Here is a 227,243-nt window from a genome sequence, read left to right on the forward strand (position 1 = left end):
CGCCGTCGCGGCCACCGGCGTGTGGGCGCGGGCGGGAGTGCGGCGCGGCCCGCTGGCGCCGCTGGTGCGCGCGGCGGTCGAGCCGGTGTGCGACGGGTACGCGACGGTATTCGCGTCCGAATAGCGTCGATCACCCGATAGAATGGTGCGAACGACATCGACCCGGCCATCACCGGCGAGTCTTCGGAAGAACGGCGGGCACTCGCCCGCTCACTAGAACCGAACGGGGCAGGCCCGTCACAGCCGCAGAATGAGAGGCCGCATCCGGCGCCGACGGCGGATGGGGCAAGCGGGGTGGTACCGCGACGGGGGTGCGAGCGTCCGGCGTCCTCGTGCAGATCACGACCTGCCAGGAGAGAGATGCCGTACCCCAAGTCCGCACCGGATGGAGCCAGCGAGCCCACGGGGCGGGAGTCGCTGGACATCACGCCGTCTCCGGTCTTCCCGGAGATCGAGACCGACGTCCTCGCCTTCTGGGCGGAGGACGGCACTTTCCGCGCCTCGGTGGCGAACCGCGAGGGCGCGCCCGAGTGGGTCTTCTACGACGGCCCGCCGTTCGCCAACGGCCTTCCGCACTACGGCCACCTGCTGACCGGGTACGCCAAGGACGTCTTCCCGCGCTTCCAGACGATGCGCGGCAGGAAGGTCGAGCGCCGGTTCGGCTGGGACACCCACGGCCTCCCCGCCGAGCTCGAGGCCGAGCGGCAGCTCGGGATCACGGACAAGAGCCAGATCGAGGAGATGGGGCTGGCCGCCTTCAACCAGGCCGCGAAGGACTCCGTGCTGCGCTACACGCGCGAGTGGCAGGAGTACGTCACCCGCCAGGCGCGCTGGGTCGACTTCGACAACGACTACAAGACGCTCGACACCTCCTACATGGAGTCGGTGATCTGGGCGTTCAAGCAGCTCCACGAGAAGGGCCTCGCCTACGAGGGCCACCGCGTCCTCCCGTACTGCTGGCGCGACCAGACGCCGCTGTCCAACCACGAGCTGCGCATGGACGACGACGTCTACAAGATGCGCCAGGACCAGACGGTCACCGTCACCTTCCCGCTGACCGGCGCGAAGGCGGAGGCCCTCGGCCTGACCGGCGTACGCGCCCTCGCCTGGACGACGACGCCGTGGACGCTGCCCACCAACCTCGCTCTCGTGGTCGGCCCCGACATCGAGTACGCCGTCGTGCCGGCCGGCCCGAACGGCGCGGCCGACGTGCACGGGCGGACCGGCGGAGGGCACGGCGCCGAGCTCCACGAGGAGTCGCTGAGCGGCGAGTACCTGCTCGCCGTCGACCTGGTCGGCAACTACGCGAAGGACCTCGGCTACGGCTCGCCGGAGGCGGCGCGCGACGCGGTCAGCCGCACCGTGCGCGGCAGCGAGCTCGCCGGCGTCACCTACGACCGGCTGTGGGACTACTACGCCGACACCGAGAAGTACGGCACGCAGAACGCGTGGCAGATCCTCGTCGACGACTATGTGACCACCGAGGACGGCACGGGCATCGTCCACCAGGCCCCCGCCTACGGCGAGGACGACCAGCGCGTCTGCGAGGCCGCCGGCATCCCGGTCATCATCTCGGTGGACGACGGCGCGCGGTTCCTGGCCGAGGTGCAGGACGTCGCAGGCCTCCAGGTCTTCGAGGCGAACAAGCCGCTCACGACGCTGCTGCGCGAGGACGGCCGGCTGCTGCGCCAGGCGAGCTACGAGCACTCGTACCCGCACTGCTGGCGCTGCCGCAACCCGCTGATCTACAAGGCGGTGTCGAGCTGGTTCGTGCGCGTGACGGACTTCCGCGACCGCATGGTCGAGCTGAACCAGGGCATCAACTGGGTGCCGGACAACGTCAAGGACGGCCAGTTCGGCAAGTGGCTCGCCGGCGCCCGCGACTGGTCGGTGTCCCGCAACCGCTACTTCGGCTCGCCCATCCCGGTCTGGAAGAGCGACGATCCGGACTTCCCGCGCGTCGACGTGTACGGCTCGCTGGCGGACCTGGAGCGTGACTTCGGGAGGCTGCCGGTCAATGCCGCGGGCGAGCCCGACCTCCACCGCCCGTTCATCGACGAGCTCACCCGGCCGAATCCCGACGACCCGACCGGCCGGTCCACCATGCGCCGCATCCCGGACGTGCTCGACGTCTGGTTCGACTCCGGCTCGATGCCGTTCGCGCAGGTGCACTACCCGTTCGAGAACCACGACTGGTTCGACAGCCACAACCCGGCAGACTTCATCGTGGAGTACATCGGGCAGACCCGCGGCTGGTTCTACCTGCTGCACACGCTCGGCACCGCGCTGTTCGACCGCGCCGCGTTCAAGAACGTCGTCTCGCACGGCATCGTGCTGGGCAGCGACGGTCAGAAGATGTCGAAGTCGCTGCGCAACTATCCCGACGTCAACGAGGTCTTCGACCGCGACGGCTCCGACGCGATGCGCTGGTTCCTGATGTCGAGCCCTGTGCTGCGCGGCGGCAACCTCATCGTCACGGAGGAGGGCATCCGCGAGGGCGTCCGCCAGGTGCTGCTGCCGCTGTGGAGCACGTGGTACTTCTTCTCGCTCTACGCCAACGCGACCGGCTACGAGGCGAAGCGCTCGACCTCGTCCACCGACGTGCTCGACCGCTACCTGCTCGCCAAGACGCGCGACCTGGTGGAGGCCGTCACGGCCGACCTGGAGGGGCTCGACTCGACGCTCGCCGCCGCCAAGCTGCGCGACTTCGCCGACGTGCTCACGAACTGGTACGTGCGTCGCTCGCGCGACCGGTTCTGGACGGGTGTGGCCGAGGACGGCACAGGGTCCGAGGCGTTCGACACCCTCGCCACGGTGCTGGAGACCCTCACCCGGGTCGCCGCCCCGCTGCTCCCGCTGGTGTCCGAGCGCATCTGGAAGGACCTCACCGGAGGCCGCAGCGTGCACCTCACCGACTGGCCGGAGGCGGACGAGTTCCCCGCCGACGACGCGCTCGTGGACGCGATGGACCGCATCCGCGCGATCAGCTCCACCGCGCTCTCGCTGCGCAAGCAGTCGGGCCGCCGGGTGCGGCTCCCGCTCGCATCGCTGACCGTGGTCACGAGCGGCGCGGACGCGCTGCGGCCGTTCGAGGCGATCCTGCGCGACGAGCTCAACGTCAAGGCGGTCGAGCTGGTCGAGCTCGCGGACGACAGCGCCACGGCCTACGGCATCACCAGCAAGCTCACCGTGAACGCCCGCGCCGCCGGACCGCGGCTCGGCAAGCAGGTGCAGCAGGTCATCCAGGCCGCGCGCGCCGGCGACTGGTCGGAGCACGACGGAGTCGTTACCGTGGGCGGCGTGGAGCTGGTCGAGGGCGAGTACGAGCTGGTCCTGGAGACCGCGCAGTCCGACGACGAGGCGACCTCGGCGCTCGCGCTGCTGCCCGGCGGCGGCTTCGTGCTGCTCGACACGGCCACGACCCCCGAGTTGGAGGCCGAGGGCCTGGCCCGCGACGTCATCCGCGCGGTGCAGGACACCCGCAAGGCGGCCGGGCTCGACGTGAGCGACCGGATCGAGCTGAGCGTCGCGTTCGAGCACGAGGACGACGTTGCGGCCATCGCCCTCGCCGGCGAGGCCGTGGACATCGCGGCCGAGACACTGGCGCTGGAGTTCGAGTTCGTCTCGGCGGGCGACCGCAACGGCGGCGACCGCGACGACAGCGACGACTTCAGCAAGGACTTCGCCGCGGGACTGTTCGCGAACGCGGGCCGGTTCACGGTCGGCGTGACGAAGGTGGAGGCCTCCCGATGACCGACGACGACGAACTGCGCGAAGACGCCGAGGCCGTCTACCAGGCGCTGCTCGCCCGCGTCGGCGAGGGCGCCCCCGAGCGCCGGCTCGACGCGACCCGCCGTGCCGTCGAGCTGCTCGGCGACCCGCAGCGCGCCTACCCGATCATCCACATCACCGGCACGAACGGGAAGACCTCCACCAGCCGGATCGCGGAGAGCATCCTGCGCGCCTACGGCCTGCGCACCGGCCTGCTGACCAGCCCGCACCTGGTGCGCTTCAACGAGCGCATCATGATCGACGGCGTGCCGATCTCCGACGAGGCGCTCGTGAGCAACTGGGCGGACGTGCGCCCCTACCTGGAGATCGTCGACGCCGAGCTGCAGGAGCAGGGCAAGGCGCCGCTCACCTTCTTCGAGGCGCTGACCGCGCTGGCCTTCGCCGCCTTCGCGGACGCTCCGGTCGACGTGGCCGTGATCGAGGTGGGCATGGGCGGGGAGTGGGACTCCACCAACGTCGGCGACGGCCAGGTGGCGGTGTTCACGCCCATCTCGCTCGACCACACCAAGCAGCTCGGCGACACCGTCCGCGAGATCGCGCGCACCAAGTCGGGCATCATCAAGCCGTCCGCCGACGTCGTGAGCTCGGCCCAGGTCCCGGAGGCCATGGCCGAGCTCGAGGAGGCCGCCCGGCTGACCGAGTCCACCCTCGCCGCACAGCCGCAGGCGTTCGACGTCGCGAGCACGCAGGTCGCCGTGGGCGGCCAGCTCGTGACCGTGCGCGGCCGCGCGGCGACCTACGCGGACGTCTTCCTCCCGCTCTACGGCGACCACCAGGCCCAGAACGCCGCGGTCGCGGTGGCGGCCGTCGAGACGTTCCTCGGGCGCGGGACCCAGCCGCTGAAGCCCGACCTGGTCGAGGAGGGCTTCGCGACCGCGACCTCGCCCGGACGCCTCCAGCTGATCGGCATCGAGCCGAGCGTCCTCGTGGACGCCGCGCACAACCCCGCGGGCGCCGCGACGCTGGCCGACGCGCTCGGCCGGTACTTCGACTTCGACGAGCTGACCTTCGTCGTCGGCAGCCTGGGCGACAAGGACGCCCGCGGAGTCATCCGCGCCCTCACCCCGGTGGCGACGCAGTTCTTCGTGACGGAGCCGGCGTCCGACCGCGCCCTGCCCGCGGAGGACCTCGGCGACATCGTCCGCGAGGAGGCCGGCGACGAAGCGGCCATCGTCTACTCCGACGCGCTCGACGCGTTGGAGGCCGCCCGCGAGTGGGCGGGCGAGGAGCCGCGCCGCGCGGTCGTCGTCACCGGCTCGATCGTGCTGGTCGGAGCTGCGATGGCGTACGCCGACGAGCAGGGCTGGAAGGACGCGAACGCGTGAGCGCCAAGGCCAAGCCGCCGCGCACCCGCCGGCAGCGCTCCCTGCGCGAGAGCCTCGGCTCCATCGTGCTCGGCTTCGAGCTCATCGTCGTCTTCCTCGGCGCCCTGGTGCTCTTCGGGCTCAAGGCCTTGCCGGCGTGGCTCGCACTCGGCGGGGGAGCGCTCGTAGTCGTGCTGATGATCGCGGCCATCGGACTCCTGCGCTACCGGGCCGGCGTCGTCCTGGGCTGGATCGTCCAGCTCCTCGTCGTCGCGGCCGGCTTCCTCCAGCCCGCCTTCTTCATCGTGGGGGCGATCTTCACGGCCATGTGGACCTACAGCATGATCGTCGCCTCCCGCATCGACCGGAACAACACGGACCGGAACAACATCGACCGGAACAACCGAACGGAGACCAGATGACCACCGCCGTCGAAGAGACCCTCGTCCTCGTCAAGCCCGACGGAGTCGCCCGCAACCTCACGGGCGAGATCCTGCGCCGCATCGAGGCCAAGGGCTACTCGCTCGTCGACATCCGCATGCTGCAGGCCGACCGGGAGCTGCTGGCCAAGCACTACGCCGAGCACGAGGGCAAGCCGTTCTACGAGCCCCTCGTGGAGTTCATGGAGTCCGGGCCCGTCGTCGCGCTGCGCGTCGCGGGGAACCGCGTGATCGAGGGCTTCCGCTCGCTCGCGGGCGCGACCGACCCGACCACGGCGCTGCCCGGCACCATCCGCGGCGACCTCGCGCGCGACTGGGGACTGAAGGTACAGCAGAACCTGGTGCACGGGTCCGACTCGCCGGAGTCCGCGCAGCGCGAGCTGACGCTCTGGTTCGGCTGAACGCCGGACGCTGACGACGAGAACGGCCCCCGACCGGATGGTCGGGGGCCGTTCTTCGTCCGCGCGGCCGGGCTCAGACGAACGCCCGGTGGATCCAGTCCAGCTGGATCTGCGCCAGCACCGCGACGATCGCGTAGCTGACGATGGTGATGAGGGGGACCCAGCTGTAGAGCGTGCCGAAGAGGCGCCGCGCACGCTCGGGCACGGGGATGTTGCCCTCCTTGAGGTTGTAGAGGGTCACCGCCCAGAACGTCGGGATGGTGACCGTCCAGGTGACCATGCACCAGGGGCAGAGCACGTTCAGCACCGTCAGCGACTGGGTGATGAGGAAGATCACCAGGACCAGCGCGAGCACGACGCCGACGTTGAAGGCGATCCAGTACCAGCGGGCGAACCGGCCGGCGGCGAACAGGCCGACACCGACCGCGATGGCCGCCGTCCACCCGGCCAGGCCGAGGAGCGGGTTCGGGAAGCCGAGCAGCGAGCCCTGCCACGAGTTCAGGTTCTTGCTGCAGCCGACGAGGACGTTGAAGTTGCAGGAGAGCTGGGCGTGCGAGTCGGCGAGCAGGTGGAACTTGTCCACGGTCAGCATGAATGCGGCCCAGAAGCCGATGAGACCCGCGACGATCAGGAAGATCGCGAGAGCAGTGGGACGGCGGTAGCCGACCGGGGCGGCCTCGGTCGTCGGGGCGGTGGGCGCGGTCTTCGAGGCGGGCGGGGTCTTCGAGGCAGGCACAGTCGGATTATGGCATGTCGCGGCGCGCCCCTTCTGTGAACGCGGATTGCGCCGGTCGAGGCCCTGCGACATGCGATAATCGTTGGATAAGTCGTACCGGCAGCATGCCGGGAGACACGAACAGAAGGCTTGAGGGCGCCAGGTGCGCCCGAATGAACAGCCGGCCGCGATGGCCGGCACAAGACAAGGGAGAGCCGGACGCAGGTGCCACGAGCACCCGCAGTCCGAGCCAGGATTACGGCAGGTGCCGCGAGCGGCGCCTCCGACGGAGAGTACCCGGCGAGCGGGTTGCCGCCACCGGTCGAGGAGTGCACCAGCGATGGTGGAAAACGAGAATATCGACAGCACGAACAGCAACGATCAGGGAACAGGGGGCCGCAGACGCCGGGGGATCTTCGGCAGCAGGCGGGTCAGCCGTCCTGCGGGCACCGCTGAGACGCCCGTGTTCGCGGGTGAGCGTGAGATCGCCGCGCAGCAGGTCGTCGCTGAGCAGGCCGACGCCGCGCCGTCGGCCGATCCGGCGACCGCAGCGCCGACCGACGTGACGGTCGCCGTCACCGAGGAGGGTGCGGAGACCGCGCAGTCCGCGGTCGACGTCGCCACGCTCGCCGCCGACGGCCACGAGCCGCCCGCCCTGCCCGAGCGCCACGGCGACGGTCAGGAGGCGCCAGGCGCCGTGATCCCGGGCCTCCCGCCGACCACGCTGCTCTTCCAGGCGCCCGACATCCTGCCGCTGCCACCGCTCCCGGATGAGGAGCCGACCGCCACGCTGCGCCGTCGCTCGCGCCGCCGCGCGGGCGAGAACGGCCGCCCGGAGGCCAACGACCCGGCGAACACCGTCGTCAAGGTGCGTACGCCGCGCGAGCCGGAGCTGATCACGGAGCCGCAGAAGGTCAAGGGCTCGACCCGGCTGGAGGCCAAGAAGCAGCGCCGCCGCGACGGCCGCGACGCCGGACGCCGCCGCCCGGTCATCACCGAGGCCGAGTTCCTCGCGCGCCGCGAGTCCGTCGACCGGCAGATGGTCGTGCGCTCCAAGGGCGGCCGCATCCAGATCGGCGTCCTCGAGGACAAGGTGCTTGTCGAGCACTACGTGGCGCGGTCGCAGGAGGCCTCGCTGATCGGCAACGTCTACCTCGGTCGCGTGCAGAACGTGCTGCCGAGCATGGAGGCCGCCTTCGTCGACATCGGCCGCGGCCGTAACGCCGTGCTGTACTCGGGTGAGGTCGACTGGGACGCCGTGGAGACCGGAAACCAGCCGCGCCGCATCGAGCTCGCCCTCAAGGCGGGCGACCGCGTGCTCGTCCAGGTCACGAAGGACCCGGTCGGCCACAAGGGCGCGCGCCTGACGAGCCAGATCTCGCTGCCCGGCCGCTACCTGGTGTACGTGCCGAACGGCTCGATGAACGGGATCAGCCGCAAGCTGCCCGACACCGAGCGCTCGCGGCTCAAGAAGATCCTCAAGGAGGTGCTGCCCGAGAACGCCGGCGTCATCGTCCGCACGGCCGCGGAGGGCGCCACCGAGGAGCAGCTCACCCTCGACGTCACCCGCCTCACCGCGCAGTGGGCGGACATCAGCCGTCAGGTCGAGACGCAGCAGGCGCCCGCGCTCCTGCACAGCGAGCCCGACCTCCTGATCAAGATCATCCGCGACGTCTTCAACGAGGACTTCCAGAAGCTGGTCATCGCCGGTGACGACGCGCGCCAGACGATCGAGAGCTACCTGCGCCAGGTGGCGCCCGACCTGATCGACCGCGTGGAGGCCTACACCGGCGACCGCGACGCGTTCGACGAGCACCGCATCACCGAGCAGATCGAGAAAGCGCTCGAGCGCAAGGTCTGGCTGCCCTCCGGCGGTTCGCTGGTCATCGACCGCACCGAGGCGATGACGGTCGTGGACGTCAACACCGGCAAGTTCGTCGGCTCGGGCGGAAACCTCGAGGAGACCGTCACCAAGAACAACCTGGAGGCGGCCGAGGAGATCGTCCGCCAGCTCCGGCTGCGCGACATCGGCGGCATCATCGTCGTCGACTTCATCGACATGGTGCTGGAGTCGAACCGCGACCTGGTGCTGCGCCGCCTGATCGAGTGCCTGAGTCGCGACCGCACCAAGCACCAGGTGGCGGAGGTCACCTCGCTGGGGCTCGTCCAGATGACCCGCAAGAAGCTCGGCCTCGGCCTGCTGGAGACCTTCAGCGAGGCGTGCGAGGTCTGCGCCGGCCGCGGCGTGATCGTGCACCACGACCCCGTCGTCAAGCACCGCCAGCCGCAGCAGCAGCAGCCGCAGAGCGAGCGCCGTCGCGGTCGTGGCAGCGGCAACGGCGGCGGACAGCAGCAGCAGTCGAGCGCGCCGCACACCAACGGCACGCACGCGATCACCGACGACGCCAAGAACGCGCTCGCCCAGATCGCGGCCTCGACGATCCACCCGCACCAGGAGGAGGGGGCAGACGCTCCCGCCGCCGTGCAGCCGCAGGAGGCCGTGACGGAGGCGCCCGCCGCCGACGCGGCGCCCAAGAAGCGCCGCCGCAAGGCCAAGGGCCCGCGCGACGAGCAGCGCACGACGGACGCGCAGACCGCCGAGGCGCCCGCGGCCGCGGCTGAGACCGCCGTCGCAGCGCCGGCCGCCGACGAGCACCCGCACCTGGACTTCCCGGTGATCGAGCTGCCCGAGGCCCACGCGCCTGCCGAGCACGCCCCTGTCGCGTCGGCCGTGGAGACCGAGCTGCTGCTCGACTCCGTGCTCGACGCGCTTCCGCAGCCGAAGGCGCCGGGTCAGGGCCGCAGCCGCGGCCGCCGGGCGAGCACGGCCGTCATCACCGGCGGCGAGCTCGCCGGCGACAAGCAGGACTGAGCAGGACGCCCGATCAACGCGCGTGCGCCCGGCACCGACCCTCGGTCAGTGCCGGCGCACGCGGTCGCGCGCCCGGACGCGCAGCCCGCTGGCGATCAGCCGGGAGACCAGCTCCTTGCCGCTGACCGGCACGGCTCCGGCGGCCACGAGCTCGTCGTGGCGGCGCTCCGGCACGTCGTAGTGGTCGAGGTCGAACGCGCGGGCCGGGATGTCCGCCGCGGCGGCGAAGGCGTGCAGCTCGTCCAGCGACGCGTCGCTGACCAGGTGCGACCACAACATGCCGTGGGCGGGCCATGCCGGGGGATCGATCAGGACCGTCATAGAATGATTGTAGGAACCGGTCCCGTCCAGGGTTCCGGTCGGTCCCGACGCCCCCTCGCTGAATTGACGGGTCGTGTGGCGTCGGGTAAAGTTGACCGTTGGTGTGTGCCGGTAGCCCGGTGCACCTCCACGGTTTTCTGAGAGCCACCCGCCGCCATCGACGGGGACGTGCTCGCCAGTAACTCCCTGAACAAACAAGAGCAGGACAGATCCACGGCCATGCCGGGAGCTGATCCCCGACGAAAAGGTACGTGAAAGTGGTTTACGCAGTTGTGCGCGCCGGTGGCCGGCAGGAGAAGGTCGAGGTCGGCACCATCGTGACGATGGACCGCATCAAGGCCGACAAGGACGGCAACGTCGAGTTGGCCGCCGTCCTGCTCGTCGACGGAGACAAGATCACCTCCGACGCGAAGTCCCTCGCCAAGGTGAAGGTGACCGCCGAGGTCCTCGACGACCTGCGCGGCCCGAAGATCCACATCCAGAAGTTCAAGAACAAGACCGGCTACAAGAAGCGCCAGGGCCACCGTCAGGAGCTCACGCGCGTCAAGATCACCGGCATCAAGTAGCCGACAGAGAACCTCTCGAGGAGAAGAAGACATGGCACACAAAAAGGGCGCGAGCTCCACTCGCAACGGTCGTGACTCCAACGCGCAGCGCCTCGGCGTGAAGCGTTTCGGCGGCCAGACCGTCAACGCCGGCGAGATCCTGGTCCGCCAGCGCGGCACGCACTTCCACCCGGGCGCCAACGTCGGCCGCGGTGGCGACGACACGCTGTTCGCCCTCTCGGCCGGCGCGGTCGAGTTCGGCACCAAGGGCGGCCGCAAGGTCGTCAACATCGTGGCCGTCGAGGCCTGAGCCTCACCCACGACTGCACTTCACGGATGGGCGGGCTTCGGCCCGCCCATCCGTCGTTATACCCAGACCTGAGGAGTACCCATGGCCACGTTCGTGGACCGCGTGACATTGCATCTGCGCGCGGGCAACGGCGGAAACGGGTGCGTCTCGGTCCGCCGCGAGAAGTTCAAGCCGCTCGCCGGCCCCGACGGCGGCAACGGCGGGAACGGCGGCGACATCGTGCTCGTGGCCGACCCGCAGGTCACCACGCTGCTCGGCTACCACCGCGCACCGCACCGTTCCAGCGAGAACGGCGGCTTCGGGATGGGCGACCACCGCGCCGGCCACACCGGCGGCGAGCTGGAGCTCGCCGTCCCGGTCGGCACGGTCGTCAAGTCGGCCGACGGCGAGGAGCTCGTCGACCTGACCGAGCCCGGCATGCGCTTCGTCGCGGCCGCCGGCGGCCTCGGCGGTCTCGGAAACGCCGCGCTCGCCACCACCAAGCGCAAGGCGCCCGGGTTCGCGCTGCTCGGCACGCCCGGCTGGGAGGGCGACGTCCTCCTCGAGCTGAAGACCGTCGCCGATGTCGCCCTCGTCGGCTATCCCTCTGCCGGCAAGTCGAGCCTGATCGCCGCGCTGTCGGCGGCCAAGCCGAAGATCGCGGACTACCCCTTCACGACACTGCACCCGAACCTCGGTGTCGTGCAGGCCGGCGACGTGCGCTACACGGTCGCGGACGTCCCCGGCCTCATCGAGGGCGCGAGCGAGGGCCGCGGCCTGGGCCTGGAGTTCCTGCGCCACGTCGAGCGCTGCTCCGCCCTGCTGCACGTGCTCGACTGCGCCACGCTGGAGCCCGGCCGCGACCCGCTGACCGACCTGGAGGTCATCCGCGGCGAGCTCGGCGCGTACCCGGTGCCCGAGGGTCAGGTGCCGCTGCTGGAGCGCCCGCAGCTCATCGCGCTCAACAAGATCGACGTCCCAGAGGGCCGGGAGCTGGCCGACTTCGTCCGTCCGGACCTGGAGGCGCGCGGCTACCGCGTGTTCGAGATCTCCAGCGTCAGCCACGAGGGCCTGCGCGCGCTGTCGTTCGCGCTGGCCGAGCAGGTCGAGGAGGCCCGCGCCGCTGAGGCGGCCGAGGCGGAGATCCGTCCGCGCATCGTCATCCGGCCCAAGGCCGTGAACGACTCCGGCTTCACCGTCAAGGTCGAGGGCGGCTCGGACGGCCCCGTCTACCGCATCCTGGGCGCGAAGCCCGAGCGCTGGGTCGCCCAGACCGACTTCGCCAACGACGAGGCGGTCGGCTACCTCGCCGACCGGCTCGCCAAACTGGGCGTCGAGGACCGCCTGTTCACCGCGGGCGCCGTCGCCGGCTCGACCGTCGTGATCGGCCGCGACAACGGCGTGGTGTTCGACTGGGAGCCCACGCTGACCTCCACGGCCGAGCTGATCGCCTCGCCGCGCGGCACGGACGTGCGCATCGACGCGAGCTCGCGCCCCACCCGCAACCAGCGACGCGAGGACTACTTCGACCGGATGGACGGCAAGGCCGAGGCCCGCGCCGAACTCCTCCGCGAGAAGGAGGCCGGGCTCTGGCAGGACGACGACTACGACGACTACGACGGCCAGGACTCCGGCTCCCGGAGCGCGGCAGGCAAGGAGACAGGCGGGGAATGACGATCGACGAGCGCGCCCAGGTCCCGACCGCACGACGGATCGTCGTCAAGGTCGGCTCGTCCTCCATCAGCGGGGAGAACGCCGGGCAGATCGGTCCGCTCGTCGACGCCCTCGCCGAGGCGCACGGCCGCGGCTCGCAGGTCATCCTGGTGTCGTCCGGTGCGATCGCCACCGGCATCCCATACCTGTCGCTGGACGGGCGCCCGACCGACCTGGCCACGCAGCAGGCCGCGGCCGCCGTCGGCCAGAACGTCCTGATCTACCGGTATCAGGACAGCCTCGACCGCTATGAGATCGTCGCGGGGCAGGTGCTGCTCACCGCGGGCGACATGGAGAACCCGACCCACCGCAGCAACGCCAAGCGCGCGATGGAGCGACTGCTCGACCTCCGCATCCTGCCCATCGTCAACGAGAACGACACCGTCGCGACCCACGAGATCCGGTTCGGCGACAACGACCGGCTCGCCGCGCTGGTCGCGCTGCTGGTGGAGGCGGACCTCCTCGTCCTGCTCTCGGACGTCGACGCGCTCTACACCAAGCCGCCGCAGGAGCCGGGAGCCGAGCGCATCGGCTTCGTCGGCTGGGGCGACGAGCTCGCGGGCGTCGAGATCGGCTCGACCGGCCTGTCCGGCGTCGGCACCGGGGGAGCGCTGACCAAGGTGTCGGCCGCCCGTCAGGCGGCCGAGCGCGGCACCGCCGTGATCCTCACCGCGACGACGCTGGTCTCGGAGGCGCTGCGCGGCGAGCCCGTCGGCACCTGGTTCGCGCCGTCGCCGAGCACGGAGGACGCCTCCGCGGCGGTGGATCGCGCCGAGGCCGAGCGGGCCGCCACGGCCTAGACTTGAGCCATGTCCCCGACCGTCGCCGCCCCTCCCTCGCTCGCCGATCGCCTGAGCGCCGCCAAGGCGGCCGCGCTGCCGCTCGCGACGGCGACCACGGAGCAGAAGAACGCGGCGCTGCGCGCGATCGCGCAGGGCGTCGTGGCTGCCGAGCGGAGCATCCTCGCGGCCAACGAGCTCGACCTCGCCAACGGCCGTGAGAACGGCCTCTCCGCAGGACTGCTCGACCGGCTGACGCTGTCCCCGGCACGACTCCGGGGCCTCGCGGACGCTGTGCTGGAGGTCGTCGGGCTGACCGACCCGGTCGGCCAGGTGGTGCGCGGCAGCGACCTCCCGAACGGCGTGAAGATCGCCCAGACCCGCGTGCCGTTCGGCGTGGTCGGCGCGATCTACGAGGCGCGCCCCAACGTCACCATCGACATCGCGTCGCTCGCGATCAAGAGCGGCAACGCCGTGGTGCTGCGCGGCGGCACCGCGGCTCTGCACACCAACGCGGTGCTGGTCGACGTCGTGCGCGAGGCACTGGCGGATGCCGGCCTGCCCGCCGACGCCGCCCAGACCATCGACGAGTTCGGCCGTGACGGCGCGAACGAGCTGATGCGCGCCCGCGGCCTGGTCGACGTGCTCATCCCGCGGGGAAGCGCCGACCTCATCCAGGCCGTCGTCACGCAGTCGAGCGTGCCGGTGATCGAGACCGGCGCGGGCGTCGTGCACATCGTGCTCGACGAGAGCGCGCGCGAGGACTGGGCGGTCGACATCGTCCGCAACGCCAAGGTCCAGCGTCCCAGCGTCTGCAACGCCGTCGAGACCCTGCTGGTGCACCGGAACGCGGCGGGGCGCCTGCTGCCCGCCGTGCTCGGCTCGCTCGCCGAGGCGGGCGTCACCATCCACGCCGACGAGACCGCGCTGCCCTTCGCGCCGGGCGGCGTCCCGGTCACCGACGAGGACTACGCGACGGAGCACATGAGCCTCGACATCTCGGTGCGGGTCGTCGACGACCTCGACGAGGCGATCGCCCACATCCGGCGGTACTCCACCCAGCACACCGAGGCGATCGTGACGAACGACCTCGGCAACGCGGAGCGCTTCCTCGCCGAGGTGGACTCGGCGGTCGTCATGGTCAACGCCTCCACCCGGTTCACCGACGGCGGCGAGTTCGGCTTCGGCGCGGAGGTCGGCATCTCCACCCAGAAGCTGCACGCGCGCGGCCCGATGGGGCTGCCGGAGCTGACGAGCACCAAGTGGATCGTCCGCGGGTCCGGCCAGATCCGCGGTTGACCGACCACTAGACTGAGAACCGGCCTCGCGCCTCGCCTCGAAAGGATCACCACCGATGTCCCAGTTGACGACCATCATCGCCGCGGCCGCGGCGGAGACCCACGTCGAGCTGCCCATGCCCACCTGGGCGTTCGGGCTGATCGCGATCGTCATCTTCCTGTCGCTGCTCGGTGTCCTGTTCAGCTTCCGCGACGTGTCCAACCGGCACAGCCACCGTTCGGCCACCGACGCCGCGTCGCACGCCGGAGCACCCGGCGCGACCCACCACGGCACCGGTCACCCGACCCAGGGGCACTGAGCCGGCCCCCACACATGGAGCTGACCGAGAAGAGCCGCCCACGCATCGGTGTGATGGGCGGGACGTTCGATCCGATCCACCACGGCCACCTGGTCGCCGCGAGCGAGGTCGCGCAGTCGTTCGACCTCGATGAGGTGGTCTTCGTCCCCACCGGGCAGCCGTGGCAGAAGGGCGCCGTCACGCCCGCGGAGCACCGCTACCTGATGACGGTGATCGCGACGGCCTCCAATCCCCGGTTCACCGTCAGCCGCGTCGACATCGACCGGGTGGGCCCGACCTACACGATAGACACCCTCCGGGATCTCCGCGACGAGCGCCCGGATGCGGAGCTCTTCTTCATCACGGGCGCCGACGCCATCGCGCAGATTCTGAGCTGGCGCGATTTCGACGAGCTCTGGAAGCTCGCGCATTTCGTGGCTGTGAGTCGTCCGGGACACGACCTCAATATTTCTGGATTGCCGAATCAGGACGTAAGCTTGTTGGAAGTTCCGGCCCTGGCGATCTCGTCCACCGACTGCCGGAGCCGGGTGAGCAGGGGATTCCCCGTCTGGTACCTCGTCCCTGACGGGGTGGTCCAGTACATCTCCAAACATCACTTGTATCGGAGCGTGGCATGACGTCTTGGCCTGAACAGCCAGCGGAAGCGAGCCAGCCGCCGCAGACGCGGCGACAGGCGAGAGAGAACGAGCGCACGGCGGCACGGCAAGCAGGACGCCGTGCCGGCACTTCCGAGACCACGCCCGCCGGGGAGATCCCCCTGACCTCGTCGACGCCCGGTGCCTCCGGCTCCGAGGCCTTTGTCGAGGAGCAGGCTCCGGCCATCCCCGCCACCGCGTTCGCGGAGCCCGGCGTTTCGTCGGGCGGCGGCAGCTTCGACAACCTGCTGTTCAGCGCGCCGAAGCGCACCGAGGTCGACCGCAACTCCGACGCCTCCTCGTTCGACCTGTTCCGGCAGGCGCCCGACACCTCCAAGCCAGAGCCCGTGACGCAGCCGATGTCGGTGCTGCCGGGTTCCTCGGCCGCGCCCGTGCGGGCGACGTCGCCCCAGTCCACGACCCTGCCCGCGCCCGCTTCGGATGCCGATTCCGCCGATCCGACCGGCGAGCGGACCCTGACCCGCCGCGAATTGCGCGCCATGCTGCAGGCGCAGGCCGCCAATCAGCAGGCGAACCACTCGCCGGCGCTGGCCGAGCCGATCGTCCCCGTGACGTTCACCGACAGCGCCGCGCCCGCCGGCTCCGCTCCGGTCTCGGCCGCTGCCGCCGCGCAGCAGGCCGACACGACCGTGACGTCGTCGCCGACCTCCGTGTTCACGGCATTCGGAGCGCAGCCCGCTGCCGCGCCGGCTGCCGCGTCACCCGAGCCGGACGACGAGGAGGACATCTCCGCTCAGGAGCGCCGTCCGTTCACCCCGCCGACCGGCCACTGGTCGACGGCGGCCGAGCTGGAGGACGGCGCCGAGCCGATCACCTCCCGCAACGTCGGGCATTCGACGGCCGCGACCACGACCAACGCGCTGATCCTCCCGTCGCTGCCGCAGGCCGACGCGACCGGCCCGTTGACGAGCACCGGCGAGATCCTCGTCACCGGCTCCATCGACCTCCCGCGCACGATGGGTGCGACGGGTGCGCACGACCGCATCGACTCCTCCGACATCGACCGGCTGCTCGACAGCGAGGAGAACGAGTTCAACACCTCCGAGGTCGCGCCGGTCCGCGCGTCGCGCGCCATCAGCACGCACACCTCCACGCGCGGTGTCATCGCCCCGCCGAAGAAGCGCGGCAACGCCCTCCCCGTGGTGCTCATGGTCACCGCGGGTGTGCTCGCCGTCGGTGTGATCGGCCTGCTGATCGCCGCGTACGTGCTCCACGTGTTCTGATGACCGGCGCCGGCTTCTCGATCCACCCACTTCCGAAGGACTCTCTGTGACCGCCTCCCCGCACGCCCGGGAAATCCTCCAGCTCGCGGCCGCCGCCGCCGACTCGAAGGGCGGCATCGACCTGGTGGCGCTCGACGTCTCCGGCCCGCTGCCCCTGACGGACGCGTTCCTGCTCGTGACCGGCTCGGTCGAGCGCAACGTGATCGCGATCGCGTCCGAGGTGGAGGACCAGCTCAACGAGGCCGGCGTCCGCACGCTGCGCCGCGAGGGCAAGGCGGAGGGCCGCTGGATCCTGCTCGACTTCGGCGACCTCGTGGTGCACGTCTTCCACGAGGAGGACCGGATGTACTACGCCCTCGAACGGCTCTGGAAGGACTGCCCGGTCCTGCCGCTCGAGGTCGCGGTGCACACCGGAGAGTAGGGGCGAGCGCACACGCCCGGGCTGCACGGCCGATTTACGCTGTGCCGCCCGCGTGTAGTACGCTTGATGAGTTGCCCGGGGAGGCCCGGCAACACGAACAAAAATCGAATACGGGTCTGTGGCGCAGCTGGTAGCGCACCTGCATGGCATGCAGGGGGTCAGGGGTTCGAGTCCCCTCAGATCCACCGAGAACAGGAAAAGCCCGGCCATTGGCCGGGCTTTTGTCTTGGTCACGCGACCGGGGCGCTGTGCCGCGACGTCGGCCTCGGACGACGGCGTCCGAAGACGATCACGGCCACGAGCGCCGCGACGTACACCGCCACCGCGGCGATGCCGAACGGAGTCCGGGCGGCGAGTGCGATTGTCCCGGCCACCGGAATCTGCCCCACGAAGCTGCCCACGCTGGTGACCACGTAGGGGAGTGGGTCCTTGGCGTCGTTGGCGTCGCCCTTCAGCCGCAGCGAGGTCACCTCGCCCTCCGTCGTCGCCTCCACGACCCGGTGGGTGATCAGGCCAGAGGCGCCGTCCTGCCGCGGTACGGTCACGATGTCACCCGGGCGTGCCTCCGCCGCCGGGACCGTGCGGTAGAAGATCAGCGAGCCGACCGGCAGCGTCGGCTCCATCGATCCCGAGATCACGACGACCGGGCGCACGCCCAGCACCGCGCAGACGGCGACGGTCACGATCGCGATCACACCGACGACAGCGGAGAACGTGAGCAGGGCCGAGCCGAGCCACTGCCAGAGGGAGCGGGGACGGTCGGAACGGTGCCGGTCACGGCGTCGACGCGCCATCGAACTCCACCTCCAGGGCGGTCTGGCCGCCGTTGTAGGCGGCGGTCTCGGGGCTGTCCACGTAGAAGAGCGTGACGGTGAGGTCGTGCCGGCTGCCGGCGGCCGCGTCGATCCAGGACCCACCATCGGCGAGTGCCGGGGCTCCTCGCGCCGGGAGGTGCCCGACCACTCCCGTCGCGTCGGCGACGGCCGCGCCCTGGCTGGGGTCGGTGGCGCTTCCGCCGACCAGCAGCTGCCCGGTCGTCGAGTCGACGACGGTGACCCGGATGAAGGGGGTGATGTTCGGACTGCCCGCGACCTGGCCGGTGCCGGCCGCATCGGCCGGCTTGACGGCGATGGTCACCGCCGCGGCGAGCAGCGGGCTGTTGTTCGCGACGCCCAGGTCGACCGTGATCGTGCGGCCGGGCACGAAGCCGTCGTCGCCCGGGATCGGCACCGTGACCCCCTCGCCCGGGCGTGCCTGCGCGACGGTCCCGTCCGGGAGGACGGAGAGGATGTCGAAGGTCGCTCCACCGAGGCCGTCCGATCCCGGGTTGAGGCGTCCCTGGTCGGTGAACGCGCTCACGGTCGGAACGACGGCGAAGAGCGTGGCGGTGACCGCCAGCGTGCCGGCGGCGACCAGGGCGGCTGCTTTCGATTTCTTCATCACTGTCCCGGGGGAATCATGGTCGTCAGGCCCTGGACCTGCGCCGTCGATGCGGTGTTGGACGCCCAGCTGTTGATGATCGAGTTGTACGTGTTGTTGTTGCCGCCTGCGGTGCCGCCTCCCCAGGAGACGAACGAGCCGCCCGTGTTCAACGCCGTCCCGGAGTAGCAGAACGCGCCGACGGCGGTGACGCTGTTGAGCGGAGCGATCGGCGTCGGCGTGATGACGTTCGTGGTCGACGCCGCGCCCGAGTTGGGGTCGGGTCCGCGCCCGAAGGAGTAGCGGCCGTAGACGTAGACCTGTCCGGAGGCGCCCAACACCAGGACGTAGTCCTGGCTCGGCGCGACCGCCTGAACCGGGTCGCCGTTCGGCATGAGCAGCGCGGTCGGCTGCGCACTGGCTGTGCCGTCCACGTATGCTCTGCCGGTCCCGTAGTTGGTCGCGTCTCCCCAGGTCACCATGTAGCCGCCCTCGAAGACGAGCTGGTTGCCGTAGTAGTGGCCGGTGAGGGATTTGATGGTGCACTGGTCGTCAGCGGAGCCCATGACGACACCGACCGTGTCGCATCCCTCCTGGGCGAAGAGCGACAGGAAGGTCGAGCGGACGGGCGTGTACTGATTGGCGCCGAGGTTGTCACCGGACGGGTCGGACGCGAACGAGGCCCCGGCGTTCGCCCACCCCCACCAGAACACCCCGGTGGTCTGGTCGTTCGAGTCGAGGTTCCCGCGGATCGCCCACCCGTTCCACATCCCCGCGCCGATGCTGTGCACGCCCGACATGATCAGGGACGGCGTCGGTGAGGACGCCGTCGCCGTGCCCTGGCCGGTTATCCCTCGCCCTTGGGGATTGCCCCAGGTGTAGAGGTCGCCGGTGCTGGTGAGCGCCATGAAGACGCCGGAGGAGGAGCGGAGGTCGACGACCGTCCCCGGGATCGAGACCGGCCCGGGCTGCGTGTACGGGATCGGTGCGGCCGGTCGCCCCATGACGTTGTTCGCGTTGGTGCCGCCCCAGGTGTAGACGATGCCGTCGTCGGAGAGCGCCGCCAGGCCGGTGTAGCTGCCGTTCGTCGGGTAGTAATTGTCGAGACTGGTGCCCGCGACCTTCACGATGTACCGGTTGTCCGGTCCGCTGTGGCCGGTGTTCGGCAGGACGACGGCGGTCGGCCGGGCGTTCGACGCGACGGTCGCCGCGCCGTTTCCGGCGAGGCCGTTGCCGCGGTAGCCCCACACCCACAGGGTCCCGTCGTCCTGGAGGGCGGTGGCTGTGTTGGCCAGGTACGTGTCGGTCGGGATCATCCGCGCCGGCTGCGTGAAGATCGGCGTCGTCAACGGCGACGTCTCCGCGCGTGCGGTGTCGGTGTAGGCCGCGGTGGTCGACGGTACGACGGCCACAGGGACGAACGCAACGGCGACGAGTGCGACGAGGCCTGCGGCACGGAGGGTTGTTCGCTTCACTGCTGTTCACCCGGCTTTCGGCGGCGGAGACGGAGCACGGCGCCGAGGGCGACGAGTGCGATGGGGAGACCGGCGCCGATCACCGAGAGCCCGGTGTCGGCGAGCGGGGGAGGCGGAGACTGCGGTTCGACCGAGCTGAGCCGGAGGGTGACGTCTGCGCTCAGCCCCTGGTAGGCGTCCCCGGCGGCCGCGGAGAGTGACACCTCGCCGGAGACGGTCTTCGCGCCCCCGCCTGCGACGGTGCCGATCGAGACGGGGGTGTCACCCAGCATCCGGCGCAGCGGGGTCGACGGGATCACGGTCGCGCCGTCGATGCTGACGCTGACCCGGAGCTCGTCGTCGAGTTGCGTCGCGGCTCCCGAGACGTCGACGACGCTGAGGTACACCGTCGACGTCGCGGAGGCGGGGTTCTGCACGGTGGTCGACCAGGGCGCGGAGTGTCCGGGGCCCGGCATCGGCACGGTCACCAGGTCGGCCGCGCTCGCGGGTGCGGTGGCCGGCAGCATGCCTCCCACGACGAGGAGCACGGCGGCGGCGATCCTCATGATGAGCTCCCGTCGAACTGGACGCCCAGCACGAGCGTGCGGTTGAAGACGTAGGGGTTGGCGACTGCGTGGGGTATGGTCACGGCCACGTCGATGGTCTTGGGGACGCCCTGGGTCCAGCCGGTGATGACGGGCGGCGTGGCGTTGATCGCCGCGGCGGTGGCCGCGGTCGCCACAGCGGTCCCGTCCACCTCGATCGTGTAGAGCGCGTAGTCGAACGGGTCGGCGCCGGGGCCGATGCCCCCGGGGTCGGTCGGTCGGCTGCCGGGGTAGGCGTTGTAGAGCGTGAGCTGCACCGGGCCGGTCGCGACCGTCGTGGTGACGACCTGCATGTCGACACGGGCCGGCGAGGTGAAGGTGACCGTGCCGCTCGCGGACGTGTCGAGCGCGAACGGGGTCGGTTCGCCCTCCTGGGTCGCCCCACCGGAGTCGAGGAACGCGATGTCGTACCCGCCGCCGACCGCGCCGCCCGTCCCGAGCTGCGGAGCCGACTGATCGGTGAATGCCGCGGAGGTCGTCTGGACGGCCGCCAGCGCGAGCGACAGGCTGAGCGCGAGGAGGCCGGACACGGCCAGCGCACGACGCGCGGTCACAGGTTCGCCCCCGTGAACATGAGCTGAATGGGCGTCGTCGCCCCCTTCACGGTCGTGGGCGCGTCGGCCGGCAGAGCGACCTCCACGTCCAGGACCCGGTCGGCGCCGGGTGCGGTCGGCCCGACGAGCGCGATGTCCGCCGCACCGGATGGCGGGACTGCGGCCGCGTACACGTGGCCTCCTTCGGAGATCGTGAAGCGCAACTCGGGGAACAGCGCGTTCCCGCTGGCCGGATCGACCAGGTGGACCCTGATCGCCCCGGCGAGCCGCGGACTGCTGTTGCGGACCGCGACGCGGGCCTGGACGGACGAACCGGGTTCCAGCACGGTGGCCGGCAGCGCGACGACGACCGGGTCGGGGCGGCCCTGCTGCCATTCGGCCGCGGTCGGCTCCCAGCCGGGCATGTCGCTGCCTGCCACCTGCAGATCGAAGGTGTTCTCGCGTCCGTCCAGCGCGACGGTGACGTCGGTCCAGTTCACTGTGCCTGCGGCGGTGACGGCGATCGCCGAGGCGACGCAGACTCCCAGCAGCGACAGTGCAGGACGACGCCACCGACGCGCCGACGGGGTGGATGGGGGCATCGGGTCAGGGAGTCGAGGTGCCGTTGAACTGCGCCTGGAGGTAGGCCTTGGCGCCGTTCAGGTCGTTGTCGGTGAAGCTGGAGCCCGACTCCGCCTGGGTGAGCAGGCGCACCTCGATCGTGACGCTCGACTCCTCTCCGGCGGCGAGGCCGTTGAGCGCGAGGGTGCTGAGCTGGGCGAACGTCTGGTCGGTCGCGCTGATCGGCGTCGCCCCGAGCGAGGTCGCCGGCTGCGTGATCGTGAACCTCAGGCTGGACAGGTAGTCGGGATCGGTGATGGCCGGGGCGTTGTCCGGGAGCTGCACGAGCCCCAGCGACAGCGTCGAGTTCAGCGTCGCGGACGCGTTCCTGACCGGGATGTCTACCGAGATCGGGGTGCTGCCGGGGAAGAGCGTGTTCGCCCCGACGAGTTCGATCGGCGCGCCGGCGGCGGTGTCCGCCTCCTGCCAGGACCCGGGGATCTGCGCGCCCGTGACCGGGTCGGTGTCGACGACCTGGATGTTGTACTGGTCGGCGCCGATCCCGTTCGCCCCCAGGTTGAGGTTCGCGAAATCGGTGAACGTGGCGGCGGTGACACCCGCGGCGATCGCGACGACGGCCCCGAGGCCGATCACCGCCCGGGTTCTTCTGGACTTCTCGCGCTTCTGCGGCGCTGCGGCTTCGTGCGTCATTGCTTTCCCTCTCGGTCGAAGACGGACTCGGTGTCTTACAGCGACCGGACCGTAGCAGCGGCGAACTGCGGTCGAGGGGCGGTTGGATACGGGATTCAGCGGGCGTGGCGCCGGCGCGAGAGGCGGGGGAGGCGATTCAATCGTCTGGGCTTTCACCCCGGGCGTGTCGGGTGTGATCCGCCGGGATCATCCGCATGCTTCGCGTGCCTCGCCCCCACCCGAAAGCGCTCATCGCTTAGTATTCAGCCAGTTCCGTTCTTCCAACCGCCGGGGGATCCACGCATGACCGACCTGCCTCGCCGCCATCAGCGCGCGCGCGGGCCTGCGCCGATACGGCACGGGAGGCTGCCGCGGCGGCGGCTGCTGGCGTCGGTCGCCAAGCTGATCGCCGGAGTCGTCGCGGTCGCCCTGGTCAGCAGTGTCTCCGTGGCCGCCTTCGCGGTGTGGGATGTGGCGCGCTCGGTGAAGCACGGCGTCACCCTGGTCACCCTGCCCGGGCACACGCCGATCCCGCAGGACATCCCGAACGTCGGCGCCATCCCGGGCGGGGTCAACCTGCTCCTGGCGGGCACGGACAGCCGTTCCGGCCTCGGCGGCGTCTACGACTCCAACGCGGAGCAGGACGCGAGCAGCGGCGAGGGCAACAACGACGTGACGATGCTGCTGCACATCGCGCAGGACCACAAGAGCATGATGGTGGTCAGCTTCCCGCGCGACCTCATGGTGCGCATCCCAACCTGTCCCACGCCGGACGGCACGGACACGGTGAGCGGCTCGTCGTACGCCCAGTTCAACACCGCCCTGTCGCGCGGCGGGCTCGCCTGCGTGGTCCTGACCGTCGAGAAGCTCACCGGCGTGAGCATCCCGTTCGGCGCCGTCATCAACTTCAACGGGGTGAGTGCGATGTCCACGGCCGTCGGCGGTGTCGAGGTGTGCCTCGCGTCGCCCGTGACCGACGACTACACCAACCCGCCGCTCGACCTGCCGGCCGGGCAGAGCACCCTGGTCGGCGATCAGGCGCTGTCCTTCCTGCGCAGCAGGCACGGCGTCGGCGACGGCAGCGACCTCGGCCGCATCTCGAACCAGCAGGTGTTCCTGTCGGCGCTCGCCCGCAAGATCGTCAGCGGGGGAGTGCTCGGCAACCCCGTGCAGCTCTACGCGCTCGCCAAGGCGGCCGTGCAGAACATCACCCCGTCGCAGACGCTCACCAATCCGACGACGCTGGTCGAGATCGCGCTCGCGCTCAAGGACACCGGGCTGCAGAACATGGTCTTCCTGCAGTACCCGGCGGTGACGGACCCGGACAACGTCAACCGGGCCGTCCCCGACGAGGAGGCCGCGTCCGCCGTGAACGACGCACTGGTGAACGACCAGCCGGTGACGCTCACCGGCACGACCGGGCGCGCCGCGGAGGATCCGAACGCGACCGCGACGCCGACGCCTCCGCCGGCGCCGAGCGACACCGCGACCGCTCCGCCGGACACCGGAGCGGGGACGCCGGCGCCGACGAGCACCTCCGGGCCGGTCGAGCTGCCGTCCAGCGTCACCGGCCAGACGGCGGCGCAGCAGACGTGCACCAAAGGCAACGACTGACCGGACTCCTCCGGCTCAGGGTGTCGGCGGGGTGACCAGGAAGTGCCACCCGATCCACCACCAGAACAGCAGGATGGTGACGCGCGCCACCCGGTCGGTCATGATGCGGTCGAGGAGGCTGCCGAGCGGCGCGATCCGGTCGGGCCGGCGTCGGGACTGGAGGGCGAGCGCCACGATCAGGACGCCGCACAGGACGAAGCCGGCGATGGTGACCCACCTCATGTCGACCTCCCGGTCATGTCGACCTCCCGCGCCGCAGCAGCCCATACCCGCCGAGCAGCCAGCACGCGACCAGCGCGACCCGGGCGGGCGGCCATGCGAGCACGGGGTCGAGCAGGTCCGAAAGCGCGGGGAAGGCCTCCTTGCTCCCGGTCAGATCGCGCCCCAGGAAGAAGACGCCGATCTCCCAGAGGCAGAAGACGACGATGACGATCGACCAGAGCAGGGCCGCCCGGCGCATGGCGGCGCCCGGCGGACCGGCGTCGGCGCGGGTCCGGTCGGCCCACGCGACCGGCAGCAGCAGCACGCCGAGACCGACGACGATCGCGGTGTCCGCGGGGCTGTAGAGCGGCGTGAAGCCCAGGGTCAGGGCGGCGACCGCGATCAGCGTCCCGGCGATGACGCGCCGGGACACGGTGTCCCGGTCGGCCGGCATCCGCAGCGGCACGCGCAGCCAGCCGAGCGCGTCGAGGGTGAGGACCGCGGCGCCCGCCGCGTAGATCCAGGCATCGACCGGGGCGCCGCGGATCGCGTGGAACACGGCGGTGATCACGAGCACGGCGATCCAGCCGGTGCGCGTGACCGTCTGCGGGTTCCGGCGACGGCGACCCGACGAGCGCGCGGAGTGCGACAGCCCTGACACGGGGGACACGCTACGCCGGGCCGGGCGCGCTTGCATACCAGCGCGCCGGGTCGTTGAATGGCTCCATGGCCACACAGAAGATGACGTCCCTGCAACTGCGCGTCCTCGTCATCGCCATCCTGGCCAGCTTCGTGGCGTTCCTCGACGGCGCCGTGATCAACGTGGCGCTGCCGGCCATCGACCGCGAGCTCGGCGGCGGGCTGCCGCTGCAGCAGTGGGTGGTCGACGCGTACCTGGTGACCCTCGGCTCGCTGATCCTGATCGCGGGATCGCTGTCGGACGTCTTCGGGCGCAAACGCATCCTGTACGTCGGCCTGATCGGGTTCGGGATCACCTCGCTGCTGTGCGCGTTCGCGCCGAACGGCGTGTTCCTCGTGCTGTCCCGTGCCCTGCAGGGTGTGGCGGGGGCGCTGCTGGTGCCCTCCTCGCTGGCGATCATCATCTCCCGCTTCGAGGGTCCGGCGCAGGCGAAGGCCATCGGGCGCTGGACGGCCTGGACCGGCATCGCGATGATCGCCGGGCCGGTGGTGGGCGGCTTCTTCGTCGACGCGCTCTCCTGGCGCTGGGTGTTCGTGATCAACGTGGTCCCCATCGCCGTGACGCTCGTGCTCATGCTGACCCTTGGCGACACCGACAAGGGGATGGGCGGCCGCGTCGACATCCTCGGCGCCGTGCTGGGATCGGTCGGCCTGGCCGGCACCGTGTTCGCGCTCATCGAGCAGGGCAGCTACGGCTGGTCCAGTCCGCGGGTCTGGCTCCCGTTCGTGATCGGCGTGCTGTCGCTGGTCGGCTTCTTCATCGCCGAGACCCGGGTGAAGCAGCCGATGCTGCCGCTCGGCCTGTTCTCGGTGCACAACTTCTGGGTGGGCAACCTGGCCACGGCGTTCGTCTACGGCGCGCTGTCGTTCGGGCCGCTCATGGTGACGCTGTTCCTGCAGCAGGTCGCCGGGTTCTCGGCGTTCGCCGCCGGGTTCGTGTTCATCCCGTCGACCCTGTGCATGCTCCTCTTGTCGAGCTACTTCGGTGGGCTGGCCGGGCGGTACGGACCCCGGTTCTTCATGGCGGTCGGGCCGATCGTCGCGTCCGCCGGGTTCCTCTGGCTGCTCATGGTCGAGGCGCACGTGGACTACTGGCTGGAGCTGCTGCCCGCCGTGCTGCTGTTCGGCGTCGGGCTGTCGATGACGGTCGCGCCGCTGACCAGCGCCATCCTCGGCTCCATCCACCCGGGCCAGGCGGGCATCGGCTCGGCGGTCAACAACGCGGTCGCCCGCATCGCCGGTCTGCTCACCGTCGCGATGGCCGGGATCGTGATCGGCCAGCAGCTGGACACGGCGGGGATGCACCGGGCCATGCTCGCGACGGCCGCCCTGCTGATCGTCGGCGGTGTGGTGTCGGCGATCGGGATCCGCAACCACGAGCCGGCGGCCGAGCCGATCAAGACCGCGGTCGAATAGTCCGTCGAATAGCGGCTATCCCGCCGCGATCGACTGGCCGGCCAGGGCCAGCATCGCCACGTCGACGAGCGCGCAGGTCATGATGAGCTGCATCAGCAGGCGGGTCGGGCTCCGCCGGAGCAGCAGGACGACGCCCGCGACCACCGCGGCCATCCCGATGACGAGCCCGGCGACCAGCAGCGGGCGCACCGGGAGGCCGGGCCCGAAGGTGATCAGCACGGTCGCGACGGCGAGGCAGCCGAAGGCGAGCAGGCCGCTGGCGCGGGCGCCGAGGCGGTGCGGGAGGCCGCGGACGCCGGTCCGGGCGTCGTCCGCGAGGTCGGGCAGCACGTTGGTCACGTGCGCGGCGACGCCCAGCAGTGCTCCGGCCGCCAGCACCCAGGGCGCGGGCCAGGCCGGCTGCTCCTGCCCGAGCGTCGCGATCGCCGGCAGCAGGCCGAAGCTCACCGCGAACGGGACGAACGACGCAGCCGTGGACTTGAGGCCGACGTTGTAGGCCCAGCCGCCCGCGATGGCCACCGCGTGCGCGATCAGCGCGCCGATGCCGAGCACGCCGGTGACGATCAGCGCGAGCGCCAGGGCGACGAACGCCGACGCGCGGACGACCGCGAGCGGGATGTCGCCGAGCGCCGCGGGTTTGTCCGCACGCGCGACCGCCCGGTCGCGGGCGGCGTCCAGCCAGTCGTTCGACCAGCCGATCGAGAGCTGCCCGAGCAGGATCGCCAGCGCGAGGACGACGAGGCGGCCGGGCGGATAGCCGAGCCCGATGCCCAGGCCGACGGCCACCACGGTCACCACGAGGGTGGGTCCCGGGTGGCTGGCGAGCAGCAGCGAGATCGGCTTGGACGCCATTCCGTCATCGTAGGGCGAGCAGGCTCGGCGGGGCGACGGCGCGACGAGACCGCGCCGGACTCGTCTCTGCAAACTACTTGCGTTGATCTGCAAGAGTTTGCGTACAATGTCCGCATGTCGAAACGTCTCGCAGAAGTGGCGCGCAAGGTCGGGGTGAGCGAAGCCACGGTGAGTCGCGTGCTGAACGACAAGCCCGGCGTCTCCGACGCGACCCGGCAGGCCGTGCTGACCGCTCTCGACGTGCTCGGCTACGAGCGGCCGAGCAAGCTGCGCGGCGAACGGGCGCGCCTGGTCGGGCTCGTCCTCCCGGAGCTGCAGAACCCGATCTTCCCCGCGTTCGCCGAGATCATCGGCGGCGCGCTCGCCCAGAACGGCTACACGCCGGTGCTGTGCATGCAGACGGCGGGCGGCATCTCCGAGGCCGACTACGTGGAGCTGCTGCTGCAGCAGCAGGTGTCCGGCGTGATCTTCGTCGGCGGCGCCTACGCGCAGCAGGACGCGTCGCACGAGCACTACGCGCGCCTGACCGAGCTGCACCTGCCCACGGTGCTGGTCAACGCCCCGGTGGACGCCCTGCACTTCGCCACGGTCTCCTGCGACGACTCGGTCGCGACCGCCCAGGCGCTCGGGCACCTGCGCTCGCTCGGCCACGAGCGGATCGGGCTGCTGCTGGGGCCGCGCGACCACGTGCCGTCGCAGCGCAAGCTCGCTGCCGCCCGGCGGATCTTCGGCGAGACCGGGCACGAGCTCGACGACGAGCTCGTGGTGCACTCGCTGTATTCGCTGGAGGCCGGCCAGGCGGCGGCCGCCCGGCTGCTGAAGGCGGGCGTGACGGCGATCGTCTGCGCGAGCGACCCGATGGCGCTCGGCGCGATCCGCGCGGTGCGTCGGGCGGGGCTGAGCGTGCCCCGCGACGTCTCGATCGTGGGCTACGACGACTCGGCGCTGATGAACAGCACGGAGCCGCCGCTGACCACGATCCGCCAGCCGATCGAGCCGATGGGACGCACCGTCATCGAGCTCCTGCTCCGCCAGATCTCCAGCGACTCGGCCCTGCGCGACGAGCTGCTGTTCGAGCCGGAACTGGTCGTGCGCGGGTCGACGGGACCCGCCGCGCACGTGCCTTCGTAGCGCAATTCAGCGCAAAAGTACGCAAACCAATTACGTTCTGTTGAGTTCTTGCGTCATTCTGTCGCGGTAGCTACATTCAGTGAGCAACGCGGCCCGCCTGGGCCGCCTCCCGAAGCGAAGGGCTCACTGTGGACCTCTCCGTGCTGGCCGTGACGGCTGCGCATCCCTCACCGCCGGCCGACGATCCGGAGTGGTGGCGCAGCGCGGTCATCTACCAGATCTACCCGCGGAGCTTCGCCGACGGGAACGGAGACGGCGTCGGGGATTTGACGGGCGTCCGCCAGCACCTCGGCTACCTGCGCGACCTCGGCGTCGACGCGATCTGGTTCACGCCCTGGTACGACTCGCCGCTCGCGGACGGCGGCTACGACGTCGCCGACTACCGCCGGATCAACCCGGCGTTCGGCGAGCTGGCCGAGGCCGAGGCGCTGATCCGGGAGGCCCTGGAGCTCGGCATCCGCACCATCATCGACATCGTCCCGAACCACGTGTCCGACCGGCACCCGTGGTTCCAGGCGGCGCTGGCGGCCGGCCCGGGTTCGCCCGAGCGCGAGCGGTTCTGGTTCCGCCCCGGCCGCGGCGAGCGCGGCGAGGGGCTGCCGACCGGCTGGGTCTCCAACTTCTCGGGCGACACCTGGACGCGCACGACGAACGCCGACGGCACGCCGGGGGAGTGGTACCTCCACCTGTTCAGCCAGCAGCAGCCCGACCTCAACTGGAACCACCCGGAGGTCCGGCGCGAGCACGAGGACATCCTGCGGTTCTGGTTCGACCGCGGCGTCGCCGGCGTCCGCATCGACTCGGCGGCGCTGCTCGTCAAGGATCCCGCGCTGCCGGAGGTGCCCGAGGCGCCAGCCGCCGGCGAGCACCCCAGCCAGGATCGCGACGAGCTCCACGACATCTACCGGAGCTGGCGGCAGCTCGCCGACTCCTACGACGGCACGCGGGTGCTGGTCGGCGAGATCTGGCTGCCCGACATCGACCGGTTCGCCAAGTACCTGCGGCCGGACGAGCTGCACACGGCCTTCAACTTCGACTTCCTCGCCCGGCCGTGGGATGCCGCCGAGCTGCGCGAGTCCATCGACCAGACCCTCGCGGCGCACGCCCCCGTCGGTGCGCCGAGCACCTGGGTGCTCTCGAACCACGACGTGACGCGGCCGGTCACCCGGTACGGACGCGCGGACAGCGCCTTCGCCTTCGCCACGAAGCGCAGCGGCACCCCGACCGACCTCGAGCTCGGCCGCCGCCGCTCGCGCGCGGCCGCCCTCCTCACTGCGGCGCTGCCCGGCTCGCTGTACCTCTACCAGGGCGACGAACTCGGCCTCCCCGAGGTGGAGGACCTGCCTGCCGAGCGCATCGAGGACCCGATGCACTTCCGCTCCGGCGGCGTCGACCCGGGCCGCGACGGCTGCCGCGTCCCGCTGCCGTGGCGCGGGACGGCCGCGCCGTTCGGCTTCAGCCCGGACGGCGCGAGCGCCGAGCCGTGGCTCCCGCAGCCCGCGGACTGGGCGGCGCTGACGGTCCAGGCGCAGCAGAGCGATCCCGCGTCGATGCTGTGGCTCTACACGCAGGCGCTGCGCATCCGGCGCTCCGAGGCCGGACTCGGCGACGGGCCGCTCACCTGGATCGACGCTCCGGAGGGCGTGCTCGCCTTCTCCCGCGGGGCCGCGTTCGTCAGCATCACCAACCTCTCGGCGGAGCCGGTCGCGTTGCCGGCGCACGTCGCCATCCTGCTCAGCAGCAGTCCGCTCGACGGCGGCAAGCTGCCTCCCGACTCCACGGCGTGGCTTCGAACACAGCACTGAGCCGCCGGAGACACCTCACCACACCACTGAAAGGACAGTTACGACAATGAAGTCACCAAGGACGATCGCGGCCGTCGCCGCGATCACCATCGCCGGGGTGGGGCTCCTGGCCGGATGCTCGTCATCCGGTTCGGACTCCAACGACGGCAAAGTCCACATCACGGTCGCGAGCCTCATCCCGGGGAGCGACAAGGCCGCGTTCAAGGCGTTCGACGACCGCGTCAAGGAGTTCGAGAAGGCCAACCCGGACATCGTGATCAAGTCCGAGGAGTACCAGTGGACCGGGCCGACGTTCGCGACGCAGCTCGCCGGCGGCACGCTGCCGGACGTGTTCAACGTCCCGTTCACCGACTCCCAGTCGCTGCTGCAGGCCGGCCAGCTCGCCGACATCACCGCCGAGGTGGACAAGCTGCCGTACGCGGACAAGTTCAACGAGAACGTGCTCGCGGTCGCCAAGAGCGGGGACAAGATCTACGGAATCCCGTACGGACCCTACGCGATGGGCCTGTCCTACAACCGCGACATCTTCCAGAAGGCGGGGCTCGACCCGGACAAGCCGCCGACGACCTGGGACGAGGTGCGCGCCGACGCGAAGACCATCTCCGAGAAGGTGCCGGGGGTCGCGGGCTACATGCAGATGACGCAGGGCAACACCGGCGGCTGGGAGCTCACCACCACGACGTACGCGCGCGGAGGTCGCATGGAGACCGTCGACGGCGGCAAGACGAAGGTCACAACCGACAACCCGGTCACCAAGGACGCGCTGCAGTGGCTGCACGACCTGCGCTGGTCGGACAACTCCGTCGGGAGCAACTTCCTGCTCGACTGGAGCGGCATCAACCAGGCCTTCGGCGCGGGCCAGATCGCGATGTACCCGTCGGGCTCCGACGTGCTCACCGCGCTGGTGCAGCAGAACCACGTCGACCCGAAGAGCTACGGCCTCACCATGCTGCCCGTCGACACCAGCGACACGAACGCCGGCGTGCTCGTCGGCGGCAACGTCGCGGCGGTCAGCCCGAAGTCGTCGCAGGCGCAGAAGGACGCCGCTGTGAAGTGGATCGACTTCTACTACATGCAGAAGCTCCTCAACAAGGACCAGGCCGTCGCCGACGCGAAGGTCCTCGCCAAGTCGGGCCAGCCCGTCGGAGTGCCGACGCTGCCGGTCTTCGACAAGGCCACTTACGACCAGAACATGGAGTGGATCAAGGACGAGGTGAACATCCCGCTGGAGAACGTGGCGCCGTTCACCGACAAGATCTTCGACGCCAACCTGGTCCCGGAGCCGAACAAGCACACCCAGGAGCTGTACGGCGCCCTCGACTCGGTCGTGCAGGCCGTGCTGACGGACAAGAACGCGAACATCGACCAGCTCCTCGGCAAGGTCGACAGCGACATCCAGAAGCTCGTCGACGCCGACAAGTAACCGGCGCCGGCGGGACACCTCACCACAACGCCGGCGGGATGCGCGCACCACGCATCCCGCCGGCACCCTGCACAGCACGACACTGGCACAGAAAGCTCCCGCATGACTGCGATCGATCGACCACACTCCGGCCGCCGGAGGTCGCCTCTCACCTGGCTGCGCGGCGGCGGCCTCACCACCCTGCTCTTCCTGACCCCGATGCTCGTGATCTTCGGCGTCTTCTCCTGGTGGCCCATCGTCCGCAGCGTCGTGATGAGCTTCCAGCACACCAACCTCGTCTCGCCGCCGACATGGGTGGGCTGGGACAACTTCGTCCAGGTGGTGAACGATCCGCTGTTCTGGACGGCGGTCGGCAACACCGCCTGGTTCGCGTTCCTCGCGCTCATCCTCGGCTACCCGGTGCCGCTCATCGCGGCCGTGCTGATGAGCGAGGTCAAGCGCGCGAAGGGCCTCTACAGCGCGCTGGCCTATCTGCCGGTGGTGGTGCCCCCGGTGGTCGCCGTGCTGCTCTGGAAGTTCTTCTACGACGCCCGCCCGGACGGCGTCTTCAACACCATCCTCGGCTGGGTCGGCATCCCGCCGCAGCCGTGGATCCAGTCCGCCACCCAGGCGATGCCCTCGCTCGTCCTCGAGGCCACCTGGGCCGCGGCCGGCGGCACGATCATCATCTACCTGGCGGCGATCACCGGTGTGGCCCCCGAGCTCTACGACGCCGCGGAGGTCGACGGCGCCGGGATCTGGCAGAAGATCTGGCACGTCACACTGCCGCAACTGCGGGCCGTGCTGCTTATCACGCTCATCCTGCAGATCATCGGGACGGCGCAGGTCTTCCTCGAGCCGTTCCTGTTCACGGGCGGAGGCCCGGTGGACTCGACCGTCACGATCCTGCTGCTGATCTACCGCTACGCGTTCCAGAACTCGCTCGGCGGCGACTACGGCGCGGCGACCGCGCTGAGCCTGATGCTCGCGGGGTTCCTGGCCGTGCTGTCCCTCGTCTACTTCCGTCTCACCAAGTCCTGGAGCCAGAATTGACCACCTCGACCCAGCTCCCGCCCGAGGTCCGGAAAGTCGTCACCGACGTCGTCGAGGAGGGCGCACGCACCGAGCCGCCCCGCCGGCGCAGGCGCCGGAGGCCCGCAGAGGACTCCGCCGACCGCGGCATCCTCTCCGTCTCCGACCGGCGCAAGCCCGGTGTGCGCTGGAGCAGCCGGATCGTCAACGCCGCGCTGCTCGTGGTGCTGCTGATCGTCGGACTCGGGCCGCTGCTCTGGCTCGCGAAGTCGGCGATCACCCCGACCCAGGACACGCTGAGCACGCCGATGGCGCTCTGGCCGCACGGCGTCGACTGGGCCAACCTGTCGACGGCGTGGTCCACGGTCCACATCGACGTGCAGTTCATGAACACGATCTGGGTCGCGGCCGGCTCCTGGGCCATGCAGGTGCTGGTGGCGACGACCGGAGGCTACGCGCTGAGCGTGCTGCGGCCTAAGTACGGCAACGTGCTCTACGGGCTCATCCTCTGCACGCTGTTCGTCCCGTCGGTCGTGCTGCTCGTGCCGCTCTACCTGACCATCCTGAACCCGCCGCTGCTCGGCCAGTCGCTGATCAACACCTTCTGGGCGGTGTGGCTGCCCGCGGGCGCCAGTGCGTTCAACCTGGTCCTGGTGAAGCGCTTCTTCGACAACCTGCCGCGTGAAGTGTTCGAGGCGGCGCGCACCGACGGGGCAGGACCGTTCCGGCTGTTCTGGTCGATCGTGCTGCCGATGTCGAAACCCATCCTCGGCGTCGTGTCGGTGTTCGCGATCATCGCCGCGTGGAAGGACTACCTGTGGCCGCTGCTCGTGCTGCGCGACCCCGGCATCCAGCCGCTGTCGGTGCGGCTGCCGACCCTGCAGGCGGCGATCCAGCTCGACGTCTACCTGGCGGCGCTGGCGATCTCCACGCTCATCCCGATCGTGCTGTTCCTGGTCTTCCAAGGGCTGTTCCTGCGCTCGGCGGGGCTCGGAGGGGCCGTCAAGGGCTGAGGGTTACCATCGGGTGATGCGCCGCACCCGAGGGATGACGGCCGCTGTCCTCCTGGCGCTCGCGACGTCCGTTCTCGCGTCGGCGCTGGGCGGATGCGCGGCCGGCGGTTCGGCGCACCCGGCGGAGGCGTCGCACGCGACCGCACCCACGCAGGCCCCGTCGATCCCGCCGACCGCGACGCCGGCCGCCGATCCCGTCGCGGCGTATGCGGACGAGCGGCTCGGCAACCTGACGCTGCGCCAGAAGGTGGCGAGCCTCTTCATGCTGCACGCGCCGGGCACCGATCCGGCCGCGGTGCGCGGGTTCGTCGACCGGTACGGTCTCGGCGGCATCATCCTCATGCCCGACAACATCCCCGCGACGCCGCAGGCCCTCGCCGCGGAGACCGCGGCCACGCGCGCCTCCGACCCTGGCCTCCCGACGCTGGTGGGCATCGACGAGGAGGGCGGCGACGTGACCCGGCTGCCGTGGGACGGCCAGCCCGGGGCCGAGACGCTCCGCTCGCTCCCGCCCGCGGCCACGCAGCAGGCGTTCGCCCGGCGCGCCGAGCTGCTGAAGCAGGCCGGCGTGAACCTCAACTTCGGGACCATCGCCGACGTGACGGCGGACCCGCACTCGTTCATCGCCGATCGCATCCTCGGAACGGACCCGGCGTCGGCCGCCGCGCGCGTCGCCGCCTCGGTCACCGGAGAGCGCGGCACGGTGCTCAGCACCCTGAAGCACTTCCCGGGCCACGGCGAGACGGAGGCCGACTCGCACCTCACCGTCCCGACCGCCGCCGTCGACCACACCCGCTGGGCCGCGCAGGACGCGCCGACCTTCCGGGCGGGCATCCAGGCGGGCGCGGAGGTCGTGATGTTCGGCCACCTGGTCTACAGCGGGGTGGATTCCGCGCCGGCATCGCTCTCGCCGGCCTGGCACCGCATCCTCACCGACGAACTCGGCTTCCGCGGCGTGACCATCACGGACGACCTCCGGATGCTGCAGGACACCGGCCTGCCGCAGTACAAGGACGCCGGCGCCAACGCGGTGGCCGCGATCGCGGCGGGCAACACGATGGTGCTGATGATCCAGGGCGCGCAGGACCCGGACGCGCTGATCGACGCGGTGGTGGCCGCCGTGCAGAGCGGGCGCATCCCGCTCGCGCAGATCGACGACGACGCCCGGGCGCTGCTGGTGCTGAGGCGATCGCTCGCTGTGCACGGCTGAGCCGACGCGCCTCAGTACTCGATCGTCCAGAGGGCCCGATACCCCGGGAACCGCGGGAAGGTCCAGGAGAAGAACGCGAAGCCGCCGGGACTCGCCGTGCCGGACAGGGTGCGCCGGACGGCGGGGACGACGTTCATGAGAACCAGCCCGGAGGCCGCCCGGGTCGTGCCGCTCTGGAAGGTGTTGCCGATGGGGACCTCGGAGTACGGGAAGCCGTCCCGCTTCTGCCAGCGCAGATTCGGGCCTCCCTGCGTGTAGACATCCATCCGCCACTCGATGACGCCCGTGAGCGCCTTGGGGTCGTCGTGGCCGCCGCCGAAAAGCGTGCCGGCCGGGGTGAACGTGTTCGATGCGGACGTGGACCGGTACAGCCAGGTACCGGTCCAGGCGTCGGTGATCGCTCCGTCGGCCGAAGTGCTGCGGACGCCGGCGGACGTCGTCGGAGTGAGGGTGTTGGCCGAGTTCCTGACGCCGAACGGAGCGTTCCGTGCCATGAAGAACCGGCCGTCGTCGAAGGTCACGGTGAGGCTGGTGGTGGCCGGGATGTACCCGGGCGCGCTGACCGTGATCACGGTGGACCCGTTGGCGCTGCGGCCCGTCACCGGGATCGTGACGAGGGTGTCGCCGCCGGTCGGGACGAGGGTGGGGCCGTCGACGACGCCGGGTGTGCCGTACCCGACGCTGAGGTTGACCGGGGGCCGGGCGCCGGCCTGCGGGGTGAGCCGGACGACGAGTCGGGTGGTGTAGCCGCTGCCGATCAGGTCCTCCGCATCCACGAAGGCGATGACGCCGGCGACGGACGTGGCGTACGCGGGGGAGGCGGTGGCGAGCGCGATGGCCGGGGCGGACCAGGCGGCCGCTCCGACGATGCCGCGGCGGGAGAGCCGGGTGGAGCTTCTGTCGTTCGGTGCTGATGTGGACATGTCTGTGTTCCTCCGGTCGGCAGAAATGATGAATGAAACCACTGAAAAGCGTAGATTCCGGATCGCTCGGGCGAATCCGTCCGGAGGATGATCTGGTTGTCACGTCAACTTTTTTCGGCGGATCCGGAATAGCAGCGAGATCCATGCAGTTGCATGCATCTGACAGCGTCCGATCGCATCTGAACCGACTCAAGGAGAACCGAATGAGCATCGACATCCCCGGATACAAGGCCGGCACCTGGACCATCGACCCCGCGCACAGCGAGGTCGGCTTCAGCATCCGTCACCTCATGATCAGCAAGGTGAAGGGCGTCTTCGAGAACTTCGACGCCTCCTTCGTCACCGCCGAGAACCCGCTGGAGTCGACTGTCTCCGCCAAGGCTCACGTGGCCTCCATCAACACCAAGAACTCCGACCGCGACGCGCACCTGCGCACCGGCGACTTCTTCCTCGCCGAGGAGTTCCCCACCATCGACTTCGTCTCCACCGGCGTGCGCCACGAGGACGGCGAGTTCCTCGTCGACGGTGACCTCACGATCAAGGGCGTGACCAAGCCGGTCACCTTCGAGTTCGACTTCGGCGGTTTCGGCCAGGACCCGTACGGCAACTACAAGGCCGGCGCGACCGCGAAGACCAAGATCAACCGCGAGGAGTTCGGCCTCACCTACAACGCGGCGCTCGAGACCGGTGGCATGCTGCTCGGCGACGACGTCACCATCACCCTCGAGCTGCAGGCGGTCCTCGCCCAGGCCTGACCCCATCCCCGAAGGGCACGTTGCTGTCACTTTTCGCCCGCGAAAGTGACGACGACGTGCCCTTCGTCGTTAGCGGAAGTCTCGGGAGGTGGTGCGGATTGCGGTGTCGAGGGGCTCCAGGCGGTCGGCGAGCACGTTGACCACGCCCTCCTCGCTGCGCTCCAGGATGCCGCGCACGATCATCGCCGGCGCCTGCCTGGCCACCCGGCGGTAGCGGTTCCACACCCCGACCGGGCAGATGACGTTCACCAAGCCGGTCTCATCCTCCAGGTTGAGGAAGGTCACCCCCGCCGCCGTCGCCGGCCGCTGCCGGTGCGTGACCACGCCGCCCACCTCGATGCGTCGCCCCGACTCGGCGGTCGCCAGCGTGTCGGCGGCCCGCACGCCCCGCGCGGCCAGCGCCGGGCGCAGGAAGCGGATGGGATGGTCGTCGGTGGAGATCCCGGTGGCCCACAGGTCGCTCGCGAGCTGCTCGGCGGGGGAGAGCAGCGGCAGCAGCGGAGGCTGCACCGTGATCGCGGTGCCGGCCAGGTACTCCGGCCGGTCCTGGGCGGCGTTGCCGGCCTCCCAGATCGCCTGCCGCGGGGTCAGCCCGAAGCCCTCGAACGCGCCGGCCGCGGCGAGCCCCTCCAGCTGCGCCACGGTCAGCCCGACCCGCCGGGAGAGGTCGGCCAGGTCGCGGTACGGGCCGGAGGCCTCGCGCTCGGCCACGATCCGCCCGGCGAGCGTCTCGCCGATCGAGGTCACCCCGGCCAGACCCAGCCGCACCGCGTGCCCCGCGTCGCGGCGGTGGGCGGCGAAGTCGAGCGGCACTGCGCGGTCGAAGCCGCCGACCGGAGGCTGGTCGTGCTCCAGGCACGGGTCCGTGCCGGTCGGCCCGGGCCGCGACGCGTCGATCGCCTCCAGCAGCGGGAACACCCCGGAGAGCTGGATGTCCGGCCGGCGCACCAGCACGCCGTGCCGCCGGGCGTCGGCCGTGAGTGTGCGCGGCGAGTAGAACCCCATCGGCTGCGCCCGCAGCAGCGCCGCCAGGAACGCGCCGGGGTAGTGCAGCTTCATCCAGGAGCTCACATAGACCAGCAGGGCGAAGCTGATCGCGTGGCTCTCGGCGAAGCCGAAGTTGGCGAACGCCTCGATCTTCTCGTAGATCGCGTCGGCGTCGTCCCCGACGATCCCGTTGTGCGCCATCCCCTCGTAGAGCTTCGCCCGCAGCGCGCCGATCTTCTCGACACCGCGCTTGGAGCCCATCGCCCGGCGCAGCTGGTCGGCGTCCTCCGCGGTGCAGTCGCCGATCGCGACCGCCATCTGCATGAGCTGCTCCTGGAACAGCGGCACGCCCAGCGTCCGCTTCAGCACCGGTTCGAGCGCGGGATGCAGGTAGGTCACGTCCTCCTGGCCGAGCTTGCGGCGGATGTACGGGTGCACGGCGCCGCCCTGGATGGGACCGGGACGGATCAGCGCGATCTCGATCACGAGGTCGTAGAAGCTGCGCGGCTGCAGGCGCGGCAGGGTGCCGATCTGCGCGCGGCTCTCCACCTGGAACACCCCGATCGAGTCGGCGCGGCAGAGCATGTCGTAGACGCCCTGCTCCTCCTTCGGGATGCTGTCCAGCGTCCACGACTCGCCGAGCGACGCCTCGATCGTGCGCATCGAGTAGTCGAGTGCGGAGAGCATCCCGAGGCCGAGCAGGTCGAACTTGACCAGGCCCATCCAGGCGCAGTCGTCCTTGTCCCACTGCAGCACGGTGCGGTTCTCCATGCGGGCGTGCTCGATCGGGCACACCTCGCCGACGGGCCGGTCGGTGAGCACCATGCCGCCGGAGTGGATGCCGAGGTGCCGCGGGAACTTCAGCACCTGCTGGGCGAGGTCGACCACGGCCTCCGGGATGTCGTGGTCGTCGGTCGTGGTGACCCGGCTCCAGGAGTCGATCTGCTTGCTCCAGGCGTCCTGCTGGCCGGTGGAGTGGCCGAGCGCCTTGGCCATGTCGCGCACGGCGTTCTTGGGCCGGTAGGTGATGACGTTGGCGACCTGGGCGGCGTTGTGCCTGCCGTACTTGGCGTAGACGTACTGGATGACCTCCTCGCGCCGGTCGGAGTCGAAGTCGACGTCGATGTCCGGCTCCTCCTCGCGCATGGAGGAGAGGAAGCGCTCGAACGGCAGGTCGTATTTGATCGAGTCGACCGCGGTGATCCCGAGCAGGTAGACCACCGCCGAGTTCGCCGCGGAGCCGCGGCCCTGGCAGAGGATGCCGCGTTCGCGGGCGAACCGCACGATGTCGTGGACGATGAGGAAGTAGCCGGGGAAGTCCTTCGCCTCGATCACGTCGAGCTCGCGCTCGATGCGCTCGCGCTTGGCCGGGTCGCGGTCGAGGTCGGGGTAGCGCTCGGCGGCGCCGCGCCAGGTGAGCTCGCGCAGCCAGCTCATCGGGGTGTGGCCGTCCGGGACCTCCTGCTTCGGCAGCTTCGGCCGGGCGCTGCGCAGCCGGAACGCCAGGTCGTCGGCGATGTCGGCCGTGCGCTCGACGGCGCCGGGGTAGCGGGCGAACCGGGCCGCCATCTCCCGGCCGCTGCGCAGGTGGGCGGCGGCGGAGGCCGGCAGCCAGCCGTCCATCTCGTCCAGGCTGCGGCGGGCGCGCACCGCCGAGACCGCCGTCGCGAGCGGGTACTGGGCGGGAGTGGCGTAGTGCACGTTGTTGGTGGCGACGACCGGGAGGCCGAGCCGGCCGGCGATCCGGGCGAGCACGTCGTTGTCGGTGCTGTCGCGGGGGGCGCCCTGGTCGATCAGCTCGACCAGCACGTTGTCGCGCCCGAACAGCTCGGCGAGCCGGGCGACCTCCCGCTCTGCTGCCCGCTCGCCGTGCTCGGCCAGCGCGAGCCGCACGTCGCCCTTGCGGCAGCCGGTGAGCACCATCCACTCGCCGCCGGACTGCTCGGCGAGGGTGGGGAGGTCGTACACCGGCCGGCCCTTCTCCTCGCCGGCGAGCTGGCCCGCGGTGATGGCGGCGGCCAGCCGGTGGTAGCCGGACTGCTGCCGGGCGAGCAGGACGAGATGGCTGCCCTCCGGGTCGGCCTCGCCGTTCTGCGGCCGGCTGAGCGAGAGCGACAGCTCGGCTCCGAACACGGTCTTCACCCGCTCGTACGCCTCCGCGGCCTCGGCGAGCCGGACCACCCCGTACAGGCCGTCGTGGTCGGTGAGGGCGATGCCGTGCAGCCGCAGCCGGGTGGCCTCCTCCAGCAGCTCCTCGGGCGCGCTGGCGCCGTCGAGGAAGCTGAACGTGCTGTGCGCGTGCAGCTCGGCGTAGGGCACGTGCCCGGCGTCGGGCTCCTCCGGCATCGGCTGCGGCACGTACTTCTGCCGCTTGCGCGACGACGGCCGCTCCGGCTGCTCCTGCTCGCTGACGCGCCGCCCGCTCAGCCGCCGCTCGAACTCGGCCCACGGGATCGGCGGGTTGTTCCAGCCCATCAGTCGTACCTCGCCTCGGCGAACCAGGCGGTGCCGGACAGGGCGAGCAACCAGGCCGTCCCGTCGGCGTCGACGAGCTGGAAGCGGTGCATGGCCCTGGCGAGCGTCGCATCCCACCAGCGCTCGCGCACCGGCCAGGGGCCGGCCCAGGAGTCCACCGGCCGGGCGTCGCGGGCGGCGCCGGTGGGGGAGAAGCTCACGATCGGCGCGGTGACGTCGCCGCGGTCGGTGACCTCCACCGGCTCCCCGGACTCGCTCAGCACCGCCACCGGCCGCGGCACCTCGAACACGGTGGAGGGCGCTGGCGCGGGCAGCGACCCCGGCCACGGCCGGTCGGAGCGGGCGACGCCCACCGGCCGGTCGCCCCACGGCACGAGCACCTGCCGGTCGGACAGCGCCCGGCCGCCGCCGATCGTCGCGGTGACGACGGCGTCGTGGCCGAGCATGCCCTGCACCCGGGTGAGGCCGTGGTGGATGCGCTCGTCGGCGCCGCCGCCCCACAGGCCGTCCTCGTGGTGGCCGATGTCGTCCACCGCCTCCGGGGCGACGGCGACCTTCGCGATCGGGGAGGCCAGCCCGGAGTCGATGGAGCCGGAGCCCTGCAGCTGCCAGCGCACGCGGTCCACCACGTCGGAGGCCGAGAACAGCCGGGGGTGCTGCCAGCTCCGCTCGCTCACGTGGCCGCGCTCGTCGGTGACCTCGATGCGCAGCGAGGTGCACACCAGACCGGCCTTGGTGAGGCCGGCGACGAACTGCTCGGCCGTGCCGCGGAACGCGAAGGTCACCTGGTCGACCCGGTCGAGGGGAGGCTCGAACTCGATCGCCCTGTCCAGCACCTTCGGCGGGGTGCGCGGCACCACGGCGGCGCCGTCCATCCCGCTCGCCAGGTCGTGGGCGTGCTCGCCGCGCTCCCCGAACCGCTCCCGGACGTCCAGCCGGTCGAGCCGCGCCAGGTCGCCGAGCGTGCGCAGGCCGAGGCGGCGCAGCAGCGGGGTGAGCTCGGCGAGGCCGAGCTGGGCGACCGGCAGCGGGGCGAGGAAGGCGGGGGAGCCGCCGGGCGGGACGATGCGGACGCGGGGCGCGGTCTGCGCGATCCCCGTCGAGCGTGCCGCCTGCTCGGCGGCGAACGGCCCGTCGGCGATCCCGATCCGCACGTCGTCGAGCGTGAGCCCGAGCGTGTCGGCCAGCGCCTCCAGGCAGCGCAGCAGCTCCGCGGCCGCGGCCTCCTCGCCGCCGTAGTAGCGCGCGGGTCCGCGCGCCCGCAGCACGCAGGTGCCCGGCCGCACCGCCTGGACGCCCGGGGTGATCTCCTCGATCGCGGTCAGCACCGGCTCGAAGGCGCGCGCGTCCAGCAGCTGGTCGTAGAGGACGATCTCCAGCTGCGGGCAGCGCGACTGCGCCTCCCTGACCCGGAGCCCGCGGGTGACGCCGTCGGCGCGGGCGTGCGCGGAGCAGGCGAACACCATCCCCTTCTCGACCAGCGCCAGCGGCACGTCCGCGGGCAGGTCGAGGCGCTGCCGGGCGGCGATGACCGGCCAGTCGGGGCACCAGAGCACGATCGCGCGGGTGACCTGCCGCCCCGTGGGTGACATCACTGGCTCACCGCCTCCAGCCGGGTGGGCGCGGAGGCGCGGAACGTCTCGTCCATCGCGGGCAGCCAGAGCTCGGCGCTGCGGCGTGGCCCGGCCCCGCCGCGCGGTGCGGCTTCCACGGTCACGCGCCGGGAGGAGAGGTAGCCGGCCCCGGCGCCCAGGCCGTCCCAGCCGCTGCGGACCACGGAGAGCGCCGCCTCGGCCTGCGGCCAATCGCCGGCGACCACGAGCGTGGCCTCGCGCTGCCGCAGGCGCGCGGTCAGCCGGGCGACGTCGCCGCTCGCCGGCCGCTCCGGCGGGGCGACGGCGATCACGCCGAGCACGTCGGCCATCGCGGCGGTGACCGTCAGCCACTGCTGGCCGGGATGCGGCACCAGCACGAGCCGCTCCAGGTCGATGCCGAACCGCCCGGCGGCCTCCGCCCCGAAGTCGGGCATCCCGACGACGCCGCACCAGGCGCCCGCGGCGCTCGGCCCGGCGAGCATCGCCATCAGGAGCGTGGTGGAGCCGTGGACCGTGTAGGCGGCGCCGGCCTTGAGCGCGCCGCCCGGCAGCAGCGCGGCGAGGGCGGGATGCGTCTCCAGCCGCCGCGCGTCGAGCTTCGTCGCCTGCATCTGGCGGATGCGCGACTGCAGCTCGTGCACCTGCGCCCGGTCGGCGACCGGGTCGGGGAAGGTGTGTGCGACTGCCAGGGACATACATCTATTTTCGAACACATGTTCGAATACCGCAAATGTATTCTGATGCGCGAAGGTGCGCTGCGGGCTGCGCCCTACCGCGCCACCGGCTCCGTCACGAAGTCGATCAGCCGCTCGACCCGGCCGAGGAGTTCCGGCTCCAGGTCGGCGTAGCTGCGCACGCGGCCGAGGATGAGCTTCCAGGCCCGGGCGGTGTCGGCCTGCGTCTCGTGGGGGAGGCCGAGGGCTGCGCAGATGCCGTGCTTCCACGGCACCGAGCGCGGGATCGACGGCCAGGCCTCCAGCCCGACCCGCGCCGGCTTCACCGCCTGCCAGATGTCGATGTAGGGATGGCCGACCACGAGCACGTGCGCGCCGAACGGCCCGCGCGCCACCTGTTCGGCGATCCGGCTCTCCTTGGAGCCCGGCACCAGGTGGTCGACCAGCACGCCGATCCGCCGGCCGCGGTCCGGCGCGAACTCGCGCACGATCGCGTCCAGGTCGTCCACGCCCTCCAGGTACTCCACGACGACGCCCTCGACGCGGAGGTCGTCGCCCCAGACGCGCTCCACCAACTCGGCGTCGTGCCGCCCCTCCACGAAGATCCGGCTGGGCAGGGCGACGCGCGCCTTCTGCTCGCCGACGGCGAACGACCCGGAGGCCGTGCGCCCGCGACCGGCCGGCGCGCGGCCTGGCACGACCAGCTTCACCGGCTCCCCGTCGATGAGGAAGGCCGCGCCCAGCGGGAACACGCGCTTCGCCCCGAAGTAGTCCTCCAGCTCGACCGTCTGCGCCTCCAGCCGGACGATGGCCCCGCAGAACCCGGTGGCGGCCTCCTCCACGACCAGGTCGCGCACCGCCTCGACGGTCGGCACGGTCTTGCGGCCGGCGTTCTTCCAGTCGCTCGCCAGCACATCGGATCCGTAGCGGTCGTCGTCCATCACGTTGAGAGAGGCTAGGGGATGGGCGCCGCGGGAGGGCGGAGGCTCCCCGTGAGCGGGCGGATGCGGTCGCCTAATCGAAGATCCGCACCAGCCGCCAGCTCCGGTCGTCGGCGTCGTGCCGCACGTCGAACACGTACGCCACCCCGCCGTCGCTGGTCGCCTGGAACCGCCAGCCGCCGATCTCCCGGGGCAGCGCCCCGATGCCGTAACGGTGCTCGCCGAACGGCCGCCACCACGCGCAGATCTCGGCCCACACGGTCGGGGTGTCGCTCACCCGGTACCGCGTCGAACGCCAGACCAGGCGGGTCGGGATGCCGTCCTCGGTGGTCCACACGGCCACCGCCTCGTCGATGTCGGTCATGAGCGGGCGCTCCTCTCGATCGAACGTATGTTCGAATGCAAGTGTAAGCCAGAGGGCCGACGTGCGCACCCGGAGGGCACCCCCGCCTGCCATACTGAGCCGCATGACAGACTTCGGGGATCCGTCGAGCGCCTCGCTGCGCCTGAGCAACGACGAGAGGGAGCGCGCCGTCGCCGCGCTGCAGTCGCACGCCGCGCAGGGGAGGCTGAGCGACGCCGAGCTGCAGGCGCGCGTCGCGGGGGCGCGCTCGGCCGTCACGCGGGGCGATCTCCAGCCGCTGTTCGCCGACCTTCCCGGTGCGCTGCACCTGGACGGCGCGGCCACTGCTCCGGGTGCTGCGCCCTCGGCGTCCTCCGCCGCGTGGCAGGCGTCCCAGCCCGGTCCGAGCCCGTACGGCTACCCGCCGGCGCCCGGCGAGCACGGCCGCCCCGCCAATCGCTGGGGACTGCTCGTCGTGTCGATCATGCCCTTCGTCGCGGTCATCCTGTTCTTCGTGACCGGGATGGCGTGGGGCTACGCCTACAGCTGGCTGTGGTTCCTGCTCATCCCGCTGGCCGGGGCGATCGTGTACGGCGTCGACGGGGGAGACCGCCGCAGCAGGCGCTGAGCGGGAGGCTGCCGACCCGGGCGAAGGCGCCGATCAGCCGACCGTCGCCCCGAACAGCAGCCCGAGCACATACGTGGCGGCTGCCGCGCCGTAGCCGATCGCGAGCTGACGGAGCGCGCGCTTGAGCGGCGACGCGCCGGACAGCAGTCCGACGACCGCGCCCGTGCCGAGCAGCACGAGCCCGACGAGCACGGCGGCGACGATGATCGCCGCGGTGCCGGTCAGCCCGAACAGGAACGGCAGGATCGGGATCAGCGCGCCGGACGCGAAGAAGCAGAAGCTCGACAGCGCGGCGCTCCAGCCGTTGCCGATCGCCTCGTGCTCGTCGTCGCCGGCCTTCTGCACCGCGACGGGCGAGGTGTAGGCGCCGAGCGTCGACAGCACGTCGTGGGCGTGCTCCTGGGCCTGCGCCTGGTCCATGCCGCGCGCCCGGTAGACCAGGGTCAGCTCGTTGGCGTCCACGTCGAGGTGGGGGAGAGCGGACCGGGTCGCCGGATTCGGGGTGGAGGCCTCCAGCAGCTCTCGCTGCGAGCGCACCGAGACGTACTCACCCGCTCCCATCGACAGCGCACCGGCGAGGAGGCCGGAGATGCCGGTCAGCAGCACCACGTGGCTCGGCACGCCGCTCGCGCTCACACCGAGCACGAGGGCCAGGTTGCTGACCAGCCCGTCGTTGGCGCCGAACACCGCCGCACGGAACGTTCCGGACAGCCGCTGCCTGCCGCGGGCCGCGAGCGCGCGCACGACCTCCTCGTGCACCTGCTCGTCGGCGGCCATCTGCGGCGTGGCGTCGGCGTCGTCCGCGTACGGCGAGCGCGCCTCCGCGCGCTGGGCGAGCGCGAGCACGAACACCGAGCCGAACCGGCGGGCCAGGAAGCCGAGCATCCGGGTGCGGATGTCGCCGCGCAGCGGCCGGCCGACGTGGTCGCCGAGGAGGTCGAGCCAGTGCTGCTCGTGCCGGCGCTCAGCCTCGGCGAGTTCGAGCAGGATCTCCCGCTCCTCGCCCTCCCGGCGGCCGGCGAGGTCGCGGTAGACGGCGGCCTCGGCGCGTTCGTCGGCGAGGTAGCGTCGCCAGCGCTTGATGTCGGCAGGGGTGGGGGAGGTCGAAGGAATCGGGGTTCGGTCGGGCGTGCTCATCGGGTGTCGAGTCTACCGGCGGCGGCGAAACGATCGCCCCAGAGCGCGGCCAGCTCCCTGACCTCCGCCGGCCCCTCGATCGTGAACGGTGCGCCGGCCGCGGCGAGGCCGAACAGCGCCCACTCGGGGGAGTCTGCGGTGAGCCGGACGCGTGTGCGCGCTGTGCCGTCCGGTGCCGCCGCCTCCGCGGAGGCCGTCGCCCAGCGCCCGATGGCCCGCTCCACCTCGGCGAGCGGTGCGGCGATCACGGCGTCCACGAGCAGGGAGTCCGCAGCGCCGGCGAGCGACTCGCGCACGTATTCGGCGGCGTCAGCCGCGGGCAGCGCGCGCGGCCGGAAGCGCGCCCCGGTCGGCCGCGGCTCGGCCATCCGGTCGAGCCGGAAGCTGCGCCAGTCGAAACGGCCGATGTCGTAGGCGACCAGGTACCAGCGCCGCCCGACCGAGACGAGCCGGTGCGGCTCGACCGTGCGCTCCGACGCATCCCCGTCCCTGCGCACGTAGGAGAAGACCAGCCGCTCCTCGTCCCGGCAGGCCTGGGCCACGACGGTGAGCAGCCCGGCGTCGACCACCGGACCGGGCCGCAGCTCGGAGGCCAGCGTCGCGACCCGGAGGGCGTTCACCCGGCGCCGGAGCCGTGGCGGCATCACCTGCACCACCTTGGCCAGCGCGCGGACGGACGCGTCGGCGACCCCCGCGATGCCGCTCTGGGCGGCGGTGCGCAGCCCGACCGCGAGGGCGACGGCCTCCTCGTCGTCGACCACGAGCGGCGGCAGCGACGCCCCGGCGGCGAGCTGGTAGCCGCCCGCGACCCCGCGCGTGGCGTCGACCGGGTAGCCGAGGTCGCGCAACCGCTCCACGTCGCGCCGGAGGGTGCGCGGCGACACCTCCAGGCGATCGGCGAGCTCCTGCCCCGGCCAGTACCGGTGCGTCTGCAGGAGCGACAGGAGCTGGAGGGTGCGGGATCCCGTGCTGGCCATACCTCCAGTCTGGCGCGTGATCCGGTCGGAATGTGGCCGCTATCGCGATTCCAGCGCGTCGGGATCGTGCGGCAGCAGCGCCGGCAGCCCCCGGCGGGACAGCGTGAGCACCGCCTCGGCGATGTGCTCGTTGCGCTTCAGGTCCTGCTCGACCGTGTACAGGTCGTCGGCGACGTCCGACTCGCGGTCGTCGCCTATCAGGTCGACGGCCGCGACGAGGAACACCCGCTCCGGGCCCACGTACTCGAGGTGCAGGTAGGTGACCTTGTCGACCTGCGGGTTCTGCAGGAGCGCGATCAGCGCCGCCTGGTTCACCCGGTCCGGCGCGGGCTCGCCGAGCAGGAAGCGGCGGTTGCGGTCGATCAGCACGACGGCGACGAAGGCCAGCAGGATCCCGACCAGGATCGAGCCGACTGCGTCGTACACCGCGTCGCCGGTGAGCTCGTGCAGGAGCACCCCGAGGAAGGCGATGACGAGCCCGGTCAGCGCCGCCGCGTCCTCCGCGAACACCGCGCGCAGGGTCGGGTTCGACGTGCTGAGCACGTGCTCCAGCGTGCCGGTGTCGCGCTCCGCCGCCATCGACCTGGCCTGCCGGAACGACTGCGCGAACGAGATGCCCTCGAACACGAATGCCACGGCGAGCACGATGTAGTTGACCAGGTAGTCGGAGTCCGGCTCGCCGGTGCCGAGCTGCGAGAAGCCGTGCAGGATCGACACGACGGCGCCCGCGGTGAACAGGCCGACGGCCGCGAACAGCGACCAGACGTACGCCTCGCGCCCGTAGCCGGTGGGATGGAGGTCGTCGCTGGGCCGCGCCGCCCGCCGCTCGGCCTGCACGAGGAACACCTCGTTGCCGGTGTCCGCCCAGGAGTGCGCCGCCTCGGCGACCATCGACGCCGACCCGGTGATCATCGCCGCGAACGTCTTCGCGAGCGCGACCAGGAGGTTGGCGCCGAGGGCGAAGAGCACCGTCAGCAGACTCTGCGCTGAGCGCTTCCGGGGCGGCATGCACGTCACGATAGACCCGCGGGGGAGAAGCAGACGCGAAAAAGGCCCCGATCAGATGATCGAGGCCTTCTTCTACCGGTGTCCGAGGGGGGACTTGAACCCCCACGCCCTATACGGGCACTAGCACCTCAAGCTAGCGCGTCTGCCATTTCCGCCACCCGGACGGGTGTGTTTTCGGCCGCCGAAGCTTCCGGCTGCCGAAGAAAGACATTAGCACGAAACGCATGGTCGCTCCGACATCGTCGCGCGGCCCGGGCGTGGCGGGACGGGCCGCCCGGTAGCGTGGGGGGATGAGCGACTCTCCCGACACCGCGACCGGGCCCGACACGACGACCGGACTGGACGAGACCGCGATCATCGCGCGCGACCTCATCCGCTTCGACACCACCAACTACGGCGAGGGCCGGTCCAACGGCGAGACCGAGGCGGCGGAGTACGTGGAGGCGAGGCTCCGTGCGCTGGGCCTGGCCCCGCAGCTGTTCGAGTCCGACCCGGGCCGCACGAGCGTCGTCGCCCGCGTCGAGGGGCGGAACCCGTCGAAGCCCGCGCTCGTGGTGCACGGCCATCTCGACGTCGTCCCCGCCGACCCGCGCAACTGGTCGGTGGACCCGTTCGGCGGCGTCGTCAAGGACGGCCTGCTCTGGGGCCGCGGCGCAGTCGACATGAAGAACATGGATGCGATGATCCTGACCGCCGTCGGCGACATCCTCTCCGCGGGGGAGCAGCCCGAGCGCGACCTGGTCCTCGGCTTCTTCGCAGACGAGGAGGACGGCGGCCGGCGCGGCTCGCACTTCCTGGTCGACACCCAGCCGCAGCTCTTCGCCGGCGCGACGGAGGCGATCAGCGAGGTCGGCGGCTACTCGATCGACCTCGGCGGACAGCGGGCGTACCTCTTGCAGACGGGCGAGAAGTCCCTGGTCTGGATCAAGCTGATCGCCCGCGGCCGCGCCGCCCACGGCTCGCGGCTCATCCACGAGAACGCGATCACGAGGCTGGCCGAGGCGGTCATCGCGATCGGCCGGCACGCGTGGCCGATCCAGCTCACCGACACCACGTCCCGGCTCATCGCCGAGCTCGGCCGCCTGCTCGACGTCGACCCGGAGCAGGTCGGTCCCGACGAGGTCGTCCTGCGCACCGGCGCCGCGGCGGGCTTCATCCTGGCGACGCTGCGGGCGACCAGCAACCCGACGCTGCTGGACGCCGGCTACAAGCACAACGTCATCCCGGACACCGCGGAGGCGCTGATCGACATCCGCACCCTGCCCGGCGACGAGGACCGGGTGCTCGCCGAGGTCCGCGAGCTGATCGGCGACGACGTCGAGGTCCAGATCATGCACCGCGACATCGGCCTGGAGGCCGAGTTCGACGGCGAGCTGGTCGACGCGATCACGGCCACGCTGGCGCAGCACGACCCCGGCGCCCCCGTGCTGCCCTATCTGCTGTCCGGCGGGACCGACAACAAGGCGCTCAGCAAGCTGGGGATCACCGGCTACGGGTTCGCCCCGCTGCGGCTGCCGAGCGACATCGACTTCCCCGGAATGTTCCACGGCGTCGACGAGCGGGTGCCGCTTGACGCGCTAGTGTTCGGGAGGTCCGTCCTGCGCGACCTCCTGCGCAGCTACTGAAAGAGCCTTCGTGGAATTCCTCTACGCCATCATCCTGGGCGTCGTCCAGGGACTCACCGAGTTCCTGCCGATCTCCTCCAGCGCCCACATCCGCATCGTCGGGGAGCTGCTGGGCACGGGAGCCGACCCCGGCGCGCGCTTCACCGCGATCATCCAGCTCGGCACCGAGGCCGCCGTGCTGCTGTACTTCTGGCGCGACATCGCCCGGATCGCGAGCCGCTGGTTCCAGGCGCTGTTCGGCCGGATCCCGCGCAACGACCCCGACGCCCGGATGGGCTGGCTGGTGATCCTCGGCAGCATCCCGATCGTGGTGCTCGGCCTGCTCTTCCAGGACGCGATCGAGACCACCTTCCGCTCGCTCTGGATCGTGGCGACGACGCTCATCGTCTTCGGCATCCTGCTCGGCATCGCCGACTGGGTGGGCGCCAAGACCCGGCGGCTCCGCGAGCTCACCTGGGGGCACGGCATCATCTTCGGTTTCGCCCAGGCGCTCGCCCTCATCCCCGGCGTCTCGCGCTCGGGCGGGACGATCACGGCCGGGTTGTTCATGGGCTACCAGCGCCGGGCGGCGGCGCGCTACTCGTTCCTGCTGGCGATCCCCGCGGTCTTCGGCAGCGGCCTGTACCAGCTCTACAAGGCCGTCAAGGAGCCGTGCACGGAGGCGCTGCACGCTGCCGGCAGCTGCACGCTCGAGGTCTTCGGGCCGGTGGAGACCGCCGCCGCGACGGTCGTCGCGTTCGGGGTCGGGCTGCTCGTGATCGCCTTCTTCATGGGCTACATCTCGCGGCGCAGCTTCCTGCCGTTCGTGATCTACCGCATCGCGCTCGGCGTGCTGCTGATGATCCTGCTGGCGACGGGCGTGCTCGCGGCCTGATCGGGCGTCCGGGTGAATTCCTGCGGGATTCAGCCCCGGCGCGGGTCGTCGCCGGCCTTGCCGCCGTCCCGGCCGTCGCCGCGGCGGCGGAGGTAGCGCTCGAACTCCTGCGCGATCGCCTCGCCGCTGGCCTCGGGCGAGTCGACGGTGTCGCGGGCCTGCTCGAGCTGCTGGATGTACGCAGCCATCTCCTCGTCGTCCGACGCGAGTGCGTCGATCCCGGCCTCCCAGGCCGCGGCCTCCTCGACCAGCGTGCCGCGCGGGATCGTCACGTCGACCAGCTCCTCGAGCTTGTCGATGAGGGCGAGGACAGCCTTCGGGCTCGGCGCGTTGTGCACGTAGTGCGGCACGGACGCCCAGATCGAGACGGACGGGATGCCGACGTCCTCCGCACCCTCGGCGAGCGCGCTCAGGATGCCGACCGGCCCCTCGTAGGTGGATCGCTCGATCCCGAGCTCCGCGCGCACGGCGGCCGACTCGCTGGAGGCGAAGACCGAGATCGGCCGGGTGTGCGGCACGTCGGCGAGCATGGCGCCGAGGAAGACGATCACGCCGATGTCCTCGGCGAGGGCGGCATCCATGATCTCGGCGGTGAAGCTGCGCCAGCTGCGCGACGGCTCGGTGCCGAGCAGGAGGTAGATGTTGCCGGCGTTGTCACCCGTCACGTCGAGCTCGGCGTCACCGGCGAGCGCGTCGCCGATGCGCCCGGGGCGCGCAGGACCCATGACGACCGCCGACGGCCAGACCAGGCGCCTGCGGCCGTCGTCGTCGGTGACGACCGGGCGGTTGAACTGGAAGTCGAAGTAGAGCTCGGGGTCCACGTCGGCGATGGGGACCACGTCGAGCTGCTCCTTGAGCGTCTTCACCGCGCCGCTGGCTGCTTCGCCTGCGTCGTTCCATCCTTCGAAGGCCACCACCAGGATGCGCCCGCCGAGGATGTTCTTCGCGTCAGTCACGTCGCCTACTCGTCCTCTCGTCGGCGAGCCGTTCGGCCGCCGTATCCACCAGGATAGGCCCGCCACCCGCCGCGATAGACTTGCCGGTCGTGACCGATCAGACCACGCACCCGCTGCCCGCCGCCGTCTTCTGGGACATGGACGGCACCCTCGTCGACACGGAACCGTACTGGATGGCCTCCGAGCAGGAGCTCGTCAGCTCGTTCGGCGGCACCTGGACCCACGACGACGGGCTGCTGCTGGTGGGCCTGGGCCTCTGGAACTCGGCCGAGATCCTCCGCTCGCGCGGCGTGGCCCTCGAGCCGGACGAGATCGTGCACCGGCTGACCGAGAGCGTGCGGCAGAAGCTCGTCGAGCAGGGCGTGCCCTGGCGCCCTGGCGCGCGCGAACTGCTCCGGTCGCTGCGCGACTCGGGCGTGCGCACGGCTCTGGTGACCATGTCCGTCCGCAGCATGGCGGAGCAGATCGTCGCCACGATCCCGTTCGACGCCTTCGACGTCATCGTCAGCGGCGACGAGGTGACCGACCCGAAGCCGCACCCCGCCCCGTACCTGCGCGCCGCCGAGCTGCTCGGCGTCGAGCCGCACGACGCGGTCGCGATCGAGGACTCCCTGGTCGGGCTGTCCTCGGCGGTGGCCTCGGGGGCCACCACGATCGGCGTGCCGCACATCGTGCCGCTGCCCGAGTCGGACGAGCACACGCTGTGGGACACGCTGGAGGGCCGCACGGCGGGCGACATCGCCGCGGTTGCGGCGGGGCGGCGGCCGGCCGCCATCGATCAGGAGGACGCACGATGAGCGACAGCACGACGGCCGACGGTCGCCGCAGCTCCGGCCCGTTCCGGGTGGGGGACCGCGTCCAGCTGACCGGCCCCAAGGGCCGTATGAACACCATCACGCTGGAGCCGGGCAAGCTCTTCCACAGCCACCGCGGCGTGCTCGCCCACGACGCGATCATCGGGCTGCCGGACGGCTCCGTGGTCGTCAACAACGCGGGCGTCGAGCACCTGGCGCTCCGTCCGCTGCTCAACGACTTCGTGATGTCGATGCCGCGCGGCGCCGCGATCATCTACCCGAAGGACGCCGCGCAGATCCTGGCGCTGGCCGACATCTTCCCGGGTGCGACGGTCGTGGAGGCCGGCGTCGGGTCCGGGGCGCTTTCGCTCTGGCTGCTGCGCGCGATCGGGCCGGAGGGCCGGCTGCTCTCGTTCGAGCGGCGCGACGAGTTCGCCGACGTGGCCCGCGCCAACGCGGCGACGTTCCTCGGCAGCGATCCGGGGAACTGGACGGTCACCGTCGGCGACCTGCAGGAGCAGCTCACCGCAGCGGTCGAGCCGGCCAGCGTCGACCGGGTCGTGCTCGACATGCTCGCGCCGTGGGAGACGCTCGACGCCGTCACCGCCGCGCTCAAGCCGGGCGGCGTGGTGCTCTGCTACGTCGCGACCGTCACCCAGCTCTCCCGCGTGGCCGAGGCGATCCGGGCGACCGGCGACTACACCCATCCCCAGTCGAGCGAGACGATGGTCCGCGGCTGGCACGTGGAGGGCCTCGCCGTGCGCCCCGACCACCGCATGATCGCCCACACCGGCTTCCTGATCACCGCGCGCCGCCTGGCGCCGGACACCGTACTGCCCGAGCTCAAGCGCCGCCCGTCGAAGAGCGACTACGACGACGCCGACGTCGAGGCCTGGACGCCCGGCGCGCTGGGCGAGCGCCAGTCCAGCCCGAAGAGCCTGCGCAAGCGCATGCGCGAGGCCGAGGCGAGTGCGAGCCTCGCGCGCGACGGCGCCACTGTGGACGCCGCCGACGCCGAGTCCGCCGGTGACGAGCGCGACCCGCACGTCGACTAGCATGGTGGAGGTCGTGAGGCGCTCCGTCTGACCCGCCTCCCCGCCGCTCGCATCGAAACCCCACCGCTCGCATCGAAAGAGGACCCGTGCGCAGAGCTACCGCACTCGGAAGATCGTCCGTCGCCCTCCTCGCCGTCGGCATCGCCGCCGCGGCGCTGACCGGATGTTCGTCCAACCCGAACGCCGACTGCGGCTCCGCTCTGAAGAGCGGCCAGGCGTCGTCGCTCGTGACCGCCACGGGACCGATCGGCAAAGAGCCGAAGATCACGATGCCGACGCCGATCGACACCACGACCTCCCAGCGCACGATCCTGACGACGGGCACCGGCGCGCCGGTGATCAACGGCCAGATGGTCGAGATCCAGTACACCCTGCTCGACGGCGAGACCGGCCAGGTGGGCGAGAAGGGCAGCTACGGCGGGGACTCCACGCCGATCACGATCGGCAACTCCAACGCCGCGATCAGCAAGGGCCTGCTCTGCGCGCCGGTCGGCTCGCGCGTCGCCGTCGCGATCTCGCCGAAGGACTCCGGCGGCGCCGGGTCGGGCAACACGACCATCCTCGTGGCCGACATCGTGCACGCCTACCTCCCGGCGGCGAACGGCGCCGTCCGTCCGTCGGTCTCGGGCTTCCCGACCGTCGTGCTCGCGCCGACCGGCCAGCCGGGCATCACCATCCCGTCCTCCGGCGGGGCTCCCAAGTCCGTCCGCACCGAGACCCTCAAGGAGGGCGACGGCGAGGAGGTCAAGGCGACCTCGCAGGTCGTGCTGCACTACACCGCGGTCGGCTGGGACCAGAAGAACGTCGTGATGAGCAGCTGGCAGAGCAAGTCGCCCGACATCGTGGCGATGAGCAGCGGGCAGAGCGCGCTCAACCAGGCGCTGCCGCAGGAGGTCCTCAAGCCGCTGATCGGCCAGAAGGTCGGCTCGCAGCTGGTCATCGAGGCGCCGGCCAACGGCAACGTGCCGGCCGCCGCCTGGGTCGTCGACATCCTCGGCGTCCGCTGAGTCCCGACTAGGATGGTCGGGTGCCCCGATCCTCCTCTTCGCCTGCGCGCGTCCCGGTCGAGGAGCGTCTCTTCAGCCTCGTGCTGGCGCTGCTCGCGACCGAGAACGGCCTGACGAAGAACGAGATCCTCTCGACCGTCCAGGGGTATCGCCAGCGTTACGAGTCGCACGGCGACAACAGCAGCCTGGAGCGCCAGTTCGAGCGGGACAAGGACGACATCCGCGAGCTCGGCGTCCCGCTGGAGACCGTCGAGTCCCCGGAGGCCGCAGGCAACAACCAGCTGCTGCGCTACCGCATCCCGAAGGGCGCATACGACCTGCCGCAGGACGTGGTGTTCTCCCCGGAGGAGATCACGCTGCTCGGCCTCGCCGCCACGGTGTGGCGCGAAGGGTCGCTCTCCGGGGAGTCCCGGCGCGCGCTGATGAAGCTGCGCTCGCTCGGCGTGGAGGCGGACGAGCCCGTCGTCGGCTACGCCCCGCGCCTGCGCGCCAGGGAGAGCGCATTCGAGCCGCTGAGCCAGGCGCTGGAGCGGAACGCGATCGTCCAGTTCCCCTACCTGAAGCCGGGCGAGAGCGCCTCCCGCGTACGCTCGGTCGCGCCGCTCGCGCTCGTGCAGCACCAGGGCCGCTGGCACCTGCAGGGCATCGACCAGGACGCCGGCGGTTCGCGCACCTTCCTGCTCTCCCGCATGGTCGGCCCGGTCAAGCTCACCAATCGCACCTTCACCCCCGAGGGCGACGACTTCGCCGAGCGGGCGCTGCAGGACCTGGAGCGGATCTGGGCGGCGAACGTCGCCGAGATCGAGGTGACGACGGGGACGGACGCCGCGACCCGGCTGCGCAAGCGCTACGGCGACGCCGTGCCGGCCGAGCACGAGGGTGCGGCCTTCCGGCTCACGGTGAACTTCTCCGATATCAACATCCTCGCCGACCAGCTCGCGGCCTTCGGCCCTGAGGTGCTGGTGCTCTCGCCCGAGGAGCTCCGCGGCAAGGTCGTCGAGCGGCTGACCGCGGTGGCGGAGGCCCACGAAGGCGCGCCCCGCACGGGGGAGGGGACCGGCCGTGGCTGAGCGCGGGCGCCCGATGCAGGCGCAGGACAAGCTGGCGTTCCTGCTGGCCCTCGTCCCGTATCTGATGGACCGCGACCGGGTCACCGTCGCGGAGGCCGCCGAGCATTTCGGCGTCGACGAGGAGAGCATGCGCGACGCCGTGCGACTCATCGCCGTCTCCGGCATCCCGGGCGAGACGAACGCCTACCAGCCGGGCGACCTCTTCGACATCTCCTGGGACGACTTCGAGGAGAACGACCGGATCGTCCTCACCCACCAGGTGGCGATCGACGACTCGCCCCGGTTCTCTGCGCGGGAGGCCGCGGCGCTGATCGCCGGCCTCCAGTACCTCACCGCGCTCCCGGAGAACGCGGACCGCGACGTCATCGGCTCGCTGATGGCCAAGCTGGCCAGGGGCGCCTCGGCGGCGCCCAGCCAGGTCGCGGTGGCCCGGTCCGAGTCCGACGAGGCGCTCGCGACCATCCGGGACGCGGTCATCGCCGGCACGCAGCTCGAGTTCGACTACCTCAACTCCCGGGGGGAGCGCGAGCGCCGCAGGGTCGACCCGCTGCGCGTCGAGTCCGCCGACCAGGACTGGTACCTGCGCGGCTGGGACCACCTCCGCACGGCCATCCGCACCTTCCGGCTCGACCGCATCGACGGCCTGGTCGCCACGGCCGAGCCGATCACCTACCGGCCCGGCGACCTCAAGCTGCCGGAGACGCTGTTCGAGGGCACGCCGGAGGACCAGCTCGTCACGGTCGAGGTGTCCGCGTCGGCGATCCCGCTCATCGAGGACTACATCCCGGAGGGCGCCGCGCGCGTGGAGCGCGACGGCGTCGTCCGCACGAGCGTGCGCGTCGCCCACTTCCACGGCCTCAAGCGCCTGGTCGCAGGCCTGGCCGGGGTCCTGACCGTGCTCGACCCGCCTGAGGCCCGCCGGCTCGTCGCCGACTGGGCGCGTGCGGGCGCCGATCGCTACCGCTAGGCTCCGTGCATGCCGTGGTGGTCGTGGGTCGTGATCTGGGCCGTGCTCGTGCTCGGGCTGCTCGGCATGCTCGCGTTCTTCGCCTGGTGGCTGTTCCGCAAGGTGATGGCGGCGGGTCGCGAGGCGAGCGCGCTGATCGAGAAAGCGGACCTCCTGCGCCAACGCTCGGATGGCATGAGGTACACTGAGTTTCACAGCGCCGTCTTCGCCGATGCCGATGTGCTCCGAGCGGAGCGCGAGCAGGCCGTGGCCGACCGTCGGGTCGCACGGCAAGCTCGCAGAGATCGGCGGGTTCGGCGCGGTAAAATGCTCGTCAACGCGGATCCGTTCCGCTACTCGTACTTGAACAGAAGGACGTAAATCATGCTCGGCGGCCTCACCGGATGGCACCTGCTCATCATTCTCGCGGTCATCCTCCTTCTGTTCGGCGCGCCCAAGCTTCCCGCGCTCGCCAAGAGCATCGGCCAGTCGATGCGGATCTTCAAGGGCGAGGTCGACGAGATGAAGAAGGACGGCAAGGACGCGGGCGACGGCAGCACCGACGCCTCGACGGCCGCTCCCAGCGCCCCCGCGCCCACCACCACCGCACCCAGCACCGACTCCACCGAGTCCAAGCCGAAGCAGTAGCTGCGTGGCCTCCACCAAGCGAGGCAAGAACCGCGAAGGCCGGATGTCGCTGGCCGAGCACTTCATCGAGCTTCGTAAACGTCTTTTCCGCGCCGCGCTGGGCCTCTTGGTCGGCGCGGTCGTGGGCTGGATCCTCGCGGGTCCCGTGATGGACGCGCTGCGCGGTCCGGTCACCGAGATCGCGAAGCAGCAGGGCCGCGAGGCGATGCTCAACTACGGCAGCATCACCGGGGCGTTCGACCTGAAGATGCAGATGGCGATCACCATCGGCGTCATCGTGTCGAGCCCGATCTGGCTCTGGCAGATCTGGGCGTTCTTCGTGCCGGCGCTGACGCGCAAAGAGCTCAAGTACGCGTTCGGGTTCTTCTTCACCGCGGTGCCGCTCTTCATCGCGGGCGGCGTGGTGGGCTGGCTGCTGGTCCCGCACATGGTGGGGCTGCTGACCAGCTTCGCCCCCGAGCAGGACTCCGCGATCATCGACGCGAAGACCTACATCGACTTCGTGACGAAGCTCGTGCTCGCCGTGGGCGTCGCATTCGTTCTGCCGGTGTTCCTCGTGCTGCTCAACTTCGTCGGCGTGCTGAGCGCCAAGTCGATCATCGGCTCGTGGCGGTGGGCCATCATCGCGATCGCGCTGTTCACGGCGATCGCCACCCCCGCGGCGGACGTGCTCTCTATGTTCCTGCTGGCGGTGCCGATGGTGCTGCTCTACTTCGCGGCGTACGGCGTCGCCTGGCTGCACGACCGCCGCGCGGTCAAGACGGCGATGCGACTGGAGGCCGAGCTCGCGGCATAGGCTGTTCGCGTGACCGACCAGCAGCAGCTTTCCCCGGCCGAACGCTTCGCCGCATCCCGTGAGCGCGCCCGCCAGCCCCTGCTGGAGACGTTCCGGGCCGGCCTGCGCTTCGACCTCGACCCGTTCCAGCGCGAGGCGTGCGCCAGCCTCGAGAGCGGCCGGAGCGTGCTCGTGGCGGCGCCCACCGGCGCGGGCAAGACCATCGTCGCCGAGTTCGCGGTGTTCCTGGCCATGCGGGAGGCGAATTCGAAGGTGTTCTACACCACCCCGATGAAGGCCCTGAGCAATCAGAAGTTCCAGGAGTTCGTGGAGGCGTACGGACCCGAGTCCGTCGGCCTCCTCACCGGCGACACCAACATCAACTCGCACGCGCGCATCGTGGTGATGACCACCGAGGTGCTCCGCAACATGCTGTATGCGGACTCCGACCTCCTCGGCGACCTCGCCTACGTGGTGATGGACGAGGTGCACTACCTGGCCGACCGCTTCCGCGGGGCCGTGTGGGAGGAGGTCATCATCCATCTGCCGCAGGCGGTGCGGATGGTGTCGCTCAGCGCCACGGTCTCCAACGCGGAGGAGTTCGGCGACTGGCTCCAGGCCGTGCGCGGCGACACGGATGTGGTCGTCTCCGAGGAGCGCCCGGTGCCGCTGGAGCAGCACATCCTGATGCGCTCCAAGCTGATCGACCTGTTCGACTCGTCCGGCCTCGCCGCGACCAACCGGGTCAATCCCGAACTCGTGCAGATGGCGCGCTACGGCGGCCGGGTGCTCTCCAGCAGGCAGATGCGCGATGTCGGGCGGTACCACTCGCGCGGCGGGCGCCCCGACACGTTCCGGATGAACCGGTCCGACATCGTCCGGCTGCTGAACGAGCACAACCTGCTCCCGGCGATCTTCTTCATCTTCAGCCGGAACGGCTGCGACGCGGCCGTCCGGCAGACGCTGCGCGAGGGCGTGCGGCTCACCGAGCAGCGCGAGCGCGACGAGATCCGCGCGATCGTCGAGGAGCGCTGCCGCACCCTGCTCGACGAGGACCTCGCCGTGCTGGGCTACTGGGAGTGGCTGGAGGGCCTGGAGCGCGGAGTCGCCGCCCACCACGCGGGCATGCTGCCGGCCTTCAAGGAGGTCGTGGAGGAGCTCTTCCGCCGCAAGCTGGTCAAGGTCGTGTTCGCGACCGAGACGCTCGCGCTCGGCATCAACATGCCGGCCCGCACCGTCGTGCTGGAGAAGCTGGAGAAGTTCAACGGCGAGGCGCGCGTTCCGATCACGCCGGGGGAGTACACCCAGCTCACCGGGCGGGCGGGCCGCCGCGGCATCGACGTCGAGGGCCATTCCGTCATCCAGTGGGAGGACGGCCTCGACCCGCAATCGGTCGCCTCGCTCGCCTCGCGGCGCAGCTACCCGCTCAACTCCAGCTTCCGGCCCACCTACAACATGGCCGTCAACCTCATCGACCAGTTCGGCCGGCCGCGCACCCGCGAGATCCTGGAGTCGTCGTTCGCGCAGTTCCAGGCCGACCGCGCCGTCGTGGACCTCGCCCGCAAGGTCCGGCAGCAGGAGGAGTCGCTCGCCGGCTACGAGAAGGCGATGGAGTGCCACCTCGGCGACTTCCGCGAGTACTCCCGGATCCGCCGCGAGCTCAGCGACCTGGAGAAGAAGGGCCAGCGGATCGAGAACGCGTCCAAGGCCGACCGGGAGCGCCGCCAGCGCCAGCTCGCGGCGCTGCGCAAGCGGATGCGGGAGCACCCCTGCCACCGCTGCCCAGACCGCGAGCAGCACGCCCGCTGGTCGGAGCGCTGGTGGAAGCTCAAGCGCGAGACGGACCGGCTGAGCGCGCAGATCCAGTCCAGGACCGGCGCCGTCGCGAAGGTGTTCGACCGCGTGTCCGACGTGCTGCTGGAGCTCGGCTATCTGACCGAGGAGGACGGCGAGACGGCCCTGACCAGCCATGGCCGCACGCTCAAGCGGATCTACGGCGAACGCGACCTCCTTGTCGCCGAGTGCCTGCGCCGCGGCGTCTGGAAAGAGCTGGACGCCGCCAGCCTCGCCGCGATGGCGTGCGCCCTGGTGTTCGAGCCGCGCCGTGACGAGGGCCTCGCGCACGACCGCAACCTCCCGCGCGGCGCCTTCCGCCCCGCGCTCGATCGCACGACCGATCTGTGGGCGCGCCTCGACGACCTGGAGCGGGAGAACCGCCTCCCGGGCAGCGAGCCCGTCTCCACGGCGCTCGCCCTGGCGATGCACCAGTGGGCGCGCGGTGCCGGGCTGGACGTCGTCCTGAGGGAGGCCGACATGGCCGCGGGGGACTTCGTGCGCTGGACGAAGCAGACGATCGACCTCCTCGATCAGCTCTCACTGGTCGCCCAGGGCAACGTCGGACGCACGGCCCGGCAGGCGCTCGAGTCGATCCGCCGCGGCATCGTCGCGTACTCGGCCGTTGCCTGAGAGTGCAGGCGACGTCCCTGTGCGGGACGCAGAGCGCGATGCTTTAGGCTCTCCCTTCGTGACCCGATCGCCGCGCGCCCGCCGCCCGCGCCGTGCAGCCCTGCCGCCCGCCCCGCTCCCGCTCTGGGGCGCCCTCCTTCTCGCTCTCGCCTCCGGCCCGATCCTCGCTGCCGGATTCCCCGGCCAGAACTGGTGGCCGCTGACCTTCGTCGGCATCGGGATGGTGCTGGTCGCTCAGCGCGGCCGGACCGCGGGCAGCGCGTTCGCGGTCGGCTGGCTGGCGGGCGAGGTGTTCTACCTCGTGCACGTATCGTGGACGTCGCTCTATCTGGGGCCGGTGCCGTGGTTCGCGCTCTCCACGCTCGAGGCGCTGTTCTGGGGAGCAGGCGGCGTCCTCATCACGCTGGCCTACCGGTGGGTGCCGCGGGCCTGGCCGGGCATCGCCGGGCGGCTGGGTCTGGTCCCTGTGATCGTCGCGGGGCTCTGGGTGCTGCGGGAGTACGTGACGGGCAACTGGCCGTACGGCGGCTTCTCCTGGGGCCGGGTGGCCGAGTCCCAGTCGATGAGCCCGTACGCGCCGCTCGTCGCCTGGCTCGGCATCTCAGGTCTGAGCTTCGTCATGGTCTGGCTCGTCGCCCTGCTGATCGAGCTGTACTTCGCCGTGGACGTGCGCGCCCTCCTGCGCGGAGCGGTCGCCGTGGGCGCGATCGCGCTCGTGCTGGCCGTGCCGTCGTGGCCGGCGACGACGCACGGCACCACGCGGATCGCGGCCGTGCAGGGCAACGGTCCCGCCGGCTACTTCGACGACGCTCCGGTGGGAGCGGTGCTGGATACCCAGATCACCGAGACGCTCAAGATCCCGCTCGAGCAGGCCTCCGGGGACAAGAAAGTCGACATGGTGGTGTGGCCGGAGGGTGCTGCTCTGCCGGACCCGACGCGCGACCCCGGCTCGGCCGCCGTCCTCGACGATCTGAGCCGGCGGTTCGACGCGCCTTTCATCGTCGGGACGATCACCTACCGCGACGGCAAGTACTTCAACACGTCGCTGCAGTGGGAGGCCGGCAAGGGCGCGGTCGACTACTACGACAAGAAGCACCCCGTGCCGTTCGGCGAGTACGTCCCCGACCGCTCGTTCTGGCGGCCGTTCGCGCCCTCGCTCATCGACCTCATCGGACGGGACTACACGCCGGGGACCCGCGACAACGTGTTCGACGTCGGCGGGGTCCGAGCCGGCATCTCGATCTGCTTCGACATCGTCGACGACCAGCTCCTGACCGACATGATGAACGACGGGGCACAGGTCATCCTCGCCCAGACCAACAACGCCGACTTCGGCGAGACCGACGAGAACCAGCAGCAGCTCGCGATCGCCCGGCTGCGCGCGATCGAGTCCGGCCGCTCGCTGGTGAACATCTCCACCGTCGGCAGCAGCCAGATCGTCGGCCCGGACGGCCGCACCCTGTCCGAGATCCCGCCCTTCACGCCCGGCCACATGGTCGCGGACGTGCCGCTCGGCACCACGACTACGCCCGCGACGCTGCTCAGCCGTGGGATCGAGTTCCTCGTCGCCGGCCTCGGGCTCTTCGGCCTCCTGGTTGCGGCCTTCTCGCGGAAGCTCCCGGCTCCGGAGACCAGAAAGCCGCTCCCACCGGTGCGGTGAGAGCGGCTGAACGGAGTGCGGCCGTCAGGCGGAGTACTTGTGCTCCGCCGTCCCGCGACGAGCGCGCAGGTACTGCAGACGCTCCTCGAGCAGCTCTTCGAGCTCGGCCCGGGTGCGGCGCTCCAGGAGCATGTCCCAGTGGCTGCGGGGCGTCTTGACGTCCGAGTGGTCGATCTCGACGGGCTTGTCGTCGACCAGCAAGCGGGCCTCGTGGCCGCAGTGCTTGCACTCCCAGCCGCGGGGAGGCTCTGCCTCTGCGGCGAAGACCATCTCGGTCTCCGTGCCGCAGTCGGGGCACAGGTAGGTGTAACGGGAACGCGGAGAGTAGACGACGCCTTCTTCACTTTGTAAGCTCTGGGCGCCAAGCCTCATTCCGCGCAAACTGCGATCTGCCATCGTGTGGTCTCCTCTTCGCGCGAATCCTCACTGTTATAAACCAGCAAGCTGGGGATTCTCTTTCCGGGGGACCCCTTCTCTCAGTGGGCTCACAGCGTCAGCAGAGGTGCGAGGCGTCAGTTTCGGGCGTCGACCAGGCCTTTAAGCAGATCGCAGCGGTTGGTGACGATGCCGTCGACTCCCAGGTCGAGCAGGCGGGTCATGTCGGCGACGTCGTCGATCGTCCAGACGTGGACCTCGGCGCCCGCGGCGTGGACCGCACGCACCGTGCGCGCAGTGACGAGCCGGAGCGGGCCGCGACGCGGCGGGATCTGCACGGCCGCGAAGCCACGGAGAGCGCGCCGGGTCAGCGGACGGATCCCGAGCTTCGCGCCGACGAGGGCCGGGACGAACTCCGAGACCGACGGGGACACGGCGACGTCCGGGAGCGCGGTCGTTGCGGCCTTCCTGTTCGCCGCCGAGAAGCTCGTGAGGAGGACGCGGTGAGCGGCGCGCGCGTGCAGGATCGCCGCCGCGGCCGGGGCCGCCGCGCGCTCCTCCTTGATGTCGATGTTGAACCGCGCCTCCGGGAACGCGTTCAGGGCCTCGGCCAGCGTGCAGAAGGACTGGCCGTATCCGAGCGGGACCCGCCGCAGCTCGGCCATGGTGAGCTGCTCCACGCGTGCGTCGCGGCCGGCGACGCGCGTCAGGTCCGGATCGTGGCTGATGACGGCCTCGCCGTCCGCCGACGCGTGCACGTCGGTCTCCAGGTGCGTCGCCCCGGCGCTCAGCGCCTTCAGGAAGGCGAGCAGGGTGTTCTCGGGCGCGTCGAGCGCGAGGCCACGGTGCGCGATGATGCGCGGGGGCGGACCTGCGAGGAACGTCACGCCGGGGGAGCGGGCGGAGTCGGCGCAGCCGACCCGGGTGCGGCCCCGACCGAGGGCGCAGCCTGCGTCGCCGCCGGCACCGCGTCCAGCCCGGCCGCTGCCGCGCCCTTGGGCCCGAGCGCAGCGCCGATGCCCTTCAGCGCCTCCGTGAGCTCGCTCGGGATGATCCAGAGCTTGTTCGCGGAGCCGTCGGCCAGCTTCGGCAGCGTCTGCAGGTACTGATACGCCAGCAGCAGGCTGTCCGGCTTCCCCTCGTGGATGGCGCCGAAGACGGTGGTGATCGCCTTCGCCTCGCCCTCGGCGCGCAGCACGGCCGCCTTCGCGTCGCCCTCCGCCTTGAGGATCGCGGCCTGGCGCATGCCCTCCGCGTTGAGGATCTCGGACTGCTTGGTGCCCTCGGCCGTCAGGATGAGCGCACGGCGGTCGCGCTCGGCGCGCATCTGCTTCTCCATCGAGTCCTGGATGGACACGGGCGGATCGATCGCCTTGAGCTCGACGCGGGATACTCGGATGCCCCACTTGCCGGTGGCTTCGTCGAGGACCAGGCGGAGCTGGCCGTTGATGTTGTCGCGGCTGGTCAGGGCGGCCTCGAGGTTCAGCCCGCCGACCACGTTACGGAGGGTAGTCGTGGTGAGCTGCTCGACGGCGCCGAGGTAGTTGGCGATCTCGTAGGTGGCGGCGCGGGCGTCGGTGACCTGGAAGTAGACGACCGTGTCGATCGAGACGACCAGGTTGTCCTCGGTGATGACCGGCTGCGGCGGGAACGAGACGACCTGCTCGCGGAGGTCGATCAGCGGGCGCACCTTGTCGATGAACGGCACGACGACGTTGAGGCCGGGGGTGAGCGTCTTGTGGTACCGGCCCAGCCGCTCCACCACTCCGGCCCGCGCCTGCGGGATGATCCGGATGGCGCGGAACAGCGTGACCAGCACGAAGATCGCGATCACCAGAATGATGATCGAGACCACGATGGTCACGACGAGCTGGGTGACTTCGGTCACGGAACGCTCCTCTCGGTGAGGTCGCCGGCTCCCGCCGACACCGGTGACGGGGCGACTACGGCGGTCGCGCCCTCGATGCTCAGGACGATGACGTGCTCGCCCGGCACCAGTTCCGTAGGGCCTGCCTGGGCGGGCGAGAGCCGCGCGGTCCAGGTCTCCCCGACGGACAGCTTGACGAGCCCGGCGGTGCGCGAGACGGTGGACACGACGAGACCGGACATGCCGATCAGGGCGTCCACATTGCTCTTGGCCGGGTCGGCGCCGCGCTTGAGCCTGTGCAGCAGCGGCGGCCGGATGAAGAAGATCAGGACGACCGAGAGCGCTGCCGCGATTATCAGCTGCAGCCACCACGGCGCACCGAAGAGCCCGGAGACCAGGCCGCCCAGGCTGCCGATCGCGATCATGAGGAAGACGAAGTCCAGCGTGAGCATCTCGATGATCACGAACACGAGGATGAGGACCAGCCACGCGATCCAGGCGAACGACGTGATGTCCATGAGCGGCCCCCTCTCTGCACATCACTATGTACTTGCTACGACGCTAGCATTCCCGGGCCCCGCGGGACGGAACGCACTTGGTAGTCTCAGAAAGCCGTGTCGTCGAACCTCCGAGGAGTACCCGTGTCCAACGCTTCCGCGTCCGCCAGCCCGCTCGAGCAGGGCAGCCTCACCGGCAGGCGCGCCCTCGTCACCGGCTCGTCGCGCGGGATCGGCGCGGACACCGTGCAGTACCTGGCCGACGCCGGCGCCGCGGTCGCCATCAACTACCGCAACAAGGAGGCCCGCGCCGTCAAGCTGGCCGACGCGATCCGCGAGCAGGGCGGCACGGCGATCACCGTGGGCGCCGATCTCACCGACCCCGAGTCGGTCGCCGCGCTGTTCCGCACGATCGACGCCGAATGGGGCGGACTCGACATCCTGGTTCTGAACGCCTCCGGAGGCATGGAGTCGGGCATGGCGGAGGACTACGCGATGCAGCTCAACCGCGACGCCCAGGTGAACGTCCTGACCTCCGCGCTGCCGCTGCTTGCCCCCGGCTCGCGCGTCGTGTTCGTCACGAGCCACCAGGCCCACTTCATCCGCTCCACGCCGACGATGCCGGAGTACGAGGCCGTCGCGCTCAGCAAACGAGCGGGGGAGGACGCGCTGCGCGCCCTCCTGCCCGAACTGACCGAGAAGGGCGTCGAGTTCGTGGTCGTCTCGGGCGACATGATCGAGGGCACGATCACCGCGACCCTGCTCAACCGGCTGAACCCGGGCGCGATCGACGCCCGCAAGGAGGCGGCGGGCCGCCTCTACAATGTCGGCGAGTTCGCCGCAGAAGTCGCGGCGGCGGTCGTCGACCCCGTGCCGGCCGACAACACCCGTCTCGTCGGCGACGTCTCCAGCTTCGGGCCGCTCGGCGAATGAGGGCCGCCGATCTGGAGCTCCTGACCGCCGTCTCCCGTCCCACCGTCCATCCGGGAGCCGGACGCGCGGTCGTCTCGGTCACGCACCCCTCCCTCGCCGCAGACGCGACCGTTGGCCAGCTCTGGAACATCCCGCTCTCCGGGCACGCGGCTCCGCGCCGGCTCACGCGGGGCTTCCGCGACAGCGCGCCGAGGTTCTCGCCGGACGGGCGGCTGATCGCGTTCCTGCGCGGCGGGCCGAAGGTCCCCTCGCAGCTGATGGTCGTCGACGCCGCGGGCGGCGAGCCCGTCGTCGTTACCGACCGCAAACTCGGGGTCACCGAGTTCGCGTGGGCGCCGGACGGGCGCTCGCTGGCCTTCGTGAGCCGCGATCCGGAGCAGGGGCGCTACGGCACCGTCGAGGGCATCGACGCCAACGGGGAGCGCGCCCGCCGGATCGACACGCTGAAGTATCAGTCCAATGGGATCGGCTACATCACCGATCGGCGCTCGCACGTCTACGTCGTCGCGGCTCCGGACGTCTGGGCGGAGCCGCCGGTCGTCCCGATCGCGGAGGCGGACGGCTCGTCCCGGCCGGCCCCGGCGGTCGCGACGCCGCGTGCGCTCACCGCGGGGGACTGGGACGACTCGACGATCGCGTTCTCACCGGACGGCTCCACCCTCGCGTTCGTGTCTGCGCGGCACGACAGCCGGGACGACGACCTCCGCTCGAACGTCTTCCTCGTGCCCGTCGACGGCGGCCGCGAGCCCTCGGACGCGACGGGGGAGCACGGCAGCTTCTCGGTCGTCGCCGTCGCCTACGGACTCAATGGAGCCCTGTACTTCAGTGCGCAGGACGTGGGGGAGGGCGGCCGGGACTTCGTGGCGAAGAACACCGCGCTCTACGTGATCGACCATCCGGGTGCCGCGCCGCGCCTCCTCACCGAGCCGGAGACCGTCGACCTCACCGAATCGGACATCGTCGCCTTCCGTGACGACAGCGTCCTCGTCTGCGACCGCAGCCGCGGCGCGCTCGTGCTGACAGAGGTGGACGCGACGGGCGCTGCCAGGCGGCTGACCGACGAATCGACCGTCGTGAGCGGCGTCGGCTCCGCGGGCGGGACGATCGTGGCGAGCGTCTCCGACGCCGGCACAGCGGGCGATGTCGCCGTGATCGACGACGACGGCCTCCGCCGGCTCACCGACTTCTCCCAGCGCCTCCGTTCCGCCGGCGTGATCCCTCCCCGCGACCTGACCGTGACGGGCCGCGACGGCTACCCGATCCACGGCTGGGTCGTGGAGCCGGAGGGCACGGGGCCGCATCCGGTGCTGCTCACCATCCACGGCGGGCCGTTCGCGGCGTACAGCGCTGCGCTGTTCGACGAGGCCCAGGTCTACGCCGCGGCAGGCTACGCCGTCGTGATGTGCAACCCGCGCGGATCGGCAGGCTACGGCCAGGAGCACGGCCGCGTCATCCGGCAGCGGATGGGCACCGTCGACCTGGCGGACGTGCTGGACTTCCTGGACGGCGCGATCGCCGAGACACCCGGGCTCGACGCCGAGCGGGTCGGCGTGATGGGCGGATCGTACGGCGGCTACCTGACGGCGTGGACGATCGCGCACGACCACCGGTTCGCCGCGGCGATCGTCGAGCGCGGCTACCTCGACCCGGCCGCGTTCATCGGCACGAGCGACATCGGCAGCTTCTTCAGCGACGAGTACACCGGCACCGACCCGGCCGGCGTCGCGGCGCAGAGCCCGCAGGCCGTGGTCGACCGGGTGCGCACGCCCACCCTCGTGCTGCACTCGTCGAGCGACCTCCGCTGCCCGCTCGGGCAGGCCGAGCGCTACTACGCGGCGCTCAAGCGCGGCGGCGTCGAAGCCGAGCTCGTGATCTTCCCCGGGGAGGACCACGAGCTCAGCCGCAGCGGTCGCCCGCGGCACCGCTGCGAGCGCTTCGAGATCATCCTCGACTGGTGGGACCGCTATCTGCCGGTGAAGCAGCGCGGCCGCTAGGCGGCGGCCGGCGCCGCCGGGGCGGCGGTCGACTTCAGCGCTTCGCGCCCGAAGGTGAAGGCGCGGACGATTCCGATGATGCCGAGCACGATCAGAGCGATCGCGGCGAACAGGATGAGGAACACCGCCGACGACGCCGGCAGGAACAGCACCACGAGGCCAGCGATGATGCTCAGGATGCCGTAGGCGATCCCCCACCCGGAGGAGCGGGTGCGCCCGGCCTCCACGAGGCTCATCACGCCCTCGATGATCCAGCCCACGCCGATGAAGGCGAGGGCGAAGATGACGAGCACGGTGGCGGCGGTGGAGACGTTCTTGAGCGTCACGATGCCCACGAACACGAGCAGCACGCCGAGGATGATGTTGAGCGTGCGGATGCCGCCGCCGATGCCGCGGCTGAAGATCCCGACGCCGAGGCGCATGATCCCGGCGATGAGGAAGTAGATGCCGAGGAAGATCGCGAGCACCGCGATCGTCTTCTCGGGCCAGAACAGCAGCACGACGCCGAGGATGAGCGCGACGGCGCCGCTGACGCCGAGGACGGCGCGGATCCCGTTGATGGCCGAGCGGGTCATCTCCGACGCGTCGAGCGAGAAGTCGCGGAAGGAGGAGTCGAGAGGATCGGTGGAGGACATCGCACGCACCTTTCAGTCGTCGGCCACGCTGTCGGGTGGCCTGTACGCGCAGAATACTGACAATCTGCTGTGCATATCAGCAGCCATCTCGGCACGTCGCGAACACGGGGGAGGGGACCGGGTCGGTGGCACCTGGTTAGATCGGAGGCACGACCGAGCGGACGGAGCACAGCGATGACCACGGCCAGCAGCACGAGCACGGAGCCGGGTGCAGAGGAGCGGGCGGACAGCCACGACGTCATCCGGGTCCGTGGGGCGCGCGAGAACAACCTCAAGGACGTGAGCGTCGACCTCCCGAAGCGGCGGCTGACGGTCTTCACCGGCGTGTCGGGCTCCGGAAAGAGCTCGCTCGTCTTCGGCACAATCGCCGCGGAGTCGCAGCGGCTCATCAACGAGACCTACAGCGCGTTCGTGCAGGGCTTCATGCCGTCGCTCGCGCGGCCCGACGTGGACGTGCTCGAGGGACTGACGACCGCGATCCTGGTCGACCAGGAGCGCATGGGCGCGAACTCGCGGTCGACGGTCGGCACGGTCACGGACGCCAACGCGATGCTGCGCATTCTGTTCAGCCGGCTCGGGCAGCCGCATATCGGCTCGCCGCAGGCCTTCTCGTTCAACATCCCGACCGTGCGCGGCACCGGCGCCATCACGATCGAGGGCAAGGAGAAGACGACGGTGCGGCGCACCTTCGAGCAGACCGGCGGCATGTGCCCGCGCTGCGAGGGGATGGGCACCGTCTCGGACATCGACCTGACGCAGCTCTACGACGAGTCGAAATCCCTGGCCGGCGGCGCGATCACGGTGCCCGGCTACACGGCCGACGGCTGGTCGGTGCGGATGTTCAGCGAGTCGGGCTTCTTCGACGCCGACAAGCCGATCCGCGACTACACCGAGACCGAGCTGCACGACTTCCTGCACAAGGAGCCGGTGAAGGTCAAGATCAACGGCATCAATCTCACTTACGAGGGCCTCGTCCCGCGCGTCCAGAAGTCCATGCTGTCGAAGGACGTGGATGCCATGCAGCCGCACATCCGCGCCTTCGTGGAGCGCGCGGTCACCTTCGCGCCGTGCCCGGACTGCGGCGGGACGCGGCTCAACGAGGGCGCGCGGTCTTCGCTCATCCGCGGCGTGAGCATCGCCGACGTGTGTGCGATGCAGCTCAGCGACCTCGCGGGGTGGGTGCGCGGGCTGGACGAGCCGTCCGTGGCGCCGCTGCTCGCGAACCTGCAGGGCACGCTCGACTCGTTCGTGGACATCGGCCTCGGCTACCTGTCGCTCGACCGGCCCTCCGGCACGCTCTCGGGCGGCGAGGCGCAGCGCACCAAGATGATCCGGCACCTCGGATCGTCGCTCACCGACATCACCTACGTCTTCGACGAGCCGTCCGTCGGCCTCCACCCGCACGACATGCGCCGGATGAACGAGCTGCTCGTGCAGCTGCGCGACAAGGGCAACACCGTGCTGGTGGTCGAGCACAAGCCGGAGATGATCGTCATCGCCGACCACGTCGTGGACCTCGGGCCGCGCGCCGGCACCGCCGGGGGAGAGATCGTCTACGAGGGGACGATCGACGGGCTGCGGGGGAGCGGCACACTCACCGGGCGGCACCTGGACGACCGCGCCACGGTCAAGGAGACGGTGCGGAAACCGTCGGGGGTCCTGGAGGTGCGCGGGGCCACGTCGCATAACCTGCGCGACGTGGACGTCGACGTCCCGCTCGGCGTGCTGGTCGTGGTCACCGGCGTGGCGGGCTCGGGCAAGAGCTCGCTCATCCACGGCTCGGTGTCGCCGCGCGAGGGCGTCGTCTCGGTCGACCAGGGCGCGATCCGCGGCTCGCGACGCAGCAACCCCGCCACCTACACGGGACTGCTGGAGCCGATCCGCAAGGCGTTCGCGAAGGCCAACGGCGTCAAGCCCGCGCTGTTCAGCGCGAACTCCGAGGGCGCGTGCCCGAACTGCAACGGCGCCGGGGTCATCTACACCGACCTCGGCGTGATGGCCGGGGTGTCGACGGTGTGCGAGGTCTGCGAGGGCAAGCGCTTCGACGCCTCGGTGCTGGAGTACCGCTTCGGCGGCTTGGACATCAGCGAGGTGCTGGCGCTGTCGGTGGAGGACGCCGAGAGGTTCTTCTCGGCGGGGGAGTCGCGCATCCCCGCCGCGCACGCCATCCTGCAGCGCCTGGCGGACGTCGGCCTCGGTTACCTGACGATCGGCCAGCCGCTCACGACCCTGTCCGGAGGCGAACGCCAGCGGCTCAAGCTGGCGACGCACATGGCGGAGAAGGGCGGCGTCTACGTGCTGGACGAGCCGACCACCGGTCTCCATCTGGCGGATGTCGAGCAGCTGCTGGGCCTCCTGGACCGCCTGGTCGACTCCGGCAAGTCGGTCATAGTCATCGAGCACCACCAGGCCGTCATGGCCCACGCCGACTGGATCGTGGACCTGGGCCCCGGCGCCGGCCACGACGGCGGCCGCATCGTGTTCGAGGGCACGCCCGCGGACCTGGTGGCGTCGCGCGCGACGCTGACCGGGCAGCACCTGGCGGAGTACGTGGGGGCCTGACGCCGCGCTGAGGCGGGCCCCTCCTCCTGGGAGGGAGTGGTGCTTTCCAGCCGCTATGTTAGTGGTGTACATGTGAATTCCACATGTGTCAGTGAGGAAGCACCAATGAGTAAATCCATCGCCAGAGTGTTCTTCGGAGCCGCGGCCGTCGTCCCGGCGGTCCTGTGCACCGCCGGCGTATCGGCCGTCGCCGCACCCGAGGACGACAAGTCGTGGGACAAGTCCAACATCGCCATGAACCTAGGCGCCGATAAGTCCGGGTCGTACATGGACGCGGCCGGCAACACCTTCAACGGCTCGGGTCAGATCGTCTTCGACATCGACGGCGCGTTCACCGGCGGCAACCCGCTCATGAAGGACGCCAACGGAAAGTCGAAGGTCGCGGGCGAGTACTGCTTCGGGTTCGGCGCCGACCCGAACGGGTGGTCGAGCCTGTGCGAGACCACAAATGTGATCAACACGCCGTACTTGTACAAGGGGCCGTCGCTGTTCAGCAGCCTTCCCCAGAGCTCGGCTCCGTCGTCGCGTTGCGTGGACTCGTCAGGAGATCTGTGCCACGCGGTCCACGGCACGGCGACGGCGGGCGCAGTGGTCGGTCAGCCGGGCGTGCGCTATGAACGCGATTCGAATGGCGACTCGATTCCCGTCTCGTCGGCCGGTGCCGCCGTCGGCGCGAAGGTGGTCCAGGTGAAGGTCGGCGGCGGCACGACGACCGGCGCGAATGACGACATGGGCTGGCAAGGGGATTCGGTCGCGAATGCCCTCAACTGGATCGACAAGATCGAATCCGAGCAGATGTACCGCGGAAGGGTCGCTGCGGTCACGCTGTCGGTCGACGGGCTCCCCATCGGAGTCGACGGGAAGTGCTCCGCAATCGGAGAAGCGATCGATTCTGCTGCGGCGCGTCTGAAGAGCAAGGGCATCGCGGTCGTCATGGCCGGCGGCAACCAGGGCGTCAACTCGGTAGGCGCCTGGAACTGCGGAAAGAACGTGATCACGGTCGGCGCGACCAAGACGCTTCACGAGCACGTGCGGGCCGGATACTCCAACTACGCCGCGAGCACGCGTCTCTACGCTCCGGTCGGTGAGGGCGACTACGTGAACCGGGACGGCGTGCTGCTCCCGTACAAGAGCTCCGGCACCTACTACGTGTGGGGAACGTTGTTCGCCGCGCCGCAGGTGGCCGGCGCCTTCGCCGTGCTGCGCGAGAAGTTCGGCTCCGAGCCGACGGTCGATCAGTTGGCCGACGTGCTCGCCAAGACTGGATCACCCGTCGAAGGTGCGCCTGCCACCGCACGCGACATCAACGTCAAGGCTGCGCTCAACGCGACCCCGTAGCGAGCGCCGTCCGGCCCCCGGTCGATCGTCGCCTGCTTCGCGCCGGCGTCGACCGACCGGGGGCCTTTCGTGGCCTTAGTGGGTCGCGACCGCGGTCCCGGTGAGCTCGTGGCGCGAGTACGTGTCGACGAAGCACTCGTAGGCGCGGTCTCCTGACGCCCACTGGGCCTCGGTGTTCGGGTAGCGCAGCTCCACCTGCACGTCCTCGTTCCACACCGCGACCCAGTCCCAGTTCAGGAGGCCGGGGGTGCTGCAGAGATCGCCGACTTGGGCGTTGAGAGCCTGAGTGCCCGGAAACGGCGCGGAGCCGGCCTGGGGTAGGACGCCCTTCGAGAGCACCTGGGCGAGGTGCGGCGACGCGCAGTCGATGACGGGGTAGGCGGCCTCCTGGGGCGACGGGAAGACCTGGAGGCAGGCGCCCGTGGCGATACCGCCCACCGGTTGCTCGGGAACGGTCGCGACGGGCGGCGTGGGGGTCGGGCGTCGAGGCAGCCCGAGCGGCGTGGGGACAGGGTCCAGCGGACGCGGGGGAGCGGGCGGGGCAGCCGCCGTCGCGTGCGCCCGAGCCTGCCTGGCGGCAGGCAGGCCGCTCGCGAGGGCGACGACTGTGAGGAGGACGACCGCGGCGACGCCCGTCGTGGCCACGAGGACGATCCAGCCGCGGCGCGAGAGGCCATCCTGGCTCGCGGGCGATCGGCGCTCTCTCACCGCCTCATCCTACGTTCGGCCGGTGGAATCGCGAGCAGTGCCGCAGAGCGCGCACACCAGCGTGAACCGCGGGCTCCGGTCGACGGTGACGATGGACGGGTAGGCCATGCGGCCGGCGCAGCGCGGGCAGCTGCGCGTGGTGTCGGGTGTGCGGGTGTCGAGCGTCGTCATGTGTAGGAGACCGGTGCTGGGCGTCGTCGTGACGCGGGTGGGTAGCCTGGAGCCGTGCAACGAGCCGAACCGATCCTGCTGAGCGTCGGCGGAGCCTCCCGCACGGACCTGCGCGCGGCCCTGCAGTCGCATGGTGTGCTGCTGAACGCGCACGCCGAGACGCTGCTCGATCACGAGGCCTTCGACCTGCGGGATCCGGTGGAGCTGACCGTCGTCGAGCGCGGCGTGGGCGAGCTGGGCCTCGGTGACGGCGGCACCCTCCAGGAGGTGCACGCAGCGGCGCGGGAGCAGGCGTCACGACCGGTATTCGGGGTTCGGGAAGTCGAACCGCGTCCCGGGGTCCCACTCGCGGCGCTGGTTGCCGTAGTCGGGGAAGCCGCCGGCGTCCTTCAGCAGCCGGGCCTGGTGCAGGAGGTTCCAGGTGAGGAAGGTCGTGTTGCGGTTCGTGAAGTCGTTGTCGAATCCGACGCGGCGGCCGTCGCCGGTGTCGTCGCCGTAGCTGGGGCCGGGGCCGGCCTCGGCGATCCAGCCGGCGTCGGCCTGCGGGGGTATGGAGTAGCCGATGTGCTGGAGGCTGTAGAGCACGTTGGACGCGCAGTGCTTGATCCCGTCCTCGTTGCCGGTGATCAGGCATCCGCCGGTCCGGCCGTAGTAGAGCCACTGGCCCTTCTCGTTGAGCTCGCCGGAGTGCGCGTAGAGGCGCTCGATGATCTTCTTGGTCTCGCTGCTGTTGTCGCCGAGCCAGATCGGGCCGGCGATCACGAGGATGTCGGCCGCGAGCACCCGCGGGAACAGCTCGGGCCACGCGTCCGCCTCCCAGCCGTGCTCGCGCATGTCGGGGTCGACGCCCGTGGCGATCGGGTGGTCGACGGCGCGGAACTGATCGACCCGCACGCCCTGGTGGGACATGATCGACGCGCTCACGTCGATCAGCGACTGCGTGTGGCTGCGGCCGGGGGAGCGGGTGAGTGTCGTGTTGATGAAGAGCGCGTTCAGATCGCTGTAGTCGGTGCCCGGAGCGTTCATGGGACTCACGGTAGAGAGCGGGCGCGCGCGTGTCCAGCAGGACGAGTGATCACGGGGCAGCGAGATTCTTCGCATTTTGTGCGCATTTGCAGCGAACGCATATGTGCATTCGTGTATTCTTGCGGCGACTGCAAAAACACATCGCCAAAAGGATCCCGTCTTGTCTACAGCTACCGCGCCCGTCGGGGTGCAACCAGCGGCGCCCGCGCCGCGCGAATCGAAGCCGATCATGTCGCACCGGCAGATTCTTCTCGTCATCTACGGCCTCATGGCCGGCATGTTCCTGTCGTCGCTGGACCAGACGATCGTCGGTACGGCGATCCGCACGATCGGTGACGACCTCCACGGACTCAACGACCAGGCGTGGGTCACCACGGCCTACCTGATCACGTCCACGATCGCGGTGCCGATCTACGGCAAGCTGTCCGACATCTTCGGCCGCCGCCCGCTGTACATCTTCGGGATCGTCGTGTTCCTGCTCGGCTCCCTGCTCTCGGCGTTCTCGACGTCGATGATGATGCTGGCCGCCTTCCGCGCGTTCCAGGGGATCGGCGCGGGCGCGCTGATGTCCCTTCCGCTGGCGATCATGGGCGACATCCTCGCCCCGCGTGAGCGTGCCAAGTACCAGGGCTACTTCCTCGCCGTCTTCGGCATCTCGTCGGTCATCGGCCCGCTCGTCGGAGGCCTGTTCGCCGGGGCGAACCAGATCCTGTTCGTCACCGGATGGCGCTGGGTCTTCCTCATCAACGTCCCGATCGGAATCGTCGCGCTCCTCATGGTGCTGGCCTTCCTGCACCTGCCGAAGTTCCACACGGCCGCGAAGCCGCGCATCGACTGGTGGGGCGCGACCGCCGTCATCGTGACGCTCATCCCCGTGCTGCTGGTCGCAGAGCAGGGGCGTGACTGGGGCTGGAGCTCCGCCGCCGCCATCAGCTGCTACGTGATCGCGGCTGTGGGCCTGATCTCCTTCATCCTGATCGAGCGTCACATGAAGGACGACGCGATCATCCCGCTCCGCCTGTTCCGTTCGCGGGTGTTCTCGATGGCGACCGTTCTCGGCGTGCTCGTCGGCTTCGGGATGTTCGGCGCCATGCTGACCCTCCCGCTGTACCTGCAGATCGTGTTCGGGCTGAGCCCGACGGCCTCCGGCTTCGCCACGCTGCCGATGATGGCCGGCCTGATGATCGCGTCGATCGCGTCTGGCCAGATCATCGCCCGCACGGGCAAGTACCGTATCTTCCCCGTCACCGGGACGCTGTTCACGGCGGCCGGCTTCTTCGTGCTGACCTTCCTCACGGTCGACAAGCCGCTCTGGTTCCTGATGATCGCGATGTTCCTGATCGGGCTCGGACTCGGCCAGATGATGCAGACGCTCACCCTGGCCAGCCAGAACGCGGTCGCGCCGAACCAGATGGGTGTCGCGACGGGTGCGTCGACCTTCTTCCGCCAGATCGGCGGAACCCTCGGCGTCGCCGTGCTGCTCTCGGTGCTCTTCGCCGCGCTGCCGGGCAACATCGTCACGGCGACGGCCGACCAGAAGACCCTGAGCTCCGCACTGGACGCCGCCTTGACGCCGGAGGTCGCGACCGCACCGCACAACAAGGCCATCATGAAGCAGCTCTGGACGCCGATCGTCACCCCGATCGAGAAGAGCGTCCAGGACGAGCTCGCCGCCGGCGTGGCGAAGGCGAAGGCCACCGCCGACGCGGCCGTGACCGAGAAGGTCACCGCGGCTGTCGACGCGCAGGTCGCCGCCGGGAACGTCCCGGCCGAGGCCGCGGCGCCGATCATCGCCCAGCAGATCGCCGCGGCGACGCCGCAGGCCGAGGCCGCAGCACTCGCGGCGGTCGCCAAGGCGGCGCACGCCACGGTCATCGACGGGACCGTCGAAGTGAACTGGGCGAATGCGAGCCAGCGTAGCTTCTACGTCGACAAGCTCACCCCGACGCTCGCGGACAAGCTCAAGCAGGGCGACTCGAAGGCGAACAGCTCGAGCAACAGCTCGACGAGCGACACCTCGTTCCTCGACGGCGCCGACCAGCGACTGAGCAAGCCGTTCATGGTCGGCTTCAACGAGTCCGTGGTCCTGGTTTACACGATCGGCCTCGGAGTGATCCTGCTCGCCTTCGTCCTCACCCTGTTCTTCAAGGTGCCACCGCTGCGGAAGACCTCCGCGCTGCAGCAGCAGGCGGACGAGGCGGGCGCGACCGTGACCGGAAGCATCCGGGCGGTGCCGCAGACCTGATCGGGGGAGTGGGCGGCGTCCCCGCGGCGCCGCCCACTCCACTCGGCCGGAAGCATCAGACCATGACCACACTCGACATCCACCCCGAGGCCGTCGGCCTCCGCGAGCGCAAGAAGCTCCAGACCCGCACCGCCATCCACGAAGCCGCCTTCAGCCTCATCGACTCGCAGGGGCTGGACGCGACGACGGTCGAGCAGATCTGCCAGCAGGCGGACGTCTCGGTCCGCACCTTCTTCAACTATTTCCCTTCCAAGGCCGCAGCGGCCCTCGAATTCCAAGGCCCCACCATCCACCCGGACGTGGAGCAGACGTTCCTCTCGCACTCCGGGAGCCTGGTCATGGCCCTGTGCGACGTGATCGGCAATGGTTCGGAGCACGGACCTGACCTGGTCCGCATGAAGCAGCTCCTGAGCCGGCGCCCCGAACTCCTGACGACCGCGACCCGGATCATGGTCGAGGTGCGGGAGATGTACATCGACCTCGCCGCGCGACGCGCACGCAGCAGGAACGAAGCGGAACTCGCCGTCGTCCTCGTGATGGCGGCGCTCAGCAAGGCGCTGCACGACGACGATGCGCGCGACGAGCCGATCGGTGAGCAGCTGAAGGAGACCGTGCGGCAACTTCTTGCCCTCCGCTGGGACGAACCGGAGACCTGAGCGCTCTGACCTGTCCGCCGAGGGGGATCCCCGACTCGGGGGACCGCGGACGGCTGGAGCACCATCAGCCGTCGCGAGAGAAGACGACTGTCTCGGTAACGGAGCCCGTCTCGGGCGCCCCCGAACACAAGGACGTGCTGCGTCGCCGACACCAACTGCCCGGCTCGATCCAACCTATGATCAACGCACTCCACGAAGACCTCGCACATTCCCTCCGGACCCGCAGCCTCGGACGCCCACCGAATCGCCTCAGTAACGTCCAAGGCTCCAGCGATGCGCTACTCGTCGAGAAACCACGAGCACTCGATGCTCGTGTGCGGCATTTAGATGCGCACCCAGTACAGCGTCTCAGTTGGCACCGGCTGAGCCACCTCGCCGAAGGTGCCGGCACCATGGCATTCACAGTGCGCGACGACCGGATCGCGTCGCTCGTGATCAACTGAACCTTCGGGTGGCGCGAAACTGCGATGGATCATCCGGGCGGCAGGGTGAAGCGGGGGAGCTGAAGCCGTGCGCGAGCGGCAACGGCAGGGTGCCCTTCAGCTCAGGTTCGGTCCGATTGTCTCTTCGGCACCTCGACGAGCCGGCTTACTGCGTCCCTCACCGCGGCGTGTCGGCGATTTCGAGGCTCGGGCGTCGAACTGCCTAGTTGCGGGGCGAGGTTGTCCCATGCCATCGCGATGCCCCGCACGAGCGCTAGCAGTTCGACGGGGCTGTAGTGGTCAGGCACCGTGCCGGCGGCCTGGGCGTCGGCAATGGCGCTGAGCTTGACACGGTGGGACTCGACGATTGCGCGAAGGGGCTCGCCGTCGGGGCGCTCGAGCTGATACCAGTGGGTGAGGCGGAGGGTGCGTGGGTGTTCTTGGTAGGAGTCGAAGAGCTGGGTGGCGTACCCGGGGAGGTCAGTGGGGTCAAAGTGGATGCGCTCGACGAAGGCGACGACGTGGGCGGTGAACACGGCGTCGAACAGCTCGTCCTTGGTGCCGAAATACCGGTAGATCATGGCCTTGTTCGCGTCCGCGTTCTCGGCGATCCGGTCAACGCGGGCACCGGCGATACCCAGCGCGCCGAACTCCTCAGCGGCCGCTTCCAGGATGCGCGCGCGGGTGGCATCCGCGTCTCGTAACCGTGTCACCTGCCTACTCTAATGGCAAGTAACCGGTTAGTTGCATTCCGCGTATGCGGCGAGTATGGTCGCATGTAACCGGCTAGTTACTTAGAGAGGTTGACATGACGGAAGACACCCGCGATTACGACGCGGCGCTCGATGAGGCGGAGCGACTGCTCGGTTTCCGACTCGAACGGTTCCTCGGCACTGCGCCGACCGAACCGGAGAACGCCGACGACTTCAAACGCATCGCGACCATCCAGGCGTTCGGTGACGCGTGGCCGCGCAGCGACAGGCTGGACACCCGGACCCGTGCGATCGTCTCTGTGACCATCGCAGCGACGCTCGGAGTGCTCGAACCACTGCGTGGCCAACTCCGGATCGCGCTCAACAACGGCGTGACGAAAGAAGAGATCGTCGAGGTCTTCATCCAGCTCGCCGCATACGCCGGTGTCGCTCGTGCATTCGAAGGCTACGGTATCGCGGCGGAGGTCTTCGCGGAGAACGGCTAGCGCGGCCGCTCCCGTTCCTATGCGGCCCTTGCGCACCTTCTCCACGCCGTTTCGGGCGACGCAAGTCCCGCGGTTGAGCACTGATAATGCACATTATGTCAGCTCGAACGGAATCAATACCCTCCCCGCCCCAGTGCCGCGCGCAGAGTCAGCTGGACCGCAGCAGCCGCGCCAGCGCCAGTCCGGCCGCCGACACGAGCGGAGCCGCGGCGATGATCACCGCGACCGGGTTCGGCCGGAAGATCGGCCCACGGGTCCCGCCGATGTAGGCGCCGATCGGTATCGCGTAGCCGCCGCCACCGCCCCCGCTCCCCTCGCCTCGCCCCGCGCCGTCCGGATCGTCACCAGACCCTTCGCCGCCGCCGAAGCCGAAAACGACGATCGCGACGGGTAGGAGGTCGTGTCCGTCGAGCGTGGTCTTCTCGCCGTAAGCGAGTCGTGCACCCCAGGAAGGCACGGAGTCAGCCAGTCTCTCGATGAGCTTCGTCATGACAGAGAACCGTACGCGCGTCAGAGAACCGCGACCACTCTCAGGCCGCTCAGGTGCCCGGGTGAGTTGATACAGCATTCCCTGTACTATCGACCACATGACTACAACCGCTCCCGCCGCCACGGTCACCCACACCGCCGCGCTGGCGCGGTTCGGTCATGCCCTGTCGGATGCCACCCGGGTCGGGATCCTGCTGGCCCTGCGGGAGGCGCCTGCGTTCCCGTCCGATCTCGCCGAAGCGCTCGGGGTGTCTCGTCAGGTGATGTCGAACCAGCTGGCCTGTCTGCGCGGGTGCGGCTTGGTCGAGGCGATTCCGGAGGGGCGGCGGACCTGGTATCGGCTGGCCGATGGGCACATCGCTCCTGCTCTCGATGAGCTGCTGCGGGTGACGCTGTTCGTGGAACCGGGCTGCTGCGCGGGTGATGAATGCCAGTGCGCATGAGCACTCTCAGCATCGACCGCACGGCTGTCCTGCAGCGTCGCATCCGGTGGATCGTCGCAGCCACTATCGGTTACAACCTCGTCGAGGCGATCGTCGCGATCGCCGCCGGAAGCGCCGCGTCCTCCGGCGCCCTCATCGGGTTCGGACTGGACTCGACCATTGAGGTTCTCTCCGCGGCGGCCGTCGCCTGGCAGTTCACCCGCCGCGATCCGGAGCGGTGGGAGAAGCCGACGCTGCGGGTGATCGCGATCGCCTTCTTCGCGCTGGCGGGCTACGTGACCGTCAGCTCCCTGCTGACCGTGTTCGGCCGGGTGGAGGTTCAGCATTCACCGGTCGGGATCGTGCTCACCGCGCTCAGCGTGGTCGTCATGCCCTTCCTCTCCCTCGTCGAACGTCGCACGGGACGCGAGCTCGGTTCGGCGACCGCGGTCGCCGACTCGAAGCAGACGCTGATCTGCACCTACCTCTCGGCCGCGGTCCTCATCGGCCTCGTGCTGAACTCCCTCCTCGGCTGGTGGTGGGCCGATCCGATCGCCGGACTCGTGATCGCCGTGTTCGCGATCCGCGAGGGTGTTGAAGCATGGAAGGGTGACGCCTGCGCCACCTCCGTCGGGATGCTGCTGGAAGACGACGGGCATCATGCGAAGCATGGCCACGACCGCAGGTGAGCGCCCGACGGGCTAACCGCCCAGGATGCGCTGTTTCTGAGCCTCGAACTCGGCATCGGTGAGCACGCCCGCCGCCCGCAGGTCGCCGAGTTGCGTGAGCTGGTCGAGCACCGACGGCGCCGCTCCCCCGGGCGCCGCTCCCCCGGGCGCCGAGGCGGGTTCGGCGGCCGGAGCCGCGTCCTGCGCGGCCCACTGCTGCTGCTGACGCCGATGGGTGCTCCCGATCACGCGCGTGGCGACGGAGGCCCGGGCTGCTGTGCGGAGCAGGCTCATCAGCGCGTCACCTCCGCCTCGACGGCCTCCGCGAGGTCGATGATGTCGACTCCCCCGGCGAAAAGCTCGGTCCCGCCCGCGGCGGTCCACGCCTCCGCGACGGATGCCAGGGAGCGGTCCTCGTACACGAGTGCGAGCGCGAAGCCGCCCGGCTCCACTGCCTCGGCGATCCGCTCGACGTCCTCCTGGTCGAGGATGCCCGAGTACGCGCCCGCGAACTCGGCCAGGTCCAGCGCGGCTCTGGTCGGCGTCCCGTCGTCGCCGACGCGGACGACCTCGAGGTCGAGCAGGTCGATCGCCCCCTCGCCGACCCGGTTTCGGAGCGCCGCGAGGCCCGCGGCCGGCGGTGCGTCGGACGGGAAGGCGAAGACGACATAGTCGACGGGTCCGGTGAAGGCGTCACTGGCCATGTTCCGGCGTTCCTTTCGGTGAGGAGCAGGATGATCGCCCACCCTAGAGGTGGGTCGGCGCCGTTCCTCCTCCCCCGGTCACCGCACAGTGCCACCCTTAGCGTCGGAGGCCACAACTTTCACCATGCCGGCCATCCTGCTGCGCGGCTCCTCCTCGCCGGGACTCACCTTCTCCCATGGCCGACACCGGGCCGGGAGGTGATCTGCCGCATCCAGTCCGCGACCTGCTTTTCATCGAGCTCGGCCAGGGTCGAGAGCTCCACTCCGCGGGTGGACTTCCCCATCGCCACCGGTGTCACCGGGGGCACGGGGTCGAGCGTGTCGCCGTTCACGAACATGAGCTTGACGAGTTCGTCGAAGGCTCCGCAGCTGAAGCACCAGCCGTCGCCGACGCCGTAGTACGACATGCCCCACTTCACCGAGCGCGTCAGGCCGGGCAGCGTCCGAGCGGCCAGGGCGTCGACCGCCTCCGCGATGGCGCGCTGCGGCTGCGGCAGGCTCGCGATGTATGCGAACACCGGCTTGTCGCCGACCGCCGTCTTGGCGGGACTCGCCCGCCCGGTCATGAGGACCGCCCGCGGACCGCGTAGGTGAGATGCGTGGCGCGCGCCGAGGCCTCCGACCCGGTCTGTTCCAGCGCGATCCGGGACGCGTCGACGCTCTCGAACAGCCGGATGCCGCGACCGAACAGCACCGGGGACAGCGCGACCGAGAACTCGTCCACGAGGCCGGCGTTCAGGTACTCGACGATCGTGGCGCCTCCGCCGGCGATGCGGACGTCCCGCTCCCCCGCCGCGTCGCGCGCCCGGTCGAGGGCGACCTGGATGTCGTCCACGAAGTGGAATGTGGTGCCGCCCCGTCGCTCCCACGGCTCGCGACGCTCGTGCGTCACGACGAAGACCGGGGTGTGGAACGGCGCGTCCTCCGGCCAGGCGTGCTCGCCTGCCTCGAACATCCGTTTGCCCATCACGCTCGCGCCGGTGCGCTCGAACGTACGGCGGGCGACGTCGTTGTCCAAGCCCTCCTCACCGCCGGGCCCGAGCCCCAGGTTCTGCCGGAAGAACCGGGTCGGGAAGACCCAGTGCTGCAGCTCCATCCACTGCCGGCCCATCAGCTCCTCCGGGGAGTCCGGCGCCATGAACCCGTCCAGCGACATCGAGACGCTGAAGAACACCTTCCCAGCCATCAGTCCTCCTTCTCATTCGTCATCGTGGTCTCGACGTAGCCGGCCAGCTTGGCCAGCGTCTGCCTGCCGCCTTCGGCGGCGTGCGACCGCATGAGCGCCTGATCGCGCAGTTCCGTCGTCGGGAACACCGTGCGCAACTCGATGCGGGTGGCCGCGCCCTCCGGCGTGAACGTCAGCACGGAGGCGAAGGCGTCCGGGTCGTCGCGGCGCTCCCCGTGGAGCAGCTCGATGCGCTCGGGCGGGACGATGGCCGTCCACGTGATCCACTCCGGGTGCACCGTGCCGTCGGGTCCGCGCATCGTGAAGACCCACTCGCCGCCGACACGGAACTCGAAGGAGCGGGTGGTCGTGCTGAACCCCTCCGGGCCCCACCACCGGGACAGATGCCTGACCTCCGTGAACGCCTCGAACACCAGGTCGGGTGGAGCCTCGATCACGCGCCCGACGACGATCTCGCGATCGGCCGTCGACGACTCCCCCACCGCTTCCGGATCCTTCGGCCCCATCCGCTACTCCGCCGCCCTCTCGGCCTTCAGTTCCTGCACGTACGCGTCCAGCCGGTCGAAGCTCTCACTCCAGAACCGTTCGAAGCCGCCCGTCCACTCGTGAACCGTCGCCAGCCCGCGTGCGTCGAGCCCGTAGACCCGCTGCTTGCCGGCCCGGCGGTCCTGCACGAGCCCGACCTCCCGCAGCACCCGCAGGTGCTTGGAGGCCCCGGGCTGCGGCATGCCGAGCGCCTCGGCGACCTCGTGCACCGGCCGTTCCCCCGCTCGGAGCAGCATCAGGATGTCCCGGCGACGCGGCTCCGCGATCGCATTGAAGACGTCCGAGGTCGTCGCTGCGCGTGCCATGGGCCGATCATATACCCATATGGGTGTACGTCGAAAGGGTGAAGATCGCCGTTAAATCACCTTTCCACTGAATGGAAGGACGTGCTCGGCGCCGCGGAGAGACGGCGGCGCAAGGCTGAATCCGCCGCATGACGCCGGTACCTTTCGACGGTCATTTCACCGACGGGGAGGCATCGATGAAGTTCTTCACACGCAGGCGCTCGAAAGCGCTTGCCGCGCTCGTGAGCGTGCTGATGGCCGTCGCCGGCGTCATCGTGTTCTCGCAGGTCGCGACGGCGGCGCCGACCGACCAGCAGTGCTCGTACGCGGACGCCGGCACGGGGACGTACGCGCGCACGCTGTGCTGGCTCGACCAGAGCGGCTACGACCAGGCGGCGGCCTCCAGTGCCGGCGGCCAGCAGATGAAGGTCGCACTGCCCGGCGGCTACACGCTCGAATACACGGCCTTCTCGACTGCGCGCGCGGTGGTCCCCGCCGCTTTCCCGACCTACACGGCCGCCTATCTCGGCCGCAACGACGGCGGGTACCGGGGCGTGGCGGGCATGCCCGCGCTGTACCAGGCGGGCGCCACGGGAGGGTACTCGTCCGTGCTGATGGCCGGTATCGCGGTCACAGATGGCGACGGGAACCCCGTTAACGCCTTCTCGATCGTCATGGCGGACGCCGAGTCGACGGACCAGGGCGAGTCGCTGTCGTTCACGGCCGATCGGCCGCTGCGTCAGATCGCGCCGCTGGGCAACGCGTGCGAAGCGGGCTTCACGGGAGTCGGCACGAACACGGTCACGTGCTCCAGCGGCGAGAGCGTATGGAGGAGCGGCACGGCGATGCTGGCCGCCGACGCGCCGACCGGTGTCACGATGAACTTGAGCACGAACCGGCGACAGGGCGTCGCGTTCGGCATACTGCTATCGAAGGTCGTCCTGTCCAAGAACGTCGCCAGCCGGGTGACCCCGTCCGACTCGTTCGGGCTCAGCGTAACCGCCCCCGGCGGCATCCAGCTCGCCGGCGCCGACACCGGTACGGCGACCACCGCCACCACGGGCGAAGTCGAGACCATCGGCGCCACGACCACCTCCCCGTTCATGCTCGCGGAGACCGCGACCGGCACGACGCCGATCGGCGCGTACGCGCAGTCCTGGTCGTGCACCAGGAACGGCTCGGCCGATCCCGGGCTGCCGTCGGGTGCCGCCGGTCCCTCGGCCGGCGTCATGCTCGCGATCGGAGACCTGGTGAACTGCACCATCACCAACACGGCGCTCTCCGGGAACCTCCTCCTCCAGAAGGAAGCCGGACCCGTGAACGACGTGAACGGCAACGGAGTCCGTGACGCCGGCGACACGATCCCCTACTCCTTCACGGTGACGAACACCGGGCAGGTCGCTGTCGACGGTCTCGTCGTCAACGACCCCGCCGTCGGAGCGGTGAGCTGCCCGACGACCACCCTCGCCCCCGGAGCCTTCACGCGCTGCACGGCGAACTCGCTGTACACGATCACGGCCGCGGACGTCAGCTCCGGCGACTTCACGAACACCGCGTCGGCGCAGGGGAACCTGCTCGGCGGTACGACCGTGATCCGCTCCAACACCTCCGCGACCACCACGACGCTCGAAGCCGCGAACGCCGCGCTGACGCTCAGCAAGACGGTCACCCCTTCGACCGCGGCGACCGCCGGGACCACGGTGACCTACCACTACGGCGTCACGAACGCCGGCAACGTGGATGTGCACGCCCTCGCGATCGTGGAGAGCTCCTTCTCCGGCGGCGGGACCGGCCCGGCGCCGGTCTGCCCGGTGACGTCGCTCGCCCCCGGCGTCTCGACGGTCTGCACCGCGACCTACACGCTGACCCAGGCGGACGTGGACAGCGGCTCGGTGACGAACACCGCCCACGCGAGGGCGACCGACCCGGAGAGCGGCACCGTCGACTCCCCCGCCTCCTCTGCGACCCTTACCTCCGTCGCTGCGCCCGCGATCACGCTCGAGAAGTCGACGTCGCCGGACGACGCGGCGTCGTTCGTCGTGGGGCAGGTCCTGACCTACTCCTTCGTCGCCACCAACACCGGCAACGTGACGCTGACGGACGTCGGCATCACCGAACAGGGCTTCACCGGCACCGGAGGCGCAGTGAACCCGGTGTGCCCGGCCAGCGCTCCGATCCCGCCGGGCGGCCAGGTGACCTGCACGGCGGACTACACGCTGACGCAGGCCGACATCGACCAGGGCGACGTGACGAACACGGCGACGTCGCACGGCACGCCGCCGAGCGGCCCGGCCGTGAACTCGGCGCCGGCCACGATCAGCGCCCCGGGTAACCCGGCGCCGGCGATCACCGTCGAGAAGACCGCGACGCCCGCGACAGTCGCGGCGCAGGGCGACGTCGTGAGCTACCAGTTCGCCGTCACGAACAGCGGGAACGTGACCCTGAAGGACGTCACGGTCGACGAGACGGCGTTCTCGGGCAGCGGAGGGACGCCCGTCGTCACCTGCCCCACGGAGGCGGCCACGATGCTCCCCGGCGCCCGGCTGGTCTGCACCGCGAGCTACACGCTGACTCAGACGGACGCCGACCAGTCCCAGCTCGTCAACACCGCCAGCGCGACCGGCACCCCGCCGGCGTCGGCGGGCGGCCCAGTCACGAGCGCGCCGTCGACGGTGACCGTCGCGGTCGCCGAGAACCCGGCGCTCACGTTGGTGAAGACGGCGAGCCCGCTGCACGCGAACGCCGCAGGGGACACGATCACATACTCGTTCGCGGTGACCAACACCGGCGACACGACGGTGAACGGTATCGGGATCGCCGAAGGCACGTTCTCCGGCACCGGCGCCGCGCCGTCGCCGAGCTGCCCGGCGGGTGCGGCCTCCCTCGCGCCGGGCGCGACCGTGACGTGCACGGCCACCTACACCGTCACCCTCGCCGACGCGAACGCCGGCGGCATCGACAACACCGCCACTGCGACGGGAACGACGGGGAGCGGCGCCGCCGTCACGTCGCCCGACTCGCAGACCGTGGTGCCGATCGCGCCCGACCCGGCGCTGACGCTGCAGAAGACCGCCTCCATCCGGAGCGTGACGGCAGCGGGCCAGACGGTCACCTACGAGTTCGTGGTGACCAACACCGGCAACGTGACGCTTCACAGCCCCCAGGTCGTGGAGTCCCAGTTCAGCGGGTTCGCCGCGCTGGACCCGGTCTGCCCTGCGGGGGTAACCTCCCTGGCGCCCGGCGAGTCGGTGACCTGCACCGCCGACTACGTCATCACCCAGGCCGACATCGACACGGGTGGGATCACCAACCGGGCCGTGGCGACCCTCCAGACGCTGGGCGGAGCCACCCTCACCGCTCCCCCGTCCGAGGTCGACATCACCGCCGACCCGGCGCCGGCGCTGACGATGGCGAAGACGGTCGACCCCACCGCGATCACCGCGGCGGGACAACCGGTCACGTACTCCTACCTGGTGACGAACACCGGCAACGTGACGCTGACGGACATCTCGGTGGCTGAGGGCGCCTTCACCGGCACCGGCACGACGCCGGCGCCGAGCTGCCCGGCCGGCGCGGCCTCCCTCGCGCCGGGCGCGACCGTCACCTGCACGGCGGCGTACACGCCCACCCAGGCCGACGTCGACGCGGGAACCGTGACCAACACGGCGACCGCGAGCGCCACGCCGATCGGCGGAGGCGCGGAGGTGGACTCCGAGCCGTCGTCGACGACCTTCAGCGCCACCGCGTCGCCGGACCTGACCATCGCCAAGACCGCCGACCCGGCCACGATCACACGCGCCGGTCAAACCGTCACCTACAGCTTCGTGGTGACGAACACCGGCAACGTGACCATGTCCGAGGTCGAGGTGATCGAAGGGACCTTCACCGGAACCGGCGCCGCGCCGGCCGTCCAGTGCCCGGCAGCGCCGATGGTCCTCGCGCCGCGTGACACCGCGACGTGCACGGCGACCTACCTGGCGACCCAGGCGGACGTGGATGCGGGCTCCGTCGACAACACGGCGACCGTACAGGGCACGATCCCGTCGGCGCCCGGTGTGCCGATGACGTTCGGTCCGGCTGACGGCACCTTCGCCGCACCGGCCCAGCCGGCGCTGACGATCGTCAAGTCGGGGACGCCGAGCGACGCCGCGTCGTTCACGACGGGCGCGGTGATCACGTACAGCTTCGTGGTGACCAACACCGGCAACGTGACGCTGGAGGACATCCAGGTGACCGACTCCGGCTTCACCGGCAGCGGGCCCGCTCCGGTGCCGGACTGCTCGGGTGCGCCGACCTCACTGGCGCCGACCGAGCAGCTGATCTGCACGGCGACATACACCGTCACGCAGGCGGACGCCGACGCTGGAGGCATCAGCAACACGGCCACGGCGAGCGGCATCCCGCCCGCGGGCGGCGAGCCTGTGGCGAGTGAGCCGTCCACGGTCACGCTGCCGCACGACAGCGCGCCCGCGCTCGGCCTGGTGAAGAGCGCCACCGTGAACGCCTCGACGATCGACTACCGCTTCACGGTGACCAACACCGGGAACGTGACGGTCACGGGCGTGTCCATCGCGGAGGGCGACTTCACGGGCACCGGCGGCTTCCCGGGCATCGACTGCCCGGACGAGGCGGCCTCGCTGGCTCCGGGCGCGTCGATCGTCTGCACGGCGACGTACACGCTGACCGACGCCGACCGGCGGGCCGGCACCGTGACCAACACGGCGGTCGCGGACGGCGCGGCCGGCTCGGGACGGGTGTCCTCGCCTCCGTCGACGGCTCGAGCCGCGTTGGGCGGTCTCGCCTCGACGGGACTGGACGTGGACACGCTCGTCTGGTTCGGCGCGATCCTCTTGGCCCTCGGCGGAGGCGCTCTCGGGTTCCGGCTGCTGAAGCGACGGCACGCCTGACCCGGGCATGACGAAGGCGGGGACGACTCGGGTCGTCCCCGCCTTCGTCGTGGTCAGTCGTCGGCGCGCGCCATGAACGGCTCGTGGCGGTAGCCGTCGTCGGTGAGGATCGCGACGGTGGACTCCGCCACCTCCACGAACGCGCCGGGGATGTCGTTGAGCGGTTCCGACACCACGACCTTCGCCTTGTCGCCGAAGATCTCCAGGCGCGCGGCGTCCGGGTACATCTCCCGCAGCTCCGGGATCGCGACCGAGTGGTACAGGCTCCTGCTGCGCCCCGAGGTGGAGTGCCGGAACGCCCACAGGGTCGCGCCGTCGGAGATCGCGATGGTGCCCTGCATCGGGAACTGCACGCCCTTCGACTCCCCGACCTCCTCGATGCGCTGGACGGTCTTGGTCATCGCGGCGATCGGGTCGTCCTGCAGACCGAGCGTCAACGCCAGATAGAACATCACCTCGGAGTCGGTGGTGCCGTGGATCAGCGGGTAGAGCGACTCGTCCACGGCGAAGGTCAGGTCGCGCTTCATCTCGGAGAAGCCGCCGAGGAACCCGTTGTGCATGAACAGCCAGTTCTCGTACCGGAACGGGTGGCAGTTCGTCTGCTGAATGGGCGGCCCGGCAGCCGCGCGCACGTGCCCGAAGAACAGCGGGCTGGCGATGGAGTTGGTCAGCTCGCGCAGGTTCTCGTCGTTCCACGCGGGCTCGGTGGAGTGGAACACGGAGGGCTTGCTGCCCGCCTTGGACCCCTCCGGGTACCAGCCGAAGCCGAAGCCGTCCCCGTTCACCGTCTCGGCGCCGAGCGGCGAGTTCAGCGATTGCGCGACCAGCGAGTGTTGCGCGTCCAGGATCAGTTCGGCGGGTTTGAGCGCCTCCCCCGAGTACGCGAGCCAACGGCACATGTCGTCTTCCCCTCCCGGATCGACCGGCTCGATCCGGGGGCACCATAACGCCCCTGCCCCTCCCCCGGGAATGGGCGACGGCCCGACTCTCAGGCTCGCCGTGCCCGCGCTCCTGGTCAGCCCGGCGGGGCCAGCACGTCACCCGGCTCGCCGTGCAGCGGGACGACGACGACCGGCCGCCTCTGGTCGTGCGCGAGGTGCGCGGAGACGGCTCCGCCGAGCCACTGCTCGAGGGCGTGCTCGACTCCCTTTCCGCGGGTGCCGACGACGAGGAGGCGCGCGTCCAGTTCGATGGCGACCCTGCCGAGCGCCTTCGACGCGTCGCCGGCGAGGATGCGCAGGGTCCACGACGGGGCCGCCGCGCCGGACGACTCGTCACCGGCGTCGAGCGCCGCTCCGATCGCCGCCGCCAGCTCCAGCGCGACGCGTTCGTCGTCGGCCTCCACGTCTCCGGGGTGGAGCGACGCCGCGTCGCGCACCTCCGCGCGGTCCCACTCGGTGAGGTAGCTGTCCTCCGTGACGTAGGCGCAGACCAGGTCGCGGCCGAGCGCGCTCGCGAGCCGGGCCGCCTCACGGACCACCGCGGCGGCCTGCTCGGGGTGCACGCCGACGATCACCGGGCCGGCGCCCGGCTGCTCGGTCATCGGACCCGCTCCCGCCGGATCAGGCCGACGGGGTGGAGCCCGCGATGTTCACCAGCCACTGGATGCCGAACCGGTCGACCAGCATCCCGAAGCTGTCGCCCCACGGCGCCTTGGACAGCGGCTCGATCACGGTGCCGCCCTCGGCCAGCTTGTCGTAGTAGCCGGAGAGCTGCGCCTCGTCGTCGCCGCTCAGCGACACCGAGATCTGCGAGCCCTCCGAGAAGTCCATGTGCGCGGGCACGTCGGCCGCCATCAGCGTGAAGCCCGCGTCGGTGGTGAGCTGAGAGTGCATGATGAGGTCGGCGTCCGCCGGGTCCTGGCTCATCCCGAACTCGGAGAACGTGCTCTGCTGCAGGGTGCCGCCGAACACGGACTGGTAGAAGTCCATCGCGTCGCGGGCCTGCGCGCGGAAGTTGAGGTAGGGGTTCAGGATCGACGGCATCGTGATGGTCTCCTTGGTGCACGCGCCCGGTGCGCGGCTCATCGCTCAGGGTAGTCAGTGGGCCGCGCGAGCGGGAGGGCCAGGCGAGCAAGTGAGTCGACCGAGTGAGCAGGTCAGACGCGATAGGCCGCGACGAACAACTCACCCCGGACCTCACCCAGCGCCGTGAGGATGCGCTCGACGACCGCGTCCGTCACTCCGGACGCCACGACGTCATAGGGCCCGAGCGGCGACAGCGGCGCGCACCGCACGCGGACGACCTCCCAGCCGACCGCGCGCAGGAGGCGGTCCTTGCGTCGGTCCGAGGCCTCCCGCGGGCCGACGTGCTCCAGCCCGTGCCGGCCGATCGTGTCGTACTCGACGGCGACGCGCAGCTCGGGGACGACGATGTCCGGCCACACCTCGAGCTGGTTGTAGAAGGGCCGCGCGACGCGGACGGCGTTGAGGCTCAGGTCCACGGCGAGCCGGGCGGCGAGACGGCGCTTCAGCTCGGGCTCGGCGGCGGACGCCGGGCGCGGCGCGAGCTCGCTGAGGAAGGCCTCCCCGACCGGCACGCGGTCCGCTCCGCGCCGGGCGTTCCGGCAGACCGGGCAGCGGCGGCCGCCCAGGATGCGTTCGACGGTCGCAGTGTACGCGGGATGGCCGTCGGCGCACTGCCACGAGTACCGCGCGGCGGTGCCGTTCTCGTGCGACAGCGCGACGCGGGACCCGGGCGCCGCCAGGGCGATCAGCTCCTCCCGGGTCATCGTGGTGCGGTCGAGCCGCCGGCAGAGGTAGCAGCGGTCGTCGTCGGGGTCGTTCTCGATGCGGCGGAGGTCGCGGGCGTGGCCGCAGACGTGCAGCCCGGCGTCGGGCTCCGGCGTGCGGACGCGGCGCGGGACCGCCTCCTCGCTGCACCAGGGGCACCACGCCGAACGCCGGCGGGTGCCGCCCGGGCGGGAGCGCTGCTCCTCCGGGGTCGCGATGAACCGGTGACCGGCGTCGCACTCCCACAGCACGTAGACGTCGGCGGCGGGCGGGATCTGGCTGAGCACGATCCCGGCGTTGAGCTCCGGGTGGAACTGGCGCACGACGGTCGGATAGCGCTGCCAGTCGGCCCGGTAGGTGCCGACGTCGTACGGCACGGCCAGCCCCTTGGACCACTGCCTGCGTGCCCACCACTGTGCGACGCTCTCGGTCACGTCACCCTGCCTTTCACACGGCAACGGTATGCCGGGCCTCCGACAGCGCTGCTGCTTACGTCACAGCAGGTACGGCAGCAGCGCGCGACGGTCGGGCGGGTAGTCGGGGAAGGTCTCCCGGTACCAGCGGTGGTTGGCGACGGCGCGCGGCGCGAGATTGGCCACCGTGTAGAGCGCGAAGGCCAGCCCCGCGACGGACCAGGTCGCCACCGCCCAGCCGGTCCACTCGACGATCTCGCCGAGGTAGTTGGGGCTGGAGACGACGCGGAAGCCGCCGCCGTACGGGATGCGGTAGCCGTCGCCACCGCGTCGCAGGCGGCGCAGGATGCGGTCGGAACCGACGTTGAGCGCGTACCCGCACGCGAACAGGGCGACGCCGATCCAGAACCGCGGGTCGGCCAGCCACGACACCGGATAGTCGCCGTACTCGGAGATCCAGCGCGCGTTGACCCAGGCGTTGAGGAGGTTGAACAGGATGGCCAGCAGCATCACCAGCACCGGCATCCGGGAGCCCGAGCGCATGAGCAGCGGGTACACGAACGCGCGCTGCACGTAGTGCGCCTGCCAGAGCAGCAGGAAGAGCACCGGCACGAGCTCGGCGCGGTGGGCGCCGAGCAGGTAGAAGCCGAGGAACGCGAGGCTCGCGGGCGCCTCCATCACCATCCAGCCGACCCGGGCCGGGACCGTCGGTCCCCAGCCCGGCCGCCCGTGCCGCCCGCCGTAGGGCGCGACGACGAAGAGGAGCGCCACGAAGGTCACGGCTGCGAGCACGAGCTCCGCGACGACGAACCAGCGATACGGGCCGGGCGGCATGTGCGGGAGTCTACGGGCCGACGAACGCGTCGAGCCCCTGGGCGCGCCACAGCGCCGGAGCATGCGTCACGCCGTGCTGCCAGAAGGCCTTCGAGATGATCCGGTTCCGCACGCGCGGGCCGCGGAGCCGCTGCTTCGCGAGTGCGCCGGTCAGGACCAGGTCGAACTGCAGCCGGATGTCCACCACGTCGGGGATGTGCGGCAGCGCCCGCCGGTGATGCGCGTGGACCGGCGCGCTCAGCAGCACGAGCTGCGGGATGGGGCAGCCGTTATTCACGGCCCGGACCGCCACCTCGCCGCCGTAGCTGTGCGCGAACACGGTCCCGACGCCGGTGCCACCGGTCGCGGTCGCGAGCCAGTCCTGGAGGCGTCGCGCCGCGATCGCGCGATGCCGCCCGCTGAGGTCGCCCGACCAGGAGAACGGCATGCCGGCGTCGTACAGCCCGGGACGGAGGCCGCCCAGCACATGGGTGTGGAAGTCGCCGCCGGGGTACCACCAGTCCGCCGGCCAGGCCCAGGTGCCGTGGATGAGCGTGCTGAGCCCTGCGGGCGCCGCGGGCGGCGCTCCAGTCGCTGCACCCGCGGGGGCGCCTGCGGGCGGTACGCCGCCACCCGTCCCCGCATCGGCCGCTTCGGGCTCCGAGTCTCCCTCGGCCTGGTCGACGCGATCGTCCAGGGCGATCGCGCGAAGCCACGCCGCGCTCGCCAGCTCGCGGACCACGTCGTCCGATGACCGCAGGGCCGAGCGGATGCGTTCCAGCGCGAGCAGCAGGAGCCGTCGGATCATGGCCCGCGTGTCGCCGTCGGCGGATGCGCTGAGCTGCTCCGCGGACGCCCCCGCCCACGCCTCCCCACGCCAGGCGACAGGCTCGACAGCCGGATCGGACAGCGCCAGGGAGAACGGATACAGGAGGTCGTCGGCGTCGATCCCGAGGATGTCCAGCGTGAGCGAGGCCGGAAGGGCGTTGAGCACGGCGACGGCGGCCGCGACGCTCTCGCGTTCCAGCGCACTGCACAGCCCGGCCGCCAGCAGCGTGAGCCGATGCCACGCGCTGCCTTCGTTCAGCCGCCGCCAGGCCTCGTGGCGGACCTCACGCGGCTGCCACCCGTCCCGCACGGTCCCCTGGAGGAACTCGCCCTCCCCGTAGAGGACGTTGTCGGCGACCCGCAGGCGCTCGACGGCGTCCCGCAGTTCGTCCCGGAATCCGAACCTCCCCAGCATGTCGGGCTCGATCACGTCGAGGGGCGCACCGCGCAGAGTCGTCGCGCTGAGGGCGCCCGCGATCGCGAACCGCGACGCGTTGGTCCCCTCGGTCTCCGGACTCTCCTCGATCGAGTCGTCCTCCGGGTAGACCGCGAACTGCTGCAGATCGTCGCCCTCGGCGTCCATGAGCCGCACCCCCTCCGAGCCGCGCGCGCGACTCCGGGGCACAGATTAGGTCTGCTGCTGCGATGGAGGCTAGGGGTGGGCCCTACCTCGCGACACGGCATCGAACCGATGACAGGGTGCCTCACGGTGGGCCCTGCCGGGATCGAACCGACGACATCCACGGTGTAAACGTGGCGCTCTACCAGCTGAGCTAAAGGCCCTGGACGCCTCCCAGCCTAGCGGGAAGCGCACCCGCTCACACGTGGGCGGGGAGCAGCTCCAGAGCGGCCCGGTACGCCTCGATCGAGCGGGCCTCCCCCGGCGCCGTGATGAAGGACGCGCGGATGATCCCGCTCTCGTCGATCAGGAAGGTGGCGCGGTTCGCGATGCCCTTCTCCGGCAGGAAGACGCCGTACTCCTTGGCGGTCTCGCCGTGCGGCCAGAAGTCGGCCAGCAGGCTGAAGTCGTAGCCCTCCTGCTCGGCCCACGCGCGCAACGTGTACTTGGAGTCGACCGAGATCGCCAGCAGCTCCACCCGGTGGTCCTGGAACATCGCCAGGTTGTCGCGGAGCGCGCACAGCTCGCCGGTGCAGGTGCCGGAGAACGCGAGCGGGACGAAGACGAGCGCGACCGATTTGGAGCCCCGGAAGTCGCTCAGCCGGACCGAGCGGCCGTGCTGGTCGAGCAGTTCGAAGTCGGGAGCCTGGGTGTCGTTCTCCAGAGCCATGGTGCGGTGTCCTTTCAGCGCCCCTGGGTCGATTCCACCCGGCCGGCGCACGAGGACACAGCATAGACCCGGCCGCGCGGAGCGCCAACCCGCGGGCGTCCCTCCGCCGGTCACCGGTGGTCTCGAGTTGCGGCTAGGCTGAACGATGGTGCCCGCAGATTTGTCGTGACCCGACAAGCGGATGCGCGCCTTCCACGATCCATCCGACACAAGAAAGAGGTCGAGGGTGACTGTAAACGACCAGGACCCGTACTCGGTGAATAACATCGATTCGGACCCCGAGGAGACCGCCGAATGGCGCGAGTCCCTCGACGCACTGGTTGCGGCACACGGCCATGAGCGCGCTCGCGAGATCATGCTCAGCCTGCTGAAGCGCTCGAAGGAACTGCACCTCGGCGTGCCGATGGTGCCGACCACCGACTACATCAACACCATCTCCCCCGAGAACGAGCCGGACTTCCCCGGCGACGAGGAGATCGAGCGCCGTTACCGGGCGTGGATCCGCTGGAACGCGGCCATCCTCGTGCACCGCGCGCAGCGCCCCGGCATCGCTGTCGGCGGCCACATCTCGACCTACGCGTCGAGCGCCGCGCTCTACGAGGTCGGCTTCAACCACTTCTTCCGCGGCCAGGACCACCCGGGCGGCGGCGACCAGATCTTCGTGCAGGGCCACGCCTCCCCCGGCACCTACGCCCGCGCGTTCCTCGAGGGCCGGCTGAGCGCCGACCAGCTCGACGGCTTCCGCCAGGAGAAGTCGCACGCGGGCGGCGGCCTGTCGTCGTACCCGCACCCGCGGCTCATGCCTGAGTTCTGGCAGTTCCCGACCGTGTCGATGGGCCTCGGCCCGATCAACGCGATCTACCAGGCGCAGCTCAACCAGTACCTCACCAACCGCGGCATCAAGGACGCCTCCGACCAGCACGTCTGGGCGTTCCTCGGCGACGGCGAGATGGACGAGGTGGAGTCGCGCGGCCAGCTCCAGGTCGCCGCGAACGAGAAGCTCGACAACCTGACCTTCGTCATCAACGCGAACCTGCAGCGCCTCGACGGCCCGGTGCGCGGCAACGGCAAGATCATCCAGGAGCTGGAGAGCTACTTCCGCGGCGCAGGCTGGAACGTCATCAAGGTGATCTGGGGCCGCGAGTGGGACGACCTCCTCGCCAAGGACGCCGACGGTGCACTGGTCAACCTGATGAACCAGACGCCGGACGGCGACTACCAGACCTACAAGACCGAGAACGGCGCCTACGTGCGCGAGAACTTCTTCGGCCGCGACCCGCGGACGCTCGAACTGGTCAAGGACTACACCGACGACGAGGTCTGGAACCTCAAGCGCGGCGGCCACGACTACCGCAAGGTCTACGCGGCCTTCAAGGCGGCCGTCGAGCACAAGGGCCAGCCCACCGTCATCATCGCGAAGACGATCAAGGGCTACGGCCTGGGTCCGTCCTTCGAGGGCCGCAACGCGACCCACCAGATGAAGAAGATGACGCTGGACAACCTCAAGACGTTCCGCGACGCGATGCGCATCCCGGTCACGGACGCGCAGCTCGAGGAGAACCCGTACCTGCCGCCGTACTACAACCCGGGTCCGGACGACGAGGCGATCCAGTACCTGCACGAGCGCCGTCGCGCGCTCGGCGGCTACGTCCCGGAGCGTCGTGTGAAGTACACGCAGCTCACCCTCCCCGACGACTCGGCATACGCGATCGCCAAGAAGGGCTCCGGCACGCAGGAGATCGCCACCACCATGGCGTTCGTCCGGCTGCTGAAGGACCTGCTGCGGGCCAAGGACTTCGGCCACCGCATCGTCCCGATCATCCCCGACGAGGCGCGCACCTTCGGCATGGACGCGTTCTTCCCGAACGCGAAGATCTACAACCCGAACGGCCAGCACTACACCTCGGTCGACCGCGAGCTGCTCCTGGCCTACAAGGAGAGCCCGCAGGGCCAGATCATCCACGTCGGCATCAACGAGGCGGGCGCCCTGGCGGCGTTCACCAACGTGGGCACGTCGTACTCGACGCAGGGCGAGCCGCTCATCCCGGTCTACGTCTTCTACTCGATGTTCGGCTTCCAGCGCACCGGCGACGCCATGTGGGCCGCCGGCGACCAGATGGCACGCGGCTTCATGATCGGCGCCACCGCCGGCCGCACCACGCTGACCGGCGAGGGCCTGCAGCACGCCGACGGCCACTCGCTGCTGCTCGCGTCGACGAACCCTGCGGTCCTCGCATACGACCCGGCCTACGGCTACGAGATCGGCCACATCGTCCGCGCCGGCCTGGAGCGGATGTACGGCGAGTCGCACCCGAACCCGAACGTCATGTACTACCTGACGGTCTACAACGAGCCGATCGTGCAGCCGGCCGAGCCGGAGGGCGTGGACGTCGACGGCATCGTCCGCGGCATCCACAAGCTCCGCGACGGCGGCGAGGGCGGCCCGAAGGCGCAGCTCCTGGCGTCCGGCGTCTCCGTGCCGTGGGCGCTGGAGGCCCAGCACCTGCTCGCGCAGGACTGGGGCGTCTCCGCCGACGTGTGGAGCGTCACCTCGTGGGGCGAGCTGCGCCGCGACGGCCTGGCCGCGGAGGAGCACAACTTCCTCTACCCGCAGCAGGACAAGCAGGTGCCGTACGTCACCCGCAAGCTGCAGGGCGCCGAGGGCCCGTTCGTCGCCGCGACCGACTACATGCACGCGGTTCCGGACCAGATCCGTCAGTTCGTCCCCGGCGAGTACGCCACGCTGGGCGCCGACGACTTCGGCTTCTCCGACACCCGCGCCGCCGCGCGCCGGTTCTTCAAGATCGACGGCCCCTCGATCGTGGTCCGCACGCTCGAGCTGCTCGCGGCCCAGGGCAAGGTGGACCCGAACGCTCCGGCCTGGGCGATCGAGAAGTACCTGCTGCACGACGTGAACGCCGGGACCACCGGCAGCGCGGGCGGCGAGTCCTAGACCGCGGACCGTGCCGACGACACCGGAGCGGACCAAGTCCGAGACCCTTGCGTGGTTGCGCAAGATCTCGGGCGAACTCGCCACGACCACGCTGAAGCGGCTGGAGGACACGCTCCCCTGGTACCGGGACATGCCCCCCGGCCGCCGCAGCGCGGTCGGGCTGGTCGCCCAGGCGGGCATCTCGTCCTTCATCTCGTGGTTCGACGACCCGCGGTCGACGCCGTGGATCGCGGCCGACGTCTTCGGGGCGGCTCCGCGCGAGCTGCTCCGGAGCGTCAGCCTGCAGCAGACCCTGCAGCTCATCAAGATCACGGTCGAGGTGGTCGAGGAGCGGGTGAAGAGCGGCGGCAACGAGTCGCTGAAGGAGGCCATCCTCCTGTACTCGCGCGAGATCGCGTTCGCCGCGGCCGACGTGTACGCGCGAGCAGCCGAAGCGCGCGGCCTCTGGGACGCGCGCCTGGAGGCCCTGGTGGTCGACAGCATCCTCACCGGCGAGTACGACGACGAGCTGCCGAGCCGGATCGCCGCGCTCGGCTGGCACGGCCACGGCGAAGTGAGCGTCCTGGTGGGCACCGCCCCCAAGATGCTCGACGTCGATCAGCTCCGGCGCACCGCACGGCACATGTCGGCGGACGTGCTGATCGGCGTGCAGGGCAGCAGGCTCGTGCTCGTCATCGGCCGCGCGGAGCCGAACGACGGATCCACGGAGGAGGCCATCGGCGCAGCTCCTTCGGTCAGCTTCCTGGACATCGCGCAGCAGCTCGAACCGGGTTTCGGCGCGGGACATCTCGTGCTCGGTCACGAGGTGCCGAGCCTGGTGGACGCCTCGAAGAGCGCCAAGGCCGCCCTCGCCGGCTTCGCCGTCGCGAAGGCCTGGCGCAACTGCCCGCGGCCGGTGCACGCGGACGACCTGCTCCCGGAGCGGGCGCTCGCGGGCGACGGGCTCGCCCGCGCGACGCTGATCAGCCGCATCTACCGGCCGCTCCAGGCGTACTCGACCGAGCTGCTGACCACCCTGTGGTGCTACCTCGACAACGGCCGCTCGCTGGAGGCGACGGCCCGCGAGCTGTTCGTGCACCCGAACACCGTGCGCTACCGGCTCAAGCGCGTCTCGGAGGTCATCGGCTGGGACGCCACCGGCGCCAGGGAGGCCCTCATCCTGCAGGCCGCGCTCATCGTGGGGTCGATCAACGAGCCCGAGCCGCCACGTCGGCACTGAGCCGAGGCGCGGTCGGCATCGACTGTAGACATTCACAAAGCCTCCGCGAATAGTTCGTATACATCCGACACATCCGCTCGGCGGAAGATTGGCAGACTTGAATCCGTGATCGTCATCGCGTGCCCGGGACAGGGTTCCCAGACCCCCGGCTTCCTCGACCCGTGGCTCACCGAACCGTCGTTCCGTGACCAGCTCACCCGCATCTCCGACGCCGTCGGCATCGACCTCGTCGCGCACGGCACGGTGAGCGACGCGGACACCATCCGCGACACCGCGGTGGCCCAGCCGCTGATCGTCTCGGCGGGACTGCTGACGCTGTCGGCGCTCCTCGCCGACGGCCGCCGCGAGAAGATCGGCGGCATCGCCGGTCACTCGGTGGGCGAGCTGACGGCCGCGGCGGGAGCCGGCGTGCTGTCCGAGACCGACGCCGTCGCGTTCGTCCGGGAGCGCGGCGCCGCGATGGCCCGCGCCGCTGCGGAGGAGCGCACGGGCATGAGCGCCGTGATCGGCGCCGACGAGGACGAACTGCTGGCGAAGCTCGACACGCTCGGCCTCTCCCCCGCCAACTACAACGGCGGCGGCCAGATCGTCGTCGCGGGCGACCTCGACGCGCTCGCGAAGCTGGCCGAGGAGCCGCCCGCCCGCGCCCGGGTCATCCCGCTGCAGGTGGCCGGCGCGTTCCACACCCGCTACATGGCCTCCGCGGTGCCGGCGCTGGAGGAGTTCGCCGCCACCCTCACCACGAACGACCCGACGCTTCGGCTCTGGACCAACAAGGACGGCTCCGAGGTCACCGACGGCGCCGAGTTCCTGCGCCTGCTCGTCGGCCAGGTCTCCTCGCCCGTGCGCTGGGACCTCGACATGGCGGCGTTCCAGGAGGCCGGTGTCTCCGGCATCATCGAGGTCGCCCCGGCCGGCGCCCTCGTCGGCCTGGCCAAGCGCGGGCTGAAGGGCGTGCCCGCCGTCGCGGTGAAGACCCCCGACGACCTGCCCGCCGCATTCGAGCTCATCGACCAGGCCGCCTAGGAGGACCACCGGACATGACCCACCCCACCCTGCAGCAGGCGCACGGCCCGCAGTACACCCGGATCCTCTCCATCGGCGCGGCCCGCGGCGACCTCGTCGTCCCGAACGATGACCTGGTCGGCCCGATCGACTCCTCCGACGAGTGGATCCGCCAGCGCACCGGCATCATCACGCGCACCCGGGCGAGCCACGACATCGGCGCGGTGGACCTCGCGACCGAGGCGTCGAAGGAGGCCATCGCGAAGTCCGGCGTCGACCCGAAGCTGATCGACGCGGTTATCGTCGCGACCATCTCGAACCCGCAGCAGACTCCGTCGCTGGCCGCCGTGCTCGCCGACAACGTCGGCGCCAACCCGGCCGCCGCCTACGACATGAACGCCGCGTGCGCCGGCTACGCCTACGCGGTGGCCCAGGCCGACGCGCTGATCCGCACCGGCCAGGCGCACTACGCGCTCGTCGTCGGGGCCGAGAAGCTCTCCGACGTGGTCGACCCGACCGATCGCACCATCTCCTTCCTGCTCGGCGACGGCGCGGGCGCCGTGGTCATCGGCCCGAGCGAGTACCCCGGCATCGCGAAGACGGTATGGGGCTCCGACGGCTCCAAGGCCGGCGCGGTCGGGATGGGCAGCACGCTCACCGAGTTCCGCGACGGCGAGGCCCCGTGGCCGACCCTGCGCCAGGACGGCCAGACGGTCTTCCGCTGGGCGGTCTGGGAGATGGCGAAGGTCGCCAAGCAGGCGCTCGACGCGGCCGGCGTGACACCCGACCAGCTCGCCGCCTTCATCCCGCACCAGGCGAACATGCGGATCGTCGACGAGTTCGCCAAGCAGCTCAAGCTGCCGGACACCGTCGCGATCGCGCGCGACATCGAGACGACGGGCAACACCTCCGCCGCGTCCATCCCGCTCGCCACGCACCGGCTCCTGCAGGAGCACCCCGAACTGTCCGGCGGTCTCGCGCTCCAGATCGGCTTCGGCGCCGGTCTGGTCTTCGGCGCGCAGGTCGTCGTGCTCCCCTAGGGCCTGCCCTAGACTGATCAACGGTCAAAACGACACCCCCTCAAGGAGAAAACACCATGGCATTGTCCACCGAAGAAGTTCTTGCCGGCCTGGCCGAGCTCATCAACGACGAGACCGGCATCGCGACCGACACGGTTGAGCTGGACAAGTCGTTCACGGACGACCTCGACATCGACTCGATCTCGATGATGACCATCGTGGTCAACGCCGAGGACAAGTTCGATGTGAAGATCCCGGACGAAGAGGTCAAGAACCTGAAGACCGTCGGCGACGCCGTCGAGTTCATCGTCAAGGCGCAGGACGCCTGAGCCCCGCTAGAGGAAGCTTCCTCCGCGCGGGCGGCTGAGCGCCGCCCGCGCGAGTGGCGGCGCAGTGCGCCCGCCGTCGTCCCGACTATACGGAGTTGCCGTTATGACCAAGAAGATCGTCGTCACCGGTATGGGCGCCTCGTCGCCGCTCGGTGGCACCGCCCCGGAGAGCTGGGCAGCACTGCTGGCCGGGAAGTCCGGAACCCGCACTCTCACGCACGACTGGGTCGCCGAGTACGAGCTCCCGGTGACCTTCGCCGCAGAGGCCCTCGTGCGCCCTGACACCATTCTCGACCGCCCGACCGCGAAGCGGCTCGACCCGTCCAGCCAGTTCGCGCTCGTCTCCGCGATGGAGGCCTGGGCGGACGCCGGAGCGCCCGACGTCCCCGCCGAGCGGCTCGGCGTCGACTACGCGACGGGGATCGGCGGCGTCTGGACGCTGCTCGACGCGTGGGACACCCTGCGCGCGCGCGGCCCGCGCCGCGTGCTTCCGATGACGGTCCCGATGCTCATGCCCAATGCGGCCTCCGCCGCCGTCTCCATGCACTTCGAGGCCCGCGCCTTCGCCCGCACGGTCGCGTCGGCCTGCGCGTCGAGCACCGAGTCGCTCGTGAACGCCTACGAGCACCTGCAGGCGGGCCTCGCCGACGTCGTGATCGCCGGTGGGACCGAGTCGGCGATCCACCCGATCACCATCGCCTCGTTCTCCTCCATGCAGGCGCTCTCGCGCCGCAACGACGACCCGGCCACCGCATCCCGGCCCTACAGCGTCGACCGCGACGGCTTCGTCATGGGCGAGGGGGCGGCCAGCCTGGTGCTGGAGACCGAGGAGCACGCGCTCGCCCGCGGCGCCCGCATCTACGCGGAGATCGTCGGCGGCGGCGTCACGGCCGACTCGTACCACATCACGGCGAACGACCCCGAGGGCCGCGGGGCCATCCGCGCTCTGCGGCTCGCCCTGGAACAGGCGGGCGCCTCCCCCGACGAGGTCACCCACATCAACGCGCACGCCACCAGCACCCCCGTCGGCGACCCGGCGGAGTACGTGGCGCTGCGCGAGGTGTTCGGCGACCGCGTGCACGACATCCCGGTGTCGGCCACGAAGGCGTCCACCGGCCACCTGCTCGGCGGCACCGGCGCGCTGGAGGCCGTGTTCACCATCCTCGCGCTCCGCGACCGCGTCGCGCCGCCGACGATCAACATCACCGAGAGGGACCCGGCGATCCCGCTCAAGGTCTCCGCAGAGCCCCAGCCGCTCGGCGACGGCCCGCAGCTCGCGATCAGCAACTCGTTCGGCTTCGGCGGCCACAACGCCGTCGTGGCGATCCGCTCGGTCTGAGCCCGCAGCAGCGTCGAAGAAGGCCCCGGTCGTACAACCGGGGCCTTCTTCTGTTCACCGCGTGCGGACGGCCGGGCCTGGCCCGTCGCGGGAGTGGGTGCGGCTCAGCCGACCTTGTGCAGCCAGATGACCGAGGTGTCGTCGTGGGCGCGGCGGAACGGCTCGAGTTCGTCGTCCCATGCCTGGCCGAGCGCGAGCCGCAGCTCGCGCTGCAGCTCGAGCGGGTTGGGGCCGGCGACCTCCATGGCGTAGCGGATGCGGTCCTCCGGCACGACGGTGTTGCCCGCCGTGTCGGTCTGGACGAAGAAGATGCCGAGGTCGGGGGTGTGCATCCAGCGGCCGCCGTCGGTGCCGAGGCCGGCGTCCTCCGTCACCTCGTAGCGCAGGTGCTCCCAGCCGCGCAGCGCTGTCGCGAGGCGTGCGCCGGTGCCCTGGGGGCCGTCCCAGAAGAACTCGGTGCGCTGGGCGCCCCTCAGCACCGGCTGCGTCTCCCAGGTGAAGTTGACGGCACGACCGAGTGCGCGTCCTGCCGCCCACTCGATGTGAGGGCAGAGCGCGCCGGGAGAGGAGTGCACATAGAGCACTCCTCGAGCTGCGTGAGCCGTCATGGTTTCCTCCTTCGTCGGTACGTCTTCCCCTACGACCGCGAATGAGCGCCATGACTCCTATGAAGTTGACTACCGTGATTATGCCGGAGAACGCGCCCGAGTTACAAGATTGTGATTCGGCGATTCCCGACTGCCGGTGTTCCGTGGTGCCAGCGCGGCGCGAGCGGAATAGCATACCGGGTATGTCGGTCCAGTATGGTTTCCTCGCGGTGCTGACCCAGGGCCCCGCCTACGGCTCCCAGCTCCAGAACGAGTTCCTCCTGCGCGCGGCCAACCGCCGCCAGCTCAACGCCGGGCAGGTCTACTCCACCCTCGACCGGATGACCGAGCAGGGCCTGATCGAGTCGGCGGGCGAGACCGAGGACGGACTCCCGCTCTACCGGCTGACCGCTGCGGGAGCAGAGGAGGCCAGGTCCTGGCTGACCTCCGGCCCGCGCGACGCGCGACCGGACTGGGACGAGATGCAGGACCAGGTCCTCATGGCCGCGTCGCTCGACGGCGCGGACGCGGCCGCGGTCGTCGCCGACTACCGTGCGGCGTTCGCGGAGCGCATCCGGGAGCTGACGCACGACGCCGACTCCCGGGCCGTGCTGGCCGCCAACCGTGCGGCCGAGCTCGGTGCCCGCGCCGCCATCGAGTGGCTGGACGAGGTGGCCAAGGCCCTCACCGCGCATCCCGGCGCGCTGGTCCAGCCGCGCTCCCCGGAGCGTCCACGCCGCGGGCGCAAGCCCGCAGCCGCGCTCGACTGACCTCTGAGGCCCTGGCCGGGTCGGCGGGTCAGTGCAGGAGCTGGCCGTCCTTGTCGAGGACGTTCTTCTCCCCGGCCTCGATCGGGACCGCGAAACGGTTCTGCGCGGGCGGCAGCGGGCAGTTGAAGTTGTAGCTGAAGGCGCACGGCGGCAGGACCGCGAGGTTGAAGTCCAGGGTCACGGTGCCGTCCTCGTTCGGGACGACGAACAGGAACCGGCCGACCGAATAGGTGCTCTCGCCGTTCGTGGTGTCCGAGTAGACGAGCTGAAGCGCCCGCCCCGCCTTGAAGGCGGCGAGGTTGTAGTCGACCCCGTCCTTCGTGAAGGTGATCTCGCCGGGGATGACCATGTCCCGCGTCGCGCCGTCGTCCTTGAGGTGCTCGAAGCCGACCGTCTTGCCGCCCTCGATCGGCGAGAACGTCGCCGTGATGATCCACTCGGGGTTGAACGGGAAGGCGTCGATCGAGCCGAACCTCTGGATGTCCTCGGACTCGGCGTCCCAGACCCGCAGCGCGTACTCGCCCTGCTCGTTCGCGATCACGAAACCGGTGACGGTCGCGCTGAACCGGATGGCGCCGGGGTTCGGGTCGTCCTTGCCCCGCACGATCGCGGAGCCGTCGACGAGCACCTCGTCGACGAAGATGTTGTCCGTCGCGGCGGCGGTGACCTTCAGTCCCGACTGACCCGCCGGCAGCGGCGACCACACGCCGGGCACCCCCCAGACCGGCTGCTCGGAGGCCGGGTCGCCCGTGATCCACTGCGTATTGACCAGCGCGAGGTTGCCCTGCGGCGCGGTGACGGCCTGCTCACGACGGGAGTGGTAGCGCGCGAGGACGGCGTCGGGATCGGCGGGGGCTGCGATGTCGGTCATGGTCTCCATCCTCTGTCAGGTCGGTGGGTGCAACCAAGCGCGACACTCCCCCATTCCCCGGTGCCCCATTCGCGGCGCCCGCTCCCCCGCGCGCGTTCACTTCGCCTCGCCGTAGCTGTCGACCACCGCGGCGGTCACCGGGAAGTCGACGGGGAACCCGCCGAACAGCAGCCGGCCCGCGGCGGAGGCGGACGCCCGCACCTCGTCCGCGACCGCGTCGGCCGCCTCCGCCGGCGTGTGCACGATGACCTCGTCGTGGAGGAAGTACACCAGGTGCGGTCCGGCGGTGAGCGGGGCGCCGTCCGGTGTCAGGCGCGCGAGCCTGTTGCGGAGGTCGGCCATCCAGCACAGTGCCCACTCCGCGGCGCTGGCCTGGACGACGAAGTTGCGGGTGAAACGGCCCCAGTCGCGCGCCTGACTGCGTGCCCTGCGCTCCTCCGCGGGTGTCGAGTCCGCTCCGGAGGCCGCGGACTGCGCGGCCTGCCAGCTCCCGCCCGGGCGCGGGGAGCTGCGCCCCAGCCGCGAGGTCACGATGTCGCCGCGCTCCCCGGTGCGCGCCGCCTCCTCGACGAGGCGGACCGCCAGGGGGAACGCCCGTGCCAGCCGGGGCATCAGCCGACCGCTGTCGCCGGTCGTCGCGCCGTACATGGCCCCGAGCATCGCGACCTTGGCCTGCGCGCGCTCCTCCACCGCCCCGCTCGCCACGATGCCCGCGTAGAGGTCGCGGCCGCGGCCCGCTTCGGCCATCGCGGTGTCGCCGGCCAGGCCGGTGAGGATCCGCGGCTCGAGCTGGGCGGCGTCGGCGACCACGAGCTTCCAGCCCGGATCGGCGACCACCGCGCCGCGGACCTCCTTGGGCAGCTGGAGCGCGCCGCCGCCGCGGGTGGCCCAGCGCCCGGTGACGACGCCGCCCGGGATGTAGTCGGGCCGGAACCGGCCGTCACGCACCCAGGCGTCGAGCCAGGTCCAGCCGTTGGCGGAGTGCAGCCGGGCGAGCTTCTTGTACCGGAGTACGGCCGGGATCGCGGGATGGTCGAGCTCGCGCAGCTCCCACGACCGGGTGGAGGTCACCATCAGGCCGGCGCGCTGCAGCGCCTTGAGGAGCTCCGGCGGGCTGTCCGGGTTCAGTTCCGGCGCCTCCAGGGCCAGCCGGATCTCCGACGCCAGCGACTCCAGCGCCTCCGGCCGTCCGAATCGCGGCCGCGGGCCGAGGGTGGCGCGCAGCAGCTCGTCGTGCCGCTCGACGCTGTACGGCAGCCCCGCGTGCTGCATCTCGGCTGCGATCAGGGCGCCGGCGGACTCGGCCGCGAGCAGCAGCCGGAGCCGCCCCGGATCGGCGGAGCCCGCGACGGCCTCCTGCTGCGCTGCGAACTCGGCTGCGATGGAGGGCCGGGCCGGCTCGACCTGGTGCTCCAGGTCGAAGAGCGTCGCGGCTTGCGGCTGGGCCTCCTCCTCCAGCGCCCGGGCGGCGTCCCACGGGCCCGGCGCGGCCGTCGCGAGCGCGGAGGCGGCGCTGAGTGTGGAGGCGCGCAGGATCGCGTGGCTGAGCCGCAGGTCCACACAGCGCTCGACGCGGACGCCCGCCTGCAGCAGCTGCGGGTACCAGCCGCGGGTGTCGTCCCAGACCCAGCGCGGACGCGACGCCGCCTCCTCGCGGCGGACGAACTCCGGCAGGTCGGCCTCGGCGAGCTCTGTGCGCCCGGCGTCGTCGCCGTCCGGACGGATCGCCGCGACCCGCCCGGGAGCGACGCGGTCGAGAAGGAGGTGCACCTCTCAATTCTCCATGCGACGGACGACACTTCCCGCTATAGTGAGCAAACGTCAGTTAATGCGATGCCGACCCGAAAGGCGATCGACGATGACCGTGTATTTGCACGACTCCCAGGGAGTCTGGATCGCGTACCGACCCGACCCGCAGTCGCGCTGGCTGTTCAACTCCGAGGGCGACTGGATCGGCTGGTTCCCGTGGGGCGACGACGTGGCCGTGACGCCTGGGGGCTCTTACCTCGGCACCCTGCACGGCGACCGGCTGTTCATGGACGAGGACCACCCCTACCGCGGCAATCCGGGCTACCCGGGCGCGCCCGGCTATCCCGGACAGGCGCCGTACCCGGGGGCCGGCTCGTACGTGGGACTGCCGGACCACTGCGACGACGTCGCGCCCGCGCTGCTCTGGCCGCGCATCGCGTCCTGAGCAGTACGTTCGCCGACCGTCACCCCACCAGCGCGGTGAGCCGCGACCGGAGTTCCGGCCACGCGGCCCCGAACCCGGGATGCAGCGGCAGGTCCGTGACCTCCGGCACCGCGACCCAGCGCAGCTCGATGCTCTCCACATCGGCCATGTGCGGCTCGAACGCGCGCACCGCCTGAACGACCACCGTCGTGTACGACCAGTAGCCCAGGTCGAGCACGCTCGTGAACAGCACCTCGACGGCGTCGGCCGGCACGGCGGCCTCCTCCGCAGCCTCGCGCAGTGCGCCCTCCACCGCGGTCTCGCCCTCGTGCCGCGCACCGCCCGGGAGGCCCCAGGTGCCGCCGAAGTGGCTCCAGTCGGCGCGGTGCTGCAGCAGCACGCCGCGGCGCAGGTCGTGGACCAGCAGCCCCGCGGCGCCGAACCGGCCCCAGAAGCGCTCGCCGTTCGGACCTTCCACCCATGCGTCGCCGGAGTTCACGTCTCCACGTTAGCCGTCCGGCCGCGCACGGTGACGCCGCGTGACGGTTCTCGCAGGAGCGTCCTACTGTGTGCACATGACACTCGAACGCTGGCGCCACCTGACCGAGTGGCCGCTCACCGCCGCGGCCGCGGTGTTCCTCTTCGCCTACGTCTGGGAGGTCGTCGGCGACCTGCACGGACCGCCGCTCGTTGCGGCAGCGACCGAGATCGACATGCGCGCGGCCACCCGCGGGCAGATCCGCGAGCTCTCGAAGCAGGTCACCGAGCTGAAGGCGCTTCTCGAGCAGAGGTCGACCTGATGGCGGTGCGGAGCGCGGCGATCCTCCTGCACCGGCGCGGGCGGGCAGGCCGGGAGGTGTGGATCGCGCACATGGGCGGCCCGTTCTGGGCGCGCAAGGACGAGGGCGCCTGGACGCTGCCGAAGGGCATGGTCGAGGAGGATGACGTCGACGAGCTCGCCGCGGCCCGGCGGGAGTTCGCGGAGGAGATGGGCACGCCCTCCCCCGACGCCGTCTACGTGCCGCTCGGCGAGTTCCGCGCCTCCGGCAAGATCTTCGTGGTGTTCGCCGCCGAGACGGACTTCGGCCCGATCGACCTGGTCAGCAACGAGTTCGAGCTGGAGTGGCCGCCGCGGTCGGGCGTGTTCCGGACCTTCCCGGAGGTGGACGCGGCCGGCTGGCACCCCGTCGAGGAGGCCAGGACGAAGCTCGCGAAAGGACAGCGGCCCATTCTGGACGCGCTCCAGAATAGAGCAGAGGAATCCTCAGATCACTAGCGCGCAGCGCACCCCTTCGGTCGTATCGTTGGCACCACGTGCTGGAGGGGACGAAGGAGGAGCAGGTGGCGAAGAACAAAGCGGAGAAGGAGGCCGACAAGGCCCTGATCACTGCGAGGGCGGCTGTGGACGAGGCGCAGCGGCTGGTGAAGAAGCTCGACAAGAAGACCCGCAAGGAGGCGGACGAGCTCGCCGCGGCGCTGGAGCAGGCGGCGAAGGATGCCAAGAAGGCCTCGCAACGCGCCCGCAAGACGGCCGAGGCGGCGGCGAAGGACGCGAAGGACAAGGCCCAGGCGGCCCGCGAGCGCGCACGCACGGCAGCGTCCGCGCCGGCGGCGAGCACCGGGATCCCGACGTTCCGCGACCTGCGCGACCGCGCGAAGGCGCAGGGCATCCAGGGCTACTCGCGGATGAACAAAGCGCAGCTCCTGCACGCACTGGGCGAGGGCTGATGTTCACCAGCCGGTAACCGGCTGCTTCTACCGTTGCCGCCGTGACAGACACCACCGCCGAGCCCGCGATCCTGTCGGCGTTGGACCGCGCGCCCGCACCACGCACGATCATCGACATCCTGCGTGCGTCCGCGGCCGCCAACCCCGAGGGTTCGGCGATCGAGGACGCCAAGGGCGCGCTGAGCTACCGCGAGCTGCTCGCCCGCGTGCTGGCCACCGCGGCGCGCCTGCGGGCGGCGGGGGTGCGCCGCGGCGACCGGGTGGGCGTGCGGATGACCTCCGGCAGCAGGGACCTCTACCTCGCCATCCTGGGCGTCCTCGCCGCCGGCGCCGCCTACGTGCCCGTGGACGCCGACGACCCGCAGGAGCGCGCCGACCTGGTCTTCGGGGAGGCGGCGGTGCGCGGGGTCATCACGGACGACGGCTATCGGGCGACTGCAGAGCCGGAAGCATCGGCGCCCGGCGTGCTCGCGGTGCTGGGCCAGGAGCCGCACCCCAGCACGTCGGGGCTCCCGGTCGTCGACCCGCCGGCGCCGGAGGACGACGCTTGGATCATCTTCACCTCCGGTTCGACGGGCACACCGAAGGGCGTTGCGGTGCGGCACCGCTCCGCGGCCGCGTTCGTGGACGCGGAGTCTCGGCTGTTCCTGCAGGACGAGCCGATCGGTCCGGGCGACCGCGTCCTGGCCGGGCTCTCGGTGGCGTTCGACGCCTCCTGCGAGGAGATGTGGCTGGCCTGGGGCCACGGCGCCTGCCTGGTGCCGGCGCCGCGCTCGCTGGTGCGCACGGGCATGGACCTGGGCCCGTGGCTGGCCGCACGCCGCATCACCATCGTCTCGACGGTGCCGACGCTCGCGGCGCTGTGGCCCACCGACGCGCTGGACACGGTCCGGCTGCTGATCTTCGGCGGCGAGTCCTGCCCGCCCGAGCTGGTCAACCGACTCGCCGTGGAGGGACGCGAGGTCTGGAACACCTACGGCCCGACCGAGGCGACCGTGGTGGCCTGCGCGAGCCTGCTCAACGCGGGCGAGCCGGTGCGCATCGGCCTCCCGCTGGACGGCTGGGACCTCGCCGTCGTCGGCCCGGACGGGGCGCCGGTCGCGAACGGCGAGTCCGGCGAGCTGATCATCGGCGGCGTCGGCCTCGCCCGCTACCTCGACCCGGCGAAGGACGCCGAGAAGTACGCGCCCCTCCCCTCGCTCGGCTGGCAACGCGCCTACCGCAGCGGCGACCTGGTGCGATTCGATCCCGCCGGCATGTTCTACCTCGGCCGCGCCGACGACCAGGTCAAGGTCGGCGGCCGCCGCATCGAGCTCGGCGAGGTGGAGGCCGCCCTGCAGCTGCTCCCCGGTGTGTCCGGCGCTGCCGCCGCGGTGCGCAGGAGCGCGGCGGGCAACGACGTGCTGGTCGGCTACCTGGCGGTGCCGGAGCGCTCGGCCTTCGACCGCAGGGCGGCGCTGGAGGAGCTCCGGGCTGAACTGCCCGCGGCACTCATCCCGCTGCTGGCGGTGGTCGACGACCTCCCGGTGCGCACGTCGGGCAAGGTCGACCGTGCCGCGCTGCCCTGGCCGCTGGAGGAGAACGACGAGGACGGGCCCGACCTCGACCCGGTCGCCGAGCTGCTCGCGGCGGACTGGCGCAGCGTCCTCGGCCTGCCGGTGAGCGGCCTGGACGACAACTTCTTCGACCTCGGCGGCGGCTCGCTCGCGGCCGCGCAGCTCGTCTCGCTGGTGCGCCGGCGGCATCCGGACATCACCGTGGCGGACATCTACGCGCACCCGCGGTTCGGCTCGCTCGCGGCCGCCCTCGCGGAGAGCTCGCCGTCCGCGTCCGCCGCCTCCACGCACGTGGTGCCGCCGACGCCGCGACGCATGCAGGTGCTGCAGACGGTGCTCGCGCTCCCGCTGTTCATCCTGAACGGCGTCCGCTGGCTGCTCTACGTGCTCACCGCCGCGGCCATCCTGCGCCCGTTCGGCGGCTTCGGGTTCCTGCCGGAGGTGAACCTGATCTGGCTGATCGCCGGGCTGCTCGTGTTCGTCACGCCCTGGGGCCGGATGGCGATCGCGGTGGCCGCGGCGCGGCTCCTGCTGCTGGGCGTGAAGGCCGGCGACTATCCGCGCGGCGGCGGCGTGCACCTGCGGCTGTGGCTGGCCGAGCAGGTCGCCCACCAGATCGGAGCGGCCAGCCTCGCCGGGGCGCCCTGGATCAGCTACTACGCGCGTGCGCTCGGGGCGACGATCGACCGCGGCGTCGACCTCCACGCGCTCCCGCCCGTGACGGGGATGCTGCGGATCGGCGCCGGCGCCTCCATCGAACCGGAGGTCGACCTTGCCGGGTACTGGATCGACGGCGACCTCGTGCGCATCGGCGAGATCCGCATCGGCGCGGGGAGCTCGGTCGGCGCGCGCAGCTCGCTGATGCCCGGCGCGAAGATCGGCAGGGACGCCACCGTCGCGCCCGGCTCGGCCGTGTTCGGACGGGTGCCCGCCGGCCAGAACTGGGCCGGCTCCCCCGCCGTCCGGGTCGGCAAGGCCCGGGATTGGTGGCCGGCCGAACGACCGCCGCGCCGAACCAGGTGGGTCGCCGCATACGCCGTGGCGTCGCTCGTGGTCTCGCTCGTGCCGGTCGTCGCGCTCGGCGTCGGCGGGCTGGTGGTCGCGGCCTTCACGCGCGGCGCGACCGACCTCGTCGCCGCGATCCCGGGCGCCGCGGCCGCGCTCGTCCCCGCCACCCTGGCCGCCGGCCTCGTCCTCGCGGGCGTGGTCGTCGTCCTGGTGCGCCTCCTCGGTCTCGGCCTCACGGAGGGCGTCTACCCCGTGCGCAGCCGGGCCGGCTGGCAGGTGTGGTCGACGGAGCGCCTGCTGGACATGGCCAGGACCCTGCTCTTCCCGCTCTACGCGAGCCTGTTCACCCCGGTCTGGCTGCGCATGCTCGGCGCCAGGGTCGGCCGCGATGTCGAGGCGTCCACGGTGCTCCTGCTGCCCGCCATGACGAAGATCCGCGACGGCGCGTTCCTCGCGGACGACACCCTCGTCGCCTCCTACGAGCTCGGCGGCGGCTACGTGCGGATCGCGGAGGCCGAGATCGGCCAGCGGGCGTTCCTCGGCAACTCGGGGATGGCGGGCGGCGGCAACCGGGTGCCGCGCGACGGGCTCGTGGCCGTGCTGTCGGTCGCTCCGCGCAAGGCCAAGGCGGGTTCCTCCTGGCTGGGGTCGCCTCCGGTGAAACTGCGGCGGCGCGCGCAGGACGCGGACCTCTCGCGCACCTTCGACCCGCCCGCCGCGCTGCGCGTCGCCCGCACCGCCTGGGAGCTGCTGCGGATCGTGCCGGTCTTCCTGACCTGCGGCGTCGGGCTGGCCGTGCTGCTGTCGCTGGCGGCGCTCACCGAGGCCTGGGGCACGGGCTGGGCGATCGTGCTGAGCGGGCCGGTGCTGCTGGTGGCGGGAGCGGTCGCCGCCGCGCTCAGCACCGCGGCGAAGTGGGCGCTGCTCGGGAGGCTGCGTCCCGGCGAGCACCCACTGTGGTCGTCGTTCATCTGGCGCAGCGAGGTCTCCGACACCTTCACCGAGATGGTCGCGGCGCCCTGGTTCGCCTGGTCGGCCGCCGGCACGCCGGCCCTGGTCTGGTGGCTGCGCAGCCTCGGCGCCCGGATCGGGCACGGCGTGTGGATCGACAGCTACTGGCTCCCGGAGGCCGACCTGGTCGAACTGGGCGACGCGTCCACGGTGAACCGGGGCTGCGTCGTGCAGACGCACCTGTTCCATGATCGAATCATGAGCATGGACGAGGTGACCATCGAACGCGGCGGGACGCTCGGCCCGCACAGCGTCATCCTGCCCGCAGCGGCGATCGGCTCGAACGCGACCGTGGGACCCGCCTCCCTCGTGATGCGCGGCGAGACCGTGCCCGACCGCAGCCGGTGGAGCGGCAATCCGATCGGCCCGTGGCGGGAAGTCGTGGTACGCGAGTACCGTGCGATGCGATGACCTCGGCCACCTCCAACGCAGACCCGGCGGACGCCGACCCGGTGGACGACGCAGGCGCCGCCGCGCACGTCCTGCTGCCGCCCCGGCCCTACCTCCCGCGCTCGGGCACTTCCGAGTTCTCGGTGCTCGCCTACGACCTCGACCTCTCGTACCGGGTCGCGACGAACCGTCTCGACGCCACGGCGGTGATCCGGGGTCGCGCCAACGCCCCGCTGACCGCGATCTCCCTCGACCTGGTCCACCTGCGCGCGAAGCGGGTGAAGCTCGACGGCGACAAGCGCACCCGGTTCACGCAGTCCCCCACGCACGTGCGGGTGAAGCCGGCGCGACCGATCCCGGCCGGGAGCCAGTTCGTCCTCGAGATCGCGTACGACGGCTCGCCCGTGCCGCGCCGCACCCGCTGGGGCACGCTCGGCTGGGAGGAGCTGAGCGACGGCGTCATCGTCGCGTCCCAGCCCTCCGGCGCCCCGACATGGTTCCCGTGCAACGACCGGCCCTCCGACAAGGCCGCCTACCGCATCACGATCACGACCGAGCAGCCGTACACCGTGCTCGCGACCGGCGAGCTCGTCGACCACACCGTGAGCGGAGGACGCGGCACCTGGACGTTCGACTGCCCGGAGCCGACGGCGACCTACCTCGCCGCGGTGCAGATCGGCCGCTACGTGCTCGAGCCGCGACGCACCGACGGCGTCGAGTGGGTACTCGCGTACCCGCCGGCGCTCGCGCGGCGCGTGCTCGCGGACTTCGCGCCGGTCGGGCGGATGATCGAGTGCTTCCAGGAGCGCTTCGGCCCCTACCCGTTCCCGACGTACACGGTCGTGGTGACCGAGGACCCGCTGGAGATCCCGCTCGAGTCGCAGGGCATGGCGACCTTCGGGTCGGAGCACATCGACGGCCGCGGCGGCTCGGAGCGGCTGATCGCGCACGAGCTGGCGCATCAGTGGTTCGGCAACAGCGTCGGCGTGGCGGCCTGGAGCGACATCTGGCTCAACGAGGGGTTCGCCTGCTACGCCGAGTGGATCTGGTCGGAGTACTCGGGCGGGCCGTCGGCCAACACCCTCGCGCGCACCCACCACGCGGTGCTGCGCGTGAAGCCGAAGGACCTCGTGCTGGCCGATCCCGGGGTCGACCGGATGTTCGACGACCGGGTCTACAAGCGCGGGGCGTGCCTCCTGCACGCGCTGCGCCGCCGGCTCGGCGACGAGCGGTTCTTCGGCCTGCTGCGCGGCTGGTCGGCCACCCGCCGGTTCGGGACGGCGTCGACCGCGGACTTCGAGGCGTACGCCGCAGGGTTCTCGACGGAGCCGCTGGACGAGTTCTTCGACGCGTGGCTCCGCGAGACGCGGCTGCCGTCGCTCAGCGAGTGAAGGGCCGAGCGGGGCAGCGCGTCTCGCGAGCCGCCGTCCGGGTCAGACCCGCCGGTCCTCCGGGCGGCGCTCCTCGCCGGTGATGCCGTCGATGCGGGGTGCGTCGTGCGCGGGCGCTCCCGTTGCTGGCGCGGCAGTCGCGGGCGCCGCGGTGGTGGGCGCCGTCTCCTGGTGCGCCGGCGGAACGTCCCCGCGGCGGGTGTCGTCCTCGACCCGGTTGCCGTGCCGGTCCGTCTGCACATCCGGGTCGACCTCGTCGGCGCGGCTGAGCTTCTGCTGCTGCTCCTCGCGAGCCGCGGCCGCTGCGCGTTCGCGCTCGTCCGCCTCGCGCCGGAGGTTCTCGGCGTCGACCTCCGCCTGCTTCGCGTCCGCCGCGGCGCGGGCCGACTTCGCCTCGCGTTCGCGCGCGGCCAGTTCATCGCGGGAGGCAGCCTCCCGCAGCTCGGTGGCGCGACGACGGTCGGCCTCCTGCTTGCGCCGTCGACCCACGGTCGCGACGACGATGATGATCGCCGCGACGATGACCACGATGACGACGATCAGCACGATCCATCCGATGGTGTTCATGCCGCAGCACGGTACGCGCGGTGTACGGGACCGCCAGGGCTTGCGTTCCTGCGCCGGAGGTGCGTGCCGCAGGCGACCGACGCGATCCGAGTAGGGCGGACGGGACTTGAACCCGTGACCGGCGGATTATGAGTCCGATGCTCTAACCAGCTGAGCTACCGCCCCGTGTCCTCTCCCCCGATCACTCCGGGGCGGGCACGCTCGGGGCCGCCGCCGTCACCGGGTCGGCCACCGGCTCCCCACGATACAGGCTCTCGAACGTGCTGATCGTGGTCTGGATGTCGTGCGTCGCGACGATCCGGAGCGACGCGTTCTTGAGGACGTCGAGCTCGTCCTGCGGCAGGGTGAGCACGCTCTCCAGCTTGTCGGCCAGGTCTTGCGCGTCGCCGGGCCGGAACAGGTGGCCGTTCTCGCCGTCGTGCACCAGGTGCGGGAGCGCCATCGCGTCGGCCGCGACCACCGGGAGACCGGAGGCCATCGCCTCCAGCGTCGCGATGGACTGCAGCTCGGCGATCGACGGCATCGCGAACACGGTCGCCCTGGTGTACGCCTGGCGCAGCTCCTGGTCGGTCACGTAGCCGAGGAACTTCACCCGGCCGGCGAGCCCGAGCGTCTCGGCCAGCGACTGGAGGTTCTTGAACTGGTCGCCGCCGCCCACGATCTCCAGCTGGGCGTCCAGCGACTCCGGCAGCAGCTTGACCGCGTTGAGCAGCACGTCGATCTGCTTCTCTCCGGTGATCCGGCCGACGAACAGGATACGGTTGGCCGTGCGCGGAGCGAAGTCGGGCGTGTAGTTGTGGGCGTCGATGCCGCAGGAGATGGCGTGCACGCCGCGCAGGCCGGTGGCCTTCTCCAGGAACTCGGCCGCGCGCCGGGTCGGCGTCGTGATCGACTCCGCGCGGTCGAAGCTCTTGCGCGCGTCCCGCCACGCGATGCTCACGAAGGTCTTGTGCAGGAACTTCGGCAGGCGCGTGAACTCGATGATGTTCTCGGGCATCACATGGTTCGTCGCGACGATCCGGATGCCGCGCTTCTGGGCCTCGTAGGCGAGACCGCGGCCGATCACGATGTGCGACTGGAAGTGCACGACGTCGGGCTGGACCTCGTCGAGGACGCGCCGGGCGTTCGCCTTGCTCATCCACGGCAGCGCGAACCGCAGCCAGTCGTGCGGGTACCAGCGCCAGCTGCGCAGGCGGTGGGCGGTGATCTTCTCGCCCTCGTGCTCCTCGATCCACGTTCCGTGGCGGCGGCCGGCGGCGGGGGCGACGACGTGCATGTCGTGGCCGCGTGCGACCAGGCCGGCGGCGAGACGCTCGGCGAAACGGGCGGCGCCGTTCACATCCGGCGCGAACGTGTCGCACCCCATCAGGATGGTCATCGGCCGATGCTGGGCCGGGGCGGGCGGGATGTCGTTCGTTCCGCTCGTATCAGGCACGTGGTGAGTCCCTCACGGTCTTCGGCCAGGGCGGTTCACCCGGCGACGGTCTGAGCGCGCCGGACGGGTCGGACCGGCGATTCCGCTTCAGTCTAGGCCGGATTCCCGGACGGAGTCCGCAAGGCGCTCGGTGAGTGGCGCTTCGCCGTTGGTCTGCGGGTGGTGCTTGGCGAGCTGGAACACGCCGTAGATCGCCACAGCCCCGGTGATCGCGAACCCGAGCATCGCCCACCACGGCGCCCCCGCCGCCTCGTTCAGGACGACGATGCCGATGGTCACTGCGACGAGCGGATCGATCACGGTCAGGCCGGCGATCACCAGGTCGGGAGGGCCGGACGAGTAGGCGTTCTGGACGAAGTACGCGCCGAGCCCGGCGGCGGCGAGCAGCGCGACGATGCACAGCACGAGCAGCCAGTCCCACTCCTGGTTCGAGATGCGGTCGATGACCACCTTGGCCAGGGTGGCGACGAAGCCGTAGAGGACGCCGGCGCCGACGATGTAGAAGATCGCCTTGAACCGGTGCCGCAGGAACCAGAACGCCAGCCCGAACACGATGAGCACGAAGGCCAGGATGATCAGGATGACGACGAGCGCCCGGGTGGTGACGGGTTGGTCGCGCGCGAAGACGGCGGCGATGATGACGAACGCGCCGACGCCGCCGACGCAGAGGGTGATGGCCACGATCGACCGCCGGTTCAGCTTCACGCCGCTCACGCGCGCGTTCAGCACGCTGGTGATGACGAGCCCGACCACGCCGAGCGGCTGCACCAGGATGAGCGGCGAGAGCTTCAGGCTGACGAGCTGGAACACGATCGCGAGCCCCAGGAGCAGGGTGCCGATCACCCAGGACGGCCGGGCGAGCAGCAGCCCGAGCTGGCGGGGGTTGAGCCCGGCCTTGGCATCCTGGGTCTGCGCCTCCACCTTGGTGACGCCGTGGTGCTGGAGCTGCGCGCCGATGGACAGGAACACGGCGCCGACGAGGGCGACCGGGATGCCAAGGAGCTGACTGGGCTGATACGTCAGCTCGAGCGCGTCCATCAGTTCCGTACCCACGCCACGACCCTACCCAACATGATCCCGATAGTCTTGCCGAATGGCCGTCCTTCCCATCCGGATCACCGGAGACCCCGTCCTGCACACTCGCGCGGCCGAGGTCACCGAGTTCGACGACGACCTGCGCGCGCTCGTGGCCGACATGTTCGAGACGATGGACCAGGCGCCGGGCGTGGGCCTCGCCGGCCCGCAGGTCGGAGTGCCGCTGCGGCTGTTCGTCTACGGCTGGACGGACGACGACGACGTGCTGCACCGCGGCGTCGCGATCAACCCGGTGCTGTGGCTCAGCCCGGCGGCCGTGGGCGAGCCGGACGAGGACACCGAGTCGGAGGGCTGCCTGTCGTTCCCGGGCGAGCGCTTCCCGCTGCGGCGTTCCGAGAGCGTCATCCTGGAGGCCGTCGACCTGGAGGGCGAGCCGTTCACGGTCCGCGCCGACGGCTGGCTCGCCCGGATCTTCCAGCACGAGTACGACCATCTCGACGGCGTGCTCTACGTCGACCGTCTCGCGCACCCCTACGGCAAGGCCGCGCTCAAGACCCAGCGCAAGAACTCGTGGGGCGTCCCCGGGCTCAGCTGGCTGCCGGGCCGGGACCACCTGGAGGACTGACCTCCGCCACCGGGCGGGCCCATCGGGCTAGCGCAGCGGCACTCCGTGCACGCCGTTGTGGTGGCGCAGCGCGGGGAACACGACGGACAGCGAGAAGCCGACCCCCGGGACGGTCTTGGCGTCCAGCACCCCGCCGAACAGGGCGGAGCGCTCGCGCAGCTCGTTGAGGTCGGCGCCCTCGACGAACTCGGTCACCGCACGCAGGTCGTCGTCGGCGCTGTAGGCGGTCGCCTGGTCGACGCCGTCGCGGTCGAGGCCGCGCCGGCGCGCGGCGGCGCGGATGCCGTCGTCGTCCACGGTGACGTGGAGGCCGTCCGGCGTCCACGCCATCGCCACGACCGCGGTCGTGCCGGGTCCGCCGTGCTGGAGGGCGTTCCCGAGGCTGGTCTGCAGGATGCGGAACACCACGAGCTCGGCGCCCTGGCGCAGTTCGAAGCGCTCGCCGGTCTCGCCGAAGGTCACCTCCAATCCCGCCTCGCGCATCACCCGGAACAGATCGCGCGCGGAGTGCAGTCCGGGGGCGGGAAGCACCTCGCGGCCGCCGTCGGCCACGGCGTTCTGCAGTCGGCGCAGGTCGGCGAGGGCGTCGCGCGCCGAGGTCTCGATCGCGGACGCCGACCGGGACGCCGCCGCCGGGTCGGCCGTGGCCGCGTAGCGCATCCCCTCGGCCTGGGAGACGAGCCGGGAGACCGCGGCGACCGCGACGTCCCCCAGCTCGCCGATGATCCGGAACCGGCCGGCCTGCTCGGCGAGCTCGAGCTCGCGGTCGATGCGATCCCACTCGCGCTCCTCGCGCGCCTCCTGGGAGCGGCGCCGGCGGGTCCGCTCGAGGAGCCAGAGCACCGCGAAGACGGCGGCGGCCGCCACGGCGGCGGCGAGGGCGATCCAGAGCGGGGTCATGCGGGTCCTTCCGGGCCGGTGGCGCGGGCCGGTGCGCGGCCCGGACGATCATATCCGGGCCGCGCTCCGTGGAGGGCCGCCGAGGTCAGGAGCCGTCGCCGCGGTTGGCGCGCAGCACCTCCAGGCGGGCGCGGTACTCCTTCTCGTCGATGTCGCCGTTGGCGTAGCGGTCCGCCAGCGTCTGCTCGGCGGCGCGGGTTCCGGAGTGCGGCCCGTTCGGGCCCCAGCCGTAGCCTCCGCGGGCGACGGCTGCGCGGCGCCAGCGCCGGCCGACGAGGCCGAAGATGAGGAAGAAGATCCCGATCCAGAAGAGCGGGATCAGGAACCACCACCAGCCGAACCAGGGGCCGCCACCCCAGGCGACGACGGCGCAGGGTGCGGCGGCTGCGAGCGAACTGAACATGGTGCATCCAATCGGTGAGCTGTCCGCGGCTTTCGCGGATCCACCATCAGCCTCGCCGCACGCCCGCTTCGGCGAATCCGCCGCCGGGAGGCACTTGCGCTACTCCCCCGGGAGCAGAGCGTCGCTCACTGCCGGCCCGGCTGCACCAGGCCCGTCTCGTAGGCGACGACGACCAGGTGCACGCGGTCGCGCGCGGCGAGCTTCGTCATGATCCGCGAGACGTGCGTCTTCGCCGTCAGCGGGCTGAGGAAGAGCCGCTCCCCGATCTCCGTGTTGGTCAGCCCGTGGCCGACCAGGGCCAGGACCTCCCGCTCGCGCTCGCTCAGGTCGCGCAGCGCCTCCGCGTCGGGCGCAGGGCGCAGTCCGCCGGCGACGCGCTCGATCAGCCGGCGCGTGGCGCCGGGCGAGAGCAGGGCGTCGCCCGCGGCCACGACCCGCACCGCGCGCAGGAGCTCGACCGGCTCGGTGTCCTTGACGAGGAAGCCGCTCGCCCCGGAGAGGATCGCCTGCGCGACGTAGTCGTCCAGCTCGAACGTGGTGACCATCACGATCCGCGTCGCCGCCAGCTCCGGGTCGGCGGTGAGCCGGCCGGTGGCCCAGAGCCCGTCGCCGTCCGGCATCCGGATGTCCATGAGCACCACGTCGGGATGTGTGCGCCGCGTGAGCTCGACCGCCTCCCGGCCCGTCGCGGCCTCGCCGACCACCTCGAGGTCGTCCTCGGCCTCCAGCAGCGCACGGAAGCCCGCACGCACGAGGTGCTGGTCGTCCGCCAGCAGCACCCGGATCATGCGTCCTCCGCCGTGCGCAACGGGATGCGGGCTGCCACGGTAAGCCCGCCGCCCGCCGTCTCGCGCGTCTCGAAGCGGCCGCCGAGCAGCTCGGCGCGCTCGCGCATCCCGATCATCCCCTTGCCGTCGGACTCAGCCTCGGGCAGCCCGCGGCCGTCGTCGGCGATCGTGAGCACGTAGTCGCCGCCCTCCTCGGCGAGCCGGATGTCGACCGTCCTGGCCTGCGCGTGCCGGCCGATGTTCGTGAGGGACTCCTGGACGATCCGGTACAGCGCGAGCTGCGAAGCGGCCGACGGCGTCGTGGTGAGCGCGTCGTCGTAGTGCACGTCGAGGCCGGCGCGCCGGTAGGTCTCGACCAGCACGGGGACGCGCGCCAGGTCCGGTTCCGGCGCCCGCGCCGCGGGATAGCCCTCCGCACGGAGGAAGCCGAGCACACCGCGCACCTCCTCGAGCGCCTGGCTGCTCACCGACTTGATGGCCTCCAGGCTCTCGCGCGCCTTGTCGGGGCGGCTGTCGAAGAGGTGGAGACCGACCCCGGCCTGCACGCTGATCTGGGACAGCGAGTGCGCGAGCACGTCGTGCAGCTCGCGCGCGATCCGCAGCCGCTCGGCCTCGGCGGCGGACTCCCGGCGCGCGGCGATCTGCCGGGAGATCTCCCGGTAGCGCTCGCGCCGCCCGCGGATGGCCTCGCCGACCCCGACGAGGAGGGTGAGCACCAGGGCGATGGCGAGTGGCCGGATGACGGCCTCGGGCCGCCCGACGAGCAGGTAGGCGCCGAGCGGGCCGACGACGGCGATCCCCGCCAGCGTCCACCACGTCCAGACCCGCGCCGAACGGACGACGGCGCCGACGACCGCGAAGGCCACAGGGACGGCCGCCAGGGGCGGGCCCATCGTGAGGGCGATCGCCGGCGTGCAGAGGACCGCGACGGCGACGAGCACCGGTCCGGGATACGCACGCGCGAGGAGCAGGAGGAACGAGGATGCGAAGGCGACGAGCACAGCCGCCAGCGTCAGCGGATCGGTCGCCGCCGTGTGCGCGGCGATGAGGACGCCGGGGAGCTGGATGAGGACGGAGAGGACGACGGGGAACCAGATCGCCCCGCGCGGCGGGCGGCCCTGCCAGCCGCGGCCCTGCCAGCCGCCGCCCTGCCAGCCGCCCTCGTGCCAGCCGCGACCCTCGTGCCAGCCCGGCCCGCTCTGGCGGGCGTCGGCGGGCGGGTTCCAGGGCATCTCCTCATGCTAGCCAGCGCACCGGCTCCGCACCCTGCCCCCCGGGGAGTCTGTCGGCTACTCCCCCGGGAGTACGCAGCGAAGGCTCGGCCGGCCGGCCGGTTCAGGGATTGTGCTCTGCGTCGAAGATCTCGCCGTCGTCGCCAGGGGTGCTCCCGAACAGCGGCCCGAACGCGGGCCCGCCGAAGCTCGTCAATCCGGCTTCGCGTTCGAGCGATGCGCGCCGTTCGTCCTCGTCGTTCTCGTAGTCCTCGACCGCGTCGTCCGGCTCCTCGGAGTCGTGCCGGTCCCGCTCCCGCTTGCTCATGGCCGCATAGTACCCAGCGGCGGCCCGATTGGGGTGTATTCCTTTCGGAGCATGTGCACGAAAGGCGAAGGCCCGGAGGTCTTCACCTCCGGGCCTTCGCCTGTGCTTTCCGCTCCCCGACTTGGACTCGAACCAAGAACCTGCCGGTTAACAGCCGGCTGCTCTGCCAATTGAGCTATCGAGGAATGCTTGATCAGCGAAGCTACTCTAGCAAGACTTCGACCGCCGAGCGAAATCGGAGCGGCATCCCGCGCGCGTCGGCGTCAGTAGCCCGCGGCCGGATCCACCCGGCCCACGAAATCGCCGTCGCCGAGGAACGCCCGCACATTGGCGCGCACCCGTTCGGCCAGCAACGGCGCCGTCATCGCCGAGGTGTCGGCCTGATGCGGAGTGATCAGGCAGGCCTCCTCCGCCCACAGCGGGTGCGCGTCCGGCAGCGGCTCCGGGTCGGTCACGTCGATGCCCGCTCCGGCGATCTCTCCGCCGCGGAGGGCGCGCAGCAGCGCGTCCGTGTCGACCAGTCCGCCGCGGGCGATGTTCACCAGGTAGGCGGTCTCCTTCATCGCCGCGAACTCCGCGTCGCCGAACAGGTGGCGGGTGCCGCCGGTGAGCGCGGCAGCCACGACCACCACGTCCGCGTCGGGAAGGACCTCCAGCAGGCGGTCGGAGCCGACCGTGCGCTCGGCGCCCGGCACGGGCTCCGGCGAGCGTCGCACGATCGTCACACGGGCGCCGAACGGCGCCAGCAGCATCATCAGCTCCAGGGCGATGCCGCCCGCGCCGACGATCACGACGTCGAGGCCGTACAGCGAGCGGCCCTCCTCCACCGTGGACCACGAGGTGGCACGCACGCGCTTGGGCAGCACGCGCAGCAGGGCCAGGGTCAGGGCGAGCGCGTGCTCGGCCACCGGCTGCGCGTACGCGCCCTTGGCGCTCGTCCAGACCAGACCGGGACGGTCCTCGGCGCCGATGATGCCGGAGAACGCGTCAACGCCGGCGAACGGGAGCTGCACCCAGCCGATGCCGGGGTGCGCGTGCAGGATCGGCGGGAAGGCGGCGGCGTCCTTGTTGGAGAGCCAGACGACGCCGCGCGTGCGGTCGGAGAGCGGCTCGACGGTCCCGCCCGCGGCCTCCACGGCGGCGACGAACGAGGGCTCGGCCGTGGGCAGCACGGCGATCGGGCCGGGTTCCGGGCGCTCGGCGGGGTCGAGCGGCGCGCCGACCGGCGCGAGGACGGCGCGGTGCTGGGGGGTGCGGTCGGTCATGGTTCCTCTTCCTCGGGGCAGGGTGTCTCGGCGCTGGGCCGGGTCAGTTCTGGGCGCGATCGCCGGCGGCGACCTGCGGGCGGCGCTCCCGCCGGCGCGGCGGCGGTTTGAGCGCGTCCGCCAGCCCGCGCACGAACGGATGCGAGGGGTCGGCCAGCACGTCCTCGATCGGTCCGTACCCGACCGGGCGTCCGGCCTGGAGCACCAGGGACACGTCGGTCGCACGACGCAGCACCGCGAGGTCGTGGCTCACCACGACGGCCGTGAAGCCCTGGTGCGAGCGGAGCTGGGCGAGGAGGTCGATCACGGCGTCGCGGACGGTCGCGTCGATGCCGGCCGTCGGCTCGTCGACGATCAACACGTGAGGGCCGAGCACGAGCGCCTTCGCGAGCGCCACGCGCTGCCGCTGGCCGGCGCTCAGCTGGTACGGGTACTTGCCGAGCACGCTGAGCGGCAGGTGCACCGTGTCGAGCATGAGCGCGGCCCGCTCCCCCGCCGACCGGCGGCTGTAGTGCTCGTCGCGCTCGAAGATCGGCAGCGTGACGTTGTCCTGGATCGACAGGGACGGCTCCAAGGACGCCGAGGCCTCCTGCGGCAGATAGCCGACGTGGAAGGTCACCTCGGACACGTCCCGCTTGCGGGCGTGCCGCAGCGAGTGGCCGAGCACGGTCGCGTCGCCGCCGCTGATGCGCGGGCCGGGCTCGCCGGAACGGAGGGGAAGCCCCCGCCCGGCGAGCACCGCGGCCAGCGTGCTCTTGCCCGAACCCGTCTCGCCCAGCACACCGAGCGACTGCCCCGCCTCCAGCCGGAAGCTCACCCCGCGCAGGGCGACGCACGACGGGCTGACGCCCCTTGCGGGATATTCGACGGACAGGTCGCTGACGAGGATGGCGGGATCGGGACTCACATATTCGACCCTAGGCGCTGTCGGCTTGGAGTGCGCGCAGCGCCTCCCGCCGGTCGGCCTGTTCCACCGGATCCGGCACCGGCAGGGAGGCCAGCAGGCGCTGCGTGTACGCCTCCCTCGGGTTGCCGAGCACCTCGGCGCCCGTGCCCTCCTCGACCAGCTTGCCGCGGTGCAGCACGGCGATCCGGTCGGCCAGCAGATCGACCACGGCCAGGTCGTGGCTGATGAACAGCGCCGCGAAGCCGAACTCGCGCTGCAGGTCCGCGAAGAGCTCCAGCACGCGGGCCTGCACCGACACGTCGAGCGCGGAGGTCGGCTCGTCCGCGATCAGCAGGGTCGGCTCCAGGGCGAGGGCGCGCGCGAGGCTGGCCCGCTGCCGCTGGCCTCCGGAGAGCTCGTGCGGGAAGCGGTCGCCGTAGCTGCGCGGGAGCTGCACGGCCTCCAGCAGCTCGTCCACCCTGCCGCGCGCGGCCGAGGGCGAGGACGCCCTGCCGTGCACGACGAGCGGCTCGGCCACGCAGTCCGCGATGGTCAGCAACGGGTTGAAGCTCGACGCCGGGTCCTGGAACACGAAGCCGATGTCGCTGCGCACCTTGCGGAACTGGCGCTCCCTGACGCCGTTCATCTCGATCCCGAGCACCTTCAGGGAACCCTCGGTGACCTTGCCGAGCCCGGCGATGGCACGTCCGATCGTGGTCTTCCCCGAGCCGGACTCGCCCACCAGCCCGAGCACCTCGCCCGGCCGGATGTCGAAGCTCACGCCGTCGACCGCGACGAAGCCGGGCCGGCCGAGCCGTCCCGGGTACTGGATGCGCAGGTCGCGTGCAGCGACCACCGGCGCCTCGTCCGGCCGTTCGGCACGGGCGATCGCCCGGTCCTGGGTGGCGACCAGGCCCTGGCCGATGCGCGGAACCGACGCGAGCAGCTGGCGCGTGTACTCGGCCTGCGGCGCCGCGAACAGCGTGCGCGCGTCGGCCTCCTCCACGACCTTGCCCTGGTACATGACGGCGACGCGGTCGGCCAGGTCGGCGACCACGCCCATGTTGTGGGTGATCAGCACGATGGCCGCGCCGAACTCGTCGCGGCAGCGGCGCAGCAGGTCGAGGATCTCGGCCTGCACCGTCACGTCGAGCGCGGTCGTCGGCTCGTCGGCCACGATGAGTCCCGGGTTCAGCACCAGCGCCATGGCGATGACGATGCGCTGCTTCTGGCCGCCGGAGAACTGGTGCGGGTAGTACTTGACCCGCTTCTCCGGCTCCGGGATGCCGACCCGGCGGAGGATGTCGACCGCCTGCTTCTGCGCCTCCTTCTTGGACAGCTTGCCGTGGGCGCGGAGGCCCTCGGCGATCTGCCAGCCGACCTGGTACACGGGGTTGAGCGCGGTGGACGGCTCCTGGAACACCATCGCGACGTCCGTCCCGCGCACCTCCCTGAGCTCCTTCTTGCTCAGCGAGATGACGTCCGCCTCGTTGGCGCCGTCCCTGCTGCGCAGCACCACGGCTCCCGAGGCGGTCGCGGTCTCCGGCAGCAGGCCGAGGATGGTTTTGGCGGTGACGGTCTTGCCCGAACCGGACTCCCCCACGATCGCAAGCACTTCGCCCGGCGACACGCGGAGAGTGACATCGTCGACGGCCTTCACGGCGCCGGCGTCGGTTGCGAACGTCACCGACAGGTTGTCGATGCTGACGACGTCGCTCATGGCTTGACCTCGATTCCGTGCTCGTCGAACGACTCTCCGCCCTCCAGGCCGTCGATGCCGCCGGGGCCCGCCTCCAGCGGACCGCCGGGGACGACCGACGTCTCGGCGACCAGGCCCGACGCCTCTGCGGCGCGGCGCCGGCCGCGCAGGCGCGGGTCGGCGAGGTCGTTGAGGCTCTCGCCCACGAGCGTGATGCCGAGCACGACGAGCACGATCGCGAGACCCGGGTAGATGGCTGTCCACCAGATGCCGCTGGTGACGTCGGACAGCGCCTTGTTGAGGTCGTACCCCCACTCCGCGGCCGCGGTCGGCTCGATGCCGAAGCCGAGGAAGCCGAGGGCCGCGAGCGTCAGGATGGCCTCGGAGGAGTTCAGCGTGAAGATCAGCGGCAACGTGCGGGTGGAGTTGCGCAGCACGTGGCGGTACATGATCCGACCGTTGCTGGCGCCGACCACGCGGGCCGACTCGACGTAGGCCTCCGCCTTGATCCGGACGACCTCCGAGCGGATCACCCGGAAGTACTGCGGGATGTAGACCACCGTGATCGAGATCGCCGCGGCGAGGATGCCGCCCCAGAGGCTGGACTGGCCGCCCGAGATGACGATCGCCATCACGATCGCGAGCAGCAGCGACGGGAATGCGTAGATCGCGTCGGCGATCACCACGAGCAGGCGGTCGACCCAGCCGCCGAAGTAGCCTGAGACGAGGCCGAGGATGACGCCGGCGAAGATCGACAGGATCACCGCGACGACGATCACGAGGATCGCGGTCTGCGCTCCCCAGATCACGCGCGAGAACACGTCGTAGCCGCCGACCGTCGTGCCCCAGATGTGCGCCGGGCTCGGCGGCTGCTGCGAGCCGAACTGGCCCTGCGCGTCCTTGAGCTGCGCGAAGCCGTACGGGGCGATGAGCGGCGCGAAGATCGCGACCAGGATGAACAGGGCGGTGAGCACGAGGCCGGTGACCAGCATCCCGCGCTGCAGTCCGACCGACTGGCGGAGCTGATGGACGACAGGGAGCCGGCTCCAGATGGTGCGCTTCTGCGAGGCCATGTCAGTACCTCACTCTCGGGTCGATGAGCGCCGCGATGATGTCGACGATGAAATTGGTGACCGCGACGATGACGGCGAGCAGGACGACCATGCCCTGGACCGCGACGAAGTCGCGTGCCTGCAGGTAGTGCGAGAGCTGGAAGCCCAGTCCCTTCCACTCGAAGGTCGTCTCGGTGAGGATCGCGCCGCCGAGCAGCAGGGCGATCTGGAGGCCGATGACCGTGATGATCGGGATGAGCGCCGGACGGTAGGCGTGCTTGCGCACCAGCCGGCTCTCGCTCACACCGCGCGAACGGGCGGCGTCGACGTAGTCCGTCGAGAGGGTGCCGATCACATTGGTGCGCACCAGCCGGAGGAAGATGCCAGCGGTCAGGAGGCCGAGGGTCACGGCCGGCAGTATCGCGTGCAGCAGGACATCGCCGACCACCGCCGGGTCGCCGGTCTGGAACGCGTCGATCAGGTAGATGCCGGTCTTGTTCGGGAGGGTCTGCATCTCGATCTCGGAACTGGTCGACGCGCGGCCCGCCACGGGGAGCACGTCCAGCCAGATCGAGAACACCAGCTTGAGCACCATGCCGACGAAGAACACCGGGGTCGCGTAGCAGAGGATCGCGAAGATCCGCAGCGACGCGTCGCCGAACCGGTCGCGGTAGTACGCCGCGAGCAGGCCGAGCGGGATTCCGACGATGAACGCGACGATGAGCGCGTAGAACGCCAGCTCGAGGGTGGCCGCGCCGTAGGTGATCAGCACCTGGGTCACGGGCTGGTGGTCGGTGAAGGTCGTGCCGAAGTCGCCGCGCAGGATCTGCCCGAGGTACTCGAAGTACTGCACGAGCAAGGGCCGGTCATAGCCCGCCTCGTGGATGCGCTGCTGGAGCTGCGCGGGAGGCAGCTTGCCGCCGAGCGCCGCCGTGACGGGGTCGCCGGTGGAGCGCATCAGGAAGAAGACGACCGTGACGAGGATGAAGATCGTCGGGATGATGAGGAGGGCGCGGATGACGATGTAGCGGCTGAGGCCGCCTCCCGTTCGCCGACGCGTCCTGGTTCGTTCGGGGCCGGGCGCCGTGGGCGCCGCCGGCCCGCTGACCGTCGCTGTCATAGGAGCCAATCGTGGGTGGTTCGTGGGTGAGGGCGGCTCGCGCCAGACGCGAGCCGCCCCCCTTTCGGCCGTGTGGTGCGGCCTAGCCCTTCGAGAGAGCCGCGTAGCGGAACTTGAACGACGGGTCGAGCGTCTTGTCGGCGCCGTTGACGTTCTTGCCCACCACGGCGACCTGAGCGCCCTGCAGCAGCGGCAGGGTGGACAGGTCGGCGCCCACCTTGGCCTGGATCTGCTCGATCAGCTTGGTGCGCTCGGCCTTGTCGGTGGTGCCCAGCTGCTGGGTGATCAGCTGCTGGACCTCGGGGTTGTCGTAGTGGTTCGCGAGGAAGTTCTCCTTGCTGAAGAACGGCGACAGGTAGTTGTCCGCGTCGGAGTAGTCCGGGAACCAGCCGAGCTGGTAGGCCGGGTACAGGTCCTTGACGCGGTCCTTGGAGTACTGGACCCACTCGGTCGACTGCAGGTTGACCTTGAACAGGCCGCCGTTCTCGAGCTGCTCCTTGACGAGCGCGTACTCGTCACCGGAGGACGGGCCGTAGTGGTCCGGGTTGTACTGCAGGTTCAGCGAGACCGGGGTGGTCACGCCGGCGGCCTGGAGAGCAGCCTTCGCCTTGTCGAGGCTCGGTCCGCCGTTGCCGTCGCCGTAGAGGTCCTTCAGCACGGTGGTCGCACCGGTCAGGCCCTGCGGGACGTAGGAGTACAGCGGGCTGTAGGTGTCCTTGTAGACCTGCTTGGCGATGGTCGCGCGGTCGACGAGGTCGGCAGCGGCCTGGCGCACGGCGAGAGCCTTCTTGGCGTCGGCCTCCGGGGTCGTCGCACCGAACGGCTGGGTGTTGAAGTTCCAGACGATGTAGCGGATCTCACCACCCGGGCCCTTGACGACCTTGACGTTCTTGTCCGTGCCGAGGCTCTGGATGTCCGTCGCCGACAGGCTGCGGTACGCGACGTCGATCGCGCCCTTCTGGATGTCGAGCTTCAGGTTCGACGACTCCGCGTAGTACTTGACGTTGACCTTCTCCGTGGCCGGCTTGCCGAGCAGGCCCTCGTAGTTGGGGTTCGCCTTGTACGCGATGAGGTTGTTGAAGTCGTAGCTCGTGATGTCGTACTGACCGGCGAACGGGTGACCCTTGACGATGGTGTTGTCCGGGGTGACCTTGTCGGCCGAGAACACCTGGTGGTCGACGATCGGGCCGGCGGGGCTGGAGAGCACCTGCGGGAAGGTCTGGTCGTTGGGGACCTTGAGCTTGAAGACCGCGGTCGTCTTGTCCGGCGTGCTGACGCTGTCGAGGTTGCCCAGCAGCGACGCGGGACCGTTCGGGTCGTTGATCTTGAGCTGGCGGTCGAAGGTGAACTTGACGTCCTCGGAGGTCAGCGGGTGACCGTTCGCGAACTTCAGGTCCGGCTTCAGCTTCACGGTGTACTCGGTGGGCGACGTGAAGGCGGCGCTCGCGGCGATGTCCGGCTTGACGTCCGGGCTGCCGTACGGCGAGTTCAGCAGGAACGGGTATACCTGGTTCATCACGGCGAAGGAGCCGTTGTCGTAGGAGCCGGCCGGGTCGATCGACGTGATCTTGTCCGTCGTGCCGATGGTCAGCGTGCCGCCGCCGCCTCCGGAGCTGTTGTTGCTCCCGGAGCAGCCCGCGAGCACCAGCGCCGCGGCCGCGAAGGCGGCCGACACGGCGAGCAGGCGCCGTCCGCCGATGTGTACGGATCTCATATCCGATTACCTCTTCCTTGGTGGGGTCACTGATCCGGCAGAGCGCACGCGAGTGCCACGTCGCCGGATCGCGTAGCCACAGTCCTAGCACGAATGCCGCGCAGGATACGCATCCTGCCGCGGATCGCGGCGCAATCTTTACATCGACGCAACAATTCCGCGCGCATTTGCGCATGCTGCCACGGATTCCGTCGCCGGAACGTGGAGATGCCCTATTCTGCCCCGCTACTCGCCGCGCAGCCGCATCCGCTCGCGGTCGATCGACGCCAGCGCCACCTGCAGCGACCGCCGGAGCTCCGCGTTCTGCGGGTCGGTGCGCGCCAGCCGCGACGTCAGCTCGGCCTTCTCACGCAGCAGGTCCCGGTCGATCAGGCCGTCCAGGATCGAGCGGGCGTAGCGGCCCACGTCCGAACCGGTCTGCGGGAGGGCGCCGACCGCGAGCGCGTTGACCGTCGGCGCGTAGGCCTGCGGCACCTCGGCGAGCACGCGGTCCACCCAGCCGGGGTCGGCCATGGACGGCAGCTGGCTGGCGATCGCGTCGCGCACCACGGCGTGGGTCGGGTTGACGAACGGCACCTGGAGGGCACGGGCGGCCCGCTCGGCGCCGACCTCCGCCGGGAGCTGGAGCAGCACCATCAGGCTCTCGCGCTCGGTGCGCTGGGTGGGATCCGTGGGGTCGGCCTCCCGGACCGGAACGGGGGCGTCCGCTCCCGGCTGTCGAGCCGGCTGCCGTCCCGGTGCGCCGTCGCGGCCGCCCTGGCGCCCGCCGTCGTCACCCCGCCCGCTGCGCTGGGCGGAGCGCACGGCACGGAGGGCGTCCTGGAGGTCGCCGCCGGAGAGGCGGGCGAGCTCGCGCGTGTAGCCGTTCTGCGACGCCGGGTCGCGGATGGTCGCCACGATCGGCGCGCCGGCGCGCAGGGCGGCCGTGCGGCCCTCCACGGTGTCGAGGTCGAAGCGGTCGACCACCTGGCGGATCATGAACTCGAACATCGGCTTGCGGGCGTCGATCATCCGGCGCACGGCGTCGTCGCCGCCGGCGAGGCGGAGGTCGCACGGGTCGAGCCCGTCCGGCCCGACCGCGACGTAGGTCTGGGCGGAGAAGCGCTGCTCCTCCCCGAACGCGCGGGCGGCGGCCTTCTGGCCGGCGGCGTCGGGGTCGAAGGTGAAGATCACCGAGCCGGTGCTGCTGTCGTCGCCCATGATCCTGCGGATGACCTTGATGTGGTCGATGCCGAAGGCCGTGCCGCAGGTGGCCACGGCGGTCGTCACGCCGGCCAGGTGGCATGCCATCACGTCGGTGTAGCCCTCGACCACCACGACCTGGTCGTTGCGGGAGATGTCTCGCTTGGCGAGATCCAGGCCGTAGAGCACCTGGGCCTTCTTGTAGACGGCGGTCTCCGGGGTGTTCAGGTACTTCGGGCCGTTGTCGTCCTCCAGCAGCCGCCGCGCGCCGAAGCCGATTGTCTGCCCGGTCACGTCGCGGATCGGCCAGACCAGCCGGCCGCGGAACCGGTCGTAGACGCCGCGGTCGCGCTGCGACACCAGGCCGGAGGCGAGCAGCTCGTCGGGGGTGAAGCCCTTGCCGCGCAGGTGATCGGTGAGCTCGTCCCAGCTCTTCGGTGCGAAGCCGACGCCGAAGTGGGCGGCCGCCGCGGCGTCGAAGCCGCGCTCGCCCAGGAACCGGCGGCCCGGGTCGGCGTCGGGGGCGGCCAGGCGCTCACGGAAGAACTCCTCCGCGGCGGTGTTGGCGGCCAGCAGCCGGGCGCGGTTGCCGCTCGACTCGCTCGGGCCTCCCCCGCCCTCCTCGTAGTGCAGCTGATAGCCGATGCGGCCCGCGAGCCGCTCCACGGCCTCCGTGAAGGACACATGGTCGAGCTTCACGAGGAACGCGTACACGTCGCCGCCCTCGCCGCAGCCGAAGCAGTGGTAGCGGCCCACGCCCGGGCGCACGTTGAAGCTCGGGCTCTTCTCGTCGTGGAACGGGCAGAGGCCCTTGAGCGCCCCGACTCCGCCGGGCTTGAGGCTGACGTAGTCGCCGATGATGTCGGCGATGTTGGTGCGGGCCTTGACCTCTTCGATGTCGCTTTGTCGTATCCGGCCGGCCATGCTCTCGATTCTAGTGAGCGGCGCCGACCTCAGTCGCGCGGAGGCCGCCTGCGCCGGGTGTTCTGGGCGATCTCGATGATCGCGCAGAAGACCTCGATGGTCACCCGGAGCAGCAGCACGCTCAGGATCGCGGCCACCAGGGTCACCAGCACGCCGAGCAGGAAGACGAACGCGCCGCCCGGAGACCGGGTCGCGATCGCGATGCCGAGACTGTTGGCGAAGCCGACGACGATCCCGAGGCCGATGAGCACCAGCCCGACGACGTACACGGGTCCGGCGAGCTTGCGAGTCACGTAGCTGGTGAAGGTGAAGTCGAACAGCGAGGAGAAGAACCGCGAGTCGTCCAGGCGGTCGGCGAGCTCGTTCACGCTGCGCCCGCGCCGCGCGTCCTGCGGACCGTCGGCGGGTTCGGTGGGGGTTTCCGCGGCTGCTTCGGTGGCGGGCTCCTCGGCGACGGCGCCCACCGGCACCTCCGCATCGGCGGGCGGCGCGGGCACGGCCTCCGGCGCGGCCGCCTCGGGCGCTGCGACCTCGGGCGCTGGCGCCTCGGCGGAGCTCAGGACCTCGGTCTCCGCGGTGCCCGTCTCTGGAGTAGCCGCACGGTAATAGTCGTCCGCCGACGGAAGGACCGCGGTCGCGGCCTCCGTCTCGAGCGGCTCGGTGCGCTCCGCCTCGGCAGCGACCGGGGGCTCCACCGGCGAGGAAGAAGTGTCGGGCGCGGCCGCGGTCTTGGCCCGGCTCGCCGCCGTCCGGCGACGCGGAGTGGCCGGCTTCGCGGCGCCGTCAGCGGACTCCCCCACCACCGTCTCGTCCGCCGCCGCCTTGCCCAGCATGGCGTCGAGGATCTCCGGGGCCTCGCCGTTCGGCGACATCGCCGAGGTCTTCGCGGGAGTGCGCTTGCGCGGGGAGGGCGTGCGCTTGGCAGGCGCCGGCCTCGCGGCGGCGCTCGCGGTCTCGGAGGCGGGCGCCGACTCCGATGCCGCCGCGCCGGGCTCGGCCTCCATGGGCCGGTCGCCGTCCGCCGGGGGCTGTGGGCTGCTCATGCGTCTCCTCTGCTTCGCGTCCCTCAAGCATTCTGCACACCGGCTGCCGATTCAAGCCCGGCCTCGGCGCGCCGGATCAGTGCTGCACGAGCCGCTCGAACCAACTCAGCGCGGACTGGTCGGTCAGACTGGCCACCTGGTCGACGACGACGCGCTTGCGCTCGACGTCGCCGGCCGCGAGCCGCCAGTCCTCCTGGAACCCGGGGTCCAGCTCCTGCGGGCCGCGCGAGAGCAGGACATCGGCCAGCGCCGTCAGCACCTGACGCTGCTGCGCGTAGATCGGCTGCCGGGAGTTGCGCGACATCACGAAGGTGGCGACGATCCCCTTCAGCACGGCGATCTCCGCACGGATGGCGTCGGGCACGACCACGTCGGCCCCGAACCGGCGCAGCTCCACGCCGCCGGCGCGATGCTTCGTCTCGTGGACCGCCGCATGGGCGAACCGGCCGATGAGCTGGCTCGTGAGGTTCTTCAGGTGGGCCTGCGCGCGCCTGCTGCCGTCCCAGCGGTCGAGCCAGATGTCGAGGCTGTCGAGGCGGTCGAAGGCCGCGATCAGCTCGTCGTGGCTGAACTCGCCGCCGACCCACTCGTACATCGACCGGACCAGGTCGTCGTGGTCGACCCGGCTGCCGAGCGCGGCGACGTCGATGTAGCCATTGACCACGGCGTCCTCGAAGTCGTGCACCGAGTAGGCGATGTCGTCGGAGAGATCCATCACCTGCGCCTCGATGCTGCGGGTGCGGTCGGGGGCGCCGTCGCGCATCCACTCGAACACCGCGTGGTCGTCGGCGTAGAAGCCGAACTTCGCGCGTCCGCTCGGGTCGGCGACCGAGCTGGTGTCCGGCCACGGGTACTTGCAGCTCGCGTCGAGGCTCGCGCGCGTCAGGTTGAGGCCGTAGGGGCGGCCGTCGCGGCCGAACACCTTCGGCTCCAGGCGGGTGAGCAGCCGCAGCGTCTGGGCGTTGCCCTCGAAGCCGCCGATGTCCTCCGCCCAGGTGTTGAGCGCCCGCTCGCCGTTGTGGCCGAAGGGCGGGTGGCCGATGTCGTGCGCGAGGCAGGCGGTGTCGACGATGTCCGGGTCGAGCCCGAGGCTCGCGGCGAGCTCGCGGCCGACCTGGGCGACCTCCAGGGAGTGGGTCAGCCGGTTGCGCGCGAAATCGAGGCCCGCAGTCGGGCTGAGCACCTGCGTCTTCGCTGCAAGCCGGCGCAGCGCGCTCGAGTGCAGGAGACGAGCGCGGTCGCGGGCGAAGTCGCTGCGACGGCTGGAGTGGTGCTCGGGGAGCCAGCGCTCCCGGTCGCGTTCGCTGTAGCCGTCGGCCGGGACGCTGTCGATCATCGCCGTCGCGCTATCCACCACTGTTGTGCACCTCCGCCTCGGCGACCTCCGCACGCGCGCTGCCCGCCAGCTCGCGGCTGTCCAGCCAGCCGTCGGGCAGCGCGGGACGCTTGGGCGACCCGGCGCGACCGCGCTGGCCCTCCGCCGCCTCCCCCGGGTACTCCTGACTCCAGTCCAGGGTCGCAAGCAGGTCGTCTAGGTGTGCGAGCGTGTCCACGGTCGCCAGGCTCGCGCGCAGGTCGCCCCCGACCGGGTAGCCCTTGAAGTACCAGGCGACGTGCTTGCGGATGTCGCGGCAGCCGCGCTCCTCGCTGTCGAAGAACTCGACCAGCAGCTCGGCGTGCCGACGGAACGTCGCCGCCACCTGGCCGAGCGTCGGGTGGGCCTGAGCAAGGGCGGCCTCCTCCGCGGTGAGCTCGCCCGCCCTCGCGCGGAACGCCGCAGCGAGGTCGCCGAACAGCCACGGCCTGCCGAGGCAGCCGCGGCCGACCACGACGCCGTCGCAGCCGGTCTCGTCGACCATGCGGATGGCGTCGGCCGCCGACCAGATGTCGCCGTTGCCGAGCACGGGCGTGCCCGTGATCGTCTCCTTGAGCTTCGCGATCGCGGACCAGTCCGCGTGGCCCGAGTAGAACTCGGCGGCGGTGCGCGCGTGCAGCGCGATCGACGCGACGCCCGCGCCCTCCGCGGCCTTGCCCGCCTCCAGGTAGGTGAGGTGGTCGCCGTCGATGCCCTTGCGCATCTTCACGGTCAGCGGGGTGTCGCCCGCTGCCGCGACGGCGCCCTCCACGATCTCGCGGAAATGCGCGAGCTTCCACGGCAGCGCCGCGCCGCCGCCCTTGCGGGTGACCTTGGGCACCGGGCAGCCGAAGTTGAGGTCGATGTGGTCGGCGCGGTCCTCCGCGACGAGCATCGTGACGGCCTCCCGGACCGTCTTCGGATCGACGCCGTAGAGCTGGATGCTGCGCGGGGTCTCCGACTCGTGGTGCGTGATCAGCCGGAGCGACTCCGGGGTGCGCTCGACCAGCGCCCGGGACGTGATCATCTCGCTGACGTAGAGGCCGGCGCCGAACTCGCGGCAGAGCCGGCGGAAGGCGGTGTTCGTGATCCCCGCCATGGGCGCGAGGACGACCGGCACGTCGAGTGCGAGCGGGCCGATGGTCAGCCTCGGGCTCGCCTCCGTGCGGGGAGCTAGGGTTGCGGTAGTAGACATCTGCATCGATTCTCCCAGAAAGCGTGCTGATACATGGCCGAGAGCCCCGAAGCTGTGGAATCCGCCGGCGGCCGCCGGCGTGTGGAGGAGGATGCACGGGCCCGCGGCATCCCCGTCCGGATCGTCGAACGGCCCGCCGCCCGGAGCCTCGAGGAGGCCGCCGAGCTGCTCGGGATCCAGCCGGGCGACATCGTCAAGACCCTGGTCGTCAAGCGCAGCGACGACACGTTCGCGTTCGCGCTGGTGCCCGGCGGCCGCAAGATCTCCTGGCCGAAGCTCCGCGCCGTGCTGCACGTCAACAAGCTGCAGCTGCCGGACGCCTCGGTGGCGTTCGCGGCGACCGGGTACGAGCGCGGCACCATCACGCCCTTCGGCAGCACGACCGCGTGGCCCGTCATCGCCGACACGACGGTCGCCGGCCGCACGGTCTCCATGGGAGCCGGCGAGCACGGCTACTCACTGTTCGTGGACGCGGACGCCCTCCTCTCCGGCTTCGATGCGACCCTCGCCGACATCACCGACCCGGAGTAGCCCCCGCCGTCGCCATCCACCCAGTGGGGTCGCAACACGCCGCACACGCGAGGCGTCCACGGCGTGTTGTGACCCCGCTACGTGACGGTGCCTGTGGATAACTCCGAGGGTGCGTCGGGCGGGTGCCAGGGTGTGGGGATGCGTCGTCCTGAGCCCCTGCCGCCTGCACTGCGTTCGCCCGCGTTCTCGGTCGCGGCGGCGACCGCCGCTGGGGTGTCGTCGGCCCGGCTTCGCAGGGCGGATCTCGTTGCACCGTTCCATGGGGTGCGTGTCCCGGAGACCGAGTTCGACGGCGGCTTCCGCTCGCGATGCGTCGCCTACCGAGCGGTCATGCCGCGGACCCAGTGCTTCAGCCACGGCACCGCGGCGATGATCTACGGGCTGTCACTCCCGCGACGGCTCCACGAGGCCACCGACCTCCACGTCTCGTCTCTCGAGGGCCGGCGGGCACCTCGCGGAAAGGGTGTCGTCGGTCACAAGTCCGGTGTGACCGCCGATCAGGTCCGGCTCCATGGGGGCCTCCGTGTGCCGGGCGTCGAAGCGGTGTTGTGCCAGCTCGCCGCGTCGCTCACCATCGATGAGCTCATCGTCGCAGGAGACTCCTGCCTGCGACGCAAGAGCCCCCTCTCCACAGGTGCGATCCTGCGCGCAACCGTGGACGCCGCCCGGAATCGTCCAGGGGTGGACAGACTCCGTGCCGCGCTGGCGCACGTCCGCCCAGACACCGACTCCGCGATGGAGACAGTGCTTCGGATGTCACTCGTCGGCGCCGGACTTCCCGAACCGGTCGTGAATCGTCCCATCCGCGTCGGATCGGGCAGAGACCTTCACGGCGACCTCGTCTACGCGGAGCAACGGATCGTCGTCGAGTACGACGGCGACCACCACCGCACCGACGCGCGTCAGTACTACGGCGACGTCGATCGGATCTGGGCGCTGGAGACTGCCGGCTGGCGGGTCGTCCGCATCAACCGCACGCACCTCGACAGCGGAGCCGCTGTGGCCGTCGCCCGCGTCCGCGCTGCCCTGGCGGAGCGGGGACGCAACACCCCGTTTTGACTAGTGCCTTACGGCGTGTCGGGACCCCGCTTCCGTTTTCAGTCGGGGAGGACGCAGGTGTCGCCGTCGCAGCCGGCGGCGGCCGGGTCGCCCAGAAGGGCGAGCGGCGGGCGCAGCGCGGGCGGCGCGGCTGCGGCGGGTGCCGCCGCCTCCGGCGCGGCGCTCACGCGGTCGCCTCCGCTGAGTCGGCCGGAGCGGCCGATCGCTCGGCCCAGACCTGCTCGAGCACCTGGGCGAACGTCGTCGCGTCCTGTGCTCCCGAGACGCCGTACCGGCCGTCGATGACGAAGAACGGGACGCCGTTGATGCCGTACTCGGCCGCCGTGCGCTGATCCTCGCGCACCGCCGCCACGTACTCCCCGGACTCCATCGCCGCCAGCGCGGCGTCGCGGTCGAGCCCGACCGAGGCCGCGAGGTCGGCGAGCGACTCGACGCGGCCGACGTGGCCGCCCTCGACGAAGTAGGCGCTGAACAGCCGCTCCGCGAGCTCGAGCTGCTTGCCCTGCGCCTTGGCGAAGTGCAGCAGCTCGTGCGCCTTCACGGTGTTGGTGTGCTGGAGGGCGCCGAAGTCGTAGTCGAGGCCCACCGAGGAGGCGATCCCGGTCACCCGGTCGAGCATCTGGTGCACCTGCTCGGCGGGGATGCCCTTGTGGCCGGCGAGGAAGTCCACCTCGCTGCCGTCGAAGTCGACCGGAGTGTCCGGCGACAGCTCGAAGGAGTGGTACTCGACCTCCACTGCCCGGCCCTCACCCGCGCCGGAGAACAGGCCGCTGTCCGACTCGAATTTGCGCTTGCCGATGTAGCACCACGGGCAGGCGATGTCGGACCAGATGTCGATCTTGATGGGTTCGCTCACGATAAGCGTCAACAGGATGCAGCGCTGCAGTTATTCCGGCGCGTCACAGCGCAGTGTCCTCGGCCGTGTCGTCCGGCGTGTCCACCGCTCCCCCGAACCGGCGGTTGCGCCGGGCGAAGATGTCGATGGCGTTCCAGAGGTCGGTGCGCGAGAAGTCCGGCCACAGGGTGTCGAGGAAAACCATCTCCGCGTACGCGCTCTGCCAGAGCAGGAAGTTGCTGGTGCGCTGCTCCCCCGAGCTGCGCACGAACAGGTCGACGTCCGGCATGTCCGGGAGGTAGAGGTGGCGCTGGATGGTCTTCTCCCCTACGGCCGACGGCTTCAGCCGGCCAGCTGCGACCTCCGCCGCGATCTCGCGCACCGCGTCCGCGATCTCAGTCCGGCCGCCGTAGTTGACGCACATCGTCAGCGTCAGCACGTCGTTGCCCGCCGTGAGGCGCTCGGCGTACTGCAGCTCCTTGATCACCGACGACCACAGCCGCGGCGTCCGGCCGGCCCAGCGCACGCGCACGCCCCACTCATTGAGCTGATCCCGCCTGCGGTGCAGGACTTCGCGGTTGAAGCCCATCAGGAAGCGCACCTCGTCGGGCGAGCGCTTCCAGTTCTCGGTGGAGAACGCGTAGACGCTCAGGTGTTTGACTCCGACCTGGATGGCGCCGGCGACGACATCGAGCAGGGAGGCCTCCCCGGCCCGGTGCCCCTCGATGCGGGTGAGGCCCTGGCGGTTCGCCCAGCGACCGTTGCCGTCCATTACGAGCGCCACGTGCTCCGGGACCGCCTTCGGCGGGAGGGCGGGCGGATAGAGGCCCGTCCAGTCGACCGGCCGGTAGGCGACCGCGTCCTTGTGCGTGTAGGGCTTGGGCGTCATCCACTCGCCTTCTGATCGTGCTGGACGTGCTGCAGGGAGCGCAGGCCGCGCTCCAGATGCCATTGGGTGTACGCGGCGACGAGCCCGTTCGCCTTCGAGCGGGTCGCGTCGTCGGCGGCGTCCGCCAGGGCCCAGTCCCCCGAGAGCAGCGCGCCGAGCAGTGCGATGGTCGCGGCGTCGACCCGCGGGGCGCCCTGCGGTGCGCAGTCGTCGCACACCACACCGCCGAGCTGGACCACCACGTGCTCGTGAGGCCCTGCGGCCCCGCAGCGCGAGCAGTCCGCGAAGCTCGGCGCCCAGCCCGCCAGCGACAGCGCGCGCAGCAGGTACGAGTCCAGGGTGAGCTGCGGGCCGTGCTCGTGCCGCGACAGCGAGCGGAGCGCGCCGACCAGCAACAGGTACTGCTGCAGCGACGCCTCGGCGTCGGTCAGCCGGTCGGCGGCCTCCACCATCGCGTTGGCGGCCGTGTAGCTGCCGTAGTCGTCCGCGATCAGCGCGCCGTACGCCCCGATCGTCTCGGCCTGCGTGACGACGTCGAGTGTGCGCCCCTCGTAGAGCTGAACGTCGGCGACCATGAACGGCTCCAGCCGCGATCCGAACTTGGAGGCTGTGCGCCGCACCCCCTTGGCCACCGCGCGGATCTTGCCGTGCTGCCGGCTGAGCATGGTGACGATGCGGTCGGCTTCACCCAGCTTGTGGGTGCGCAGCACGACGGCTTCATCACGGTAGACAGGCACGACTCCAGTATCCCGCGTGATACAAGTGACTGGTGACATCCGCCGCGTTCTCGATCCCCCTCTGGGGCGACCTGGTCGCCGTGGGCGTCGGCAGTCTGCAGGGAGCGATGTTCGCCTCCGGCTTCCGCGACCGCAGGCTCGACCTGCTCGGCATCGCCATCATCGGCGTGGCGACCGGGCTGGGCGGCGGCCTCCTGCGCGACATCCTCCTCAACGTCACGCCGGTGGCGTTGCAGTCCAACTGGTATCTGCCGGCCACGGTCGTCGCCGCGCTGCTCGGGATGCTGCTGGTACGGCTGTTCCGCAGGCTCGACCCGATCATCACGTTCCTCGACGCGCTCACGATCGGCCTGTTCGGGGCGATCGGCGCGACGAAGGCGCTGGCCCTCGGCCTCCCGGAGGTGCCCGCGGTGTTCGTCGGCGTCGTCTCGGCGGTCGGCGGGTCGATCCTGCGCGACGTGCTGCTGACCCTCCCCATCGCGCTGATGCACGTGGGCTCGCTCTACGCGGTCGCGGCGGGCGCCGGCACGATCGTGCTGGTCGTGCTGGTCGACCTGAAGGTGCCGTTCGGCATCGCGGTGCTCGTCTGCGTCATCGTGACGCTCGTGATCCGGCTGTTGGCCGTGCGCTTCGGCTGGAGCCTGCCGGAGCAGCGCGAACTCGGCCGGCTGCGCGCGCCGAGCTGGATGGCGTTCGGCTTCGGGCGCCGCCCGAGCGTCGAGCGGACGAACGAGCGGACCGATACGGGCGCGATCCCGCGCTACCGCATCGACCGCCGGGACGACACTCCGTAACTCCGGAGGCTCGGCGCGACGCGCCGCCCGAACGGCCGGAACTCCGGAGATCGCGGGCCTGGAGGGCGGGATCTCCGGAGTTCCGGAATGGGATTTCGGTGGACGTGCGGGGTCAGGCGCCGACCAGCTCGGCGTGCGCGGCGTTGCCGGCCGAAGCCCGCACCGCCCGGTTCACGGCGGAGACGACGGCCTTGAACGAGGCGGTCGTGGTGTCGCCGTCGATGCCGACGCCCCACAGGCGCACGCCGTCGACGTCCAGCTCCACGTACGCCGCCGCCTGCGCCGACTCGCTCGCCGACAGCGTGTGCTGCGAGTAGTCGTAGAGGTGGGCGTTGATGCCCCGGGAGTTCAGGATGTCGAAGAACGCCGCGATCGGGCCGTTGCCCTCGCCCGTCGCCTTCGCGACCGTGTCGCCGTCGCGCAGCGCCACCGTGAGAGTGACGTGCTCGCCGGTCTCGTTCGTCGTGCTCGTGCTGCCCAGCTCGAACCGGCCCCACTTCGCGTCGGGCTCGGAGGCCGGCGCCGGCAGGTACTCGTCCTGGAAGATGTCCCAGATCTGCGCGCTGGTCACCTCGCCGCCCTCGGTGTCGGTCTTGGCCTGCACGACACCGGAGAACTCGATCTGCAGCTTGCGCGGCAGGTCCATCGCGTGGTCCGTCTTCAGCAGGTAGGCGACGCCGCCCTTGCCGGACTGCGAGTTCACCCGGATGACCGCCTCGTAGCTGCGGCCCAGGTCCTTCGGGTCGATCGGCAGATACGGGACGGCCCAGACCAGGTCGTCCACGGACACGCCCTCACGCTCGGCCTGCGCGGCCATCGCCTCGAAGCCCTTCTTAATGGCGTCCTGGTGCGACCCGCTGAAGGCGGTGAAGACCAGGTCGCCGCCCCAGGGGCTGCGCTCGCCGACCGGCAGCTGGTTGCAGTGCTCGACGGTGCGCTTGATCTGGTCGATGTCGCTGAAGTCGATCTGCGGGTCGATGCCCTGCGTGAACAGGTTGACGCCCAGCGTGACCAGGTCGACGTTGCCGGTGCGCTCGCCGTTGCCGAACAGGCAGCCCTCGATGCGGTCGGCGCCGGCCATGTAGCCGAGCTCGGCCGCGGCCACGGCGGTGCCGCGGTCGTTGTGCGGGTGCAGCGACAGGATGACGTTCTCGCGGTGGTTCAGGTGCCGCGACATCCACTCGATCGAATCGGCGTAGACGTTCGGCGTCGCCATCTCGACGGTCGCCGGCAGGTTGATGATGACCTTGCGCTCGGCCGTCGGCTCGAAGACCTCCAGCACCTGGTTGCAGATGTCGGCCGCGAACTCCAGCTCGGTGCCGGTGTAGGACTCCGGCGAGTACTCGTAGTAGACCTCGGTGCCGGGGACCAGCGACTCGTACTGGCGGCACAGCCGCGCGCCGGCCAGGGCGATGTCGACGATGCCCTGCTGGTCGGTGCGGAAGACGACGTCGCGCTGCAGGATGCTCGTGGAGTTGTAGAGGTGCACGATCGCCCGCTGGGCGCCGACCAGCGACTCGTAGGTGCGCTTGATCAGATGCTCGCGCGACTGCGTCAGCACCTGGATGGTGACGTCGTCGGGGATGGCGCCCTCTTCGATGAGGCTGCGGACGAAGTCGAAGTCGGTCTGGCTGGCCGACGGGAAGCCGACCTCGATCTCCTTGTAGCCCATGCGGACCAGCAGGTCGAACATGATGCGCTTGCGCTCGGGGCTCATCGGGTCGATCAGGGCCTGGTTGCCGTCGCGGAGGTCGACCGCGCACCAGCGCGGCGCCTGCGTGATGCGCTTCGCCGGCCAGGTGCGGTCCGGCAGCTCGACACGGATCTGCTCGTGGAACGGACGATACTTATGAATCGGCATGGCGCTCGGCGCCTGGGTGTTCTTCATGGTCTGTCTTCTCCTCGCGGTGTGTTGTGGAGAGCCAACGACGAACTCCGCGACGAGGGAGGCCCAGAATTAGGACTCGTCGCGGCAGCTAAGAAGGAGCAGACCGTACACAGAAACAACGGTACCACGGCGTCCCATCAGCCGCGTCCCACCGCCAGGGCGGCCGCTTGCCGCACGGAGAGGTCGGGCAGGTAGGCGCGCACCAGGCCGACGCCGATCGCGGGCAGGGCGACGGGATCGGGGTAGGCCATGATCAGCGGGTGCAGCTCCGGCTGGAACTTCTGCTTGAACTTGAGGAGCGAGCGGAACCCGTACACCGGCTCCAGCGAGGTGCTCAGGTAGCCGAGCACGCGGTCCATGCCGCTCTTGCCGTCGTCGGGGGTGCCGGCGGTGTGCGCGAGCGGGGCGGCGGAGAGGCTCATGGACTCGACCCCGTCCTCCTTCATCCGCGTGGCGGCCTCGGCGATCAGGAACTCCATGACGCCGTTGATGCTGCCGGGGCGGCGGCGCATGAAGTCCAGCGTCCAGCCCACCACGTGCCCGTCGCGGTAGCTCGGCAGCCACGAGGTCACGCCCTCGATGCGCCCCGACTCGTCCACGGCGAGCATGAGCCGCACGGCCGGGTCGCGCAGCTCGTCCAGGCCGCCGAGGGTGAAGCCCATCTCGGGGAGGTCCTTCTCGGCGACCCACTGCTCCGAGATGTCCGAGAGCTGCACCGCGGCACTCAGCGGCAGCGCGGCGAAGCTCGTCCACTCGGCCCGGATGCCCGCGCGCTGGGCACGGTTGATCGAGCTGCGGACGTCCTGCCACTTCTTGCCCGTCGTCGCCCACTGCTGCGGCCGGATGACGGTCTCCTCCGCGACGGTCATGGTCGACCAGCCCATGCCGTCGAAGACCTGCTGGTAGTCGGCGTCGACGCTGTAGAAGACCGGGATCCAGCCGCTGTCGTCGCAGAACCGCGCGAAGCGCTCGATGATCCCGCCGTGCCCCGACACGTCCGCGCCGAAGGGCGCCCCTGTCGTGAGCGCGACGCGGCCGACGACGCGGTATGCGACGGCGCCCCCGGTCGCGGAGTCGAACCAGTAGCTGTTCCCCGGCCAGGTGGCCATGAACGAGATGGCGTCGCCGCCGCCGCGCTCCAGCAGCGTACGGACCCGCGCGGCGTCGCCGGCCGGTCGCCGCCAGGCCCCGCCGCCGACCATCAACGGGATCGCGGCGAGGATGACCACCAGCCAGAACACCGTGCCGATGTTGTGGTAGACGATCGTCGCCAGCGGCGTGGTCGGCAGATACTGCAGCGGCTCACGGCGCAGGAAGCTCACCGGGATGAAGCGCTCCAGCACGTCGTTGAGGAGGTCGGTGACGTCGATGGGCCGGGTGAAGCCGGTGTCCTTCTGCAGCCAGCCGACCAGCACGTACAACCCGACCAGGCCGACGCCGGTGAGCACGACCGTGAGTACGTACCGCCGCACCGACCGGGCCGTCGCGAACACCGTGAAGTGCCGGCGGTACACGATCAGCAGCACGACCATCACGGCGGGGACGAGCGCCGACAGCGCGAGGATGAGGGTGACCTCCCAGTACCGCGACGACACCGTGGGCCGCGGGTCGGCGAACGGGAGGATTCCGAAGTAGAGCCCGGAGAGCACGGCGAGCAGCGCGTTCACCGACACGGCGAGCCAGACGGCGAAACGGCGTCCGCGCAGCAGGCCGTAGGCGGCGACCAGCAGCGTCAGCAGCGGCAGGACCGAGATCAGCACGGGGCCGAGCCCGTTGATCCGCTCCAGGGTGAGGTCGTGCACGCATCCGCGGGTCACCGCGAACGCCTGGCAGCGCTCCAGCACGCTCCCGCTGTCCGGCACGTCGTTGGAGAACAGCAGCCCGATCGGCGAGAGCATCCCGTACCGCGACTGGGTCAGCAGGCCGATCACGGGGCCGAGCGCGCTGATCGTGACGGCGGACGCGAGCAGCACCCTGACCTCGTGATGGGAGCTGCGCCGCCAGCCGCGGAGGCGCTCGTGCGGCCGCAGCAGCACACCGAGCCCGAAGCCGGCCAGGACGGCGAGCAGCCGGTACAGGTCGGCCGGGAGGCCGGAGTAGAGCAGGTACATGATCGCGACGAGCATCGTGATGACGCGGATGCGGCGCCGCCAGAACGCGCCGGCGAACGCGCTGGCGGTCATGATCGTGCCGGCGATGCCCGTGAACACGTCGAGGACGACCAGGTGGTGCACGTTGCGCGCCCAGAGCTCCCCGGTCTGCGATCCGACGACCTGGATGCCGATGCCCGCCGCGATGCCCACGACGGAGGTCGCGACGAACGCCAGCGCGGTGCGCCAGGCGCCCATCAGCTGCTCGGAGGCGCCGACCAGCAGCACCGTGAGCGCGAGCACCACGATCAGCTCGGCCAGGTTGCCGGTGAACAGCACGGCGGTGACCGGCGACCACCAGTGCCCGTCGATGAGCTGGTCCGGGCCGACGCCGAGCCAGACGCGCAGCGGGCGGTGCGGCCCATGGATGGGGCCGGTCAGCAGCGCCAGCACGAGGATGAGCCCGGTCAGCCCGGTGGTGAACGGGTGCGTCGCGATCAGCCTGCCGAGCCGGCGCAGCGCGCCGCCGAAGCCGGACGACGGGCGAGCGGGAGGCTCCGGCGCGCGCGCCGGCCCCCCTTCCGCCAGCCGCGTTCCGTTCGCCGTGCCCTCGGCCGTGCCGTCCTGCGGCTCGCCGCCGTTGGCCGACGCGCCTCCCCCGGTCGTGACCGGATCGTTCACGGAGCCAGCCCCATCCGGGCGGCGACCGCGGGGAAGCCGTTCGTCAGCGTGTAGCGCACCGTGTTCCAATCGTGTGCCGTGCCAGGCGAGATCAGGAGGTCGCTGCGGATCCCGGCGGAGAGCGCGTCGGAATGCAGCGTCTTCGCGAAAGCAGTGTACTTGGCGTCGTTCTGCCCGGCGCCGAAGGTGATCAGCGTGTTCCGGTAGGGAGCGTGCGCCTTCATGACCGCTCCGAGCTGCGCGTCCTCGAACGCCGTCTTCGATCCGCCGAACCCGGTCGCGATGGTCAGCGGCACGTTGCCGAGCGTCGGGCCGAGCTCGCTGGAGGAGGCCAGCGCGGAGCCGAACAGGTCGGGCCGGCCGGCGGCGAACTGCGCGGCGCAGGTGGCGCCCTGCGAGTAGCCGAACACGCCCCACGCCGACGGGTCGCTGCTGACCCGCAGGTGCGCGGTGATCCAGGAGCGCACGTCCGTGAGCAGGTAGGTGGCCGAGTCGCCGAAGGCGCGCGAGTCGATGCACATCGGGTTGCGGCCGGGGCCGCCGAGCTGGTCGGGGGCGACGACGATCGGGGCGTACCCGTTGTGCTTGGCGGCGTAGGCGTCGAGGAAGCCGCCGATCCGGCCCGCCGTGAACATGTCGGCCGGGGCTCCGGGCTGGCCGGAGAGCGCGTAGAGGACCGGCAGCGCGGGCGGGTTGGGACCGAGGGCGGCGGGCGGCAGATACACCACGGCGTCCCGCGCCGGGAAGTTCGACACCGTGCCCGGGATCCTGACCGTCCCGATCTCGCCCTTCGCAGGCGGGTCCGTCTGACTGGTGGAGGCCGACCATGCCGTCCCCGCGATGACCTCCCCGTGCTCGTGGTGCAGGTTCAGCGCCCCGTAGGGCACCACGCCGATGGCGTCGTTCAGGTTGCGGTAGGCGCCGAAGTCCACGTTCACGCCCGCGAAGGCGGCGAGCAGGAACACCGGGATGCTGAGCGCGGCGATCAGCTTGCGCCACCAGCGCGACCGGAAGAGGTTCGCGACCGCCAGGCTCACTCCCGCGAAGCCCAGTGCCACCCACATGGTCGTCACCGGCGTGAGCCCGACGCCGAACAGGTTGAGGACGTCGTCGGTGAGCCAGACCAGGAACCAGCCGATCAGCCCGCCGCCGACGGCGGCGATCACTCCGGCGAGGGCGCGTCGCCAGGTGGGCCGGACGAGCAGGTACACCGCGAGCACCGCGGCGACGACGTCGATCGCGATGAGGAACGGCGGCTTGTCGATCCTCAAGGTCATGAGCCAGTTCAGGGTGGGTCCTCTCGGGAGTGCAGGGCGCGCGGACGCCGTCCGGTGCGGCGGCCGGGCGTTCCGGTCAATCAGTATCGAGCACTCAGCCTGCGGATGGCTGAGGCTTGATGAGCGTTCAGGAAACCTGGAGGCGGCTACTCGACCGCCAGCGCCTCCACCGGGGCGACCCTGGTGGCCCTGCGGGTCGGCGCGACCGAGGCGCCGACCGCCAGCACGGCGGCCGCGACGACGATCAGCCCGACGAACGGCCACGGGATCGCCGGCGGGATGAGGCCGCCGCCCGGCAGCTGCCCGAGCAGCGTCTGCGCTCCGATCCAGCCGTACAGCGTGCCCAGCACGAGCCCGGAGATCACGGCCGCCACGGTGAGCTGGGCACTCTCGGCGAGGATCATCCGGCGCACCTGCGCCGCGCTCAGGCCGAGCGCGCGGAGCAGTCCGAGCTCCCTCCTGCGCTGCAGCACGCTCAGCGACAGGCTGTTGACGACGCCCACCGCCGCGATGACGGCCGAGAAGCCGACCAGCCCGCTGAACACCAGCATGATGACCGTCAGCACACTCTCAGCACCCTGATACAGCTCGGGGTCCTTCGCGGCGGCGGCACGGATGAGGTCGAGCCAGGTCTGCGTCGCGACCACGAACATGGTGATCAGCGTGACGCCGATGACGAGGCCGATCGCGGTGCGCGAGCTGCGCTCCGGGTTCCGCACCGCGTTGGCGGCCGCCAGCCGGCCCGCCGCGCCGGCGCCGAAGAGCAGGCCGACCCCGCGCAGCACGGCGGGGAGGAAGAGCGGCGCCGCGACGATGACGCCGGTGAACGAGAGCAGCCCGCCGAGCATGGCGATCAGCACGCCGTAGCGGCCGAACTCCGCCAGTGCGGAGTCCGCCGACCGCGCGAAGGCGCCGAGCCCCAGCAGCAGCCCGAAGCCGAGCAGCGCGGCCCCGGGCAGGACGAGCAGACCGGTGGCCACGAGGCGTCCGGTGCTGCGCAGCGCGGCGGACGGCCGCTCCTGCGCGGCGCCGAGCGCCTCCACCGGGGCGACGGTGAGCACCCGCCTGCTGCCGATCCAGGACGCCGCCCAGGTCGTCAGGACGACCACGACGGGCGGCGCGATCAGCGCGGGGGTGATCACCGGATACGAGGTGTCGGGGAGGACGCCCGACCAGATGAAGACGCGCACCGCGATGAGCGCCAGCACCACGGCGATGACGCCGCCCGTCAGCGCGCCGACCACGCCGACGGCGAGGCCCTCCCCCGCGACCGAGCGGCGTTGCGCCTTCGAGCTCGACCCGAGCAGTCGCATGAGCGCGATGGTGCGGGTCCGTCCGGCGATCACCGTCGCGAACGTGTTGGTGGTGACGATGGCGCCGACGAAGACCGCGATGACGAAGAAGATGCCGGCGACCAGGGTCAGCGCGAAGCGGGCCGAGCCGTGCTCGCCCATCGGGGACGCCTCGATGTAGGCGCCGAGCACGTTGGTGCAGGCCAGCAGAACCACGCCGAACGCGGAGCTGAGGGCCGAGACGAGGACGCTGGCGCGATGGTCACGCGCGTTCGCCCGGAACGCGCGGATCACGCGCGCGCCTCCATCCCGAGCATGAACGCGGAGATGTCCTCCGCCGTGGACCGCTCCCGCTCGGCGACCACGCGTCCGTCCGCGAGGAAGACGATGCGGTCGGCGAAGCTCGCCGCGACCGGGTCGTGCGTGACCATCGCGATGCTCTGGCCGTAGCTGCGGGAGGCCTCCTGCAGCACGCCGAGGACCTCCCGTCCGGTGCGCGAGTCGAGGTTGCCCGTCGGCTCGTCCGCGAACACCAGGTCGGGGCGCGTCGCCAGCGCGCGGACGATCGCGACGCGCTGCTGCTGGCCGCCGGACAGCTCGTGCGGGCGGTGCGTCAGCCGGTCGGTCAGCCCCAGCTGCTCGATCAGTGCGTCGATCCACTCCCGCTGCACCAGTGTCGGCCGGCGGCCGTCGATCTCGAACGGCAGCAGGATGTTCGCGCGCACGTCGAGCGTGGGGACGAGGTTGAACGACTGGAAGACGAAGCCGACCCGGCGGCGCCGCAGCACGGTCAGCTCGGCGTCGCCCATCCCGCTGATCTCGGTGTCGCCGAGGAAGACGCGCCCGCCGGTCACGGAGTCCAGCCCGGCCATCACGTGCATGAGCGTCGACTTGCCGGAGCCGCTCGGCCCCATGATGGCGGTGAACCGCCCGGCCGGGATGCCGACCGTCACGTCGTCGAGTGCGATGACCCGGTTCAGGCCGGTTCCGTAGGTCTTCGTGGCGCCGTCCACGCGCGCCACCATGTTGTCGGGAGTGTCCATGTCCTCAGGCTAGGAAGCCGGCGGCGACGCCGGATCGGGCTGAGGATCCACAGCGGATCAGTCCAGAGGATGATCTCCCGGCGACCGGGGCGTCACTCCGCCCGCTCGGCCGCTCCCCCGGTCAGCCCGTGCTCGAACGCGTAGACCACCATCTGCACCCGGTCGCGCAGGCCGAGCTTCGCCAGGATCCGGCTGATGTGCGTCTTGACCGTCGCCTCGCTGAGGAACTCCGACCCGGCGATCTCGGAGTTGCTGAGCCCGCGGGAGGCCAGCACGAAGATCTCCCGCTCGCGGCTGGTCAGCGTGCCGAACTCGGGCGGGGTCTGCTTGGCCTGCTGGCTGTCGGAGAAGTACTCGAACAGCTCCCGGGTCGCGCCGGCGGCGATGACCGCGCTGCCGGCGTGCACTGTGCGGATGGCGGCGAGCAGGAACTCCGGCTCTGCGTCCTTGAGCACGAACCCGCTGGCGCCGCTGCGGATGGCGCGGGCCGCGGCCTCGTCGAGGTCGAAGGTGGTGAGGACGATGATCCGGGCGGGGGTGCGGCCCGCCCGCTCGGCCTCCTCCATGATCCGGGCCGTGGCCGCGATGCCGTCCATCACGGGCATCCGGATGTCCATGAGGACGACGTCCGGCCGCTTCTCGCGCACGAGCGCGACGCCCTCCCGCCCGTCGGACGCCTCCCCGGCGAACTCCAGGTCGGGCTGCGAGCCGATGAGCATGCGGATCCCCGCGCGGAACAGCGCCTGGTCGTCGACGAGCGCGACCGTGATCGGGGCGCTCACGCGCGTCCTCCCGAGACGACGGGCAGGAACGCCGTCACCACGAACCCGTCGTCGGCCGGGCCGGCGGTGAGCGATCCGCCCGCCAGGGTCGCACGTTCGCGCATCCCGGGCAGTCCGTGCCCGATGCGCGGGACGGTGCCGGTGGTCAGGGGCTCCGGTGTCGGTGTCTTCATGCTGTTCCTCACGGTGATGACGATGCCCGGGCCGCCGTCGCTGCCGCCCGCCTGGGCGAGCACGACGGAGACCGGGCGGGTGGTGTCCCCGTGCCGGAGGGCGTTGGTGAGCGCCTCCTGCACGATGCGGTACGCGGCGATCTGCTGCGCGGAGCCGAGCCCGTCGAGCTCGCCGCGGCGCTCCATGGCGACGGGGAGGCCGGCCGCGCGCACCTGGTCGACGGTCTGGTCGATGTCGGCGAGCTGCGGCTGCGGGCCCTCGGGCTGGCTCTGCCGCAGCTCGGCCAGCAGCACGCGCACGTCGACCAGCGCGGAGCGGGCCGTCGCGGCGATGGTCTCGAGCGCGGTGTCGACCGCGTCCGGGTCGGCGTGCCGCGCGTACCGTGCGCCGTCGGCCTGGGCGATGACCACGGCGAGCGAGTGCGCGACCACGTCGTGCATGTCGCGCGCGATGCGGGTGCGCTCCTGCTCGACGACCACGACCTCCTCGGCGCGGTTGCGGTCGAGCTCCGCCGCGATCTGGGCGTGCCGGGAGGCCCGGGCGTTCCGCCAGGTGCGCGCCAGCAGGCCGAGCACCCAGGACAGCCCGAGCACGGTCGCGCTCACCACGAACAGGAACGCGAACTGGAGCGCCATGCCGGTCAGCTGCGACGACAGCAGGTCGAAGTAGCCCTGGGCGAGCGCGGAGGTCAGGGTCAGGTAGAGCGCGGCCACGAATGCGCCGATCCCCGCGGAGATCAGGCCGGCGTAGCGCACCACCTTGTCGCCGTACAGCGCCGTCGCGTAGAGCACGATCAGCACGGCGATGTCGCTGACCAGGATGTTGTGCCCGGTCGTCATCTGGACGACGGCGGCGAGCCAGGCGATGGCGAGCGAGACGGCGGGCGACATCCTGCGCAGCGCGACGGCCACCGCGAACACGATCAGGACCAGGAAGGTCGACCGCCCGCTCGCGGAGGGCACCAGGCTCGACGCGAAGTCGGTCACCAGGCAGAAGAACACGTACGCGACGGCGCCAGCGATGTCGAAGGTGAGCTGCGGCCGGGTCAGCCTGCGCACGAGCCCCGGCCCGTCGCCGAACGACTCGTCCGCCTGAGCGCCGGCGCCCGAGGACGCAAGCCAGACCAGCAGGGACGGGACAGGACCCGAGGTCGCGGTCGCCCGCTGCCGCGCGACGAGGAAGCCGAGCAGCCACGCGCTGACGAACACGACAGCCAACAGCAGGCTCATCATCAGGAGGCCGACGCCCTGGCTGGTGTAGTAGCCGCCGATCACCGGGCCGAACTGCGGGAACTTGAGATCGCCGCGCACCGTGAAGAGGTAGGCCATGGCGGGCGCCCACAGGATCGCGGAGCCGAACCCGAACCAGCGCACCACCCTGCCGCCGTGCGAGGCGATGCCGAACAGCGCGATCACGACGGCGACGGCGGAGATGAGCCGATGCGGCAACGGCAGGGCCGACGCCTCGCTCAACTCGGCGATGACCGCGAGCCACGCGATCTCCAGCGCGACGACCGGCAGCACCCGCGACAACGCGACGGCCGCGCAGTACAGCAGCACCGAGAGCGCCCCGGCGAGATCGAACGGGAGGCCGGTGACCAGCCACACCCCGAACAGCACGACGGCCACGGCGGGCTCGAGCACCCAACGGTGCGGCGCGAGCGCGCTCAGGACGCGGGTGCGATCTGGCATATCTCTACGTTACGGGGCCAGAGGGCGTCGGCCCGCATCCGCGGGGAGGAATCATCCTGGGGATGTACGGGCGCGCTGTTCGAGCCCCCGGCCGGAACCCGCCCTTAGAACCCCAGCCGCCCCAGCTGCTTCGGGTCGCGCTGCCAGTCCTTGGCCACCTTCACGCGCAGCGACAGGAAGACCTTGCGGCCCAGCAGCTCCTCGATCGGCTTCCTGGCTTCGGCGCCGACGTCGCGGATGCGGGAGCCGCCCTTGCCGATGACGATGGCCTTCTGGCTGTCGCGCTCCACGAACAGGTTCGCGTAGACCTCCACCAGGTCCTTGTCGTCGCGTTCGATGATGTCGTCGATGGTGACGGCGAGCGAGTGCGGCAGTTCGTCCTCCACGCCCTCCAGCACGGCCTCCCGGATGTACTCCGCGATGCGGTCCTCGAGGCCCTCGTCGGTGATCGCGTCCTCGGGGTACAGCGGCCCCGGCGACTCCGGCAGCAGCTTCATCAGCTCACTGGTGAGGGTGTCAAGCTGGATGCGGCTGGTCGCCGAGATCGGGATGATCGCCTCCCACTCGCGCAGCGCCGAGATGGCGAGGAGCTGCTCGGCGACCTGGGTCTTGCCCGCCGCGTCGATCTTCGTGACGATCGCGACCTTCTTGGCGTTCGGGTAGTCGTCGAGCTGGTCGTTGATGAACCGGTCGCCCGGGCCGATCTTCTCGTCCGCGGGCACGCAGAACCCGATCACGTCGACGTCGCCGAGCGTCGCCTGCACCAGCGTGTTCAGCCGCTCGCCCAGCAGCGTTCGCGGCCGGTGGATGCCCGGCGTGTCGACCAGGACGAGCTGGCCGCCGCGCTGGTGGACGATGCCGCGGATGGCGCGGCGCGTGGTCTGCGGCTTGGAGCTGGTGATTGCGACCTTCTCGCCGACCAGCGCGTTGGTGAGGGTCGACTTGCCGACGTTCGGCCGGCCGACGAACGAGACGAATCCGGCGTGGTACTCGCTCATGCGCGGGCCTCCTTGTGGTGTCGGTCTGATTTGGCCGGGCGGTCTGATTTCGCCGGGCGGTCTGATTTGCCCGGACAGTCTGATTTGCCCGGTCGGGCGGACTTCGGCGGCGCCGCCACGTCCTCGTGCGGCTCCGGCAGCAGCGCGGTGTCGCGCTCCACGAGCACCGTGCTCACGTGCTTGTGCCGGCCGTCGATCCGGTCGACGGTGAAGCGGAGGCCGTGCACGGCGACCGTGGACCCGACCTCCGGGAGGCGGCCGAGCGCCTTCGCGACCAGGCCGCCGACACTGTCGACGTCCTCGTCCTCGATCTCGATGTCGAACAGCTCGCCGAGGTCGTCGATCGGCAGCCGCGTCGCGACGCGGAGCCGGCCTCCGCCGAGTTGCTGGACGAGCTCAACCTCGTGGTCGTACTCGTCGGAGATGTCGCCGATGAGTTCCTCGATGAGGTCCTCCAGGGTGACGAGGCCGGCGATGCCGCCGTACTCGTCCACCACCATGGCGAGATGGTTGGACTCGAGCTGCATCTGCCGCAGCAGGGCGTCCGCCTTCTGCGACTCCGGGACGAACAGCGCCGGCCGGGCCAGCTCGCCCATCGTCAGCGTCTCGGAGGCGAGCGCGCCCTCGTAGCTGAGCTTCGCCACGTCCTTCAGGTAGAGGATGCCGGCCACCTCGTCGGGGTCGCCGTCGATCACCGGCATGCGGGAGACGCCCGTGGAGAAGAACATCCCCATGGCTGTGCCGAGCCCGGCGGAGGTGTCGATGGTGATCATGTCGGTGCGCGGCACCATCACCTCACGGACGACGGTGTCGCTGAACTCGAAGATCGAGTGGATGAGCTCGCGGTCGTCCTCCTCCAGCACGTCGAACTCGGTGGCCTCGTCCACGATGCTGAGGAGCTGCTCCTCGCTGGTCACCGGGGCCGACCGCGCACGAGACGGGGTGACCCGGTTGCCGAGCGCCACCAGGCCGCCGGGGATGGGGCCGAGCACGACCCGGATGCCGTGCACCAGCGGCGCCGTGAGCTGCAGCAGGACCCTCGAGTTGGCGCGCCCGACGCTGCGCGGGCTCGCGCCGACCAGCACGAACGACACCCCGGTCATGATCGCAGCCGACAGGATCAGCGAGATCCACCACTCCTCGAAGATCTGCTCGAAGGCGAGCGTCACCAGCACCGCGGCTGTGGTCTCCGCGATGATGCGGCTGAAGTTGATCGCGTTGAAGTAGGCGCCGGGGTCCTCCGCGATCGCCGCCAGCGACGTCTTCGCGCGGGAGGTCTCCGCCAGGTCGGCGATGTCGCCGCGCGACTGCACCGCGAGAGCCGAGTCGACGGCCGCCATGAGCCCGCCGAACGCGACCAGGAGGAACGCGACGACGAAGAACAGGGTTGCGAGCATCCGGCGCCTAGCGCTGTCGGTCGTAGCGGGAGAAGCCCACCAGGATGTCGCGCTGGATACCGAACATCTCGCGCTCCTCCGCCGGCTCGGCGTGGTCGAAGCCGAGCAGGTGCAGGATGCCGTGCGTGGTCAGCAGCAGCAGCTCGTCCATGAGGGTGTGGCCGGCGGTCTCCGCCTGCACCTGCGCGACCTGCGGGCAGAGCACGACGTCGCCGAGCAGGCCGGCCGGGGCGGGCTCGTCCTCCGTGCCGGGGCGGAGCTCGTCCATCGGGAAGCTCAGCACGTCGGTCGGCCCCGGCTCGTCCATCCACTGCACGTGCAGCTGCTCCATCGCGGCCTCGTCCACCAGGACGATCGCGAGCTCGGCGTCGGGGTGCACGTGCATGATGTCGAGCGCGTAGCCCGCCAGGCGCTGCAGGGCGGCCTCGTCCACCTCGATGGAGGACTCGTTGTTGATCTCGATGCTCATCGTGTCGGGCCCTGTCGTTTCGGGAGGTGGTCGCGCGGCGTGCCCGACCGGCGTTCGGCGCGGTTCGCGAACTCGCGGGCCTCCTCGCGCTCGTACTGCCGCGCCTGCTGCCTGGCGTCGAACTCGGTGTATGCGTCGACGATCCGGCCGACCAGGCTGTGCCGCACCACGTCCTCGCTCGTCAGCCGCGAGAAGTGGATGTCGTCGATGTCGTTCAGGACGCGCGTCACCAGCCGCAGGCCGCTCGCCGCGTTCGGCAGGTCGATCTGGGTGATGTCGCCGGTCACGACCATCTTCGAGTTGAAGCCGAGCCGGGTGAGGAACATCTTCATCTGCTCCGGCGTCGTGTTCTGCGCCTCATCCAGGATGATGAACGAGTCGTTCAGGGTGCGGCCGCGCATGTACGCCAGCGGGGCGACCTCGATCGTGCCGGCCGCGAGCAGCTTGGGCACGAGCTCCGGGTCGAGCATCTCGTTGAGCGCGTCGTAGAGCGGGCGCAGGTAGGGGTCGATCTTGTCGGTGAGCGTGCCGGGCAGGTAGCCGAGCCGCTCGCCGGCCTCCACCGCCGGGCGGGTCAGGATGATCCGGCTGACCTCCTTGCGCTGCAGGGCCTGGACGGCCTTCGCCATCGCCAGGTAGGTCTTGCCGGTTCCGGCGGGGCCGATGCCGAAAACGATCGTGTTGTGGTCGATGGAGTCGACGTACTGGCTCTGGCCGAGCGTCTTCGGCCGGATGCTCTTGCCGCGCGCGGTGAGGATCGCCTGGCTCAGCACGTCGGACGGGCTGAGGTTCAGGTCACTGCGCATCATCCGCGCCGAGCTGGCGACCTCGGCAGGGCCGAGGTCCTGCCCGTTGCGGACCATCTGCAGCAGCTCCTCGAGCAGAGCCCGCGCCGCGGCGACCTGCGCGGGGTCGCCGCTGAGGCTGATCTCGTTGCCGCGCACGTGCACGTCGACCAGCGGGTACTGACGCTCCAGGGTCGTCAGCAGGCGGTCCTGGGGGCCGAGCAGCCGCACCATCTGGATCCCGTCGACGCTCAGGCGCGCCTCGGCCGGACTTCCCGGGGTCGTGGAGTCTTCCGGGGTCACGGAGTCTTCCGGGGTGGTCGGGTCACTCGTCGCCAAGGCTTCCTTCCTCGAGCCCGCCCGCGGGCGAGCCCAGCAAATGAGCGTGGACGTGGAACACGGTCTGTCCCGCGCCTGCGCCGGTGTTGAAGATCAGACGGAAATCGCCGTCCGCGTGCTCGTCGGCCAGGAGCCGGGCGGTCGCCACGAGCTCGGCCAGCAGGGCAGGGTCGCCCGCGGCGAGCTCGACGACGTCGCGGTAGCGCTCCGTCTTCGGCACGACCAGCAGGTGCACGGGCGCCTTCGGCGCGATGTCGCGGAACGCGATGATGCGTTCGCTGTCGTACACGACGTCGGCCGGGATCTCCCCTGCGATGATGCGCGAGAAGATCGAGCGCTCCCCTGTCTCCATGTGGTCCATCCTATTCGCGACCCCTACCATCGCCCCAGCGCCGCGTTGAGCACGGCCAGGGCGGCCGGTCCCGCGGTGGAGGTCCGCAGCACCGTGTCGCCGAGCCGCACGACCTCCGCCCCCGCCGCGCGGAACGCCGCCAGCTCCTGCGGCGCGATCCCGCCCTCCGGGCCGACCACGAGCGCCAGCGGCCGGCCGTCCGGGCGCACGGCGGTGAGCGCGTCGGCCGCGCCCGGCTCCAGCACCAGGACCCGGTGCGTCGCCGCCAGGGCAGCGACCTGCTTCGTCGTGGCCAGCTCCCCGACCTCCGGCGTCCAGGCGCGGATCGACTGCTTGCTCGCCTCGCGCACGATCGCCGCCCAGCGCTCGCGTCCCTTGGCCACCTTGGCGCCCTCCCAGCGCGACACCGACCGCGAGGCCGCCCAGGGCACGACCGAGTCCACGCCGAGCTCGGTCGCCGCCTGCACGGCGAGCTCGTCGCGGTCGCCCTTGGCGAGCGCCTGCACGAGCGTGATCGCCGGTTCGGCGCGCGGGACGCGCTCCACGGCCTCCACGTCGATGGTCAGCTCGGAGCTCGTCGCGACCAGCACCTCGCCGGACGCGACCAGGCCGCGGCCGTTGCCGATCAGCACGCTCTCGCCCGGCCGGGTCCGGTTGACGGTGGAGGCGTGCTTGGCCTCCGGCCCGGTCAGGGTCAGCCGGGCGCCCACCTCGACGTCGGCGAGGTCTTCGCGCAGATAGAGGGAACTCATCCGTTCCGCCCGCCTGTCAGAGGTTGAGGAACCGGTCGCGGAGCTTGGCGAACAGGCCCTGCTGGAAGCGCGCGAGCGACGGCTCCGGGTTGTGGTGGGTCGCCGCGAACTTCTTGATCAGCTCCTTCTCCTTGTGGTCGAGCTTCGTCGGCGTGACCACCTGGATACCCACCCGCAGGTCGCCGCGGCCGCTGCCGCGCAGGTGCGTGATCCCGCGGTCCTTCACTGAGATGATGTCCGCGCTCTGGGTACCGGGCTTGAGCTCCAGGCGGATGTCGCCGTCGAGCGCCTTCACCGTCGCGGTCGTGCCGAGGATGGCGTCGGCCATCGACAGCTCCAGCGTGCAGAGCAGGTCGTCGCCGTCGCGGCTGAACACCTCGTGGTGCTTGACCTTGATCTCCAGGTACAGGTCGCCGTTCGGGCCGCCCGCGGGGCCGGCCTCGCCGGATCCCGGCATCTGCAGCCGGAGGCCGGTGTCGACACCGGCGGGGATGTCCACCGCGACCGTGCGGCGCGCGCGCACCCGGCCCTGGCCCTGGCAGGTCACGCACGGCGTGGCGATGACGGTGCCGTAGCCGCGGCAGCTGCCGCAGGGGCTGGAGGTCATCACGTTGCCGAGCAGCGAGCGCACCGAGCGCTGGATGCTGCCGGTGCCGTGGCAGATGTCGCAGGTGACCGGGGCGGTGCCGGGCTGGCAGCACGAACCGTTGCAGGTCTCGCAGACGACTGCCGTGTCCACGTCGAGGTCGCGGTGGGTCCCGAAGACGACCTCGTCGAGCTCGACCTCCACGCGCAGCAGGGCGTCCTGGCCGCGCTCGCGCCGGGAGCGCGGTCCGCGGGTGGCGCCGCCGCCTCCGCCGAAGAAGGTCTCGAAGATGTCGCCGAAGCCGGCGAAGTCGCCCGCTCCCGCTCCGCCGAAGCCGGTCGAGCCGCCCAGGTCGTACTGCTGCCGCTGCTGCGGGTCGCTCAGCACGTCGTAGGCGTGGGTGACGAGCTTGAAGCGCTCCTGCGCCTCGGAGCTCGGGTTGACGTCCGGGTGCAGCTCGCGCGCGAGCCGGCGGTACGCCTTCTTGATCTCGTCGGGGGTGGCGTTGCGGTCAACGCCGAGTACTTCGTAGTGGTCGGCCACGTAAGGCTTTTCCTTCTGTTCGTTGCGTCGGAGTTCGTTGCGTCGGAGCCGGTGGAGGCGGTGATCGGGGTCGGAGGTCAGTCGCCGAGCAGGCGGGAGAGGTAGCGCGCCACGGCGCGGACCGCGGCCATGTTGCCCGAGTAGTCCATGCGGAGCGGGCCGAGCAGGCCCACCCGCGCCAGGTCGGAGCCGGAGGTGTAGCCGCTCGACATGACGGAGGTCTCGCTCAGGCCGGTGACCGCGTTCTCGCGGCCGATGCTGACCGCGACACCGTGCTGATCCAGCGCCATCTCGTCGAAGAGCCGCAGCAGCACCACCTGCTCCTCGATGGCCTCCAGCACGGGCGTGATGGAGCCGGGGAAGTCGGTCTCCGTGCGGGCCAGGTTGGCCGCGCCGGCCATGACCAGCTTGTCCTGCCGGTTGGCGGCGATCTGGTCGAGCAGGGCGCCCGCGACCGGCGCCACGAGCTCGCGGGTCCGCTCGGTCAGGTGGCCGGGCAGCTCGCGCAGCCGCACGGCCGCGTCGATCAGCTGGAGCCCCGCTGCGGCGCCGTTGATGGCGCCGCGGATCTCGGCGATCTCCGCGTCGTCCAGCTCCTCCTGCAGCTCGATCACGCGCTGCTCCACCGCACCCGAGTCGGTGATCAGCACGCTCAGCAGCCGCCGGGAGCCGAGCGAGACGAGCTCGATGTGCCGGATGCGCGAGCGCGCCACCGACGGGTACTGCACGAGGGCGACCTGGTTGGTGAGCTGCGACAGCAGGCGCACTGTGCGCGAGAGCACGTCGTCCAGATCGAGGGACTGGCCGAGGAACGCCTCGATCGCCGTGCGCTGGGCCGCGGACAGCGGACGCGCCTCGGCGAGGTGGTCCACGAAGAGCCGGTAGCCCTTGTCCGTGGGAACCCGGCCGGACGAGGTGTGCGGGGCCGCGATCAGCTCCTCCTCTTCCAGGAGGGCCATGTCGTTGCGGATGGTCGCGGCCGAGACGCCGAAGGCGTGCCGTTCGACGATGCTCTTCGAGCCCACCGGCTCGCGCGAGGCGACATAGTCCTGCACGATGACGCGGAGCACTTCCAGACTGCGTTCCGAGACCACGCGAACCGCCTCCTGTCGTCGCTTCGGCACCCGAGGATCGAGCTCGGGAGGACATCGAATGAACTGGCACTCGAAGATCCTGAGTGCTAATCATAACGCGTCGTCACGGGAGGGCGGCCAACGCGCGACACGGATCATTTACCGCGGGGCCCGCGCGCAGTACTGTGTGCGCACCGGCTCAGGTAAGCCCCCGCAGCCGACCACGAAAGGGTTTCCTCATGTCAGACCCGACCCCGCCTCCGGCCGACGGCCAGGGCGACCAGCCTCCGCAGCAGCCCTACGGCTCCGCGCCGGGCCAGCCCGCCGGCGCCGTGCCGCCTCAGCAGCCGTACACCCCTCCCGCCGGTCAGCCCGCCGGCGCCGTCCCGCCGCAGTACGCGACCGCTCCCGCCGCGCCGCTCGACCCCGCCCAGGACAAGCAGTGGGCGTCCTTCGCCCACCTCGGCGGCATCCTCTGGTTCCTCCCGTCCCTGATCATCTGGCTCGTGTTCAAGGACCGCGGCGCCCTCACCAACCAGGAGGCCAAGGAGGCGCTGAACTGGCAGATCACCTGGATCCTGGCCTGGGTGGCCTCTCAGATCCTCGGCGTGATCATCGGCTCGTTCACGTTCGGCATCGGCTACCTGCTGTTCAGCCTGCTCATCCCGTGGGCGCTGTACATCGTGAACCTGGTGTTCTCGATCCTCGGTTTCGTGCGGGTGAACAGCGGTGGGACCTACCGTTACCCCCTGAACTTCCGCTTCATCAAGTGACACCGCGATCCGGAGAAATGGCTCACGGCTGCTTCTCAGGATCGCGCTCCGCCCCCTAGGCTGAGACCCGTCATTCCCACTCATCGGAGGAGAACACGACCATGTCCGCTACGCCCCCGCCCCCGCCGCCGCCCCCGCAGCAGCCGTACGGAGGTCAGCAGCCGCAGCTGAGCCCGGCCGACGAGAAGCTGTGGGCGACGCTGATCCACATCGGCGGCATCCTGTTCAGCTTCATCCCGGCCCTGGTCGGCTACCTCGTCCTCAAGGACCGCGGACCGTTCATCCGGTCGCACACCGCGACGGCGCTGAACTTCCAGATCACACTCGCGATCGCGTACGCGGTCGGCGTCATCCTGAGCATCGTCGGCATCGGCGTCCTGATCTTCCTCGCCGTCTGGGTGCTGAACATCGTCTTCAGCATCATCGCCGCAGTGAAGGCCAACCAGGGCGCGTTCTACACGTACCCGATCGCGATCAGGTTCGTGAGCTAGGGCGCCTCCGCGCTATTCCTCGGCGAGCAGCCGTCGCACGACGGCGTCCGCCAGCAGCCGCCCTCGCAGGGTCAGCACCACCGACCCGGCGAGGGCGGCTTTCGCGTCCACCAGCCCGTCGGCGATCAGCCCGGCGACCGCGCGGCGCCCGGCCTCGGTCAGCTCGGTGGTGCGCAGTCCCTCCCGGATGCGCGTGAGCAGGAGGACCCGCTCCACGCGCCGGGTCTCGCCGTCGAGCGTCTCGCGGCCGGCCGCGGGCGACTCCCCCGCCAGGACCCGTTGCGCGTACGCGGCGGGATGCTTCACGTTCCACCAGCGGACGCCGCCGACGTGGCTGTGCGCGCCGGGCCCGACGCCCCACCAGTCGTGCCCGAGCCAGTACGCCAGGTTGTGCCGGGAGCGGTGCGCCTCGTCGGTCGCCCAGTTGCTGACCTCGTACCAGCCGTAGCCGGCCGCGCCGAGCCGCGCCTCGGCGAGCTCGTACATGTCGGCCTCGAGGTCGTCGTCCGGCTCCTGCACAGCTCCCGAGTGGATCTGCCGCGCCAGCTTCGTGCCGGGCTCGACGATCAGGGCGTACGCCGACACGTGGTCGGGCTCGCAGGCCAGCGCCGCCTCGAGCGATCGCGACCAGTCGGCCAGGGTCTCCCCCGGCGTTCCGTAGATGAGGTCGAGGCTGACCTGGAGGCCGGCCTCCCTCGCCCACTGGACGACGAGCGGGACGCGCTCCGGGTCGTGGGTGCGCTCCAGCGTGGCGAGCACGCTCGGGACGGCGGACTGCATCCCGAACGACACCCGGGTGAACCCGGCGTCGGCGAGCCGGCGGAGGTCGTCGGCGTCCACCGAGTCGGGGTTGGCCTCCGTCGTCACCTCGGCGCCCGCGGCGATCCCCCAGGCGTCGCGCACGGCGCCGAGCATCGCACCCAGGTCGTCGGGCGGCAGCAGCGTGGGCGTGCCGCCGCCGAAGAACACGGTGGAGACCTCCCGGGCAGGGACGCCGCTGCGCTCCAGCGCCTCCTGCGCGAAGCGCACCTCGCGCACGGCGTGGCCCGCGTACTCGGACTGGGAGACACCGCGGAGCTCGGTGGCGGTGTAGGTGTTGAAGTCGCAGTAGCCGCAGCGCACCCGGCAGAAGGGGACGTGCAGATACACGCCGAAGTCGCGCTCGCCGGCGCCGTGAGCTGTACTGGCCGGGAGGACGCCGTCGGCAGGGGCCGGATCCCCGAGCGGGAGGGCGCCGGGCATCAGGCCGCCCGCGCGGGCAGCAGCGCGCGCAGGTACCGCTTGGTGAAACGCGACTGCACGCCGCGCAGCACGGGCGAGGTCAGGCGGTAGAACGCGTTGGACGGCCGGGCGAAGGCGCGCAGCACGAACCACACGGTGCCGTCGTCGCGCATCTCCACCAAGAACGCCTCCTCGCCGCTCTGCGGGTGACCCTTGAGCGTGCCGTAGGCGAACCCGCGCCGGTTCGGCTCGTCGACGACGTAGACGACGCGGCACGGAGCGGACACCCGGAACGGCCCGAACGGCACCTTGAGCACGGCGGTCATCCCGTTGCGGATGAACGGGGTGCCGTCGTCGGCGAACACGTCCTCGGCGGTGCGGTGCTCCCGCATCCCCTTGGGCGTGCCGTCGGCGTCGTACTCGATGCCTTCGTACTGGACCCCGGTGCCCTCGTTCACCTCGGTCACCCGGATGCCGCTGTTGCGCTGCACGCCCCACGTCATCAGCGCGGCGGCCGCGGATTCGAACCGCTCCTCACCGCTGCCCAGCCGCACCTTGCGCTCGAGCGGCCGGTAGCCCTTCGGCGGGTAGTGGAGCAGATCGGAGGCCTGCGTGCCGCCGATGAACCCGTACGTGACGGGCTGGTCGGTGAAGCTGGTGCGGCGCATGCTGTCTATCCTGCGTCAAATGGGGAGGGAGTGCGAACCCGGCTACTTCTTCCCGTCCTTGCCCTTCTCGGTGTCCCCCGACAGCGCCGCGATGAACGCCTCCTGGGGCACCTCGACGCGGCCGACCATCTTCATGCGCTTCTTGCCCTCCTTCTGCTTCTCGAGGAGCTTGCGCTTGCGGGTGATGTCGCCGCCGTAGCACTTGGCGAGGACGTCCTTGCGCATCGCCCTGATGCTCTCGCGGGCGATGATGCGGGCGCCGATCGCGGCCTGGATGGGGACCTCGAACTGCTGGCGCGGGATCAACTCGCGCAGCCGGCCGGTCATCAGGACACCGTACGCGTACGCCTTGTCGCGGTGGACGATCGCGCTGAACGCATCCACCTGCTCGCCCTGGAGCAGGATGTCGACCTTCACGAGGTCGGCCTCCTGCTGGCCCGTGGGCTCGTAGTCGAGGGAGGCGTAGCCCGCGGTGCGGCTCTTCAGCTGGTCGAAGAAGTCGAAGACGATCTCTCCGAGCGGCATGGTGTAGCGGATCTCGACACGGTCCTCGCCGAGGTACTCCATGCCGAGGAGCGCGCCGCGTCGGCTCTGGCAGAGCTCCATGATCACGCCGACGTAGTCCTTGGGCGCCAGGATCGCGGCCTTCACCATCGGCTCTTCGACCTTGGCGATCTTGCCGCCGGGGAACTCGCTCGGGTTGGTGACCGTGATGACCTTCTTGTCCTCGGTCGTGACCTCGTAGATCACGCTCGGGGCTGTGGTGATCAGGTCGAGGCCGAACTCGCGTTCGAGGCGTTCGGTGACGATCTCCAGGTGCAGGAGGCCGAGGAAGCCGCAGCGGAAGCCGAAGCCGAGCGCGACCGAGGTCTCCGGCTCGTAGACGAGCGCGGCGTCGGACAGCTTGAGCTTGTCGAGCGCCTCGCGCAGCTCCGGGTAGTCGCTGCCGTCGATCGGGTACAGGCCGGAGAACACCATCGGCTTCGGCTCGGTGTAGCCCGCGAGGGCCTGGGTCGCGGGCTTCGCGGCCGTGGTGATCGTGTCGCCGACCTTGGACTGGCGGACATCCTTCACGCCGGTGATCAGGTAGCCCACCTCGCCGACGCCGAGGCCCTTGGAGGGGGTCGGCTCGGGGGCGGAGACGCCGATCTCCAGGATCTCGTGCGTCGCCTTCGTCGACATCATCTGGATGCGCTCGCGCGGGCTGAGCTTGCCGTCGACCATGCGGACGTACGTGACCACGCCGCGATAGCTGTCGTAGACGGAGTCGAAGATCATCGCGCGCGCCGGAGCATCGGCCACGCCCACCGGCGCAGGGATCTCCTGCACGACCCGGTCGAGCAGCGCCTCCACGCCCATACCGGTCTTGCCGGAGACGCGCAGCACGTCCTCCGGGCGGCCGCCGATCAGGCTGGCGAGCTCCTGCGCGTACTTCTCCGGGTCGGCGGCGGGGAGGTCGATCTTGTTGAGCACCGGGATGATCGTGAGGTCGTTCTCGAGCGCCAGGTAGAGGTTCGCCAGCGTCTGCGCCTCGATGCCCTGCGCGGCGTCCACCAGCAGGATGGCGCCCTCGCACGCGGCGAGCGAGCGGGACACCTCGTAGGTGAAGTCCACGTGCCCCGGGGTGTCGATCATGTTGAGGGCGAACGTGCCGCCGTCGACGGCCCACGGCATCCGCACGGCCTGGCTCTTGATCGTGATGCCGCGCTCGCGCTCGATGTCCATGCGGTCGAGGTACTGCGCGCGCATGTCGCGGTCGGAGACCACACCCGTGATCTGCAGCATCCGGTCGGCCAGCGTCGACTTGCCGTGGTCGATGTGCGCGATGATGCAGAAGTTGCGGATGGAGGCCGGGTCGGTCGCGGCGGGCTCGAGTGGCTTCAGGGCTCGTGGTGACATTGTGTCGCCATTCTCCCATGAACCTCGGCGCGCCCGTCGCTCAGGCGAAGCGCTCGGCGCGCTCGACCACGTGGCCGGCGCCGTCCTCCCAGCGGTACACCTCGGCGCCGTCGATGAAGACGCGCTCGGCCCGGGAGTTCACGTCCAGCGGGTCGCCGGACCAGACCACGATGTCGCCGTCCAGCCCGGGCTTCAGCGCGCCGACCCGGTCGTCCAGTCCGAGGAACGACGCCGGGTTGACGGTCAGGGCCTCCAGCGCGGTCTCGCGCGGCAGCCCCTCCTTCACCGCAAGCGAGGCCTGGTGCACCAGGAAGTTGATCGGCACCACGGGGTGGTCGGTCGTGATGGCGACCCGGACGCCCGCTGCCGCGATGCGGGCGAGGTTGGCGATGGCGCGGTCGCGCAGCTCCACCTTCGAGCGGGAGGTGAACAGAGGGCCGAAGATGACCGGGATGTCCCGCTCGGCGAGCACGTCGGCGATCTTGTGCGCCTCGGTGCCGTGGTTGACGACCAGCTTGTAGCCGAACTCGTCGGCGAGACGGATCGCGGTCGCGATGTCGTCGTGGCGGTGGGTGTGCTGGTCCCAGACGAGCTCGCCGGCGAGGACGCGCGCCAGAGTCTCCTTGGTGAGGTCGCGCGCGAACGCCTTGCCGTCGCGCTCCGCCTCGTCGCGTGCCGCCGCGTAGTTCTGGGCCTCCACGAACGCCTGGCGGATGATCATGGCGACGCCGAGCCGCGTGCTCGGGGTCTGGTTCTTGCCGCCGTAGACGCGCTTCGGGTTCTCGCCGAGCGCGGACTTGACGCTCACGGCCTCCCGGATGACCTGCTCGTCGATGGTGCGGCCGCCCCAGCTCTTGATCGCGACGGTCTGGCCGCCGATGGGGTTGCCGGAGCCCGGCTTGACGACGATCGCGGTGACGCCGCCCGCGAGCGCGTCGCGGAAGCCCTCGTCGTCGATGTTGACCGCGTCGATCGCACGCACGGCGGCGGTGTTGGGCGTCGTCATCTCGTTGGTGTCGTCGCCGGCCGGGCCGTTGGCCTCCTCGTGGATGCCGACGTGCCCGTGCGCCTCGACGAAGCCCGGGAGCACCCACTTGCCGCTCGCGTCGACCACCTGGACGCCGGCCGGGACGACGACCTCCGCAGTCGGGCCGACGGTGCTGATCCGGCCGTCCTCGACGATCACCGTGCCCTTCTCGATGGGGTCTCCGGCGACCGGGACGACGTAGGCGTTGACGATGGCGATGCTGGAAGCGGTCATGGGATCGAGCCTACGCTTCGCGCCGTGGCCGGCAGACCCGCGCGGGCCGGCGCCGGGGGCCTCGGGAATGCGCGACCGAACGGTGCGTTGTCCCGTGGCATGAGCATTCTCCTGACCGGCGCGACCGGCTACATCGGAACCTCCGTCCTCTCCCGGCTCCTCGAGGAGGGCCACGACGTCACCGCGCTCGTCCGCGACGAGGCGAAGGCCGGGACCGTCCGAGCGGCCGGCGCCACCGCCGTGGTCGGCGACGCGACCGACGCGGAACTCGTCGCGCGGCTGGCGCGCGAGAGCGACGGCGTCATCCACCTGGCCTCCGCGCCGGACGTCGACCCGGTCTTCATCCCGGCCGTGCTCGACGGTCTCGCGGGGACGGCCAAGCCGTTCGTGCACACCGGCGGTGTCTGGACGTACGGCTCGAACGCGGACATCGCGGAGGACTCCCCCGCTGCCCCGCCGGCGATCACGGCCTGGCGCGGCGCGACGGAGGCCGTCGTCCTCGCCGCCCCGGGTGTCCGTGGGACCGTCGTCGTGCCGTCGGTGGTCTACGGCCGCGGCACGGGCCTGGCGCGCGTGATCGTGGACGCCCCGCACGGCTCGGGCGACGCGGCACCGCTCCGGCTGATCGGCGACGGCTCGCAGCACTGGTCCACCGTGCACGTGGACGACCTCGCCGCCCTGTACGTGCTGGCGCTCGAGCACGGCACGGCCGGCTCCGTCTACATCGCCGCCAGTGGAGCCAACCCGACGGTGCGCGAGCTCGGCGAGGCCGCCGCGGCCGCCGCCGGCGCGTCCGGAGTGGAGGCCGAGACGGTCGCACAGTCCCAGGAGCGGCTGGGCGCAGGGCTCGCGGAAGCGCTGCTCCTCGACCAGCAGGCGCGCGGCACGAAGGCGCGGATCGAGCTCGGCTGGGAGCCCAACGGCCCGTCTCTTGTCGACGAGATCGCGTCCGGCAGCTACGCTCCGGAGTTCGCACAGGCCTGAGCCGGGCGGGCTCGTGGCGACACGTTTTGGCGCAACGGTCCGCCGCTGGTAAAGTTGTTTGTTGGCTTGCGTGTGGGTGTCCCGCACGAACGCCGCAAGGCGCCCTCTCTCGCTGAGCGGCAACATCCGATACTCACTTCGAACGAAAGTAACCATTCGTGGCAAACATCAAGTCGCAGATCAAGCGCAACAAGACCAACAAGAAGGCGCAGGAGCGCAACAAGGCGGTCAAGAGCCAGCTGAAGACGGCCATCCGCGCCACCCGCGAGGCCGTCGTCGCCGGCGACAAGGAGAAGGCGACCGCGGCGCTGCGTCTCGCCGCGAAGCGGATCGACAAGGCGGCCAGCAAGGGCGTCATCCACAAGAACCAGGCGGCGAACCGCAAGTCGGCCATCGCCAAGCAGGTCGCCGCGCTCTGACGCAGTGACCGCTCGCGGGACCTGTCCCGCGCCGCGACGAACCCCCGCCCCGTGTCAACGGGAGCGGGGGTTCGCTGCATGTGGGGGGCGTTGGGGAGGCACAGCGCCGGGCAGGCGCGGTCAAGCGCGGCACCGTCGGGCACGCCGCCGCTACGCGGTGCGGCGTCAGCCGCGGCCGCGGGCGCTGACGATGCGGATCATGCGTTCGAGCGCGAACACCGGGTCGCGGCCACCGCCCTTGACGTTGGCGTCGGTCTCGGCGAGGACCTCGATGCAGCGGCCGATCCCGTCCTCCGTCCACCCGGAGAGGTCGCGGCGGGCGCGGTCGACCTGCCACGGTGCAAGGCCGAACTGCTGGGCGAGCTGGCCGGAGCCGCCGCGGGCGCCGGAGAGTTTCGCCATCGTCCGGATCTTGCTGGCGAAGGCCGCCACCATCGGCACCGGGTCGGCGCCGGACGCCAGGGCGTGCCGCATGGTCACCAGGGCCTCCCCGTACCGCCCCGCGATCGCCTGGTCTGCGACCTGGAATGCGTTGGTCTCGACGCGTCCGCCGTAGTACTTGTCGACCGTCGCCTCGGTGATCTGCTCGGCCGAGTCGGACAGGAGCTGCTGGCAGGCCGCGGCGAGCTCCGCCAGGTCATCCGTGAACGCCGAGGTGAGCGCCCGCAGCGCGCCCGGCGCGATCTTGCGCCCCGCCGCGGCGAACTCCGCCTGGGCGAAGTCGTACTTCTCCGTGTCCTTCTTGAGCTCGGTGCAGACGACCTCCACGCCCCCGCCGGTTCCCGCGCGGATCGCGTCCAGGAGCTTCTTGCCGCGCACCCCGCCCGCGTGCCGGAGGACGACGACCGTGCCGTCGGCCGGAGCGGTGAGGTAGTCGAGCATGTCGGAGAGGAACGGGTCGCCGGTCTTCTCGACCGCGTCCACCCGGATGAGCCTCGGCTCGCCGAACAGGGAGGGGCTCGCGAGCGTGAGCAGCTCGCCCGGCGCGTAGTCCGCCGCCGACAGGTCGCTGACCTCCAGGCTCGGGTCCTCCTGCTTGAGGCGGTCGCGCAGCAGCCGCGTGGCGCGGTCGGCGAGGAAGCCCTCCGTGCCGGAGACCAGGACGATCGGCGCCGGCCGGACCTGGTTCCAGGCGAGCTGCGGGATGGCGCTCTTCGCGGGTGCTCCGGACGCCCGGCCTCGTGAACCGCCCCTGCTGTTGCTTCGTGTCGCCACGTTCCTCCTCGTCCGTATAAAGGATAGAGGGGACCACCGGCAGCGGCCTGCGCGGCGGGGTCCGCACGCTGCACCCAGAGCCGCGGACTGTCCGCGCCCACCGAGACCAGCAGGAGCCCGGAGCGATCGGTGCGCGCGACGGCGGTGCCCGATCGCGCCAGCAGATCGAGCGCGCGCGTCGTCGGGTGACCGTAGCCGTTGTCGTCGCCGACCGACACCAGGCCGACCCGGGCCCGGAGCCCGTCGTACAGGGCTTCGCTCTGATCCGCGGATCCGTGGTGGGCGACCTTCACGACGTCCACGACGCCGAGCGCGGCGGTGTGGCGGAGCTGCTCCTGCTCACCCTCGCCGAGGTCGCCGAGGAACAGTGCGTCGGCACCCGCGCCGTGGGCCTGGACGACGAGGCTGCCCGCGTTCCCGCTCAGGACGGTCTCCCCCGGGCCGGGCGGCGGCGGCCACAGGATCCGCCAGCGCAACCCGCCCAACGCGCCGGCGGCGCCCGCGTGGGCGTGCTCGACGGCGATGCCGGCATCGGCCAGCCGGCCCAGGAGGGCATGATCGGCGGGACGGTCCGGCCGCCCGACGATGGCGCGCTCGGTCCGGCCGACCACCGCCTCGGCTCCGCCCGCGTGGTCGGCGTCGAAGTGCGTCAGGAGCACCCAGTCGAGCCGGTCGACGCCCAGCGTGTCCAGGCATTCCACGAGCGGCCCCGGCCGGCGGCCGACGTCGATCAGGCCGACATGTCCGCCGTCGCGGAGCAGGAGGGCGTCGCCCTGACCGACGTCGCACGCCGCGTAGAGCCAATCCCCCGGCCTCCCCAGCGCGACACCGGCGCCGATCCCGCCGAGCGCGCCCGCGTAGACGGTCGACCCGCCGAGCAGTGCGACCGCCGCGGCCGTGCCCACCGCGCGCGGCAGCCGGGACCGGACCGCGAGCAGCCCGACGGCGACGAGGGCCAGCGCGCACAGCGCGACGCCGACGACGCCTTCCGGCCACGGCAGCGCCGCACCCGGGAGGCCCGCCGCGAACCGCGCGACGGCCGCGATCCACGCCGACGGGAGCCAGGCCAGCCACACGACGACCTGCCCGAGCGCCGGCGCCCAGGGCAGTACCAGGCAGGCGAGGCAGCCCAGCACCGTGGCGACCGGCGCTGCGGGCTCCGCGACCAGGTTCGCCGGCACGCCGAACAGCGGGAGCGCCGGGTTCAGCAGGATCAGCACGGGTTGGCAGGCGAGCTGCGCGGCGAGCGGCACCGCCAGGGCGAGCGCGAGCCCGCGTGGCAGCCACGCGCTCAACCGCTGCGCGAGCGGCCGGGCGAGCACGAGCAGTCCGGCTGTCGCGAGCACCGACAGGGCGAAGCCGTAGTCGCGGGCGAGCCACGGATCGTGCACCAGCAGCACGATCACCGCGAGGGCGAGCGCGGGGAGCCCGTCTGCGACACGGCCGCGGGCGAGCCCGACGAGCACCACCGCCGCCATGGTCGCCGCGCGGATCACGCTCGCGCCCGGGCCGACCAGGACGACGAAGGCCGCGAGCGCGGTGCCGGCCGCGACGAGACGGCTGCGCCGGCCGAGACCGGCAGCGCGCGCGAGCAGGAAGACCAGGCCGATCACGAGCGCGCAGTTGGCGCCGGAGACCGCGGTGAGATGGCTGAGGGCGCTCGCCTTCATGGCGGTGTCGAGGTCGGCGCCGACCGCGGTCTCGTCCCCGATCGCGAGGCCGGGCAGGAGGTCGCCGCCGTCGCCGGGCATCGCTGCGGACGCGTCAGCGAAGGCCGCGCGGACGGGCCCGGGCCAGGCCAGCCACCATGGCGGGGGCTCCGCGACCGTCGGCGCCGCGGTGCTGTAGAGGGTGTAGGTGGTCGCCTCGCCCGGCTCGTTCGCGCGAACTGTGGCGGTGGCGGCGATGACCGTACCGAGGGCGTGGGCGCGCACGGCGTGGGCGTCGCCGGGGAGGATGACGGTGACGGGGACGCCCGCGTGGATGGTGGAAGCGCCGCCGGGGGCGGGCCTGCTGCCGCTGTCCACCGTCGTCCCCCGCAGCCGCCACTGCTCCGTGTCGGTGAGGCCCGTTGCAGTGCGCTTCGGGGTGCTCTCCACGCGCAGCGCGACGTCCACGCGGTCGTGATTCTCGGCGGCCGCCTGGAGGGTGGCGTCGGTCCGCGCCGGAGCTGCGGTCGCGATGCACGCCGCGCCGAGGGAAACGGCCGCGGCGGACAGGGCCGTGGCGGCCCACCAGCGCGGCGCGGGCTGGCGGCGGAGCCAGGTCTCCCGCGGGCGAGCAGACTTACGCTGAAGCCACCCCGCCAGCCCCAACGCCACCACTGCTCCCACCCCCGCACTCGCCGCGACCCACGGCATCGACGTCACGACGCCCACCCCGATGGCGCAGCACACCCAGAGTGCGGCGGCGGGGATCGCCAGGCGGAGGTCCGGCATCAGACGGTCACCCGGTCTTTGAGTCCGTCGAAGAGTTTCTGGCCGATGCCCGTCACTGAGAGGAGGTCGGTCACGGCCGCGAAACGGCCGTTCGATGTGCGCCAGTCGACGATGCGCTGGGCCAGGGCCGGGCCGATGCGCGGCAGGGTCTCGAGCTGGGCGGGCGTCGCGGTGTTCAGGTCGAGCGCCGCTCTCCCGGCATCGCCGGAGTCGAGACCGCCCGCATCGCCCGACGTCACCACCTCCCCGACCAGCGGCACCCGCAACTGCTCCCCGTCGTGCAGCGGGCGAGCCAGGTTCACCCCCGCCGGGTCGGCGCCCTCGGCGAGACCGCCTGCGGCCTCCACGGCGTCCACCACACGGGTCCCGGGCGCCAGCCGGATCAACCCCGGTGTGTTGACGGCTCCGGAGACATGGACGAACAGCTCAGCAGCCGCCGGAGTGTCCGTCGTCGGCGCGCCCGAGGCAGACGAGACGGACGCCGTCGCCGCCGTCAACGGCACCGCGCGCCCGCCGCTCAACCCCGAAACGAGCGCCGCGACGACGAACGCGGCGACCAGCAGCACGGTCGCCGCGCCCACGCCCACCTTCAGCCGGCGCGACGGCGCGTGCCCTGTCTCCTCGTCCCGATGTCGCATCCCCTCACGCTACGAATGCGCAACGAAGCACACGGGCGCGACGGAGAATCAGTGGAGAGACGACAGCGGCGGCCCTCCTGTGGAGGACCGCCGCCGCAGCGAACAGGAAGACTCAGCCGCGCGTGGCGATGTTCACCAGTCGCGGCGCCCGCACGATCACGTTGACGATCTCGCGGCCGCCGATCGAGCGGGCCACGGCCTCCGACCCGCGGGCCAGCGCCTCCAGGTCGTCCGTGCTGATCTTGGGCGCCACGTCGACGCGGTCCCGCACCTTGCCGTCGACCTGGAAGACGGCGGTCACCGACTCCTCGATCAGCAGTGTCGGGTCGGGCTTGCGCCACGGCACCAGCGCGACCGAGGGCTCGTAGCCCAGGGTCGCCCACATGTCCTCCGCGGTGTACGGCGCGAACAGGTTCAGCGCCATCGCGGTGACCTCCGCGGCCTCCCGCACTGCCGCGTCGGCCGGGCCGGGGGCGCCGTCGATCGCCTTGCGGGTCGCGTTGACCAGCTCCATCAGCCGGGCGACGACGACGTTGAACTTGAACGCCTCGATCAGCCCGGGAGCGTCGGCCAGGAAGCGGTGGGTGACTCGGCGCAGCGCCGGGTCGCCGGTCTTCCACACCACATTGGGGGCGCTCGTGACGTCGTGCGCCACGCGCCAGGCCCTGGCGAGGAACTTGGCACTGCCCGACGGCGAGACGTCCGCCCAGTCGATGTCGTCCTCCGGCGGGCCGGCGAACGCCATCGTCAGGCGCACGGCGTCCACACCGTGCTCGTCGAGCTGCTCCGACAGCTTCACCAGGTTGCCGCGCGACTTGCTCATCGCGGACCCGTCCATCAGCACCAGGCCCTGGTTCAGCAGCGCCGTGAACGGCTCGGTGAAGCTGATCGAGCCCTGGTCGAACAGCACCTTCGTGATGAACCGGGCGTACAGCAGGTGCAGGATGGCGTGCGTCACGCCGCCGACATACTGGTCGACCGGCGCCCACTTCTCGGCCTCCTTGGGGTCGAACGCCTGGGTGGGGTCGTTCGGGTTCAGGAAGCGCAGGAAGTACCACGAGCTGTCCACGAAAGTGTCCATCGTGTCGGTGTCGCGCTGGGCCGGGCCGCCGCAGTTCGGGCAGGCCACGTTGACCCAGTCGCTCGCCGCGCCCAGCGGGCTCGTGCCCTTGGGCTGCAGGTCCAGACCGTCCGCGGGCGGCAGCAGCACCGGCAGCTCCGACTCGGGGACCTGCACCTCGCCGCACTGCTCGCAGTGGATGATCGGGATCGGCGTGCCCCAGTACCGCTGACGTGAGATCAGCCAGTCGCGCAGGCGGAAGTTCTTCGCGGGGGCGCCCAGGCCGGAGCCCTGCAGCGCCTCCGTGACCCGGCGGATCGCGTTGGACTTGCTCAGCCCGTCGAACGGCCCCGAGTTGATCAGCCGGCCCTCGCCGGTCAGCGCGACACCGGTCTCGGCCGGGTTCTCCAGCGGAGCGTCCTCCGGCATGATCGGCTCGCCCGTCTCGGGGTCGGTCTGGATGACGGGGATCGCACCAGTGACCGGCTGGGTCGTGTCGACCACGATCCGCACCGGCAGGTCGAAGGCGCGCGCGAAGTCCAGGTCGCGCTGGTCGTGGGCGGGCACGGCCATGATCGCGCCGTGTCCGTAGTCGCTCAGCACGTAGTCCGCCGCCCAGATCGGGATGCGCTCGCCGGTCAGCGGGTTGACGGCGTGCCGCTCCAGGAAGACGCCGGTCTTCTCGCGGTCGCTGCTCAGGCGGTCCATCTCGGTGGTGCCGCGCACGGCCTCCAGGTACTCGTCGAAGCGCTCCTTGACCTCCGGGCGCACGTCGGCGACCAGCTCGGCGGCCAGGTCGGAGTCGGGCGCGACGACCATGAAGGTGACGCCGTACAGGGTGTCGGGACGGGTCGTGTAGACCGTCACCGGCTCCTCGCGTCCCTCGATCGCGAACTGCACGTCGGCGCCGGTGGAGCGGCCGATCCAGTTGCGCTGCATCGACAGCACCTTGGACGGCCAGGCGCCCTCCAGCTGGTTCAGGTCGTCCAGCAGCCGGTCGGCGTAGTCGGTGATCCGGAAGTACCACTGGGTCAGCTTCTTCTTGGTGACCAGGTTGTCGCAGCGTTCGCAGCGGCCGTTCACGACCTGCTCGTTCGCCAGCACGGTCTGGTCGAAGGGGCACCAGTTGACCTGGGAGGCCTTGCGGTACGCCAGGCCCTTCTCGTGCAGCTTCAGGAACAGCCACTGGTTCCAGCGGTAGTAGCCGGGGTCGCTGGTCTGCAGCACGCGGTCCCAGTCGAAGCTGGGGGCGTACCGGCGCATGCTGGCCTTCTGCTGGGCGATGTTGTCGTTCGTCCAGCCGGCCGGGTCGAGGCCGCGCTTGATCGCGGCGTTCTCGGCGGGCAGGCCGAAGGAGTCCCAGCCGATCGGGTGCAGGACGTTGAAGCCCTGGTGGCGCCAGTAGCGCGCGATGACGTCGCCCAGCGCGTACGCCTCGGCGTGGCCCATGTGCAGGTCGCCGGACGGGTAGGGGAACATGTCGAGCACGTACTTGCGCGGGCGCTTGTCGTCGGGGTCGGCCGTGGAGAACGGCTTCAGCTCGTCCCAGACCGGGAGCCACTTGTTCTGGATCTCGGTGAAGTCGTAGTGCGCACCGGCCTCTCGGACCGGCGCGGGTGCTGCATCGTGCTCGTGTGCCACTGGACTCTCTCTCGGATGTCGCCGCGGCCGGAGGGGCATCGCGACGAGAAGGCATCGGGCGCGTGGCCCGAGCTTCCAGGTTACTAAACGTTCGAAGCGTCCGGTCCGTTCCCGGGCGGCCGGAGGCCGGCGGCCTCGAACAGCGCCGCGGCCTTGATGTACACCTCGTCGAGTTCCTCGGCGGGCACCGAGAGGGCGGTGATGCCGCCGCCCGCGCCGATCGTGACGCCGCCGTCGCGGAACCGGAGGCTGCGGATCACCATCGCGACGTCGGCGGAGCCGTTCGCCGCCAGCGAGCCGAAGCAGCCGGAGTAGACGCCGCGCGGGCCGGCCTCCAGCCCCGCGAGGATGCGCATCGCGGACAGCTTCGGCGCTCCGGTCATGGATCCGGCCGGGAAGGCGGCGGCCAGGGCGTCCACGGCGGTCAGGCCGGGCCGCAGCCGGCCCTCGACCGTGCTGACGAGCTGGTGGACCTGCGCGTAGCTCTCCACCTCCAGGAGATGCCGGACGCCGACGCTGCCGACCTCGCACACCCGCCCGAGGTCGTTGCGCATCAGGTCCACGATCATCACGTTCTCGGCCTGCTCCTTCTCGCTCGCCTCCAGCTCGGCGCGCAGGCGGAGGTCCTCGGCGAGGGTGGCGCCGCGCGGGCGGGTGCCTTTGATCGGCTTGGTGCGCACCCGGCCGTCGGGCGTCACCAGCAGGAACTGCTCGGGCGACGAACTCACCAGCGCCTCGCCGCCGATCCGCAGGAATCCGGCGTGGTGGGCGGGGCTGCGGCGGCGGAGCCGCAGGTGCACGGCGAGGGGGTCGGCCGAGGTGAGCGCCGTCGCCGTGTTGGTCAGGCAGAGCTGGTAGGCGTCGCCGGCACGGATGGCGTCCTGGCAGGAGCCGATCATGGCGAGGTAGTCCTCGTCGCTGTGCCGCCAGCGCGGGATGGCGCCCTGGTCGCCGGTCGGGACCGGGTGGGCCGCCTCGTAGCGGGACGCACTCCCGCGCGCGCCGGCGAGCACATCGACAGCCCCGCGCAGCCAGGAGCCGTCCGGTGTCGCGTCGACCACGCTCGCCGACCCGTCCGAGTGGTCGAAGGCGACGAGGCGGTCGACGTACAGGAAGGCCGCGTCCAGCCCCGGATCCGCGGTGTACGGGACGCCGAGCGCCGCGGCCCCGGCCTCGTAGCCCAGCCAGCCCATCCAGCCGAGCGGAAAGCCGTGCGTCTCCGTCGGCGGCACGGGTGCGACGCGCAGCGCCTCGAGGATGCCGCCCTCGGCCGCCCGGCCGTCGATACTCACCGTGCCATCGGCCACCGAGGCCGTCACCAGCCGCGTGCCCGTGCCCAGGAAGCTGCGGCCGCTCTCCGCGTCGGTCCCGCTGTCGAGCCAGACGGCGTCGCCGTCCGGGAACAGCGCCGTGAAGGCGTCGGCCGGGTCGACAGGGGTGTGCAGTCGCTGCGTACGGGGTGGGAGGCGCACTGCCCCAGTCTGCACCAGCCGGCCGGGTCCGCGAGTCCGCGTCTCGGTTAGCCTGATCGGATGGAGACGACCGCCACCCTCTACGACTGGGCCGCCGGCGCGCTCGTCGTCCGCGACGACTGCGAGGTAGCGGAGACCGAGCTCCTCGCTGCGGACTCGTTCCTGGTCTCCTCGGGCCGGGCCCTGGCGCTCGGCCTGCACCGCACGCGCTTCGCGGAGACCGCCCGGGAGCAGGGATTCCGCGACGAGGCCGAACTGGCCGCGTTCTGGGACGCCGGTGTCGCGCTGCTGCCCGGTGCCTCGCTGAAGCCGGAGGACGACCGCTGGTTCCCGCGCTTCGAGCTCGTGCGCGTGCGGGACGCTCTGCGCCTCCGCTTCCGGCTGCGCACGGCCCCGCCACTGGGCACCGACCTGGTGGTGGCGACCGCGGGGACGGACCCGCGGCGCACGCCGCACCTCAAAGGCCCGGACATCGACCGGCTGAACGCGCTGCGGCAGGGCGCGCAGCGCGTCGGCGCCCAGGAGGCCGTCATCCTCGACGGCGGCCGCGTCTCGGACGGCGCCACCACGGCGCTGCTGTGGTGGCGCGGCGACACGCTGTGCGCCCCGCCGTTCGAGCTGCCGCGCGTGGACAGCGTCGCGGCGCGGACGGTGCGCGGGATCGCTGCTGCCCTCGGCGTGCCCGTCGAGGAGGAGACGGCGCGGCCGTCGGAGCTGGACGGTGTGGTGCTGTGGGCGGTCAACGCGCTGCACGGGATCCGGGACGTGACGGTGTGGGTGGACGGGCCGGCGCTGGGACACGACCCGGCGCGGACCGCGGCGTGGCGGTCGCGGTTCGGCGCGCTCGCGCGGCCGATCCGCTGACGCGCGATCAAGGGACGAGCTTGCCTGCCCGCATCCTGAGCCGCCGCGTCACCAGCGCGTCCGGGATCGGCGTGTGCGAGATCAGCAGCACCGTGCGGCCGTCGGCGGCGGCCGTCGTGAGGATGTCGCGCACGATCCGGTCCGCGACCGCCGCGTCCACGTTCGCTGTCGGCTCGTCGACGACCAGCACCGGGAACCCTGCGAGCAGCGCCCGTGCCAGCGCGATCCGCTGGGCCTGGCCTCCCGAGACCAGGGCCCCCCGCTCGCCGACCGGGCTGCCCAGGCCGCCCCGGTCGCGCGCCCACTCCGCGAGGCCGACCCGCTCCAGCACGGCGAGCAGTTCCTCGTCCGTCGCGGTGTCGTGCGCGAACAGCAGGTTCTGGCGGAGGTCGGAGTCGAACAGGTAGGGCCGCTGCTCGACCAGTCCGACGACGCGCCGCACGTCGTCCTGACGCACGTCGCGCACGTCGACGCCGTCGATCGTGTACGACCCGTCGAGGTCGAGGAATCGTGTCAACATATGGGCGAGAGCGGTCTTGCCCGCGCCGGTGGGGCCGGTCAGCACCACGCGCTCCCCCGCGGCCAGGTGCAGGCGCACGTCTCGGAGCACCGGGTCCTCCTCGCCCGGCCAGCGGGCCGAGCGGAGCCGCAGGTCGAGGTCGGGCACCCGGGTCACGGTGAGCGCCGCCGCATCGGCCGCGTCCACCGGCACCCCCGCGGGGACCTCCTCGGACACCGTGACCGCGATCCGCTCCGCGCTCGCGCGCACGCGCCGCCACGCCCCGAACGCCAACGGGAGCGTACCGAAGACCTCGAACACCGCCAGCGGGAGCAGCGCTACGACCGCGAGCGTCGGGGCGTCCACGTGGCCGCCCTCCAGTGCCGGGATGCCGGTCGCGAGGGCCAGGACCGTGGCGATGCCCGCCAGCAGCGACACCGCGCCGGCCGTCAGCCCGAGCCCTGCCGCGCGCGTTCGCACCGCCGCGGTGAGCCGGGCGCTCGCGGTCCGCACCCGTTCGCGTGCCTGCGGCAGCGCGTCGAACGCGATCAGGAGGTCGAGCCCGGTCACCAGTTCGTGCAGCGCCGACGCGAGCGCGGCCCGCAGCGGCGCGATCCGCCGCTCCGCCGCGCCGGCCGCCCAGCGGTTGACGAGCGTGCCGACGACGAAGGCAGCAGCCAGCGTCAGCAACAGCACGACCCCCGCGGCCGGCAGCAGGAGGAACGCGGCGACCGAGCTCGCGACGACGACCACCCCGCCGGACACCAGCGGCTGGACGACGCGGAGCGCGAAGTCCGGCAGTTCGTCCACGTCGTCGGCCAGGCGGGAGAGCAGCTCGCCGCCGTGGGCGCGATCGTCCCGGCGGTCGCCGGCCCCCACGCCGTCCGGGCTGAGCGCTACCAGACGTGCGAAGAGGTCAGCGCGGATGTCGCCGAGCCGGCGGAAGGCCGCATCGTGCCCGGCGAGCCGTTCCAGGTAGCGGAAGAAGGCGCGGCCGAGCGCGAACGCCCGCACGCCCACCACCGCCATGGAGATGTAGATCAGCGCGGGCTGCTCGGCGGCGCGCGTGATCAGCCACGCCGAGACGCCGAGCAGGGCGACCGCGCTGCCTCCGCTCAGTGCGCCGAGGGCGATGGCCGCCCAGAGCCGGCGCGCGGGCGGCAGGGCGAGCCGGAGGATGCGGCGCGTCCGCGCCCGGTCGGTCGTCGCGGGGCCGCCCTCGGCCCGGACCTCGCTAGCGACGGACATCGGTCAGCACCCCCGGTTCCAGCACGTCGTCGGCGGCCGCGACGACCGCCTCCCGGTGGCTGACCACCAGCACCGCCGTCCCCGCGTCCGCGAGGGCGCGCAGCGACGCCAGCAGCTCGCGCTCCGTGTCGGCGTCGAGGGCGGAGGTCGGCTCGTCCAGGATGAGCACCCGGCACGACCGCGCGCGCAGCCGGTACAGCGCCCGCGCGACGGCGACACGCTGCGCCTGCCCGCCCGACAGGCCGGCGCCGCCGGGACCGACCGGGAGGCCGGGGTTCAGTTCCGGTGCGGCCGCCGCGCGCAACGACTCCACGACGAGGGCGGGGTCGGGTGCGGGGTCGCCGAGCGCCACGTTCTCGGAGATCGTCCCTGCGCGCAGCCCCGGACGCTGACCGGCCCAGGCGATCGCGTCGCGCCGGCCTCCCGTGTCGGTGCGTCCGCCCGCGGCGATCGTCCCGGTGTGGGCGGCGAATCCGAGCGCCGCGGCGACCAGGCTCGACTTGCCCGCCCCGCTCGGCGCGCTCAGCACCGCGAGGGTGCCTGGCAGCACCACTGCCGTGAACGGCCCGACGACGGCGCGTCCGTCGTAGGTCACGGTGACCTCCGAGAACGCCAGGCCGGCGTCAGCGGAATGCCCGGGCACCTCCGGCACGACGTCCTGGGCGGCGTCCAGCACCTCGAACGCCTTCGCGGCGGCCTCCATGCCCTCGGTCGCCGCGTGGTAACTCGCGCCGACGTTCCGCAGCGGCAGGAACGCCTCGGGCGCCAGCAGCAGCACGAACAGCCCCACCGAGAGGTCGAGCGAGCCGCCGAGCAGGCGCAGCCCGATCGCCACGGCGATGAGCGCCACCGACAGGCTGGCGGCCAGTTCGAGCACGAAGCCGGAGAGGAACGACATGCGCAGGACCTTCATCGTCCGCGCCCGGTACTCCTCGCTCACCTGCCGGATGCGGGCCTCCTGCCGGTGCTGGCGCCCGAAGACGGTGAGCGTCGGGAGCCCGGCGACCACGTCGAGGAAACCGCGCGACAGCGTCGACAGCGCCGCCCACTGCTTGTTCTGGGCCGTCTGCGTGGCCCAGCCGACGAGCACCATGAACACCGGGATGAGCGGGAGGGTGAGGACCAGGATGATGCCGCTGGTCAGGTCCTGCCAGCCGATCACGACCACGAGCAGCGGCATCGCCACCGCCGTGCCGATGAGCTGCGGCAGGTACTTGGCGAAGTAGCCGTCGAGCGCGTCCATCCCGCGCCCGGCGACCAGGGTCAGGTCGGTGCTGCTGCGGCCCGCGAGCCCCTGCGGGCCGAGCCGGGCGAAGGCGTCGACGAGCTGCTCCCGCAGCTGCGCGACGACCGTCGCCCCGCCGCGCGCCGACACGGCCTCCGCCAGCCAGAGGAGCACGCCGCGCAGCAGCACGACGAGCACCAGCCCAGCGAAGAGTGCGCTCAGCTCGGCGAACGGCGCACCGGCGATCGCCCGCACCACCAGCCGCGTGACCAGCCAGGCGAACGCGACCACGGCCACGGTCTGCAGCACCGTGACGAGCGCACCCGTCGCGAGGGTGACGCGGGTCGCGGCCGCGTAGCGGAGGAGGCGGGGATCGAGCGGGCGCACGTCAGGCGGCCACGGGTTCCGGGTCGGCGGGCTCCGCCGGCTCCGCGGGGATGTGCGCCCGGGTGACCCGCTTGCGGAACACCCAGTACGTGAACGCCTGGTAGGCCAGGATCAGCGGCAGGAAGATCACCGCGACCCAGGTCATGATCGACAGGGTGGTGTCGGTGCTCGACGCGTTGGCGATGGTCAGGCTGTTCTGCGGGTTCGGCACCGACGGCATCACGTTCGGGAACAGCGCCACGAACAGCGACACCACCGCCAGCGCGATCGTCACGGCCATGAACCCGAACGACCAGCCCTCGGCTCCGCGCAGGTTCAGGATCCACGACAGTACGAGGGCGACCGCGGCCAGAGCCGCGATCACGAGCAGCGCGACCGAGAAGTGCGCGACAACGGTCCAGGTCAGGAAGGCCGCCGCCACCACGATGGTGAGGACGCCGGAGCGCGCCGCCAGCTTCCGCGCCCGCACCCGGATCTCGCCGTCGGTCTTGAGCGACACGAAGACGACGCCGTGGGTGAAGAACAGCAGCAGCGTGGTGAGGCCGCCGAGCAGGGCGTAACCGTTCAGCAGGTCGAACAGCGTGCCCGTGTAGTTGAAGCCGCGGTCGAGCGCGACCCCCTGGACGATGTTCGCGAAGGCCACGCCCCAGAGCAGCGCCGGCACGGCCGACCCGACGATGATCATCCCGTCGAACCACTTCTTCCAGCGCGACTCCGGCCGCTGGTGCCGGTACTCGAACGAGACGCCGCGCAGGATGAGCGCGATCAGGATGAGCAGCAGCGCCAGGTAGAAGCCGCTGAACAGGGTCGCGTACCACTCCGGGAACGCCGCGAAGAGGGCGGCGCCGCCGACGATCAGCCAGGTCTCGTTGAGATCCCAGACCGGGCCGATGGTGTTGATGAGCACGCGGCGGTCGGTCTCGTCCCTGCCGAGGAACGGCAGCGACATCCCGACGCCGAAGTCGAACCCGTCGAGCACGAAGTAGCCGATGAAGAAGAAGGCGATGATGCCGAACCAGAGGACTGCGAGATCCATGTCGATGCTCCTAGTAGACCGTGGCGACCGGGACGTGCCTGCCCTCCTCGTCGAGGTGCTCCTCGACGGGGGCCGGTCCCTTCTGGGCCGCGCGTTTGATGAGCTTGAACTCGACGACGGCGAGCGTGCCGTAGACCGCGGTGAAGGCGATCAGCGAGATGAGGACGTCGAGCCCCGTCGTGCCGGGCGAGACGCCGTCCTGCGTCTTCATGAGGCTGAACACGAGCCAGGGCTGCCGGCCCATCTCGGTGAAGATCCAGCCGACGATCATCGCCAGCAGCGACAGCGGCATCGCCCAGATCGCGACCTTCCACATCCACGCCCAGGGTGGGGTGCGGCCCTTGCGGGTGAACCAGAGGCCGACGACGGCGACCAGGACGTGCAGGAGGCCGAGGCCGATCATCCAGCGGAACGCCCAGTAGGTGACCCAGATGATCGGGGTGTAGTCGCCGGGGCCGAAGAGCTCCTGGTAGTGGGCGTTGAGGTCGTTGATGCCCTCGACGGTCCCGTTGAGGGTGTGCGTCGACAGGAACGACAGCAGGTACGGGATGCGGATCGAGAACAGCTCGTGGACGCCGTCCGGTGTGCCCAGGGTGAAGATCGAGAACGAGGCGTCCGCTCCCGTCGAGGTCTTGTAGAGCGCCTCGGCCGCAGCCATCTTCATCGGCTGGGTCTGCACCATGGCGAGGCCGAGCTGGTCGCCGCTGACGACGCTGCCGAGGCCGGCGACGACCATCATCCAGAGCCCGAACCTGAGCGCGGGGCGCATGGTCTCCAGGTTGCGGCTGCGCGAGAGGTGCCAGGCGGCGACCGAGATGATGAGGCCGGCCGAGACCATGAAGCAGCCGAAGATCGTGTGCGGGAACGCCGCCAGCGCGACCTTGTTCGTCAGCACCGCCCAGAGGTCGGTGAGCTCGGCCCGGCCGCGCGCGTGGTTCAGCGTGTAGCCGACCGGGTTCTGCATGAAGGCGTTGGCCGCGAGGATGAAGTACGCCGACAGGATGGAGCCGACCGCGGTGATCCAGATGCACGCGAGGTGGATGCCGCGCGGCAGCTTGTCCCAGCCGAAGATCCAGAGCCCGATGAAGGTGGCCTCCAGGAAGAACGCCAGGAGGCCCTCCAGGGCGAGCGGCGCACCGAATATGTCGCCGACGAAGCGGGAGTAGTTCGACCAGTTCATGCCGAACTGGAACTCCTGCACGATGCCGGTGACCACGCCCATCGCGAAGTTGATCAGGAAGAGCTTGCCGAAGAAGTGCGTGAGCTGGAGGTAGTGCGCCTTGCCGCTGCGGTACCAGGCGGTCTGGAAGATCGCGACGACCGTGACGAGTCCGATGGTGAGGGGAACGAAGAGGAAGTGGTAAATCGTCGTCAGTCCGAACTGCCAGCGCGCCAGCAGCAGCGGATCGAGGATCTCGTTCACGTAGCCCACCCTTCCCGGTCGTTGTTCTACAGCTTGTAGAAGACTACTTCTACAGAGTGTAGAACATTCACAGCCTCGCCGCGCTACTCTGGATCCGTGGCGAATCTCGGAGAACTCGAACGGGCGGTGATGGACGCCCTCTGGTCGGGCGACGCCCCGATCACCGCCAACGAACTGCGCGACAAGCTAGCGGCGAGCCGCGACGGCGGCAAGACCCCGGCGCTCACCACCGTGCTCACCGTGCTCTCGCGCCTGGAGCAGAAGGGCTTCGTCGACCGGGACCGGGACGCGCGCCCGCACCTCTACTTCGCCAGCCTCAGCCGCGCCAACCACGTCGCCGACCTGATGCGCGAAGTGCTGGAGACCTCCACCGACCGCACCGAGGCCCTCGCCTACTTCGTCGGCTCGGTCGACGAGTCCGAGGCGGCGATGCTGCGTCGGCTGCTCGACGCTCGCAGCTGACCGGGATGCCCGTCGACTCGACCGCCGTCCTCCTCGGCGTCCTGGCGGTCGCCCTCGCCTGGCCGGTGCCGCTGCTGCTCGCGCGCGCGAAGTTGCCGCCGGCCGCGCCCGGCCTCGCGCTGGCGCTCTGGCAGTCGATCGCGCTCGCGGGCGGCATCTCGATGATCGGCTCGCTGCTGCTCGCCGGGCTCGAGCCGTTCGGCGACGACCTGGCGAGCCGGATCTCCGGCGCGGCCGCCACGCTGTTCACCGGCCCCCTCCCCGCCGGCGTCTCGCTACTGCACACGTTCTTCCTCAGCGCCGCGGTGCTGCTCACCGCCCACCTGCTGCTGAACCTCGCACTCACCTCGGTCCGCAGCCGCCGGCAGCGCCACCGGCACATGGAGCTGCTCCGGCTGCTGAGCTCGCCACTGCCCGACGCGCCCGCCACCCGGGTCATCGACCATCCCGCGCCCGCCGCCTACTGCCTCCCGGGCGCCCGCAGCGTCACGGTGCTGTCCGAGGGGATGATCGAGCTGCTCACCCCCGAGCAGCTGGAGGCCGTCATCGCCCACGAGCGCGCCCACCTGCGCCAGAAGCACCACCTGCTGCTCGACGCCTTCCGGTCGTGGAAGCGCGCGCTGCCGTGGTTCCCGATCGCGACGCGCGCACAGGACGCGGTCGCGCTCCTGGTGGAGATGCTCGCCGACGACACCGCCCGCCGGGCGTCGGGCGACGCGGTGCTGGCCGACGCCATCCGCATCGTGGACTCCACCGGCTCCGCGGGCGCCGCCCTCGGCGCACCGAAGGACCCGCGCACGCCGGAGCAGCGCCGGTCGGCCCTGCTGGCGCGCGAGGAGCGGCTCACCTCCGGCCGCTGCACGGTCGGGCCGGGGTTGCGGCTCCTGGTGGTGGTCGCCGCCGCCCTGCTCGTGGTGGTGCCGCCGGTGCTCGTGCTGACCAGCTGACGGCCGTCCCGCTGACGACCCGCCCAGCCGCCGCCCGCTAGCCTGGAACCATGCCGGAGAAGCGGGGATACGCCAAGGGAATCGCCAAACGCGAGGAGATCCTCGCGCGCGCCCTGGAGGTGTTCGCCGAGAAGGGCTACCGCAAGGCGTCGCTGCGCGAGATCGCGGAGTCCGTCGGGCTCAGCCAAGCCGGCCTCCTGCACCACTTCTCGTCGAAGGAGGAGCTGTTCGCGGAGGTGCTGCGCAAGCGCGACGAGGTCGACTCGGCGGGCGGCGGGCTCGGCACGGACTGGACGGAGCCGTTCGGCGGTCTGGTCGGCATCGTGCGGCACAACGCCGAGGTGCCGGGTCTCGTCCAGCTCTACGCGACCATCTCCGCGGAGGCGGCCGACCCCGACCACCCCGGTCACGACTACTTCGTGTCGCGCTACGACCAGATCGTCGCGGGCCTGGAGGGCTACATCCGCTCGGAGCAGGCGGCCGGCCGGGTGCGCGACGGGGCCGATCCGCGCACGCTCGCGCGGCTCGCCGTGGCGGTCGCCGACGGCATGCAGGTGCAGTGGCTGCTCGACCCGTCCGCCGACATGGCCGACGCGATCGAGGCCTACTGGTCGCTGATCCGGATCCCGGCGGCCACGTGAACGACGCGCTCACCTGGATCCTGGACCTCGTCCAGTCGGTCGACCCCGTGCTCCGCACGCTGCTGGCGGGGGTCGCGATCCTGCTGGAGACGTCCATCCTCATCGGGTTGATCGTGCCGGGCGACACGGTCGTCCTGGTCGCGTCGACCGGCGTCGCGAGCCCCGGTCGAGTACGCGGCGCTGGTCGCAGTGGTCGTCGTCGGCGCGCTGTGCGGCGAGTCGCTGGGCTTCGCGCTCGGCCGCTACTTCGGCCCGCGGATCCGGGCGAGCCGCCTCGGAGTGCGGCTCGGACAGCGGAACTTCGACCGCGCCGAGAACTACCTCGCCACCCGTGGCGGCGTTGCGGTGTTCCTCTCCCGCTTCCTGCCGGTGCTGCACTCGCTCATCCCGCTCACCGTGGGGATGAGCCCGATGCGCTACCGCACGTTCATGGCGTGGACGGCGCCGGCCTGCGTGATCTGGGCCTTCGCATACGTCAGCGTCGGCTCGCTCGCGGCGGGGAGCTACCGCGAGCTGTCGCGGGAGCTGCACTGGGCCGGCTACGCGTTCGTCGCCGTGATCGCCGTGTTCATCGTCGCGGTGGTGGTGGTCAAGAAGGTGCTCAACAAGCGGGAGTCCGCACACATGGATGCGGCGGCCCGGTCGCCCGAGCCGCCGCACGCGGAGTCCTGAGGAGGTCGCCCTCCCCATCGGAGCGCTATCCCTTGATCGGGTGCTCCTGGAGCCACTTCTTCGCCACAGCGTCGGGCTGGGTCTTGCTGTCGCCCTGGTTCTCGCTGTTCATGGTGATCAGGTCGTCCGTGGTCAGCTCGGCCGAGACCTTGTCGAGCACCGACTTGACCTTGTCCGAGGCCTTCTTGGTGTTGATCAGTGGCAGGATGTTCTGCGCGGCGATCAGGTTCTTCGGGTCCTTCAGCACGACGAACCCGTTGTCCTTGATGGCCGGGGTGGTCGTGTAGATGTCGGCCAGCTGCACGTCGCCGTTCTTGAGGGCGGCGACGGTGAGCGGTCCGCCCGAGTCGCTGATCGGCTTGAGCGTCGCCGTCACCCCGTACGCCGACTTGAGGCCCGGGATGCCGTACGGCCGGGTGCCGAACTCGGGGTTCGCGCCCACGGTCAGCGGCACGGTGACCTTCTTGAGGTCCTCCAGGCTGGTGACGCCGTACTTGTCCGAGAACTCCTTGGTGACGTTGTAGGCGTCGGCGTCCTGCGCCTTGGCCTGGTCGAGCACCTCGAAGCCCTTGGGCAGCGCGTCGTTGAGCGCGGCGTAGACGTCCTCGCTCGACGAGGCGGTGCTGTTCTTGTCGTAGAACTGCAGCAGGTTGCCGGAGTACTCCGGGATCAGGTCGATCGAGCCGTCCTGCAGCGCCTTCAGGTAGACGTCGCGCTGGCCGATGCTCGGCTTGTAGGCGACCTTGACGCCGTTGGCGGCCAGGGCCTGGCCGTAGATCTGCATCAGGATCTCGGACTCGCCGAAGGCGGCGGAGCCGATGGTCACGGTGTCGCCCGACGAGGAGCCGCCGCTGCTGCTGGTGCTGAATGCGCCGCCGCCGCCGGACGAGCACGCGCTGAGGGCGAGAAGCGCCCCCGCGGCGAGCACACCGGCCGCGATGCGGCCCTTCTTGGATCCGAACATGTGATTCTCTCTCTTCTGTGTGCGATGGGTCTTGGTGAGTCAGTGGGTCAGTGGGTCTGTGGGTCAGTGGGTCCCGGGGTTCAGAGGGTCTGCCGCCCGGGCACGGTGATGCCGAAGGCGCGCGTGGGCTCCTTCGCCTCCTCGGCGCCGACCTTGCCTGCGACGACGCCGCGCGGGACGACCAGCTTCTGCGTGAGCGCGAAGAGCCCGTCCGACACGAGCGCCAGCAGCACGACGATGATCGAGCCGCCGAGCATCTCGGGATAGTTCTGCACGGCCAGGCCGTCGAACAGGAACCGGCCGAGCCCGCCCACCGGCAGGATGGCCGCCACGGTCCAGGTCGCGATCACCTGGAGGGCGCCGGAGCGCAGGCCGCCGATCACCAGCGGCAGCGAGAGCGGCAGCTCCACCTTCGCGAAGATCTGCCACTCGGTCATCCCGACCGCGCGGGCGGCGTCGATCGTGCTGCGGTTCACCGACTCCAGCCCGGAGTACGCGCCCGCGAGGAGCGGCGGGATCGCGAGGATGGTCAGCGCGATCAGCGGGGGCACGATCGAGATGTTCGCCATGATGAGCGCGAGGTAGACCACGAGGCCCAGCGTCGGCAGCGCTCGCAGGGCGCCGGAGACGCCGATCGCGAGGCCGCGCAGCCGGCCGGTGTGGCCGATCAGGAAGCCGATCGGCAGCGCGATCGCGCCGGCCAGCAGGAGGGTCAGCAGCGTGTAGACGATGTGCTCGCCGGTTCGCGCCGGGATGCCGCCCGGCCCTGCCCAGTTGACGGGGTCGAAGAGCCAGCCGAAGGCCGCCACGAAATCGGTCATGCGCCGGTCACCGCCTTCATCGTCGCGGACCGGCGAATCCGCCGGGTGCTCGAGTCGAGGCGCGACCAGGGCAGCAGGAGCCGGCCGAGAAGCACCAGCACCAGATCGAAGACGAGCGCCACGACCATGATCAGGATGATGCCGACCGCGACCTCCTCGGGGTAGGACCGATTGAGCCCGTCCGTGAACAGCTGGCCGAGGTTCGGCACGCCCAGCAGCGCCCCGACGCTCACCAGGCTGACGGTCGAGACGGAGACGACCCGGAGTCCGGCGAGCAGCACGGGTCCGGCGAGCGGCAGCTCGACGGTCCAGAACCGCCGCCAGCTCGAGAAGCCGATCGCCGTCGCCGACTGGACGACGTCACCCGGCACCGACGCGAGCGCGTCCGCGGTCGTGCGCACGAGCAGCGCCACGGCGTAGATGCTCAGGGCGACCACCACGTTGACCGGATCGAGGATCTTGGTGCCGATCAGCGCCGGCATCGCGAAGAAGAGCGGCAGCGACGGGATCGCGTACAGGATGCCGCCGATCGTCAGCAGCACCGGCCGGCTCACCTTGTAGCGGTTGGCCACCCAGCCGATCGGCAGCGACACCGCGAACCCGACCACGATCGGGATGGCGCTCAGCCACACGTGGGAGATGGTGAGGGCCCAGACCTGACCGAGGTTGGACAGCAGGAAGTTCACTGCGGAAGCCGTGGAGGGGCGCCACCCTGCGTTACGGCGTCCGCACCACCCGCGACGGACACCGTCGCGGCCTTTGAATCTTCGGATGGGAGGCGCTCGTCGCTGAGGACGCCCGCTGGGCGCCCCTCGCTGTCGACGAGCACGGAACCGGTCTCGGTCCGTTCGATGTGCAGGGCGCGCTTGCCCCGGTCGGCGCCCACGAACGACGCCACGAAGTCGTCGGCCGGGCGCGAGAGGATCTCGGCGGGGGTGCCCTTCTGCGCGACGATCCCGCCCTTGCGGAAGATCACCACCTGATCCCCCAGCCGGAACGCCTCGTCGATGTCGTGGGTCACGAACAACACCGTCTTGCCGAGCTCGCGCTGCAGCCGCAGCAGCTCGTTCTGGAGGTCGTCGCGCACGATCGGGTCGACGGCTCCGAACGGCTCGTCCATCAGCAGGATGTTCGGGTCGACCGCGAGACCGCGGGCCACACCGACGCGCTGCTGCTGGCCTCCCGAGAGCTGGCTCGGGTACTTGTCGGCGAGCGAACGCTCCAGCCCGACCGTGTCCATGAGCTCGAGCGCGCGCTCGTGGGCGGCCTTCTTCTTCACGCCGGTGAGCAGCGGCACGGTGGCGATGTTGTCGACCACCTTGCGGTGCGGCAGCAGCCCGGAGTTCTGCATGACGTAGCCGATGCGCCTGCGCAGGTGCACGGGCTTCAGGCTCTGCACGTCCTCGCCGTCGATGGCGACGGTTCCGCTCGTCGGGTCGACCATGCGGTTCACCATGCGCAGGATCGTGGTCTTGCCGCTGCCGGACGAACCGACCAGCACGGTGATCTTGCGGGATGGGATCACCAACGAGAAGTCGTCGACCGCGACCGTCCCGTCGGGGAAGCGCTTCGTCACCGAGCTGAACTCGATCATCGGTCCTCAGCTCTCGGTCGGCGGTGCGGGGTGGTCACGGTGTGCAGAGCCATCGAACCCACCCAAACAGCGTTTCGATCCCAATGCAATCGCGTGTTACGCAGTTGCAACGGATTGAGTCTGTTTGTGGCGGCGAGCCCAGGCACCATGAGACAACCCTGTCCCATACCCCCGACATTCCCGAAGAGCCTCAGCTCTTCGGGTCGTACCGTCGCTCCAGGTACTCGCGGGCGACGACGCGCGCCTCGTCGATGTAGCGGGGGTCGCCCATCGGGTCGTCCAGGAAGGCCCGGTTGATCAGGCCATCCATGATCTCCACGACGATCTCCAGCCGGAACGCCAGGTCTTCGCCCGCAGGCAGGCCGTACTCCTCGGACAGGATCGCCGCGAACTGCGACGCGAACGACACGGTCCGCTCCGGCTCCTCCTCGCCCGGCAGGCCGGAGCGCTCGGCGTCGGTGAACCGGATGATCCGGAAGCCCGGCTCGGTGCGGAACATGGCGACGAAGGCGTCGATCGCGCACTCCACGGCGTTCCACCAGTGCTCAGGGCTCTCGGCGTGGATGGCGGCGACCACCGAATGGCGGTAGCGCAGCACCGCGCGGTCGCGCAGCGCCTGGAGCAGGACGATGCGGTCGGGGAAATACCGGTAGACGGTTCCGATGGACGCGCCGGCACGTTCGGCGACCATGGCGGTCGTCAGCCGGTCGAATCCGATCTCGTCCACCACCTCCGCGGCGGCGTCGAGGAGGGCGTCGATCCGGGCGGCGCTGCGCTCCTGGATCGGCTCCGTCCGCACGAGCGGCGCTCCGGCGGTGTTCTGTCCGGCGACCAGATCGTTGATGGGCACGAGGGCGACTCCTTTTTCCGTTTTCCACGATACGCGTGCGGGTCCCCAGCCCGGCGACGGTCCTCCCGTCGCGATAATCGGATCATATTGTGGAAATCTCACCTTTGCTGGGGAAATTCCTCCGACACACCGAAGAATCCTCACCCCAGATCTGGGGACTGGGTCCGAGCCGCCCCGTGCGCCATGAGAAACTGGTAACTCTATGACTGCAACCCCAGCCAAGCGCAGCGCGGGCGTCGAACCGATCATGCACCGCGCAGCGCGTGTCGAGGACGCGTTCCACGAGTTCCGCGCCCGCCGTGCGCGGAAGCGCGGCTTCCTGGCGACCGTCGTGCCGTACACCGGCTACGGCTCGCCGACCTGGGTGCGCATCCTCGGCCGGGTCGTGCTGGCGAAGGAGCCGCGGCCGGGCAGCCGCGCCGAGCGCAAGCACCGCAAGCGCGAGGAGTCCATCCGCGGCTGGCGCTCGTTCGTCAGCGTGCCGGTCGGCGACGTCACCGTCACGGTGGAGGTCGACGGCGCGCACCACGAGGTGCGCCCGGATCGCGGCGGCGTCATCGACACGGTCCTGCCGGTGCAGCTGACGCCCGGCTGGCACACCGTCCGGCTGACGACCCCGGAGTCCGCCCGGGTGTTCGAGGCGCCGGTCTACATCGTGGATCCCAAGGCCACCTTCGGAATCATCTCCGACGTGGATGACACGGTCATGGTGACGGCGCTCCCCCGGCCCCTTCTCGCCGCCTGGAACACGTTCGTCCTGGACGAGCACGCCCGCGTGCCGACGCCCGGGATGTCCGTGCTGCTCGAACGGCTCGCCAGCGCGAACCCCGGCGCCCCGGTCGTCTACCTCTCCACGGGCGCCTGGAACGTCGCACCCACTCTCACCCGCTTCCTCTCGCGCAACCTCTTCCCCGCCGGGCCGCTGCTGCTCACAGACTGGGGTCCGACCCACGACCGGTTCTTCCGGTCCGGCCGCGAGCACAAACGCACCAGCCTCGCCCGGCTGGCCGAGGAGTTCCCCGGGCTGAAGTGGCTGCTCATCGGCGACGACGGACAGCACGACGAGGCGCTCTACGGCGAGTTCTCCACGGCGCACCCCGGCAACGTGGCGGGCGTCGCCATCCGGCAGCTCTCCAGCGGGGAGGCCGTCCTGGCCGGCGGCCGCTCGAAGGCCGAGAAGCACAGCGAGCTCTCCGGCGCCCCGTGGGTCTACGCGCCGGACGGCGCCGGACTGAGCGACCAGCTCAAGGAGCTCGGGCTCCTGCCCTGAACCACCGACGGGCCCCGGCCGGCGCCCTCTGCCGTGTCGGAGGCGTGCGCCAGACTGGGTTCCATGACCTCCCGCGCCGACCTGCTGCGCCTGCGCCGCCTCGCCCACGCGATCGACGGAGACCGCGAGGCCTCCCCCGCCGACGTCGCGCGCCGGATGCTCGCCGTGCAGGCCCAGGACTTCGGCGCCGGCTCGTGGGCGCTCGGGGTGCGGACGCACGCCGCCACCCGCGCCGACGTGCTCGCCGACCTCGACGCCGGCCGGATCGTCCGGTCCTGGCCCATGCGCGGCACCCTCCACTTCGTCCCGCCGGAGGACCTCCGCTGGATGCTCGGCGTCACCACCGGCCGGATGGTCGCCGGCCTCACCTCCCGCCACAAGCAGCTCGAGCTCGAGACGCCCGACTTCGTCCGCGCGCGCGACGTGGTCACGGAGGCCCTCGCCGGCGGCGGCCGCATCGGCCGGTCCGAGCTGATGGAGCTGTGGGAGAGCAAGGGCATCGCCACCGCCGGCCAGCGCGGGTACCACCTCATCTACTTCCTGGCGCAGACCGGCGTGGTCTGCTGGGGGCCGACGCTGCGCACGCAGCAGGCGCTGGTGCTCCTGGACGAGTGGGCGCCGGAGTCGCGCCGGCTCGAACCGGACGAAGCACTGGGCGAGTTCCTGCTCCGCTACCTGCACGGTCACGGCCCCGCCACGATCAAGGACTTCGTCTGGTGGACGAAGGGCACGATGGCGGGGGCGAGGACGGCGCGGGCGGTCCTCGGCGACGCGCTCACGACGCTGGAGGTCGACGGCGTCGAGTACCTGGTCACCGCGGAGCTGGCCGACCGCGCCGCCGGACTCGTCGAGTCGCGGCGGGAGCGGGAGGCCGTCCAGCTGCTCCCTGCGTTCGACGAGTACCTGCTCGGCTACCAGCGGCGCGGCCTCGCGCTCGACGACGAGCACTTCGAGCGGATCGTGCCGGGCGGCAACGGCGTCTTCCAGCCGATCCTCGTCGTGCGAGGGCGCGTGGTGGGAACCTGGCGCCGCGCGAACGGGCGGGCGGCGGGTGACCGCGGAGTGGACATCGAGTCGTTCGCGCCGCTCACCGCCGGCCAGGAGCGGGCGGCCACGCGCGCCGCCGCGGCCTACCGGCGCTTCGCGGCCTGAGCCGCCGGCCGGGCACCCGGCTACGCTGGACACGTGCGTTCGTCGTTCCGGGTTCCCCTCTCCCTCCCCGCGAACATCCGGGCCACGACGAGGATCCCGTTCCTGCAGGTCGCCAAGACCGCCATCGCGATGATCATCTCGTGGGGCGTCGCGGTGCTGATCTTCCCCGGTGAGCTCCCCGTGTTCGCGACCATCGCCGCCCTGCTCGTCGTGCAGCCGAGCGTCAACCAGTCCGTCGGGCGCGCGATCGAGCGCTCGCTCGGCGTCATCCTCGGCGTCGTCATCGCCTACATCGTCGGTCTGGTGTTCGGGGCGAACACCTGGATCGTGCTGCTCGCGATCGTCGCCTCCCTGATCATCGCGTGGGCGCTCAAGCTCACCCCCGGCACGGCGAACCAGATCCCGATCAGCGTGATGCTCGTGCTGTCGCTCGGTGCGACGAACTCGGAGTACGCGGTCGCCCGCATCGTGGAGACCGTGATCGGCGCGGCGATCGGCGTCATCGTCAACATCCTGGTCGTCCCGCCGGTGCTCACCGCACCGGCGCGCACGGCCGTGCTCGACCTCGGCCGCGAGATCGCGGCGACGCTCGACCGGCTCGCCGTCGCGCTCACCAGCCGGCCGACCCCGGGCGAGCGCGACGCCCTCCTGATCGAGGCGCGCCTGCTGCGCCCGATGGAGAAGAAGGCCGAGGGCGCGCTCACCGCCGCCGACGAGAGCCTCACCCTCAATCCGCGGCAATCCAGGCACCGCGTCGTGCTGGAGCACGATCAGCAGTTGTTCGCCCGGCTCCGGCCGCTGATCACCCGGTCGCTCGGGATGACGAGGGCGTTCCACGACCACTACGACGACAGCCTCGCCGACGAGCCGACCATCGCCGCCATCGCGGACGAGCTGGAGCGCGCCGCGCACGACCTGCGGCTGCTGTCGCGCGATCCCGACGCGCCGGCGACCGAGCGCGGCACCGGCACCGCGGGCATCCCGGTGCTCACGGCTCCGCTCGCCATCGGCACGCCGAACCCGCGGCACTGGGTGCTGATCGGCTCGCTCATGGAGGACCTGCGCCGCATCCACGCGGAGATCACCGGAGACGACGACGCCGCCTGAATCGCGGTGCGGTCAGGCGGCGTCGTCTCGTTCGTTGGGCTGCGGCGCTCGCTCAGGCGGTCAGCGAGGCGACGGCCTCCGTCAGCGGAAGGGTCGACCGCTCGCCGCTGCGGCGGTCCCACAGCTCGACCTCACCGTCGGCGGCGCCGCGGCCGGCGACCAGCACACGCGGGATGCCGATGAGCTCGGCGTCGCCGAACTTCACGCCGGGCGACACTTTGGGACGGTCGTCGAGCAGGACCTCGAGACCGGCGGCCTCCAGCTCTGCGGCGGCCTGCTCGGCCACCTCGAACGCGACGGCCTCTCGGCCCGCCGCGACGACGTGCACGTCGAACGGCGAGACGGCGGCCGGCCAGATCAGGCCCTTGTCGTCGTTGTTCTCCTCGGCGATGATCGCGAGGATGCGGGTGACGCCGATCCCGTACGAGCCCATCGTGACGGTGACGAGCTTGCCGTTCTCGTCCAGCACCTTCAGGCCCAGCGCCTCGGCGTACTTGCGGCCGAGCTGGAAGACGTGGCCGATCTCCATGCCGCGCGCGAGCTCGACCGGGCCGGAGCCGTCCGGGGCGGCGTCGCCGGGCTTCACCTCGGCGACCTCCACGGTGCCGTCCCAGCCGAAGTCACGGCCGGCGACCAGCCCGAAGACGTGCTTGCCCTCCAGGTTCGCGCCGGTGATCCAGCCCGAGCCGTCGACAACGCGCGGGTCGACCAGGTAGCGGATGCCGGTGGCGGCCTCCTCGCCGAGCACGGCGCCGTCGGCGGACCAGGGGCCGATGTAGCCCTTGACCAGGCCGGGGTGCTTGCGGAAGTCGTCCTCGGTCGCGGCGTCCACCTCCGCGGGCGCGAAGGCGACCTCGGCGCGCTTGAGGTCGACCTCCCGGTCGCCCGGCAGGCCGACGACCACGAGCTCGCGCGCGCCGTCGAGGTGCGTGAGCGCGAGGACGACGTTCTTGAGGGTGTCCGCCGCGGTCCACGATCGGCCGTCCGGACGCGGGTGCTTCTCGTTCGCGACATCGACCAGAGTCTGGATGGTGGGCGTGTTCGGGGTGTCGAGCACCTCCTGCGGCGTCAGCTTCTCGTAGCCGCGGGTGGGCGGGGCGAGGGTGGTGAAGGCCTCCACGTTGGCCGCGTAGCCGCCCGCCGAGCGCACGAAGGTGTCCTCCCCGACCGGGGTGGGGTGCAGGAACTCCTCGCTGCGAGACCCGCCCATCGCGCCGGCGTCGGCCTGCACGATGACGTAGTCCAGGCCGAGCCGGCTGAAGATGCGCTCGTAGGCGTCGCGCTGCGCCATGTAGCTCGTGTCGAGGCCCTCGTCGGTGTAGTCGAACGAGTAGGCGTCCTTCATGGTGAACTCGCGGCCGCGCAGCAGGCCCGCCCGGGGCCGCGCCTCGTCGCGGTACTTGTCCTGGATCTGGTAGATCGACAGCGGCAGGTCCTTGTACGACGAGTAGAGGTCCTTCACCAGCAGGGTGAAGACCTCCTCGTGCGTCGGGGCGAGCAGGTAGTCGGCGTCCTTGCGGTCCTTGAGCCGGAAGATGCCGTCGCCGTACTCCTCCCAGCGGCCGGTGGCCTCGTAGGGCTCGCGCGGCAGCAGCGCGGGGAAGTGCACCTCGTGCGCCCCGGCGGCGGTCATCTCCTCGCGGATGATCTGCTCGATGCGCCCCTTGACCCGCAACCCCAGCGGCAGCCACGCGAAGATGCCCGGCGCCTGGCGGCGGATGTAGCCCGCGCGCACGAGGAGCCGGTGGCTGGTCACCTCCGCGTCGGAGGGGTCTTCACGGAGGGTGCGGAGGAAGTAGTTCGTCAGGCGAGTAGGCACCGTTCCATGTTAGTGGTGCGGTGGGGGGACCCTTGCGGGGTGCCCGCCCCCGGCCCCGTCCCCCCCTCGCCCGCGCTTCATCCGGAGATTCGGCCTCTCCCGGCCGCGATCTCCGTACGAACGAAGCCGCGGGCGGCGTGTCGGACTGAGTCTCCGGATGAGTGGACTGTGCCAGCAACTCCGGAGGGTTCGCACGCCGCGCGGCGTGGCGAACCGTTCCTACGGAGATCCGGCTCGGATCGGACTGGATCTCCGGAGTTACGGTGAAGGCGCGGGTCGGGGTGGGTCAGTGGCCGACGGTGACGGTGGGCTCGCCCGAGGCGACCTGCGCGTCCGCCATCTCGGCGGCGATGCGGTTGGCCTCCTCGATCAGGGTCGCGACGATCTCCGCCTCCGGCACGGTCTTGATGACCTCGCCCTTGACGAAGATCTGGCCCTTGCCGTTGCCGCTGGCGACGCCGAGGTCGGCCTCGCGGGCCTCCCCCGGTCCGTTGACGACACAGCCCATGACCGCGACGCGCAGCGGCACGCTCATGCCCTGCAGGCCCTCGGTGACGCTGTCGGCGAGTGTGTAGACGTCCACCTGGGCGCGGCCGCAGCTCGGGCAGGACACGATCTCGAGCTTGCGCTCGCGGAGGTTGAGCGACTGCAGGATCTGCAGGCCGACCTTGACCTCCTCGGCCGGCGGGGCAGACAGCGAGACGCGGATGGTGTCGCCGATGCCCTCCGAGAGCAGGATGCCGAAGGCGGTCGCCGACTTGATGGTGCCCTGGAACGCCGGGCCAGCCTCCGTCACGCCGAGGTGGAGCGGCCAGTCGCCGCGCTCGGCGAGCTGGCGGTAGGCCTTGACCATCACGATCGGGTCGTTGTGCTTGACCGAGATCTTGAAGTCGTGGAAGTCGTGCTCCTCGAACAGGCTCGCCTCCCACACCGCGCTCTCGACGAGAGCCTCGGCGGTCGGCTTGCCGTACTTCTGCAGCAGGCTCGGCTCCAGCGAGCCGGCGTTGACGCCGATGCGCAGCGAGACGCCCGCGGCCTTCGCGTAGGCGGCGATCTTGCCGACCTGGTCGTCGAACTTGCGGATGTTGCCCGGGTTGACCCGCACGGCCGCGCAGCCGGCGTCGATGGCCGCGTAGACGTAGTTGGGCTGGAAGTGGATGTCGGCGATGACCGGGATCTGGCTCTTCCTGGCGATGATCGGCAGCGCCTCGGCGTCGTCCCGGCTCGGCACGGCGACGCGGACGATGTCGCAGCCGGAGGCGGTCAGCTCGGCGATCTGCTGGAGGGTCGCGTTGATGTTGGTCGTCGGCGTCGTGGTCATCGACTGGACGCTGACCGGGGCGTCGCCGCCGACCAGGACCTTTCCGACACGGATCTGGCGGGACTTGCGACGGGGTGCGAGGGTCTCGGGGACCTTGGGCATCCCCAGATTGATTGCTGCCACCCGACAATCCTACGCGTGCCGGTGGGAGGCGGCTGGGCGTGCGGTGAACGCCGGTCGCAACCGGCGTGAACGCCCGGCTCAGCCGAACAGGTTGACCGGCTTGACGATGTCCGCGTACATCAGCAGCAGGCTCATCCCGCCCAGGACGACGACAACGGCCATCGTCAGCGGCATCAGCTTGGCCATGTCGACCGGCCCCGGATCGCGCCGCTTGAACAGCTTCGCGATCGACCGCCGGAAGCCCTCCCAGAGGGCCCCGGCGATGTGGCCGCCGTCGAGCGGCAGCAGCGGGATCAGGTTGAAGACGAAGAGCGCGATGTTGAGCGACGCCAGGATGCCGATCATCGTGTAGACCTTGTCGACCACCGGCACGCCGTCGAGCGCGGTCAGCTCCCCCGCCGCGCGCCCGACGCCGACCAGGCTGATCGGGCCGTTCGGGTCGCGCTGGCCGGAGCCGAAGGCGGCGTTCCAGACGTCGACCATGCGCTGCGGCAGGTGGATGACGACGCCGACGACCGCGGAGGTCTGGGCGCCCACGGCCGGGAGGACGGAGGTGATGGGCTGCGGGACGAGCTTCTCCACGGTTCCGATGCCCGCGAAGCCTGCCTTCACGGTCTCGATGCCGCCGTCTGCGGACTTGACCGCCAGCCCGTTCGCGTCGAGTTTGGCGACCGTGTTCGTCAGCGGCGTGAGGACGACGGTTCGCTCCTGGCCGTCGCGCCGGACCACGACCGTCAGCGGAACACCCGCCGACTCACGGATGATCGCGGTGGACTGAGCCCACGATGTGATGGTCTTGCCGCCGATGCTCACGATCGTGTCGCCGGGCTTCAGCCCTGCCGCGGAGGCCGGGGCCGGCTTCGCATCGGCGCCGCAGGTCTGCGAGGTGCTCGTCGTGGGCTGGACGCACTGGCTGACCGTCCCGATGGTGGTCGACGCCTGGGCGGTCCCGAACCCCATCAGCAGCACGCCGAACAGCACGACGGCGATCAGCAGGTTCATGAACGGCCCGCCGAACATGATGACGATGCGCTTCCACACCGAGAGGCGGTAGAAGGTGCGGTCCTCCTCGCCCTCGCCAACGGTCTCCGCGCTGGAGCTGCGCGCATCCTGCACCATCGCCTGCATGAAGCCGGTAGTGGCGTTGCGTCCGTTGCCGCCGTCCTTGCCGGGCGGGAACATCCCGATCATCGAGATGTAGCCGCCGAGCGGGATGGCTTTGACGCCGTACTCGGTCTCGCCGCGCCGGAACGAGAACAGCGTGCGGCCGAACCCGATCATGTACTGAGTCACCTTGACGCCGAACAGCTTGGCGGGCACCAGGTGGCCGATCTCGTGCAGCGCGATCGAGAGCGCGACGCCGATCAGGATGATGACGACGCCGAGGACGAACAGCAGCACGGAATCCACGTGGCAAGGCTAGCGGCGGACTCTTGGAGGCAGCCGCACGATCGCTATGCGCGCGCGAAGGGTGCCGTCAGCGCGCCAGGTGGGCGTCGGCGGTCGCGCGCGCCCAGCGCTCGGCCTCTGCCAGCGACTCCAGCGTGAGCTCGCCCGCCGGCTCGTGCTCGTCGACGACGCGCTCGACCGTGTCCACGATGTCCAGGTAACCGATCGCGCCCGCGTGGAACGCCGCGACCGCCTGCTCGTTGGCCGCGTTGAACACCGCGGGGTACGTGCCGCCCGCCGTGCCGACGCGCTTCGCGAGCGCGACGGCGGGGAAGGCCTCGCCGTCGAGCGGCTCGAACGTCCAGGTGTGCGACCGGGTCCAGTCCAGCGGCGCGCCGACGCCCGGCACCCGGTCCGGCCAGCCGAGGCCGAGCGAGATGGGCAGGCGCATGTCCGGCGGCGAGGCCTGCGCGATGGTCGAGCCGTCCACGAACTCCACCATCGAGTGGATGACGGACTGCGGGTGCACGGTGACGTCGATCCGCTCGTACGGGACGTCGAAGAGCAGGTGGGCCTCGATGACCTCCAGCCCCTTGTTCACCAGGGTGGCCGAGTTGGTCGTCACCACGAGGCCCATGTCCCAGGTGGGGTGCGCGAGCGCCTCCGCCGGGGTGACATCGCGCAGGGAGTCGCGGGAGCGGCCGCGGAAGGGACCTCCCGACGCCGTCAGCACGAGCCGGCGCACTTCGCCCGGCGCGCCGGACCGCAGCGCCTGGGCGAGCGCCGAGTGCTCGGAGTCGACGGGCACGAGCTGCCCGGGAGCGGCGGCCGCCTTGACCAGGGCGCCGCCGACGATCAGCGACTCCTTGTTCGCGAGCGCGAGCATCGCGCCGGTCTCCAGGGCGGCGAGCGTCGGCCCGAGCCCGACGGAGCCGGTGATGCCGTTGAGCACCACGTCGGCGTCCACCGAGCGGATCAGCCGCACAGCGTCCTCGGCGCCGAGCGCCGTGTCGCGCACCCCGAACCGCTCCGCCTGCTCGGCGAGGAGGCCTGCGTTGCGGCCGGCGGTCAGCCCGACCACGTCGAACCGCTCGGGGTTCGCCGTGATCACATCGAGCGCCTGCGTGCCGATCGACCCGGTCGAGCCGAGGATGACGACGCGGCGCGCGGACATCAGCGGCTCGTCTTCAGGATGTCGATGACGAACACCATTGTGTCCGTCGCCTTGATGTCACCGGAACCCTGCGCTCCGTAGCCGTCGGCCGGCGGGACGATCGCGATCACCTGCGAGCCGACCTTCTGACCCTCCAGAGCCTTCTGGAAGCCCTTGACGACGCCGGTGGTCTGGAAGGTCGCGACCTGGTTGCGGCTCCAGCTCGAGTCGAACATCTGGCCGTTGCGCCACAGCACGCCCTTGTACTCGACGGTGACGGTGTCGCCCGACTGCACGGTCTCACCGTCGCCCTGCTTCAGCACGGCGACCTTGGTCTCGGTCGGCGGGTCGGCCTTCGGGATGGTGATGCTCGGCTCGCCGGTCTTGGCGTCGTCCTTGACGGTCGGGAAGCCCGGGGTCGGCGCGACGGCCTTGCCGTTCGCGCGAGTCGGGGCGATGTCAGCGATGTCGGCGATGAACACCACGGTGTCCTTGTCGGTCAGCTTGAGCTGCGAGATGTCGGCCTTGCCGAACGCGGTCTTGGCCGGGGCGGTCAGCACGACGCGCGTCCCGACCGGGAGGCACTCGACCGCGCGGACGAGCCCTGGCACGAACGTCTTGTCGTCGACCGTGATGGACTGCGTGGCCTGACCGTCGAAGCCGGCCGGGTCGGTGAGGCTCTTGCCGGTGGTGCCGTTGTAGGCGGCGAGGGCGATGTCGATGCTGGCGCCCGCCTTGACCTCCTTGCCCTTGCCCTTGATGACCACGGTGCGCTCGACGTCGCTGGTCTTCAGCGGAGCCGGGACGGTCACCTCCGGGGTCTTCAGGAAGCCGCCGGAGACCTTGATGGAGTCGGACGACGAGCCCGACTTCACGTTCTGGCAGGTCGCCGCGGCGGCCGTGCTGGAGGCCGAAGGAGCGGGCGAGGAGGAGCTGCAGGCGGCGAGGCCGGCGACGACGAGGGCTGCGGTGAGGACGGAAAGGGATCTGCGCACGATGAGCCAGTCTGCCCCATCCACCTAGGTCCCCGCTGAACGAACACCGGAACAGGCCCATACGATGGATGACATGACCCGCGACTTCTCCGTCCCCCAGTCCCGCCACGTCGTCACCGAGCTGCCCGGCCCGCGCTCCGTGGAGCTGCAGCAGCGCCGCGTCGCGTCGGTCAGCCGTGGCGCCGGGACGCTCGCGAACATCTACATGGAGTCCGGCTCCGGCGCGATCCTGGTGGACGTCGACGGCAACCGCCTGATCGACCTCGGCTGCGGCATCGGCGTGACCACCATCGGCCACGCCCACCCGGCCGTCGCCGCGGCGGCGGCCGAGCAGGCCGCGAAGCTCACCCACACGCTCTTCACCGTGACCCCGTATGAGAACTACGTGCGCGTCGCCGAGAAGCTGGCCGAGATCACGCCCGGCGACTTCGAGAAGCACAGCATCCTGGTCAATTCGGGCGCGGAGGCCGTCGAGAACGCGGTCAAGATCGCCCGCAAGTACACGGGCCGCCGCGCGATCGCGACCCTCGACCATGCCTTCCACGGCCGCACCAACCTGACCATGGCGATGACCTACCGCCCCTGGCCGGAGCGCGCGGGCATGGGCCCGTTCCCCGGCGAGATCTACAGCCTCCCGATCAACTATCCGTTCCGCGACCCCGAGGGGATGACGGGCGAGGAGGCCGCCGAGCGCACGATCGACTACATCGAGACGCACATCGGCGCGACCGAGCTCGCCGCGCTGTTCGTCGAGCCCGTGCAGGGCGACGGCGGCATCATCATCCCCGCGCCGGGCTACTTCAAGCGGCTGTCGGAGTACTGCACCGAGAACGGCATCGTGTTCGTCGCGGACGAGATCCAGGCCGGTGTCGGCCGCACCGGCACCTGGTACTCGATCGAGCACCACGGCGTCGTGCCGGACCTCATCACCACGGCCAAGGGCATCGCGGGCGGGTTCCCGCTCGCGGCGGTGACCGGCCGCGCCGAGATCATGGACGCGGTCCAGCCCGGCGGCATCGGCGGCACGTTCGGCGGCAACCCGGTGTCCACCGCCGCCGCGCTCGCGGTCTTCGAGGCGTTCGAGCGGGAGGACCTGCTGGCGGAGGCGAAGCGGGTCGAGAAGGCGCTCTGGGCGCGCATCGGAGACTGGGCGGAGCGCTTCCCGGTCGTCGGCGAGGTGCGCGGCATCGGGGCGATGTTCGGCGTCGAGCTCGTCGTGCCCGGCACGAAGAAGCCCAACCCGGAGGCCCTGAAGGCCGTGCTCGCGCACGCGACCGCCAACGGCGTCATCCCGCTCGACGCCGGCAGCTGGGACAGCGTGCTGCGCCTGCTCCCCTCCGTCGTGATCAGCGAGGAGCTCATCGACGACGCCGCCACGGTCATCGAAGAGGCGCTCGGCCGGCTCGGCTGACCAGCGCGGCCCGATCGCGATGCGACTCCCCCGCCGACGGCTCGCCGCCGCGGTCCTCGTGACCGCGGCGGTGCTCGCCGCGCTCCCGGCGCTGGACGCGGGGGCCGCGGATGCCGCCCGCGCGGCTGGCTCAGCGGCCGCGCCCGTCCGCGCGGCGGAACAGCCGCGGTTCGACCCGGGCGACATCATCAGCGACGACAGCTTCTACAACCCGTACGCGATGACGGCCGACCAGGTGCAGCACTTCCTCGACGAGCGCTCGTGCAGGCCGAAGGACGCCTCGCCGTGCCTCGCGGACTTCCGCATGGACGTGCCGCGGACCCCGGCCTCGGCCGAACGCTGCGCGGCCATCCCGGCCCGGAAGAACCAACGGGCCAGCAGCATCATCGTGCGCGTCGCACAGGCGTGCACGATCAGCCCGCGCGTCCTCCTCGTGCTGCTGCAGAAGGAGCAATCGCTGCTCACCACGCCGAGCGCGAGCGGCTACCAGAAGGCGACCGGCTACGCCTGCCCGGACACCGCAGGCTGCGACACGCGCTACTTCGGCTTCTTCAACCAGGTCTACCGCGCCGCATGGCAGTTCCGCGAGTACACCGCGCACCCGCAGGACTGGCGCTACCGGATCGGCGCGAACCGCATCCAGTACCACCCGGACGCCTCGTGCGGATCGAGCAAGGTCACTGTGGTGAACCAGGCGACGGCGAACCTCTACAACTACACGCCGTACCAACCGGACGCGAAGACCGTCGCCCAGCCGACCGGCCCGGGCGACGCCTGCTCGGCGTTCGGCAACCTCAACTTCTCGCGGATCTACAACCGCTGGTTCGGCGACCCGCACTCGGTCCGCTACCCCGGACTCCAGCTCCCCTGCCTGATCTACACCGGCGGCTGGGGCTGCGCGCCGCTGCGGCCGTTCCAGAGTTGACCGACGCATGCCGGTCGTGGCATACGACCGCGACTAGCCTCGTCCTGTGAGTCTGACAGCACCCGACGACGGGCCTGAGGCGCAGGACGACGTCCTTCCGCGCCCTGGCCTGCTCTACTTCGTGGGCCGACGGATCGTCGCCCCGCTGCTGCGGCTCATCTTCCGGCCGCACGTCATCGGCACCCGGAACGTGCCGCGGCACGGCAAGCTCATCCTGGCCAGCAACCACCTGTCGTTCATCGACTCGCTCGTCATCCCGATGATCTCCCCGCGCCGGGTGCAGTTCCTGGCGAAATCGCACTACTTCGAGGGGACCGGTGCGAAGGGCGCGCTGTCGCGGTCGTTCTTCACGGCGATCGGCGCGGTCGGCGTCAAGCGCGGTGCCGGCCAGGCCGCTCAGGAGGCCCTGGAGCAGTCGCGCAGGATCATCGACACGGGCGCCGCGTTCGCGATCTATCCCGAGGGCACCCGTTCGCTGGACGGCCGGCTCTACAAGGGCCGCACCGGCATCGGCTGGCTGGCGCTGACCACGGGCGCCAAGGTCGTGCCGGTGGGTCTCATCGGCACGAACGAGGTCCAGCCGGTCGGCGCGAAGTTCCCGCGCATCCGGCGGATCACCATCGCCTTCGGCGAGCCGATCGACGTCGCCCATTACGGCCCGGCCGAGTCCGGGCGCGCGCGGCGCCAGGCGACCGACGAGATCATGGCAGCGATCCACGGCCTCACCGGCCAGGAGCTCGCCGGCAGCTACAACGAGTCGCCGCCCGCGAACACCGTCGAGCGGGTCAAGCGCGCGCTGCGGCCCGAACGGCTCTAGGCCCCAGCCTCGTGCTCCTCGCGGCGGGCGCGGAACGTCCGCGCCTTCTGCCGGTTGCCGCAGACCTCCATGGAGCACCACTGGCGGGAGCCGTTGCGGGAGCTGTCGTAGAACGCCCACCGGCAGTCGTCCCCGCCGCACAGCTTGACCCGGCCGAGCTTGCCCTGGATGCTCAGCACCACAGAGCTCGCGACCGCGGCCTCCCCCGCCGTGCGCGCGCTCAGCTCCACCGAGCGCTCCCCGCACGCGGTGGTCAGGGAGACGGCGGGGAGGTCGGCCTCCTCGCCGTCGATCACGCGGCGGAGGGCGTCACGCACGCTGCGGGTCTCCTCCGGGTCCCCCGGCTCGACCCCGTGATCGTGCGCCCAGACGGCGAACCCGGCCGCGTCGTCGAGCGCGTCGGTGCGCTCCTCCACGTCCAGCGTGTTGAGGAACGCGACCAGGAAGTCGGCGCCCAACTCGGGCTCATTCGTACGCATATAACCATTGTAACTCAATAGCAGGTTACGGTAATCTATAACCAGTCAAAGCTGATAGGTGGTTATCATGCATCCGCTGGTCTTCTGGTCCATCTCGCAGGACGCGCTCGTGCGCCGCGCAGAGGAGGACGCGCTTCGCCGGGCGCAGCGCGACTCCGGCATCGAACAGCCCGCGCCACTCACCCGCGACGAACGCTGGGTCGCCGCGATCCACCGCTGGGCCGCGCCCGAACCGCAGCAGAGCGCCGCATCGGCGCGCCCTGCGAACGACACCGGCCGGCTGCGCGGCCGCGCCGTCTGACGGAGGGCGAGCCGACGGACGGCCGCCGTCAGGCCAGCGTCAGGGTCTCCGGCTCGTGCCCGACCGGGAAGTTCACGCTCGACGCGATGAAGCACTTGACCGACGCCGGAGCGTGCAGGGACGCCGCGAGCTCGGCCTGCGCGGGATCCGCGATCGTGACCTTCGGCCGGAGCGTCGCACTGGTGAAACGGCCGCCGCCGTCGTTGGTCTGCTCCATCACGCCGCTGGCCGCGTCGGTGTAGCCCACGACGACGACGCCGGCGCGCGCGGCCTCCGCGAGGTAGCTGAGCATGTGGCACTGGCTGAGCGCGGCGAGCAGCAGCTCCTCGGGGTTCCAGCGGTCCGTGTCGCCGAAGAAGGTGCGGTCGGCCGAACCCTCGATCGGATGCTTGCCCTCGGTGCTCACCGTGTGGTCGCGACCGTAGGACTTGTACCCGCTGGTCCCCTCCCCCCGGTTGCCTGTCCACTGCAGGTCGATCTCATAGCGGTGCTCGAGCTTCATGCTCCGATTCTCGCACCCCGGCTAAACTGGCCTGCATCATGACTGACACCCTGAGCACGCCCACGTTCACCGTGGAGCAAGAACGCCGCATCGTCACCGCCGTCCCCGGCCCGAAGTCTCAGGAGCTCCACCAGCGCCGCCTCGCCGTCGTGCCGACCGGCGTCTCCTCGGCGCTCCCGGTCTACATCGCCCGCGCGAACGGCGCCATCCTCGTCGACGTGGACGGCAACCAGTTCGTGGACTTCGGCGCCGGCATCGGCGTGACCACGGTCGGCCACACCGAGACCGCGGTCGTCGCGGCCGCGGCGAACCAGCTGCAGGACGTCATCCACACGCTCTTCACCATCACCCCGTACGAGGAGTACGTGCGCGTCGCCGAGCTGCTCGCCGAGCACACGCCCGGCGACCACGCCAAGAAGACCGTGCTGGTCAACTCCGGTGCGGAGGCCGTGGAGAACGGCGTGAAGATCGCCCGCAAGCACACCGGCCGCCGTGCCGTCGCCGTGCTCGACCACGCGTACCACGGCCGCACCAACCTCACGATGGCCATGAACTACAAGGCCATGCCCTACGCGACCGGCTTCGGGCCGTTCGCGGGCGACATCTACCACGCGCCCAACTCCTACCCGTACCGCGACGGCCTCACCGGGGCCGAGGCGGCGGCCCGCACCATCGCGTACCTCGAGAAGGTCATCGGCGCGTCCGACCTGGCCTGCCTCGTCGTCGAGCCGATCCAGGGCGAGGGCGGTTTCGTCGTCCCCGCCGAGGGCTACCTCACGGCGCTGCAGGAGTGGTGCACGGCCAACGGCGTCGTCTTCATCGCGGACGAGATCCAGAGCGGCATGGCGCGCACCGGGGCGTACTTCGCCAGCGAGCACTTCGGGCTGGTCCCCGACCTGGTGCTGAGCGCCAAGGGCATCGCAGGCGGCCTCCCGCTCGCCGCCGTCACGGGCAGGTCCGAGATCATGGACTCCGCGCAGCCCGGCGGCCTCGGCGGCACGTTCGGCGGCAACCCGGTCGCCGCCGCCGCCGCGATCGCGGTCTTCGAGCAGATCGACAAGGGCGGCCTCCTCGGCCACGGCGCGCGCATCGAGAAGTCGCTGAAGCCCGCGCTCGAAGAGCTGCAGCGGAAGTACGACATCATCGGCGAGGTGCGCGGCATCGGCGCGATGGTCGCGATCGAGCTGGTCCAGCCCGGCACCGGCGAGACCACCAAGGTCCCGAACCCGGAGGCCGTGAACGCGATCATCGCCTACGCGGCGCAGCGCGGCATCCTCTTCCTGAACGCCGGCACCTGGGGCAACGTCCTGCGCTTCCTGCCGAGTCTGGCCGTGAGCGACGCGCTCATCGCGGACGCCGTCTCCGTCCTCGACGACGCCTTCGCCGCGCTGTGACGCCGCAGTCGTCCGCCGCGGTCTTCGGGACCGACGAGGCGGTGGAGCTCGCCGTCGTCGAGCGCAGCGGCTTCGTCGAGTCCCGGCACGCGGGCTCGGCCGTGGTCCTCGGCCCCGACGGCGACGTCGTGCTCTCGCTCGGCGCTCCCGAGAAGCCGGTGTTCCCGCGGTCGTCGCTCAAGCCGTTCCAGGCCGTCGCGGTCATGGGCGCGGGCGTGGCGCTGGAGGGCGCGGGAGCCGTACTCGCGACCGCGAGCCACGCGGGCACGCCGGCCCACGTCTCGGTCGTCCGCGGGCTGCTGGCGCAGGCCCAGCTCACCGAGGACGCCCTGCACTGCCCGGCCGACTGGCCGCTGGACGGCACGGCGCGCGAGAGCGCCATCCGCGACGGCGCCCAGCGCAGCCCGGTGTACATGAACTGCTCCGGCAAGCACGCCGCGATGCTGCTGGCCTGCCGCATCAACCACTGGCCGCTGGAGAGCTACCTCAGCCAGCAGCATCCGCTGCAGCAGCACATCCGCGACACGACGGAGCGCCTGACCGGCGAGAAGGTCGTCGCGACCGGTGTCGACGGCTGCGGCGCGCCCGTGCACGCGATGTCGCTGCTGGCGCTCGCCCGCGGCATCCAGCGGATCGGCACGGCGTCCGAGGGCTCGCCCTTCGCGCTCTACCGCAACGCTGCCGTGCTGCGCACGGCCGTCCTGGCCAACGGCTGGGCCATCGACGGCCCGGGCCGCGCCAACACCGTCGTGATCGACGAGCTCGGGGTCTTCGCCAAGCTCGGCGCCGAGGGCGTCATGGTGATGGCCGCGCCGAACGGCACGACCGTGAGCCTCAAGGTGCTGGACGGCAGCCTCCGTGCGGCGAGCATCGTCGCGCTGTCGCTGTTGGCCGACGCCGGCGGCGTCGAGCGCGCCGCGGTGGACGCCGTCGCCGCGAAGCTCGACCTCGCGGTCCTCGGCAACGGCGTTCCCGTCGGCGCGATCCGCGCCTCCTACACCCGCTAAAACCCCGCCGAGGGGCACGTTGTCGTCACTTTCGGGCTCGAAAAGTGACAACAACGTACCCCTCGCGGAGGTGGGGTGGGTTACTGGGTGCGCGCCAGGCGCTTGGCTCGGGCGGCGGCGGTGAGCTGCGAGATCAGCACGACCAGGATGGTCAGGATGAACACCGCCGAGGCGATCACGTTGGCCTGGGCCGGGATGCCGCGCGACGCCGCGATGTAGACGTACATCGGGAACGTCGTCACCGCGCCGGCGTTGAAGTTCGTGATGATGAAGTCGTCGAAGCTCAGCGAGAACGACAGCAGCGCGGCCGACAGGATGCCCGGCAGCAGCAGCGGGAAGGTGATCCGCCAGAACACCGCGTTCGGCGAGCCGTACAGGTCACGCCCCGCCTCCTCCAGCGCCGGGTCCAGCGACGCGACGCGCGCCTTCACCGTCACCACCACGAAGCTGATGCAGAACATCACGTGGGCGATGATGATCGTCCCGAAGCCCTTGTTCACGCTGAGGCTCAGGAACTGCGCCGCGAGCCCGGCGCCGAGCACGACCTCCGGGCTCGCCATCGGCAGGAACAGCAGCAGGCTGGTCTGCGAGCGGAACCGGAACCGGTAACGCATCAGCGCGATCGCGATCATGGTGCCGAGCACCGTGGCGATCACCGTCGAGATGATGCCGATGATGATCGACGCCGCGAACGCGTCGCAGATCCCGGCCGCGTCGCAGACGTTCGTCCAGTTGCGGAGGGTGAAGCCGCGCCAGGCGATGTTGTTCTTGATCGCGTCGTTGAACGAGAACACGAACGTGTAGACGATCGGGATGAGCAGGAACGCCAGCGCCAGGAAGGCGTAGACGCCGAGCCCGAGCCCCTGGAACCGCCACCCCGAGCGGGTCCGCCCCGTCGTCGGCGCCGTGCCGCGTGATGGCGTCGTCGTGTTCGTCGTCGTCGTCACAGCAGATCCTCCGTCCCGCTCCGCCGCACATAGAAGCCGACAATCACCAGGATGACCGCCATCAGGATGACGGACATCGCCGCCGCCGCCGGATAGTTCTGCAGCACCAGGAAGTTGCTCTCGATGACGTTGCCCATCATCGAGGTGTCGGCGGCGCCGAGGAAGTCCTGCGACGCGTTGATGTAGTCGCCCGCGGCCGGGATGAACGTCAAGAGCGTCCCGGAGACGATGCCGGGCATCGACAGCGGGATCGTGATCTTGCGGAACGTCATCCAGTTGCTGGCGTAGAGGTCCCTGCCGGCCTCCAGCAGGCGGGTGTCCAGCCGCTCCAGCGTCGAGTACAACGGCAGCGTCATGAACGGGATGAAGTTGTACGTCAGACCGAAGATGACCGAGAAGGGCGTCCCGGTGATGTGGGCGTCCGGCGGGAGGATGCTGAGCGCCTTGAGCGAGCTCGCGACCCAGCCGTCGTCGCTCAGGATGGACTTCCAGGCGAGCGTCCGCAGCAGGAAGCTGATGAAGAACGGCGCGATGACCAGCGTCATCAGCAGGTTCTGCAGCACCGGCTTCGCGCGCATCTTCACGCCGATGAAGTAGGCCAGCGGGTAGCTGATCACGAGCGCCGCTGCGGTGGCGATCAGCGCGTAGCCGAACGAGCGCAGGATCTGCGGCCAGTACTCCGAGATCGCGTCGGTGTAGTTCTGCCACTGGAACGCCGCGACGTACTCGCCGATGTCGCCCTCCGGCGCGGGCGCCTGGAAGGAGGTGATGATCAGCGAGACGAGCGGGGTGAGGAAGAACAGCACCAGGTACAGCACGCCGGGCAGCAGCAGGACCAGCGCGATCCCCGACTTGCGCCGTGCCGCGGGCTCCTGGTCCTGGGTGGCGGGAGGGCCGGTGAAGGCGGCGATCGCCATCTACGCCTCCTCCAGCTCGGAGAGCAGCCGCTCCTTCGCCTGCGCCGCCACCGCCTGCGTGTCGGTGTCGTCGGCGAACTTCCCGTCGGCCGGCGGCTCGTCCGCCAGCACGAAGGTGTGGGCGGCGTCCCACGAGACCCAGACCTGGTCGCCGAAGCCCGCGGCAGGGCCGCTGGCGAGGTTCTGCGCGAACACGACCACCGAGCCGATGCCGGGGACGTCCACCAGGTACTGCGTGCTCACGCCGCTGAACGAGACGTCGATGACCCGGCCGGGGCCGAGCCGGTTGGCGCCGCCGGGGATGGTCCCCTCCCCCGTGTGGAGCGTCAGCTTCTCCGGGCGGACGCCCACCGTGACCGTCCCCGAGCTGCGCTGGGCGCGCGACCGCGGCACCTGGACGCGGTGGCCCGCGACCTCCACGCCGATCGTGTCGCCCGCGCTGTCGACCACGGGGCCGGCGAACAGGTTCGACTGGCCGAGGAAGTTCGCCACGAAGACCGTCGACGGCAGCTCGTAGAGCACAGCGGGGGCGCCCATCTGCTCGATCCGGCCCTTGTTCATCACCGCGACGGTGTCGGCCATGGTCATGGCCTCCTCCTGGTCGTGCGTGACGTGCACGAAGGTCAGCCCCACCTCGGTCTGGATCGACTTCAGCTCGAGCTGCATCTGGCGGCGGAGCTTGAGGTCGAGCGCGCCGAGCGGCTCGTCCAAGAGCAGGAGCGCCGGCCGGTTGACGACCGCGCGCGCCAGCGCGACGCGCTGCTGCTGGCCGCCGGAGAGCTGCGCCGGGCGCCGCGCCGCGAGGTGGTCCAGCTCCACCAGCCGCAGGGCCTCGTGCGCCTTGGCGACCGGGTCCCCGATGCGGCGGCGGCGGAGGCCGAAGGCCACGTTCTCCAGGATCGTCATGTGCGGGAAGAGCGCGTAGCTCTGGAAGACGGTGTTGACCGGCCGCTGGTAGGGCTTGGTGCTGGTCACGTCCTTCCCGCCGATCAGGATGCGGCCCTCGGTCGGCTCCTCCAGGCCCGCGACCAGCCGCAGGGTCGTCGTCTTGCCGCAGCCGCTGGGGCCGAGCAGGGCGAAGAACGACCCGGCGGGGATCGTCAGGTCGAGGCTCTCGATGGCGGTGAACCCGGGGAACCGCTTCTTGATGCCGACCAGCTGCAGGTCGGCGCCGGACTCGGCGAAGACTCCCTTCGGCATCAGGCCCCCAGGATCACTTTCTGGAACGCCGTCTGGTACTTCTGCTCTTCGGCGGGCGTGAGGCTGCGGAAGATCTTCACCTTCGACAGCGTCTCCTCATTGGGGAAGATGAGCTGGTTGTCGGCCAGCTCGGGGTCGATCTTCACCGCGGCCTCCTTCGCGCCCTGCACCGGCGTGATGTAGTTGACCCACGCGGCGACCTCGGCGGCGACCTCCGGCTGGTAGTAGTAGTCGATCAGCTTCTCGGCGTTCGCCTTGCGCGGCGACCCGATCGGGATGACGAAGTTGTCACTCCACAGCGTGCCGCCGGCCTCCGGGATGGCGAACTCCCAGTTGTCGCCGGCCTCGGCGTTGAGCTGGGTGATGTCGCCCGACCAGCAGATCGCCGCGAGCGTGTCGCCCGACTTCAGGTCGTTCAGGTACGAGTTGCCCTTGATGTTGCGGATCTGGCCGTCGTTGACCTCCTTGGTCAGCGTGTCGATGGCTTTGTTGAAGTCGTCGTCGCTGAAGTCCTTCGAGATGTCGACGCCCTGCTGCAGCAGGAGCAGCCCCATGGTGTCGCGCATCTCGCTGAGCACGCCGACCTTGCCCTTGAGCTCCGGCTTCCACAGGTCTTCGACCGACTTCAGGCCGTTCGGGAGCTTCTCCTTGTTCCAGCAGATGCCCGCGAACCCGCTCTGCCAGGGCAGCGACTTCTTGCGGCCCGGGTCGAAGTCGACGTCCACCAGGTTGGATGTGAGGTTCTTCTTGTTCGGGATGGCCGACTCGTCGAAGCTCTGCACGTAGCCGAGCCGGATCCAGCGGGCGATCATCCAGTCGGTGAGGCAGACGGTGTCGGCGCCGATGTCCTTGCCGAGCGCGAGCTGGTCCTTGACCTTGGCGTAGTACGTGTTGTTGTCGTCGACGGCGACGTCGTACTTGACCTTGATGCCGGACTGCTTCTGGAACGCCTCGAGCGTCGGGTACTTGCCGTTGTCGTCCTGGTCGAGGTACGCCTGCCAATTGGCCCAGGTGAGCGTCTTGTCGCTGGACGACTGGTCCTTCGCCGGGGTGGGCTTGCCGGAGGCTCCTCCGGTCGAGCACGCGGCCAGGGCGAAAGCTGCGGCTCCGGCGGTCGCGCCGGCCAGCAGGCCACGACGGGTGAGCTGGGATGCGCGTGCCGACTGCACCAGCTGGCGGATCATCGGGTCGTTCGGGAGTGGCCTGTTCTTCACTTCGGGCTCCTTGGATCTATCTGGTAGCGCCTGGGGGCGATCCGCCGAAGCACATCGATGTGCTTCGTGGTGGGTCGATACTGACATAGGACCGGCGCGATTCGCACCCCAAAAAGGGCGAATCGTCCATTCCGAAACATGATCGTCACGAAATCCGTGCCGAAACGTCCGAATGACGGGGGAAACCGCACACAGCGCGCGGCGCGCGAATGCGCAGCGAGACGAACTGACGAAATCGGCCCTGGTTCAATCGCGAATTTACGGAATCAGCACGATGGTTCCCGAATCGCTATCGAAATCCTCCGTGAAGGCAGCTAAGGTGAAGGCGAACCATCACGTCGAAGTGTGAGGAGCTGAGGAGCCCCATGAAGGTCGCGATCCCCCGCGAGATCAAGAACAACGAATTCCGCGTGGCGATTACGCCCGCAGGCGTGCACGACCTGGTCGGAGCCGGCCACGAGGTGTACGTCGAGACCGGAGCGGGCATCGGCTCGTCCATCCCCGACGAGCTGTACGCCGGCGCGGGAGCGACGATCCTCCCCGACGCGGCGTCGACCTGGGCGGCGGGCGAGCTCATCCTCAAGGTGAAGGAGCCGATCGCCTCCGAGTACGGCCACTTCCGCGAAGGCCTGGTGCTGTTCACCTACCTGCACCTCGCAGCGGACGAGGCGCTCACCCGCGCGCTCCTCGACGCACGCGTCACCGCGATCGCGTACGAGACGGTCCAGCTGCCCAATCGGGCGCTCCCCCTGCTCGCCCCGATGAGCGAGGTCGCCGGCCGGCTGGCGCCGATCGTCGGCGCCAACACCATGCTGAAGCCGAACGGCGGCCCCGGCCTCCTGATCCCGGGCGTCCCCGGCACCCACCCGGCTGTCGTCACGGTCCTCGGCGGCGGCGTCGCCGGCACGAACGCTACCTCGGTCGCGGTCGGCCTCGGCGCGGAGGTGACCGTGCTGGACACGAACATCGCCCGCCTCCGCGAGCTCGACGCGCTGTACGCCGGCCGCATCAAGACGATCGCCTCGAACAGCTTCGAGATCGACAAGGCCGTCGTGGCCTCCGACCTCGTGATCGGCTCGGTGCTCGTCCCCGGCGCCAAGGCGCCCAAGCTCGTCAGCAACGAGCTGGTCTCCCGGATGAAGCCGGGCAGCGTGCTCGTCGACATCGCCGTCGACCAGGGCGGCTGCTTCGCCGACTCGCACCCCACCACGCACGCCGACCCCACCTTCACGGTGCACCAGTCGCTGTTCTACTGCGTGGCGAACATGCCGGGTGCGGTGCCGCACACCTCCACCTACGCGCTCACCAACGCCACGCTGCCGTACGCGCGCGCGATCGCCAACAACGGCTGGCAGGCCGCTCTGCGCACCGACGCGTCGCTCGCGCTCGGCCTCAACGTGCACGACGGCCACGTGACCAACGCGGGCGTCGCCGAGGCGCACGGGATCGTGGACGCGCCGCTCGCCGAAGCGCTGGTCTGAGACGACCGACGCGGGCTGGGCGGATCGCCCGCTCAGCTCACGTCGGAGCTCGACTCACATCGAAGCTCAGCTGACGTCGAACCACTGGTCGCCGATGTCGACCCGCGTGCCGCGCTCCACGCGGTAGCGGCGGCCGGCCTCGCACTGGCGCGCGACGCCGCCGAGCGGTCGGGCGACCGTGCCGTTGCCGGAGTAGCGGTCGCAGATCCACAGGTCGTCGCCCTCGAGCCCGAACTCGAGGTGGGTCTTGGAGACGCTCCTGGCCGGGTCGGAGATCGCGACGAGCTGGTCCACGTGCTCACCCGGCTGCGTGATCGGGCGCCGGCCCACGAGTCCGCTGCCGCGCACCTCCACGGACTCCCCCGTCGAGAAGCTCAGCCGGTAGACGCGGACGCGGACCACGGGAGGCGCGGGAGGCGCAGTGTCGAGCGGCACGACGTCGATCGCCTCGGTAGGCGGCAGTCCGTCCTCGTCGAGCTCCACCTCGCCGGGGAACCGGCCGGCGACCGCAGGCTTCGAGCGGCCCGGGCCCGGTTTCGCGAGCGGCGCGACGATCGAGGTGTCGGAGGGGCGCGAGTCCGCGATCTCGGGAGGCCGCACGCGCGAGGCGGTCACCGAGCTTCCGCAGTTGCCGCAGAACAGCGTCCCCTCGTGGAGCTCCGCTCCGCACACCCGGCATCTCATCGCCTGCTCGTCCCCTTTCCTGTCCTCCCACGGTATCCGAGCGAGCGCAGCGAGACCGCAGCCAGCCACCGCTTCCAGCGCGTGTCGCGCCGATCGAGCTGGCCACGGAGGTCGTCGACGGCCTTCCACACCGTGTCCGCCTCCTCGCGGGAGGGCGCGAGCGGGCTGAAGACCGCGCGGTCGGCGACCTGGGCGAGCGCCGCGGCGCGGGTGCCGCCGATCGTGGTCGCGAACTCCAGCCGCGTCGCCGCCGGCGGCGGATCGTAGCCGTGGTCCACGGCCGCGTCGGCGAACTCGCGCCAGCCGCCGACGATCCGGTCGGCCGCGGTCGCCGCCGACCTCCGCAACGACCGCCTGCGCCACTTGGCCGCGATCACCGCGAGGAACGGCGCCGCGAACACCGCCACGACGAGCAGGCTCCAGCCGATCACGGCGAGGATCGCCAGCAGGGTCTCCAGGACCGGGTCGGGCGCGTGCGGGTTGGTGTTCTCGACCTGCGCGTTCGGCGGCTCCTCGTTCTGCTGAGGCGTGTCATCGATCGGCGGCTGCACGTTCGTCTGCGGGCGGGAGATCTCCGTCGGCTGCTGCGGCTGCTTCGGCGGCACGGGACGGACGGGCGGCGTCGGGTCCACGGTGACCCAGCCGGTCGTGGTCTGGACCTCGATCCACGCCGACGCGTCGGAGCCGAGCAGCGTGACCGGGCCGCGCGAGTCGGCCGGGGCCACGAACCCCATCACGACCCGGGCAGGGAAGCCCAGCTGCCGAGCCATCAGGGCCGCCGTCACGGCGTACTGCTCCTGGTCGCCGAGCATCGGGACGTCCGTCAGGAGCTCTGTGATCCGGTCGGCGCCGTGCCCGGAGCGGCTCGCCGGCTCGTTCTTGCCGACGCCGTGGGAGAGGTAGCCGTCGGTCTGGAGTCCCTTCAGCGCGGCGGCGAGCTTCGCGCCGGCGCCGGAGACTCCTGCCGTGTACTTCTGCAGTGTCGACTGGAGTTCGTCCGGGATGACCGTCGGCCGCGGCACCGAGTCGGACCCCGGCTGCACCTTCGTCAGCTGCGCCGCCGAGAGCTTGGGAGGTGTGACCGAGTCGGCCACGTACGTGTCGCCGTCGTGCAGGGACGCCATCACGGCCCCGGTCCCCGTCACGTCGTTGTAGAAGTACGCCCCGGACAGGTTCGCGGCGTGCGGGCCGAAGAACTGGAGCTGCTCGAGCTGGCCGGAGCCGGGCACCCACGGGCCCCGGTAGCCGCGCACGGTCACGGTCAGCTCGGTCGATGCGCCCTTGGTTCCGCTCTGGTCGAGCCGGTACGGCAGCCGCACGAACGATCCGGAGGCGCTGGAGACCGCGTCGCTGCCGACGGAGTACACGACGCCGTCGTAGGTGTCGAGCGTGGCGATCCGGATGCGCCCGTCGGCCGGCAGCCCGGCCACGCTCAGCATCGGCTCGGTGGCCGCCGACGGCTCGAAGTACGACCGGAACCCCGTCAGCGGGCTCGGGTACGCCCGGGGGTCGAACGGCTGCTCGACGGCCGTGCGCACCACCTGGCGGTCGTTGGCCGGCGGCACGAGGACCGTCGCGCCGATTCCGACCGCCGCGGCTCCCGCGAGCATGACCGCGGCCCCGGTCGCCGTCAGCACGGCGGTCGAGCCGCGCTCGCGCCGGGTCTCGACGGTGAGTCCGCTCTGCGCGCGCAGCGTGCGCACCGCGGCCGTCCTCCGCCGCAGCCGCAGCCGGATGTTCCACACCAGCAGCAGCGCGAACAGCGCGATCACCAGCCAGAGCGGCACGGGGGCCAGCGACGATCCGAAGGCGATCCCGGCGACGAGCACGACCACCGGCGGGATGCCGGCGAGCTCCGGCACCGTCGACCGGAGCGCGACGCTCGTGGTGATCGCGGCGGCGAGCAGCACCAGCAGGAACGCGGGGACCAGGAGGGCCTCGTACGACCCGACCGGCACCGAGATGGTGACCAGCTGCTTCCACGAGAGCCAGGTGCCCTGGACGAGGTCGAGGAACCCCGGCCCGGTCGGCAGCAGTCCGCTCGCCGTGGCCTGGCCCGGCACGGCGAGCTGCACGCCGGTGCCGAGGTAGACGAGGAGCACGACGCCGGCCACCACGATGCTCGGCCAGCGGAACGTCGCACCCAGGACGCCGACGGCGCCGCCGAGGACCAGCGTCGCCACCAGCATCGTGACGAACGCGCCGGACTGGTACACCGGCCAGAACGACCACGCCGCGAGCGCCACCGCCGCCAGCGCGAACGCGATGTCGACGGCGGCCGAGCGCCAGGGCAGCCGGCCGATCATGTGGCGAGCCGTTTCGCCAGGCTGCGCTGGAGGTCCTCCAGGTAGCCGATGGTCAGCACGCTGAGGTCGGCCACGCGCCGCAGCGTCGGCAGCGCGCCGCCGTCGCAGACGATCGCGACCACGTCGACCCCGAGCGGGAAGTGCGCGGCCGCCGCGCGGAGCTGCGTGGCGGTCACCGTCGAGCCGCAGAGCAGGAACGCGATGGAGATGCCCGCCGCGTCCTCGCTGGCGACCTGGGCGAGCTCGGGAAGCCGCAGCGCGGACTCCGCGGTCTCCACCCCTGCCAGGTCGTCGAGCAGGCGCCCCCGGCCGACGGTGCTCAGCCGGCGGGCGCTGAACAGCACGCGCTTGGCGAAGTCCGGCGTCTCGGCGCTCGCCACCACTGACACCGTCCGGGAGTCGAGCATCGCGCGCACGCCGAGCGAACCGGTCGCGCTGACGGCCAGCTCGAACTCCTCCTCCGTCGCGTAGTCCGCCTCCGACAGGCTCAGTGCCACCAGGAGGTGGCTGCGCCGGGTCTCCTCGAACTGCCGCACCATGTAGCTGCCGGTCTTCGCGGTGCTCTTCCAGTGGATGTTGCGCCGCTCGTCGCCGGGCATGTACTCGCGCAGCGCGTGGAAGGCCACGTCACTCTGGGTCAGGTCACGGGTGGGCGCGCCTTCGAGGTCGCGCACGAAGCCCGTGCTCATGCTCGGGATGGCGATGGTGCGCGGATGCACGAACAGGTCGAGCGAGTCGGCCCACACCATCTCCCGGCGCAGCAGCCCGACCGGGTCGGCGCGCACGGTGCGGACCGGGCCGATGGGCACGATGCCGCGCCGGCTGGTCGGCACCACGAAGACGTCCGAGTGCTCCTCGCCGCTCGCCAGCGCGGGCGCCGCGAACTCCGCGAGCCCCGCGCCGACCGGCACCTCCACCCGCACGCCGGGCAGCCGCCGCCGGACGGGGTTGCGGATGGTGACCTCCCCCGGTGCGCGGTCGCCCACCACCACCCGGTTCGTCGGCAGGGTCAGGCCGACGTCGTACGCGATCCGGCCCACCAGGTAGAGCGAGGCGATCAGCAGCAGCGCCACCGCCATCCAGCCCACCACGACGGCCTCCGTCCAGCCGAGCGCGTAGCCGGCCACGAGCGCGAGCACCGTCACCGCCGCCATCGACCAGCCGAGCGGCGTGATCACCGCGCTCAGAGCGCGCGCGGCCGTCGCGATGGCACGGCCGGCGACGGAGCTGGTCCGGACCGTCCACACGATCGCGTCGGCGAGGACGCCGTCGCGCTCGCCGACGATCCGGGCCCGCGCGTTGGTGAGCTCGACCTGGGTGCGGCTGACGGTGCTGGTCACACGGCGGCCCGATCGCTGGGCGGCGGCACCTCGATGAGCAGCTGGCCGACGACGCTGGAGGCCGTGACGCCCTCGAACTCCGCCTCGGGGTCGAGCACCAGGCGGTGCGCCAGCACCGGCTCGGCCAGGGCCTTCACGTCGTCGGGGGTCACGTAGTAGCGGCCGGACGCCGCCGCGAGCGTCTTGCTGGCGCGCACGAGCGCGAGAGCGCCGCGCACGCTGACGCCGAGCCGGATCTCGTCGGCCGAGCGGCTGGCGTCCACCAGCCGCGACACGTAGTCGTTGATGGTCGGGTCCACGTGCACGCCGCGCGCGAGGTCGGCCATCTCGAGCACCGTCTCGGCCGAGATGATCTCGGGCACGACGATCTCGTGCGCCCGCCGCTCGGCGCCCTCCAGGATGCGGAGGGTCGCCTCGTGGTCCGGGTAGCCGATCGACGCCTTCATCAGGAAGCGGTCGAGCTGCGCCTCCGGCAGCCGGTAGGTGCCGGCCTGCTCGATCGGGTTCTGCGTCGCGATGACCATGAACGGCTCGCCGACCTGGTGCCGGACGCCGTCCACGGTGACCTGCTGTTCCTCCATGACCTCCAGGAGCGCGGACTGGGTCTTGGGCGAGGCGCGGTTGATCTCGTCCGCCAGCACGATGTTGGCGAACACCGGACCGCGGTGGAACTCGAAGGCGCCGGTGCGCTGATCGTAGATGTTGACGCCGGTGATGTCGCCGGGCAGCAGGTCGGGGGTGAACTGGACCCGGTTGGTCGTGCCGCGCACGCTCTCCGCCATCGCGCGGGCCAGCGAGGTCTTGCCGGTGCCCGGGAAGTCCTCGAGCAGCAGGTGGCCCTCGCTCATCAGGGCGACCAGGGCCAGGCGGATGACGTGCGACTTGCCGAGGAGCACGCGGTCGATGTTCTGCACGAGGCGGTCGAACACGCCCGAGAACCAGCCGGCCTGCTCGGGGGTCATCGTCATGCTGTGGCCTCTCTGGGTCTGCGTGAGCAGCGCCGCGCCGGTGCGCGGGCCGTCCTCAGTATGCCTGGCGTCGCTCATGGCATGCCTGAGGCTGGATAGGCGGTGCTGTACGTGTCGCCGTTGGCGTAGACCGTCACCGTGAGCGTCGGCTGCCCGCCGCCCGGCGGTGCGACGCAGACGGCCGTCTGGCCGGCCGGCGGCATGTCGAACTCGGTCCCCGCCTCGCAGCTGTAGGTGACGCGGGTGTAGCCGGAGCCGGTGGGCCAGCTCGTCCAGGTGAAGGTCCGTGTCGGCTGGTCGTAGCGCTGGCCTCCGATCGCGCTGTCGACCGCGACGCCCATCGGCTTGCTGAAGCCCTGCTGGGTGCAGAGCTGGGAGCCGTCCGGGTACGTCTCGCAGATGCTCGTGATGCTCAGGGTGAGGGGCATGCCGTAGTGCGCGCCGCCGCTTCCCGTCAACGCGCCGCTCACGCCGGAGAACTGCCCGCTGTCGACCACGGAGCCGCCGCTGAGCAGCTGGTAGCTGATGACCGGGCTCGAACCGCTGCCGTTCTGGTAGTCCACAGCAGCCTGGTAGTCCCAGGTGTTCCCCGAGCTGGGCGTCGGGCCGGTGATCGCGACGTCCCGCACGGAGCCCGGCTGGAGCCGCTGCGTGGCCGACACCACCGCGCTGGCGGTGCAGCCCTGCCCGTTGTACGCGTAGACGACGAAGTTGTAGGTCTGGTTCGCCTGCAGCCCGGTGAAGGTGACGCTCCCGCCCTGCGTGTGGATGAACGTCGACGACGTGGGGTCGACGTGCAGCACCGGGGCGCCCGTGTCCACGCCGGTCACGCTGCAGCCCGGCTGCGCGCCGCCCTGGAAGACGCCCGCGTAGTAGTCCGTGATCGCCTTGCCGTTGGCGCCGAAGGCGGTCGGCCAGGACAGCGTGGCGCTCGACCCGTCCGTGTCGTCCGGCGTCGCGACGGGAGCCGTGCCCGTCAGCACCGGGGCGCCGGCGGGCACGCCGCTCCCGGAGGTCTGGTTCCAGGTCGTCCTGCCCTGGTAGAAGTCGTTGCGGCTCGCCACCGAGAAGCCGATCGCCGCGCCGTTCGCGATCCCCGGGTCGGTGACGTTGAGCGCGTAGCTGCCGCTGTCGCCCGGCGAGACCTGCAGCGAGTTCGTGATCCCGCCGACGGTCACGAGGTACGAGCTGATCGGGCTGGCTCCCGGGGCGTCGGCCGGCCGGTCCCAGGTGATCCGGAGCCCGTTGTCGAGCGGCGTCGAGCTCACGTTGGCCGGTGCGTTCGGGATGACGTCGGACCACACAGGCTCGACGTAGCTCGTCGGGTCGGACAGGCCGAGGGCGTTCCGCGCCTGCACGGCGAGGAGAACGGCGTTCTGGCGGCCGTTGCCGGGGGTGGTGATCGCGCACACGGTGGTCGTGCACTGCGTGGTGCCGAGGACGGCTCCCGTGGCGGCGTTCGACATCGTGACCTGGAACCCCGTGATCGGCGTGTTGTTGAACGCGCCCGGCGTCCAGCTCAGCGTCAGGCTGCGGTCCCCGATCGCCCCGACCTGCACGTTGGAGACCGGCGCTGGGCGGTCCTGGACCGAGACGGTCACCGTTCCCCAGGTGTAGCGGTCGGGATCGTTCGTCGCGTCGGCGACCTCGTACTGCAGGGTGGTGTCCTGCGGGGCGGCCGTGCTCGACACCGTGACCTGCAGCACCGAATTGTCCGTGCTCGGCGTGATGGTGACGCCGTCGGGGAGGGCGCCGCCGAGGCCGCGCACGGCGAGCACCCGCAGCGGCTTGCCCGGGAACGGGTTGGTGGCGGCATCGTTGGCCAGCACGTCGACCGTCGTCGTCTGCCCGCGCGGCGCGATCACGCGGTCCGGCTGCGGGCTGGCCAGCGGGCGCGTCGACGGCACGACGTTGAGGTCGATCCGTCCGGCCTGGCCTGCGTTGACGGCGTCCTTCACGCCGATCGAGATCGACGGCTGGCTGCCCTTCTCCACTCCGGCGCCCACCGCGATCGTCAGCTTCTGGCCGGAGAGCGACAGCGAGACGCCGTCCGGGCGCGGGTTCTGGATCGAGTACTGGAGCTCGTTCTGGTCCTTCGCGTACGGGTAGCTGGTCAGCTTGGTCAGATCGACCGTCTTCGACTGCCCGGGCTCGAAGTCGATGAGGGCGCCCGTGAACACGGGCGGCTGGTTCTCTCGCGGGGTCACGTCGATCGGCAGCACGATGGTCGCGACGTTGCCGTTCGGATCGTTCGCACTGCTGCCGTCGGTCACCTGGAACGAGATGCTGGCCGGGCCGAAGTAGCGGGTGGACGAGGTGAACTGCAGCGTGTCGGAGTTGACCACGAGGTCGTCGCCGTTCGCGTGGGTCGCCCGCACGGTCGCGGCGTCGGTCAGCTTCACCTTGCGCCCGCCGACGGCCACGATGTAGTCGTTCAGGTGGATGGTGAGCGACTTCTCGCTGACGACCGTGAGCTTCGGGGCTCCGCGCTTGAGCTGCGGGAGCGCGTCGTCGTAGCCGGGGACGCGGACGAAGCCGTAGCCGGCGACGGAGTCGTCCTCGGGATTGGCCACCCGGAACGGGATGATCTGGCTCTTGGCCGTGATCGCGATGTGGATGCGCTTGCCCGCCGTGACCGACGCCGTCGCGCCGTAGCCGGACACGACAGACAGCTTCAACGTCGACACCGGGCCGTCCGCGAAGAACACATTCGAGAGCACGTTCACGTCGACGGTCTCTCGGCCGAGGATGTCGGAGAGGCCGAGCACCGTGTCGCTGACCACCGGCCGCGCGGGCGGCGCGTTCTTGGCCACCGTGACACGGAGGAACGCCTGGCTGGTGCCGCCCTGATCGTTCTGGATCGTGTAGAGGAAGCCGTAGGCGCCCTCCTGCTGCGGCGCGGCCACCACGACGATGTCGCCCTGGATCTTCGCCTTGGCCTTGCCGTCGAGCGAGGTGACGGCGGTCACGCTGAGCGGGCTGCCGTCCGGGTCGGAGTCGTTCGCCAGCACCTGGACGTTGAGCGTCCGGCCGGGGCGGGTCGTGACGTCGTCCTCCACCGCGACCGGGTTGCGCGCGCCCTCCACCCGCTGCGCGATGCCGACCCGCACGGTGCCGGTCGCGCGGGCGCCGAGCGAGTCGACGACGGCGTACGTGAAGGTGTCGGTGCCCGCGGCGTAGGCGCCGGCCTGGAAGTCCATCCAGTCCGGTCCGGACGCGATGACGGCGCCCTTCTGCGGGTTGGTCTCCTGCCCGATGAACTGCACGGAGTCGCCGTCCGGGTCGATGCCGGACAGCGGGACGGTGATCCGCACCGTGTCGCCGGCCAGCACGCGCGCGGTCACGGTCTTCGGCACCGGCGGGTTGTTTGTCGCGAGGTCGCGCTCGCGGACCGCGATGTTGACCTCGGCGGTGGCCCACTGCCCGTCCGCGCCGTACACCCGGTAGGCGGCGACATAGTTGCCCGGCTTGGCCGGCGCGAGATACCGCAGGTGGTCGCCCGTGGCGAACAGCAGGCCGGCCCCGGCCGGGAGCGGCGTGGCGAGCGTCGGGTCGAGGGTCAGCTTGTCGCCGTCCGGCTGCACGTCGTTGGCCAGCACCGGGATGTCGACGGTGTCCCCCACGCGCACCGCGATGGAGTCGGGCACCGCGATCGGCGGCTGATGCACGGTCAGCGGCGGCAGCTGGATGACGGTGACCGTGCCCTCCGCGTCGGCCAGGCCGTTGCTCAGCCGGTAGTGAAAGTCCACGGGTTCGGTGAGCGGCCGGGTCAGCGACACCCGGAGGGTGCGCTGCTGCAGGATCTGCACCTTGACGCCGGTCGACGGCGCCGGGTCGGTCACCCCGGTGACCAGGAGCACGCCGCCGGACGGGTCGATGTCGGTCGAGAGCACGTCGACGTCCTGCGTCGACTGCTCGCGGATGAAGGCGGTGTGCGGCACCGGGATCGGCGTCGTGTTCGCCCCGGGCGGCGCCTTCACCTCGATCCGCACGACTCCGGTGGCGGTGATCACGCCGTCGGTGACCGAGTACTCGATGTTGTGCGTGCCGGCCTGGTCCGACTCGAACCGGAAGGTGCCGCCCTGATAGTCCGGCGTGATGGTGGCGTCGGCCTTGGAGGGCACAGTGCTCAGCCGCACGACGCCGTTGCCGCCGCGGACATGGTCCAGCGGCCGGACGGTGGTCTCCTGGCCCTGGTACGCCACGACGGCGAACGGGTCCGCGATGATCGGCACCTGGCCGGGCGGCTGCACGGTGACCGCGAGCTGCCCTGCGCCCTCGGCGCGGCCGTCGGACAGCACTAGCGCCACATCCTTCAGCGCGCCGCCCTGACCGTGGTCGGAGTAGGCGACCTGCCCCTGCGGTGTGAACGTCACGGTGTCGGGCGCCGGCACCGTCGCGCCCGCGAGGAAGAACGGGTCGCCGTCGGGGTCGTAGCACTCGCTGAGCGTCGACGTCGTCACCCGGGCGCCGGCCTGGACGACGGCCTTGGCCGGGCGGACGCACACCGGCGGCGAGTTCTCCTCCGGCGTGCGGACCGTCACGGTCACGTGCGCGGTCGCCGTGCCGCCGCGGCCGTCCGAGATCGTGTAGTCGAAGCCGATCGAGCCGCTCGCGGTCGCCGGGAGGGTGATCTGCAGCAGCTGGTCGGAGTTGGTCAGCTCGATGGTGCCCTGCTCGGCGGGGATCGCGGTGAACGAGTCGATCGCCAGGACGTCGCCGTTCGGGTCGTAGTCGTTGAGCAGCACCGGCAGCGGCGTCACCCGGCCCGGACGCGCGCCGAACTGGTCGGCCACCGCCACGGGCGGCTGCTCCTGCTTGGCGTACTGCGGCGTCGTGTCCTGCTTGGACTGGTCGACCAGCTCCTGCGTCGTCTTCTTGGAGACCAGCTCGTCCCAGTTGTCGATGCGCGCGTTCCCGCTCTGCACGGCCCAGGAGACGCCGGACCTGGTGTCATTGAGGACCACGCGATCGCGGTTGACCCGGAAGGACAGCACGGCGCCGGGCGGGACCTCGCTCAGAGTGCTGCGCGTGCCGGAGGACGGCGTCGAGCAGGTGTGCCAGGCGGCGCCGGAGTTCCAGGCGGTGTACGCGCAGCCGCCCACCACGACAGGGGCTGCGGGCGCACCGGACACCGTGCTGAGCACACGGGTCGGCGCCGTCCCGTCGAGCGGGGCGCGGACCAGGCCGCCCGAGGTCGCGATCCAGACCGCGCTGCCGTCGGCCGACGGCGCCTGGATGACCGGGTCGGCGTCCTCGCCGAGCGCCGCCGTCAGGTCGATGGCGCGGCCGGAGACCCAGAGGGTCCTCTCGTCGGGATCGAAGAGCACCCACTGTCCGCCGGCGGACGTCAGCTGGACGTGCGCGCCCGCGCCGCGCGAGGGCACCTTCTCGGTCGAGCTGGCCGGCTGCTCGCCGCTCAGGTCGACGCGCACCAGGTTCCGGGTGCCCGGCTGGTAGGCGAACAGGACGCCGGACGGGTCCATCGCGCCGACAGCGCGTCCGCCCAGGTCCATCGTCGGCGCCGACCCGGAGTTGAACTGCTCGAGCTGCGACACCGAGGTCAGCCAGAGCTGACCGGTGGTCTGGGAGAGCATGGCGACCTGATCGCCGGCGACGGCGACCTGCGGGGACCGCGGCGGCAGCGCCACCGACTTGCCGGCCTGCGCCGTCGCCGGGTCGACCACGGCGACGGTGTTGGCCTCCTTGTCGAGCAGCAGCACGTTCTGGCCGTCCTGGACGACGTCGAGCGCCTCCCCGGTGCCCGGCACGATCGAGTTGAGCGAGTCGATCTGCGTGTTGGCGCGGCCCAGGGCCTTCTTCGCGTCGCTTGCCACCCAGACCGATGCGTCGTTGAGCTGCAGGTGCTGGGCACTGTAGCCTCCCGACACCACGGCGAGGGTCGCCACGACGGCCGCGACCACGGTGCCGCTCAGGGCGGTGGCGGCGATCGACTTGTGGGCGAGGAGCCACGCGCGGATCATGGCGAGTCGGTCCTCTGCACGCACTTCTCGCCGCTCGGCGACCCGGTCTTGCCGTCCCGGTTGACGGTCACGGTGACGCACACGGTCTGGCCCGGCTTGGCGTCCACCCGGAACTCGGTGGCGCGCTGGCTGCTCGGCGGCTGGTCGTCGACCGCCACCTGATAGCTGTCACCGCCCTCCAGCCCCGGATCGCTCCAGGTGAAGACGATGGTTCCCTGGCTGACCCGGCCGCTCAGGTCGCGCACGGCCGGGATGTCGCCCGCCGAGTTCGCCCGCACCAGGACGACCGTGGCCGTGACGGCCAGCACGACCACCAGCGCGACGCACGCGATCAGGGCGCCGACCAGCGCCCGCGACGCCCGCGCCGGCGCGGCGGGAGGGACGGTCGGCGAACTGCCCGCGCTCTCCCGGACGATCGTGCGGGGCGGGGTGCGGGTCGTCGTGACGGCGGACGCTGCAGTCCGCCGCCGGCGCCGGCGGACCGAGCCGGGGTCGACGGCGAGGACGCCCTTGACGCGCGTGCGCTCTTCCGGGTCGTCGGCCGTGGCCAGCGCCCAGTCGTCCATCGCGACCTCGATCGGGGTCTGCGGCAGCCCGAGCTCGGCCTCCACCGACTGCAGCTCGCGGATCAGCTCGAGCGCGCTGCGCTGCCGGGCGGACGGCTTGCGCGACATCGAGCGCATCAGGATCTGCTCCAGACGCGGCGGCACGTCCGGGCGGCCGATCGGCTGCGGGCGGCCCTTGGTGATGCGCTGGATGAGCTCGGCGGAGGTGTTCTCCTTGCCCGGCTGCTCGAACGGCGACCGGCCGGCCAGCAGCGAGTAGATGGTCGCGCCGAGCGACCACACCTCGCTCGCGACGGTGCCGCTCGTCTCGTCGAGCAGCACCTCCGGAGCCGACCAGGGGATCGAGAGGCCGATCGCCTCGGTGACGTCCGCCTCGCTGAGCGTGGCCGCGATGCCGAAGTCGCTGAGGACGGGATGCCCGTACGCCGTCGTGAGGATGTTGGAGGGCTTGATGTCGCGATGCAGCACGCCGGCGCGGTGCGCCGTCTCGACCGCGCTCGCGATCCGCACCCCGATGCTGAGCACTTCGGGCACGGGCAGCAGGTCGGAGCGGTAGCGCTGGCCGATCGCCGACGAGCACAGCTCCATCACCAGGTACGGCCGGCCGTCGGACGAGACGCTCGCCTGGTAGACCGTGAGGATCGAGGGGTGCGTGCTGAGCTGGGCCATGAGGTTGGCCTCGGCCTGGAACATCTGCTTGACCTGGCTGGTGACCACCTCGGCCAGCATGACCTTGACCGCGACCTGCCTGCGCGGCATGTTCTGCTCGTACAGGAACACGTCGGCGAAGCCGCCCGAACCGAGCACCCTGACGTACGAGAAGCCAGGGAGGTTCGGCGGCTGTGAAGGCAAGCGCCGAGCCAAGCAGCTCCTCCCGTCGGCCGTGCGCGTTCGCGGGGGCGAAGGCGTTCATCAATTGTAGGCAGGCCCGGCAGCGCGCCAGCAGGCCCGGACCCGCACTGGGGACACCTCGATTACCCCCAACTCGGGGGCCATGATGGCGCGCCGCGGCCACTGCGGGAGCCCTCCGTCAGTGCCTGCGCGCCGCCCGGCGCGGGAATCCCTCGCGATGCGATCCGCTCTCCGGGGTGGCCAGCACGTCGACGACGACCACGGTCACATTGTCGCGCCCGCCGTTGCCGAGCGCCGCGTCCATGAGCTGCTGCGCCGCGTCCAGGGGCGAGCTGCCCTCGCCGAGGTAGTAGCGGATGCCGTGCTCGGTGAGCTCCTTGGTGAGCCCGTCCGAGCACACCAGCAGGCGCGAGCCGGCGACGATCGGGAACAGGAAGTAGTCGGGCACCGGGTCCTCGTTGAACCCGACAGCGCGTGTGATGACGTTGCTGTGCGGGTGGACCTCGGCCTCCTCCGGCGTGATCGCACCGGCGTCGAGCAGTTCCTGCACGATCGAGTGGTCCACTGTGAGCTGTTCGAGCGTGCCGTCGCGGAAGCTGTAGACGCGCGAGTCGCCGATGTTGAACACGAGCCAGTACGGGGAGCCGTCTGCGAGCGTGAGCGCGATGCCCGTCACCGTGGTGCCGGTGCCGAGGTCGGTCTGCCCGACGCCGCGGCCCATGTCGCCCACCGCGTCGCGCAGCGCCTCCGTCAGCGCGGCCTCGGTGACGAAGTCGACCCGCACCTTCTCGGCCAGCCGGGTGACGACGGCGGTGCTGGCGAAGTCGCCGGCGGTGTGCCCGCCCATGCCGTCGGCGACCGCGAAGATCGGCGAGCGGGCCAGGAGGCTGTCCTCGTTGACGCTGCGGCGGTAGCCGGTGTCGGACAGCGCGGCCCAGGACAGGCTGATGCGCGCGTCTGCGCCGCCCGGCACGACCACAGTGTGGCGCCGGTTGGTGCGACCGATCTGGGTCACTCGCGTCCTTCTTCTCGACGGTCCGCTTCCGGCTGCGGCCGCGGGGTCCCCGTGGTGCCGCCGGCCGGGACGGCGGTGATCTCGATGATATTACCGTCGCCGATCTCCACAACCGTGCCGGGGAGGACGACCGTGGACTCCCCCGGGCGCAGCCGTTCGGCGCTGCCGCCCGGCCGGTGCACGCGGGTGCCGTTGGTCGAGCGCAGGTCGGTGACGACGACGGCGTCCCCCGACTGCTCGACGCGCACGTGGGTGGACGAGACCTCCTGCTCGGGCGACTGCACGGTGACGAGACGCGGCGCGACGCCGGACTCCACCCGCTGGAGGGCGGGCCGGCGGCCGATCACGATCGGTACGTCGAGCTCCATGATGTCCCCCGGCACGACGCGCACGGCGAACCGCTCCGCGGGCGCGGGCGCCTCCGTCTCGTCGGTCGCCGGGGGCGGTGCTTCCGCGACCGCGGGCGGGCGGCCCCCGGGCGTGTCGCGGAAGTCCGGCCGCTCGGTGGCGGCGCCGGGCTCCTCGATGTCGATGGCGCCGGGGAGCTCGTGCGCGACGGGGATGGCCTGGGCGGCGGGCGCGCCCTCGGGCGACTCGGCCGGCTCGGCCGCGGCGGGGCGGTCGGCACGGGAGAACAGGCTGGAACTGCGGTTGCGATCCCGGATGATCGTCTCGTCGAGCTCCGTGCCCGGTTCGGCCTCGGCATCGGCGTCCGCGTCGGCGTCCTCCGCCTCGACAGCGCTCACGGCGGCGCGCGCCACGCGCTCGATCGGCGTGCTCGACCAGGTCAGCAGCTCGCCGTCGACCACACCGAGGCCGATCGGGAGCGACCCCACGGCGAGCCGGGCGACCGGCCCGGTGGGCAGGTCGTCGCCGCCGATGGCCAGACCGGTCACACTGCGGAACTCCGCGAGCACCCAGGGCTGGACGCCGCCCGACCCGAACCGACGGGCACCGCCCACCGAGAAGACGTCGAGCGCGGCAGAGCCGCGGACGACCGCGGTGACGATGATCTCGCCCGCCGCGTTCGGCTCGCCCAGCTCGGCGACGGCGAACGACCGCACGCTGTCCGGCCCCCCGAGCGGGAACGCGCCGACCACCGACTCGATCGTCGCGAGGTCGGAGTCGGCCAGCCACCAGAGCGCGTCGACGATGCTGTCGGCGGCCGTGCTCTCCACGCAGGCGACGAACCGCCGGCCTGCGATCAGCAGCCAGCGGGACGGTCCCGCGGTCGGGGCGTAGCGGGTGAAGCCGGGAGTCACCTCGGGTTCCTCCAGGTCGGCGATGGACCGGGGCTGCTCCCCGATGCAGGATGTGTTGGCTGTACCGATGTTAGACCAGGCGGAACGGGGTGCCCGCGCAGCGCACGGCGTCCTCCCCCGCGTCGACCACCGCGCCCACCAGCACGGACGGGTCGGTGGAGACCATGGCGCGGCCGGCCTCGTTGACGAGCACGACCGGGCGGCCGGCGGCGAGCATGGCCGGCAGCAGCTCGCGCTCCAGCCGCTTCACGTACACGTCGACCCCCACCACGCCGATCATCCGGCCGTCCCGCTCCACCGGGGAGGTCACGGTCACGATGTAGTCGCACGCGCACAGGTGGTCGACGTAGGGCCCCGTGATGTGCGTGCGGTGCGTGGACTGCGGGATGCTGTACCACTCCAGCGAGCGGAAGTCGCGCAGATAGTCGGAGTACGAGCGGGAGGCCAGGTCGAGCCTGCTCGGCTCGGTGGTGGACCCGAAGACGGGGTTCTCCTCGAGCGGGCCGAGCCACCAGGAGAAGTGCAGGTCGTCGCCGCCCACGAACTCCGGCGCGGCGATGAAGCCGGCGCCGACCAGCAGCGGGTCGTCCTCGCGCAGCAGCGGGATCACGAGCGCGCCGACGGTCGTGTCGAGCGCCGCGGTAGTCGTGGTGGCGGACGCGCCGCCGAGGATGGCGTCGCGCCAGCCGGCCAGCGACTCCTGGATGCGGGCGAACAGGTCGCTCACCCGCTCGGCGGCGGCCTCCACGCCCGCCTGCGTCCCGGTGACCTCAGCCATCGATCGTCCCTCCCGTCTCGATCCGCGCCTTCGCGGACAGCAGCCAGCGTGCGACCCGCGCGAGCAGCGCGCTGACCTCCGCGCGCGCCGCGCCGGCGTCGCCCTCGGCGACCGCGGCCGCGATCACGCCGGCCGACTCCGCCGTCCCTGCACGCAGCTCCGGGTCGCGCATCCCGAGCCAGAGCAGCGGCCCGAACTCGGCCTGCAGCCGGATCTGCTCGCGCACCAGCCGGGTGGACTGGCTGAGCACGGCGAGCTCCAGCAGGAAGCCGCCGGCGTTCCTGCGCGCGGCGGACGGGCCGGTGAAGTCCGCGGCCGCGAGCCAGGCCGCCAGCCGCGCGTCGTCGGCGGCGGTCGAGCGCTCGGCCGCGCGGTCCGCGCAGCCCGCCGCGATCGCGGTCACGTAGACCGCGAGGTCGCTCAGCTCCACTTGCGAAAGGCCGCGCAGCCGGGTCGCCAGCAGCGTCTCGTCGCCGTCGCCCGGGTGGACCACGAAGGATCCGCCGTCCCGGCCGCGCCTGGTCTCGACCAGCCCGGCCTCGCGCAGCATCCCGAGGCCTTCGCGCGCCGTCACGAGCGCGACGCCGAACCGGCGGGCGAGCTCCGCCTCGCTGGGCAGCCGCTCCCCCGGCGTCAGCACGCCGAGGACGATGGCGTCGGCCAGCCGCCGGGCGACCTGCTCCGCGCGGCCCGCGTCGGAGAGCTGCGCGAACACCGCGTCCCTGGCCCCTGGCGCGGCGCGGGTCGTTCCGGCAGCATCGCGAGTGGAGGTGGTCACGCCTCCACGATATCCCGGTCGAATCATTCGATATAGGATGAATTACCGACGGGGCCGCGAGGCGACCGTCCGAGCGAAGGAGCGAGCATGGCCGACGGCATCCTCTCCGGCCTGCGCGTCGCCGACTTCTCGCGGGTCCTCGCCGGCCCGTACGCGACCATGCTGCTCGCCGACTTCGGCGCCGACGTCGTGAAGATCGAGAGCCCGGCCGGCGACGACACCCGCTCGTGGCGACCGCCCGTGGACGACGCCGGCGAGTCCACCTACTTCGCCGCCGTGAACCGCAACAAGCGGTCGGTGGTCTGCGATCTGGGCACGCCGGACGGCCTCGCGGCGGCACGGGGGCTGGCGGAGACCGCCGACGTGCTGGTCGAGAACTTCCGTCCGGGTGTGATGGAGCGCTTCGGGCTGGACGAGGCCGCCCTCCGCCCCGGCAACCCCGGCCTCGTCTACTGCTCGATCACCGGATTCGGGAGGGAGGAGGGCGCTGCGCTGCCCGGCTACGACCTCCTCGTCCAGGCGGTGGGCGGCTTGATGAGCATCACGGGGGCGCCCGACGGCGAGCGCACTAAGGTCGGCGTCGCGCTCGTGGACGTGCTCACCGGCCAGAACGCATTGACCGGAATCCTGCTCGCGCTGCGCGAGCGCGACCGCACCGGGCTCGGCTCCCGGGTGGACGTCGACCTGCTCGGCTCGCTGCTGGCGGCGCTCACCAACCAGGCGTCGAGCACCCTCGCGACCGGAGTCTCCCCTGGCCGGCTCGGCAACGCGCACCCGAGCATCGCGCCGTACGAGGTGTTCCGGGCCGCCGACCGGGAGCTCGTCGTCGCAGTCGGCAACGACCGGCAGTTCGCTGCCTTCGCGGCCGTGCTCGGCCTCCCCTCCCTCGCGGCCGACGGGCGGTTCGACACCAACGAAGAGCGGGTGCGCCACCGGGCCGAGCTGCGCGCCGTCCTGGAGCCCGTGCTCTTCGGCCGACGAGCCGCCGAGTGGGTGGAGTCGTTCGCCGCCGCCCGCGTCCCGGCCGGGCTCGTCAACACCGTGGCGGAGGCGTTCGCGTTCGCGGAGTCGCTCGGGCTCGACCCGGTGACCGTGACCGTCGACCCGACGACCGGGCGCACCTGGCGGCAACCGGCCACCCCCATCCACCTCAGCACGTCACCCGCCGTACACCGGACGCCGCCGCCGTCGCTCGGCAGGCACGAACCCCAGTGGCTGGACGCCGTCCGCCCCACCGAAAGGACCACCCGATGACCACGCAGGCACCCGCTGCCGCCACCGCAGCGGCCTCCGCACTCGACGAGGCGTTCAGCATCGACCACCTGCTCAGCGCCGACGAGCTGCACTGGCGCGACGCCGCCCGGCGCTTCGCGGTCGAGCGGATCGCCCCGGTCATCGAGCAGGACTTCGAGGACAAGCACTTCCGCCGCGAGTTCGTGGCCGAGCTCGGCGCTCTCGGCTTCCTCGGCATGCACCTGACGGACCCTGGCTGCGCGGGAGCCGGCGCGGTCGCCTACGGCCTGGTCTGCCACGAACTGGAGGCCGCCGACAGCGGCTGGCGCACCTTCGTCTCCGTGCAGGGCTCGCTGGCCATGAGCGCGATCTCGAAGTTCGGCTCCGATGAGCAGAAGGCCGAGTGGCTCGCGCCGATGGCCCGCGGCGAGCGCATCGGCTGCTTCGCGCTCACCGAGCCGCAGGGCGGCAGCGACCCCGCCGCGATGACGACGACGGCCCGCCGGGAGGGCGACGACTGGGTGCTCGACGGCGCCAAGCGCTGGATCGGCCTGGCCGCGCTCGCGGATGTCGCCGTGGTTTGGGCGGCGACCGAGGACGGCGTGCGCGGCTTCGTCGTGCCGACCGCCACGCCGGGTTTCACCGCGACGGCGATCGACGGCAAGCTCTCCATGCG

General features: G+C 71.1%; 207 protein-coding genes, 5 tRNA genes and 2 pseudogenes (1 of these 214 running past the window's edge). 85 read left to right on the forward strand and 129 right to left on the reverse strand.

Annotated elements, in window-relative coordinates:
* Positions 1-360: 360 nt before the first annotated feature.
* Genes ileS through ndk form a run of 4 tightly spaced genes read left to right on the forward strand, consistent with a single transcriptional unit; the run spans position 361 to position 5,937 of the window.
* Positions 361-3,753 carry an isoleucine--tRNA ligase gene (ileS, locus tag AC3A3H_RS13540; protein WP_487615075.1) on the forward strand — a complete coding sequence of 1,131 codons (3,393 nt, stop codon included), beginning with the start codon at positions 361-363 and terminating at the stop codon, positions 3,751-3,753.
* Positions 3,750-5,117 (forward strand): bifunctional folylpolyglutamate synthase/dihydrofolate synthase, encoded by a 1,368-nt coding sequence (locus tag AC3A3H_RS13545; RefSeq protein ID WP_487615076.1) that lies wholly within the window; start codon positions 3,750-3,752, stop codon positions 5,115-5,117. Before ileS ends, AC3A3H_RS13545 begins: the two co-directional genes overlap by 4 nt.
* The gene (locus tag AC3A3H_RS13550) at positions 5,114-5,518 is read left to right on the forward strand and encodes a DUF4233 domain-containing protein (protein WP_487615077.1); all 405 of its coding nucleotides are present in this window, start codon (positions 5,114-5,116) and stop codon (positions 5,516-5,518) included. Before AC3A3H_RS13545 ends, AC3A3H_RS13550 begins: the two co-directional genes overlap by 4 nt.
* The gene (ndk, locus tag AC3A3H_RS13555; RefSeq protein ID WP_487615078.1) at positions 5,515-5,937 is read left to right on the forward strand and encodes a nucleoside-diphosphate kinase; all 423 of its coding nucleotides are present in this window, start codon (positions 5,515-5,517) and stop codon (positions 5,935-5,937) included. Before AC3A3H_RS13550 ends, ndk begins: the two co-directional genes overlap by 4 nt.
* Positions 5,938-6,010: 73 nt before the next feature.
* Here the strand turns inward: ndk and AC3A3H_RS13560 are convergent, their stop codons facing one another.
* A complete protein-coding gene (locus AC3A3H_RS13560) occupies positions 6,011-6,574 on the reverse strand; it encodes a vitamin K epoxide reductase family protein (RefSeq protein WP_487615461.1) in 564 nt (187 codons plus the stop codon).
* 418 nt (positions 6,575-6,992) lie between these two features.
* On the opposite strand from AC3A3H_RS13560, the gene AC3A3H_RS13565 reads away from it, so the two are divergent.
* Positions 6,993-9,524, forward strand: a complete 2,532-nt coding sequence (locus AC3A3H_RS13565) for an Rne/Rng family ribonuclease (protein ID WP_487615079.1) — start codon at positions 6,993-6,995, stop codon at positions 9,522-9,524.
* A 45-nt stretch (positions 9,525-9,569) separates the two neighbouring features.
* Here AC3A3H_RS13565 and AC3A3H_RS13570 read toward each other — a convergent pair whose 3' ends face one another.
* Positions 9,570-9,845, reverse strand: coding sequence for a DUF4031 domain-containing protein (locus AC3A3H_RS13570; RefSeq protein ID WP_487615080.1), 276 nt, complete (start codon positions 9,843-9,845; stop codon positions 9,570-9,572).
* 257 nt (positions 9,846-10,102) lie between these two features.
* On the opposite strand from AC3A3H_RS13570, the gene rplU reads away from it, so the two are divergent.
* The 10 genes from rplU to AC3A3H_RS13620 all read left to right on the forward strand — a co-directional run bounded on the left by rplU (position 10,103) and on the right by AC3A3H_RS13620 (position 17,253).
* Positions 10,103-10,411: a 50S ribosomal protein L21 gene (gene rplU / locus AC3A3H_RS13575; RefSeq protein ID WP_370053078.1), complete on the forward strand. Its 309-nt coding sequence runs from the start codon at positions 10,103-10,105 to the stop codon at positions 10,409-10,411.
* Between the two features lie 31 nt (positions 10,412-10,442).
* Positions 10,443-10,700 carry a 50S ribosomal protein L27 gene (gene rpmA, locus AC3A3H_RS13580; RefSeq protein WP_434317363.1) on the forward strand — a complete coding sequence of 86 codons (258 nt, stop codon included), beginning with the start codon at positions 10,443-10,445 and terminating at the stop codon, positions 10,698-10,700.
* 81 nt (positions 10,701-10,781) lie between these two features.
* Positions 10,782-12,353, forward strand: coding sequence for a GTPase ObgE (gene obgE / locus AC3A3H_RS13585; RefSeq protein WP_487615081.1), 1,572 nt, complete (start codon positions 10,782-10,784; stop codon positions 12,351-12,353).
* Positions 12,350-13,192: a glutamate 5-kinase gene (gene proB, locus AC3A3H_RS13590; RefSeq protein WP_487615082.1), complete on the forward strand. Its 843-nt coding sequence runs from the start codon at positions 12,350-12,352 to the stop codon at positions 13,190-13,192. The genes obgE and proB overlap by 4 nt, the downstream gene beginning before the upstream one ends.
* 9 nt (positions 13,193-13,201) lie before the next feature.
* A complete protein-coding gene (locus AC3A3H_RS13595; protein ID WP_487615083.1) occupies positions 13,202-14,470 on the forward strand; it encodes a glutamate-5-semialdehyde dehydrogenase in 1,269 nt (422 codons plus the stop codon).
* A gap of 55 nt (positions 14,471-14,525) precedes the next feature.
* Positions 14,526-14,768 carry a hypothetical protein gene (locus AC3A3H_RS13600; RefSeq protein ID WP_487615084.1) on the forward strand — a complete coding sequence of 81 codons (243 nt, stop codon included), beginning with the start codon at positions 14,526-14,528 and terminating at the stop codon, positions 14,766-14,768.
* 14 nt (positions 14,769-14,782) lie between these two features.
* A complete protein-coding gene (gene nadD / locus AC3A3H_RS13605) occupies positions 14,783-15,385 on the forward strand; it encodes a nicotinate-nucleotide adenylyltransferase (protein WP_487615085.1) in 603 nt (200 codons plus the stop codon).
* Positions 15,382-16,647 carry a hypothetical protein gene (locus tag AC3A3H_RS13610; protein ID WP_487615086.1) on the forward strand — a complete coding sequence of 422 codons (1,266 nt, stop codon included), beginning with the start codon at positions 15,382-15,384 and terminating at the stop codon, positions 16,645-16,647. Before nadD ends, AC3A3H_RS13610 begins: the two co-directional genes overlap by 4 nt.
* Positions 16,648-16,693: 46 nt before the next feature.
* Positions 16,694-17,068 (forward strand): ribosome silencing factor, encoded by a 375-nt coding sequence (gene rsfS / locus AC3A3H_RS13615; RefSeq protein WP_487615087.1) that lies wholly within the window; start codon positions 16,694-16,696, stop codon positions 17,066-17,068.
* 112 nt (positions 17,069-17,180) lie between these two features.
* Positions 17,181-17,253 (forward strand) — tRNA-Ala (locus AC3A3H_RS13620).
* A 45-nt stretch (positions 17,254-17,298) separates the two neighbouring features.
* Here AC3A3H_RS13620 and AC3A3H_RS13625 read toward each other — a convergent pair.
* Genes AC3A3H_RS13625 through AC3A3H_RS13655 form a run of 7 tightly spaced genes read right to left on the reverse strand, consistent with a single transcriptional unit; the run spans position 17,299 to position 22,351 of the window.
* Positions 17,299-17,862 carry a signal peptidase I gene (locus AC3A3H_RS13625; RefSeq protein WP_487615088.1) on the reverse strand — a complete coding sequence of 188 codons (564 nt, stop codon included), beginning with the start codon at positions 17,860-17,862 and terminating at the stop codon, positions 17,299-17,301.
* Positions 17,843-18,508: a hypothetical protein gene (locus AC3A3H_RS13630; protein WP_487615089.1), complete on the reverse strand. Its 666-nt coding sequence runs from the start codon at positions 18,506-18,508 to the stop codon at positions 17,843-17,845. Before AC3A3H_RS13630 ends, AC3A3H_RS13625 begins: the two co-directional genes overlap by 20 nt.
* Complete coding sequence (locus AC3A3H_RS13635; RefSeq protein ID WP_487615090.1) at positions 18,508-19,962, reverse strand: RCC1 domain-containing protein; 1,455 nt, start codon at positions 19,960-19,962, stop codon at positions 18,508-18,510. The genes AC3A3H_RS13630 and AC3A3H_RS13635 overlap by 1 nt, the downstream gene beginning before the upstream one ends.
* Positions 19,959-20,507, reverse strand: a complete 549-nt coding sequence (locus AC3A3H_RS13640; protein WP_487615091.1) for a hypothetical protein — start codon at positions 20,505-20,507, stop codon at positions 19,959-19,961. Before AC3A3H_RS13640 ends, AC3A3H_RS13635 begins: the two co-directional genes overlap by 4 nt.
* Positions 20,504-21,100 carry a hypothetical protein gene (locus AC3A3H_RS13645; RefSeq protein ID WP_487615092.1) on the reverse strand — a complete coding sequence of 199 codons (597 nt, stop codon included), beginning with the start codon at positions 21,098-21,100 and terminating at the stop codon, positions 20,504-20,506. The genes AC3A3H_RS13640 and AC3A3H_RS13645 overlap by 4 nt, the downstream gene beginning before the upstream one ends.
* Complete coding sequence (locus tag AC3A3H_RS13650) at positions 21,097-21,681, reverse strand: hypothetical protein (RefSeq protein ID WP_487615093.1); 585 nt, start codon at positions 21,679-21,681, stop codon at positions 21,097-21,099. Before AC3A3H_RS13650 ends, AC3A3H_RS13645 begins: the two co-directional genes overlap by 4 nt.
* Before the next feature lie 4 nt (positions 21,682-21,685).
* Positions 21,686-22,351 carry a hypothetical protein gene (locus AC3A3H_RS13655; protein WP_487615094.1) on the reverse strand — a complete coding sequence of 222 codons (666 nt, stop codon included), beginning with the start codon at positions 22,349-22,351 and terminating at the stop codon, positions 21,686-21,688.
* 282 nt (positions 22,352-22,633) lie between these two features.
* On the opposite strand from AC3A3H_RS13655, the gene AC3A3H_RS13660 reads away from it, so the two are divergent.
* Complete coding sequence (locus AC3A3H_RS13660) at positions 22,634-23,944, forward strand: LCP family protein (protein WP_487615095.1); 1,311 nt, start codon at positions 22,634-22,636, stop codon at positions 23,942-23,944.
* A 15-nt stretch (positions 23,945-23,959) separates the two neighbouring features.
* Here AC3A3H_RS13660 and AC3A3H_RS13665 read toward each other — a convergent pair whose 3' ends face one another.
* On the reverse strand, positions 23,960-24,166 hold the full coding sequence (locus AC3A3H_RS13665) for a DUF6186 family protein (RefSeq protein ID WP_487615096.1): 207 nt from the start codon (positions 24,164-24,166) through the stop codon (positions 23,960-23,962).
* A 13-nt stretch (positions 24,167-24,179) separates the two neighbouring features.
* Positions 24,180-24,806 carry a hypothetical protein gene (locus AC3A3H_RS13670; RefSeq protein ID WP_487615097.1) on the reverse strand — a complete coding sequence of 209 codons (627 nt, stop codon included), beginning with the start codon at positions 24,804-24,806 and terminating at the stop codon, positions 24,180-24,182.
* 65 nt (positions 24,807-24,871) lie between these two features.
* Between AC3A3H_RS13670 and AC3A3H_RS13675 the strand changes: the two genes are divergently transcribed.
* On the forward strand, positions 24,872-26,260 hold the full coding sequence (locus AC3A3H_RS13675) for an MFS transporter (RefSeq protein ID WP_487615098.1): 1,389 nt from the start codon (positions 24,872-24,874) through the stop codon (positions 26,258-26,260).
* Between the two features lie 15 nt (positions 26,261-26,275).
* Here AC3A3H_RS13675 and AC3A3H_RS13680 read toward each other — a convergent pair whose 3' ends face one another.
* Positions 26,276-27,112, reverse strand: coding sequence for a UbiA family prenyltransferase (locus tag AC3A3H_RS13680; RefSeq protein ID WP_487615099.1), 837 nt, complete (start codon positions 27,110-27,112; stop codon positions 26,276-26,278).
* 114 nt (positions 27,113-27,226) lie between these two features.
* Between AC3A3H_RS13680 and AC3A3H_RS13685 the strand changes: the two genes are divergently transcribed.
* The 6 genes from AC3A3H_RS13685 (at position 27,227) to AC3A3H_RS13710 (ending at position 34,705) form a co-directional block, all read left to right on the forward strand.
* A complete protein-coding gene (locus tag AC3A3H_RS13685) occupies positions 27,227-28,243 on the forward strand; it encodes a LacI family DNA-binding transcriptional regulator (protein ID WP_487615100.1) in 1,017 nt (338 codons plus the stop codon).
* A 128-nt stretch (positions 28,244-28,371) separates the two neighbouring features.
* Positions 28,372-30,048, forward strand: coding sequence for a glycoside hydrolase family 13 protein (locus AC3A3H_RS13690; protein ID WP_487615101.1), 1,677 nt, complete (start codon positions 28,372-28,374; stop codon positions 30,046-30,048).
* Positions 30,049-30,094: 46 nt separating this feature from the next.
* Positions 30,095-31,471, forward strand: coding sequence for an extracellular solute-binding protein (locus AC3A3H_RS13695; protein WP_487615102.1), 1,377 nt, complete (start codon positions 30,095-30,097; stop codon positions 31,469-31,471).
* A 102-nt stretch (positions 31,472-31,573) separates the two neighbouring features.
* Positions 31,574-32,503: a carbohydrate ABC transporter permease gene (locus AC3A3H_RS13700; protein WP_487615103.1), complete on the forward strand. Its 930-nt coding sequence runs from the start codon at positions 31,574-31,576 to the stop codon at positions 32,501-32,503.
* Positions 32,500-33,495 carry a carbohydrate ABC transporter permease gene (locus AC3A3H_RS13705; RefSeq protein ID WP_487615104.1) on the forward strand — a complete coding sequence of 332 codons (996 nt, stop codon included), beginning with the start codon at positions 32,500-32,502 and terminating at the stop codon, positions 33,493-33,495. The genes AC3A3H_RS13700 and AC3A3H_RS13705 overlap by 4 nt, the downstream gene beginning before the upstream one ends.
* Positions 33,496-33,511: 16 nt before the next feature.
* Positions 33,512-34,705, forward strand: a complete 1,194-nt coding sequence (locus AC3A3H_RS13710; RefSeq protein ID WP_487615105.1) for a glycoside hydrolase family 3 N-terminal domain-containing protein — start codon at positions 33,512-33,514, stop codon at positions 34,703-34,705.
* A gap of 11 nt (positions 34,706-34,716) precedes the next feature.
* Here the strand turns inward: AC3A3H_RS13710 and AC3A3H_RS13715 are convergent, their stop codons facing one another.
* A complete protein-coding gene (locus tag AC3A3H_RS13715; protein WP_487615106.1) occupies positions 34,717-35,628 on the reverse strand; it encodes a hypothetical protein in 912 nt (303 codons plus the stop codon).
* A gap of 203 nt (positions 35,629-35,831) precedes the next feature.
* On the opposite strand from AC3A3H_RS13715, the gene AC3A3H_RS13720 reads away from it, so the two are divergent.
* Positions 35,832-36,383 carry a YceI family protein gene (locus AC3A3H_RS13720; protein ID WP_487615107.1) on the forward strand — a complete coding sequence of 184 codons (552 nt, stop codon included), beginning with the start codon at positions 35,832-35,834 and terminating at the stop codon, positions 36,381-36,383.
* Positions 36,384-36,452: 69 nt separating this feature from the next.
* Here AC3A3H_RS13720 and AC3A3H_RS13725 read toward each other — a convergent pair whose 3' ends face one another.
* The 5 genes from AC3A3H_RS13725 to AC3A3H_RS13745 form a co-directional block, all read right to left on the reverse strand.
* Complete coding sequence (locus AC3A3H_RS13725; protein ID WP_487615108.1) at positions 36,453-39,845, reverse strand: error-prone DNA polymerase; 3,393 nt, start codon at positions 39,843-39,845, stop codon at positions 36,453-36,455.
* Complete coding sequence (locus tag AC3A3H_RS13730; protein WP_487615462.1) at positions 39,845-41,437, reverse strand: DNA polymerase Y family protein; 1,593 nt, start codon at positions 41,435-41,437, stop codon at positions 39,845-39,847. Before AC3A3H_RS13730 ends, AC3A3H_RS13725 begins: the two co-directional genes overlap by 1 nt.
* The gene (locus tag AC3A3H_RS13735) at positions 41,437-42,135 is read right to left on the reverse strand and encodes a hypothetical protein (RefSeq protein WP_487615109.1); all 699 of its coding nucleotides are present in this window, start codon (positions 42,133-42,135) and stop codon (positions 41,437-41,439) included. The genes AC3A3H_RS13730 and AC3A3H_RS13735 overlap by 1 nt, the downstream gene beginning before the upstream one ends.
* A 74-nt stretch (positions 42,136-42,209) precedes the next feature.
* Positions 42,210-43,055 (reverse strand): DUF3097 domain-containing protein, encoded by an 846-nt coding sequence (locus AC3A3H_RS13740; protein WP_487615463.1) that lies wholly within the window; start codon positions 43,053-43,055, stop codon positions 42,210-42,212.
* A gap of 73 nt (positions 43,056-43,128) precedes the next feature.
* The gene (locus AC3A3H_RS13745) at positions 43,129-43,419 is read right to left on the reverse strand and encodes a DUF6504 family protein (RefSeq protein WP_487615110.1); all 291 of its coding nucleotides are present in this window, start codon (positions 43,417-43,419) and stop codon (positions 43,129-43,131) included.
* A gap of 103 nt (positions 43,420-43,522) precedes the next feature.
* Between AC3A3H_RS13745 and AC3A3H_RS13750 the strand changes: the two genes are divergently transcribed.
* The gene (locus AC3A3H_RS13750; RefSeq protein ID WP_487615111.1) at positions 43,523-44,026 is read left to right on the forward strand and encodes a DUF1707 SHOCT-like domain-containing protein; all 504 of its coding nucleotides are present in this window, start codon (positions 43,523-43,525) and stop codon (positions 44,024-44,026) included.
* A gap of 33 nt (positions 44,027-44,059) precedes the next feature.
* Here the strand turns inward: AC3A3H_RS13750 and AC3A3H_RS13755 are convergent, their stop codons facing one another.
* The 4 genes from AC3A3H_RS13755 to AC3A3H_RS13770 all read right to left on the reverse strand — a co-directional run bounded on the left by AC3A3H_RS13755 (position 44,060) and on the right by AC3A3H_RS13770 (position 47,312).
* Entirely contained in the window at positions 44,060-45,163 is a 1,104-nt protein-coding gene (locus AC3A3H_RS13755) for a VIT1/CCC1 transporter family protein (protein WP_487615112.1), read from the reverse strand.
* Positions 45,160-46,140: a helix-turn-helix transcriptional regulator gene (locus tag AC3A3H_RS13760; RefSeq protein ID WP_487615113.1), complete on the reverse strand. Its 981-nt coding sequence runs from the start codon at positions 46,138-46,140 to the stop codon at positions 45,160-45,162. The genes AC3A3H_RS13755 and AC3A3H_RS13760 overlap by 4 nt, the downstream gene beginning before the upstream one ends.
* Before the next feature lie 39 nt (positions 46,141-46,179).
* Positions 46,180-47,148: a cation diffusion facilitator family transporter gene (locus AC3A3H_RS13765; protein WP_487615114.1), complete on the reverse strand. Its 969-nt coding sequence runs from the start codon at positions 47,146-47,148 to the stop codon at positions 46,180-46,182.
* Positions 47,149-47,227: 79 nt separating this feature from the next.
* Positions 47,228-47,312, reverse strand: a tRNA-Leu gene (locus AC3A3H_RS13770).
* A 126-nt stretch (positions 47,313-47,438) separates the two neighbouring features.
* On the opposite strand from AC3A3H_RS13770, the gene AC3A3H_RS13775 reads away from it, so the two are divergent.
* Together AC3A3H_RS13775 and AC3A3H_RS13780 are read left to right on the forward strand one after the other, a co-directional pair.
* Positions 47,439-48,773 (forward strand): M20/M25/M40 family metallo-hydrolase, encoded by a 1,335-nt coding sequence (locus AC3A3H_RS13775; protein ID WP_487615115.1) that lies wholly within the window; start codon positions 47,439-47,441, stop codon positions 48,771-48,773.
* Positions 48,774-48,783: 10 nt separating this feature from the next.
* Complete coding sequence (locus AC3A3H_RS13780; protein ID WP_487615116.1) at positions 48,784-49,647, forward strand: undecaprenyl-diphosphate phosphatase; 864 nt, start codon at positions 48,784-48,786, stop codon at positions 49,645-49,647.
* 29 nt (positions 49,648-49,676) lie between these two features.
* Here AC3A3H_RS13780 and AC3A3H_RS13785 read toward each other — a convergent pair whose 3' ends face one another.
* Positions 49,677-50,603 carry a proteasome assembly chaperone family protein gene (locus AC3A3H_RS13785; protein WP_487615117.1) on the reverse strand — a complete coding sequence of 309 codons (927 nt, stop codon included), beginning with the start codon at positions 50,601-50,603 and terminating at the stop codon, positions 49,677-49,679.
* A gap of 89 nt (positions 50,604-50,692) precedes the next feature.
* Between AC3A3H_RS13785 and AC3A3H_RS13790 the strand changes: the two genes are divergently transcribed.
* The 10 genes from AC3A3H_RS13790 (at position 50,693) to lnt (ending at position 61,024) form a co-directional block, all read left to right on the forward strand.
* Complete coding sequence (locus tag AC3A3H_RS13790; RefSeq protein ID WP_487615118.1) at positions 50,693-51,400, forward strand: HAD family hydrolase; 708 nt, start codon at positions 50,693-50,695, stop codon at positions 51,398-51,400.
* Positions 51,397-52,452 (forward strand): tRNA (adenine-N1)-methyltransferase, encoded by a 1,056-nt coding sequence (locus AC3A3H_RS13795; RefSeq protein WP_487615119.1) that lies wholly within the window; start codon positions 51,397-51,399, stop codon positions 52,450-52,452. The genes AC3A3H_RS13790 and AC3A3H_RS13795 overlap by 4 nt, the downstream gene beginning before the upstream one ends.
* An 86-nt stretch (positions 52,453-52,538) precedes the next feature.
* Positions 52,539-53,459 (forward strand): FKBP-type peptidyl-prolyl cis-trans isomerase, encoded by a 921-nt coding sequence (locus tag AC3A3H_RS13800; protein ID WP_487615120.1) that lies wholly within the window; start codon positions 52,539-52,541, stop codon positions 53,457-53,459.
* A 20-nt stretch (positions 53,460-53,479) separates the two neighbouring features.
* On the forward strand, positions 53,480-54,529 hold the full coding sequence (locus AC3A3H_RS13805; RefSeq protein ID WP_487615121.1) for a helix-turn-helix transcriptional regulator: 1,050 nt from the start codon (positions 53,480-53,482) through the stop codon (positions 54,527-54,529).
* Positions 54,522-55,496 carry a helix-turn-helix transcriptional regulator gene (locus AC3A3H_RS13810; protein ID WP_487615122.1) on the forward strand — a complete coding sequence of 325 codons (975 nt, stop codon included), beginning with the start codon at positions 54,522-54,524 and terminating at the stop codon, positions 55,494-55,496. Before AC3A3H_RS13805 ends, AC3A3H_RS13810 begins: the two co-directional genes overlap by 8 nt.
* A 9-nt stretch (positions 55,497-55,505) precedes the next feature.
* Positions 55,506-55,856, forward strand: coding sequence for a hypothetical protein (locus AC3A3H_RS13815; protein ID WP_487615123.1), 351 nt, complete (start codon positions 55,506-55,508; stop codon positions 55,854-55,856).
* 3 nt (positions 55,857-55,859) lie between these two features.
* On the forward strand, positions 55,860-56,123 hold the full coding sequence (gene tatA / locus AC3A3H_RS13820; protein WP_487615124.1) for a Sec-independent protein translocase subunit TatA: 264 nt from the start codon (positions 55,860-55,862) through the stop codon (positions 56,121-56,123).
* Positions 56,124-56,166: 43 nt separating this feature from the next.
* Positions 56,167-56,919: a twin-arginine translocase subunit TatC gene (gene tatC, locus AC3A3H_RS13825; protein WP_487615464.1), complete on the forward strand. Its 753-nt coding sequence runs from the start codon at positions 56,167-56,169 to the stop codon at positions 56,917-56,919.
* A 9-nt stretch (positions 56,920-56,928) separates the two neighbouring features.
* Positions 56,929-59,364 carry a DEAD/DEAH box helicase gene (locus AC3A3H_RS13830; RefSeq protein WP_487615125.1) on the forward strand — a complete coding sequence of 812 codons (2,436 nt, stop codon included), beginning with the start codon at positions 56,929-56,931 and terminating at the stop codon, positions 59,362-59,364.
* A 58-nt stretch (positions 59,365-59,422) separates the two neighbouring features.
* On the forward strand, positions 59,423-61,024 hold the full coding sequence (gene lnt / locus AC3A3H_RS13835) for an apolipoprotein N-acyltransferase (protein WP_487615126.1): 1,602 nt from the start codon (positions 59,423-59,425) through the stop codon (positions 61,022-61,024).
* 24 nt (positions 61,025-61,048) lie between these two features.
* Here lnt and AC3A3H_RS13840 read toward each other — a convergent pair whose 3' ends face one another.
* From AC3A3H_RS13840 to AC3A3H_RS13855, 4 genes are all read right to left on the reverse strand, one after another.
* Positions 61,049-61,420 (reverse strand): RNA polymerase-binding protein RbpA, encoded by a 372-nt coding sequence (locus AC3A3H_RS13840; RefSeq protein ID WP_487615127.1) that lies wholly within the window; start codon positions 61,418-61,420, stop codon positions 61,049-61,051.
* A gap of 116 nt (positions 61,421-61,536) precedes the next feature.
* Positions 61,537-62,286, reverse strand: coding sequence for a glycerophosphodiester phosphodiesterase family protein (locus AC3A3H_RS13845; RefSeq protein ID WP_487615128.1), 750 nt, complete (start codon positions 62,284-62,286; stop codon positions 61,537-61,539).
* A complete protein-coding gene (locus AC3A3H_RS13850) occupies positions 62,283-63,287 on the reverse strand; it encodes an SPFH domain-containing protein (protein ID WP_487615129.1) in 1,005 nt (334 codons plus the stop codon). Before AC3A3H_RS13850 ends, AC3A3H_RS13845 begins: the two co-directional genes overlap by 4 nt.
* Positions 63,284-63,784: an NfeD family protein gene (locus tag AC3A3H_RS13855; RefSeq protein ID WP_487615130.1), complete on the reverse strand. Its 501-nt coding sequence runs from the start codon at positions 63,782-63,784 to the stop codon at positions 63,284-63,286. The genes AC3A3H_RS13850 and AC3A3H_RS13855 overlap by 4 nt, the downstream gene beginning before the upstream one ends.
* A gap of 123 nt (positions 63,785-63,907) precedes the next feature.
* Between AC3A3H_RS13855 and AC3A3H_RS13860 the strand changes: the two genes are divergently transcribed.
* Both AC3A3H_RS13860 and AC3A3H_RS13865 read left to right on the forward strand, forming a co-directional pair.
* A complete protein-coding gene (locus AC3A3H_RS13860; protein ID WP_487615131.1) occupies positions 63,908-64,696 on the forward strand; it encodes an SDR family oxidoreductase in 789 nt (262 codons plus the stop codon).
* Positions 64,693-66,690, forward strand: coding sequence for a prolyl oligopeptidase family serine peptidase (locus tag AC3A3H_RS13865; protein WP_487615132.1), 1,998 nt, complete (start codon positions 64,693-64,695; stop codon positions 66,688-66,690). Before AC3A3H_RS13860 ends, AC3A3H_RS13865 begins: the two co-directional genes overlap by 4 nt.
* Here AC3A3H_RS13865 and AC3A3H_RS13870 read toward each other — a convergent pair.
* Positions 66,687-67,325, reverse strand: coding sequence for an HdeD family acid-resistance protein (locus AC3A3H_RS13870; protein ID WP_487615133.1), 639 nt, complete (start codon positions 67,323-67,325; stop codon positions 66,687-66,689). The two genes, AC3A3H_RS13865 and AC3A3H_RS13870, sit on opposite strands and share 4 nt — an antisense overlap.
* Before the next feature lie 174 nt (positions 67,326-67,499).
* Between AC3A3H_RS13870 and AC3A3H_RS13875 the strand changes: the two genes are divergently transcribed.
* Complete coding sequence (locus AC3A3H_RS13875; RefSeq protein WP_487615134.1) at positions 67,500-69,887, forward strand: ATP-binding cassette domain-containing protein; 2,388 nt, start codon at positions 67,500-67,502, stop codon at positions 69,885-69,887.
* 39 nt (positions 69,888-69,926) lie between these two features.
* A complete protein-coding gene (locus AC3A3H_RS13880) occupies positions 69,927-71,225 on the forward strand; it encodes a S8 family serine peptidase (RefSeq protein ID WP_487615135.1) in 1,299 nt (432 codons plus the stop codon).
* Between the two features lie 75 nt (positions 71,226-71,300).
* Here the strand turns inward: AC3A3H_RS13880 and AC3A3H_RS13885 are convergent, their stop codons facing one another.
* Genes AC3A3H_RS13885 through AC3A3H_RS13895 form a run of 3 tightly spaced genes read right to left on the reverse strand, consistent with a single transcriptional unit; the run spans position 71,301 to position 73,130 of the window.
* A complete protein-coding gene (locus AC3A3H_RS13885) occupies positions 71,301-71,933 on the reverse strand; it encodes a septum formation family protein (RefSeq protein ID WP_487615136.1) in 633 nt (210 codons plus the stop codon).
* Between the two features lie 9 nt (positions 71,934-71,942).
* Positions 71,943-72,377 (reverse strand): hypothetical protein, encoded by a 435-nt coding sequence (locus tag AC3A3H_RS13890; RefSeq protein ID WP_487615137.1) that lies wholly within the window; start codon positions 72,375-72,377, stop codon positions 71,943-71,945.
* A 21-nt stretch (positions 72,378-72,398) separates the two neighbouring features.
* Positions 72,399-73,130, reverse strand: coding sequence for a flavodoxin family protein (locus AC3A3H_RS13895; RefSeq protein WP_487615138.1), 732 nt, complete (start codon positions 73,128-73,130; stop codon positions 72,399-72,401).
* Between the two features lie 229 nt (positions 73,131-73,359).
* On the opposite strand from AC3A3H_RS13895, the gene AC3A3H_RS13900 reads away from it, so the two are divergent.
* Together AC3A3H_RS13900 and AC3A3H_RS13905 are read left to right on the forward strand one after the other, a co-directional pair.
* Positions 73,360-75,375 (forward strand): MDR family MFS transporter, encoded by a 2,016-nt coding sequence (locus AC3A3H_RS13900; RefSeq protein ID WP_487615465.1) that lies wholly within the window; start codon positions 73,360-73,362, stop codon positions 75,373-75,375.
* A gap of 62 nt (positions 75,376-75,437) precedes the next feature.
* Positions 75,438-76,031: a TetR/AcrR family transcriptional regulator gene (locus AC3A3H_RS13905; protein WP_487615139.1), complete on the forward strand. Its 594-nt coding sequence runs from the start codon at positions 75,438-75,440 to the stop codon at positions 76,029-76,031.
* Positions 76,032-76,575: 544 nt separating this feature from the next.
* On the opposite strand, the gene AC3A3H_RS13910 is transcribed toward AC3A3H_RS13905, so the two are convergent.
* Positions 76,576-77,166 carry a TetR/AcrR family transcriptional regulator gene (locus AC3A3H_RS13910; RefSeq protein WP_487615140.1) on the reverse strand — a complete coding sequence of 197 codons (591 nt, stop codon included), beginning with the start codon at positions 77,164-77,166 and terminating at the stop codon, positions 76,576-76,578.
* A 95-nt stretch (positions 77,167-77,261) separates the two neighbouring features.
* Between AC3A3H_RS13910 and AC3A3H_RS13915 the strand changes: the two genes are divergently transcribed.
* Positions 77,262-77,651: a carboxymuconolactone decarboxylase family protein gene (locus AC3A3H_RS13915; RefSeq protein WP_487615141.1), complete on the forward strand. Its 390-nt coding sequence runs from the start codon at positions 77,262-77,264 to the stop codon at positions 77,649-77,651.
* Positions 77,652-77,799: 148 nt separating this feature from the next.
* Here the strand turns inward: AC3A3H_RS13915 and AC3A3H_RS13920 are convergent, their stop codons facing one another.
* The gene (locus tag AC3A3H_RS13920) at positions 77,800-78,141 is read right to left on the reverse strand and encodes a hypothetical protein (RefSeq protein ID WP_487615142.1); all 342 of its coding nucleotides are present in this window, start codon (positions 78,139-78,141) and stop codon (positions 77,800-77,802) included.
* Between the two features lie 97 nt (positions 78,142-78,238).
* Here AC3A3H_RS13920 and AC3A3H_RS13925 point away from each other — a divergent pair, with 97 nt between their 5' ends.
* Together AC3A3H_RS13925 and AC3A3H_RS13930 are read left to right on the forward strand one after the other, a co-directional pair.
* Entirely contained in the window at positions 78,239-78,583 is a 345-nt protein-coding gene (locus AC3A3H_RS13925) for an ArsR/SmtB family transcription factor (RefSeq protein WP_487615143.1), read from the forward strand.
* Positions 78,580-79,251 (forward strand): cation diffusion facilitator family transporter, encoded by a 672-nt coding sequence (locus tag AC3A3H_RS13930; protein WP_487615144.1) that lies wholly within the window; start codon positions 78,580-78,582, stop codon positions 79,249-79,251. The genes AC3A3H_RS13925 and AC3A3H_RS13930 overlap by 4 nt, the downstream gene beginning before the upstream one ends.
* 12 nt (positions 79,252-79,263) lie before the next feature.
* Here AC3A3H_RS13930 and AC3A3H_RS13935 read toward each other — a convergent pair whose 3' ends face one another.
* The 6 genes from AC3A3H_RS13935 to AC3A3H_RS13960 all read right to left on the reverse strand — a co-directional run bounded on the left by AC3A3H_RS13935 (position 79,264) and on the right by AC3A3H_RS13960 (position 81,971).
* Positions 79,264-79,524, reverse strand: a complete 261-nt coding sequence (locus AC3A3H_RS13935; RefSeq protein ID WP_487615145.1) for an SHOCT domain-containing protein — start codon at positions 79,522-79,524, stop codon at positions 79,264-79,266.
* Positions 79,524-79,934, reverse strand: coding sequence for a DUF6325 family protein (locus AC3A3H_RS13940; protein ID WP_487615146.1), 411 nt, complete (start codon positions 79,932-79,934; stop codon positions 79,524-79,526). The genes AC3A3H_RS13935 and AC3A3H_RS13940 overlap by 1 nt, the downstream gene beginning before the upstream one ends.
* Before the next feature lie 164 nt (positions 79,935-80,098).
* Positions 80,099-80,500, reverse strand: a complete 402-nt coding sequence (locus tag AC3A3H_RS13945) for a DUF1801 domain-containing protein (protein WP_487615147.1) — start codon at positions 80,498-80,500, stop codon at positions 80,099-80,101.
* Positions 80,497-81,120: a dihydrofolate reductase family protein gene (locus tag AC3A3H_RS13950; protein ID WP_487615148.1), complete on the reverse strand. Its 624-nt coding sequence runs from the start codon at positions 81,118-81,120 to the stop codon at positions 80,497-80,499. Before AC3A3H_RS13950 ends, AC3A3H_RS13945 begins: the two co-directional genes overlap by 4 nt.
* Entirely contained in the window at positions 81,120-81,626 is a 507-nt protein-coding gene (locus tag AC3A3H_RS13955; RefSeq protein WP_487615149.1) for an SRPBCC family protein, read from the reverse strand. The genes AC3A3H_RS13950 and AC3A3H_RS13955 overlap by 1 nt, the downstream gene beginning before the upstream one ends.
* 3 nt (positions 81,627-81,629) lie before the next feature.
* Positions 81,630-81,971 carry an ArsR/SmtB family transcription factor gene (locus AC3A3H_RS13960; RefSeq protein ID WP_487615150.1) on the reverse strand — a complete coding sequence of 114 codons (342 nt, stop codon included), beginning with the start codon at positions 81,969-81,971 and terminating at the stop codon, positions 81,630-81,632.
* A 176-nt stretch (positions 81,972-82,147) separates the two neighbouring features.
* Here AC3A3H_RS13960 and AC3A3H_RS13965 point away from each other — a divergent pair, with 176 nt between their 5' ends.
* Entirely contained in the window at positions 82,148-86,857 is a 4,710-nt protein-coding gene (locus AC3A3H_RS13965) for a beta strand repeat-containing protein (RefSeq protein ID WP_487615151.1), read from the forward strand.
* A gap of 53 nt (positions 86,858-86,910) precedes the next feature.
* Here AC3A3H_RS13965 and AC3A3H_RS13970 read toward each other — a convergent pair whose 3' ends face one another.
* The 8 genes from AC3A3H_RS13970 to AC3A3H_RS14005 all read right to left on the reverse strand — a co-directional run bounded on the left by AC3A3H_RS13970 (position 86,911) and on the right by AC3A3H_RS14005 (position 92,932).
* Positions 86,911-87,756, reverse strand: coding sequence for a class II glutamine amidotransferase (locus AC3A3H_RS13970; protein ID WP_487615152.1), 846 nt, complete (start codon positions 87,754-87,756; stop codon positions 86,911-86,913).
* A gap of 116 nt (positions 87,757-87,872) precedes the next feature.
* Positions 87,873-88,400: a universal stress protein gene (locus AC3A3H_RS13975; RefSeq protein WP_487615153.1), complete on the reverse strand. Its 528-nt coding sequence runs from the start codon at positions 88,398-88,400 to the stop codon at positions 87,873-87,875.
* Between the two features lie 19 nt (positions 88,401-88,419).
* Positions 88,420-88,842 (reverse strand): VOC family protein, encoded by a 423-nt coding sequence (locus AC3A3H_RS13980; RefSeq protein WP_487615466.1) that lies wholly within the window; start codon positions 88,840-88,842, stop codon positions 88,420-88,422.
* Between the two features lie 113 nt (positions 88,843-88,955).
* Positions 88,956-90,023, reverse strand: a complete 1,068-nt coding sequence (locus AC3A3H_RS13985) for a hypothetical protein (protein WP_487615154.1) — start codon at positions 90,021-90,023, stop codon at positions 88,956-88,958.
* 60 nt (positions 90,024-90,083) lie between these two features.
* Positions 90,084-90,836: a phosphatidylethanolamine N-methyltransferase family domain-containing protein gene (locus AC3A3H_RS13990; RefSeq protein ID WP_487615155.1), complete on the reverse strand. Its 753-nt coding sequence runs from the start codon at positions 90,834-90,836 to the stop codon at positions 90,084-90,086.
* Between the two features lie 10 nt (positions 90,837-90,846).
* The gene (locus tag AC3A3H_RS13995; protein WP_487615156.1) at positions 90,847-92,268 is read right to left on the reverse strand and encodes a hypothetical protein; all 1,422 of its coding nucleotides are present in this window, start codon (positions 92,266-92,268) and stop codon (positions 90,847-90,849) included.
* Between the two features lie 85 nt (positions 92,269-92,353).
* Positions 92,354-92,426: transfer RNA gene (locus AC3A3H_RS14000), tRNA-Val, on the reverse strand.
* Between the two features lie 35 nt (positions 92,427-92,461).
* Positions 92,462-92,932, reverse strand: a complete 471-nt coding sequence (locus AC3A3H_RS14005) for a peroxiredoxin (RefSeq protein ID WP_487615157.1) — start codon at positions 92,930-92,932, stop codon at positions 92,462-92,464.
* A 226-nt stretch (positions 92,933-93,158) separates the two neighbouring features.
* On the opposite strand from AC3A3H_RS14005, the gene aceE reads away from it, so the two are divergent.
* The 6 genes from aceE (at position 93,159) to AC3A3H_RS14035 (ending at position 100,796) form a co-directional block, all read left to right on the forward strand.
* A complete protein-coding gene (aceE, locus tag AC3A3H_RS14010) occupies positions 93,159-95,885 on the forward strand; it encodes a pyruvate dehydrogenase (acetyl-transferring), homodimeric type (RefSeq protein WP_487615158.1) in 2,727 nt (908 codons plus the stop codon).
* 10 nt (positions 95,886-95,895) lie between these two features.
* A complete protein-coding gene (locus AC3A3H_RS14015; protein ID WP_487615159.1) occupies positions 95,896-97,104 on the forward strand; it encodes a PucR family transcriptional regulator in 1,209 nt (402 codons plus the stop codon).
* A 105-nt stretch (positions 97,105-97,209) separates the two neighbouring features.
* Entirely contained in the window at positions 97,210-98,130 is a 921-nt protein-coding gene (locus AC3A3H_RS14020; RefSeq protein WP_487615160.1) for an ACP S-malonyltransferase, read from the forward strand.
* Positions 98,131-98,144: 14 nt separating this feature from the next.
* On the forward strand, positions 98,145-99,149 hold the full coding sequence (locus AC3A3H_RS14025; protein ID WP_487615161.1) for a beta-ketoacyl-ACP synthase III: 1,005 nt from the start codon (positions 98,145-98,147) through the stop codon (positions 99,147-99,149).
* Between the two features lie 56 nt (positions 99,150-99,205).
* Positions 99,206-99,457, forward strand: a complete 252-nt coding sequence (locus AC3A3H_RS14030) for an acyl carrier protein (RefSeq protein WP_021765217.1) — start codon at positions 99,206-99,208, stop codon at positions 99,455-99,457.
* 103 nt (positions 99,458-99,560) lie between these two features.
* Positions 99,561-100,796, forward strand: coding sequence for a beta-ketoacyl-[acyl-carrier-protein] synthase family protein (locus AC3A3H_RS14035; protein ID WP_487615162.1), 1,236 nt, complete (start codon positions 99,561-99,563; stop codon positions 100,794-100,796).
* A gap of 104 nt (positions 100,797-100,900) precedes the next feature.
* On the opposite strand, the gene AC3A3H_RS14040 is transcribed toward AC3A3H_RS14035, so the two are convergent.
* Positions 100,901-101,404: a DUF3145 domain-containing protein gene (locus AC3A3H_RS14040; RefSeq protein WP_487615163.1), complete on the reverse strand. Its 504-nt coding sequence runs from the start codon at positions 101,402-101,404 to the stop codon at positions 100,901-100,903.
* Between the two features lie 182 nt (positions 101,405-101,586).
* Between AC3A3H_RS14040 and AC3A3H_RS14045 the strand changes: the two genes are divergently transcribed.
* Positions 101,587-102,153 (forward strand): PadR family transcriptional regulator, encoded by a 567-nt coding sequence (locus tag AC3A3H_RS14045; protein WP_487615164.1) that lies wholly within the window; start codon positions 101,587-101,589, stop codon positions 102,151-102,153.
* A 28-nt stretch (positions 102,154-102,181) separates the two neighbouring features.
* Here AC3A3H_RS14045 and AC3A3H_RS14050 read toward each other — a convergent pair whose 3' ends face one another.
* Both AC3A3H_RS14050 and AC3A3H_RS14055 read right to left on the reverse strand, forming a co-directional pair.
* Positions 102,182-103,024, reverse strand: coding sequence for a DUF1684 domain-containing protein (locus tag AC3A3H_RS14050; RefSeq protein WP_487615165.1), 843 nt, complete (start codon positions 103,022-103,024; stop codon positions 102,182-102,184).
* A gap of 96 nt (positions 103,025-103,120) precedes the next feature.
* Positions 103,121-104,794: a bifunctional 3'-5' exonuclease/DNA polymerase gene (locus AC3A3H_RS14055; protein WP_487615166.1), complete on the reverse strand. Its 1,674-nt coding sequence runs from the start codon at positions 104,792-104,794 to the stop codon at positions 103,121-103,123.
* An 88-nt stretch (positions 104,795-104,882) separates the two neighbouring features.
* Here AC3A3H_RS14055 and AC3A3H_RS14060 point away from each other — a divergent pair, with 88 nt between their 5' ends.
* Positions 104,883-105,218 carry a hypothetical protein gene (locus AC3A3H_RS14060; RefSeq protein ID WP_487615167.1) on the forward strand — a complete coding sequence of 112 codons (336 nt, stop codon included), beginning with the start codon at positions 104,883-104,885 and terminating at the stop codon, positions 105,216-105,218.
* Between the two features lie 19 nt (positions 105,219-105,237).
* Here AC3A3H_RS14060 and AC3A3H_RS14065 read toward each other — a convergent pair whose 3' ends face one another.
* The gene (locus tag AC3A3H_RS14065) at positions 105,238-105,696 is read right to left on the reverse strand and encodes an NUDIX domain-containing protein (RefSeq protein WP_487615168.1); all 459 of its coding nucleotides are present in this window, start codon (positions 105,694-105,696) and stop codon (positions 105,238-105,240) included.
* A 76-nt stretch (positions 105,697-105,772) separates the two neighbouring features.
* Between AC3A3H_RS14065 and AC3A3H_RS14070 the strand changes: the two genes are divergently transcribed.
* From AC3A3H_RS14070 to AC3A3H_RS14090, 5 genes are all read left to right on the forward strand, one after another.
* Positions 105,773-105,997: a hypothetical protein gene (locus AC3A3H_RS14070; protein ID WP_487615169.1), complete on the forward strand. Its 225-nt coding sequence runs from the start codon at positions 105,773-105,775 to the stop codon at positions 105,995-105,997.
* Positions 105,997-106,473, forward strand: a complete 477-nt coding sequence (locus tag AC3A3H_RS14075) for an NUDIX hydrolase (protein ID WP_487615170.1) — start codon at positions 105,997-105,999, stop codon at positions 106,471-106,473. The genes AC3A3H_RS14070 and AC3A3H_RS14075 overlap by 1 nt, the downstream gene beginning before the upstream one ends.
* Before the next feature lie 65 nt (positions 106,474-106,538).
* Complete coding sequence (locus AC3A3H_RS14080) at positions 106,539-106,925, forward strand: hypothetical protein (protein WP_487615171.1); 387 nt, start codon at positions 106,539-106,541, stop codon at positions 106,923-106,925.
* Positions 106,926-106,966: 41 nt separating this feature from the next.
* Complete coding sequence (locus AC3A3H_RS14085) at positions 106,967-110,911, forward strand: Pls/PosA family non-ribosomal peptide synthetase (protein ID WP_487615172.1); 3,945 nt, start codon at positions 106,967-106,969, stop codon at positions 110,909-110,911.
* Positions 110,908-112,281, forward strand: a complete 1,374-nt coding sequence (locus AC3A3H_RS14090; RefSeq protein ID WP_487615173.1) for a M1 family metallopeptidase — start codon at positions 110,908-110,910, stop codon at positions 112,279-112,281. The genes AC3A3H_RS14085 and AC3A3H_RS14090 overlap by 4 nt, the downstream gene beginning before the upstream one ends.
* Positions 112,282-112,323: 42 nt before the next feature.
* Here AC3A3H_RS14090 and AC3A3H_RS14095 read toward each other — a convergent pair whose 3' ends face one another.
* From AC3A3H_RS14095 to AC3A3H_RS14110, 4 genes are all read right to left on the reverse strand, one after another.
* Positions 112,324-112,848 (reverse strand): hypothetical protein, encoded by a 525-nt coding sequence (locus tag AC3A3H_RS14095; RefSeq protein WP_487615174.1) that lies wholly within the window; start codon positions 112,846-112,848, stop codon positions 112,324-112,326.
* A 91-nt stretch (positions 112,849-112,939) separates the two neighbouring features.
* Positions 112,940-113,013 (reverse strand) — tRNA-Ile (locus AC3A3H_RS14100).
* Positions 113,014-113,029: 16 nt separating this feature from the next.
* Positions 113,030-114,226 carry a glycosyltransferase gene (locus AC3A3H_RS14105; RefSeq protein ID WP_487615175.1) on the reverse strand — a complete coding sequence of 399 codons (1,197 nt, stop codon included), beginning with the start codon at positions 114,224-114,226 and terminating at the stop codon, positions 113,030-113,032.
* Positions 114,227-114,370: 144 nt separating this feature from the next.
* Positions 114,371-115,336 (reverse strand): DMT family transporter, encoded by a 966-nt coding sequence (locus tag AC3A3H_RS14110; RefSeq protein WP_487615176.1) that lies wholly within the window; start codon positions 115,334-115,336, stop codon positions 114,371-114,373.
* 40 nt (positions 115,337-115,376) lie between these two features.
* Between AC3A3H_RS14110 and def the strand changes: the two genes are divergently transcribed.
* Positions 115,377-115,943: a peptide deformylase gene (gene def, locus AC3A3H_RS14115; protein ID WP_487615177.1), complete on the forward strand. Its 567-nt coding sequence runs from the start codon at positions 115,377-115,379 to the stop codon at positions 115,941-115,943.
* A gap of 27 nt (positions 115,944-115,970) precedes the next feature.
* On the opposite strand, the gene AC3A3H_RS14120 is transcribed toward def, so the two are convergent.
* From AC3A3H_RS14120 to dusB, 16 genes are all read right to left on the reverse strand, one after another.
* Positions 115,971-116,843, reverse strand: coding sequence for a sensor histidine kinase (locus AC3A3H_RS14120; protein WP_487615178.1), 873 nt, complete (start codon positions 116,841-116,843; stop codon positions 115,971-115,973).
* Between the two features lie 85 nt (positions 116,844-116,928).
* A complete protein-coding gene (locus AC3A3H_RS14125) occupies positions 116,929-117,246 on the reverse strand; it encodes an SHOCT domain-containing protein (protein ID WP_487615179.1) in 318 nt (105 codons plus the stop codon).
* A 125-nt stretch (positions 117,247-117,371) separates the two neighbouring features.
* Positions 117,372-118,034, reverse strand: a complete 663-nt coding sequence (locus tag AC3A3H_RS14130; protein ID WP_487615180.1) for a response regulator — start codon at positions 118,032-118,034, stop codon at positions 117,372-117,374.
* Positions 118,031-119,266 (reverse strand): sensor histidine kinase, encoded by a 1,236-nt coding sequence (locus AC3A3H_RS14135; protein WP_487615181.1) that lies wholly within the window; start codon positions 119,264-119,266, stop codon positions 118,031-118,033. The genes AC3A3H_RS14130 and AC3A3H_RS14135 overlap by 4 nt, the downstream gene beginning before the upstream one ends.
* Positions 119,267-119,369: 103 nt before the next feature.
* The gene (locus tag AC3A3H_RS14140; protein WP_487615182.1) at positions 119,370-119,573 is read right to left on the reverse strand and encodes a hypothetical protein; all 204 of its coding nucleotides are present in this window, start codon (positions 119,571-119,573) and stop codon (positions 119,370-119,372) included.
* Between the two features lie 112 nt (positions 119,574-119,685).
* Positions 119,686-119,758, reverse strand: a tRNA-Asn gene (locus AC3A3H_RS14145).
* A gap of 78 nt (positions 119,759-119,836) precedes the next feature.
* Positions 119,837-120,838, reverse strand: a complete 1,002-nt coding sequence (locus tag AC3A3H_RS14150) for a D-isomer specific 2-hydroxyacid dehydrogenase family protein (RefSeq protein WP_487615183.1) — start codon at positions 120,836-120,838, stop codon at positions 119,837-119,839.
* A gap of 43 nt (positions 120,839-120,881) precedes the next feature.
* Entirely contained in the window at positions 120,882-121,745 is an 864-nt protein-coding gene (locus tag AC3A3H_RS14155; protein ID WP_487615184.1) for an ATP-binding cassette domain-containing protein, read from the reverse strand.
* Between the two features lie 10 nt (positions 121,746-121,755).
* Positions 121,756-123,444 (reverse strand): dipeptide ABC transporter ATP-binding protein, encoded by a 1,689-nt coding sequence (locus tag AC3A3H_RS14160; RefSeq protein WP_487615185.1) that lies wholly within the window; start codon positions 123,442-123,444, stop codon positions 121,756-121,758.
* Entirely contained in the window at positions 123,441-124,496 is a 1,056-nt protein-coding gene (locus AC3A3H_RS14165) for an ABC transporter permease (RefSeq protein ID WP_487615186.1), read from the reverse strand. Before AC3A3H_RS14165 ends, AC3A3H_RS14160 begins: the two co-directional genes overlap by 4 nt.
* Before the next feature lies 1 nt (position 124,497).
* Positions 124,498-125,595 carry an ABC transporter permease gene (locus tag AC3A3H_RS14170; protein ID WP_487615187.1) on the reverse strand — a complete coding sequence of 366 codons (1,098 nt, stop codon included), beginning with the start codon at positions 125,593-125,595 and terminating at the stop codon, positions 124,498-124,500.
* An 82-nt stretch (positions 125,596-125,677) separates the two neighbouring features.
* Complete coding sequence (locus AC3A3H_RS14175; protein ID WP_487615188.1) at positions 125,678-127,309, reverse strand: ABC transporter substrate-binding protein; 1,632 nt, start codon at positions 127,307-127,309, stop codon at positions 125,678-125,680.
* 225 nt (positions 127,310-127,534) lie between these two features.
* Positions 127,535-129,415 (reverse strand): DNA primase, encoded by a 1,881-nt coding sequence (dnaG, locus tag AC3A3H_RS14180; RefSeq protein WP_487615189.1) that lies wholly within the window; start codon positions 129,413-129,415, stop codon positions 127,535-127,537.
* A 29-nt stretch (positions 129,416-129,444) separates the two neighbouring features.
* Positions 129,445-130,458: a DUF4282 domain-containing protein gene (locus AC3A3H_RS14185; RefSeq protein ID WP_487615190.1), complete on the reverse strand. Its 1,014-nt coding sequence runs from the start codon at positions 130,456-130,458 to the stop codon at positions 129,445-129,447.
* A 76-nt stretch (positions 130,459-130,534) separates the two neighbouring features.
* A complete protein-coding gene (locus tag AC3A3H_RS14190) occupies positions 130,535-131,794 on the reverse strand; it encodes a deoxyguanosinetriphosphate triphosphohydrolase (protein ID WP_487615191.1) in 1,260 nt (419 codons plus the stop codon).
* A gap of 10 nt (positions 131,795-131,804) precedes the next feature.
* Positions 131,805-133,007, reverse strand: coding sequence for a tRNA dihydrouridine synthase DusB (dusB, locus tag AC3A3H_RS14195; protein WP_487615192.1), 1,203 nt, complete (start codon positions 133,005-133,007; stop codon positions 131,805-131,807).
* A gap of 33 nt (positions 133,008-133,040) precedes the next feature.
* Here dusB and AC3A3H_RS14200 point away from each other — a divergent pair, with 33 nt between their 5' ends.
* Both AC3A3H_RS14200 and AC3A3H_RS14205 read left to right on the forward strand, forming a co-directional pair.
* A complete protein-coding gene (locus AC3A3H_RS14200; protein WP_487615193.1) occupies positions 133,041-133,538 on the forward strand; it encodes an aminoacyl-tRNA deacylase in 498 nt (165 codons plus the stop codon).
* 330 nt (positions 133,539-133,868) lie between these two features.
* Entirely contained in the window at positions 133,869-134,597 is a 729-nt protein-coding gene (locus AC3A3H_RS14205) for a DUF559 domain-containing protein (protein ID WP_487615194.1), read from the forward strand.
* Between the two features lie 38 nt (positions 134,598-134,635).
* On the opposite strand, the gene AC3A3H_RS14210 is transcribed toward AC3A3H_RS14205, so the two are convergent.
* From AC3A3H_RS14210 to recO, 4 genes are read right to left on the reverse strand one after another with little or no spacing between them, the layout of a single operon-like run.
* Complete coding sequence (locus AC3A3H_RS14210) at positions 134,636-134,764, reverse strand: hypothetical protein (RefSeq protein ID WP_487615195.1); 129 nt, start codon at positions 134,762-134,764, stop codon at positions 134,636-134,638.
* Positions 134,761-135,453 carry a DsbA family oxidoreductase gene (locus AC3A3H_RS14215; RefSeq protein ID WP_487615196.1) on the reverse strand — a complete coding sequence of 231 codons (693 nt, stop codon included), beginning with the start codon at positions 135,451-135,453 and terminating at the stop codon, positions 134,761-134,763. The genes AC3A3H_RS14210 and AC3A3H_RS14215 overlap by 4 nt, the downstream gene beginning before the upstream one ends.
* A 43-nt stretch (positions 135,454-135,496) precedes the next feature.
* On the reverse strand, positions 135,497-136,321 hold the full coding sequence (locus AC3A3H_RS14220) for an isoprenyl transferase (protein WP_487615197.1): 825 nt from the start codon (positions 136,319-136,321) through the stop codon (positions 135,497-135,499).
* Positions 136,318-137,058: a DNA repair protein RecO gene (gene recO / locus AC3A3H_RS14225; protein ID WP_487615198.1), complete on the reverse strand. Its 741-nt coding sequence runs from the start codon at positions 137,056-137,058 to the stop codon at positions 136,318-136,320. Before recO ends, AC3A3H_RS14220 begins: the two co-directional genes overlap by 4 nt.
* A 32-nt stretch (positions 137,059-137,090) precedes the next feature.
* Here recO and AC3A3H_RS14230 point away from each other — a divergent pair, with 32 nt between their 5' ends.
* The gene (locus AC3A3H_RS14230) at positions 137,091-137,852 is read left to right on the forward strand and encodes a trimeric intracellular cation channel family protein (RefSeq protein ID WP_487615199.1); all 762 of its coding nucleotides are present in this window, start codon (positions 137,091-137,093) and stop codon (positions 137,850-137,852) included.
* Between the two features lie 112 nt (positions 137,853-137,964).
* Here the strand turns inward: AC3A3H_RS14230 and leuA are convergent, their stop codons facing one another.
* From leuA to hrcA, 15 genes are all read right to left on the reverse strand, one after another.
* Positions 137,965-139,740: a 2-isopropylmalate synthase gene (gene leuA / locus AC3A3H_RS14235; protein ID WP_487615200.1), complete on the reverse strand. Its 1,776-nt coding sequence runs from the start codon at positions 139,738-139,740 to the stop codon at positions 137,965-137,967.
* Between the two features lie 137 nt (positions 139,741-139,877).
* Positions 139,878-142,511, reverse strand: a complete 2,634-nt coding sequence (locus AC3A3H_RS14240) for a bifunctional lysylphosphatidylglycerol flippase/synthetase MprF (protein ID WP_487615201.1) — start codon at positions 142,509-142,511, stop codon at positions 139,878-139,880.
* A complete protein-coding gene (locus AC3A3H_RS14245; protein WP_487615202.1) occupies positions 142,508-143,788 on the reverse strand; it encodes an alpha/beta hydrolase in 1,281 nt (426 codons plus the stop codon). Before AC3A3H_RS14245 ends, AC3A3H_RS14240 begins: the two co-directional genes overlap by 4 nt.
* A gap of 146 nt (positions 143,789-143,934) precedes the next feature.
* On the reverse strand, positions 143,935-145,374 hold the full coding sequence (locus tag AC3A3H_RS14250; RefSeq protein ID WP_487615203.1) for an ABC transporter permease: 1,440 nt from the start codon (positions 145,372-145,374) through the stop codon (positions 143,935-143,937).
* On the reverse strand, positions 145,371-146,123 hold the full coding sequence (locus AC3A3H_RS14255) for an ABC transporter ATP-binding protein (RefSeq protein WP_487615204.1): 753 nt from the start codon (positions 146,121-146,123) through the stop codon (positions 145,371-145,373). Before AC3A3H_RS14255 ends, AC3A3H_RS14250 begins: the two co-directional genes overlap by 4 nt.
* Before the next feature lie 92 nt (positions 146,124-146,215).
* Positions 146,216-146,905 carry a response regulator gene (locus AC3A3H_RS14260; RefSeq protein ID WP_487615205.1) on the reverse strand — a complete coding sequence of 230 codons (690 nt, stop codon included), beginning with the start codon at positions 146,903-146,905 and terminating at the stop codon, positions 146,216-146,218.
* A complete protein-coding gene (locus AC3A3H_RS14265; protein WP_487615206.1) occupies positions 146,902-148,770 on the reverse strand; it encodes a sensor histidine kinase in 1,869 nt (622 codons plus the stop codon). The genes AC3A3H_RS14260 and AC3A3H_RS14265 overlap by 4 nt, the downstream gene beginning before the upstream one ends.
* A gap of 104 nt (positions 148,771-148,874) precedes the next feature.
* The gene (gene era / locus AC3A3H_RS14270; protein WP_487615207.1) at positions 148,875-149,768 is read right to left on the reverse strand and encodes a GTPase Era; all 894 of its coding nucleotides are present in this window, start codon (positions 149,766-149,768) and stop codon (positions 148,875-148,877) included.
* Complete coding sequence (locus AC3A3H_RS14275) at positions 149,765-151,165, reverse strand: hemolysin family protein (RefSeq protein WP_487615208.1); 1,401 nt, start codon at positions 151,163-151,165, stop codon at positions 149,765-149,767. The genes era and AC3A3H_RS14275 overlap by 4 nt, the downstream gene beginning before the upstream one ends.
* Positions 151,166-151,172: 7 nt before the next feature.
* Positions 151,173-151,634: an rRNA maturation RNase YbeY gene (ybeY, locus tag AC3A3H_RS14280; RefSeq protein WP_487615209.1), complete on the reverse strand. Its 462-nt coding sequence runs from the start codon at positions 151,632-151,634 to the stop codon at positions 151,173-151,175.
* Positions 151,631-152,653, reverse strand: coding sequence for a PhoH family protein (locus AC3A3H_RS14285; protein WP_487615467.1), 1,023 nt, complete (start codon positions 152,651-152,653; stop codon positions 151,631-151,633). Before AC3A3H_RS14285 ends, ybeY begins: the two co-directional genes overlap by 4 nt.
* 91 nt (positions 152,654-152,744) lie before the next feature.
* The gene (locus tag AC3A3H_RS14290; RefSeq protein ID WP_487615210.1) at positions 152,745-153,110 is read right to left on the reverse strand and encodes a histidine triad nucleotide-binding protein; all 366 of its coding nucleotides are present in this window, start codon (positions 153,108-153,110) and stop codon (positions 152,745-152,747) included.
* Positions 153,111-153,133: 23 nt separating this feature from the next.
* The gene (locus tag AC3A3H_RS14295; RefSeq protein ID WP_487615211.1) at positions 153,134-153,862 is read right to left on the reverse strand and encodes a 16S rRNA (uracil(1498)-N(3))-methyltransferase; all 729 of its coding nucleotides are present in this window, start codon (positions 153,860-153,862) and stop codon (positions 153,134-153,136) included.
* Between the two features lie 16 nt (positions 153,863-153,878).
* Positions 153,879-154,991 (reverse strand): molecular chaperone DnaJ, encoded by a 1,113-nt coding sequence (gene dnaJ / locus AC3A3H_RS14300; protein WP_487615212.1) that lies wholly within the window; start codon positions 154,989-154,991, stop codon positions 153,879-153,881.
* A 77-nt stretch (positions 154,992-155,068) separates the two neighbouring features.
* Complete coding sequence (hrcA, locus tag AC3A3H_RS14305; protein ID WP_487615213.1) at positions 155,069-156,085, reverse strand: heat-inducible transcriptional repressor HrcA; 1,017 nt, start codon at positions 156,083-156,085, stop codon at positions 155,069-155,071.
* A 218-nt stretch (positions 156,086-156,303) separates the two neighbouring features.
* Here hrcA and AC3A3H_RS14310 point away from each other — a divergent pair, with 218 nt between their 5' ends.
* Both AC3A3H_RS14310 and AC3A3H_RS14315 read left to right on the forward strand, forming a co-directional pair.
* A complete protein-coding gene (locus AC3A3H_RS14310) occupies positions 156,304-156,837 on the forward strand; it encodes a DUF4870 domain-containing protein (protein ID WP_487615214.1) in 534 nt (177 codons plus the stop codon).
* 101 nt (positions 156,838-156,938) lie between these two features.
* Entirely contained in the window at positions 156,939-157,328 is a 390-nt protein-coding gene (locus AC3A3H_RS14315; protein ID WP_487615215.1) for a DUF4870 domain-containing protein, read from the forward strand.
* Positions 157,329-157,340: 12 nt separating this feature from the next.
* Here the strand turns inward: AC3A3H_RS14315 and hemW are convergent, their stop codons facing one another.
* From hemW to AC3A3H_RS14335, 4 genes are read right to left on the reverse strand one after another with little or no spacing between them, the layout of a single operon-like run.
* Complete coding sequence (gene hemW / locus AC3A3H_RS14320) at positions 157,341-158,570, reverse strand: radical SAM family heme chaperone HemW (RefSeq protein WP_487615216.1); 1,230 nt, start codon at positions 158,568-158,570, stop codon at positions 157,341-157,343.
* Entirely contained in the window at positions 158,570-159,217 is a 648-nt protein-coding gene (locus AC3A3H_RS14325; RefSeq protein ID WP_487615217.1) for a DUF1990 domain-containing protein, read from the reverse strand. Before AC3A3H_RS14325 ends, hemW begins: the two co-directional genes overlap by 1 nt.
* 42 nt (positions 159,218-159,259) lie before the next feature.
* Entirely contained in the window at positions 159,260-161,116 is a 1,857-nt protein-coding gene (gene lepA, locus AC3A3H_RS14330) for a translation elongation factor 4 (RefSeq protein ID WP_487615218.1), read from the reverse strand.
* Between the two features lie 40 nt (positions 161,117-161,156).
* On the reverse strand, positions 161,157-162,377 hold the full coding sequence (locus tag AC3A3H_RS14335) for an amidohydrolase (RefSeq protein WP_487615219.1): 1,221 nt from the start codon (positions 162,375-162,377) through the stop codon (positions 161,157-161,159).
* A gap of 99 nt (positions 162,378-162,476) precedes the next feature.
* On the opposite strand from AC3A3H_RS14335, the gene AC3A3H_RS14340 reads away from it, so the two are divergent.
* Positions 162,477-163,361 carry an NAD-dependent epimerase/dehydratase family protein gene (locus AC3A3H_RS14340; protein WP_487615220.1) on the forward strand — a complete coding sequence of 295 codons (885 nt, stop codon included), beginning with the start codon at positions 162,477-162,479 and terminating at the stop codon, positions 163,359-163,361.
* A gap of 158 nt (positions 163,362-163,519) precedes the next feature.
* Positions 163,520-163,780: a 30S ribosomal protein S20 gene (gene rpsT / locus AC3A3H_RS14345; protein ID WP_487615221.1), complete on the forward strand. Its 261-nt coding sequence runs from the start codon at positions 163,520-163,522 to the stop codon at positions 163,778-163,780.
* 165 nt (positions 163,781-163,945) lie between these two features.
* Here rpsT and holA read toward each other — a convergent pair whose 3' ends face one another.
* From holA to AC3A3H_RS14370, 5 genes and pseudogenes are all read right to left on the reverse strand, one after another.
* On the reverse strand, positions 163,946-164,995 hold the full coding sequence (gene holA / locus AC3A3H_RS14350) for a DNA polymerase III subunit delta (protein WP_487615222.1): 1,050 nt from the start codon (positions 164,993-164,995) through the stop codon (positions 163,946-163,948).
* A gap of 407 nt (positions 164,996-165,402) precedes the next feature.
* Positions 165,403-167,433: pseudogene (locus AC3A3H_RS14355) on the reverse strand (ComEC/Rec2 family competence protein); the annotation flags it as partial.
* Positions 167,433-168,071 carry a helix-hairpin-helix domain-containing protein gene (locus AC3A3H_RS14360; RefSeq protein ID WP_487615223.1) on the reverse strand — a complete coding sequence of 213 codons (639 nt, stop codon included), beginning with the start codon at positions 168,069-168,071 and terminating at the stop codon, positions 167,433-167,435. The gene AC3A3H_RS14360 and the pseudogene AC3A3H_RS14355, both read right to left, overlap by 1 nt.
* Positions 168,072-168,183: 112 nt before the next feature.
* Complete coding sequence (leuS, locus tag AC3A3H_RS14365; protein ID WP_487615224.1) at positions 168,184-170,772, reverse strand: leucine--tRNA ligase; 2,589 nt, start codon at positions 170,770-170,772, stop codon at positions 168,184-168,186.
* Between the two features lie 83 nt (positions 170,773-170,855).
* A complete protein-coding gene (locus AC3A3H_RS14370) occupies positions 170,856-172,244 on the reverse strand; it encodes an anthranilate synthase component I family protein (RefSeq protein WP_487615225.1) in 1,389 nt (462 codons plus the stop codon).
* A gap of 60 nt (positions 172,245-172,304) precedes the next feature.
* On the opposite strand from AC3A3H_RS14370, the gene AC3A3H_RS14375 reads away from it, so the two are divergent.
* Positions 172,305-173,108 carry an aminotransferase class IV gene (locus tag AC3A3H_RS14375; RefSeq protein ID WP_487615226.1) on the forward strand — a complete coding sequence of 268 codons (804 nt, stop codon included), beginning with the start codon at positions 172,305-172,307 and terminating at the stop codon, positions 173,106-173,108.
* 7 nt (positions 173,109-173,115) lie between these two features.
* Here AC3A3H_RS14375 and cydC read toward each other — a convergent pair whose 3' ends face one another.
* From cydC to AC3A3H_RS14395, 4 genes are read right to left on the reverse strand one after another with little or no spacing between them, the layout of a single operon-like run.
* On the reverse strand, positions 173,116-174,855 hold the full coding sequence (gene cydC / locus AC3A3H_RS14380) for a thiol reductant ABC exporter subunit CydC (protein ID WP_487615227.1): 1,740 nt from the start codon (positions 174,853-174,855) through the stop codon (positions 173,116-173,118).
* Positions 174,842-176,467, reverse strand: coding sequence for a thiol reductant ABC exporter subunit CydD (cydD, locus tag AC3A3H_RS14385; RefSeq protein ID WP_487615228.1), 1,626 nt, complete (start codon positions 176,465-176,467; stop codon positions 174,842-174,844). The genes cydC and cydD overlap by 14 nt, the downstream gene beginning before the upstream one ends.
* Position 176,468: 1 nt before the next feature.
* Positions 176,469-177,503, reverse strand: a complete 1,035-nt coding sequence (gene cydB / locus AC3A3H_RS14390; protein WP_487615229.1) for a cytochrome d ubiquinol oxidase subunit II — start codon at positions 177,501-177,503, stop codon at positions 176,469-176,471.
* A gap of 10 nt (positions 177,504-177,513) precedes the next feature.
* Complete coding sequence (locus AC3A3H_RS14395; RefSeq protein WP_487615230.1) at positions 177,514-178,926, reverse strand: cytochrome ubiquinol oxidase subunit I; 1,413 nt, start codon at positions 178,924-178,926, stop codon at positions 177,514-177,516.
* Between the two features lie 96 nt (positions 178,927-179,022).
* Between AC3A3H_RS14395 and AC3A3H_RS14400 the strand changes: the two genes are divergently transcribed.
* The 4 genes and pseudogenes from AC3A3H_RS14400 to AC3A3H_RS14415 all read left to right on the forward strand — a co-directional run bounded on the left by AC3A3H_RS14400 (position 179,023) and on the right by AC3A3H_RS14415 (position 181,648).
* A complete protein-coding gene (locus AC3A3H_RS14400) occupies positions 179,023-179,388 on the forward strand; it encodes a BlaI/MecI/CopY family transcriptional regulator (RefSeq protein WP_487615231.1) in 366 nt (121 codons plus the stop codon).
* Positions 179,389-179,393: 5 nt separating this feature from the next.
* Positions 179,394-180,335 carry a M56 family metallopeptidase gene (locus AC3A3H_RS14405; RefSeq protein ID WP_487615232.1) on the forward strand — a complete coding sequence of 314 codons (942 nt, stop codon included), beginning with the start codon at positions 179,394-179,396 and terminating at the stop codon, positions 180,333-180,335.
* A 50-nt stretch (positions 180,336-180,385) separates the two neighbouring features.
* The gene (locus tag AC3A3H_RS14410; protein ID WP_487615233.1) at positions 180,386-180,976 is read left to right on the forward strand and encodes a TetR/AcrR family transcriptional regulator; all 591 of its coding nucleotides are present in this window, start codon (positions 180,386-180,388) and stop codon (positions 180,974-180,976) included.
* Positions 180,973-181,648 (forward strand): annotated as a pseudogene (locus AC3A3H_RS14415) (DedA family protein). The gene AC3A3H_RS14410 and the pseudogene AC3A3H_RS14415 overlap by 4 nt, the downstream one beginning before the upstream one ends.
* Before the next feature lie 25 nt (positions 181,649-181,673).
* On the opposite strand, the gene AC3A3H_RS14420 reads toward AC3A3H_RS14415, so the two are convergent.
* The 5 genes from AC3A3H_RS14420 to AC3A3H_RS14440 all read right to left on the reverse strand — a co-directional run bounded on the left by AC3A3H_RS14420 (position 181,674) and on the right by AC3A3H_RS14440 (position 185,877).
* Positions 181,674-182,612 carry an ABC transporter substrate-binding protein gene (locus tag AC3A3H_RS14420; RefSeq protein ID WP_487615234.1) on the reverse strand — a complete coding sequence of 313 codons (939 nt, stop codon included), beginning with the start codon at positions 182,610-182,612 and terminating at the stop codon, positions 181,674-181,676.
* Positions 182,613-182,692: 80 nt separating this feature from the next.
* Positions 182,693-183,433: an ABC transporter permease gene (locus AC3A3H_RS14425; protein ID WP_487615235.1), complete on the reverse strand. Its 741-nt coding sequence runs from the start codon at positions 183,431-183,433 to the stop codon at positions 182,693-182,695.
* Complete coding sequence (locus tag AC3A3H_RS14430) at positions 183,430-184,119, reverse strand: ABC transporter permease (RefSeq protein ID WP_487615236.1); 690 nt, start codon at positions 184,117-184,119, stop codon at positions 183,430-183,432. The genes AC3A3H_RS14425 and AC3A3H_RS14430 overlap by 4 nt, the downstream gene beginning before the upstream one ends.
* A complete protein-coding gene (locus AC3A3H_RS14435) occupies positions 184,116-185,027 on the reverse strand; it encodes an ABC transporter ATP-binding protein (RefSeq protein WP_487615237.1) in 912 nt (303 codons plus the stop codon). Before AC3A3H_RS14435 ends, AC3A3H_RS14430 begins: the two co-directional genes overlap by 4 nt.
* 190 nt (positions 185,028-185,217) lie before the next feature.
* Positions 185,218-185,877, reverse strand: a complete 660-nt coding sequence (locus AC3A3H_RS14440; protein WP_487615238.1) for a TetR/AcrR family transcriptional regulator — start codon at positions 185,875-185,877, stop codon at positions 185,218-185,220.
* 202 nt (positions 185,878-186,079) lie between these two features.
* Here AC3A3H_RS14440 and AC3A3H_RS14445 point away from each other — a divergent pair, with 202 nt between their 5' ends.
* The 3 genes from AC3A3H_RS14445 (at position 186,080) to AC3A3H_RS14455 (ending at position 189,406) form a co-directional block, all read left to right on the forward strand.
* Positions 186,080-187,147: an App1 family protein phosphatidate phosphatase gene (locus AC3A3H_RS14445; RefSeq protein ID WP_487615239.1), complete on the forward strand. Its 1,068-nt coding sequence runs from the start codon at positions 186,080-186,082 to the stop codon at positions 187,145-187,147.
* A 63-nt stretch (positions 187,148-187,210) separates the two neighbouring features.
* Positions 187,211-188,299, forward strand: coding sequence for a winged helix DNA-binding domain-containing protein (locus tag AC3A3H_RS14450; protein ID WP_487615240.1), 1,089 nt, complete (start codon positions 187,211-187,213; stop codon positions 188,297-188,299).
* A 33-nt stretch (positions 188,300-188,332) separates the two neighbouring features.
* Positions 188,333-189,406 (forward strand): FUSC family protein, encoded by a 1,074-nt coding sequence (locus AC3A3H_RS14455; RefSeq protein WP_487615241.1) that lies wholly within the window; start codon positions 188,333-188,335, stop codon positions 189,404-189,406.
* A 52-nt stretch (positions 189,407-189,458) separates the two neighbouring features.
* On the opposite strand, the gene AC3A3H_RS14460 is transcribed toward AC3A3H_RS14455, so the two are convergent.
* From AC3A3H_RS14460 to AC3A3H_RS14480, 5 genes are all read right to left on the reverse strand, one after another.
* Positions 189,459-191,225 carry a proline--tRNA ligase gene (locus AC3A3H_RS14460; protein WP_487615242.1) on the reverse strand — a complete coding sequence of 589 codons (1,767 nt, stop codon included), beginning with the start codon at positions 191,223-191,225 and terminating at the stop codon, positions 189,459-189,461.
* A 286-nt stretch (positions 191,226-191,511) separates the two neighbouring features.
* On the reverse strand, positions 191,512-192,648 hold the full coding sequence (gene ispG, locus AC3A3H_RS14465) for a flavodoxin-dependent (E)-4-hydroxy-3-methylbut-2-enyl-diphosphate synthase (protein ID WP_487615468.1): 1,137 nt from the start codon (positions 192,646-192,648) through the stop codon (positions 191,512-191,514).
* Between the two features lie 99 nt (positions 192,649-192,747).
* The gene (locus tag AC3A3H_RS14470) at positions 192,748-194,079 is read right to left on the reverse strand and encodes a M50 family metallopeptidase (protein WP_487615243.1); all 1,332 of its coding nucleotides are present in this window, start codon (positions 194,077-194,079) and stop codon (positions 192,748-192,750) included.
* Between the two features lie 67 nt (positions 194,080-194,146).
* Complete coding sequence (gene dxr, locus AC3A3H_RS14475; protein WP_487615244.1) at positions 194,147-195,232, reverse strand: 1-deoxy-D-xylulose-5-phosphate reductoisomerase; 1,086 nt, start codon at positions 195,230-195,232, stop codon at positions 194,147-194,149.
* Entirely contained in the window at positions 195,232-196,206 is a 975-nt protein-coding gene (locus tag AC3A3H_RS14480) for an FKBP-type peptidyl-prolyl cis-trans isomerase (RefSeq protein ID WP_487615245.1), read from the reverse strand. Before AC3A3H_RS14480 ends, dxr begins: the two co-directional genes overlap by 1 nt.
* Positions 196,207-196,270: 64 nt before the next feature.
* Here AC3A3H_RS14480 and AC3A3H_RS14485 point away from each other — a divergent pair, with 64 nt between their 5' ends.
* Genes AC3A3H_RS14485 through AC3A3H_RS14495 form a run of 3 tightly spaced genes read left to right on the forward strand, consistent with a single transcriptional unit; the run spans position 196,271 to position 199,359 of the window.
* Complete coding sequence (locus tag AC3A3H_RS14485) at positions 196,271-197,617, forward strand: aminotransferase class III-fold pyridoxal phosphate-dependent enzyme (protein ID WP_487615246.1); 1,347 nt, start codon at positions 196,271-196,273, stop codon at positions 197,615-197,617.
* Positions 197,618-197,636: 19 nt separating this feature from the next.
* A complete protein-coding gene (locus tag AC3A3H_RS14490) occupies positions 197,637-198,542 on the forward strand; it encodes a hypothetical protein (RefSeq protein ID WP_487615247.1) in 906 nt (301 codons plus the stop codon).
* A gap of 46 nt (positions 198,543-198,588) precedes the next feature.
* Complete coding sequence (locus AC3A3H_RS14495) at positions 198,589-199,359, forward strand: lysophospholipid acyltransferase family protein (protein WP_487615248.1); 771 nt, start codon at positions 198,589-198,591, stop codon at positions 199,357-199,359.
* Here the strand turns inward: AC3A3H_RS14495 and AC3A3H_RS14500 are convergent.
* Positions 199,356-199,838, reverse strand: coding sequence for a CGNR zinc finger domain-containing protein (locus AC3A3H_RS14500; RefSeq protein WP_487615249.1), 483 nt, complete (start codon positions 199,836-199,838; stop codon positions 199,356-199,358). The genes AC3A3H_RS14495 and AC3A3H_RS14500 overlap by 4 nt on opposite strands.
* A gap of 67 nt (positions 199,839-199,905) precedes the next feature.
* Here AC3A3H_RS14500 and AC3A3H_RS14505 point away from each other — a divergent pair, with 67 nt between their 5' ends.
* Positions 199,906-200,139, forward strand: coding sequence for a hypothetical protein (locus AC3A3H_RS14505; RefSeq protein ID WP_487615250.1), 234 nt, complete (start codon positions 199,906-199,908; stop codon positions 200,137-200,139).
* A 28-nt stretch (positions 200,140-200,167) separates the two neighbouring features.
* Here AC3A3H_RS14505 and AC3A3H_RS14510 read toward each other — a convergent pair whose 3' ends face one another.
* Positions 200,168-200,641 carry an OsmC family protein gene (locus AC3A3H_RS14510; protein ID WP_487615251.1) on the reverse strand — a complete coding sequence of 158 codons (474 nt, stop codon included), beginning with the start codon at positions 200,639-200,641 and terminating at the stop codon, positions 200,168-200,170.
* Positions 200,642-200,679: 38 nt separating this feature from the next.
* On the opposite strand from AC3A3H_RS14510, the gene gabT reads away from it, so the two are divergent.
* The gene (gene gabT, locus AC3A3H_RS14515) at positions 200,680-202,035 is read left to right on the forward strand and encodes a 4-aminobutyrate--2-oxoglutarate transaminase (RefSeq protein ID WP_487615252.1); all 1,356 of its coding nucleotides are present in this window, start codon (positions 200,680-200,682) and stop codon (positions 202,033-202,035) included.
* On the forward strand, positions 202,032-203,042 hold the full coding sequence (locus tag AC3A3H_RS14520) for an asparaginase (RefSeq protein WP_487615253.1): 1,011 nt from the start codon (positions 202,032-202,034) through the stop codon (positions 203,040-203,042). The genes gabT and AC3A3H_RS14520 overlap by 4 nt, the downstream gene beginning before the upstream one ends.
* A gap of 80 nt (positions 203,043-203,122) precedes the next feature.
* Here AC3A3H_RS14520 and AC3A3H_RS14525 read toward each other — a convergent pair whose 3' ends face one another.
* The 4 genes from AC3A3H_RS14525 to AC3A3H_RS14540 are packed head-to-tail and all read right to left on the reverse strand — an operon-like array spanning position 203,123 to position 207,320.
* Positions 203,123-203,989, reverse strand: a complete 867-nt coding sequence (locus AC3A3H_RS14525; RefSeq protein WP_487615254.1) for an ABC transporter permease — start codon at positions 203,987-203,989, stop codon at positions 203,123-203,125.
* Positions 203,986-204,906 carry an ABC transporter permease gene (locus AC3A3H_RS14530; protein ID WP_487615255.1) on the reverse strand — a complete coding sequence of 307 codons (921 nt, stop codon included), beginning with the start codon at positions 204,904-204,906 and terminating at the stop codon, positions 203,986-203,988. Before AC3A3H_RS14530 ends, AC3A3H_RS14525 begins: the two co-directional genes overlap by 4 nt.
* The gene (locus AC3A3H_RS14535) at positions 204,907-206,106 is read right to left on the reverse strand and encodes an ABC transporter ATP-binding protein (protein ID WP_487615256.1); all 1,200 of its coding nucleotides are present in this window, start codon (positions 206,104-206,106) and stop codon (positions 204,907-204,909) included.
* Positions 206,106-207,320, reverse strand: a complete 1,215-nt coding sequence (locus AC3A3H_RS14540) for an ABC transporter substrate-binding protein (RefSeq protein ID WP_487615257.1) — start codon at positions 207,318-207,320, stop codon at positions 206,106-206,108. Before AC3A3H_RS14540 ends, AC3A3H_RS14535 begins: the two co-directional genes overlap by 1 nt.
* 365 nt (positions 207,321-207,685) lie before the next feature.
* Between AC3A3H_RS14540 and ald the strand changes: the two genes are divergently transcribed.
* Positions 207,686-208,801, forward strand: coding sequence for an alanine dehydrogenase (ald, locus tag AC3A3H_RS14545; RefSeq protein ID WP_487615258.1), 1,116 nt, complete (start codon positions 207,686-207,688; stop codon positions 208,799-208,801).
* A 66-nt stretch (positions 208,802-208,867) separates the two neighbouring features.
* Here the strand turns inward: ald and AC3A3H_RS14550 are convergent, their stop codons facing one another.
* The 10 genes from AC3A3H_RS14550 to AC3A3H_RS14595 all read right to left on the reverse strand — a co-directional run bounded on the left by AC3A3H_RS14550 (position 208,868) and on the right by AC3A3H_RS14595 (position 225,334).
* On the reverse strand, positions 208,868-209,485 hold the full coding sequence (locus AC3A3H_RS14550; RefSeq protein WP_487615259.1) for a hypothetical protein: 618 nt from the start codon (positions 209,483-209,485) through the stop codon (positions 208,868-208,870).
* Entirely contained in the window at positions 209,482-211,791 is a 2,310-nt protein-coding gene (locus AC3A3H_RS14555; protein ID WP_487615260.1) for a transglutaminase domain-containing protein, read from the reverse strand. Before AC3A3H_RS14555 ends, AC3A3H_RS14550 begins: the two co-directional genes overlap by 4 nt.
* Positions 211,788-213,131 carry a DUF58 domain-containing protein gene (locus tag AC3A3H_RS14560; protein ID WP_487615261.1) on the reverse strand — a complete coding sequence of 448 codons (1,344 nt, stop codon included), beginning with the start codon at positions 213,129-213,131 and terminating at the stop codon, positions 211,788-211,790. The genes AC3A3H_RS14555 and AC3A3H_RS14560 overlap by 4 nt, the downstream gene beginning before the upstream one ends.
* A complete protein-coding gene (locus AC3A3H_RS14565) occupies positions 213,128-214,099 on the reverse strand; it encodes an AAA family ATPase (RefSeq protein ID WP_487615469.1) in 972 nt (323 codons plus the stop codon). Before AC3A3H_RS14565 ends, AC3A3H_RS14560 begins: the two co-directional genes overlap by 4 nt.
* A gap of 74 nt (positions 214,100-214,173) precedes the next feature.
* The gene (locus AC3A3H_RS14570) at positions 214,174-220,083 is read right to left on the reverse strand and encodes an Ig-like domain-containing protein (protein WP_487615262.1); all 5,910 of its coding nucleotides are present in this window, start codon (positions 220,081-220,083) and stop codon (positions 214,174-214,176) included.
* Positions 220,080-221,513 (reverse strand): serine/threonine-protein kinase, encoded by a 1,434-nt coding sequence (locus AC3A3H_RS14575; RefSeq protein ID WP_487615263.1) that lies wholly within the window; start codon positions 221,511-221,513, stop codon positions 220,080-220,082. The genes AC3A3H_RS14570 and AC3A3H_RS14575 overlap by 4 nt, the downstream gene beginning before the upstream one ends.
* A gap of 166 nt (positions 221,514-221,679) precedes the next feature.
* Positions 221,680-222,516, reverse strand: coding sequence for a PP2C family protein-serine/threonine phosphatase (locus AC3A3H_RS14580; RefSeq protein ID WP_487615264.1), 837 nt, complete (start codon positions 222,514-222,516; stop codon positions 221,680-221,682).
* Positions 222,513-223,778 carry an FHA domain-containing protein gene (locus tag AC3A3H_RS14585; protein ID WP_487615265.1) on the reverse strand — a complete coding sequence of 422 codons (1,266 nt, stop codon included), beginning with the start codon at positions 223,776-223,778 and terminating at the stop codon, positions 222,513-222,515. Before AC3A3H_RS14585 ends, AC3A3H_RS14580 begins: the two co-directional genes overlap by 4 nt.
* Positions 223,779-223,848: 70 nt before the next feature.
* A complete protein-coding gene (locus AC3A3H_RS14590; protein WP_487615266.1) occupies positions 223,849-224,556 on the reverse strand; it encodes a cache domain-containing protein in 708 nt (235 codons plus the stop codon).
* A complete protein-coding gene (locus AC3A3H_RS14595) occupies positions 224,549-225,334 on the reverse strand; it encodes a FadR/GntR family transcriptional regulator (protein WP_487615267.1) in 786 nt (261 codons plus the stop codon). The genes AC3A3H_RS14590 and AC3A3H_RS14595 overlap by 8 nt, the downstream gene beginning before the upstream one ends.
* Positions 225,335-225,421: 87 nt before the next feature.
* Between AC3A3H_RS14595 and AC3A3H_RS14600 the strand changes: the two genes are divergently transcribed.
* The gene (locus AC3A3H_RS14600) at positions 225,422-226,588 is read left to right on the forward strand and encodes a CaiB/BaiF CoA transferase family protein (RefSeq protein WP_487615268.1); all 1,167 of its coding nucleotides are present in this window, start codon (positions 225,422-225,424) and stop codon (positions 226,586-226,588) included.
* Positions 226,585-227,243, forward strand: the 5' portion of a protein-coding gene (locus AC3A3H_RS14605; protein WP_487615269.1) for an acyl-CoA dehydrogenase family protein. The gene runs 535 nt beyond the window's last position; the window shows 659 of its 1,194 coding nt (coding positions 1-659); its start codon is at positions 226,585-226,587; its stop codon lies off the right edge, out of view. The genes AC3A3H_RS14600 and AC3A3H_RS14605 overlap by 4 nt, the downstream gene beginning before the upstream one ends.

The organism is Leifsonia sp. Soil_N53, from assembly GCF_057655165.1.

Coding starts and splice junctions, on each gene's coding strand:
- AC3A3H_RS14435 (WP_487615237.1), bottom strand. CDS start 185,027: ATGATCGAGTTCAGCTCGGTGACGAAGCGCTTCCCCGACGGGACGGTC.
- AC3A3H_RS14360 (WP_487615223.1), bottom strand. CDS start 168,071: ATGCGACATCGGGACGAGGAGACAGGGCACGCGCCGTCGCGCCGGCTG.
- AC3A3H_RS14340 (WP_487615220.1), top strand. CDS start 162,477: ATGAGCATTCTCCTGACCGGCGCGACCGGCTACATCGGAACCTCCGTC.
- hemW (WP_487615216.1), bottom strand. CDS start 158,570: ATGCCCGGCGCCCTCCCGCTCGGGGATCCGGCCCCTGCCGACGGCGTC.
- rpmA (WP_434317363.1), top strand. CDS start 10,443: ATGGCACACAAAAAGGGCGCGAGCTCCACTCGCAACGGTCGTGACTCC.
- AC3A3H_RS14500 (WP_487615249.1), bottom strand. CDS start 199,838: ATGCGTACGAATGAGCCCGAGTTGGGCGCCGACTTCCTGGTCGCGTTC.
- AC3A3H_RS13760 (WP_487615113.1), bottom strand. CDS start 46,140: ATGGCCAGCACGGGATCCCGCACCCTCCAGCTCCTGTCGCTCCTGCAG.
- AC3A3H_RS13710 (WP_487615105.1), top strand. CDS start 33,512: ATGCGCCGCACCCGAGGGATGACGGCCGCTGTCCTCCTGGCGCTCGCG.
- AC3A3H_RS14450 (WP_487615240.1), top strand. CDS start 187,211: ATGACCTCCCGCGCCGACCTGCTGCGCCTGCGCCGCCTCGCCCACGCG.
- tatA (WP_487615124.1), top strand. CDS start 55,860: ATGCTCGGCGGCCTCACCGGATGGCACCTGCTCATCATTCTCGCGGTC.
- AC3A3H_RS14045 (WP_487615164.1), top strand. CDS start 101,587: ATGTCGGTCCAGTATGGTTTCCTCGCGGTGCTGACCCAGGGCCCCGCC.
- AC3A3H_RS13775 (WP_487615115.1), top strand. CDS start 47,439: ATGAGCGACTCTCCCGACACCGCGACCGGGCCCGACACGACGACCGGA.
- AC3A3H_RS13715 (WP_487615106.1), bottom strand. CDS start 35,628: ATGTCCACATCAGCACCGAACGACAGAAGCTCCACCCGGCTCTCCCGC.
- AC3A3H_RS13675 (WP_487615098.1), top strand. CDS start 24,872: ATGGCCACACAGAAGATGACGTCCCTGCAACTGCGCGTCCTCGTCATC.
- AC3A3H_RS13755 (WP_487615112.1), bottom strand. CDS start 45,163: ATGAGCACGCCCGACCGAACCCCGATTCCTTCGACCTCCCCCACCCCT.
- AC3A3H_RS14535 (WP_487615256.1), bottom strand. CDS start 206,106: ATGCCGAAGGGAGTCTTCGCCGAGTCCGGCGCCGACCTGCAGCTGGTC.
- AC3A3H_RS13895 (WP_487615138.1), bottom strand. CDS start 73,130: ATGAACGCTCCGGGCACCGACTACAGCGATCTGAACGCGCTCTTCATC.
- gabT (WP_487615252.1), top strand. CDS start 200,680: ATGACTGACACCCTGAGCACGCCCACGTTCACCGTGGAGCAAGAACGC.
- AC3A3H_RS13965 (WP_487615151.1), top strand. CDS start 82,148: ATGAAGTTCTTCACACGCAGGCGCTCGAAAGCGCTTGCCGCGCTCGTG.
- AC3A3H_RS13685 (WP_487615100.1), top strand. CDS start 27,227: ATGTCGAAACGTCTCGCAGAAGTGGCGCGCAAGGTCGGGGTGAGCGAA.
- AC3A3H_RS14485 (WP_487615246.1), top strand. CDS start 196,271: ATGGATGACATGACCCGCGACTTCTCCGTCCCCCAGTCCCGCCACGTC.
- AC3A3H_RS14205 (WP_487615194.1), top strand. CDS start 133,869: ATGCCGCGGACCCAGTGCTTCAGCCACGGCACCGCGGCGATGATCTAC.
- AC3A3H_RS13930 (WP_487615144.1), top strand. CDS start 78,580: ATGAGCACTCTCAGCATCGACCGCACGGCTGTCCTGCAGCGTCGCATC.
- AC3A3H_RS13975 (WP_487615153.1), bottom strand. CDS start 88,400: ATGACCGAGCAGCCGGGCGCCGGCCCGGTGATCGTCGGCGTGCACCCC.
- leuA (WP_487615200.1), bottom strand. CDS start 139,740: ATGAAGAACACCCAGGCGCCGAGCGCCATGCCGATTCATAAGTATCGT.
- AC3A3H_RS14315 (WP_487615215.1), top strand. CDS start 156,939: ATGTCCGCTACGCCCCCGCCCCCGCCGCCGCCCCCGCAGCAGCCGTAC.
- ald (WP_487615258.1), top strand. CDS start 207,686: ATGAAGGTCGCGATCCCCCGCGAGATCAAGAACAACGAATTCCGCGTG.
- AC3A3H_RS13945 (WP_487615147.1), bottom strand. CDS start 80,500: ATGACCGGGCGGGCGAGTCCCGCCAAGACGGCGGTCGGCGACAAGCCG.
- AC3A3H_RS13730 (WP_487615462.1), bottom strand. CDS start 41,437: ATGTCACCCACGGGGCGGCAGGTCACCCGCGCGATCGTGCTCTGGTGC.
- ispG (WP_487615468.1), bottom strand. CDS start 192,648: ATGCCCAAGGTCCCCGAGACCCTCGCACCCCGTCGCAAGTCCCGCCAG.
- cydB (WP_487615229.1), bottom strand. CDS start 177,503: ATGGATCTCGCAGTCCTCTGGTTCGGCATCATCGCCTTCTTCTTCATC.
- AC3A3H_RS14490 (WP_487615247.1), top strand. CDS start 197,637: ATGCGACTCCCCCGCCGACGGCTCGCCGCCGCGGTCCTCGTGACCGCG.
- AC3A3H_RS13870 (WP_487615133.1), bottom strand. CDS start 67,325: ATGTCCTCCACCGATCCTCTCGACTCCTCCTTCCGCGACTTCTCGCTC.
- AC3A3H_RS14220 (WP_487615197.1), bottom strand. CDS start 136,321: ATGACGCCCAAGCCCTACACGCACAAGGACGCGGTCGCCTACCGGCCG.
- AC3A3H_RS14335 (WP_487615219.1), bottom strand. CDS start 162,377: ATGACCGCTTCCAGCATCGCCATCGTCAACGCCTACGTCGTCCCGGTC.
- AC3A3H_RS14375 (WP_487615226.1), top strand. CDS start 172,305: ATGGAGACGACCGCCACCCTCTACGACTGGGCCGCCGGCGCGCTCGTC.
- AC3A3H_RS13700 (WP_487615103.1), top strand. CDS start 31,574: ATGACTGCGATCGATCGACCACACTCCGGCCGCCGGAGGTCGCCTCTC.
- AC3A3H_RS13925 (WP_487615143.1), top strand. CDS start 78,239: ATGACTACAACCGCTCCCGCCGCCACGGTCACCCACACCGCCGCGCTG.
- AC3A3H_RS13840 (WP_487615127.1), bottom strand. CDS start 61,420: ATGGCAGATCGCAGTTTGCGCGGAATGAGGCTTGGCGCCCAGAGCTTA.
- AC3A3H_RS14265 (WP_487615206.1), bottom strand. CDS start 148,770: ATGCCAGATCGCACCCGCGTCCTGAGCGCGCTCGCGCCGCACCGTTGG.
- AC3A3H_RS14245 (WP_487615202.1), bottom strand. CDS start 143,788: ATGACCTTGAGGATCGACAAGCCGCCGTTCCTCATCGCGATCGACGTC.
- AC3A3H_RS13900 (WP_487615465.1), top strand. CDS start 73,360: ATGTCGCACCGGCAGATTCTTCTCGTCATCTACGGCCTCATGGCCGGC.
- AC3A3H_RS13625 (WP_487615088.1), bottom strand. CDS start 17,862: ATGGCGCGTCGACGCCGTGACCGGCACCGTTCCGACCGTCCCCGCTCC.
- AC3A3H_RS14190 (WP_487615191.1), bottom strand. CDS start 131,794: ATGATCGACAGCGTCCCGGCCGACGGCTACAGCGAACGCGACCGGGAG.
- AC3A3H_RS14530 (WP_487615255.1), bottom strand. CDS start 204,906: ATGGCGATCGCCGCCTTCACCGGCCCTCCCGCCACCCAGGACCAGGAG.
- AC3A3H_RS14090 (WP_487615173.1), top strand. CDS start 110,908: ATGACCTCGGCCACCTCCAACGCAGACCCGGCGGACGCCGACCCGGTG.
- AC3A3H_RS13650 (WP_487615093.1), bottom strand. CDS start 21,681: ATGCCCCCATCCACCCCGTCGGCGCGTCGGTGGCGTCGTCCTGCACTG.
- def (WP_487615177.1), top strand. CDS start 115,377: ATGGCCGTCCTTCCCATCCGGATCACCGGAGACCCCGTCCTGCACACT.
- AC3A3H_RS13935 (WP_487615145.1), bottom strand. CDS start 79,524: ATGAGCCTGCTCCGCACAGCAGCCCGGGCCTCCGTCGCCACGCGCGTG.
- AC3A3H_RS14550 (WP_487615259.1), bottom strand. CDS start 209,485: ATGAGATGCCGGGTGTGCGGAGCGGAGCTCCACGAGGGGACGCTGTTC.
- AC3A3H_RS14185 (WP_487615190.1), bottom strand. CDS start 130,458: ATGAGCAGCCCACAGCCCCCGGCGGACGGCGACCGGCCCATGGAGGCC.
- dnaG (WP_487615189.1), bottom strand. CDS start 129,415: ATGGCCGGCCGGATACGACAAAGCGACATCGAAGAGGTCAAGGCCCGC.
- AC3A3H_RS14025 (WP_487615161.1), top strand. CDS start 98,145: ATGACCCACCCCACCCTGCAGCAGGCGCACGGCCCGCAGTACACCCGG.
- AC3A3H_RS13915 (WP_487615141.1), top strand. CDS start 77,262: ATGACGGAAGACACCCGCGATTACGACGCGGCGCTCGATGAGGCGGAG.
- AC3A3H_RS14410 (WP_487615233.1), top strand. CDS start 180,386: ATGCCGGAGAAGCGGGGATACGCCAAGGGAATCGCCAAACGCGAGGAG.
- AC3A3H_RS13725 (WP_487615108.1), bottom strand. CDS start 39,845: ATGGGCTGGAACAACCCGCCGATCCCGTGGGCCGAGTTCGAGCGGCGG.
- AC3A3H_RS13610 (WP_487615086.1), top strand. CDS start 15,382: ATGACGTCTTGGCCTGAACAGCCAGCGGAAGCGAGCCAGCCGCCGCAG.
- AC3A3H_RS13940 (WP_487615146.1), bottom strand. CDS start 79,934: ATGGCCAGTGACGCCTTCACCGGACCCGTCGACTATGTCGTCTTCGCC.
- AC3A3H_RS14570 (WP_487615262.1), bottom strand. CDS start 220,083: ATGATCCGCGCGTGGCTCCTCGCCCACAAGTCGATCGCCGCCACCGCC.
- AC3A3H_RS14060 (WP_487615167.1), top strand. CDS start 104,883: ATGACCGTGTATTTGCACGACTCCCAGGGAGTCTGGATCGCGTACCGA.
- AC3A3H_RS13595 (WP_487615083.1), top strand. CDS start 13,202: ATGTCCCCGACCGTCGCCGCCCCTCCCTCGCTCGCCGATCGCCTGAGC.
- AC3A3H_RS13990 (WP_487615155.1), bottom strand. CDS start 90,836: ATGCCGCCCGGCCCGTATCGCTGGTTCGTCGTCGCGGAGCTCGTGCTC.
- AC3A3H_RS14125 (WP_487615179.1), bottom strand. CDS start 117,246: ATGTTCAGTTCGCTCGCAGCCGCCGCACCCTGCGCCGTCGTCGCCTGG.
- AC3A3H_RS14040 (WP_487615163.1), bottom strand. CDS start 101,404: ATGACGGCTCACGCAGCTCGAGGAGTGCTCTATGTGCACTCCTCTCCC.
- ndk (WP_487615078.1), top strand. CDS start 5,515: ATGACCACCGCCGTCGAAGAGACCCTCGTCCTCGTCAAGCCCGACGGA.
- AC3A3H_RS13920 (WP_487615142.1), bottom strand. CDS start 78,141: ATGACGAAGCTCATCGAGAGACTGGCTGACTCCGTGCCTTCCTGGGGT.
- AC3A3H_RS13565 (WP_487615079.1), top strand. CDS start 6,993: ATGGTGGAAAACGAGAATATCGACAGCACGAACAGCAACGATCAGGGA.
- tatC (WP_487615464.1), top strand. CDS start 56,167: ATGTCGCTGGCCGAGCACTTCATCGAGCTTCGTAAACGTCTTTTCCGC.
- AC3A3H_RS14005 (WP_487615157.1), bottom strand. CDS start 92,932: ATGGCTCTGGAGAACGACACCCAGGCTCCCGACTTCGAACTGCTCGAC.
- AC3A3H_RS14255 (WP_487615204.1), bottom strand. CDS start 146,123: ATGGACACTCCCGACAACATGGTGGCGCGCGTGGACGGCGCCACGAAG.
- AC3A3H_RS13970 (WP_487615152.1), bottom strand. CDS start 87,756: ATGTGCCGTTGGCTCGCGTACTCGGGGGAGGCGCTCAAACCCGCCGAA.
- AC3A3H_RS13855 (WP_487615130.1), bottom strand. CDS start 63,784: ATGGACATCACGTCGTTCGCCTGGATCGCGTGGCTGGTCCTCATCCTC.
- AC3A3H_RS13905 (WP_487615139.1), top strand. CDS start 75,438: ATGACCACACTCGACATCCACCCCGAGGCCGTCGGCCTCCGCGAGCGC.
- era (WP_487615207.1), bottom strand. CDS start 149,768: ATGAGCGAGTACCACGCCGGATTCGTCTCGTTCGTCGGCCGGCCGAAC.
- AC3A3H_RS14035 (WP_487615162.1), top strand. CDS start 99,561: ATGACCAAGAAGATCGTCGTCACCGGTATGGGCGCCTCGTCGCCGCTC.
- AC3A3H_RS14600 (WP_487615268.1), top strand. CDS start 225,422: ATGGCCGACGGCATCCTCTCCGGCCTGCGCGTCGCCGACTTCTCGCGG.
- AC3A3H_RS14135 (WP_487615181.1), bottom strand. CDS start 119,266: ATGCCCTGGAACCCGCCCGCCGACGCCCGCCAGAGCGGGCCGGGCTGG.
- AC3A3H_RS13640 (WP_487615091.1), bottom strand. CDS start 20,507: ATGAGGATCGCCGCCGCCGTGCTCCTCGTCGTGGGAGGCATGCTGCCG.
- AC3A3H_RS14105 (WP_487615175.1), bottom strand. CDS start 114,226: ATGACCATCCTGATGGGGTGCGACACGTTCGCGCCGGATGTGAACGGC.
- AC3A3H_RS14505 (WP_487615250.1), top strand. CDS start 199,906: ATGCATCCGCTGGTCTTCTGGTCCATCTCGCAGGACGCGCTCGTGCGC.
- AC3A3H_RS13695 (WP_487615102.1), top strand. CDS start 30,095: ATGAAGTCACCAAGGACGATCGCGGCCGTCGCCGCGATCACCATCGCC.
- ybeY (WP_487615209.1), bottom strand. CDS start 151,634: ATGAGCATCGAGATCAACAACGAGTCCTCCATCGAGGTGGACGAGGCC.
- AC3A3H_RS13665 (WP_487615096.1), bottom strand. CDS start 24,166: ATGAGGTGGGTCACCATCGCCGGCTTCGTCCTGTGCGGCGTCCTGATC.
- AC3A3H_RS13745 (WP_487615110.1), bottom strand. CDS start 43,419: ATGACCGACATCGACGAGGCGGTGGCCGTGTGGACCACCGAGGACGGC.
- AC3A3H_RS14445 (WP_487615239.1), top strand. CDS start 186,080: ATGACTGCAACCCCAGCCAAGCGCAGCGCGGGCGTCGAACCGATCATG.
- AC3A3H_RS14555 (WP_487615260.1), bottom strand. CDS start 211,791: ATGATCGGCCGGCTGCCCTGGCGCTCGGCCGCCGTCGACATCGCGTTC.
- AC3A3H_RS13765 (WP_487615114.1), bottom strand. CDS start 47,148: ATGCCGCCCCGGAAGCGCTCAGCGCAGAGTCTGCTGACGGTGCTCTTC.
- nadD (WP_487615085.1), top strand. CDS start 14,783: ATGGAGCTGACCGAGAAGAGCCGCCCACGCATCGGTGTGATGGGCGGG.
- dusB (WP_487615192.1), bottom strand. CDS start 133,007: ATGTCTACTACCGCAACCCTAGCTCCCCGCACGGAGGCGAGCCCGAGG.
- cydC (WP_487615227.1), bottom strand. CDS start 174,855: ATGTCCGTCGCTAGCGAGGTCCGGGCCGAGGGCGGCCCCGCGACGACC.
- AC3A3H_RS13960 (WP_487615150.1), bottom strand. CDS start 81,971: ATGGCACGCGCAGCGACGACCTCGGACGTCTTCAATGCGATCGCGGAG.
- AC3A3H_RS14405 (WP_487615232.1), top strand. CDS start 179,394: ATGCCCGTCGACTCGACCGCCGTCCTCCTCGGCGTCCTGGCGGTCGCC.
- AC3A3H_RS14075 (WP_487615170.1), top strand. CDS start 105,997: ATGGCGGTGCGGAGCGCGGCGATCCTCCTGCACCGGCGCGGGCGGGCA.
- AC3A3H_RS14565 (WP_487615469.1), bottom strand. CDS start 214,099: ATGACGATGACCCCCGAGCAGGCCGGCTGGTTCTCGGGCGTGTTCGAC.
- AC3A3H_RS14140 (WP_487615182.1), bottom strand. CDS start 119,573: ATGAGCAAGCGGGAGCGGGACCGGCACGACTCCGAGGAGCCGGACGAC.
- AC3A3H_RS14165 (WP_487615186.1), bottom strand. CDS start 124,496: ATGGCCTCGCAGAAGCGCACCATCTGGAGCCGGCTCCCTGTCGTCCAT.
- AC3A3H_RS13630 (WP_487615089.1), bottom strand. CDS start 18,508: ATGAAGAAATCGAAAGCAGCCGCCCTGGTCGCCGCCGGCACGCTGGCG.
- AC3A3H_RS14130 (WP_487615180.1), bottom strand. CDS start 118,034: ATGATCCGGGTGCTGCTGGCGGACGACCAGCACCTCGTGCGTGCGGGC.
- AC3A3H_RS14070 (WP_487615169.1), top strand. CDS start 105,773: ATGACACTCGAACGCTGGCGCCACCTGACCGAGTGGCCGCTCACCGCC.
- lepA (WP_487615218.1), bottom strand. CDS start 161,116: ATGTCACCACGAGCCCTGAAGCCACTCGAGCCCGCCGCGACCGACCCG.
- AC3A3H_RS13750 (WP_487615111.1), top strand. CDS start 43,523: ATGACAGACTTCGGGGATCCGTCGAGCGCCTCGCTGCGCCTGAGCAAC.
- proB (WP_487615082.1), top strand. CDS start 12,350: ATGACGATCGACGAGCGCGCCCAGGTCCCGACCGCACGACGGATCGTC.
- AC3A3H_RS14290 (WP_487615210.1), bottom strand. CDS start 153,110: ATGGAGACAGGGGAGCGCTCGATCTTCTCGCGCATCATCGCAGGGGAG.
- AC3A3H_RS14420 (WP_487615234.1), bottom strand. CDS start 182,612: ATGTTCGGATCCAAGAAGGGCCGCATCGCGGCCGGTGTGCTCGCCGCG.
- AC3A3H_RS13875 (WP_487615134.1), top strand. CDS start 67,500: ATGACCACGGCCAGCAGCACGAGCACGGAGCCGGGTGCAGAGGAGCGG.
- AC3A3H_RS14275 (WP_487615208.1), bottom strand. CDS start 151,165: ATGCTCGCAACCCTGTTCTTCGTCGTCGCGTTCCTCCTGGTCGCGTTC.
- AC3A3H_RS13600 (WP_487615084.1), top strand. CDS start 14,526: ATGTCCCAGTTGACGACCATCATCGCCGCGGCCGCGGCGGAGACCCAC.
- AC3A3H_RS13865 (WP_487615132.1), top strand. CDS start 64,693: ATGAGGGCCGCCGATCTGGAGCTCCTGACCGCCGTCTCCCGTCCCACC.
- AC3A3H_RS14325 (WP_487615217.1), bottom strand. CDS start 159,217: ATGCGCCGCACCAGCTTCACCGACCAGCCCGTCACGTACGGGTTCATC.
- ileS (WP_487615075.1), top strand. CDS start 361: ATGCCGTACCCCAAGTCCGCACCGGATGGAGCCAGCGAGCCCACGGGG.
- dxr (WP_487615244.1), bottom strand. CDS start 195,232: ATGTCCGCGCGCCGCGTCGTCATCCTCGGCTCGACCGGGTCGATCGGC.
- AC3A3H_RS13680 (WP_487615099.1), bottom strand. CDS start 27,112: ATGGCGTCCAAGCCGATCTCGCTGCTGCTCGCCAGCCACCCGGGACCC.
- obgE (WP_487615081.1), top strand. CDS start 10,782: ATGGCCACGTTCGTGGACCGCGTGACATTGCATCTGCGCGCGGGCAAC.
- AC3A3H_RS14200 (WP_487615193.1), top strand. CDS start 133,041: ATGGCCGAGAGCCCCGAAGCTGTGGAATCCGCCGGCGGCCGCCGGCGT.
- AC3A3H_RS13660 (WP_487615095.1), top strand. CDS start 22,634: ATGACCGACCTGCCTCGCCGCCATCAGCGCGCGCGCGGGCCTGCGCCG.
- AC3A3H_RS14030 (WP_021765217.1), top strand. CDS start 99,206: ATGGCATTGTCCACCGAAGAAGTTCTTGCCGGCCTGGCCGAGCTCATC.
- AC3A3H_RS14095 (WP_487615174.1), bottom strand. CDS start 112,848: ATGAACACCATCGGATGGATCGTGCTGATCGTCGTCATCGTGGTCATC.
- AC3A3H_RS14285 (WP_487615467.1), bottom strand. CDS start 152,653: ATGGTGCGGCTGCTCGGCCCCCAGGACCGCCTGCTGACGACCCTGGAG.
- AC3A3H_RS13720 (WP_487615107.1), top strand. CDS start 35,832: ATGAGCATCGACATCCCCGGATACAAGGCCGGCACCTGGACCATCGAC.
- AC3A3H_RS13955 (WP_487615149.1), bottom strand. CDS start 81,626: ATGGGGCCGAAGGATCCGGAAGCGGTGGGGGAGTCGTCGACGGCCGAT.
- AC3A3H_RS14295 (WP_487615211.1), bottom strand. CDS start 153,862: ATGAGTTCCCTCTATCTGCGCGAAGACCTCGCCGACGTCGAGGTGGGC.
- AC3A3H_RS13570 (WP_487615080.1), bottom strand. CDS start 9,845: ATGACGGTCCTGATCGATCCCCCGGCATGGCCCGCCCACGGCATGTTG.
- AC3A3H_RS13545 (WP_487615076.1), top strand. CDS start 3,750: ATGACCGACGACGACGAACTGCGCGAAGACGCCGAGGCCGTCTACCAG.
- AC3A3H_RS13655 (WP_487615094.1), bottom strand. CDS start 22,351: ATGACGCACGAAGCCGCAGCGCCGCAGAAGCGCGAGAAGTCCAGAAGA.
- AC3A3H_RS13950 (WP_487615148.1), bottom strand. CDS start 81,120: ATGGCTGGGAAGGTGTTCTTCAGCGTCTCGATGTCGCTGGACGGGTTC.
- AC3A3H_RS13815 (WP_487615123.1), top strand. CDS start 55,506: ATGCCGTGGTGGTCGTGGGTCGTGATCTGGGCCGTGCTCGTGCTCGGG.
- AC3A3H_RS13735 (WP_487615109.1), bottom strand. CDS start 42,135: ATGTCCCTGGCAGTCGCACACACCTTCCCCGACCCGGTCGCCGACCGG.
- AC3A3H_RS14150 (WP_487615183.1), bottom strand. CDS start 120,838: ATGACCGACCGCACCCCCCAGCACCGCGCCGTCCTCGCGCCGGTCGGC.
- AC3A3H_RS14160 (WP_487615185.1), bottom strand. CDS start 123,444: ATGAGCGACGTCGTCAGCATCGACAACCTGTCGGTGACGTTCGCAACC.
- AC3A3H_RS14425 (WP_487615235.1), bottom strand. CDS start 183,433: ATGACCGATTTCGTGGCGGCCTTCGGCTGGCTCTTCGACCCCGTCAAC.
- AC3A3H_RS14310 (WP_487615214.1), top strand. CDS start 156,304: ATGTCAGACCCGACCCCGCCTCCGGCCGACGGCCAGGGCGACCAGCCT.
- AC3A3H_RS13795 (WP_487615119.1), top strand. CDS start 51,397: ATGAGCGACAGCACGACGGCCGACGGTCGCCGCAGCTCCGGCCCGTTC.
- AC3A3H_RS14590 (WP_487615266.1), bottom strand. CDS start 224,556: ATGGCTGAGGTCACCGGGACGCAGGCGGGCGTGGAGGCCGCCGCCGAG.
- AC3A3H_RS13980 (WP_487615466.1), bottom strand. CDS start 88,842: ATGCCGTCGATCCTGAACCCCTACCTCAACTTCCGCGCGCAGGCCCGC.
- AC3A3H_RS14510 (WP_487615251.1), bottom strand. CDS start 200,641: ATGAAGCTCGAGCACCGCTATGAGATCGACCTGCAGTGGACAGGCAAC.
- AC3A3H_RS14120 (WP_487615178.1), bottom strand. CDS start 116,843: ATGACCCCGCTCTGGATCGCCCTCGCCGCCGCCGTGGCGGCCGCCGCC.
- AC3A3H_RS14170 (WP_487615187.1), bottom strand. CDS start 125,595: ATGACAGCGACGGTCAGCGGGCCGGCGGCGCCCACGGCGCCCGGCCCC.
- AC3A3H_RS14175 (WP_487615188.1), bottom strand. CDS start 127,309: ATGAGATCCGTACACATCGGCGGACGGCGCCTGCTCGCCGTGTCGGCC.
- AC3A3H_RS14050 (WP_487615165.1), bottom strand. CDS start 103,024: ATGACCGACATCGCAGCCCCCGCCGATCCCGACGCCGTCCTCGCGCGC.
- AC3A3H_RS13740 (WP_487615463.1), bottom strand. CDS start 43,055: ATGGACGACGACCGCTACGGATCCGATGTGCTGGCGAGCGACTGGAAG.